Source organism: Egibacter rhizosphaerae (genome assembly GCF_004322855.1).
Classification (GTDB): Bacteria; Actinomycetota; Nitriliruptoria; order Euzebyales; family Egibacteraceae; genus Egibacter; species Egibacter rhizosphaerae.
In genome coordinates this window covers 2,899,433-3,130,118 of record NZ_CP036402.1, presented here as the reverse complement: position 1 = coordinate 3,130,118, position 230,686 = coordinate 2,899,433, and the positions used below count along the sequence as shown (strand labels likewise).

The window sequence follows — 230,686 nt, the reverse complement described above, 5'->3', positions numbered from 1 at the left end:
GCCCCACCGGGACGTTGCGCGGCACCGGTGCGGTGCCCGGGATCGTGATCGGGCCGGCCGCCCCGCTGCGTCAGGCCGAGGTCACCGTCGACGAGCAACCGGCGGACGATCCCGCGCACGAGGAAGCGCGGCTCGACGGCGCTCTCGAGGTCGTCAGCGAGGCGCTGGCCTCCGAGGGAGGCGACATCTTCGCCGCCCACCGCGCCCTGCTGGACGACCCCGCGCTGCGGGAGGAGGCGGTCCAGCGCATCCGGTCCGGGGCGAGCGCCGGTGCCGCGTGGCGCGATGCGTTCGAGGGGCAAGCGAGCACGTTGGCCGCGCTGCCGGGCGAGTTCGCCGCCGCGCGCGCAGCCGATGTCCGCGACGTGGGGCTGCGGGTCCTCGCGGCGCTCCGGGGCGGCGCGGCGCCGGGGTTGGACGTGCCCCCCGGCGCGGTGGTCGTCGCCACCGACGTCCTGCCGAGTCAGGTGCCCGCCCTCGTGGAGGCCGGCGCTGCCGGCCTGGCACTCGCCCGGGGGTCGCGCACCGCGCACGCCGCGATCCTGGCCCGCAACCTCGACCTGCCCCTGGTGCTCGGCCTCGGCCCCGACGTGCCCGCCGTCGCCGAGGGCGCCACGCTGGTCCTCGACGGTCGGGCGGGCACACTGCTCGTGGACCCGGACGAGGCCGCGCTCGAGGCCGCCCGTGCGGAGCGGGACACCGAGGCGCAACGCCGGGAGCAGGCGCGCGAGCTCGCCGGCCGTCCTGTCCACACGGCGGCCGGCGAGCGGGTCGAGCTCGCCGCGAACGCGAGCACGCCGGCCGAGGCCCGAGCAGCGGTCGACGCGGGCGCGGAGGCCATCGGCCTGCTGCGGACCGAGTTCCTGTTCAGCGAGCGCGCCGACCTGCCCAGCGAGGACGAGCAGGTCGACCGGCTCACCGCGGTGGTCGACGCGCTGGCCGGACGGCCCGTCACCGTCCGGACGCTCGACGCGGGGGGTGACAAGCCCATGCCGGCGCTGGACCTCGACCCGGTCCGCAACGGGTTCCTCGGCGTGCGGGGGCTCCGCCTCTCCCTCGCGCGGCCGGAGCTGTTCCACACGCAACTCCGAGCGATCCTGCGGGTGGCCACGGGACGGCGGCTGCGGGTGATGTTCCCGATGGTGACCACCGCCGACGAGGTGGCCCGGGCCCGGGAGGCGGTCGACGCCGCCCGCGACTCGCTCGCGCGCGAGGGCGTGCCCTACGGGGAGCCCGAGGCCGTGGGCATCATGGTGGAGGTGCCGGCCGCCGCGGTCGCGCCGGAGGACCTCCTCGACGGCCTGGACTTCGTGAGCGTCGGCTCGAACGACCTGGCCGCCTACACCATGGCCGCGGATCGGACGGTGACCGAGGTGGCCCCCCTCGCCCAACCCGATCACCCGGCCATCGCCCGACTGATCGGCTGGCTCTGCGAGGCCGCCCGCGCACGGGGCGTGTGGGTCGGGGTGTGCGGCGAGATGGCCGGCGAGCCCGAGTACGCCGCCGGGCTCGTGGACCTCGGCGTCCGCGAGCTGTCCATGGCGCCCGGCGCGATCGCCGACGTGAAGCAGCGCCTGCTCACCGTTCCGGCCGACTGACCCCGCCACGTCCGGTCGCCGAAGACGACGACCTCCCGGAGCAGCGGCGTCGGCGCGCCGACTAGGTCGCGGAACGGAACGCAGCAGGGGTCAGCCCGTCCCGCAAGGCCACCTACCCGTCGGCGGCGCGGATCCCGAGGCCCGGCAGATCGCGCGTGATCATGCGCTGCTCGGCGAACCAGCGGATCGTGCGCTCGAGGGTCTCGGCGACCGGGGTGTACTCGAGGCCGAGCTCGCGGGCCGCCTTCGACCCGTCGTAGGCGTGGCCGTGCCGCAGCGTGCGGACCATCTCGGGGCAGAACCGGGGCTCGCGGCGGCGGACCCGCGCCACGGCGGCCGCGGCCGCGGCGGCCCCGCTGGCGACCGGTCCCGGCAACGACCGCACCCTCGTGTCCACGCCGGTCACCTCGCTCAACACCCCGAGGCCCTCCCGCACGGTCATCGTGGCCCCGTTCAGGACGTACCGCTCGCCGGCCTTGCCGTGCAGCTCGGCGAGGACGTGACCCGCCGCGCAGTCGCGGATGTCCACGATCGACAGCCGGCTGTCGATGACCGCCGGGAGCGTGCCGTTCACGAAATCGAGCAGGATCTTGGCGGTACCGCCGCCCCGCCCGGGGCCCTGGACCGACGAGGGCAGCACCGCGACGACCTCCAGCTCGGTGCCCGCAGCGGCCTTCCACACGGCCTGCTCCGCTCGGTGTTTGGACTGCTCGTACCGCGAGAGGTACGTGCCGCGGTGCAGGCTCTCCTCGCTGCCGACGGTGCCCCGCGCCTCGCCGATCGCGGCCGCCGAGCTCGTGTGGACCAGGCGACGGACCCCGGCGTCCGCGGCCGCGCGCACGACGCGACGCGACCCCTCGATGTTGGTACGGAACATCGGGCGCGGGTCGGCGACGCACATCGCGTTGACCCCCGCGACGTGGTAGACGACCTCGCAACCCGCCATCCCCTCGGCGAGGGCCTCGCGGTCGAACAGATCGCCGCGGACGCTACGGGCCGCACCCAGGCCCTCGAGCTCGGCGCTCGCCGCGTCCGAACGGGCCAAGGCCACCACCTCGCGACCATCGGCGACGAGCCGGGCGATGAGGTCGCGCCCCACGACACCGCTGCCGCCGGTCACGAACACGCGCATGTCAGGACTCCCCTCCGTCGTGGTGCTGTCTGCTGCCCGACGACGTGTCGTCCTCGTCGCCGGGCCCGGCGTCCAGCCGGAACAGCCATCGGAACCGGACGAGGTACTCCGCGCCGCTCATGAACGTCACGAACCCGGCCACGAGCATGACGACCTCGTCGGCGTAGAGGCCCGCGACGAACGCCTCGCCGGGCCGCACGATCGCCAGCGCGATCGCGATGAACTGCACGTTGGTCTTCAGCTTGCCCCACACCGACGGGGGCATGACCGCCCCGGTCGAGGCGACGAGGCCGCGCAGCCCCATCACGACGAGCTCGCGCGCGACGATGATCACCACGATCCAGGACCAGGCGCGGCCGATCTCGACGAGGGCGATCAGCACGCCCGCGGTGAGCAGCTTGTCGGCCGTCGTGTCGAGGAACGACCCGAGGTCGCTCGTCACCTGCCACCGACGAGCGAGGTAGCCGTCCAGGAAGTCGGTGACCGCCGCGGCCACGAACAGACCGAAGGCCGACCAGCGCATGGTGGGGTTGTCGGGCCCGACCAGCAACAACGCCATGATGAGCGGCACGGCCACGATCCGCGCGACCGTGAGTTGTGTCAGCGCGACGACCGCCCCTCGGGCTCGCACGGTCGGCACCATCCTCCAGCTCGGCGACATCGTGGGACCCCGACGCCGTGACAGCGTCGACACGGCCCGTATCATGCCTGCTCCCAGCCTCAGGCGCGCAGCGCGAACCAGCGAGGGAACGTGGCGAGCACGGACGAAGAACTGCAGTACGACTCATCGTGGGCACGGCGCCCGCTCGCGCGGGTGGGACGCATGATCGTCGCGTTGGGGCTCATGCGCTTTCTCATCTTCCTGCACAACGCACCGCGGGCACACGGGCGCGACCGACTCAAGGGGCTCCAGGGGCCGGTGCTGGTCGCCAGCAACCACGCGAGCCACCTCGACACCCCGATCATCCTGCAGAGCCTCCCACGCCCGCTGCGGGGCCGCACGGGCGTGGTGGCCGCGGCCGACTACTTCTTCAAGAATCGATTCACCGGCTGGTTCGTGTGCCTGTGCTTCGCCACCATCCCCATCGAACGCAGCGGCATCAGCGAGCACACGCGCGAGCAGATCAACGGCATGGTCGCCGACGGGTGGAGCATCCTGCTGTTCCCGGAGGGCACGCGCACACGCGACGGCCGGATGGGACGACTCAAACACGGCACGGCAGCGATGTCGATCCAGTACGGGCTGCCGATCGTGCCGGTCTACCTGACCGGCACCCACGAGTCGCACGGCAAGGGCAGCAAGTGGCCGACGCCCCACCGTGTGCACGTGTACTTCGGCGAGCCGATCCCACCTCGCACCGACGACGACTATCGCGCGCTCACGACGGAACTCCGCGAACGGCTCGAGCTCCTCGCCGCCGAGGCCGGACGTGCCGAACCCTGAGACCGGCGCTCCACTCGCTGCGCCCAGCCGCGACCGCTTCCTGATCAGCCCGGGTGACGAGCCGCGACCGCTTCCTGGTCAGCCCGGGTGACGAGCCGCAACCGCTTCCTGATCAGCCCGGGTGACGAGCCGCGACCGCTTCCTGATCGGTGGACGCCTGCTCGGCCGCACGGTCGGCCTCCACCGCCTTGCGGTAGGCGTCGATCGCGTCCTTGCGCGTCTCGTCGTCCCAGTCGAGCACGTCGGCGAGGATCGCGGCGGCCGGCTCGGCGGCGGCGAGCCCCCGGTCGGCAACCTCGATGCGCACCCGGGTGCGGCGCTCCAGGGCATCGAAGAGGTCACGGGCTCCCTCGTGGCTCGCGGCGTAGGCGACCTCGACCCCCAGGTACGAGGGCGCGCCCTCGAGCGGCTGCATTAGGTGCGGCCGCTCCTCCCCCAGGGCGAGAACCTCCTCGTAGAGGTCCCCGTAGCGCGCGAGCAGGTGGTCGATCCAGGCGACATGAACACCGGCCTGCCGAGCGATGCGCTCACGATCGGCCACCGCGGCCTCGTATCCGATCGCACCGAGCAGGGGCAGGTGACGAGTCGGCGAGGGCGGCACCTCCCGATCGAGCCCTTCCACGGCACGATCGACCGCGTCCTCGGCCATGACCCGGTACGTGGTGTACTTCCCACCACCGATCGAGATGAGCCCGGGCGTCGACTCCAGCACCGAGTGCTCACGCGACAGCTCCGCGGTGGACCCTTCCGTCGCGGCGAGCAACGGTCGCAGCCCCGCGTAGACCCCCGTGATGTCGGCCTTGGTCAGCGGGTGACGCAGCATCGGGTTGAGGCGGTCGAGCAGGTAGTCGAGGTCGGCCTGGGTCGCGACGACGTCGTCGACGCTCTCGTCCCAGTCGGTGTCGGTCGTCCCGATGATCCACCGGTTCCCCCACGGGACGACGAAGAGCACGCTCTTCTCCGTCCGCATGATCAGCCCGACGCCGAGGTCGAGACGCTCCCGGGGGACGAGGAAGTGAACGCCCTTCGAGGGGCGCACCTTCACCTGTGCCTGCCCCGCCATGTTCTGGACCTCGTCGGTCCACGGACCGGTCGCGTTGACGATCCGGCGCGCGGTGATCCGGACCTCCCGGCCGCTCTCGGTGTCGGTGGCCACCGCGCCCGTGACGCATCCGCCCTGCTTCGTGAGGTCCGTCGCCTCCACGTGGGTGGTGACCAGGGCCCCGTGATGGGCTGCCGTCCGGGCGAGCATCGCCGTGTGGCGCGCGTCGTCGACCTGCGCGTCGTAGTAGCGGATCGCGCCGACGAGGGCGTCCTCCCGCAGGTCGGGAGCCAACCGGAGCGCGCCCGTGCGGCTCAGGTGCTTGTGCACCGGCACGCCGCGCTTGCCCGTCCCGATGGTGTCGTAGAGGAGCACGCCCGCCCCCACGTACGCGCGCTCCCAGGCCCGGCCGGTCAGGGGGTACAGGAACGGGACCGGGTGCACGAGGTGCGGGCAGAGCTCCTCCAGCATGCGTGCCCGCTCGGTGAGCGCCTCCTGCACCAGCCCGAAGTCCAGTTTCTCCAGGTAGCGCAGCCCGCCGTGGATCAGCTTCGTCGACGCCGACGAGGTGCCCGCCGCGAAGTCCTCACGCTCGATGAGCGCGGTGCGCAGTCCCCGGCTCGCCGCGTCGAGCGCGGATCCAGCGCCCGTGACACCGCCGCCGATCACGAGGACGTCGAAGTCCTCGCTGTCCAGACGATCGAGCGCGTCGGCACGTTCGCTCGGGCCGAGCTTGGCGATGGGCAGCATGCGGGCTCCTGACGGTCGACTCGGAGTGCCAGTCTGCCCGTTCGGACACCCCGGGTCACGGGACATCTGCTCGCGCGGCGCCCCGTACTCGGCGGCCGACGGCGGGGGCCACCCGCCACCTTCACGCCGCCCGCCACCTTCACGCCGCCTGCCACCTTCACGCCGCCTGCCACCTTCACGCCGCCCGCTCTCCGCCGGGCGGGCGGCGGGGAGCCCCGTCACATGCGGAAGACCCCGTAGCCGAGGTCGTCGAGCGGCGCACCCGCCACGGCCGAGAGCGACAGCCCGAGCACCCGACGGGTGTCGAGCGGGTCGATCACGCCGTCGTCCCACAGCCGCGCCGTCGCGTAGTACGGGTGGCCCTGCGTCTCGTACTGCTCGCGGATCGGCTGCTTGAAGGCCTCCTCGTCCTCGGCCGGCCAGGCCTCCCCCCGCGCCTCGAGCTGGTCACGACGAACCGTCGCGAGGACGTTCGCCGCCTGCTCGCCGCCCATCACGCTGATCCGGGCGTTCGGCCACGTGAAGAGGAACCGCGGGTCGTACGCCCGCCCGCACATCGCGTAGTTGCCCGCGCCGTAGGACCCGCCGATCAGGACCGTGAGCTTGGGCACCCGGGCGCACGCGACGGCCGTGACCATCTTCGCGCCGTCCTTGGCGATGCCCCCGGCCTCGTACTCGCGTCCGACCATGAAGCCGCTGATGTTCTGCAGGAACAGCAGCGGCACCGCGCGCCGGTCGCACAGCTGGATGAAGTGCGCCCCCTTGAGCGCGGACTCGCTGAACAGGATCCCGTTGTTCGCGACGATGCCGACCGGATGGCCCCAGATGTGCGCGAAACCGGTCACGAGCGTCGACCCGTACCGCGGCTTGAACTCGTGCAGGCGGCTGCCGTCCACCAGCCGCGCGATCACCTCGCGGACCTCGTAGGGGGTGCGCGGGTCGGTCGGCACCACCCCGTAGAGCTCGGCCGCGTCGACCGCGGGCGGCTCCGGGTCGGCGACGTCCCACGGCGGCGGTCCCGGCTCGGGCAAGGTCGCGACGATCGACCGGACGATCTCGAGCGCGTGCGCGTCGTCGGTGGCGAGGTGATCGGCGACACCGGACACGCGAGTGTGCACGTCGCCCCCACCCAGCTCCTCGGCGGAGACCTCCTCGCCGGTCGCGGCCTTCACCAGCGGCGGGCCACCCAGGAAGATGGTGCCCTGCTCGGCGACGATGACCGTCTCGTCGCTCATCGCGGGCACGTAGGCGCCGCCGGCGGTGCACGAACCGAGCACGGCCGCGATCTGCGGGACGCCCATCTCCGACAGCTGCGCCTGGTTGCGGAAGATCCGGCCGAAGTGGTCGCGGTCGGGGAAGACCTCGTCCTGGCGCGGCAGGTAGGCCCCGCCCGAGTCGACCAGGTAGATGCACGGCAGGCGGTTGGCCCGCGCGACCTCCTGCGCGCGCAGATGCTTCTTGACCGTCTCCGGATAGTAGGAGCCGCCCTTGACGGTGGCGTCGTTCGCGACGATCACGACCGAGCGTCCGCACACGCGACCGACGCCGGTCACGATGCCCGCGGCCGGTGTCTCGTCGTCGTACATCCCTAGCGCGGCCAGCGGGCTCAGCTCCAGGAACGCGCTGCCAGGATCGACCAGCCGATCGACGCGGTCGCGGGGCAACAGCTTGCCCCGGGAGGTGTGCCGCTCCCGGGCCCGCTCGCCCCCTCCCTCGGCCGTGGCCGCCAAGCGGGCACGCAGATCGGCGACCAGCTCGGTGTGGGCTGCCTCGTGGGCGCGGAACGTCTCGTCGTGCGGGTTCGCCCCGGTCCCCAGTACGGTGCTCATGCGCTGTGCTCCTCGTCGGACGGCGGCAGGCTACTCGGGTCGGTCGGAACGCAGCCGACGGCTCACGCGTCAAAGGGGGCGAGCCAACCGCATCACGAACGACCCCGATGGTGGGTCGCGACACCCCCGAACCTGAGGAGGCCAACCGTGCGCACGCTGTTGCGCGTCGCCCTTGCGGGCCTGCTGCTACTCGCGCTGGCTGCCTGTAGTGACGCTGAGGACGAGACCACGCTCGAGGGGGAGCCCGACGACTCCGGTGAGGAGGAGGAGCCCGATCCGGACGACTCGGATGACGCCGACGAGACCGACGAGACCGACGAGGAGGACGAGGCCGACGAGGAGCCGGAGGAGGTGGACGAAGAGGAGGCCGAGGACGAGGCCGACGACGAGGACGTCGACGCCGCCGAGGCGGATGAGGGGAACGACGGCGACGGCGACGGCGAGAGCCAATCGGTGACGACCTTCGCCCTCCGGGAGATCGACGGCGACTACTTCGTCGAGTCGGTGCAGACCACGACCGAGCCCACCGAGGCGGTGGCCACGGCCTCGATCGAGGCGATGCTCGACGCCGAGCCCGCCGACCCGGGCCTCACCCGCCCGCTCGAGTCCTCCCCCGAGGTGCTCGGCGCCAGCATCGATGACGGCGTGCTGACGGTGAACCTCACCGAGGAGGTCCGGGACGGCTCTCCGGGCGGCGCCGCCCACGAGGGGGCGTTCGCGCAGGCACTCGCGCACGCGGGAGCCCAGTTCGACAGCGTCGATGCCGTGAGCCTGCAGGTCGAGGGGGACCCGATCGACGAGCTGTGGGGCCACCTCGACTGGAGCGAACCGATCGCGCCCGACCCCTTCATGCGCGCGGACGTGGACGTGGAGACGCCGAACTACGGCGACACCTACGCGACCGGGAGCGTCCTCGAGGTGTCCGGTACGTCGCTCACGTTCGAGTCGAACGTGCAGTTCGAGCTGCGGGACCCCTCGGGCGAGACGGTCGAGGAGTCGTTCACCACCGCCGACCAGCCCGGGATGGACCAACGCGGACCGTTCGCGCACCAGATGGACCGGCCGCTCGACGAGCCGGGCGAGTGGACGCTGGTGGTGCGGTCGCCGGACCCGTCGGACGGGGAGGCCGACCGAGCGCAGTACACCGCCGAGATCGCCGTCCAGGTCGAGGAGTAGCGGCGGCCGCACCGTGCGCTCGCCGCACCCCGGCGCCCACCGCACCGTGCGGTTGCCCGCGTCCGCGCGGGTAACCGCACCACGCCTCAGGCGCGTGCATTCAGCGCACAAACTCGATGTACGGTGACCCGCGTGGGCGCGGGCAACTGCACCGCGAGATTGCGCGCCCATTCAGCGCACGCTCTCGGTGGCGGCCGTCGATGGATAACCCGGCGCTCAGCCGACCCGGCGCACACTGCGGTCAGGGATGACCCGGCGCTCAGCCGACCCGGCGCACCCTGCGGTCGGTGATGGCCGCCCTCGCGGCGGCGTGGCCGGCCACCCCGTGCACCGCGCCCCCCGGGAAGGCCGAGGCGCTGCCGAGGTACAGACCCCGCACGCCGGTCCGGTAGGGAGACAGCGAGGGCACGGGGCGGAAGACCACCTGGTCGAGGGCGTGGCTGCCGGCGCCGACGTCGCCGGCGACGAGGTTCGGGGTGCCGGCCTCGATGTCCCGCGGCGACTGCACGTGGCGGCCGAGCACGCGCGACGAGAAGCCGGGCGCGAAGCGCTCCATCTGTGCCTCGAGCCGCGCGACCTGCTCCTCCACCTGGCCCGCGCTGCCGTACCCGGGCGTGTGCGTGTAGGCCCACGCGGTGTGCTTGCCGGCCGGCGCCCGGGTGGGGTCGGCCACCGTCTGACTCCCCGCGAGCAGGAACGGCCGTTCGGGCCACTCGCCCAACTCGACCTCCGCGACCGCGCGAGCGATCTCGGCGGCGCTGCCACCCACATGGATCGTGCCGGCCTGGCGGGCCTCCGGGGCCGCCCACGGGATCGGACCGTCGAGCGCCCAGTCGACCTTGAGCGTCCCGGGTCCGTAGCGGAAACGGCGGTACTTCCTCAGCGTCGCCTGCGGCAGGATGTCCCCGGCGACGCGGGCGAGCCCATGGGGGTTGAGATCGCACACGACCGCGTCCGCGGCGATGCGCTCGCCGTCCGCGAGCTCCACCCCGACGGCGCGGCCGCCCTGGGCGACGACCCGCTCGACCGGCGCGTCGCAACGCGTGGTCCCGCCGAGCTCGCGCAGGTAGGAGACGAGCGCGTCGACGAGCCGGGCCGCTCCCCCCTCGGGGCTCGGCCACCCGACCGCGTGCCCCATCAGGTTCAGGTACGCCCCCGCGATCGCGCTGCCGGCGCTGTGCGGCCCCGCGTCGCCGTGCAGCGCCGAGCCGTACAGCCACGCCCGCGCGGCGTCGCTCTCGAACAGGTCGTCGGCGAGCCCGCTGGCCGGCATGAGCAGGAGCCGCGCGAACTCGAGCGTGCCCGAGAGCTTGAGCCGAGCCAGCAGCTTCGCACCTCCCGCGATCGGTGGGAACCCGCCCAGCATCACCCCCCGCAGGGCGTCGAAGCGCGCGACGAGCGGCCCCATCGCCTCCGCCCAGCGGCGCCCGTCGCCGTCGCCGAAGCCGTCGAGGCTCGCCCGCGTGTCGGCGAGCGAGCGATGCAACGCGGGCGCGCTGCCGTCGTCCAGCGGATGCGCCGCCGCCACGATCGGGTGCACGAACCGCAACCCGTGCCGCTCCAGCGGCCAGCGGCGGAACACGGGGCTCGCTGCGGCCGCGGGGTACACGGCCGAGTAGACGTCGTGGTGGAAGCCGGGGAGGGTGAGCTCGCGGGTCTTGACCGCGCCGCCGAGCTCGCCGGCGCGCTCGAGCACCGTGACGTCCCAGCCCTTGCCGGCCAGCGTGCAGGCGGCCGACAGCCCGTTCTGGCCGCCCCCGACGACGACGGCGCGCGGCGTCGCGCGGCTCACCGCGGCCCCCCGAGCTGCGCGGCGACCCGCTCACCGATCTGGTGGAGCATCGACTCCTCCGGCACGCTGCCACCCCACATCGCCGGTTGGGCCGCGTAACCGACCCGCTCGTAGAGTTGGGCGAGGTCCCAGCGCAGCGGATCCCACGTGCCCGCCGCCCGCAGGTACGAGCGCCCGTCGTGCTCGAACAACAGGAGGCGGTTGCGCGCGTTGCCCAGGAAGTGCCCCTCGTGGGTGGTCAGATCGAACGCCGCGACCGGCTCACCCCCCTCGGGTACGGCGGGGGGCTCGTCCCGACCGAAGCGCCGCAGCCCGTCGTTCAGCTCCGCGACGTACTCGTCGAGGGCACGACCGTCATCGCGGCTCACGAGGCGCGTCACGGTGACGTACGCCCGCAGGAAGACCGGGGTTCGGCTCGTCGGGTGCCCGGTGACCTCGATCTCGAAGGTCTGCCCCTCCAGCCCACCACTGCGCAGCGGGGTGAAGCGGCCGATCTCACTCGCGTAGTCCGGCCACGTCTCGGGGCGCAGCAAAGCGCCGAGTGTCGCGTCCGTGTCCGGCACCTCCACGGGGGGATAGGTGTGCCAGGTCTGCTCGGTCGCGGGTGCGACGGGAGGGCTGAGCGGCCCGACGCGGGCGTGGCGTAGCCGGTCCTCGGGGCGGTACGCCGCGCGTTCCCCGGTGGTCGCGAAGACGATCCCCCAGGCGCGGCGCTCGTCGTCGGCGTAGGCCTCGGGGAACCAGTCGCCGTGCAGCCGAGCGGCCCCCTCCAGCAGCTGGCTGCGATCGAGCGCCCCGCGCCCCGACGTCGTCGTGTCGAGGAAGCGGTCCACCCCGAACGCGTGATGGAACGCGGCCACATCCCCGGCGTGCAGCGGTCGTGCGAGACGGTGCCAACGCGTCGTCAGGATGGCGAACGCCAGCCGCAGATCGTCGACGTCGCGCAATCCGGGCGGCCGGCGGAAGTAGGCGGCGTTCAGGAAGTCGGTCGCCCAGCCCGCCGCGGTCGGACCCGCGATGGACCAGCCGCCGAGCTTCGCGAACTGCCATTGCGAGGAGCGGGTGACCCGCCGGGCGAGCGCGATGCCGCCCGCCACCGCGAGCAGCCGCACCGCCCCCCGGCCCACCCCGGACATCCTGTCGCCCATGCGAGTTCCCCTCCCGGTCGGCGTTCGCGCAACGAGGGCCCGGGCCCGGCCGACAACGCCGGCTCGGACACGCCCTCACTGACCCTGCCCCTGCCCCGTGGTTGCTACGCCTCGTGGAGGTGGATGACGTCGCCCGCGGCCACGGCCCGCTCCCCCCGGGGGGTCGCGACCAGGAGCCGCCCGTCGTCGCCGATTCCGGTGGCCTCGCCCTCGAGGTCGCCCAGGTCGCTGGCGTTCCCGGTGACGCGCACGCGCGCTCCCAGGGTGACGCACCGGTCGCGGTAGGCGGCCAGGGTGTCGCGCGGATCCTCGCGCCATGTCGCGTACCGTCGGGCGAGGACCCCGACCAGCCCGGCGAGCACCCGCCAGCGGTCGACCGGCTCGCCGATCGTCTCGGCGATCGAGGTCGCCACCACGCCTTCGGGGCGCGGCACGCCGCGCCAGTCGACGTTGCAGCCGATGCCGAGCAGGGCCGCCGGCCCCTCGCGCTCGATGAGCACGCCGGCCGCCTTCGTCCACGAGTGGTTCGGACCGGGACGCAGCAGCAGGTCGTTGGGCCACTTGAGGCCCAGCTCGGGGCCTCCCCGACGCTCCTGCCCGGTGCCTTCGTTCGCGCCCGGCGCCGTGGCGGTGCGTTCCCGCGCCAGCGCCCGCGCGGGCGCGAGGTAGGCGTCCACGACCTCCGCGAGGACCACCCCGGCCAGCAGCGGCAGCGTCTCGACCGGCGCGTCGCCCGGCCGCAGCAGGAACGTGCCCGTCAGCGAGGACCCCGGCGGCGCCCGCCACTCGCGGCCGCGTCGGCCCCGGCCGCGGACCTGATGGTCGGCGAGCACGAGGTGGATCTCCGATGCGCCGCGCCGCGCCGCCTCCGCCGCGAGGTCGTTGGTCGACCCGACCTCCTCGTGCCACTCGAACCCGGCGAGCCCACCCGACCCGGTGGTCAGGCTGCGCACGAGTCCGTCGGGAGGGCCGGGCATACCGGCACAGTAGCGGTGCGGCCGCGTCCGCCGCGGCGAGGCAGCCTCCTAGACTGCGTCCTCGCGCGCCATGACGCCGTCCGCGACAGGCACAGGGGGACGCGTGACCGATACGACCGCCGGCAAGCTCGAGGAGTTGCGGCGCCGCAAGGCCGAGGCCGAGGAGCCCGGCAGCGAGCGCGCCGTCCAGCGCCAGCGCGAGAAGGGCAAGCTCACCGCGCGTGAGCGGGTGGACGCCCTGCTCGACGAGGGGTCGTTCGTGGAGACCGACCGGCTCGCGATCCACCGGGCGACCGGTTTCGGGATGGAGGAGGAGCACCCGCCCGGGGACGGGGTGCTCACCGGCTACGGCACGATCGACGGCCGCCGCGTCTGCCTGTTCAGCCAGGACTTCACCGTCTTCGGGGGGTCGCTCGGCGAGGTGTTCGCGGAGAAGATCTGCAAGATCATGGACCTCGCCCTGCGCATGGGCGTGCCGATGATCGGACTGAACGACTCCGGCGGGGCGCGGATCCAGGAGGGCGTGGTCGCGCTCGGCGGGTACGGGGACATCTTCTACCGCAACGTCCGGGCGTCGGGGGTCGTGCCGCAGATCTCGGCGATCATGGGCCCGTGCGCGGGCGGCGCGGTCTACTCGCCGGCGATGACCGACTTCGTGTTCATGGTCCGCGAGTCGAGCCACATGTTCATCACCGGCCCAGAGGTGATCAAGACCGTGACGGGCGAGGACGTGACGTTCGAGGAGCTCGGCGGGGCGATGAGCCACGCCACCCGATCCGGCGTGGCCCACGTCGCCGCCGACGACGAGATCTCCTGCCTCGAGGACATCAAGTACCTGCTCGAGTTCCTGCCGGACAACAACCTCGAGGAACCGCCGCACAGCCAGCCGGACGACGACCCCGACCGCGCTGACGCGGCGCTCGACACGCTCGTGCCGGACGGCTCCAACCAGCCCTACGACATCCGCGACGTCATCGGCCATGTCGTGGACGAGGGCGAGTTCTACGAGCTGCAGCCCAACTACGCGCAGAACCTCGTCATCGGCTTCTCCCGCCTCGACGGACACCCCGTGGGGGTCGTCGGGAACCAGCCGATGCATCTGGCGGGCGTGCTCGACGTGGCCGCGAGCGAGAAGGGCGCGCGGTTCGTGCGCACGTGCGACGCGTTCAACCTCCCGATCCTCACCTTCGAGGACGTGCCCGGGTTCCTGCCGGGCACCGACCAGGAGTGGGGCGGGATCATCCGCCACGGCGCGAAGCTGCTCTACGCGTACTGTGAGGCGACGGTGCCCAAGCTCACCGTCATCACCCGCAAGGCCTACGGCGGCGCGTACGACGTGATGGGCTCCAAGCACGCCGGCGCGGACGCGAACTTCGCGTGGCCGACCGCCGAGATCGCCGTGATGGGCGCCGAGGGGGCCGTCAGCGTCCTGTACCGCAAGGAGCTCGCCGACCTCGAGCGCCGGGGCGAGGACGTCGAGCACCGGCGGCAGGAGCTCATCGACCACTACCACGGGGAGCTCGCGAATCCCTGGCGCGCCGCCGAGCGCGGTTACCTCGACGACGTGATCGAACCGTCGGCGACGCGGCCGACCCTGGTCCGAGCGCTGCGCTTCGCGCGCACGAAGCGCCAGGCGCCGCCGGCCCGCAAGCACGGCAACATCCCGCTCTGAGCGGACCGACTGCCGAGGAGCCGCCATCCCCGAGGGTCACCCCATGCCCGAAGATCCACCGGCGCCCGACCAGCAAGCAGTGCCCGACCAGCAAGCAGTGCCCGACGTGCGGATCCCGGCGCCGGCCACCGACGAGGAGGTCGCGGCCATCGTCGCGGCGTTGATCACGGAGGCCGAACCCGAGCCGCCCGACGGTCGGGATCTCCCCGCGTGGTTGCGGGCCGCCCGGCGTGAAGGTGTCGGCGGACCGCCCGCGACCCGCCCGTCGGACCTGGGAGGACGCTCGACACCCGCAGGATCTGGGTAGCGGCCACCCGGTGGGGCAGTGCTCGCCCGACGTCTCCCGAGCCCGACCTCCCTCGGTCGGTCGCGCGACGGACCCACGACTCGTTACTCGTCGATCAGGACCTCGACCCGCCGGTTCTGCGCTCGACCTTCGGGATTGTCGGAGCCGTCCTCGTGTTCGTTGGGCGCAACGGGCTCTTCCTCCCCGAGCCCGCGAGCCGTGAGGCGACCCTCGTCCACGCCGCGGTCGACGAGGTAGTCGACGACCGAGTGGGCCCGCCGCTCCGAGAGATCGAGGTTGTACTCGGGCTCGCCGATATGGTCGGTGTGACCCTGGATCTCGACGGGCGCGTCCTCGTAGTGCTCGATGACCTCGGCGATGTCGTCGAGCGCCTCCGCCGCCTCGGGTCGCAACTCGTCGGAGTCGAAGTCGAACAGCACGTGGTCGGGAACGGTGAGCTGCACCTCGCCCTGCTCGGTCTCCTCGGCGTCGTAGCGGGACTCGAGTTCCTCGATCCGCTCGATCTCGGAGCCGAGCTGCTCCGTGGTCTCCATCTCGGAGGCGCCGAGCTCCTCGCCGAGGAAGTCCTCACGCGCCTCCTCGACGAGCTCGACATCGCTCTCGGGGCGCTCGGGGGCGCCGCCCTCGTCGGCGTCGCCGCCCGTGCCGTCGGTCTCCCCCGAGCCGGCCTCGCCCGACTCCGCCTCCGCCTCGCCCTCCTCCACCTCAACCGAGGCCGCCGCGTCCTCTTCCGAGGCCTGCGTGGCCTCGTCCTCGTCGTCGGCGGCGTCGTCACAGGCTGCCAAGAGCACGAGCACCGCCAGGCTGATCAGCACGACGAGTCCACGCATCGTGATCCCTCTTTCACACTGCCGAGCGACCATCGGATCGACCCACGCCATCTCCATCGGTGACGGGCTCAGAAGTCGTCGCCCTCCAACCCGTCGGCGTCGTCACCAGCTTCGGCCTCGTCGGCATCCTCGGGATCGAGGGGGATGTCCTCCAACAGCAGATGCGGCCCGGAGTCGGCGCCGTCCTGCGTTCGGTCGGCGTTGTCGGGCCTGAACTCCACCGTGAGCGAGGTCGCGTCCGCGGCGAGCCGTCCGGAGAACGACAAGGCGCCTTCCAGCACCTCGCCTTCCTCGACCTCGAGCCAGTCGTCATCCTCCGGTGGGACGAGTAGGTACTCGTTTCCCACGTCATCGGTCATCCGACTCGGTATCCCGGGGGTACTCAACCGGGCGGACCTGCCTTGGCCGTTGATGATTCGGGTGTCGAGCTCGACCGACGACTCGGTGGAGCGCACGCCGTGCACCTCGACGACCACGCCGCCGGGGTGACGCGCCTCGATCGGGGGGTTGAAGGCGACGCCCTCGGCAGTGTCGCGATCGAACACCGCGTCCCCGTCGTCCCCGCCGGCGCCTTCGGCACCCCTATCGGCCTCGGAATCAGAGCCCTCGCCCTCGTCGACCGCGCCCTCACCGCGCGCCTCGTCGATCTCCGTTCGGAGCTCCTCGACCTCAGCGGCGAGGTCGTCGATCGCGTCGTGCACATCGGCGAGCTCGTCGCCCATCTCGTCGTCATCGCCGCAGGCGGTCAGCAGCAGCGCACCGGTCAGGCCAACGAGCATCAGCACGCAGGTACGGGCGCGCATGGACGAACTCCTCGATAGCCGGACCGGGATCCTGCCCCCAACCATGTCGACAACCCCCGTGCCCTACATTCCCGCACTTTCAATCGACAAGAGTGACAATACGTTATCGCACGGATGCGACCGGCGCACTTGAAACCCGCGGGACTCGACGCGGTGTCGGCACACCGATCGCGCGTGGTGGACGTGGCCGTGCTGGGCACGCTGCGACCGTCGATGCACACCGCCGCGCGCAGGGGGGAGGCGAATGGGCGAGGATCTGTCGAACGAGACTCCGGCGAACGGATCCGACGAGCCTCCGGCGTCGTCGTTCACCAAGTCGTTGTTCCGCGGGGAGCTGCACGACGAGATGCTCTCGCCCTACCCGCGCTTGAGCGGGGACGAGCGGGTACGCGCCGACGAACTGATCGCCGCGGTCCACGAGGTGGCCGAGCGCCACCACGACCCCTGGGAGATCGAGCGACGAGGGTGGATCGGCGACGAGTTCCTCGCGGCACTCGGTGAGGAGGGCCTGCTGGGGCTGTCGGTGCCGACCGAACTGGGTGGCCAAGGACTGTCGCAGACGGCCTACTGCCGGGTCTCGGAGGAGTTCGGGCGCATCGACGGCACGCTCGCGGTCGTGATGGGCGTGCACCAGTCACTCGGGACGAAGGCCATCCAGCTGTTCGGTACCCAGGAGCAACGCGAGCGCTGGTTGCCGGACCTCGCGCGCGGCTCCAAGCTCGCCGCCTTCGCCCTGACCGAGCCCGGTGCCGGCAGCGACGCGTCCAGCCTCGCGACGCGCGCGACACCGCAGGCGGACGGCTCCTGGCGCCTCGACGGCGAGAAGCGCTGGATCGGCAACGGCGACAAGGACGTGCTCGTCGCGTTCGCCTCCATCGTGGGGGAGGACGGGGGCGGGCACATCGCCCTCGTCGTCGAGCAGGGCATGGAAGGGCTCTCGTCGCCCTTCGGCTACGAGACGATGGGCCTGAAAGGCAACGCGCTGCGGCACGTGCGGTTCGACGGGGTCCGCGTCCCGCCCGAGAACGTGCTCGGCGAGCCCGGGGAGGGCTTCGGCGTCGCGATGCACGTCCTCAACCACGGCCGCATGTCGCTCGGCACCGGCGCGGTCGGCGGCGCGAAGCGCCTCCTCGAGCTCGCGATCAACCACACGCGCAGCCGCCGGCAGTTCGGCCACCCGCTCGCCGACTTCGGGCTCGTGCGGGAGAAGGTCGCCTGGACGGTCGCGCACACCTACGCGATCGAGGCGATGGCGTACCAGACCACCGGCCTGCACGACGCCGGCGTGCCCGACGTCGCGCTCGAGTCGGCGATGGTGAAGATCGCCTCCACGGAGTTCCTGTGGTACGCGGCGAACCGCGCGTTCCAGCTCGCCGGGGGCAGCGCCTACATGGCCGGCAGCCCGTACGAGAAGATCCTGCGCGACATCCGCGTGTACCCGATCTTCGAGGGCGCCAACGACGTGCTGCGCCTGTTCGTCGCGATGGCGGGACTCAAGCCCCTGGGCGACGAGCTCCGGGAGGTGGCCTCGTTCGAGCTCACCCAGCCGGTGCGGACCATCGGGCTGATCGCGGACTACGTCCTCGGCCGGGTCCAGCGCGAGCTCCGCAGCGACCGGATGACCTCGGCGCACGCGTCGCTGTCGGACCTCGCGCAGCCGGTCGCGAGTCAGGTCGGCGACCTGCGCGGGGCGAGCGAGCAGCTGCTGCGCCGTCACGGTCGGGGCGTGACCGAGCAGCAGGGGCAACTGAAACGGCTCGCGCACGTGGCCATGGACCTCTACGCGCAGGCGGCGGTCGTGTCCCGGCTGACGCGGAGGATCGACGAGGTGGGGGTCGAGATGGTCGGTGAGGAGCGCGAGCTCGCCGAGACGTTCTGCGCGCGTTCCCAGCAACGGGTCCGCCGCCACCTGCGTCAGCTCGAGGACAACGACGACGACCGGCTCGACGCGATCGCCCGGGTCGCCTACGAGGAGGGCGGGTACCGCTACGACGTGTTCCGGTAGCGCCGGTCAGCCCTCGACGGTGATGGTCGCCTCCATGCCCGCCTCGCGGTGCCCGGGAACCGAGCAGTACAGCGTGTACTCCCCCGGCTCCAGCTCCACGGTGCCCGAGGCGGTCTCGCCGCCGGGGGTCAGCTCGACGACCTCCTCGTCGCCCAGCTCCTCGATCACCATGTCGTGCTCGGCCGCGCCCTGGTTGTCCATCACGAACTCGACCGTGCCCGCCGACACCGAGTCGGGCAGATCCTCGTAGAAGTTGTCGTCGGCGACGAACTCGACGGTCTCCTCCGCCTCGCCGTCGTCGGCGGCCTCGTCGTCGTCGGCGTCCTCCGCCGGCTCCTCCGCCACCTCGTCGCGCTGGTCGGCGGGCACCTGCTCCTCCTCGGTGACCTCCGGCTCGGCGCTGAAGCAGCCGGCGAGGCCGAACACGAGCAGGACGGCGAGCAGCATGAGCCTGCGGGTCATCGAGAGACTCCTCCTGGGCTGACGGCGACGAGCGCCGACCGATGTGAGCGTGTGGGCCAATGGTGTAGCGCCGGGGGCCTCCCGGCAACCGGAGCCTCCGCGCGTGCCGGGTAGCATGCGGCGGGTCGACCGCGGTGCAAGGAGCGCTGCATGCAGGGTCCCGTGCTCGTCGCGAACCGCGGCGAGATCGCCTGGCGCGTGCTGCGCGCCTGCCGGGAGCGCGGTCTGCCGACCGTCGCGGTCTACTCCGAGGCGGACCGCGACGCGCCGTGGCTCGCGGCCGCCGACGATGCGCACCTGCTGGGCCCGGCCCCGGCAGCGGAGAGCTATCTGGACACCGAGCGTCTGCTCGCCGTCGCGCGGCGCGCCGGGGCCGAGGCGGTCCATCCCGGGTACGGGTTCCTGTCCGAGAGCGCCGAGTTCGCGAGAGCCGTCACCGAGGCCGGGATGGTGTGGATCGGCCCCCCTGCCGAGGCGATCGAGGCGATGGGCGACAAGCTGTCGGCCCGCGCGGCCGCGACCACCGCCGAGTGTCCGGTCGTGCCGGGCACGATGGAGCCCACCGACGACCCCGAGGTCGTCCGCGCCTTCGCGGAGCAGCACGGCTTCCCGATCGCGATCAAGGCCGCGCACGGGGGCGGCGGCCGTGGCCTCAAGGTGGTGCGCGACCCCGTGGGGCTCGAGGATGCCCTCGAGGGGGCCCAGCGGGAGGCGGTGGCCGCGTTCGGACGCGGCGAGGTCTACGTGGAGCGCTACCTCCGCCGCCCGCGGCACGTCGAGATCCAGGTGCTCGCCGATCACCACGGGCACCTCGTGCACCTCGGCGAGCGCGACTGCTCCACCCAGCGGCGTCACCAGAAGCTCATCGAGGAGGCGCCCGCGCCCCACCTCGACCCCGCGGTCCGCGACGCGATGGGCACCGCGGCCCTGCGCGTCGCACGAGAGGTCGGCTACACCGGCGCCGGCACCTGCGAGTTCCTCTACGAGGACGGCGAGTTCTTCTTCCTCGAGATGAACACGCGCCTGCAGGTCGAGCATCCCGTGACCGAGCTCGTGACCGGCCAGGACATCGTGCAGTGGCAGCTGCGCATCGCCGCCGGCGAGCCGCTCGAGCTCACGCAGTCCGACGTCGTCCTGCGGGGTCATGCGATCGAGGCGCGCGTGAACGCCGAGCACGTCGCGGCCTCGTTCGCGCCCTCGCCGGGACGGGTGACCCGCTGGAGCCCTCCCGGCGGACCGGGAGTTCGGGTCGACGCCGGCGTGGTGACCGGATGGGCGATCCCCCGCGACTACGACTCGCTGATGGCGAAGATCGTCGCGTACGGCGCGGACCGCGAGGAAGCTCGACGCAAGCTGCTGGCGGCCTGCGAGGAGGCCCTCGTCGAGGGCGTGCCGACCACGCTCGACTTCCATCGGTTCGCGCTGGCCCACGAGGACTTCATCGCCGGGGCGGTCGCGACCGTGTCGGTCGAGCACGAGTGGGACCTGTCACCGATCGCGCCCGCGGCGCCTCCCGAGCCCTCGGAGGGGCCGGCCCGGCCATCACGGACCCTGACGGTCGAGGTGGGTGGACGGCGCCTCGACGTGAGCGTGTTCGACGATCGCTCGACGCCATCGAGCTCCCGGCGCCGGGCGACCGCCCGCTCGGCCGTCGGCGGCGGACCCGGCGAGGTCACCGCACCCATGCAGGGCACGATCACCAAGACCTCGGTGGCGGTCGGGGACCCCGTCCACGCCGGTGACGTCCTCGTGGTGCTCGAGGCGATGAAGATGGAGAACCACGTCACCGCCCCGCGCGACGGCGTCGTCGAGCGGGTCGCCGTCGGCCCCGGGGACCACGTGGACCTGGGTGCGCCGCTCGTGACGATCGCTGCCGAGGAGGCCGCGTCCGCGTCACACGCCTGAACCGCGACGTTCGAGCCCGAGCACGCTGCGGTTCCGAACGCGGCTATCGCGGCGCGAACGCGAGCAGGCGCGCCGGGTTGTCGCACATGATCCGGGTTTCCAGTTCCGGCGCTCGCTCACGCAGCCGGGGCAGGAACCGCTCCGGCAGGTAGGCGAGGCCCGGCATCCCCCCGTACGACACGTAGGAGGAGCGTCGGGCGACATCGCCGCCGAGCAGCAAGCGATCCGCGCCCCCGCGCGCGGCGACCTCCACGAGGCAGTCCAGCACCGTCGAGTCCGGCCAGTGCTTCGGACGCGCCACACCGTCGTAGCCGAGGTAACAGCCGGCCGCGGCGAGCTCCGCGTGCAGGCCCGGGTCCGGGTTCCGGTCGCAGTGCGCCAGGACCTGCCGGTCACGGGCAACGCCCGCGCGGGCGAGGCGGTCGCTCGCCTCCCACGCCGCGCTGCCGAGCTCGAGGTGGCACGCCACCGGGACGCCGGTCGCCGCGTGGGCGGCGGCTGCCGCGTCGAGCACGCGTGCTTCGAACGCGCTGATGGACCAGTAGCCGATCCCGACCTTGAGGATCCCGGCACGCACCGGCTCGGCGAGCGGCTCGGCGTCGGCGATCGCGCTCTCCCGGACGTCCCGCACGAACCGCTGCTGCAACCGCCGCTCGTCGAGGGCGCGCACGGGATGGTCCTGGGGATAGTGCGCCTCGCGGTGCACGCCCGTCGCCATCACGATCCCGAGCCCGGTGCGCTCGCTCACGGCGCGCAGGAACGCGGGGTCGCGGCCGAGCCCGATCGGCGTCAGGTCGACGATGGCGTCGACGCCGGCCCCCGAGAGCGACGCCGCCTCCTGCTCCGAGCGGTCCGGGTCGTCGAGTTCCTCGCCGGGCAGCAGCGGGCTCACGTGCCGCAGGTGCTCGTGATAGTCGGTACGGCCGAGCAGGTCCGGTCGGCGGTCCCCCAGGACCGTTCGCACCACCCGCGGGTCGGCGCGGGGCGCGGCGCCCGCGCCAGCGTCCCTGGCCGTCGACGCCGGGGCGGGGTCGCTCACGAGCGGGCCGCCGCGGCGAGGCCACCGAGTCGCCGCACGAGGGCGTCGTCGAGCGGGATCCCGAACACCTCCGAGACGACCTCGCTCCACCCGTGCACGAAGTAGTCCCAGCCGTCCTCGACGACCAGCTCCCGTGCGCGCTCCTGCGCCCGGGCCTGCGCGAGGAACCGAAGATCACCGCGGTAGTTGAAGTCCCAGACCCGCGCCCGGTGGGGGAACAGGGCGTCGTCGGTGAGCGGCGACCCGGGCGCGTCCTTGCCGAGCCCCGTCGCGTTCACCACCAGCGACGCCTCGGGCAGGCCCGCCACCAGCCGGTCGCTCTCCTCCGGCACGGCGTTCGTCACGCACTCGATCGCGACCCCGGCATCGCCGAGGTCGCGGTGCAAGCGTTCGGCCTCCTCCAGCCGACTCGCGTCCCGGTCGACCAGGGTGATCCGGGACGGCCGGCGTGACGGCTCGACCATCGCCAGCAGATGGATGGTCAGGGCGAGTCCCGAGCCCCCGGCGCCCAGACAGAGCACCTCGGCGCCCGTGTCGGCGAAGTGGTCCGGGGCCACGAAGCCCCACAGCGCCCTGCCGGCAGTGATCGGATCCTTCGCGTGGGCCCGTACCCGCTCGTCGCGCTTCGAGAGGCACGAGACCTCCCCGAGCCGGCGCGCGTGCTCGTCGTACTCGTCGATGAGGTCGCCGGCCGCCTCGATCAACCGCAGCTTGTGGCTGGTGACGAGCGCGCCCAGGAAGCGCGGATCGCCGCGGAGGTCCTCGAGGACGCGACGGTACATCCGATCGTCCGCGTCCTGCGGGATGTCCCACGGCTCGAGCCGTGCCCCGTCGAGGCCGAGCTCCTCGGACCACAGCGGGAACACGTCGTTGATGGAGGAACGGCTGGCGGTGACCCCCACGAAGCCGAGCGTGGGATCACCTCGGACGACGGGCCGCGCAGCGGTGTGCTCCTGGGTCATCCACCGATCTCCTGTCGGGTGCGGTATCCGTGAAGGGCGCGAACGAAGCGGTCAGCCCGCGCCTCGATCGCCGAGACGTCCCCGTCGACGAGCGCTGCTCGCGGCGCGAGCGCACCCCCCGCGTGGACGGCGAGCGCGCCGGCCTCGAGGTAGTCGACCGCGTTGTCGACGGTGACACCACCCGAGGGGACGAGCGCGATGTCGGGCATCGGCTCGGTGAGTGCCCGGACGTAGCCGGGGCCCCCGACGGACGCCGGGAACAACTTGACGGGGGCCTCGGTGCGCGCCGCCGCCGCGTGCACCTCGCTGGGGGTGAGGCCCGACGACATCACGGGAACGCCGAGCGACGCGCTCGCCGCCTCGGGTACACCCACCGGGCTGACGACGAACTGCGCGCCCGCCTCGACAGCGCTGCGCGCCTGCGCGAGGGTGAACACCGACCCGGCGCCGACCAGGATGCGATCGCTCGCCGACCGCGCGGCCTCGATGCTCTCGAGGGCGTTCTCGCCCGTGAACGTGAACTCGACGATCGAGACGCCCCCGCTCTCGAGGGCCCGCGCGACCCCCGCCGGCTGGGCGTAGTGCGGCGCGCGCAGCACGGCCACCAGGCGCTCGGCCCGCAACCGGTCCACGAGGGCGTCGGCCGACGGACACACCCCCACCTCGACGCCGAGCAGACGACCGCTCTCGGCGGCGGACGCCAAGTGGAGCCCCCCTGCCAGGAAGTCGCCGAGGCCGTCCACCGAACTCGGCTGGCCAGCGGCGTCACCGGTCGGCGAATGGCGCACGGGCACCGCCTCGCCCTCCGGGGCGATGTCGATCTCGAACCGCGTGCGGTCGGCCCGGTGCCAGGCCTCGAACACCTCGAACGGCCGACCGTCGTCGGCGTACGTCTGGCTACGGAGCACGAGCACCGGCGCGCCCGGCGCCACGTCGAGGATGTCCGCGACGCGCTCGTCGACCGCCGCGGCCTCGACGCTGCGTCGTCCTCGCGCCACGCGGAGCCCGTAGGTCGCCTCGATGTGCTCGTACAGGGACCGGTCGTCGAGGTCGTCGTGTTCGAGTCCGGGGCAACGTCCCTCGGGGATGTAGCTCAGCACGTACATCATCGTCTTGCCCTCGACCAGCCGGCACCGCTCGATCCGCAGCCCGCGCGGCACCCCGAGGAACTCCTGGACCGCGAGCGGCAGCTCGACGAGCTCCTGGCCGAGGACGCGGGTCTGCATGTCGAAGCCGCGGCCGGCGAGGTCGCGGAACAGCCCGGCCGTGCGCTGGACGAAGTGCTCGGGGACCTTCCGCTCGGCGACGAAGGTGCCCCGGCCCCGCTCGGTGTGCACCAGCCCCGCGTGCGCGAGGTTCGTCAGCGTCTGACGCACGACGCTGCGCGACACGTCGTAGCGGCGACAGATCTCGCTCTCGCTGGGCAGCAGCTCACCGGGCGCGTACTCGCCCTGCTCGATGGCGTCCCGCAGGACGCGCTCCAGCTGGTGGTACAGCGGCAGCGGGGACTCGCGATCGATGGCACTCATGCGGGGGTCTCGCAGGTGGGGGCGTTCAGGATCGGTCGGCCGGCGGGGGCGACTCGTCGGCGATCCTCTGCGCGCCCATGACCAAGGACACGATCTCCTGGTGCGTGGCCTCGCGGGTCACCCGTTCCCCGGCGATCTCACCGAGGTGCATCACCACGATGCGGTCGGTGGTCTCGAACGCGTGCGGCACGTTGTGGGTGATCATGACCACCCCGAAGCCCTCCTCGCGCAGGTTGCGCACCACCTCGATGACCTCGTCGGCCGCCGCCGGGCTCAACGCCGAGGTCGGCTCGTCGAGGATCACGTAGCGCGAGCCGAAGCCGAGCGTGCGCGCCAGCGCGACGACCTGCCGTTGCCCGCCGGAGATGTTCTTCACGTAGGTGGTGGTCTCGACCTCGCGGATCGAGAAGCGGTTGATGATGCGGCTCGCGTGCTCGTGCATCTCGCGGAACTTGAGCCACCCGCCCCGCGTCGTCACCTCGCGACCCAGGAAGACGTTCATGGCGACGTTCAAGCCGTCCGACAGGGCCAGATCCTGGTACAGGGTCTCGATCCCCGCTGCGCGGGCCTCGTTCGGGGTGCGGAACTGGCGCCGCTGCCCGTCCACGACGATCTCGCCCTCGTCCGGTTGCAGCACGCCGGACAGACACTTGATCAACGTGGATTTGCCGGCGCCGTTGTCGCCCACGAGCCCGACGATCTCCCCGGGCTCGACGGTGAAATCGACTCCCTCGATCGCCTTCACCGCGCCGTAGCTCTTGCTGATGCCGGTCATCTCGATGGCCACGGTCGCTCCTTCGGATCGGGTGTGCCGGCCACGCGCCGGATGGGCCGGGTGGGGCGAGGCCGCCCGCCCCACCCGGTGGCGTCAGTCGTCGCCGCGCACCTGGTCGATGTAGCGGAACGCGTACTCGAGCTCGGCGTCGATGTCCTCGTCGCTGAACGTTTGATCCATCGTGATCATCTCGGGCGACACCGCGCCGGGGACCTCGTCCTCACGACCCTCGAGGTGCATGCGGATGATCTCGGCGCCCGCGACGCCCCAGTCGTCGATCTGGCGGAAGACCGTGACGTCGATGTCGTCCTCGCGGAGCGCGTTGAGCTCCTCCTCGGTGCCGCCCCACCCGTTGATGATCACGTCGTCGGCCACGCCCCGCTCCTCCAGCTGAGCGGACGCGCCGAGCGTGATCGCGGTCGAGGCGGCGTGCATCATGTCGACGTCCGGATACGAGGACAGGACCGTCCCTGCTCCGGCGAACGCCTTCTCCTGGTCGCCGTCGGTCTCGTAGTCGGTGACGACCTCGATGCCGGAGTTCTCCTCGACGCAGTCGGCGAAGGTGCCGCTGCGCATGTCGTCGACGAAGCCGCGAACGAAGCGCAGCAGCGCGATCTGGTCGCCGTCGTCGAGCTCCTCGATCGCCCAGTCGCACAGCTCCAGTGCGCCGACCTCGTGATCGAACGCGATGTGGCTGATCGGCGACTCCTCGGTCCCCCAGAGGTCGGGGAACGGGTTCGCGACGTTGTAGGCGATCGTCGGTAGCTCCTGCGACAAGCGCGCCACGTGCCCCTTCTGGGCCTCCCACTCGGTGGGGGCATAGAGCGCGAAGTCGTAGTCGTCGGCCGAGGCGAGCGCCTGTTCGACCTGCGACGCCTGGGTGTCGTGTTCGTCGGGCTCGACGAGGAAGTCGGTGATCTCGTGGTCGATCCCGAGCTCGTCCAGCCGCAACGTGAGGCCCGCCTCGAGATGGGCCCATGCATCACCGACCTCCAGGCTCGGGATGAACAACAGGATCTGGACCGGCTCGTCCAGGTCGACGTCCGCCTCCTCGGCGTCGTCGCTCACGACCTCCAGCAGGTCGTCCATCAGCTGCTCGTGCTCGGGGAAGGCCTCGTGGAACTCGCTCACGGTGGCCACGCCCCGCTCGTGCGAGGACTCCGGGAACGCCTCCTCGGGGTCGGCCTCCGGCTCGTCGGCCTCGTCGTCCGGCTCATCGTCGGCCTCGTCGTCCGGCTCGTCATCAGGTTCGTCGTCGTCCGGCTCGTCGTCGGGCTCATCGTCGTCGGGGTCGTCGTCGGGTGCGGCCTCGTCGTCGGGATCGTCGGCCGCCACGTCGTCGGGTTCTTCCTCGGCGCACGCTGCCGCCAGTGCGAGCATCAGCGCGAACAACACCGCCAGTCCGGCTCTCATCCGCCTGTCACCCATCGGCTCTACCCTTTCTCAACCTGGCTCGGGCCCTGCCTGCCCGCCCCGCCGAACGCCGACGGGACGAGCGTCAACGCAACGTCGGAGCGCCGCGCCACCTCCTTTCGAGGCCCTGTCGTGCCGTGAGCACTAGGTCAGGACGGACCGCTCGCGGTGCGCGTAGAGGGCGATCGTGACGATGATCACGACACCGGATGCCACGAGCTGCCAGAAGGACTCGAACCCGAGCATCACGACGGCGTTGCCGATCATCGAGAGGAGGACCGCCCCGAGCAGCGTCCCGAGAATCGTCCCGCGGCCGCCGAAGAGCCGGGTCCCGCCGACGATCACCGCGGCGATGGTGTGGAGCATCACGGCTTCCTGGCCGCTGGCCACGACCGCGTCGAGCCGACCGGCGAGGATGATGCTCCCGAGGCCGGCGAGCAGGCCCATGATCACGTACACACCGACCCGGTAGCGGGGGACGTCGATGCCCATCTGGTTCGCCGACACCGGATCGCCGCCGACCGCGTGCAGCCGCACGCCGTACCGGTGCCAGGTGAGGAACGCGTGGCCGGCCAGGATGGTGAGAACGCCGATGATGATCGGGATTGGCAGCGGCCCGGCACGCCCGGAGCCGATCCAGCCGATCGCCTCCGGGAACCCGTAGAAGATCTGACCCCCCGCGTAGATGAGCGCGAGCCCGCGGAACACGAACTCGCTCGCGAGCGTGACGATCAGGTCCGGGACCTTGGCCTTCTGGATCACCAGGCCGTTGAAGAGCCCGCAGGCCGCGCCCGCGGCCAGGCACGCGAGCATCCCCACCCAGGCGGGCATCCCGAGATCCAGGATGACGGCCGACATCACCACGCCCGAGAACACGATGATCCCGCCGATCGAGAGGTCGATGCCGCGGGCGGTGATCACGAAGGTCATCCCCACGCCGAGCACCAGATAGAGCGCGGCGTCGAGCAGCACGCTGCGCAGGTTCCCCCACGCGAAGAACGACGGCTCGAAGACCGCCATGACGATCCCGAAGATCAGCACCATCAGCGCCGGCGCGAGGAACGGCGCGGGCACGGGGCCGGTGATGGGCAGGACCCGCGGGGGCGCGCCCGGGGCGGCGGCCTCGTCGGTCAACAGGGGGGTGTCTTCACGGCTCATGGCGGTCGGCTCCTCGCCTGGCGCTCCGGTGGGGCTCAAGGCGTGGTCCCCACCCGGTTCGCATGGGTCGCGGACGGACGTGCCAACGGTTCGTGCGTGACGGACGCGACGGAGAGGTGCTCGCGGGGGACGCCGCGGTCACCGGCCCCCGCCCGGGGGCTAGCGCGCCTCGACCAACGCGGTCGAGAGCAGGGTGTCGGCCTCGATGTTGCGCCATTCGTGCAGCGTGTCCGGCAGGAAGACGTAGAGCTCGGGGGCCTCGTACCCGAGCACCTCGCCCTGGGGCAGAACGAGCTCGCCGCGGCCGCGGATCACGTTGCACACCGCCACGTCCGGACTGGCGTGCATCACGAAGTGGCCGCCGGCGGCGATGTGCACCATCTCGGTGCGGACCCCGGGCGCACTGGTGACGTCCGCCCGTTGGACCGCGCGCAGCGGCGCGCCGTCGAAGTGCGTGAACGGTTCGAACTCGGGCTTCTCGACCACCCGCGCGCCGACCTCGTCGCCGCGCTTCTCGAAGACGGTGAACCGCATGTGCCTTCCCTCCAGCCGCTGTTTCGCTACACCGCCGTCTTGCCGCCGTCGCAGACCAGCTCCGTGCCGGTCATGAACGCGGCGTCGTCGCTCATCGCGAACGCGATGACGGCCGCTACCTCTTCGGGCGTCCCGAGCCGCTGCTGGGGCCGGATGCGAGTGAGCGCCGCCTCCTGTTCACCGGGATCGGGCGCGTTCGCGATAAGAGCGTCCACCAGCGGCGTCCGCGTGGTCCCCGGGGCCACGGTCAGTGCGCGGATGCCGTCCGAGGCGTAGTCCGCCGCGATCGACTTCGTGAGCATCACCAGCGCCGCCTTCGAGATGTTGTAGGCGACCTGTCCGGGGAAGCCGACGAGCCCGGCCTCGCTCGAGACGTTCACGATGGCTCCCCCGCCCTGTCGGCGCATCGGCGGGACCACCTCCTTGCCGAGCGCGACGGCGGCCCGCACGTTGAGCCGCATGAGGCGGTCGTAGACATCCATGTCGAGCTCGTCCAGCGGTGCGGGATGGATGACCCCCGCGTTGTTGACCAGCCCGTCGATCCGTCCTGTGGCCTCGAGCGCCGCCGCCGTCACCTGCTCCGGTGCCCGTTCCTCGAGCAGATCGACGGCCACGAACCGACCCGTCCCGACGTCCTGCATCCACTTCTCGACGTCGGCACCCTCCTCGGCATCGCGCCCCGTGGCGAGCACCCACCATCCCCGCCGGGCGAGCTCGAGCGCCGTCGCGCTCCCGATGCCCCGCGTCGCTCCCGTCACGATGACCGTGCGCACCCTCGACTCCCTGACGTGGTCCGGTCGGGATCGGCTTCGGCCCGGGTCCGCGGTCGTGGCCCGCAGCGGGGCCTCGACCGAACAGCTCGACCGGACATCCTGTTATCCTGTACTGACAAGAGCGTGTCAGTACCTCCCAGGGCGGTCAAGGGGCGATTTCGAGCGTTTCACGCGCCCATGACGGCTCGGCGCGATTCCCGCGATAGCGCGGTATCAGCGCGCCTACGCGCGGTCCATCAGCTGCCGCGCGGCCTCCTGCAGCGAGCCGGAGATCGAGGGATAGACCGTGAACGCGTAGGCCAGCTGTTGTACTGACAAGCGGTTGTGCACCGCGACGCTGACCGGGGCGATCAGGTCGCTCGCCTGGGCCGAGACGACGGCTCCGCCGAGCACGAGGCCGCTGCCGGCCATCGCGTGCAGCTTGATGAAACCCTCGCTGAGCTCCCGCATCTTGGCCCGCGGGTTGCGCGCGATCGGCAACGAGACCGTGCGGACGGGGACCTGCGACTGGGCGATGTCCTCGGCGGTCATCCCGACGGTCGCCACCTCGGGTTCGGTGAAGATGCATTTGGCCACCGCGTCGTCACGGAACGGTGTCACCGCCTGCCCGAGCGCGTGCCACATCGCGTTGCGGCCCTGCATCGCGGCGGTGGAGGCCAGCATCATCGAGCCGGTCACGTCGCCCGCCGCGTAGACCGTCGGCACGTTCGTTCGGCTCACCCCGTCGACCGGGATGGCGTCGCGGTCGGTGACGTGGACACCGGCCGCGGCGAGGCCGAGCCCGCCCGAGGCCGGGATCTGCCCGATGCAGAACAAGGCGTGGGTCCCCTCCACCCACTCGCCCTCGGTGGTCTCGACCCGCACCCCGTCGGCGCCCCGCTCGATGTCCGCGGCGCGCTTCCGGCGGTGGATGACCATGCCCCAGCGCTCGAAGCTGTCCTCGATCACGGCCGCGGCGTCCGGATCCTCGGAGGGAAGGATCTGGTCGCGGCTCGAGATCAGGTGCACCTCGCTGCCGAAACGGGCGAACGCGTGCGCGTACTCCGCTCCGGTGGCCCCGGACCCGATGACGATCAACCGCTCGGGCAGCTCCCGCAGATCGTAGAGCTCACGGGAGGTGAAGACCCGGTCCCCGTCGGGCTCGCACCCCGGGAGCGTGCGCGGGTTCGACCCGGTGGCGATCAGGACGATGTCGGCCGACACGCGATAGGAACGCCCCCCGCGGTGCTCCACCTCGACCGTCTGCGGGTCGAGGAGCCGCGCCTCCGCCTCGATGATCTCGACTCCGGTGCGGCCGACCTTCTTGCTGATGTCCGCGGACTGGTTGAACGCGAGCCCCTGAACACGGTCCATCACCGCGTTCATGTCGATCTCGGTCCGGGTCGCGAGGTCGTGGCCGCCCTCGAGCCGCACCCCGAGCCGCTTGGCCGACTGCATCCAGCCCATCGCCTCGGCGGAGACGATCAACGCCTTCGACGGCACGCAGTCCCACAGGACGCTGTTGCCGCCGAGACCCTCGCGCGAGATCAGGGTGACGTCCGCGCCGTGCTCGGCGGCGACGAGCGCGGCCTCGTAACCCCCTGGCCCACCCCCGATGATCACGATTCGCATGCGCCGTCCTTGTCTCGCCCGGCGGCCTCGTCGTCCCGCCCGTACGGCGGCTGTCGGCTGTGGGCAGGTCGCCGGCAGGTCTGCCGGCCTCCCGCAGCGTAGGAGACGGGACGGTCCGCGGCTACGAGCCCATCGGCGGAGCCCTAGCCTTGCTCGCGTGACGGACGCACTGACCGCCGAGCTGCGCGCGCTCGTGGGCGAGGCCCACGTCCTCGACGACCCGCAGCTGACCGCGCCCTACGGCAGCGACTGGACCGGCCGCTGGGAGCGCACCCCCCGACTCGTGATCCGGCCGGGCACGACCGACGAGGTCGCGCACGCGGTGCGGGCCTGCTCGGACGCGGGGGTTCCGGTCGTCCCCCAGGGCGGCAACACGGGCCTGGTGGGCGGCAGCGTCCCGCACGAGCACGAAGCGGTGTTGTCACTGCGCCGGCTCGACCGCCTCGGCACCGTGCAGCCGCTCGACCGCACAGTGACGGTCGGCGCGGGGGCGACGCTCGCGGCCGTCCAGGCGCACGTCCGCCCGCACGGCCTCGCGGTCGGGGTCGATCTCGCCGCGCGTTCGCAGGCCACCCTCGGAGGGATGGTCGCCACGAACGCGGGAGGCGTCCACGTCCTCGCCCACGGCATGATGCGCGCGCAGGTCCGCGGAGTGGAGGCCGTGCTCGCCGACGGGCGGGTGCTGCGACGGCTCGGGGGCCTCGAGAAGGACAACGTCGGCTACGACCTGCCCGGGCTCTTCGCCGGCAGCGAGGGCACCCTGGCGGTCATCACCGGGGTGACGCTGCGCCTCGTCGACGAGCCCGCCCACCGGGTCGTGGCGCTCTGCGCGCTCGACGGGTGGCGCGCGGCCGTGGAGCTCACGGCCCGCGCCCGCCGGGAGGTGCGGGGGCTCGTCGCGGCGGAGGCCGTGTCGGCCGAAGCCCTGGAGCTCGTGATCGAGACCGCGGGCCTGCCACCACCGTTCGAGGCCACCCCCGGTTGCGCGCTGCTGCTCGAGGTCGCGGGGCCGGAGGAACCGACCGACGAGCTGGCCGCAGTCGTCGAGCGCGCCGCGGACGACCTGGACGTCGGCGAGGTCGCGGTGGGCACGGACGCCCGCGACCGCGCTCGCTTGTGGGCCTACCGGGAGCACATCACCGAAGGGCTCGAGGCTCGCGGCGTGCCCGTGAAGCTGGACGTGACGCTGCCGCCCCGTGAGCTCGCGGGGTTCGTCGAGGGCCTTGAGGACCACCTGCCGGAGTCGGTGCGGGCCTACACGTTCGGGCACGTGGGCGACGGCAACGTGCACGTGAACCTCCTGCGGGACGCGCTCGTGCCCGCCGAGCGGCTCGAGGACACCGTCCTGGAACTCGTGGTCGCTCGCGATGGTTCGATCAGCGCCGAGCACGGGATCGGCGTGGCGAAGGCGGGCTGGCTCGGCCGGGTCCGCGACGACACCGACCTCGCGACGATGGCGGCGCTGCGCGGGGCCCTTGATCCGACCGGGGTGCTGAACCCGGCCGTGCTGCGCGCCCACTGATCGCACCCGGGCGGACTCGTGCTCACCTCCGCACACGATCCCGCCCAGACAGGCGACGGCGCTCGCGTCAGAACGTGTCGGGCGGCACGTACTCCCCGAAGACCCCGCGCAGGGCGTCGCAGACCTCGCCGACCGTCGCGCGTTCCCGCAAGGCGTGCTTCATCACCGGCAGCAGGTTCGCCTCACCCTCGGCGGCCTTGGCCACATCCGCGAGGGCCGCGTCGACCGCCGCCTGGTCCCGCTGCCGGCGAACCCGATCGAGCCGCTCGACCTGCTGCTGGCGCACCGCCTCGTCCACGCGCTGCAACTCGGGGTCGACCTCCTCGTCGGCCCGGTAGCGGTTCACGCCCACCACGACCCGCTCGCCCTGCTCGATCTGTCGGGAGAGGTCGAACGCGGAGCGCTCGATCTCCCCCTTCTGGTACCCCTGCTCGATCGCGACGACCGCCCCACCGCGCTCGTCGATCCGGGCGAGGTAGTCGGCGACCTGCGCCTCGATCTCGTCGGTGAGCGACTCGACGAACCAGCTCCCGCCGAGGGGATCGGCGGTCAACGGCACGTCGGTCTCGTGGGCGAGAACCTGCTGGGTGCGCAACGCGAGGCGGGCAGCCTTCTCGCTGGGGAGCGAGAGCGCCTCGTCGAAGGCGTTCGCGTGCAGCGACTGGGTTCCCCCGAGGGTCGCCGCCAGGGATTGCAACGTCACTCGGACGAGGTTGACCTCGGCCTGCTGGGCGGTGAGCTGCACGCCGGCGGTCTGGGTGTGGAAGCGCAGCATCTGCGACTTCGGGTCCCGGGCACCGAACCGGTCGTGCATGAGGCGGGCCCACAACCGGCGCGCCGCGCGGAACTTGGCGACCTCCTCCAACAGCGACGAGCGCGCCACGAAGAAGAACGACAGCCGGGGCGCGAACTGATCCACGTCGAGACCCGCCTCGAGCGCGGCCTCGACGTAGGCGATCGCGTCCGACAGCGTGAACGCGACCTCCTGGACCGCCGTCGCGCCCGCCTCGGCGATGTGGTAGCCCGAGATCGAGATCGTGTTGAACGAGGGCAGCCGCTCGGCGCAGTAGCCGAACGTGTCGGTGATGATCCGCAGGCTCGGCTGCGGCGGGAAGATGTAGGTCCCGCGGGCGATGTACTCCTTCAGCACATCGTTCTGGATCGTTCCCCGCAGCTCGGCGGGGTCGACGCCCTGCTCCTCCCCGACGAGCTCGTACAGCAGGAGCAGGATCGAGGCCGGCGCGTTGATCGTCATCGACGTCGACACGCGGTCGAGCGGGATCCCGTCGAACAGGGCCCGCATGTCCTCGACCGAGTCGATCGCGACCCCGACCTTGCCCACCTCCCCCGACGCCACGGGCGCATCGGAGTCGTAACCCATCTGCGTCGGCAGGTCGAAGGCCACCGACAGGCCGGTCTGACCCTGCTCGAGGAGGTACTTGTACCGGCGGTTGGACTCCTCGGCGCTCGCGAAGCCGGCGTACTGGCGCATCGTCCAGAGCCGTCCCCGGTACATCGAGCCGTAGACCCCCCGCGCGTACGGGAAGGCACCGGGGTCACCGAGATCGCGCTGATAGTCGAGGTCCGCGACGTCCTCGGGCCGGTAGACGGGCTGGGCCGGGATCCCGGCGTCGGTCCGACCCTCGGCCCTGCGCGGCTCGCTCATCGCTGCCTCCTCGTCGCGCCGAGCTGCGGGGGCCTCCCGGCTCGGAGAGGGCGTGAGCGGAGGCTACCCACCCAAGCGATCGGCCCGTCGAGACCATGCACGCCCCCACCACCTCGTTGGGTCGCGATCATAGGGCGCTGATACGCTCACGGCGCGTGGCCCGCGACCGCAGCGGCTCGGCGGGAACCGCGACGAGCGAGGAGCACGGAAGATGGCGGCGACCCAGACCGGCGCAACATCCACGGCTTCCCGGAACCGTCGGCGCCCCTGGATCGCGGAGTTCTATGCCTCGTCGCTCGGAAAGAAGTACGCGATGGCGATCACCGGCATCGTGCTCATGGCGTACGTCTTCGCCCACATGGTCGGCAACCTCAAGCTCTTCGAGGGCGCACAGCCCCTGAACGACTACGCCGCGTGGCTGCGCGAGATCGCCTACCCGGCCCTGCCCGAGGGCGCGGCTCTCTGGGGAGTGCGCATCGTCCTGATCGCCGCGTTCGCGATCCACATCCACGCCGCCGCCGTGCTCACGCTGCGCAACCGGCGGGCGCGCGGGACGAAGTACCAGAGCAAGCGCGACTACAACGCCGCCGACTTCGCGTCGCGCACGATGCGTTGGAGCGGCGTGATCGTCGGCCTGTTCGTGCTCTTCCACCTGGCCGACCTCACCTTCGGCGCCACGAACCCGGACTTCGACCACGCCGACGTGTACGGCAACATCGTCACGAGCTTCAGCGTCTGGTGGATCGCCGCGATCTACGTCGTCGCGAACCTGGCCCTCGCGTTCCACCTCTACCATGGGGTCTGGAGCCTGTTCCAGACGATGGGCTGGAACCAACGCCGCTTCAACCACTGGCGCCGCTACTTCGCGGTCGCGTTCGCGGTCGTGGTCGCCGCCGGCAACCTCTCGTTCCCGATCGCCGTCCAGCTCGGGATCGTGGGTTAGCCGGCCGCGACGAGCCGAGCAAGGAGCCGACACATGCCGGTCGACCAGAAGCTGGATCTCGACGCGAAGATCCCCGACGGATCGCTCGAGGACAAGTGGGACAATCACCGGTTCGACATGAAGCTGGTGAACCCCAACAACAAGCGCAAGTTCGACGTCATCGTGGTGGGCACGGGCCTCGCGGGGGCGTCCGCGGCGGCCTCCCTCGGCGAGCTCGGCTACAACGTCCGGTGCTTCACGTACCACGACTCGCCGCGACGGGCCCACTCGATCGCCGCGCAGGGCGGCATCAACGCGGCCAAGAACTACCAGGGGGACGGCGACAGCATCTTCCGCCTGTTCCACGACACGATCAAGGGCGGCGACTACCGCTCCCGCGAGGGCAACGTGTACCGCCTCGCCCAGCTCTCGGTGAACATCATCGACCAGGCGGTGGCGCAGGGCGTGCCGTTCGCGCGCGACTACGGCGGCCTGCTGGACAACCGCTCGTTCGGGGGCGCGCAGGTCTCGCGCACGTTCTACGCGCAGGGCCAGACGGGCCAGCAGCTGCTCCTCGGCGCGTACCAGGCGCTGATGCGCCAGGTCGACCGCGGCAGCGTCACCCTGCACCCCAGGACCGAGATGCTCGAGCTCGTGGTCGTGGACGGTCGCGCACACGGCGTCGTCGTGCGCGACCTCGGGACCGGCGAGATCAGCTCGCACTCGGCCCACGCGGTCGTGCTCGCCACGGGTGGCTACGCCAGTGCGTACTTCCTGTCGACGATGGCCAAGAACTCCAACGCCACCGCCGCGTGGCGCGCGCACCGCAAGGGCGCGGTGTACGGCAACCCGTGCTACACGCAGATCCACCCGACCTGCATCCCCCAGTCCGGCGACTACCAGTCCAAGCTCACCCTGATGAGCGAGGGACTGCGCAACGACGGGCGGATCTGGGTCCCCAAGGATCCCGACGAGACCCGGCCGCCCGAGGACATCCCCGAGTCGGAGCGCGACTATTACCTCGAGCGCCTGTACCCCGCCTTCGGCAACCTCGCGCCACGCGACATCTCCAGCCGCGCCGCGAAGCGCATGGTCGACGCCGGCCATGGCGTCGGCCCGCAGAAGAACGGCGTGTACCTCGACTTCGCCGGCGCGATCGAGCGCATGGGCGTCGACGGCGTCGAGGCGAAGTACGACAACCTGTTCCAGATGTACGAGAAGATCACGAACGAGAACCCGTACCGGGTCCCCATGCGGATCTACCCCGCCCCGCACTACGCGATGGGCGGCCTGTGGGTCGACTACAACCTGCAGACCTCGATCCCGGGCCTGTTCGCGCTCGGCGAGTCGAACTTCAGCGACCACGGGGCGAACCGCCTCGGCGCCTCCGCGCTCATGCAGGGGCTGGCCGACGGTTACTTCGTGATCCCGTACACGATCGGCAACTACCTGGCGCCGATGCTCGGGGAGTCGCCGCCGCCGACGAGCCACGAGGCGTTCGCCGAGGCCGAGGCCGAGGTGCGCGACAAGGTGTTCGGCCTGCTGTCGGTGAACGGCACCCGCAGCGTGGACTCGTTCCACAAGGAGCTCGGCCGGATCCTCTGGGACTACTGCGGGATGTCGCGCACCGCCGAGGGCCTCGAGAAGGCTCGCAGCGAGATCCGGACACTGCGGGACGAGTTCCACAAGGACGTGCGGGTCCTCGGCGAGAACGAGACGATCAACCAGTCGCTCGAGAAGGCCGGGCGCGTCCAGGACTTCTTCGAGCTCGCCGAGCTCATGACGGTCGATGCCCACCACCGCGAGGAGTCCTGTGGCGGGCACTTCCGCGAGGAGCACCAGACCGAGGAGGGCGAGGCGCTGCGGGACGACGAGAACTACGCGTACGTCGCGCGCTGGCGGTTCCGGGGGCTCGGCGAGGACCCGGAGCTCATTCCCGAGCCCCTCGAGTTCGAGACGGTCACCCCCTCGACCCGCAGCTACAAGTAGCCGAGGACGCCGACGGCCCGTGCCCACACCCGAGGGGGCAGGCGTCGGGCAGCCGAAAGGACCGCACGCGATGGACCTGACGCTCAAGGTGTGGCGCCAGCCCGGCCCGGAGGCCGAGGGACGCTTCGAGACCTACCAGGCGAAGGGCATCGACGAGCACGCCTCGTTCCTCGAGATGCTCGACCTCGTCAACGAGCAACTGACCGAGGAGGGCATCGAGCCGATCGCCTTCGACTCGGACTGCCGGGAGGGCATCTGCGGTACCTGTGGTGTGATGGTCGACGGCGAGGCCCACGGGCCGGTCGAGAACGCGTCCGTCTGCCAGGTCCACATGTTCAACTACTCGGACGGCGACACGATCACGATCGAACCGTGGCGTGCCGCCGGCTTCCCGATCCAGAAGGATCTGATCGTCGACCGCACCGCGTTCGACGAGATCATCGCCGCGGGCGGCTACATCACCGTGCCGACGGGCTCGGCGCCGGAGGCGAACCTCACGCCGGTCGACAAGCCGATCGCCGACACCGCCTTCGAGGCCGCGCAGTGCATCGGCTGCGGCGCCTGCGTTGCCGCGTGCCCCAACGGTGCCGCGCAGCTGTTCACCGCGGCGAAGGTCTCCCACCTCAACCTGCTGCCACAGGGCCAGCCCGAGCGCTACGAGCGCGTCGTGAACATGGTCGAGGTGATGGAGGAGTACTTCGGCTCCTGCACCAACCACGGCGAGTGCCAGGACGCGTGCCCGAAGGACATCTCGATCGACTTCATCGCGTGGCTGAACAAGGACTACCGCAAGGCCTCGTTCAAGCAGATGCGCGCGAGCTGAGCCAAGGCCCCGACCAGAGCCCCGATCAAAGCCCCGAGCAAAGCCCCAGCCAAGGCCCCGACCGGGCCGCGCCGACCCGAGGCCGTTGCCCATGACGACCCCGCACGACGTGCCCTGTGGCACCCACGGCGCGGTGGTCTGGCTCACCGGGCTGTCGGGGGCCGGCAAGTCGACCGTGGCCGAGCTCCTCGCCGCCGAGCTCCGCCACCGCGCGCACCCGGTGGAGGTGCTCGACGGCGACGAGGTGCGCCGGTTCCTCACCGCCGGGCTGGGGTTCAGCCGCGAGGACCGCGACACCAACGTGCGACGCATCGGCTACGTCGCGTCGCTGCTCGCCAAGCACGGCGTCACGGTCATCACCGCCGCGATCAGCCCGTACGCGGCGACGCGCGCGGAGGTGCGGGCGATGGCGCCGGCGTTCGTCGAGGTGTTCGTCGACGCGCCCCTGGAGGTCTGCGCCGCTCGCGACGTCAAGGGCCTCTACGAGAAGGCGTTCGCGGGGGAGCTCGACGGGTTCACCGGGGTGAGCGACCCCTACGAGCCTCCCCGTGCCCCCGATGTCCATCTGCGCACCGATCGGTCGGAGGCGGCCGACTGCGTGGACCGCCTCGTCGAGGAGCTCGCCCGGCGCGGGCTCCTGCAGGCAGCGGCCCGCTAGCGTCTCCCGACCACCGCGTCTCCCGACCACGCGTCTCCCGACCACTGCGCGCTCAACGCTGCAGGGCGGCCTCGACCGCGTCGGCGATGCGTTCCTGCCCCGCGCGGTTGGGATGGATGCCGTCGAAGGCGATGAGGTCGCGGTCACGGGGATCCTCGGTCCCGTCCGCCCCATGGAAGGCCTGCTCCACGGGCGCGATCACGAACCCGCGCTGCTCCGCGGCGGCGCGCAGCCCCCGGTTGGCCTCGGCCCGCAGCTCGCGGCCGAGGCTCGTGAGCTCGTCCTCGCCCCGGCGGCCCGCGAACGGGTCGTAGAAGTCGGTGACGACGACCCTGGCGTCGGTGTGCGCATCGATCTCCGCGAGCAGGTCCTCCCACCGCTCGTGGAACCGCTCGATCGGCGGGCGAGCGCACGCGGGCTCGGCGCACGTCTCCCCGAGCTCGAAGGCCGCGCGAAAGAGGTCGTTGCTGCCGACGCTCACGGTCACCAAGTCGGCGTCCGCCAGCGCCTCGCGCAGCGGGGCCCGCTCATCGACGGCGTCGCGCAGCCTTCGGGTCGTCCAACCGATCTGCGCCGCGACCTCGACCTCGACCGGCCGACCGGTGGATTCCTCGAGGCGCTGCGCCAAATGTTCCGGGTACCCGCTGGGTGCCGCGAACCCGGCCGCCAGCGAATCGCCCAGCGCGACGTAGTCCAGCGGCTCGCCTTCGGGCTCGCCCGGGTCGTCCCCGCCGGCCTCCTCGTCGCCGAGCAGGGCCTGCGCGCTGGCGACGGCCTCGCGCACCGATTCCGGGCCCGCTATCGCGGCCGCGGTGAGGCCGCCGGCGAAGAGGAGCAGCAGGACCACGACGAATCGGCGCACGCCCCCACTCTCGCACCCCCGACGCCGGATTGCCCGGTGCCCAGCAGCCGGTGACGGATGTCCGCGCGTGCGGGCACCCCGGAGGTAGCGCCGCACGCCGTGCCGCGCATTCCGCCGGATGTCCGCGCGTGCGGGCACCCCGGAGGTAGCGCCGCACGCCGTGCCGCGCATTCCGCCGGATGTCCGCGCGTGCGGGCCTCCCGGTTCGGGCCGCAGGCACCGGCCCGTTCGGGCCGGGTGTGTCCTCACCGCGCGCGGACCGCTAGCGTGCGCCGCACGGAGCGCGCGAGGAGGGGCGAGCCATGGCCGAGGTCCAGGACGGGATGACGCCGTTCGAGGCGGTGACCCACTTCTTCCACCAGGCGGCCGACGAGACCGGCATCAGCGACACGACCCGCGACATCCTGAGCGGCACGTACCGCGAGATCCGCGTCCAGGTCCCGATCGCGCGGGCGGACGGGTCCAAGGAGGTCGTGTACGGGTACCGGGTCCAGCACAACGGCGCCCGCGGTCCCTACAAGGGAGGGGTCCGCTACCACCCGCACGCCGACATCGACGAGGTGCGCGCGCTCGCGTCGCTCATGACCTGGAAGACCGCGATCCTCGACCTGCCGTTCGGGGGGGCGAAGGGGGGCGTGCAGGTCGATCCGGGCGGGCTCAACCGCCCGGAGCTCCAGGCACTGACCCGCCGGTACATGTCGCAGGTCAGCTACATCATGGGCACGCACCGCGACATCATGGCGCCCGACATGGGCACGGGTGCTCAGACGATGGCGTGGATGATGGACGCCTGGGGACAGAAGTACGGCCACGATCCCGCGATCGTCACCGGCAAGCCGGTCGAGCTCGGCGGCTCGGTCGGCCGCGACGCCGCGACCGGTCGAGGCTGCATCGTGGTGCTCGACGAGGCCGTCAAGGACGCCGGCCGCCACCCCGAGGACCTCACCGTCGCGGTGCAGGGATACGGCAACGTGGGATCGTGGGCCGCCCGTTGCGCGGTCGAGCAGGGCTACCGCGTCGTCGCCGTCAGCGACGTCGGGGGCGGCATCCGCGATCCGCGCGGCCTCGACCTCGACGCCGTCGACGCGCACCTGGAGGAGGCCGGCACGGTCGCCGGCTGTCCCGACACGGAGGCCCTCGAGGGCGGCGAGTTGCTCACGCTCGACGTCGACGTGCTCATCCCCGCGGCGCTCGGCGGCGTCATCACCAAGGACAACGTGGACGACGTCCGGGCCGACCTGATCGTGGAGGCGGCGAACCACCCGGTGACCCCGGCGGCCGACGAGGTCCTCCACGACCGCGGCGTCACGGTCCTGCCGGACGTCCTCGCCAACGCCGGAGGCGTGACCGTGTCGTACTTCGAGTGGACGCAGAACATCCAGATGTTCCACTGGGATCTCGACCGGGTGAACGGTGAGCTGCGCAAGCGCATGCGCCGGGCCTACGAGACCCTGCGCGACTACGCCGCCGCGAGGGACGGCGAGGAGGCGAGGATCGGACTGCGCCGCGCGGCCTTCGCGGTCGGCGTCGAGCGGGTGGCACGGGCGGCCGATCTGCGCGGGTACCTGTAGCCCGGTATGGACGATGCGCTCGGCGCCGGGCCGGTCCGGCTCGGCACCGCGGCGGGCCGGTGGGTGCTCGCGACGACGATCCTCGCGAGCGGCCTCGCCTTCCTCGACGCGACCACGGTCAACGTGGCCCTGCCAGCGATCGACCGGGACCTCGACGCGGGGTTCGCGGGGCTGCAGTGGACCGTCGACGCCTACCTGCTCGCCCTGTCGGCGCTGCTCCTGCTCGGCGGCGCGCTCGGCGACCGGTTCGGCCGCAAGCGCGTGTTCGTCGTCGGGCTCTGGTGGTTCACCATCGCCTCGCGGGCCTGCGGCCTCGCGCCGACGGCGAGCGCGCTCGTCGCCGCCCGCGCGCTGCAGGGCCTGGGAGCAGCGCTGCTCGTGCCCGGCAGCCTCGCGATCGTGTCGGCCGCGTTCGGCCCCGCACAGCGCGGCCGGGCCATCGGCACCTGGACGGGCCTGTCCGGCGTCTCGACCGCCGCCGGTCCCCTGCTCGGCGGCCTGCTCGTGGACACCGCGACGTGGCGCTGGATCTTCCTGTTGAACGTCCCGGGCGCGCTCCTCGCCCTGTGGGCGGCGCGGCACGTGCCCGAGACCCGCGATCCCCAACGGGCACGGCTGGACGTCGCCGGCTCGCTCCTGGCGGTCGCGGCCCTCGGGGGGATCGTCTACGCGCTCATCGAGGGCCCCGCCCGCGGGTGGGGGCAGCCACTCGTCGCGGGGCTCGGTCTGGCAGGACTCGCGGCGCTCGGCGCGCTGGTCGTCGTCGAGCGGCGCGTGGCCCAGCCGATGCTGCCACCGACGCTGTTCCGGTCACGGTCGTTCGTGGCCGCGAACGTCGTCACCCTGCTCGTGTACGCCGCCCTGACCGGCGCGACCTTCCTCGTCGCGGTGCATCTGCAGGCGACGCTGGGCTGGTCGGCGCTGTCCGCGGGCGCGGCGCTCGTGCCGATCACCGTGATGCTCGTGCTGCTCTCGCCGCGCATGGGCGAGCTCGTCGGCCGCGTGGGCCCGCGGTGGCTGCTCACGGTCGGTTCCCTGACGGCGGGAGGAGGCCTGGCGCTGCTGACCCGGATCGAGGCCGACGTGGGCTACCTCGGCGGGGTGTTCCCCGGCGTGCTCACGTTCGGCGTCGGCCTCGCCACGGTCGTCGCGCCCCTGACCACGACGGTGCTCACCGCCGCTCCCGACACGCTCGCCGGGACGGCGTCCGGCGTGAACAACGCGGTGGCCCGAACGGCGGGGCTGCTCGCTGTCGCGTTGCTGCCGCTCGCGGGCGGGATCAGCGGCGACGGGCTGGAGGGGCTCGCCGAGGGCTTCGGGCGCGCGATGCTCGCGGCTGCCGGCCTGTGCGCGGCCGCGGCCGTCGTCGCCTGGTGCGCGATCCGGGATCCCGAACGCTCGAGCCGGTCGTGATCCCGAGCGACTACGCCTCGTGGACCGGTCCGGCGTCCTCGGCGTCAGGCGCCGCGCCCGGCGTCCCCCCGTTGTCCGACGGGGGGCCGAAGATCGCGTCGCGGTAGTGCCGCAGCTCGGCGATCGACTCGCGGATGTCGGCCAGCGCCCGGTGCCCCCCGTCCTTGGTCGGCGCGGAGGCGACGGCGTCGGGGCGCCACCGCTTCGCGAGCTCCTTGATCGTCGACACGTCCACGTTGCGGTAGTGCAGGTGCGACTCCACCTGCGGCATGTACGCCCGCAGGAACATCCGGTCCGCGTGGACCGAGTTCCCGGCCAGCGGCGCCACCAGCTGATCGGGCACGTGCTCGGCGATGAACGAGAGCACCTGACGCTCGGCGTCGGTGACGGTGACCTCGCTCCGGCGGATCGCCTCGGTGAGCCCGCTCTTCTCGTGCATGTCCCGCACGACCTCGACCATCTGATCGAGCTTCTCGTCGGGCTGGCCGATGACGAGGTCGGGCCCCTCGACGGTCGTCTCGAGCGCGCCGTCGGTCACGATCACCGCGACCTCCACGATCACGTCGCGCTCGGGGTCCAGGCCGGTCATCTCGAGGTCGACCCAGACGAGCGGTCGCTCCAATTCGGTGCTCATCGGTTCGCACTCCGTTCGTCCGCGACCATTTCCAGTTCCAGCCACCGCGTCCCGGCGGCGTCGAGCTCCGCCTCCACGTCCGCGAGCTCGCGGCCGAGCCGCGAGAGCTCGTCCGGGTCGGTCGTGTGCTCCAGGGCGTCGGTGAGCGCGGCGCGACGCTCCTCGAGCTCGCCGACCCGCTCGGCCAGCTGCGCCCGCTCACGCTGCTCGTTGTAGGTGAGCTTGCGCCCACGTCCCCCACCGTCGCCGCTCGACTGCCGTCGGCCGTTCTCGCCGCCGGCGCGATGCTCCGAGTCGGCCTGCGCCCGGCGATCGCTCTGCGCCCGCCAGTCACGGTAGGCCGGCCAGCCGCCCGGATGGTGGCGCAGCTGCCCCGGTCCCCCGGGCTCGGGCGGATCGAGCGACCAGACGTCCCCGCACACCCGGTCGAGGAAGTACCGGTCGTGGCTCGCGGCGACGAGCGCGCCCGGCCAGCCGTCGAGGAACGACTCGAGCACCGAGAGCGTGTCGAGATCCAGGTCGTTGGTCGGCTCGTCGAGCAGCAGCAGGTTGGGCGCGTCGGCGAGGACCCGCAGGAGCTCGAGGCGGCGCCGCTCACCGCCAGAGAGGTCCTCGACGTACGCTTTCTGCTGAGCGGAGGTGAACAGAAAGCGCTCGAGCAGATCCCCGGCGGTCAGCCGGATCCCCTCGGATCGCCCGCGCTCCGCGCCCACGAGCCCCGCCGTGTTGGTCTCGCGCACGATCTCCTGCACCGCCGACAGCACCCGCGTGCGCGGTGGCAGCTGCTCGGGCTCCTGCCCGAACCACCCGACGTGCACGGTGTCGCCCATGCGGACGCTGCCGGCGTCGGGCATGAGCCGACCGGCGACGAGGCCGAGCAGCGTGGTCTTGCCGCTGCCGTTCGGGCCCACGAGGCCGATGCGGTCCCGAGGCTGCAACCGCAGATCGACGTCGCTGACGACCCACTGGTCCCCGTAGCGCTTGCCGGCATTGTGCAGGTCCACGACCTTCGAGCCGATCCGCCGGGCCGGCAGGTTGACGACGAGCTCGGGCTGCTCGGTGTCGACGCGGCTCTCCAGCAGCTCGTGGGCCTTCTCGACGCGGTGCTTGGCCTTCGTGCCCCGCGCTTTCGGGCCACGGCGCAGCCACTCGAGCTCCACGCGGGCGAGGTTCTGACGTTTGCGTTCCTCGCGCTCGGCCTGGGCCTGCCGTTCCGCCCGGGCCTCGAGGTAGTCGGCATAGCTCCCGTGGTTCGTGTGGATCCGCCCGCGCTCGACCTCGATCACCCGCGTCACCAGCCGGTCGAGCAGATAGCGGTCGTGCGTGACGAGCACGAGCGCGCCGGTCCGCCCGCGCAACTCGCCCTCGAGCCACTCGATCACGTCGACGTCGAGGTGGTTGGTGGGCTCGTCGAGCACGAGCAGCTCGGCGGGGCTCACGAGCGCCCGGGCGAGCGCCACCCGCTTGCGCTGGCCACCCGACATCGTCCCGACCCGCTGTTGCACCCCGCCGAGGCCGAGGCGGTCGAGCGTCGCGCGGGCTCGCCGCTCGAGGCTCCACGCGCCGGCGGCGTCCATCTCCTGGGTCGCGGCCTCCAAGCGCTCCAGCGCGGCCGGATCCTCGGGCGCGTCACGGACCGCGGCCTGCGCCGCCTCGAACGCGCGCACCACCCCGGCCTCGGCCGGTGCGTCGGCCTCGGTCGCGCCGATCCCGATGACGACCTCGAACGGGGTGGCCTCGTCCGGCAGGGTCGGCTCCTGCGCGAGGTAGTGCGTGCGCACGCTGGACCCGTGCGTGACCCGACCGTCGTCGGGTGCCTCGACACCGGCGAGGATCCGCAACAAGGTCGACTTGCCGCTCCCGTTCAGGCCGATGACGCCCACGCGGTCGCCGTCGTCGACACCGAACGACACCCCGTCGAGGACCACCCGCTCGGCGTACTCCTTGCGGATGCGCTCGAGGCTCGCGAGGTTCACGCCGGCGACGCCTCCGCCGGATCGGCCGCCCCCCGCACGCGCTCGGCCCCGAACAGCCCCACCTTCTCGCGCACGTCGGCCATGGTGGCGGCGGCGATCTCGCGGGCGCGGTCGGCTCCCTTGCCCAGCTCGGCGTGCACCGCGGCCGGGTCCGCGCGCAACTCGGCGTAGCGGGCCCGCACCGGAGCGAGCCGCTCGATCACCGCCTCGGCCACCGCCTTCTTGAAGTCGCCGTACCCCTTCCCGGCGAACTCGTCCTCGAGCTCGGGGATCGTCCGCCCCGTCGCCGCGGACAGCAGCTCGAGGAGGTTGCCGATCCCCGGCTTGTCGGCGCTCGCCCGAATCTCGCTACCGGAGTCGGTGACCGCGCGCATCAACTTCTTGCGCGTCGTGTCGGCGTCGTCGGCGAGGTCGATCGTGCCCTGCGGGCTCTCCTCGGACTTCGACATCTTCTGGTCCGGGTGCTGCAGGTCCATCACCCGGGCGCCGCTGGTCGGCAGCGTCGCCGTCGGCAACCGGAACGTGTCGCCGAACCGGTGGTTGAAGCGGTGCGCGATGTCGCGCGACAGCTCGATGTGCTGGCGTTGGTCCTCGCCGACCGGCACCTCGTCAGCCTGGTAGAGGATGATGTCCGCGGCCTGCAGGACCGGGTAGTTGAACAGCCCGACCGAGACGCTGTCGCGCTGGCCCGCTGCCTTCTCCTTGAACTGGACCATGCGCTGCAGCTCGCCCATCGTGGCGACGCAGTCGAGGATCCAGGCCAGCTCCGAGTGCTCGCGCACCTGCGACTGGACGAACAGGGTCACGGTGTCCGGGTCGAGGCCGGACGCAAGCAGCCAGGACGCGAGGTCGACCGTCTGCTCACGCAGCTCCGCCGGGTCGTGGGGCACCGTCATCGCGTGCAGGTCCACCACGCAGTAGAAGTGGCCGGGCTGCTGGAGCTCAGCCCAGCGCGTGAACGCCCCGAAGAAGTTGCCCACGTGCGGGTTACCGGACGGCTTCACCCCGCTGAACACCCTGGCCACCGCGCTGCTCCTCCGTTGGGCTGCCTGTCGAGGCGGGTGGCGCCACCGTGCCCGCCGACCGTGCACCTCACCGCATCGTAAGCCGGCCGTGCACGAGTGTCAGTCCGCCCTCGTAAACCGGCCACGCACGGGTGTCAATCCGCCCATGTGCACAACCCCTCCCGCGGCACTGGAGCGTTCACGCTGCCACTAACCTGTGGCGTCCCCCAACAGGCGAGCGAAGGTGGTGCGACCGGTGACCCAGGACCACGATCGAGCGACGACCGGCAGGGGATGGCCCGACGGCATCACGGCCCTGGTCCTCGACCTCGACGGGACGCTGCACGAGGACGAGGGGTTCCTGGAGACCCATCTCGACTGCTTGGTCGAGGTCGCGGGCGAGGCCGGGGCCCGTGCGGCCGACGACGCCCGAACGATCCTCGCCGGCGAGCACTCCGTGCCGCTGGGCGCGCTCTACGACGACGCCCGCGACGAGGTGCGGCCTGGGGGACTGAACGCCCCGGAGGAGGTCGCGACGTGGGAGGGCGAGCCACGTCCCTCCGCGCCGCCCCCCGAGGACTTCGTCTACCTGGGCGACGGCTGGCAGATCGCGCGTGCGGCGATCCGCCGCGCCGGCATCTCGCGCGCGTCGGAGGCCGAGGCCTTCCGACGGGTCCGGGCCAACATGGTCGACCCTTCCGTGGACCTTCCCGGACAGGCGCTGGCCCGACGGGTCGCCGACTCGCTCCCGCCGGGGACGTACCGCGTCCTCCTGAGCAACACGCCGGACGAGCTGGCAGCGCCTCTGCTCGAGCGGCTCGGGATCGGCGACGCGTTCGACGAGGTCCACTTCGGCGCGGGCAAACCCGAGGGCCTCGACAAGGTGCTCGACCGGCTGCTCACCGACTATCCCCCCGAGCGGGTCGCCGTCGTCGGCGACAACCTGCGCAACGACATCGCGCCGGCGCGCGCCCGCGGGTGCGTGACCATCGCCGTGGACCCTCTCGGCGTCGCGGGCCCCGACGACGCCGATCACGTGGTCAGCTCGCTCGCCGAGTTGCTCGACAGCGGGGCCTGCTGAGCGCCGACTCGGCGCACCGCACCGGGCGCACCGGGGCCCGAGAGCCACGTCGGAGGCTCGGGACGCTGACAGCGAAACGGGGCGCCCCGTTCAGGGCGCCCCGTTCGCCTGCGCTGGTCGAGCGTGGCCGATCAGGGAGCGGCGACCGCGTCGAAGAAGCCGTCCTGACCGGGATGCCGGTCCCTGGCGAACGCATCGGCGCTCGGGCCCGTGCGGTAGGTCATCAGGGTACTGACCCCTATGCTGTCCGGCTCGTCGAAGCACTCGTCGGTGCCGAGGGTCACGACGTACCAGCCGTCCTCGTAGCTCCCGTCACTGTCGTCGGTGCACCACTCCGCGATGTTCTCGTCGTGGTTGTCGACGCGGACGTCGAGCCGCTCGGTCCCCTCGAACTCGATGAGACGGTACGTCACCGAGTAGTTGGTCGGTCCGAACTCCTCGCCGGTCACGTTCAGGTCGTGCACGACCGACGTCCACGGCGCGTCCGAGTCGTCCGGGGCCTGGGCCCAGCCGGCGTCCGACAGCGGATCCGTGGGCTCATCCACCTGCGTGCTGATCTCGACCTCGTCCGCCCCGTACTCGACGCAAACCTCGACGACGTCCGCGCGCGGCTCGTCGACCGCCTGGTTGGAGCCGTCGAACGTGGTGCCGGTGTCGGTCTCGAAGCACTCGCTCGAGGTGGCGATGTTCGGGCCACCATCGGCAAAGGCCGCCGGGTTGAGCAGCGGCAGGCCGGGCCCACCGAACCCGCTGGGCAGGTCGACGGTGGTGCGCTGCTCCGACTCGAGGTCGTACAGCCACACCGAGGGCCGATTGAAGACGCTGCCCGAGCGGTTGGGGTTGCTGTAGAACACGAAGCCGCCGTCGGGGCTGACCTCGGCGCGGTTGATGGTGTCCTCATCAAGATGGCGGGGCTCGGCGACGATCGTCTGGTCGGTGTCGTCAGCGATGCTGACCAGCCGCAGCGTCGACTCGCCGCTGCCGTCGTACCCACCGGTGGCCACCAGCACCTGGTCACCGTCGGGGTGCCAGTCACGCAGCTGGTGCTCGTCCATCGCCGCGTCGCCGTCGGCGTCGGCCAGCAGCTCGGTGACGCTCCCCGTGTCGAGGTCGATCACCAGGATCGAGGCATCGTCGCCGCGCGTGGTGCTGTCACCGCGCACGTGCGTCATGGCGATCTGCGACCCGTCGTCGGACACCTGCAGGTTCTGCAGCGTGCCCTCGTCAACGCTGTGGATCAGGTCACCCTCGGCCTCGGGGCTGGTCAGGTCGCGCTCGCGCAGCTCCTCGCCGTCACCTGCGTCCCGCACGACGAACAGCTCGCCGCCCTCACCGATGCGCACCTGCTGGAAGGCCGCGTCGTCGATCCAGGTCGTGTCCCCGTCGAGATCGCTGATGCCGATCGACTCGGCGTCGTCGTCGGCAGCGTCCTCGCAGACGAACGCGACCTGCTCACCGGTGGGGTCGAAGTGCAGGTTGCTCAGGCTGCAGTCCCGCTCGTCCCCGTCGGAGAGGATGCGGGTCGACGCCGAGCCCTCCTCGACGGACACGAGGCGGACCTGCTCCTCGACGTCCTCCTCAGCCACGCCGGGTTCGGCGGCCCTGCGGTACAGCAACCACTCGCCGTCCGGCGAGAACGCGCTCGGGGAGTGCTGCTCCTCGGGATGCGAGTTGCTGAGTTCCTCGACCGAACCGTCGAACGTGCCGACCGCGGCGCTGCGGATCGTCGGGCTCGCGCTCGAGTCGAACCGCAGGAACGCGAAGTCGGGGACCTCGCCTGGGGCAAGGGCGGTGCGCTCGACGGCGCCGGCGTCGTGCGCCACGTCCGGGGACACGACCGCGCTCCCGCCGATGACGCGCACCTGCCGCGGGTTGAGGTCCTGGATCGTCGACGACGTCACCGCAGGCAGGTCGTTCTGGGTGACCAGCAACAGCGGCGAGCCGAGGCGTGCGGCCGCGGCGGCACCGGGGATCGCGTCCGGGAAGTCCAGGCCGTTGGCCAACACGATCTCCCGGGCGCCGAGGAAGTGCTCCCTCGCGAGCGTCGCGGCGGTCTGGAACCGGTTGGCGCCCGACTGGCGGTCGACCTCGATGCCCATCTCCTCCAGCTCCGCCTCGACCCCTTGGTCGATGACCGCGGTGCCGCCGGCGAGCACGACCCGATCGGGATCGAGCTGGTCGAGGGCGTCGGAGGAGGTCGCCGGCAGGGAGGCCTGGCCGGTCAACAGCAAGGGGGCGTCGAAGCGGGCCGCGGCGGTCACCGCCGACAGCGCGTCGGCGAAGTCCTCACCGTAAGCCACGTACACGGCGTCCACGTCGTCCGCGTCGAAGAGCTGGGTGGCGAGCTCGGAGGCCGTCTCGTACCGGTTCTGGCCCCACACGCGCGACACGCTGCCCACATGCTGCTCCGCCTCGTCCAGGACCGCGTCGTCGATCGCCGCGCTCCCGCCGACCGCGACGAGCTCGTCGACGCCGAGCCGATCCAGCTCGTCCGCGGTCGCCTGCGGCAACCGGTCCTCCCGGGTCAGCAACACCGGAGAGCCGTCCACGGCCGCGGGCCCACCCGCGGTCAAGGCGTCCGCGAACTCGAAGCCAGTGGCCAGGTAGGCGCGATCGACCTCACCCGGATCGAAGACGTCACTCGACACCTGCGCGGCCGTTTCGAAGCGGTCCGCGCCCGAGCTGCGAGCCGCGTCACCGTCGTCGGCGTGGGCGGGCACGGCCACCAATCCCAACAACAGCACCAACCCCGCCAGCACGAAGAAACTTCGTGGCATGGTTACCGGATTGCCTAACCTCAACCTCGCGACCATCTGCAATCTCCCTTCCTGCTGACCACACCTGACCCGCATGCACTCGCCAGACCCGCATACGCTCACCGCGCCGAACATCGATTCCCGAGGCCTTCCGAGATCCCGAGCGACCCGCGGCTTACGGCGTGGCATCTCCGGCGAACCGCCGAGTCGGACACGTCGATCGCGTCCGCCTATCGCGAGCAGCCAACGGAACGTAACCCGCCCGTGCCGGAAAGTCGGAACAGAACATGCTCCCGGGTGGGACACGAGCGGGAGACTCCGTTCCGACCAAGCGCCCCGCGGCTCCCGGGAGGCTCGACTCGGCCGCCACGCCACCCCGCCGGCGTGTCCCGTCGGGGGAGTCGCGGTCGCGATTCCGGCGCCCGCGGCCCCACCGACGAGCGGGCGGCACCCGAGGGTGCCGCCCGCTCGTTCCTGCGAGGTTGCGCTACTCGACGCCGGCGGCGTCCCGCGCGCCGTCCAGCGCCTCGGGGCTCACCACCGCGGTGCCGCCCACTGCGCGAACGCGATCGATGCCACCCGCGTTGGCCTGCAACCACTGCTCGCTGGCTGGCGAGCGGGACAGGTCATCGCCGTTGACGAGCAACAACACGCCGCCGGACCGACCGGCGAGCTCCGCCGAGGTGGCACCGACCACCGGTGCCGCCGCCAACGAGTCGGGGAAGTTGAGCCCCGTCGCGAGCCACACCGTGGACGGGTCCATGCCGGCGTTCACCGACGCGTCGGCGATCCCTCCCGAGGTCGCCCACCGGTCCGCGCCGGCCAACCGGCCGGGATCCCCGCTGACGAGGTCGTCGATCTCGGACTCCACACTCGACGAGACCACGGCACTGCCGCCAACGATGTCCACATCCGCCCGGCCCTGCAGCGCGTCCGCGGTGTCGCCCGGCAGCGCGTCGGTCGCGGTCAGCAGGATCGGCGCCTCGGTGAACGCCGCCAGGGCGGACACCGCGACGGCGTCCTCCCACCCGCTGGTGGGGTCATCGGGGTCGATGCCCCGCGCGACGAACGCGGCGTCGTCGACGGGCAGGTCCTCGGCGATCAGCGCCGCGGTGTCCCACCGGTTCGCCCCGTCGTAGCGCTCGACCGAGAGTCCCGCGGCCCCGAGCTGAGCCTCCACCTCCGCCGACAGAGCCGCCTCACCGCCGAGCAGGCGCGCCTCATCGGCGCCTAGGCGGTCGATCTGCGCGAGCGTGCCATCGCTGAGCCCACCGGGACGGCTCAGGAGGATGGGCGCGTCGAGGTACGACGCCAGCGGTGAGCCCGCCAGCGCATCGGGGAAGTCGTCACCGCGGGCGATGACCACCGTCTCGGCGGCGTCGAACTCCTCGGCCAGCTGGTCCGCGGTGTCGTACCGGTCCGCGCCCCCGATCTGGTCCTCGTCGTCGTCCTCGGGCGGCTCCTCGGCGAGGCCCCCGGAGCCGTCGATCGCGAGGAGCCCGCCGCTCCGGCGGCTCATCGCGTAGAGCGTCCCGTCGTTGTCGATCGGGCCGAGCGACAGGTTGCCGTGGCCGTAGTCGATGTCGTCGGCATCGTCGAAACCGTCCACCTCGTCGACGACGACCTCCCGGACCCGATCGGCGTCGATCGTCCAGCGCTCGTCGCCCTGCGGCCCGGTGGAGGTCAACAACCACCCCGTCCCGCCGCTCTCACGGCGGCGGGCGAAGGCCGCACCGTCGGCGTCGGTGAGACCTGCGTCGGCGTCCAGCCGCGCGAGATCGGGGTTGAAGGCGTCCGAGCCGTCCTCGAGCGACACGGCGAAGACCGAGCCCGAGCCGCTCGTGCTCGTGAGCGCCACCCCGTCGCCCAGGACGAGATCGCGGTACATCGACTCGTCGGGCTCGGGTCGGTCCCAGGTCGGCTCGTCGGGCAGGCCGTTGCTCACGTCGTAGGCGAGCAGGTGGCCGATGATCTCGCTTCGGCCCTCGGCGAGGCTGCCACCACGGGGGGTAACGACGAGGAGATCGTCGGCGAGCAGCCACTCGAACTCGTCGTAGTCGGCCACGTCGATCGGCTCGTCGCGGTCCTCGGGCTCGGGCGCCTCGATCTCCGCACGGGCCTGTTCCTCGCCGTCGCTGAGCGCGAGCTCCACGAGCACGACGGCCTCACCCGTGCGCCCCGCGAAGATGAGCGAGTCGTCGGTCAGCACGCCCGTCGCACCGAGCACCTGGTCCACGTCGAGGTCGAGGCCGTCCGTCCCGACGGACCAGGCGACCTGTGCGTCGTCACCCGACACGTCGATGGCCGTTAGGTCGCCGGGCTCCTCGTCGTTGCCGAAGAGCACGAGCCGCTCGTCGGCACCCGCCCCACCGAGCAGCAGTGGCGCGTCGGCGCACTCCGGTACCGCCTCGACACGGGTGAGCTCGCTGCCGTCGGCGACGTCGTGAGCGGAGACGACGTGCTGCTCGGCCTCGCCGTAGTTCTCGGTCCAGACGCGCCCCTGCGAGTCGACCGCCGGCTCGCAGCCCCGGAAGTTGCTCCAGACGTCGGTGATCTCCCACAGCACGTCGCCCTCGTCGGGATCGATCCCGATGAGCTCGCGGTCGCCGCCGGTCTCGTTGTTAACGGCCCGCATCAGGAGGGTGCCGTCGCCCGCGACGATCGGCATCCGGGCGCCCGCAGGGTTGGGGCCGGCGGTGTACCCCTCCGGCGCGTCGTCGGTCGCCACGTCACCGAGGTCGACGAACCAGTCGAGCCCGGGGTCGACAGGGCCCGACTCGCCCGCCTGGCGGGTCTGACCCGAGTCGGCGTCGAACGATGGCCAGGCGCTCTCACCGCCCTGTGCGCTCACCGGGAGCGCGATCACGAGCGTGGTGGCGAAGGCCGCAGCGAGCAGCAGTGCTCGCCGCAGGGCGCGCCGTGGGTGACGGGGCATCGAGCTTCCCTTCCGTTGTGTGCATGCGGACACGTGCCACGTCGATCGGCAGGCCCCACCAGCACACACAGCGCCCACGGGTCGACGGAGGGCAGGGTAAGGACCACTCGCAGGACGATCCGACCGTGCGGGGTCGCAGGCGGGACAGAACCGGGAGACCGGTGTGGGCGTCACCCGTACTCGAGGTCTCCACCGGGTCTGCCGCGCCACCGCTGCGGGAAGGGTCAGCCCGAACGCCGCGGTCGCACATCGAGAGGGGACCCGCGATGGACGTCGCCGTGCTCGGCGCCCATGGACAGATCGCCCGACACCTCACCCAGCGGCTCGCCCGTCGCGGCGACCGGGTTCGCGGACTCGTCCGCAACACCGACCACCACGAGGACGTGCGCGCGGACGGCGCGGATCCGGTCACGCACGACGTCGAGCACGACCCGGTGGACGCACTGGTGGAGCACGTGCGCGGTGCCCACGCGGTGGTGTTCGCGGCCGGTGCGGGTCCCGGCAGCGGCGCCGCCCGCAAGGAGACCGTGGACTACGGCGGGGCCGCCGCGCTGCTCGAGGCCGCGGGTGAGGCACCCGTCGACCGGTACGTGATGATCAGCGCGATGGGGACCGACGACCCTCCGGGCGACGATGAAGTCTTCAGCGTCTACCTGCGCGCGAAGGCCCGGGCCGACGAGGAACTGATGGCCAGCGACCTGGAGTGGACCGTGGTCCGGCCCGGGCGGCTCACCGACGAGCCCGCGACAGGGTTGGTCACGCTGGACCGCCACGTCGAGCGGGGCGCGATCCCGCGGGCCGATGTCGCCGAGGTGGTCGTGGCCTGCCTCGACGAGCCGCGCACCGCGGGCCACGTGTTCGAGGTGGTCGGCGGCGAGACCCCGATCGACGACGCCCTCGACGCCCTCGTCCGCGGCGGGTAGCACCCGGGGGAAAGGTCGCGCGCTACTCGTCGCCGCCCGCCGAGCTCTTCGAGAGCTCCTCGACGATGTCGGCGTTGGCGAGCGTGGACACGTCGCCGAGCTCTCGACCCTCGGCGATGTCCTTGAGCAGTCGCCGCATGATCTTGCCCGAGCGGGTCTTCGGCAGATCCGGGGTGAACAACACGTTCGCGGGGCGGGCGAGCTTGCCGATGCGTTCGGCCACGTGCTCGCGCAGTTCCGCCGCGAGCTCGTCGTTGCCCTCCTCGGCACCCCGCAGGGTGACGAACGCGACGATCGCCTCACCGGTGAGCTCGTCCTTGCGGCCGGTGACCGCGGCCTCGGCGACCTTCGGGTGATCGACGAGCGCCGACTCGACCTCGGTGGTCGAGATGCGGTGTCCCGACACGTTCATGACGTCGTCGACGCGCCCGAGCAACCAGATGTGGCCGTCCTCGTCGAGCTTCGCGCCGTCGCCGGCGAAGTAGACGTCGGGGCCGAAGCTCGACCAGTACGTATGCCGATAGCGCTCGTCGTCGCCCCAGAGCGTGCGCATCATCCCCGGCCAGGGGCGCTGAAGGGTCAGGTACCCACCGCTGCCACGGGGAACGGGCTCGCCGGCGTCGTCCACGACGACCGGCTTGACCCCCGGGAACGGGACCATCGCGCTGCCCGGCTTGGCATGGGTGATGCCCGGCAGGGGGGTGATCATGATCCCGCCGGTCTCGGTCTGCCACCACGTGTCCACCACGGGCGCGTTACCCCCACCGATGTGCTGGTGGTACCACATCCACGCCTCGGGATTGATCGGCTCGCCGACGCTGCCGAGCAGGCGGATCGAGGAGAGGTCGTGCTCCTGCGGGTACTCCGCGCCCCACTTCATGAAGGCACGGATCGCCGTCGGGGCGGTGTAGAGGATCGTGACGCCGTACCGGTTGGCGATCTCCCACCAGCGGTCCTTGCCGGGGTAGTCGGGCGCGCCCTCGTACAACACGCTCGTCGCGCGGCACGCGAGCGGCCCGTAGACGATGTAGCTGTGCCCGGTCACCCAGCCGATGTCCGCCGCGCACCAGTACACGTCCGAGTCGGCCTTGAGGTCGAACACGAGGCGCTGCGTGGCCGCGACGTGGGTGAGGTAGCCACCGGTGGTGTGCACGATCCCCTTGGGCTTTCCGGTCGTCCCGGACGTGTAGAGGATGTAGAGCACGTCCTCGGCATCCATCGGCTCCGCCGGGCACTCGGTCGACTGGCCGCTGACGAGCTCGTGGTACCAGTGGTCGCGGCCCGCCTGCATGTCGACCTCGGCGCCGGTCCGGCGCACGACGATGCTGGTCTCGATGCGGTCCGTCGCGGCGATCGCCTTGTCGGTCGACTCCTTCAGCGGCACGACGTTGCCCTTGCGGTACGCGCCGTCGGCGGTGATCACCACGCGCGCGTCGGCGTCGTCGACCCGGTCGACGAGCGCCTGGCTCGAGAACCCGGCGAAGACGACCGAGTGGATGGCTCCGATCCGCGCGCACGCCAGCATCGCCACGGGCAGTTCGGGAATCATCGGGAGGTAGATCGCCACGCGGTCGCCCTTGCCGACGCCCAGGCCACGCAACGCGTTCGCGAAGCGGCTGACCTCGTCCTTGAGCTCCGCGTAGGACAGCGCGCGCGTGTCGCCGGGCTCACCCTCCCAGTAGAAGGCGATCTGCTCCCCGTACCCGGCGTCGACGTGCCGGTCGAGGCAGTTGTCGGCGACGTTGAGCTCCCCGCCGATGAACCACTTCGCGTGCGGGGGCGTCCACTCGAGCACGGTGTCGAAGTCGCGCATCCATCGCAGCTGACGGGCGTGTTGGGCCCACCACCCCTCGGGATCGGCCTCCGCCTCCTCGTAGATCGACGGGTCGTTGGCGTTGGCCTGCGCCGCGAACGACTCGGGCGGCGGGAAAGTGCGCTGCTCGGAATACAGGTTCGCGATCGCCGGCTCACTCATGGCTCGGGCTCCTTGGTGTCCGCGTCGGCTCTTGTACTGCGTGGATTCTTCCGCTCGCGCGCCCGACGGTGGCACAGGACCGACCGGCGGCGCGCCCGATCCCTCGTCGGGGCCCGCAGGGTAGAGAACCTGCGGGCCCACGACGAGGGGCGACGGTGGGACCCCCGGGCTAGCCGGACGACCTCGTCGGGGTGCGCCGCCGCTCGGCGGGGTAACGGATGCCGTCGACCATCCGCATGAGCTCCGCGCTCGGGGGCGCGGTGCGCTTCGAGACGATGATTGCCACGACGAAGTTCACCAGCGCACCGATCGCGCCGATCCCCTCGGGACTGACGCCGAGCACGTGCGGGTTCGCCTGGAGCCCGAACACCTCCAGCGTGTAGAGCATGTAGGCGATCGTGAACGCGAGCCCGGCGAGCATGCCGGCGGCCGCTCCCTGGGCGTTGCAGCGTTTCCAGAAGATGCCCATCACGATCGCAGGGAAGAAGCTCGCCGCGGCCAACCCGAACGCGAACGCCACGACCTGGGCCACGAACGCCGGTGGGTTGATGCCTCCCAGGATCGAGATGAGCACCGCACCAGCCATCGCGATCCGGCCGACCAGCAACTTCTCGCGCTCGCTCGCCTCACCCCGCTTGATGCGCCGGAAGTAGAAGTCGTGCGAGACCGAGGAGCTGATGACGAGCAGGAGACCGGCGGCCGTCGACATCGCCGCCGCCATTCCACCGGCCGCGACGAGCCCCACCACCGGCGCCGGCAGGCCGGCGATCTCCGGGTTGGCGAGCACGAGGATGTCGTTGTCGACGAACAGGTCGGGCTCGTCGGCGGGATCGTTGCTGATGGACTCGACGGTGTCGGCCCCCTCGTCGACCTCGATCAGGCCGGTGCCTTCCCAGGACTCCACCCAGGTGGGCAGCTCGTCGGGCGCCTGGCCGCCGACGCCGTCGAGGATGTTGTACTTCGCGAACGCGCCCACCGCCGGCGCGGCGGTGTAGAGCAGGGCGATGAAGAACAGCGCCCAGAACGCGGAGTACCGTGCCCCGCGCACCGTCCGCGTCGTGTAGAAGCGGATGATGACGTGCGGCAGTCCCGCGGTACCGACCATCAACGACAACACGACGAGGAAGACGTCGAGCTGCGGGCGGGCCGTGAAGGGCTCGGTGTAGCTCTCGAGCCCGAACTCGATCGAGAGCTGGTTCAGCTCACCGAGGACCTGCCCGAAGGTGACCTGGGGGATCGGGACGCCGGTGAAGATCTGGGCGATCGCGGCCGCCGGGATGAGGTACGCGATGATCAGCACGGTGTACTGGGCGACCTGGGTGTAGGTGATGCCCTTCATCCCGCCGAGGACCGCGTAGGTGAAGATGATCGCCGCGGCGACGAGCACCCCGCCCTCGATCGAGAGGTCCAGGAAGCGGCTGAACACGATCCCGCCACCGCGCATCTGCCCCACGACGTAGGTGAACGACACGATGATCGCCGCCCCGGCGGAGATCGTGCGCACGGTCTCGCTGAACCGGTCGCCGACGAACTCCGGGACGGTGTACTTGCCCCACTTGCGCAGGTACGGGGCCAGGAGCAGCGCGAGCAGAACGTAGCCGCCGGTCCACCCCATCAGGTAGATCGCGCCGTCGTAACCGAGGAACGCGATCAGCCCCGCCATCGAGATGAACGAGGCCGCGCTCATCCAGTCCGCGGCCACGGCGGCACCGTTGGCGACGGTCGGCACGCCCTGGCTCGCGACGTAGAAGCCGCCGGTCTCCTTGACCCGGCTGCGCCATGCGATGCCGATGTAGGTGGCGAAGCTCGCGACGACGAAGATCAGGGTCCAGAGCTGAATGGCCGTCATCGCCGATTCCCCTCCTCGTCCCGCTCGCTCACGCCGAACTCGTCATCGAGCCGGTCCATCCGGAGGCAGTAGACGAGGATCAGCACGACGAAGGTGTAGATGGAGCCCTGCTGGGCGAACCAGAAGCCCAGCGGGAAGTCCAAGATCTCGATGTTGTTGAGCGGCTCGACGAGCAGGATCCCGAACACGTACGACACCAACGCCCAGATCGCCAGCAGGACGACCATGAGGCGCAGGTTCCGTCGCCAGTACTCCTGCTGCCACCCCTCGGCCTCGTCGGGCTCGGGCTCGGGCGGATCATCGGCGACGGGGGCCCCGTGGCCGCCGTCGCCGTCAGACCGGTCGCTCTCGTCCACAGCAGCTCCTCTCGATCGCCTGACACCTCGGCGGCGACCCGCGCGGCGCCATCGAGGACCCCGGGCGCGGGCAGACCCCAGCCGATCCGGGGTCGGCGCGCGCGACAAGGAGCTGCCTGCTTAACGGGAACGAAACCGCTCCCAGCGGTCGGCTCCCGGAGGCGAGCGGTCGAGCCCCACCGGGCTCGCCGCTCGCGGCGTCGATCGAACCGCTCGGGGGCCGCTGCCGTCCGCTCGTGGACCGAGACGGTTGGCTCCCGCGTCCCCTGCCGTACGGTCCCTGCCCATGAGCGAGGGAACCGACGTCACCCCGCCGCAACAATCGTCGGCCAAGCGAGCCCGCTGGCCCTGGCTCGGAGGTGGCCAGCTCCTGCTCCTCATCGCGGCGGTCCCGATCGCGTTCGGCTCCTTCCTGCCCTGGTTGGAGACCGCGTTGGGCAGTTTCAACGCGATCGCGGGACCGGGTCTCGCCACGCTCGCCGGCGCCATGCTGGCCGTCTGCGGAGCGCTGCTGCGTCGTCGCGGCCTCGCGCTGGCGCACGCCATCGCGGCCGCGGGCATCGGCGTGGGACTGCCGCTCTGGCAGGTCGCCCACACCTACGGGCTCGTTGGCGCGCAGGGGTGGCTGCCCGGGGGTGGCATGGTGCTGGTCTTCGTCGGAGGGCTCGGCGCCGCGCTCGCCGCCCACCGCATGCGGCGCGACACCGCCGGACCACGCTGACCCGGGGAGCCCATGGTGCGTCCGCGCCGCGCCCCGACCCAGCCGCACATCTGGGGCGCGGACGTTCGCCTGCGCGAGCATGAGCCGGCGGGAGGTGGACCGCGCCACCCGCATCACCCCGGCGGATGCCCGCAGGGCGGCAACAACCCCTGTTGCCCGCCCACGCGAGCGCGTACGGTGCAGCCCGTGGCACACGACCCTCTGGAGCCGACCGCTCGCGTGCCCAGCGGCGACCCTCCGCTGCACTCGGACTCCGGCTCGGAAGAGCCCTTCTCGGCCGACCACGACACGCCGGCCGAGGTCGACGCCGCCTTCCGCACCCAGCGGCGCATCGCCATCGGCTACGGGACCGTGTTCGTGGTGCTCACGCTGGCCGTGCCCGCGCTCGGGCTCACGGTCGACTGGTGGGTCGAGAGCAGCCTCGTCGAGGGGTTCAGCCCGCACTTCCTCATGGCCGCGGTGGGGCTGTACGTCGTCTTCTTCCTGATCGCGGCCGCCGCCGCCACGCTCGCGAGTACCGTCGAGGACCGCATGCTCGGCGGTGGCATCGCCCCCGATCCCGAGGAGGACGAGGAAGCCCCGCTCGGGGGCGTCGCGCCCGAACGGTCGGACGGTGATCCCACGGCGGCCCGGGACGCCGGCGAGCCCCCGGCGCCGGAACGCGACGCGGCAACGCGGGCGGGAGTCGAACGATGATCGCCGCGGCCACCGCGCCCGTCACCGCGAGCGGGATGGCGACGCTCGCGCTGGCGCTCATGGTCGCGGTGCTCCTCGCCGTCGCCGCCCGCCCGCGTCGGGCCTCCACCCTCGACTTCTACCTCGCGGGCCAGCGCGTCGGCGTCGCCACCAACGCGAGCGCGATCTGCGGGGACTACTTCAGCGCGGCGTCGTTCCTCGGCGTCGCCGCCGCCGTCTACGCGGCGGGCCTCGACGGGATCTGGTACGCGACCGGGTTCGCGGCCGGGTTCGTGCCGGTCGTCCTCTTCGTCGCCGCGCCGCTGCGCCGCTTCGGCGAGTTCAGCCTGCCCGACTTCCTGGGCCGCCGGCTCGGGAGCGAACGGGTGCGCCTGGCCGCGGTGCTCGTCGTCCAGCTCGTCATCGTGAGCTACCTCGTGCCGCAGGCGGTGGCCAGCGGGATCACCTGGGAGCTGCTCGTCGGCGCCGGGATCGGAGGGCTCTCGCCGTACGTGACCGGCGTGCTCGTCTCGACCGCCGCCATCACCGCGCTCGTGGGTCTCGGGGGCATGCGTGGGGCCACGTGGACGCAGGCGGTGCAGTTCGCCTTCCTGCTGCTCGTGCTGCTGTGGTTGACGGGCGTGACGGTGGCGGACGGCTTCAGCTACCCGGACGCGGTCGCGGAGGTCTCGGAGACCCCGCTCGCGAACCCGGTACCGGTCGAGGACGGCAGCGGGGAGGAGGCCGGGGCCACTGCCGGCGGCGCGGTGGAGGGACGCCAGGGCTGGGAGCTGCGAGCGGTGCCCGACCGCATCGACGGTGGCGCGGCGCGCTTCGACCAGCCGGGCGCGCGCTACGGGCCGGCGAGCCAGCTGGCCCTGGTCATCACGCTCATCCTCGGCACCGCCGGCCTGCCGCACGTGATGAACCGGTTCTTCACGAGCCCGACGGGGCGTGCCGCGCGCCTCACCACCGTCTGGGTGCTCGGCGCGGCCGGCTTGTTCTACGCGCTCGCGGTCCTGCTCGGCGTCGCGGCGCGCGCGGCGATCGCCGATGCCGCCGACGGTACTCCGTGGCTGGCCGAGCTCACCGTCGACGGCGTGCTACGGGTGCCCGAACACGCGCTCCTCGCGCTCGGGCGGCTGGCCGCGGGAGGCGCGGGGCTCGGCGTCCTCGCGGCCGCCGCACTCGTCGCGGTGATGTCGACCATCGCCGGACTGCTGCTCGCCGGGGCCGCCTCGTGGGGCCACGACGTCTACGAGCGCCACCTCAACCCGCGCGCGACCCAGCGCCAGGCGATGCGCGCCGGTCGGGGCGCGGTGGTCGTCGTCGCGGCGATCGGCGCCGCGGTGGCCGTCACGCTGCGCCCCGCCGAGCTGTCGGGCCTGTTCCCCTCGCTCGTCGCGACGATGGTGACCTGGGCGTTCACGCTGGCCGGCAGCGCCCTCACCCCGGTGCTCCTCCTCGCGATCTGGTGGCGCCGCACCACCGCCGCTGGAGCCGTCGCGGGCATGGTCACCGGCAGCGTGGTCGCGATCGGCGCCTTCCTCGCCGGCGTCGTCGGCGTGGCCGGCGAGGGCGACGTCGCGGGGGTCCTGCTCGCACCGGCCGTGCTGGGGGCTCCCGCCGCGATGCTCGTGACGGTCGTGGTGTCGAAGGTCACCCCGACCCCGGTCGACCTCGACCGCACCTGGGTCCGGATGCACGGGACCGCTGCCGACCGGCAGGCCGAGCGGCTGGCCGAGCTCACGATCCGCGGGCTGGCCGATCCGGACGAACCACGAACGCCGAGGAACGGGCGCCGATGAGATGCCCTGTGTCAAGCTACCGCTGGAAGTTCTTGGCTGGGGGGCAGGAACGGTTGGTTGCCGCCGTGTCGGGTGGGGTCGTAGGCGGTGTGGTCTTGCCAGCAGCGCCAGATGATGCGCAGCCAGGCGCGGGCGAGGATGCGGGTGGCGTGTTGGTGGGTCTTGCCGGCGGCGCGGTGGCGGTCGTAGATGGCGGCGGCCCAGGGGCTGGCGTGGCGGCTGTCGGCGGCGAAGTCGGTGACGGCGTCGCGGAGCTTGTGGTCGCAGGCCCAGCGGAACGACACGACGTGGTGGCGTCCGGACTGTCGGGTGGAGGGTGCGGCGCCGGCGAGCGCGGCCAGCGACGCGTCGGTGGGGAAGCGGCCGCGGGCGTCGCCGATCTCGACCAGCAGCTTGGCGGCGCGGACCTGCCCCGAGCGGGGCAGGCTCGTGAAGATCGCCGCGTCGGGGTGGCCGGCGAGCTGCTCGCGGATCTGGGTCTCGAGCGCGCTGATCTGTGTGCGCAGCGCCTGCAGGGTTTTGACGTAGGCGAGGGTGGTGTGGGCTGCGGCAGCGGCCACCTGGCCGGTGAGCCCTTCGGGGCCGGCGTCGAGCCGGTCGAGCAGCGTCTGGGTGGGGGTGCGCCCGCTGTAGCCGTGCTTGGCCAGCCACGAGCCCAGCCGCTTGTGAGACAACCACGCGGCCTTGTCGACGTTGGGGAAGCGGGACAAAAACGCCAGGCTCACGGCCGAGTCGAGGTCAGCGAACAGGCCGACGGCGGCGGGGAACACCGTGCGCAGGTGAGCGCGCAGCTGGTTGCAGATCGCCACCCGCGCTTCGACCAGGTCGGTGCGGGCGCGCACGGCCGAGCGCAGCGCGAGGGTCTGCGCGCTGTCGGGGGTCAGGCAGACGAGCCGGTGGCTGTCGGTGCGCAGCACATCGGCGAGGACGTAGGCGTCGAAGCGGTCGTCCTTGTTGCCCGCGGCGCCGTAGCGGTCCCGCAAGTTCTTCACCTGCCGCGGCGTCACGACGACAACCTCGACTCCGGCGGCGATCAGCGCCTCGACGACCGGCCCGTCGGGCCGTTCGATCGCGACCCGGTCGACCCCGTGCTCGAGGAAGGCGCTGACCAGCCGGCGGATCCCGGCAGCGTCATGGGTGGTGTTCGCGCGCAGCAGCACCGCGCCGTCAGCGGCGATGACGCACTGCTCGTTGGTGTCGGTCGCCCAGTCGACTCCTCCGGTGGACGTGGTCGTGTCATGCTGCATGTGTGCCTCCTGGCTGTTCGCCCAGCTGGTAGGCACCCGGTGGTGCTGGGACGTGCTCGTCGGTCGCTCACTGATCGGCGCTCTGCGGCGCTCAGCCCTGTAGCCGCTTGGCACGTCCCGGGCCGCCGGACCCCGCGAAACTCATCGTGGCCCTCGAAGGGCCAGCGGCCCAGGCGGTGGTCCGGCAGGCACCCGGGGTGCATCGGCAGTCCCATGACCACCGACACGAGGATGGTGCACCAGTGAGCGGCACCTGGCTGCTGGCGGCCGCAGTGGGCGGTCTCTGGGCGCTCGTGTTCGTCGCGACGCAGCTGCTGGTCTCACCGCCGCTCGGCACGGCCCCGACCGTGCTCGGGGGCACGACCCTCACCGTGCTGGTCATCCTCGGGTATCCGTCCGTGCTGCGGGGGCCGCGGGGCCTGTCGAAGGCCGCGCTGCGCACGACCGGCTCCCGTCGGGGGGGCGTGGAGCAGCGACGCCTCGCCCACCGTGACCCGGTCGCGGTCATCGGCCAGGGGATGCCGCTGCGGCGTGGCCTGACGGCCGACGCCGCCGAGCGGACCGCGAAGCTGCTCGCCCCGCTGCTGGACGCCGACGCCGTGGCGATCACGAGCCGCGAGCAAGTGCTCGCGTTCACCGGCCCCGGGCGCGATCATCACAAGCCCGGTGAGCCCCCCACGACCGCGGCCACCGAGAAGGTGCTGTCCGGCTCACGATCGCTCGTGCTGCACGACCGCGCCGAGCTCGGCTGCCCGCACGAGCACTGCCCGCTGGAGAGCGCGACCATGGCCCCCCTGGAGGTCGGGGGACACGCGGTCGGCGCGCTCAAGGTCTACCGACTGCAGCCGGACCCGCCCACCCGCGAGCTCGTGGAGGGCATCGCCGGGATCCTGTCGCTGCACCTCGAGTTGAGCGAGCTGGACCACGAGCGGCAGCTCGCGGTGGACGCGAAGCTGGACGCGCTGCGGGCGCAGATCAACCCGCACTTCCTCTTCAACACGCTGAACACGATCACCTCCAAGGCCCGCACGGACCCCGAGGAGACGCGCCGCCTCCTCCTGCGCCTCTCGGACTTCTTCCGGTACTCGATCCGTCAGCACGGACAGTTCGCGGAGTTCGGCCAGGAGTACTTCTTCGTCCGCACCTACGTGTCCCTGGAGCAGGCCCGGTTCGGCGAACAGCTGCAGGTCCGCTACGACGTCGATCCCCAGGTGCTCGGCGCCCAGGTCCCGGTCCTCGTCCTGCAGCCCCTCGTCGAGAACGCGATCAAGCACGGTCTGGCGGGCAAGGTCGGCGGGGGCACCGTCACGCTGCGGGCACGCGTGGACCCGCTGACCCGGCGCACCCGCCTGCAGGTCACCGACGACGGGGCCGGCATGGACGCCGACTCACTCGAGGAGGTCCTGTTCGGCGCTGAGGCCACCGGTGGGATCGGCCTGCGCAACATCTCCGAACGCATCGAGACTCTGTTCGGCGACCGGTCGACCATGGAGGTGCGGTCCGCGCCCGGTCAGGGCACCACCGTCGAGCTGACCTTCCCGCTGCGATGAGCGCGATGAGCCCCTCCGACGCCCCCCGCCGCGCCCGTCGCGCGAGGTGCCTGATCGTGGACGACGAGGCGCCCGCACGTGAGGAGCTGCGCTTCCTCCTCGACGGCTTCGACGACGTGCAGGTCGTCGGCGAGGCGACCAACGGGGAGGAGGCGCTGACCCTGCTGGAGAGCCTCGACTACGACGTCGTGCTGCTCGACATCCGCATGCCCGGGGGCACCGGCCTCGACGTCGCCCGAGCGTTGCGGCAGGCACCCCAACGGCCGGCGGTGATCTTCACCACCGCCTATGGCGACCACGCGGTCGAGGCGTTCGACCTGGCCGCCGCCGACTACCTCGTGAAGCCGTTCGACGCCGAGCGTCTTCGTCGCGCGCTCGACCGGGCGCTCGGGCACAGCGACGACGAGGAACCGCGTCTCGCGCCCTCGTCATCGCCCCCACAGGAAGGCGCACCCGAGGCGGGATCGGGGACGGAGGAGACCGGAAAGGAACCGCCCACCCGGGAGCCCGGACGATCGGCCGACGCGGGATCCCCGACGGGGGAGGCCGCCAAGGAGCGAACGCGTCGGCAGGGACCTCCGCGGATCCCGGTGCAACGGGGCGACCGGACGGTCCTCGTCGATCCGCGCGAGATCGTCTACGCGGAGGCCGCACGCGGGTACAGCGCGTTGAAACTCCGCGAGGAGCGGGTCCTGGTGACGTTCACGCTGTCCGAGCTCGAGCGCCGCCTCGGGCCCCGCTTCTTCCGGACCCACCGTTCCTACCTCGTGAACCTCGACTACGTCCGCGAGCTGATGAGCGACTACCAGGGCGCGCTCGTGCTCGTGCTCGGGGACGGCAGCCGCGTCGACGTGTCCCGGCGGCAGGCGCGCGACCTGCGGCGCCTGCTCGGCATCTAGGTGTCGCCGTACTCCTCGTCGCGGACGAGGCTCTCGAGCTGGTCGCGGGGGGTGTCGCGGTCGTGGACGCTCGCCTCCGGCTGCTCGGGCACGTCGCGGGCGGCCCGACGGAGCTCCTCGGCGTCGAGCCCCTCGTCGGCGAGGGCGCGCAGCTCCTCCTCGCTGAGCACGCTGTCGGGCGCCGCACGGATCCGGCTGCGCGCACGCGCAGCGGCGTTGCCGCCCCGTACGCGCCGACGGGAACGGTCCTCGGGTGCTCCCGGTCGCTCACGCGTCATGGCGCCCTCCTCGTTGGGTTGCCCGCTGCCGCGAGCCTAGCGTCCTGCCTGGGCGCCGAAGCCTGCCCCACCGGTGTGCGGCCCACACGGTCGTCGGCACCGGGCACCGGCGACGAAGGTCCCCCGACCCCCGTCACACCAGACCGTCGATGTCGGACTGCTTGTCGCGGACCGCCTCGGCCGCCCGGCGCAGGTCGGCGAGTTCGTCGTCGGTGAGGTCGATCTCGACGATCTCGCCCACGCCACGGCGGTCGAGCCGCACCGGGACACCCAGGTAGACGTCGCTGATCCCGAACTCGCCGGTGACCCAGGCACACGCCGGCATCATCGCGCCCTCGTCGCCGGCGATGGCCTGCACCATCCGGGCAGCGGCGCTCGCGGGGGCGAAGTACGCGCTGCCCTCCTTGAGCAGCGCGACCACCTCGGCGCCACCTCCGCGGGTCTGCTCGACGATGTCGTCGATCGTGCCCTGATCGAGCACGTCGGCCAACAGCTTGCCGTCGACGCGCACGCGGGAAGGCACCGGGACCATGGTGTCCCCGTGGCTGCCCAGCGTCATCGCCTCGACGGCCGTGGGCTTCGTGCCGACCGCGGCCGCCGTCTTGTCCTGGAACCGGGCGGTGTCGAGCATGCCCGCCTGGCCGACCACCCGCTGCGTCGGCAGACCCGACACGCGCTGGAATAACGCCGTCATCTCGTCCAGCGGGTTCGAGACCACGATGACGACCGCCTCGGGGGAGCTGGCGGCGATCTCGCGCGCGACGGTGCCGACGATCTGCGCGTTGTCGTTGATGAGGTCCATCCGGCTCATGCCCGGCTTGCGAGGCTTGCCCGCCGTGACGACCACGACGTCGGACCCGGCGGTCGCGTCGTAGGTGTTCGTGCCGACGATCTCGGTCTCGAAGCCCTCGATGGGCCGGCTCTGGTTCATGTCGAGCGCGAGGCCCTGGGGCAGCCCCTCGACGATGTCGAGCATCACGACCCGGTCGGCGAAGTTCATGCGCGCGACCTTGTCGACCAGGGTGGAGCCGTACTTACCCGCGCCGATGACGCTGATCTTCACGGTCGTGCTCCTCTCGGCGGATGTCTGCCCGGTGGCGGCAGCCTATCCCGCGCACCACGGTTCCGCGCCACGGGTGGGCGCCATAGGCTGCGGGCGGTGGGCAAGGCGTCCGGACACGAGGCAAGAGGGGTGACGCATGCACGTGATCGTCGTGGGCGGAGGCATCGTCGGCGCGAGCGCGGCCTACCACCTCGCGGTCCGCAACGTGACGGTCACACTCGTCGACCGCGCGGACACGGGCCAGGCGACCGCCGCCGGGGCGGGCATCGTGAGCCCGTGGAGCCGCGACGAGCACGACCTCGAGGCCTACACCCTCGGACGCGAGAGCGCGCGACACTATCGGGAGCTCGCCGCAACCCTCGCCGATGACGGCGACGGGGACCTCGGGTTCCGGGTGGTGGGCGGCATCGCGCTCGCCCGCGACCCGGGGGAGCTCGCGCACCAGGAGGCCACACTGCGTGCGAGACGGGACGACGCGCCCGAGATCGGCGACGTCGCCCTGCTCGACCCCGCCGAGTTGGGCCGGGCGTTCCCGCCGGCGCGCCGTGACCTCGTCGGCCTCCACCACACGGGGGCGGGGCGCATCGACGGACGGCAGGCCTGCGCGACCCTGCGATCGGCGGCGCAGCGGCGCGGCGCGGAGTTGCGCCACGGCAGCGCCGAGCTCGACTCGAGTGGCGAGCGCATCGAGGGGGTGCGCGTGGAGGGCGTCGCGCTGGAGGCGGACGCGGTCGTCGTCGCCGCCGGCGCCTGGACGCCGCCGGTGTGCGCCCCCGCCGGGATCGACCTCCCCGTGACCGCCCAGCGGGGACAGATCGTGCACCTCGAGCTGCCGGGCGCCGACACCGCACCGTGGCCGGTCGTGCACGCGTTCGCGCGGCACTACCTGCTGGGCTTCGGCGGTCCCCGGGTGGTCGCCGGCGCGACCCGCGAGGACGGGACCGGCTTCGACCACCGCGTGACGGTGGCGGGGCTCTCCCAGATCCTCGAGCGGGCGGTCGAGGTCGCGCCCGACCTCGGCGAGGCGACGGTCGCCCAGACCCGGGTCGGGTTCCGACCGATGAGCTCCGACGGGCGCCCGCTGCTCGGGCCCGTGCCCGGCGCCGAGAACGTGGTCGTCGCCACCGGGCTCGGTCCGCGCGGCCTCACCGTCGGCCCGCTGGTCGGTGCGATCGCCGGCGATCTCGCGGTGGGCGAAGCGCCGCGGGTCCCGATCGAGGGGTTCGCTCTCACTCGCGCGTAGCGGGGGGAGCCCACACCGCCGGGTCGGGGCTCAGACCGCGGGCAGGCCGGCCTGGATGCGGGCTGCGCGCACCGTGTTCTCGAGCAGCATCGTGACCGTCATCGGCCCCACGCCGCCCGGCACCGGCGTCAGCGCGCCCGCGACCTCCTCCACCGTCGGGTCGGTCACGTCCCCGTGGAGCGAGCCGTCCTCCGCCCGATGGATCCCGACATCGATCACCGTGGCGCCAGGACTCACCATGTCCGCGGTGAGAGCGCCGGCCACCCCGGCGGCGACGACGATGACGTCGGCGGCTCGCGTGTGCGCCGCGAGGTCACGGGTGCGGGTGTGACACACGGTCACCGTGGCGTTGCCCACCGGGCCGCCCGGCGAGGGCTTGGCCGACAGCAGCGTCGCCAGGGGACGGCCGACGAGCTGACTGCGGCCGAGGACCACGATGTTCGCGCCCGACACCGCGATCTCGTAGGTCGCGAGCAGCACGGCGCAGCCCAGCGGTGTGGCCGGGACGAACCGGGGATCGCCCCGCATGAGCCGCCCCGCGTTCTCGGGGTGCAGCCCGTCGACGTCCTTGGTGGGGTCGGTGCGCTCCTGGGCCTCCACCTCGTCGAGGTGATCGGGCAGCGGCATCTGGACGATGATCCCGCTCACCGCCGGGTCGGCGTTCAGGCGGTCGACGACCTCCAGGAGCTCGGACTGGCTGACCTCGGCATCGAGGCGCTCGCCCAGTGAGCGCATCCCGACCCGCTCGCACATCCGCTCCTTCTGTCGGACGTAGACCTCGCTCGCGGGGTCGTCGCCCACCAGCACGGCCGCCAGCCCGGGGACAATCCCGTGCTCGCCCAGCGCCGTGACCTCGGTCGCGATCCGCTCCCGCTCGGCCGCAGCGGTGGCCTTGCCGTCGATCGTCGTCGCCCCCATCACGCACTCCTGTCCCGCAGACCTCGGTTCCGGGCCGCCGGACACGGCGGCCCGGGCATGATGCCTGACGGTCGCCGCCGCGTGCAGCGTTCGTCGACTCCCTGCCGGACGTGCACACCCGCCGATCAGAGCCGCGGGTCCGCGCGGTGCTCCAACGGGCGGCGCCCACTGCCCCACCCGCCGACGAACGCGGCCGCGCTGACCACCGCGCCGGTCGCCAGACGCTCGACGGCGACGCGGCTCACGAGCAGCCCCAGCACCGAGCCGACCAGCGCGACCAGCAGGCCGAGGACCCACGCCGGCAGCAGGAGCCAGCGCAGGAGCACTCCCGCGAGGCGGCGCGCGCGGCCGGCCGCGACCGTCAACGCGGCCACGAACAGCACCGTGCCCGCCCCGGCCGCACCGGCCGCGAGCTCGTCCACGCCGAGCGCGGCGAGCCCGTCGGCGATCACGTCGAGCGCGGACGCCAACAGGGGGGCGAACTCCTCGACGAGGTCGCGCCCGACGTTCACCGCCGCGGTCCCCACGAGCGGCGCCATGAGCGCGAGCCCCGTCGTCACCACCCCGAGCAACGTCACCCGGGTCCACGCGCGCGCTCGCCCCGGCGGCGCGGCGCGCGCCCCGAGGGGCCATGCCCACGCGGCCGGCGGCACGAGCGTCAGCAGCCAGGGGGCGCCCGCGAGCCGGCTGAACAGCACGTGGAGCAGGACCACGCCGGCATAGATCCCGGGCTCGGGCAGCTCGAACGGCTCGATCGGTGCGACGATCACGAGGCCCGCGAGCAGCGCCAGCACGAGGAACCAGCGCGCCGTCGGGGGCGGGGTGAGACGCAGCTGCTGGGGTTCCTGCCCCCTCGGGCCGGCGATGGTCGTCCCGGCCTCGAGCACCGCCGCGCACGAGCCCGGCCGCTGTGCCGGGTCCGGATGCAGCGCCTGTGCGACCGTCGGGGGGAGGTCCAGACGCCCGGGGTCGGCGAGCAGGTCGGCGAGCTGGGCGCCGCGGGCACCGCTCACCAGCGCGATGATCGTCGCGGCGAACGAGTAGACGTCCGCGGGCGGGCCGGCGTGCCCGGTCATCACCTCGGGAGCCGCGAAGAGCGGCGTGCCGACGCGTGTCGCCTCGCGCGTGTCGAGCCCACGCAGCGTGGACACGTCCACGAGCACGACCCGCCCGTCGTCCTGCTCGATCAGGTTCGCGGGCTTCACGTCACGGTGCACCAGCGGCACACCCTCGGACCACCGTCCCGCGTGCAGGAGGTCGAGGGCCTCCGCGAGCGGGCGCAGCCGGCGCAGGGCGTACGGGTCGGCGGGTGCGGCGCCGAGGGGCTCCCCGGCGACGAAGTCCATTTCGACGAACCCCCACCCCTCGAGGGTCGAGCCGGTGAGCCGCCCCGTGCGGTGCACCCGCACCAGGGCGGGGTGGTCGATCCGGGTCAGCCAGTCACCGCGGCGTCCCAGCTCCTCGGGGGCGGGGAGCACCTCCGGTCGCACGAGCTTGAGGGCGCGCCGCTGCCCGCGTTCGTCGCGCGCGTCCCAGACCTCGCCCTCACCACCGCTGCCGACCATCTCGACCAGCCGCAGGCCGGCGACCACCCGCGGGCGCGCCTGCGGCTGCTGCACGGCGGTCGGGTCAGCACTCACGCGCGTGAGGATGCCATCCAAGACGCGCCGGACGGGCGATCCCGGCCCGTCCGCACGGCCGATCGACGCTCACGGCTCGAGGTCGCCGGGATCGAGCTCCTCGGGATCGAGCTCCTCGGGAGGCACAGGCTGGTCCGGCGCTTCGCCGGGAGACTGGCCCGGCGCTTCGCCGGGAGACTGGCCCGGCGCTTCGCCGGGAGACTGGCCCGGCGCTTCGCCGGGAGGCTGGCCCGGCGCTTCGCCGGGAGGCTGGCCGGGCGCCGGTTGCGGGACGGGCCCCTCCTCGGCCTGCGGCGCGGGCAACGGCTCCGAGTACTCGGGCGGGGTGAGCGCGAGCCAACCGACCAGCGCGACGGCGGCCCCGGCCACGACACCGACCACCACGCCCCCTCCGGGGAACGTGGCGGCCTCGGGGCCGGGCTCGCCAGGCGCACCGGACCCGCCGGGCTCGCCAGGCGCACCGGACTCGCCGGACTCTCCGGACTCTCCGAACCCGCCGGACCCGCGGGACTCTCCGAACTCGCCGGACCCGCCGAACTCGCCGAACTCGCCGAACTCGCCGGACTCGCCGGACTCGCCGGACTCGCCGGGCACACCCCGTTCCCCGGTGGCGGGCTGGCGGCTCGCCGGTTCCTGGGCGGCCATGGGACCTCCTCACCCCGCGTCGTTCGACGGGTACCGGGAACTGGTCCCCACCATGATCGGACTGTGGCGCCACCGCAGCGAGCGTCCCGGCCATGCAGCCCGGCCCCCTCGTCCGACACGTGCAGGCGAGGAGGCCCCGGGCCCGCAGCCGCAGCGCTCGATATCCACGAACACGCTCGGCCCCGTCGGCACCCTCGCGTTCCACCCACGGAGGGGCGGCTGGGCGTCCCGGGGGCAGCTACCGCGGCTGGGGTGTGGACGGAACCGCAGGCCGACAGCATCGAACAGTCCGTTGAGCGCATGTCGGGCCCGATCCTTTCGCCGCGTGTGGACAGGACCGTGAGTCGTTCGTAGCGCAAACGTCCACACCGCCGCGGCATCGCAGCGGTGTGGACGAGACCGCAGGCGGCGGAGGGTGGAGATGCCCACACCCCACCGACGAGGCGCTGCCCCATCCGGTGGACATGTGGCGCGTCGGGTCTCCGCGCGCGACGAGCGGGACCGCAGGCGCGTGACCAGGGCAGACGTCCGCGCGCGACGAGCGGGACCGCAGGCGCGTGACCAGGGCAGACGTCCGCGCGCGACGAGCGGGACCGCAGGCGCGTGGCCAGCGCAGACGTCCGCGCGCGGCGAGCGGGACCGCAGGCGCGTGGCCAGCGCAGACGTCCGCGCGCTAAAGCTCATCCCGCCGCGCACCGATCCCTGTCACGACCGGCGAGGAGGGGAAGGTGACCAGCGAGCACCGCTGCGGCGCCTGCGGCGCGCGGAACGGGCCCGGCGCGACCTGGTGCTCCCTCTGTCACGCCCGGCTTCCCGAGCCGCCGGGGCCCGAACGCAGCGCGCCGGACCCCGAGGCGCTCCTCGCCGGGCTACCGGGGAGCGAGCCCGAGCCCTCCGAGCCGACGGCAACGGCATCCCGGCAGGACCCCTGGCCGGCCTCGCCTCGGGAGGCGACATCCAGCCCGGGGTCGGCGATCCCGACGAGCGAGCAGGCCTTCGAGCAGGTCCGCAACGAATGGCTCTGCTCGGCCTGCGGGCGCCGCAACCTGGTGAGCGCGCAACGGTGCGAGGGCTGTGGCGTGCACGCGACCGGGATGATGGCCATCCAGGCTGGCCTCGAACGCGATCGCTCGGGTGTCCGCAACGCCGACACCGGGCTGCCCCACCCGGGCGTCCCGGGGGCCATCGGGGTCGGCCGGGCACCGGCCGGAGGGTTCCTCGGCTGGATCGCGTCGAGCTTCGCGAGCGGCCTGCAGTTGGCGCTGCTGTCCTTCCGCCTCGCCACCCGGCACCCGCAGCTCATGCTCGTGCCGGCGGTGACCGTGGTGGTCAGCGCGCTCCTCGCGCTCTCGATCGCGGCGATCGCCGGGGTCGAGGTGCTCGCGCTGCTCGACCCCGCGAGCTGGGAGCACCTCGACCTCGCGGAGCGGGTGGCCTACCTGATCCTCTTCGTCGTGAGCTACCTGCTCGCGATCCTCGCCCAAGCCGTGCTGGTGGTTGCCTTCACCGACCGCTTCGACGGCCGTCCGGTGGACCTGTCCCGTGCCGTCCGGCAGGTCGTGCGCCACCTCGGCCCGCTGGCCCGGTGGGCACTCGTGGACGCCGCAGTCGGCTTCGTGCTCGACATGGTCAGCGAACGCGTGAACCGCACCGTCGGGTTCGCCGGCAAGCTGGCCTGGCACACGCTGACGGTGCTCGTCGTCCCGATGATCGCCGTGGAGGGCATCCCGGTGCGCGAGGCGATCCGACGCTCACGTTGGCTGATCGGGCGCGTGTGGAGCCGCTCGCTCGTCAGCGGGTTCGGGCTCGGCCTCCTCGTCACGGTACTGGCCTTCGTGACCGTGCTGACGACGGTCCTGATCGCGACGGTGCAGCCGCTGATCGGACTCGTGCTGCTGCTGGTCGGCCTCGTGGCGATCCAACTGCTGGCCGCCGTCGCGGGGAGCGCGCTCGCGGCCTCGCTGTACCGCTACGCGCTCACCGGCGAGGTGCCCTCCCCCTTCACCCCCCGTGTGCTGCGCGTTCCGGGCCACATGCAGTCGGCGTAGCGCCGGGGGCGGACGACGAACCGGCCCGCCGCCCGGCGCGGCACGGCCGACCACGGGCCACCCCGTGCTAGTGTCCTGAATCGTAAGTTCGTTGCATAATGTGGTACGATCCCTTCCTCCGATGAGAGGATGGGCGATGGCGGCTCGTGGCAGGCCAAAGGCCACGTTGGAGCTGTCCGATGAGGACCGGGCGACGCTCGAGCGGTGGGCGCGCCGTCCCAAGACGTCGCAGCGGTTGGCGCAGCGCTCGCGGATCGTGCTGGCGTGCGCGAGGGGGGCGTCGAACCGGGAGGTCGCCGCCGAGCTGGGCGTCAGCGAGGCGACGGTGGGCAAGTGGCGGCGACGGTTCGTCGCTGGCGGGGTGGAGGCGTTGGCGGATGCGCCGCGGCCGGGCGCGCCCCGCCAGATCACCGACGCCGACGTCGAGCGGGTGGTGACCAGGACCCTGGAGGAGACCCCGCCGGATGCCACGCACTGGTCGACCCGGTCGATGGCCGCCGCGGCGGGCATGTCGCAGACGGCAGTCAGCCGCATCTGGCGCGCGTTCGGCCTCAAGCCGCACCTGACCGAGACGTTCAAGGTCTCCACCGACCCCGACTTCATCGACAAGGTCAGAGACATCGTCGGGCTCTACCTGGACCCGCCCGAGCGCGCGGTCGTGCTGTGCGTGGACGAGAAGTCCCAGACCCAGGCGATCGACCGCACCCAGCCGGTGTTCCCGCTGCTGCCGGGCACCCCCCAGCGGGCCACCCACGACTACGTCCGCCACGGCACCACCAGCCTGTTCGCCGCCCTGGACCTGGCCACCGGGCAGGTCATCGGCCAGCACCGCCGCCGCCACCGCGCCGCCGAGTTCAAGAAGTTCCTCAACCAGATCGACGCCGAGGTGCCCGACCACCTCGACGTGCACCTGGTGCTGGACAACTACGCCACCCACAAGACCCCAGAGATCCAACGCTGGCTGCTGCGCCACCCGCGCTTCCACCTGCACTTCACGCCCACCGGCGCCAGCTGGCTCAACCTGGTCGAGCGCTGGTTCGCCGAGCTGACCACCAAACTGCTGCAGCGCAGCACCCACACCTCCGTGCAAGCCCTCGAATCCGACATCCGCGACTGGATCGCCACGTGGAACGAGAACCCCCGCCCGTACGCGTGGCACAAGACCGCCGACGAGATCCTCCACGCCCTCTCCGAATATTGCCAACGAATCTCCGACTCAGGACACTAGGCGTCCACGAGGGGCACCGGGCGCGCGCCGTCGAGAACCGGCTCGAGCGCGAACTCGGCGGCGCCCAGAAGGGGGGCGTCGAGCCCGAGCGACGCGGCGACGATGGCGGTCCCCTCCGCCGTCGGACCGATCGTGTGGCGGGTCATGCGCTCACGGATAGGTTGCCGCATCGCCGGCAGCGTGCGCCCGTACATGCCGCCGAGAACGATCAGCTCCGGGTTCAGGATGTTGACCAGCCCCGCGAGCCCGATGCCGAGCCACGCGCCGACGGCATCCACCGCCGCTGTCGCGGCCTCGTCGCCCGCGGCGGCCGCAGCCATCACCCGCTCCACGGCGTCGCCGTGCGGGTCCTCGGCGGGCTGCCCGGCATGGCGCAGCAGCGCGGCCTTGCCGGCTTCTGTCTCCCAGCAGCCCTGGCCGCCGCAGCCGCACGTCCGCCCGTCCGGGTTGACGGGGATGTGGCCGATCTCGCCGCCATAGCCCGCGGCGCCCACCAGCGGCTGTCCGTCGACGATGAGCCCGCCGCCGATGCCGACCTCCCCCGACAGGTACACCATGTTCGCGTGGGCGCGCGCCGCGCCGCGCCGGTGCTCGGCCAGGGCACCGAAGTCGGCCTCGTTGCCGACCCAGACCGGGCAGTCGACACCCAGCGCCGCCAGTGTCCCGCGCGTCAGGGACGCGAGCTCCACGTCCCGCCACCCGAGGTTGGGGGCGAGGCGCACGACGCCGTCGCCACGACGCACGATGCCGACCACCGCCACCCCGGCACCCATGATCGGCACTCGTGCGTCGATCACGGAGGCGGCGAGTTCGCGGACCGCCGACCTGGTCGACTCGACGTCCAGGTGCTCCCGGGAGCGGCTCACGCGGGCCTGGCGATGCACGGTGCCGCCGAGGCCGACAGTGGCGACCGCCACGAAGTCGACGGCGATCTCGACGGCGAGCACCGCGAGCCGCTCCGAGCAGACGCGCACGACCCGGGAGGGACGGCCCGGGGTCTTGCGCGGCTCCGCGGCCCCCTCCATGACGAGCCCCTCCGCGCCGAGCTCGTCGACGATGCCCTTGACCGTGCTGCGGTTGAGTCCGGTGAGGCGGGTCAGCTCGGCACGCGACAGAGGCCCGGCCAGGTGCACCTGCTCGAGCACGGTGCGGGCGCTCGCGCGACGACCCCCCCGGGGCGGGTGGGGCTGCTCACCGGACAGCACGGCCTCCGATCCTGCGGTTGCGGTCAGCGTACGTGACCGTGCCAATCGGCAGGCACGGACGCCGCACGGGCACCTGCTCGGGCTCAGTCGAGCGTCACCGTCCCCGCGAACACCTTGGCGGGCTCCGCCTCCTCCCCGGCCACGAGCGTGAGGGTCCCCGCGGGCACCCGATCCGCGGACGAGAGCCCGACGGAGACCTCCACCTCGCCGGGTTCGACCACGTAGCCGAGATCCTCGCCGTGGAACCCAAGCAGCGCACCCGGCAAGCCGAACGCGATCCGCCGGGTCTCCCCCGGCGCCGCCTCCACGCGGGCGAACGCCTTCAGCTCGCGCACCGGCCGAGTGACGCTCGCCGCCGGATCGCGTACGTAGAGCTGCACGACGTCCTCCCCGGCAAGCGCACCACGGTTGGCGACCGTGACCTCGATCGTCGCCGTGCCGTCCGTGGGCAGGGTGGCCTCGGCGATCCGCGTGGCCTCGACGACGAACGAGGTGTACGTCAACCCGTGGCCGAACGGATAACGCGGACGGCTCGGGGCATCTACGTAGTCCCCCTTCCAGTGCGACCGCCCGCCGGAGACCTTGTGGTTGTAGAAGACCGGGACCTGTCCGACGGTCTCCGGATACGAGACCGGCAGCTTGCCGCTCGGGTTGACCGCACCGGTCAGGGTCTCGGCGATGGCCCGTCCGCCGGCTTGGCCGGGCAGCCACGCCATCAGCACCGCGGCGCACTGTTCGTGCAGCCACGGGCTGCCGCAGGGCCGGCCCGCAACGAGCACCACGACCACGGGGGTGCCCGTGGCCACGACCTCGCGCGCGAGCGCCTCCTGCGCACCGGGCAGGTCCAGCGAGGCGCGGTCGCGGGCCTCGCCGCTCGTGCAGCCGTCGGTCAGACCCGACTTGTCGCCGACGACCAGGACCACGACGTCCGACTGGGCGGCGAGCGCCGCTGCTTCCGCGATCCCGCTCGTGTCGCTGGTGTTCACGTCGCAGCCACGGGCGTGCCGCACGCGCTCGCCGAGCCGGGCTCGTAGCTCGTCGAGGACGGTGGGTACGTCGCCGACCGACGCCTCGACCTGATGGTCGTCGGGCAGCGTGACCCCGAACGCACCATCCTCCCGGGTCTCGAGCAGTGTCTCGATGTGCGCCGGGTAGGTGTAGTCCCCCAGCAGGTGCCGGGCGGCGTCCGCGTTCGGCCCGATCACCGCGACCGTCCGGTGCGTGTCGGGGAGCGGCAACAGGTCGCCGTCGTTCTTGAGCAGCACGAGGCTGCGGCGTGCCGTCTCCAGCGCGAGCGACTGGTGCGGCGCGGCGTTCATCGCCGTCGGTGCCGCGTCCACGTCGACGTACGGTCGCTCGAACAGGCCCAGCTCGAACTTCTGGCGCAGGACCCGGGCGACCGCCGCGTCGACGTGGGCCGCGTCCACCCGGTGTCGATCGAGCGCTTCGGCCAGAGGGGTCGCGTAACAGTCGGTGCTGGGCAGCTCGACGTCGATGCCCGCGCGGAGCGCCATCGCCGCCGCCTCGGACTTGTCGGCGGCCAGACGATGATAGTGGGCGAGCTGGTCGACCGAGAAGTAGTCGGCCACGACGGTGCCGTCGAACCCCCACTGGCCACGCAGGACGTCGGTGAGCAGCTCGCGGCTCGCGCCGCACGGTATCCCGTCGAGCTCGTGGTAGGCGTTCATGATCGATCGGAGTCCGCCCTCGCGGACGGCCGCCTCGAACGGGTGGAGATGGATCTCGCGCAGCTCGCGCGCGGGGATGTGCGCGGGCGCCCAGTTCATGCCGCCCTCGGACGCCCCGTAGCCGACGAAGTGCTTGCCGGTGGCGACCACGCCCTCGCCGGTGTGCGCGCGCTGGTCCCCGGCGCCGGGTGACCCTTCCTGGAGACCGCGGACGAAGGCCACGCCCATGCGCGCGACGAGATGCGGGTCCTCGCCGTAGGTCTCCTCGAGACGCCCCCACCGAGCGTCCCGGCACACGTCGAGGACCGGCGACAGCCCCTGATGGGCCCCGACGGCCCGCATCTGCTCGCGGATCACGCCGGCGATGCGCTCGTTCAGCCCGGGATCCCAGGTGCTCGCGACCCCGATGGCCTGCGGGAACATCGTCGACTCCCGTGCCATGAGCCCCGAGCAGTTCTCCTCGTGCACGATCGCGGGGATCCCCAGCCGGGTCTCCTCGACGAGGTGGCGCTGGATCCGGTTGGCGAGCCCCGCCGCCTCGCGGGCACCCGCGTTCGTGGCGCCCGAGATCCTCGTCACCTGACCGAGGCCGTGCCCGAGCAGCTCACCGGCGCGGTCGGGGGCGAACTCGCCCTCCCGCAGCAGCTCGAACGCCCAGGCGCTGCCGAGCTGCGCGAGCTTCTCCTCCCGCGTCATCCGCGCGAGCAGGTCGTCCACCCGCTGCGCCACGGGTGTCGACGCGTCGGCGTAGGGCGGGAGGCCCGCCTCATGGGTGCTGGTCATCGCGTCTCCTCGGCCCACGTGTAGGGCCCACGGACGAGGGTCATCGGGCCCCGAGCAGGTGCTCGAGCGCGAGCTGGTCGAGCTCCACGAACCCGTAACCGCGGGCACCGACCCCGTCGGCGTCGAAACGCTCGAACGCCGAGGTGTCCCCCAGCAACTCCTCGGGGGTCTCGCCGGGCGCCAACGTCGGCGTGGCGAGCTCGGTGACCTTGCCGCTCGCGAGCAGCTGCTGCACCTCGGGGTCGGCCCGGAACGCCGCCGCCCGCTCCTTCAGCAGCAGGTAGGTGCGCATGTTCGACGCCGCCGAGGCCCACACCGCACGAGGATCCTCGGTGCGCAGCGGCTTGAAGTCGAAATGGCGCGGGCCGTCGTAGGTGGGCCCTCCGCCCAGCGGTCCGTGCTCGAGCAGGTCGACGAGGTAGAACGCGCTCTGCACGTCGCCGTGCCCGAACACGAGGTCCTGGTCGAACTTCGGCCCGTGCTGGCCGTTCAGGTCGATGTGGAACAGCTTGCCCTGCCACAGGGCCTGCGCGACGCCGTGCACCACGTTCAGGTTGGCCATCTGCTCGTGCCCCACCTCGGGGTTCACGCCGACCATGTCGGCGTGGTCGAGCGTGGAGATGAACGCGAGCATGTGCCCGACCGTCGGCAGCAGGAGGTCACCGCGCGGCTCGTTGGGCTTGGGCTCCAGCGCGAACCGCAGGCCGTGGCCCCGCTCGGTCACGTACTGCGCGAGCGTGTCGATCCCCTCGCGGTACCGCTCGAGCGCGGCGTAGGAATCCTTGGCCGCATCGATCTCCGAGCCCTCGCGGCCGCCCCAGAACACGTAGGTGGAGGCCCCCAGCTCCGCGGCGAGGTCGAGGTTGCGCATGACCTTGCGCAGGGCGAACCGGCGCACCGAGCGGTCGTTGCTGGTGAGCGCGCCGTCCTTGAAGACGGGGTGACCGAAGAGGTTGGTCGTCGCCATCGGCACGACGAGCCCGGTCTCCTCGAGGGCCTCCCGGAAGCGCTTCACGTGGCGTTCGCGTTCCGCCTCGTCCGAGGCGAAGGGCACCAGATCGTCGTCGTGGAAGGTCACCCCCCACGCTCCGATCTCCGCCAGCCGGTGCACGGTCTCGACGGGGTCGAGGGCAGCTCGGGTCGGCTCGCCGAAGGGGTCACGGGCCTGCCACCCGACGGTCCACAGACCGAAGCTGAACTTGTTCTCGGGGGACGGTTCAACGGGCATGGAGCACTCCTTGTCGGGGGCGCGCAGCGGCGCGGTCTCGTGGCATCGGGGCTACTTGACCGCGCCGGCCGTGAGCCCTTGCATCACGCGGTCCTGCGCGAAGAAGTAGAAGATCAGCACGGGGAGGCTGGCTGCGGTGAGGGCCATCATGACGGCGGGCACGTTGACACCGAACTGGCCGAACAGCTCTCGGAGCCCCACCGGCAGCGTCGCGTTGCTCCTCGACGACGTGAGGGTCAACGCGAAGATGAACTCGTTCCAGATGAAGATCAGGTTGTAGATCGACACGGTCGCGACGGCGGGCTTGGCCAGGGGCAGCAGCACGCTCCAGAACCGGCGGAAGTGGCCGGCCCCGTCGACGCTGGCCGCCTCGAGGATCTCCCGGGGCAGGCCGCGGAAGAACTCGGTCAGGATCAGGACCGTGATCGGCAGGCTGAACCCGATGTACGGGCCGACGAGCGCCCAGATCGAGTCGTAGAGCCCGATCTGCAGGGTGAGAACGAACACCGGGATGATGATCGCGTGGATCGGGATCATGAGGCCGGCGATGAACGCCACGTAGATCACGCGATTGGACCGGAACTTCATGAGCGCGAGGGGGTAGGCCGCCATCGCGCCGAACAGCGTCGCCGCGCCCACCGAGATCGTCGAGACCACGATGCTGTTCAGGAAGTACCGCAGGAACTGCGCCGACAGGACGAACTCGAGGTTCTCGAACGTCGGGGGCAGGGGCAGGCCCAACGGCCCCTGCAGGAACTCCCCCTGCGTGCGCAGGGCCGTCTGGATCATGAACAGGAAGGGGTAGAGCGCGAACAGCGTCGCGATCGCCGCCAGCAGGTAGAGGGGCGCGAACCGGATCAGGTGCCGCTTGACCATCGCCCTAGTCCTCCTCGACCTGGCGGGTCTGGTGCAGCACCAGCAACGTGGCCACCATCGCCAGCACGAACAGCACCACCGCGATCGCGCTGCCGTAGCCCATGTTCCCGCGGGTGAAGGCCTGACCGTACATGTAGGTGGCGAGGACCTCGGTGGCCCGGCCCGGCCCGCCACCGGTCATGATGTAGATCAGGTCGAAGTACTTGAGGGAGCCGATCACCGCCAGCAGGACCGCCGTGCGGGTCGTCCCCTTGAGCAGCGGCAGAGTCACGTAGCGGATCCGCGACCAGGGCTTGGCCCCGTCCACCGCCGCGGCCTCGTTCACCTCCTCGGGGATCGCCGTGAGTCCCGCGCGGTAGAGGATCATGTAGAACGGAATGAACTGCCAACAGATGACGACGATGAGGGCGGGCAACGCGGTGCTCGGCTGACCCAGCCACGGCTGGGTCAGCGCGCCGAGGCCGACGGCCTCGAGCGCTCGGTTCACCACCCCGAAAGTCGGGTTGTACATCGTCGACCACAGGATCCCGATGGCGACGGTCGACATGAGCAGCGGCAGGAAGAACACCGTGCGCAACACCCGCGTACCGCGGATCGGACTGATCAGCAGCAGGGCCAGCGCCAAGCCGATGGGGAGCTGGAACGCCAGCGACGCGAGCACGACGACGATGTTGTTCCGCAGCGAGAGCCACGCCACCGAGTCACCGATGATCTCCCGGAAGTTCTGGAGACCGACGAAGACCGGTTCGCTGATCCCGTCCCACTCGAGCGTGCTGAAGTAGAAGGAATTGAGGATCGGCCAGACCACGAAGACCACGTAGACCAGCGCGGCCGGAGCCAGGAACATGATGATCGCCGGCCCGTCGCGTTCGCTCAGCTTGCCGCGCCGGTGACCAGCCTCACCCGACTCGACCTCCGCCGCGCCGCGGGTCGGCTGCGCGGCCACATGCGGCTCCTGTGCCGTGGCACCGCGCTGGCCCGAAGGGGCCGCGACCACCTCCGGGCCCTGCGGTCGTGGTTCGCTCATCGCCTCGCTCCCGACCCACGTGGTGGGGACGCGCTCCGCGTCCCCACCACGTGGACTTCCGACGGGCAGTGTCGATCAGGACCCACCCGGCACGACCAGCGCCGGGCGGATGAGGGTCACTCCACTTCCTCTTCCAGGCCGCCGGCCTCGGCCTCGGCCTCCATCTCCGCGGCAGCCTCCTCGGGCGTGATGTCGAGCCCGAAGAGCTGCTGCGTGGTCTCGAGGTGCGTGGCCGCCATGTCCGGCGGCAGGAACTGGTCGTAGTAGTGCTGCAGGTGGTCGGCACCATCGATGGTGTCGACGAAGCGTTGCACGACCGGGTCCTCGATCTCGACCCCGTCGGTCCTGGCCGGCGTCCCGAGCGCCTCGTCGACCACGATCTGCGCGGACTGCGAGTCGCTCAGGTACCGCACCAACTCGAAGGCGAGGTCGGGATCGTCCACGGCTTCGGACACCGAGAAGGCGCCGTTCGCGCCACCGACGAGCACGTCCTGCTCACCGGTGCCGTCCTCGATCGCCGGGAACTCGAAGAAGTCGAAGTCGTCCTCCATGTCGGGCGCCTCGTCCCGGATAGCGTTCATGTTCCAGTCGCCCATGAGCTCCATGGCGGCATCGCCGGCGTAGAGGGGGGCACGGGAATCGCCCGTGTCGTACTCGAGCCCGTTGAAGCCCTCGACGAAGGCGTCCATCTCGACGAGCTCCTGGAGGCTCTCACCCGCCTCGACGAACGACTCGTCCTCGAACGTGCCGCCCTCCTCGCGGTTGAAGGCGTCGAGGAAGGGCTCGGGGCCGCCGTGACGGGCGGAGAAGTAGATGAACCAGAAGGCGCCGGGCCACTGCGGGCCGTTCGCCAGGGAGATGGGCGCGAGCCCCTCGTCCTGCAGGGTCTCGATGATCTCGAGGAACTCGTCGTAGGTCTCGGGCGGCTCGAGGCCGTGCTCGTCGAAGATGTCGGTGCGGTACCACATGTACGCCGCGCCGAGGATGGTCGGCGCCGCGTAGACCTCGCCGTCGATCGTGCCCGAGTCGATCGCGGGGTCGGCGAGCTCGTCCGCCCAGTCGGGGTTCTCCTCCATGTAGTCGGTCATCGGCTCGACGAGCCCTGCGTCCACATACTGCGCCAGGCCACCGCCGGTCCAGTTGTGGAACACGTCGGGCTGCGCGTCGGTACCCATCGCGGTCTGCAGCTCGGTCTTGTACGGGTCGTTCTCCACCGGGCGTGCGTCGACCTCGACGTCCGGGTACTCCTCGTTGAACCGCTCGACCGCATCGGCCACCTGCGGCTCGTGGTCGTCGAGGTACCAGAGCGACAGTTCGCCCTCCTCGTCCGAGGCCTCGTCGGGCTCGCCGTCGTCGGCGTCCTCCGCCTCATCGGGGTCTTCGGAGTCATCGGTCTCGGCGTCCGGCTCCTCGTCGCCGGCGTCATCGGCGACCTCCTCGTCCACGCCGCCGGTGCAGGCCGCCACGAGCAGCGCCAGCACCGCCAGCACGGAGAGCAGGACGCGCGGGGTCCTAGCCGGGATTGCGGGGATGTGCATCGACATGCGATTCCCTCCATGCCCGAGTCCGACTCCAGCCCGTCCTCACTGGCTCGGGGTCCTGCTCGGACTCCTGCTCGACAATATGTAGTTGCAGACAACTAATATGGAGGCTACGAGCCCATTACGAGGATGTCAAGGCGTTTGGTCCCACGATTCCGAGCGATCTCGACCAGCCGTCACCCCACCATGCGGCAGACACGGCCGCCCCATCCGGCCGTCGGCGGGCCCGAACGCCGCGGGGAAACCGTGGTCGCACCGTCCCCGCGATCGATCGTCGGAGGTCCACGGCTCATCACACCCGTCCGTGACAACCGCCCCGCCCGCGACCGATTCTTCCGTATATTGGTACGTGGACGGCGAACGTTCCCGGTCGGCGAGGAGTGGGAGGAGCGAACCATGGCGCCCCCCACCGCCCTCAGCCCCAGGAACATGCGGCGGCACAACCTCGGCCTGGTGCTGCGCACCGTCGCTGACCGGGGCACTGTCTCCCGGGCGGAGATCGTCGCCGCCACCGCCCTCAACAAGTCGACGGTCTCGAGCCTGGTCGGCGAGCTGCTGGCGCGGGGCCTCGTCCGCGAGAACGGGGAGCGGCCCACCCGCGGGGCGGGCCGCCCGGGCCGGGCGATCGGACTCGACGGGGATACGTTCGTGGCGCTCGGCCTCGAGGTCAGCGTGGATCACCTGTCGTTCGCGGCGATCGACCTGCTCGGCCGGGTGCGGGACGAGGGTTTCCTCCGCCGTGAGAACCGGGGCGAGGACCCCGGAGAGACGATCGAGGCCCTCGGCGCCCTCGTCTCGCGCCCCCTCGAGCGCCTGCGGGCCGGTGGTCTGCGGCCCGTCGGGGTCACGGTCGGGTTGCCCGGGCTCGTCGACCCCACTCGGGGGGAGCTCATCGTCGCGCCGAACCTGCGGTGGGGGCGCGTGCCCGTCGCCCGGTTGCTGCGCGATCACCTGGGGGGTGCGCTCGAGGTCCGACTGGAGAACGAGGCGAACCTGGCGGCGCTCGCGGAGCGGTGGGAGTCCGCCGGCCGTGACACGCCCGACTTCGTTTACGTCTCGGGCTACGCGGGCGTGGGGGCCGGACTCGTGACCGGGGGCGAGCTGTACCGGGGCGGGACCGGATTCGGCGGCGAGCTGGGTCACATGACGCTCGCCCCCGACGGGCCGTCCTGCGCCTGCGGGAGCCGGGGATGCGTGGAGACGTTCGCGGGGCTGCGGGCCCTGCTCCGGCAGTCGGGGTACAGCCCACGGGACGTGCGCCTCACGTCCCCCACGGCGCCCGTGCACCCCGTCCCGGAGATCGCCGCGGCCGCCACGAACGGCGACGCCCGGATCCTGGCAGCGCTCGAGGACATCGGCAGCCGTCTCGGGATCGCGCTCGCGTCCTCGATCAACCTGATCGGTGCCCCGGTGGTCGTGCTGGGCGGGTACTTCACCCCCCTGCACCCGTGGCTGCACGAACCGATCGCGCGCGAGATCCGACACCGCGTGTTGGCCGCGCATTGGGCACCCGTGGAGGTCCTGCGCTCCCGGATCATCGGCGGTGCGCCCGTCCGGGGCGGTGCCGGTGTCCTGCTGCGCGCGCTGATCGACGACCCGGACCGGTGACCGGCGTCGCTACCCGGGGACCTCCTGCCACACCCAACGCGTCGTCGTGGTGAGCTGCTCGCCGGCCGCCAGCTGCGCGTGGCCGGTGCCCGGGACACCCGCGGCCGAGAGGTTCGCGGCGTCGGGCCAGGCGGTCTGCGGCTCGACGCAGAACCCGTGGGCTGGCGTGTGGACGACGTAGACCTCCGCGCCCATGGCGAGGTCCAGGACGAGATCCGGCCAGCGCACGCGGGCGGGCTCGGCGACGTCGATGAAGCAGTCGTCGAGCCGCCGCGCGCCGAGCGGGGGCGCGTCCCGCAGATCGAGCGCTCCCTCGGCCGGCGCGGCCGTGCCGTCGGGCAGCAGCTCGCCGTCCGTGACGAGGACACGTTCGGCCGCGAGCTCCAGGGCGACGTCGCCGGTGTTCGGCCGGGCGAACCACGGGTGCCAGCCGACCGCGGCGGGCATCGGGCCCTCGTGGGCGGTGAGGGTGACCACGAGCTCGAGCTCGCCGGGCCGGATCCGGGCCTCCACGTCGACCGACGCGCTCCACGGCCACCCTCCGCCGGACAGCTCGCACGTGAGCCGGGCCGACGTCGGGGGCTCGGGCGCTGGTCCGGGGGCCGGCCCGGTGACCGACCACGGGACGTCGAGCGCGGTGCCGTGGATGGCGTGGGCGCCGCAGGTCGCGGGCACCGTCCGACCGTCCGGCAGCCGTGCCTGCGCGAGGCGCCCGACCCAGGGAGCCATGAGGAAGCACCCCCAACCACTTCGGCGCTGATCGACATCGCTCGGGTCGCCCGGTGCGGTGAGCAGACGCTCCCGCCCGCCCGCGACGAACGAGGTCAGGCGCCCGCCCGCGGCGGGATCGATCGTGACACGGTCCTCGCCCGCCACGAGCGTGACCGGCCCGTTCATAGCGCCACCCGGTGCATCGGCACTCCCCTCCCGCCCCTCGGTTCGAGCCGCACACTCTCGCACCCGACCCACGATATGTCGATCGTGTCAACAAATGGCTGCTAAGGTGCCGGCGGACGATCCGCCCGATCCGGCGGACGGATCGGCGCAGTCGGCCCCACGCGCCACACGACCGACGTGCGGCCCCGGTGACACCACGGGAGGAGCGACACGATGCCCCTCGTCGCAGGCGCGGACTGCTCGACGCAGGCGACCAAGGTCGTCGTGGTGGATGCCGACGGCGGCCACATCGTCGCACGGGGCGACGCACCACACGAGGTGACCGGTACGGACGGGGCGCGCGAGACCGACCCCGGCGTCTGGAGGGAGGCGCTGGGACACGCCCTGCGGGCGACCGGACGGGCCGGGGAGCTCGCCGCCATCGCCGTCGGGGGTCAGCAGCACGGCCTCGTCGTGCACGACGCCGACGGCGAGCCCTTGCGGCCGGCCCTCTTGTGGAACGACACGCGCTCGGCCCCGCAGGCCGAGCGGCTCACCGTCGCCCTGGGGGGCGCGCGAGCGTGGGCCGAGCGCGTCGGCGTCGTGCCGGTCGCCTCCATCACCGCGACGAAATGGGCGTGGCTTCGGGAGCACGAGCCCGCACGCGCCGCCGCGGCCAGCGGGGTCTGCCTGCCCCACGACTGGCTGAACGGCCAGCTGGTCGGATCGCCGACGACCGACCGCGGCGACGCGTCCGGGACAGGCTGGTGGTCGAGTCACTCCGAGAGCTACGACGAAGAGCTCCTCGAACGGCTCGAGCTCGACGTCGCGGCGCTGCCTCCCGTGCACGGCCCGGCCGACCCTGCCGGCGAGGTCGATCACCGGGGCGCCGAGCGGTTCGGCCTGCCCCGCGGGATCCCGGTCGGGGCCGGCACCGGCGACAACATGGCCGCCGCACTCGCGCTCGGCGTCGCCCCCGGCACTCCGGTCATGAGCCTCGGCACGAGCGGCACGGTCTACGCCGTCAGCGAGCAACCCGTCGTCGACCCCAGCGGCACCGTCGCGGGGTTCGCCGACGCGACCGGCCGCTGGCTGCCCCTCGCGTGCACGCTCAACTGCACCCTCGCGGTCGACCGGATCGCCGCTCTCCTCGGGCTCGAGCGGGACGCGATCGCCGACCGCACGGACGTCACCCTGCTGCCCTACCTCGACGGGGAGCGGACCCCGAACCACCCCGGAGCGACCGGCACGCTCGTGGGGTTGCGGCACGACACGCCGCCCGAGGCCGTGCTGCGCGCCGCGTACGAGGGCGCCGCCGGGGCGCTCCTCGCGGGCCTCGACGAGCTCGACGCGCTCGGCTCCGGCCTCGACCCCTCGGCCCCGCTGATCCTGGTCGGTGGTGGGGCGCGCGGGGAGGCCTGGAGATCGATCGTGCGGGCCCTCTCCGGCCGCGCCCTGCGCGTGCCGTCCACCGAGGAGCACGTCGCGCTGGGGGCCGCCGCCCAGGCCGCGGCCGCGCTGACCGGCCGCGAACCCGTCGACGTCGCCCGCGACTGGGACCATGCCGCGGGGGATGAGCTCCCCGCGGTGCCCCGCGACGAGGAGGCGCTCGCACGGCTGCGGTCGGTCGTGTCGAAGGCGGCGCCGCTGCTGGAGGAACCGTTCGGGTGAGCGGCCAACGGCCGCCGCAGCCCCCTACGGCACCCGCGGGCTGACCGCGGCGTGGGTCCCGTCCGCGCCGACGGGATAGTGATCGGCCCCGGCCTCGCGGAACAACGCCCACGAGCTCCCTTGTCCGGGGCCGCGCGCCGTACTCCTCACCGGAAACGAGCCCGTCGGTAGATCGGCCCGTCGGCGAAGGACCCGCGCTCAGGCCGAGGCTCGCTCGCCCTCCCGCCGGCTCAGCTCGATCGCGGGGCAGCGATCCATCACGACCTCGAGTCCGGCGTCTCGTGCCCGCTGTGCCGCGGCCTCGTCGATCACCCCCAGCTGCATCCACACGGCCCTCGCACCCACGGCGACGGCCTCGTCGACGTGCTCCCCCGCGGCGTCCGACCGGCGGAAGATGTCGACCACGTCGATGGGCTCCGGGACCGAGGCGAGGGCGGGATACGCCTGGTGACCGCGCACCTCGGACGCCGTCGGGGTCACCGGGATCACGTGGTACCCGTGGCGTTCGAGCACGCCCATCACCCCGTGGCTGGGACGGTTCGGCCTGTTCGACGCACCGACCACGGCGAAGGTCCGGTAGCGGTCGAGGATGCGATCAGCGACGGCGGTGGGTTCGTCCGGGGTCCTCACGGTCGCGCTCCAAGTCGTCGGCGGCCCCGTCCCCAACGGGGACGGCCGACACAGCATTCCCCGGCGCACCGTGCGTGAGTCCGGGGGCCCGCCAACCGCGACGATCGAGCCTGATCCGTCAGTGCCGGAAGTGGCGGACCCCGGTGAGCAGCATCGGCACGGCGTGCTCGTCGCAGACGGCGACCGTGTCGGCGTCGCGCTTGGAACCCCCCGGCTGCACGATGCCGCGGATCCCCGCCTCCAGGGCCGCCTCGGGTCCGTCGCTGAACGGGAAGAACGCGTCGCTCGCGAGCACCGCTCCCTGCGCCCGCTCCCCCGCCTTGTCGACGGCGAGCCGGACGCTGTCCACCCGGGACATCTGCCCCGCCCCGACACCGACGATCGCGCCGTCACGGGCGAGGACGATCGCGTTCGACTTGACGTGCTTGACCGCGCGCCACGCGAAGACGAGGTCCCGACGCGTGCCCTCGTCCGGGGCCGTGTCGGTCGCCTGGCTCCATGCACCGGGCTCCTCGGCGGGATCGTCGAGGTCCTGCACCAGCAGTCCCCCGCTCACGGTCCGGTGGGTCGCGGCGCGCCGCGGCGCCTCGGGCCGAGCGATCTCGAGCACCCGCAGCGCGGACTTCTGCGTGAGCACCTCGAGCGCCTCCGGCTCGTACCCCGGCGCGACGACCACCTCGGTGAACACCTCGGCGATCCGCTCGGCGGTGGCGCCGTCGACGGTGCGGTTGCAGGCGACGATCCCCCCGAAGGCGCTGACCGGGTCTCCCGCCAGGGCAGGCGGGTAGGCCTCGGCCAGGGTGTCCGCCACCGCGAGGCCCGCCGGGTTGGTGTGCTTGATGATCGCGACGCACGGCTCGTTGAACTCGCTCGCCGCGAGCCACGCGGCGTCGGTGTCGAGCAGGTTGTTGTACGACAACTCCTTGCCGTGGTGCTGCACCGCCGACCCGACACCCCAGGGTTGCGCATCCACGTAGTAGGCCGCCCGCTGATGGGGATTCTCGCCGTAGCGCAGCTCCCCGGCCCGCGTGTACGTCGCGAACGTCTCCGGGAACACCTCGGACTCCCCGGTACCGGCGAACCATGCGGCGATGGCGGCGTCGTAGCGGGCCGTGTGCGCGAACGCACGCGCGGCGAGCTCCCGGCGGCGCGCGACGGTCAGCCCTCCGTCCCGTCGCAACTCCTCCAGCAGCGGTCCGTAATCGGAGGGATCGGTCAGTACCGCGACGTGCCGGTGATTCTTCGCCGCGGCCCGCACCATCGCCGGGCCGCCGATGTCGATCATCTCGACGGCCTCGCGGTCGCCGGTCGCGGGATCGGCGATCGCCTGCTCGAACGGGTAGAGGTTCACGACGAGCAGGTCGATCGTCGCGATGCCGTGCCGCGCGAGGGCGTCACCGTGCCCCGGCTCGTCCCGGTTCGCGAGCAGGCCCCCATGGATCGCCGGGTGCAGGGTCTTGACCCGCCCGTCGAGAATCTCGGGGAAGCCGGTGACCTCGGCGACCTCGGTGACCTGCACGCCGGCCTCGCGCAGCCTTCGGGCGGTCGACCCCGTCGACACGAGCCCCGCGCCGAGCTCCGTGAGTCCCTGCGCCAACTCGTCGAGACCGGTCTTGTCGTACGTCGACAGCAGGGCGCGACGGACCGGGAGGACGTCGGTCATGCGGATGCTCCTCTCTGGACGAACGCGCGGGGACGTCCTTCAGTCCACCACGTGCACGCGTCGGCCCTCCGATCGGAGCCGACCCTCCGCGTGGAGGCGGACCGCTGCGGGGAGCAGACGGTGCTCGACCGTCTGGATGCGTGCGTGCAGGCTGGCCGCGTCGTCGTCGGGAGTGACGGGCACCGCCTCCTGGGCGACGATCGGACCGTGGTCGACCTCCTCGTCGACGAAGTGCACCGTCGCGCCGGAGACCTTCACCCCCCACTCCAGCGCGGCCTCGACCGCGCGGGCTCCCGGGAAGGCGGGCAGGAGCGACGGGTGCACGTTGAACATCGGCCAGCGGCGCACGAAGGGCGGCGGCAGCACCCGCATGAACCCGGCCAGGACGACGAGATCGGGGGCGGCCGCCGCGACGGCCTCGCCGAGCTCCTCGGCCCAGGCGTCGCGGTCCTCGCTCCCACGGAAGGGCACACAGGACGTCGCGATGCCCGCGCGAGCGGCCCGCTCCAGCGCAGTGGCCCCCGCGCGGTCGCTGGCGACGAGCGCGATCTCGGGGGCCAGATCCGGGGCATCGAGCAGGGCCTGCAGGTTCGAGCCCGAACCGGATGCCAGCACGACGAGGCGGGAGGACATGGGACGCGCTCCTCGGCGTGCGGCAGCGGTGGGCGGTGCAACCGGGTGGCGGTGCAACCGGGTCGCGGCGGCGCCCGGGTGGCGGCGGCGCCGGGTGGCGGCGCGATCATGCCTGTCGGGGTCCGGATCCCTCAACCCGACGCTGAGGCCAGCCCTGTGGGGCCAACGCGGGCCACCGACAACACGCCCGCGGATCCGCAGCCGCGCGCGCCAGTCCGCCTCCGGACCGCGGTGCGGTTACTCGCGCATCCGCGAGCACACGTACCCGCATCAGATCCCCAACGCCACCGACCCACGAACCGCCGTGCGGTTACCCGCGCATCCGCGGGCACGCGTACCCCCATCAGATCCCCAACGCCGCCGACCCAAGAACCGCGGTGCGGTTACCCGCGGATGCGCGGGCAACCCCACCGCGCGTCGGACGCACGATCGGGGCCGCCCCACCGCCGGAAGGCGCGCGACCGGCCGCAGAACGGACACGCGAGCGGCCGCATAACGGCCAGAGGCCTCCGCGGGAAGACCACCAGGCCGTCGCGCGTTGAACGGGGCAGCCAACCGGACCCTTGTGGCCCGGGGTGGGCCTCACGTCGGAGAGCCTCAAGCTCCCCGCGCGTCGGTCGACACGGTCCGCACGTGTTACGGTCCGCTTGGTCCCAACCGGGCACCAGGCCCTCGAGAGGCCCTCCATGACCACTGCTGCCACGCTCGCCACCGCTGCTCGTCCGGACGGGCGTCCCTGGCTCCGTGGCGCCTTCCACGGGCTGGCGGTTCCGCTGGCCGTGCTGGGCTTCTGGCTGCTCTGGGAGTCGGCGAACGCGCTGGCCACGCAGGCCACGGTCATCGTGTTCGGCAGCACCCTCGTGGGCCTCTACACGGTGTCGAGCCTCTACCACCTCGTCCCGTGGAGCCAGCGTGTGCGGGCGCTGCTGGCACGGTTCGACGGTGCAATGATCCAGCTGTTCATCGCCGGCTCCTTCACGCCGGTCGCCTTCCACACGCTCGACGGCAGCTGGCGGACGTGGAGCCTCGTCGTCGCGTGGGGGGTCGCCGGGATCGGGGCGCTCATCGCGGCCTCGCCCCTCACCGCGCCCCGCTGGCTCAGCACCGCCGGTTACATCGCCGTGGGCTGGCTCGCGGTGGTCCCCATGAGCCAGATCGTGCAGGCCCTCCCGTGGGAGGGCGTGGGACTCATCGTCCTAGGCGGCTTCTTCTATACGCTCGGTGCGGTCGTCTACGCCCTCAAGTGGCCCGACCCGTTCCCGTCGTGGCTCGGCTTCCACGAGATCTTCCATCTGCTCGTCATCGCCGCGAGCACGGCCCACTACTTCGCGATCTGGCAGTACGTCCTGGGCTGACCCGGCGACCCACGGACCACTCGCGACCACCCGCAGGCCACTCGCGACGACTCGCGGACCACTCACGACCACCCTCGGACCACTCGCGGAGCCCGGCTCTAGCGGCCGAGCGCCTGGATCATCTTCTGCGCCGTCTCGGTCGGGTTGCCACCCACCCAGATCCCGAGCTGCTCCAGGTCGGCCTTCTTCTCCGCGGCCGTCTCGCCGCCCTCGCCGCCTTCCTTCACGATGGCTCCGGCGTGGCCCATCTGCTTGCCCGGCGGCGCGGAGAACCCGGCCACGTAGGCCACGACGGGCGTTTGCGGGATGTGGTCGGCGATCCAGCGACCGACCTTCTGCTCCTCGGTGCCACCGATCTCGCCGACGAACACGATCGCCTCCGTGGCGTCGTCCTCGGCGAACCGCTCGATCACGTCGAGGAAGTCGCTGCCGATGATCGGGTCACCCCCGATCCCGACACAGGTCGACACCCCGATCCCCGCGAGCGCGAGCTCGTGCATGATCTGGTACGTCAGCGTCCCCGAGCGCGAGACCAGTCCGACGTTGCCGGGCATGGTGATCTCACCGGGGATGATCCCGACGTTCGCCTTGCCGGGGCTGATGATCCCCGGGCAGTTCGGCCCGATGAGGACCGGCCGTCCCTCCTTCGCGAACGTCCCGTCGTCGCGACGCGGGTACAACGTGTTGTACACGACCGCCATGTCGTGCACCGGCATGCCCTCGGTCACCGTCACGATCGTCTCGATGCCCGCCTCGTGTGCCTCGAGGATCGCGTCCTTGGTGAACGGGGCCGGCACCATGATCATCGAGGTGTTCGCCCCGGTCTCGGCCACGGCCTCCGCCACGTTGGGGAACAGCGGGAGCCCGAGCTCCTCCCACGTCTGCCCGCCCTTCTTGGGATGCACACCGCCGACGACGTTCGTGCCGTAGCGCTGGTTGCGCTGCGCGTGGAAGGTCCCCTGGGCTCCGGTGCCCTGGACGATGACCTTCGTCTGCTGGTCGATCAGGATGCTCAACGTCGTGTTCTCCTTCGCGCGCGTGTGGCGGGCGCCTAGCGGGACTCACCGGCGAGTTCGACGACCTTCTGTGCGGCGTCGTCCATCTTCTCGGCGGGTACGAGGTTCGGGTTGCCGGCCTGCTCGAGGATGTCGCGACCCGCGTCGGCGTTCGTGCCGTCGAGCCGGACGACGAGCTTCTTGTCGAGCCCGCCGATCTGCTCGATCGCCCCGAGCACGCCATGGGCCACGTCGTCGCAGCGGGTGATGCCGCCGAAGATGTTCACGAGCATCGCTGACACCTCGGGGTTCTCGAGCACGAACGCGATGCCGGTGGCCATGGATTCGGCGGAGGCGCCACCGCCGGCGTCGAGGAAGTTCGCGGGGTGCCCCCCCGCCTCGTTGACGACGTCGAGGGTCGCCATCACGAGGCCCGCACCGTTGCCCATGACCCCGATGTCGCCGTCGAGCTCGACGTACTGCAGGCCCTTCTGCTGCGCCTGCGCCTCACGGCTGTCGCCCCCGACCACGTCGCCCCAGCCCTCGAGCTCGGGGTGGCGGAACAACGCGGACCCGTCGATCGACACCTTCGAGTCGAGCGCGATCACGCGCCCCTCGGTGGTCTTGATCAGCGGGTTGATCTCGAACAGGGTCGCGTCGCTCGCGACGAAGCCTTGGTGGAGGCGGGTCAGCAGGCTCGCGGCCTCGTCGACCACCTCCGCCGGGAACTGCGCCTGCTCGAGGATCTCGCGCGCTTGGCGGTCCGAGAGCGACCGGGTGGGGTCGAGCTCGGCCTTGACGACCTTCTCGGGGGTCCGGCGGTTGACCTCCTCGATCTCGACACCGCCCTCGACCGAGGCGATCACCAGGTAGCCCTTGGTGACCCGATCGTGCAACACCGAGAGGTAGTACTCCTCGGCGATGTCGCTGGCGGGCTCCACGAGCACGAGCTCGGTGGTGTGCCCGCTGATGTCGAGCCCGAGGATCGCCTCGGCGGCCTCGCGAGCCGCGGACGGGTCGGGGCAGTACTTCACCCCTCCGGCCTTGCCCCGGCCGCCCGTGAGCACTTGCGCCTTGACCATCACCGGGCCGCCGAAGCCCGCGGCGAGGCGCTCGGCCTCCGCCGCGTCGCGGGTCACCTCACCGCGCGGCGTGGTGGGGATGCCGTGCGAGCGGAAGAGCTCCTTGCCCTGATACTCCATCAAGTCCATCGGTCGCGTTCCTCGTCGAGCCGGTCGGGGGTCTGGGCCGCGGCATGGCCGCGCACCCGGGTCTGGCGAAGCAGCGGGACGCCGCCGCCTGCGCCACGGGCACGGGGGTCAGGAGGGCGCCTGGTCGCGGGCGGGGACGTGGTCGCGCACCCACTCGATGATGTCGGACGTCGACGCGCCGGGAGTGAAGATCTCGGCGACGCCGCGCGCCTTCAGCTCGGCGATGTCCTCCTTCGGGACGATCCCGCCGCCGAAGACGACGATGTCGTCCGCCCCGCGTTCGTGCAGCAGGTCGACGACCCGGGGGAACAGCGTCATGTGCGCCCCCGAGTGGATCGACAGGCCGACGACCTGCACGTCCTCCTGCAGCGCGGCCTCGACGATCTGCTCGGGAGTCTGGTGCAGGCCGGAATAGACGACCTCGAAGCCGGCGTCCCGTAGCGCGCGGGCGACGATCTTCGCACCTCGGTCGTGCCCGTCCAGGCCGGGCTTCGCGATCAACACCCGAACCGCCACAAGAACTCCCTCCCGTGGGGACCGTCGCCACTCGAGCACGGCGGCCGAGCACGAGCGCCCATGGCACCGGTCCCGGGCTCGCGACGCCCCGAGTGGTGGCGGGCAGCATAACCCGCGATCGATTCACGCACCCATTCCGCCGCCGATCGACGCACGCACGAGCGATCATGGCCGCGATGAGCGACCCGGACTTCGGACCGCGCGGCTACTTGCCACCCCGGGCGGCGGCCCGCGCCCGCAAGATCATCCTGCGCGGACCGCTCGGCCTGCAATGGGTGGTCGCCAGCGTCCTCACCGGCCTCGCCCTCGTCGGCGTGGGCATCGCCTACCTCACGGTGCAGGCCTTGCCACCGGCGGCTCCCTACGAACCCGTGGCGGCCATCGACGAGGTCGACCCGCGCGGCGCCACGACCGTGCCCGTGGGTGAGGAGGAGGAGGAGGTGGTGCTGCTGCGGGGCGGCGGGAGCCTGCGCGCCTTCGCCGCGCCCGACACCGCCGTACACTGGTGCGAGGAGAGCGGCCGCGTCGAGGCTGCCGACGGGCGGGTGTGGACCCGCGACGGCCGGCGCGTCGGTGGACAGGGCGCGTCCCTGGGCGTCCTGCCGGTGGAGGTGTTCGACGGGGACGTCTTCGTCGACCCGACCGCGCCGGACGCGCCCGAACCCGGGGGCGACGACCAGTCCCCCGGGTGCGACGCCCCCGGGTGAGGCGCGGCGGGCGGGCACCGACCTCACGTCGCGGAGTCACCGGCCCGCGGCGGGCGGGCACCGACCTCGCGTCCCGGAGTCACCGGCCGACCGGTTATCCGGGCAGAATGTTGGGTATTCCGAACCCGCCCGAGGGGTCGGGCCCACAGGTGTTCGGAGGGGGTGCGGTGGACCACGAGGCGCAGCCGGGGGCCGGCGAGCTCCTGTGCCGCCAGGCGTCGTCGGTCGCGCGAGCCCTGCTGCGACCTCGGTCCTATGCCGGGCTGGCGCGGGAGGCCGTGCTGACCTCGTTCCACCTGTCGACCTACCCGTTGGGCCTCCTTCCCGGCGTCACGGCCGGACGGGCGGCCAACTCCGCGGACGCGGAGGAGGTCGGCGCCGGCGCGCCGGCGGGTGCCGCCGCGGACATGCCGGTCATGCTCGTGCACGGCTACGTCCACAACCGCAGCGCGTTTCTGGTGATGTCGCGGGCGCTGCGGCGCGCGGGGTTCCGCACCGTGCAGGGCCTCAACTACAACCCACTGGTGCACGACCTCGACCAGATCGCCGCGCTGCTCGACGCCGAGATCGCGCGGCTGCGGCGCCGCACCGGGGCCCCGCGGGTACACCTCGTCGGCCACTCGATGGGCGGGATCATCGCCCGCCACTACGTCCAGCTCCTCGGCGGCGAGGACACCGTGGCGACCTGCGTGACGATCGGTGCCCCCCACCGGGGCAGCTACTCGAGCTATCTGGGCCCGGGCCCGGCGGCCGCGCAGCTGCGGCCGGGATCGGGCTACCTCCGCCACCTGGAGGAGACCGCGCGACCGTCCCAGGTTCGTTGGATCGCCCTCTGGTCCGACCTCGACCTCATGGTCGTGCCCGCCGCTAACGCGAGGCTCGTACACCCGGCGCTGCAGGCCGAGAACGTCCGGATCCGCAACACCGGCCACCTCTCGCTGCTGCTCTCCCGAGAGGTCCTCCGCCGCGTCGTCGGCCTGCTCGGCGAGGATCCCGGCGGCGAGCCCGCCCAGGGGGTCGCATCGCTTCCTGCCACCGCGAGGGGCTAAACGGCGCCGCGGGCGATCAGGCGCGCACGAGCGGCGCGTAGGCGAGCAGCATCCGCTTGGTGCCGCCCTCGTCGAAGCGCACCACGGCCTCCTCGTTCCCGGGGTCCCCGCTGATCTCGAGGACCACGCCGGTCCCGAAGCTCGGGTGGCGGATGCGGTCGCCCGCGCCGACGTCGCCCGTCGCCCCGTTGTGGGGACCTTCGCCGAGGCGGCTGGCCGCCCGGCGGCTCGGCCCGCCCGCGTCACCCTCGCGCGCGGCCACCAACTCGTCGGGGACCTCCTTCAGGAACCGGGACGGCGGGTTGGCGTGGGTCCCGCCGAACAGCGTGCGTTTCCAGGCGTTCGTCAGGTACAGCCGCCGCTGCGCGCGGGTCATGGCCACGTAGCAGAGCCGGCGCTCCTCCTCGAGGTCGTCGGGCTCAGACAACGACCGGTGATGCGGGAAGATCCCGTCCTCGAGTCCCACGACGAACACGACCGGGTACTCGAGGCCCTTGGCGTTGTGCATCGTCATGAGGGTGACGCGCTCGTCGCCGTCGGCGAGCGCGTCCTGCTCGCTGACCAACGCCACCCGCTCGAGGAAGGCCTCCAGCTGGACCCGCGCCTCGTCGGGGTCCGCCGGCCCCTGCGAGCCCTGCAGGTCGAGGAAGTCGTCGGCCACGCCCGCGAGCTCCTTGACGTTCTCGACCCGCCCGAGCGCCTCGACGGTGCGCTCGGCCTCGAGCTCCGACACGTAGCCGGTCCGCTCGAGCACCAGCTCGACGATCTCCCGCGGGGCGAGCACCCGCTCGAAGGCCTCGGTGCGCATCGCCTCGACGAGGTTCACGAACTCCCGGACCGCGCGGGCGCCACGGGAGCTGACCTGGTGGTTGTCGTCGACGCGCCGGCACGCGTCGAGGAAGTGGACCTGCTCGCGGGCGGCGAACAGGTCGAGGTATTCCTCGGTCTTGCGGCCCACCCCCCGGCGGGGCACGTTCAGCACGCGCTTGGCCGAGACGTCGTCGGCCGGGTTCACGAGCAGCCGCAGGTACGCGAGCACGTCCTTGATCTCGCGCCGCTCGTAGAAGCGCGTCCCCCCGACGATGCGGTAGGGCGTGCCGACGCGCATGAGGATCTCCTCGAGCGCTCGGCTCTGCGCGTTCGTCCGGTAGAACACCGCGACGTCGGAGGCGCCTGTTGCCTCCTCGTCGGCGAGCCGGTCGATCTCCTCGGAGACGAACGCGGCCTCGTCCTGTTCGTTGTCGGCCGTGTAGCGCACGACCTCCGTGCCCTGGCCGGCGTCGGTCCACAGGTGCTTGTCGATGCGCTGGGTGTTGTGGCGGATCACCGCGTTCGCCGCATCGAGGATCGTCTGGGTCGACCGGTAGTTGCGGTCGAGCGTGATGCGCACGGCGTCGGGGAAGTCGCGCTCGAACTCGAGGATGTTGCGGACGTCGGCGCCGCGGAACTTGTAGATCGACTGGGCGTCGTCACCGACCACCATCACGTTGCGGTGCTCGGCGGCGAGCAGGCGCACGAGCTCGTACTGGGCGCGGTTGGTGTCCTGCCACTCGTCGACGAGCACGTGGCGGAACCGCTCGCGGTAGTGGGTGAGCACCTCGTCGAAGAGCTGGAACAGCTCGACGGTCTTCACCAGCAGGTCGTCGAAGTCGAACGCGCTCGCGCGGTGGAGCCGCTCCTGGTACGCCCGGTAGACCTCGGCGACCTGCTGCTCGTACCACGACTCCGCCTGCGACCGGTAGGTCTCGAAGTCGATCAGTTCGTTCTTCGCGCGGCTGATCGCGGCCTGCGCCCCGCGCGGGGTGACCTTCTTGGTGTCCATGCCGAGGTCGGACTGCACCGACTGGACGAGGCGCTGGGCGTCGGTCGCGTCGTAGATCGAGAACGCGGTCGCGTACCCGAGCCGATGGGCCTCCTCGCGCAGCAACCGGGCACAGGCGGAGTGGAACGTCGAGACCCACATGCCGCCCCAGCGCCGCGGGCGCATCCGGCCGTCGTCGTCGCGGTCGACCCCCACGATCCGGTCGCCGACGAGCCGGCCCACCCGGTCCTTCATCTCGTCAGCGGCCTTGTTCGTGAAGGTGATCGCGAGCAGCTCGAACGGGCTCACGCCGCGGTCGCGGACGAGGTGCGCGATGCGGTGGGTGAGCACGCGGGTCTTGCCGCTGCCGGCGCCGGCGATCACGAGCAATGGCCCGTCCGGGTGGGTGACCGCGGCGCGCTGCGACTCGTTGAGGCCCTCGACGAGCTCGGCGGAGGCCGCCACCGGCTCGGCCGGTGCGTCGTCGGGGGCGTGGGAGAGGACCGGGTCGCGTGACATCAGGGCGAGTGTAGGGGGTGCCGCCGACGGCGACCCGCCCGGGCGACGTCATGTGCGGCAGTGCACAGAACCCGCCCGAGTGGCCGCTGGTCGACGCGGTTCAACCGGGACGCAGGGCCTCGAGGCGGGCGCGGTGCTCGGGCAGGTGCACCTCGGCGTGGGTGTTCAGGACCCCCGACCACGGCATCGGCGCCTCCACCCGCACGGTGTCGCCGTCCACGATGCGGGTGGGCACCGGGGACGCCGCGGCGTCCTCGCCCAGCGCGCGGACGACGTAGACGAGCTCGAGACCGGCGGCGCGCGCCGCCGACAGCAGGCCGTCCCAGCCGCCCGCGGCGCGTGCGATGGCGTCCAGGTAGGCCTCGCGCGTCGTGGGTGCGTTGTCGTAAGTCGGGCCGGTGCCTGCCCCGACCTCGGCCGTGGTCACCCCGAGCAGCCGCGCGCTCGCCACCACATGGGCAAGGACCCGGTCGGCCGTCCAGGAACCGTCCCCGCCCGGCTCGCCGAAGCCCCCCGCGCGGGCCGTCTCGAGCAGCTCACGGTATCCGGTCTCCAGCGCACTGGTGTCCATCGGCGTCCTCACGGAGAAACGAAGCGGCACGGGCGGGTCGCAGGATAGGCGCAGCGGCGCGGCGGCGTTGCACGCATTCCCCAGGCTTGGTCAGTGCCGTGGCTGCCACGCGAACCCCCGGCTCAATCAACGCCACCGCTGTCACGCGGGCTACCAGGCTCAGTCAGCGCGGCGCGCGTGCCACCGGCCCTGCTCCCGGCGCACCTCCAACGGCACCCCGAACGCATCCGAGAGGACCAGCCCGGTCAGGACCTCGTCGACGGGCCCACACGCGTGCACGCCCCCATCGCGGAGGATCAACGCGTGGGTCACCGACGGCGGGAGCTCCTCGAGGTGATGGCTCACGAGGACGAGCGCTCGCGGTGCGACGAGCCGCTCGAGCCGGTCGAGCAACAACTCCCGCCCGCCCACGTCGAGCCCCGCGGCGGGCTCGTCGAGCAGCACCAGCTCGGGGGAGGCCGCGGTCTCCCCCGCCCGCAGCACCCTGGCGAGTTGGGTGCGCTGGCGCTCGCCGTCCGACAGGGTCCCCACGCGCCGTTCGGCCAGGCCCCCCAGACCGAGATCGGTGAGCAACCCGCGAGCGGCCGCCACCTCGGCCTCGTCGAACGACTGGCCCCACGCGGTCAGGGTCGCCCGCGGCCCCGTCAGCACGGCCTCGAGCACGGTCGACTCGGGCCGGAGCCGCCGCGTGAGCGTCGGCCCGGCGACACCGACGCGCCGCCGCAACTCGCGCAGGTCGACCCGCCCCACCCGGGCGCCCAACACGTCGGCGACCCCGTCGCTGGGCAGCTCGTAGGTGGAGGCAACCTCGAGCAGGCTCGTCTTGCCCGCCCCGTTGGGACCGAGCAGGGCCCACCGCTGCCCTTCCTCGACCTCCCAGTCGACCCCGCCCACGAGTACGCGGCCGTCGCGGCGCAGACCCACCCCCCGTAAACGCAGCACGCTCACGTTCGCCTCATTCCCACTCGATCGTGCCGGGGGGCTTGCTCGTCACGTCGTAGGCGACGCGACCGACACTCGGCACCTCGTTGACGATCCGTCCGGTCACCCGCTCGAGCACGTCGTAGTCGATGCGGGCGAAGTCCGCGGTCATCGCGTCCTCGCTGGTGACCGCTCGGAGGATCACGGGGTACCCGTACGTGCGCTCGTCGCCCTGCACGCCCACGGTGCGCACGTCGGGCAGCACCACGAACGCCTGCCAGATCTCGCCCTCCAACCCGGCCCGGGCGAGCTCGTGGCGAAAGATCGCGTCGGCGGCCCGGAGCACCTCCAGCTTCTCGCGGGTCACCTCGCCGATGATGCGGACCGCGAGGCCGGGACCGGGGAACGGCTGGCGCTCGACGATCTCCTCGGGCAATCCGAGCTCGGCGCCGACGCGGCGGACCTCGTCCTTGAACAGCCACCGCAGCGGCTCGACGAGGTCGAAGTTCATGCGCTCGGGCAGCCCGCCGACGTTGTGGTGGGTCTTGATCGTCGCCGACGAGCCGTGTCCGGACTCGACGACGTCGGGGTAGAGCGTCCCCTGCACGAGGAACGCGGCGCCCGAGGCGTGCTCGAGGGCCGCCTCCTCGAACGTGCGGATGAACTCCTCGCCGATGCGACGGCGCTTCTCCTCGGGCTCGCTGACCCCCTCGAGCTGGCGCAGGAACCGGTCGGCGGCCTTGATGCTCACCAGCCGTGTGTCCGAGTGCGCGCCGAAGGCCTGCTCCACCTGCTCGGCCTCGTCCTGCCGCAACAGGCCGTGGTCGACGAACAGACAGGTCAGCTGGCTGCCGACGGCCTCGTGCACGAGCGCGGCCGCGACCGCCGAGTCGACGCCACCGGAGAGACCGCACACGACCTGCGCGTCGCCGACCTGTTCCCGCACCGCGCCGACGGCCGCCGCGATCACCGAGTGGCTCGTCCACGTACGGCGCACCCCGGCGACATCGAGGAAGGCCTTCAGCACCTCGAGACCCCAGGGGGTGTGGCTCACCTCGGGGTGGTACTGGACGCCGAAGATGCCGCGTTCGGGGTCCTCGAACGCCGCGACCGGGCTCGCGGCGGTCGACGCGAGCACGCGGCAGCCCGGCGGCGGGCTCACGACGGTGTCACGGTGGCTCATCCACACGATCTGGGCAAGCGGCTGCTCCCCCAACAGACGACCGCCGGGGTCGTCGACGGTAAGGGACGTGCGGCCGAACTCCGCGGCGTCGGTCCGGGCGACCTCCCCGCCCAGGGCGTCCGCGAGCAGCTGCTGCCCGTAGCAGATCCCGAGGACGGGCAAGCCGGCCTCCAGCACGGCGGGGTCCATCCCGGGCGCGCCCTCGGCGTACACGGAGGCGGGTCCGCCCGAGAGCACGAGCGCCGAGGGCCGGCGGGCGAGGATCTCTTCTGCGGGCGCGTCCCCGGGGACGATCTCGGAGTACGCGTGCAGCTCGCGGAGTCGGCGCGCGATCACCTGCGCGTACTGGGCACCGAAGTCGAGGACGAGGACGGTGTCGAACCCCACGGATGCCTCCCGGGACGAGGCCGCAATCGAGAGCGCACCGTAGCGCACGGGTACCCTTCGTCATATCCCGGCCGTACCGAGGAGACCACCGTGAGCGACCCGCAGCGTCCCGACCAGGGGGATCCCGACGAGACCCGTCGGGTCAGTCCCGACGATGACCGGACCCAGCAGCTCGGCGCGGACGACGATCCGACGCGTCGGCTCGACCCGTCCGAGGAGGCCACGCAGGTCAGCCCTGCCGACGACCAGACGCGCGTCGACCACGCGGGCGTCCACCCCACCGACCCGTCCCAGGAGGCGTTCGCGGACCCGTGGTACCAGGACCCCGACGCGGTGGATCCCCTCCCGCCCGAGGAGGAGGTCGAGGAACCGGCTCCGGCGGGGCTGTCGAAGGGACGCGCGGCGCTGATCGGCCTGCTCACGTTCGGCCTCGGCTTCGTCGTGGCGCTCATCGTCGTCGCGGCGTTCGGCGGCGAGGACGAGGTGATCGACGCCGACGCCGACGACGCGGTCGCGGCCCTCGAGGACGAGAACGCCGAGCTCCAACAGGAGAACGAGCAGCTGCAGGACGAGAACGAGAACCTCGAGGCACAGCTCGACGAGCAGGAACAGGAGCTCGCCGCCGCGCGCGAGGCCCTGGAGGAGGCCGACGACGACGTCGCCGACGCCCAGGCGGCGCTCGACGAGCGCGCGGACACGCTCGACGAGCGCGAGTCACAGCTCGACGACCGGGCTGGGCAGCTGGACGAGCGCGCCACGGAGCTCGACGAGCGGGAGCAGGAGCTCGACGAGCGGGAGCAGGCGCTCGCGCAGGCCGAGGAGGAGGAGGAGGACGTCGACCCGGGGAACGACGTCGACCCCGGGGATGAGGACGACCCCGGGGATGAGGACATCGATCTGCCCGACGTCGAGCTCGACGAGGAGCAGGCGCAGAACTTCGTGGATCGCGTGATCGAGGGCATCCGGGACATGCTCCCGTGACCGGCCTCCTGACCGGGCGGCCATCGGCGAGCGGCGACCGGTGAGCGGACGGACCAGCGGCGTCGCGCTCGCGGTCGCCCTGCTCGCGGGCGCGCTCGCGCTCCGGCCGTCCGTGGTCGGGGTCGGGCCGCTGCTCGAGGCGATCGCCGCGGACCTGACCGCGAGCCGGGGCGCGGTCGGGCTGCTCGCAACCATCCCCGTGTTCTGCATGGGGCTGTTCGCCCCGCTCGCTGCACCGCTCTCCGCTCGCCTCGGGGCGCGTCATGCCATCGCGCTCGGGCTGCTACTGATCGCCGTGGCCGGCGTCGTCCGCGCCGTTGCCCCCTCCCTGCCGTGGATCCTCGCGCTGACCGTGCTCGTGGGCGCCGGCATCGGGCTCGCGCAGGGCAGCCTGCCGGCGGTGGTCAAGCGGTACGCCGCGGACCGGCCGGCCACCGCGACCGGCACCTACGTGGCCGGCATCCAGATCGGTGCGGCCGCCGCGACCGCGCTCGCCGCCCCCGTCGCCACGGTCGCGGGCGGCTGGCGCGGCACCCTGGCGGTGCTCGGTGTGGCGACGGCGGTGCTCGCCGTCGCATGGCTCGCCGTCGCACCACGCGAGCGGATCCGCGGGGAGGCCGCGGCCGCGTTGCCGGTCCGCGAACCCCGGGCGTGGCTGCTCGTCGCGATCTTCGGCCTGCAGTCGGCGCCCTTCTACGGGGTGAACGCGTGGATGCCCGCGTACTACGTCGAGCAGGGCTGGACGCCGGCCGCGGCCGGAGGGCTGCTCGGCGTGGTGAACCTGGCCGGGCTGGCCGGGGCCCTCACGGTCCCGCGGCTCGCCGACCGGTACCACGCCCGCCGAGGGCCGCTCATCGTGGCCGCCGCGGTCCTCGGGGCCGCGCTGCTGGCCTCCCTCGCCTGGCCCGCCGGCGGCTGGGCCTGGGCCGTGTTCATCGGGGTCGCGCTCGGCTCGCTGTTCTCGCTCACGCTCACGCTGCCGCTGGACACGTCACCGGACCCGCGGGCAGCAGCGGCCACCACCGGGCTGGTCATCGGCGTCGGCTACCTGATCGCCGCGAGCGCCCCCGCCACGCTCGGACTCGTCCGCGACCTCACCGGGACGCACGTGGCGACGCTGTGGACGCTGTTCGGGGTGTGTGTCCTCCTCGGGCTGCTGTGCCTGCCGCTCTCGCGCGAACGGCTGCGTCCGACGGCATCCATGGGGGCGTAGAAGCCGGGCCTCACGGGTATCTCGGCCCGACCGAGGGCGCCACGACACCGGCCGGTGCCCCCCGATCACCCCCACCAGGAGGAATCGCATGAGCAAGGACCCAGCCGCGCGCGACGGCAACGTCATCGGGCGCCAGGAGATCGGCTCGCGCCGAGTGGTCGCGCTGCAGGGCGACCTCACCGCCCAGCACGTCGACGCGATCGTGAACGCCGCCAACGAGCAGCTGCAGCACGGCGGTGGTGTCGCGGCCGCGATCGCGAAGGCCGGCGGCCACGACATCCAGCGAGAGAGCGACGCATGGCTCCACGAGCACGGCGAGGTGGGCCACGGTGAGGCCGCGGTGACCTCCGCCGGGAGGATGCCCGCCGACTACGTCGTCCACGTCGTGGGTCCGCGCTACAAGGACGGGCAGGACAATGCGAGGCTGCTGCGCGAGACGGTCGCGGCGGCGCTCGACGCGGCGCGCGACTACGACTGCAAGAGCATCGCGCTACCGGCGATCAGCGCGGGCATCTTCGGCTATCCGGCGGACGAGGCGACCCGCGTCATCGGCGAGGCGTGCCTCGCGTGGCTCGGCGACGACGCCGGCAGCCTGACGGAGGTCCGGTTGGTCGGCATCGACCAGCGGGGCGCCGAACTGTTCGCCGCGGGCATCGGGGGCGCGTCGACGCTCAGAGGCGGCTCGGATCCTCGCAACTGAGCCGAGCCCGGGCGAGGCCGACCGAGCGCAAGCGAGCACCGGCCGGGCCCCGGCACCGCATCGACCGGGCCCGGGGCGGGCAGCCGACCGCCGCGAGCTCAGCGCCGTCCCATCCCGACGCCCTGCTGGCGCTGGTAGAACTTGCCCTCGCTCTGCAGGGCGGGTGCGACCATCACCTCGGCGCGCTGGAACTCCTTGATGGTCGCGTGCCCGGTGGTGGCCATCGACGTCCGCAGCGCCCCGCCCAGGTTGAGCGTGCCGTCGTTCTCCAGAGCCGGCCCGAGCAGGATCTCCTCCATCGAGCCGATCTGATCGACCTGCACCCGGGCGCCCCGCGGCAGCTCCGGGTGGAACGTCGCCATGCCCCAGTGATACCCGCGGCCCGGCGCTTCGGTCGCGCGCGCGAGCGGCGAGCCCAGCATCGCGGCGTCCGCACCACAGGCGATGACCTTGGCCACGTCCCCGCCGGTGCGCATGCCGCCGTCGGCGAGCACGTGGACGTAGCGCCCGGTCTCCTCGAGGTGGCGGCTGCGGGCGCCCGCGGCATCGGCCACCGCGGTCGCCTGCGGCACGCCGATGCCGAGCACCCCGCGCGACGTGCACGCGTTACCGGGCCCGACCCCGACGAGGATCCCCGCCGCGCCGGTGCGCATCAGGTGCAGCGCCATCGAGTACGAGGCGCACCCGCCGACGATCACGGGGATATCGTAGCGGGCGATGAAGCTCTTGAGGTTCAGAGGCCCACCACGGCTGGACACGTGCTCGGCGGACACGACGGTGCCCTGGATCACGAGCACCTCGAGCCCGGCTTCGAGCGCGATCTTGTGATACCGCTCGACACGGGGGGGCGTGAGGGAGGCCGCCGTCGTGTGCCCGCCCTCGACGAGCTGCTCGACGCGGCGGCCGATCAGCTCCTCCTTGATCGGCTCCTTGTAGAGCTCCTGCATGCGCGAGGTCGCGACCGCCGGGTCGAGCGAGCTGATCTCCTCGAGCACCCCCTCGGGGTCCTCGTAGCGGGTCCACAGGCCCTCGAGGTTCAGGACGCCGAGACCGCCCAGGCGGCCGAGCTCGATCGCGGTTCGCGGGCTCATCACCCCGTCCATCGCCGCGCCGAGGATCGGCAGCTCGAACTCGTAGGCGTCGATCTGCCACGAGATGTCGATGTCCTCGTTGTCGCGAGTGCGGCGGGACGGCACGATCGCGACGTCGTCCAGCCCGTAGGCCTGACGCCCCGACTTGCCCATCCCGATCTCGATCTCGGCCATCGCGCTCGCTCCCGGGTCGGTGGGGTGGTCGCTCCCGGCGCCCACGAATGCTGTGGGTCGGGCTCCTCTGTCCGCAGGGTAACGCAGGCGTGAGGGGCGCCATCGGCCGGCCAGCCGGTTAAGGTGGCGGGGATGGACGAGTTCGACGAGCCCGACGACGAGTTCGAGGACGAGGGCGAGGAGCCCATGCGCCTCGACCGCCGCGAAGCCGAGCAGGTCCGGCGCGACCTCGAGGACCTCGACGCGATCCGCCAGACGTTCGAGCCCGACGGCTTCAAGGGCGTGAGCGTCTTCTGCCCGGACTGCGCCGAGGAGCACTACTACGAGTGGGACATGTTCGCGAGTTCCCTCTCGGCCCTGCTCGAATCGGGCGAGACGCCGGTCCACGAGCCCGCGTTCGACCCGCATCCCGACGATTACGTCGGCTGGGAGTACGCGCAGGGCTTCCTCGACGGCCTGAGCGAGGCCGGAGTCCCCGCCGCGGGCGCCGAGGCACTCGCCGACGGCGCCTGCCCGTTCTGCGGCAGCGAGCTCCCCGAGCGGGGAACGCACGCGAGCTACTGCCCCGCGTGCGGCCAGCATCTCGGCCCGGCGCGGATCGCCGCGGCGCTATTCGAGGCGGGCTGGTCGCCCGAGTCGGTGTCGGCGCTCTTGCGCGCCGCGCGGATCCCACCCATGCGCGGCACCGACGGGGGCTCTCGCTAGAGGCCGCCACCGGCCCGGGCGGGTGGCCCGGTCAGGCGCCCAGGTCCCCGCTGAAGGGCGTCCCGACACTCGCGACCCGCAGGTTCGCGGCCTCGAGCGCCGCGGGATCCCACACGTTGCGACCGTCGACGACCACGGGATAGGCGAGGAGCTCCGCGAGCTGCTCGGGTTCGATCTTGCGGTACTCGTCCCACTCGGTGCAGGTCACCACCGCGTGCGCTCCGCGCAGCGCCTCTCGGGCGTCCTCGTAGAGCTCGGCCCGGGCGAACCGCCCGCGGACCTGGTCGAGCGCCACCGGGTCGTGGAGGCGCACCGAGGCGCCGTCGGCCTCGAGCGCGTCGATGACGTCCAGTGCAGGGGCGTCGCGAATGTCGTCGGTGCCCGGCTTGAACGCGACGCCGAGAACCGCGATCTCCTTGTCCTGTAGGTTCCAGAGCAGGCGCCGGAGCTGGTGCACCGGCCAGACCTTGGCCTCCCGGTTGATCCGCTGGGTCTCGCGCAGCAGCCCGAAGTCGTAGCCGAGCTCGGCGGCGATGTGCACGAACGCCTCGACGTCCTTGGGGAAGCAGCTCCCGCCGTAACCGATCCCCGCGTTGAGGAACGCCCTCCCGATCCGCGGGTCGTGACCCATCGCGTCCGCGACCGTCTCGACGTCCGCGCCGGTGAGCTCGCAGACGCGCGCCACCGCGTTGATGAAGCTGATCTTGGTCGCGAGGAACGCGTTCGAGGCGTGCTTGATGAGCTCCGCGGTCTTCACGTCCGTCTCGACGTAGGGGCAGTCGTGACGCTCGAGTTGGGGCGTGTACACCCGCCGCATGACCTCGTGCGCGTTCGTCGAGTCGGCCCCCACCACGATGCGGTCGGGCCGCAGGGTATCCTCGACCGCCGAGCCCTCGCGCAGGAACTCCGGGTTGCTGACGACCTCGTGGTGCGCCGTGCCCTGGCGCGCCTGCGACTCCAGGGCGAGGGCCTGGCGGATGCGCTCACCCGTGCGCACCGGCACGGTCGACTTCTCGGCGACGACGACGGGACCGCGGGCGTGCGCCGCGACCGCCTGTGCCGCCGCCTGGACGTAAGCGAGGTTCGGGGAGCCGTCCTCGCGGGACGGGGTGCCGACACAGATGAAGACGACCTCGCGGTCGGAGAGCGCCTCGACCGCGTCACCGGAGAACCGCAACCGCCCCGTGCTGACGTTGTCGGCGACGAGGCGGTCGAGGTCGGGCTCGTAGAACGGCATGTCGCCGGCCCGGAGCGCGGCGATCTTGTGCCCATCATCGTCGTAACCGATGACGTCGTGGCCGAAATCGGCCATGCACGCCGCGGTCACCAACCCCACGTGCCCGACCCCGAGCACACCGACACGCATGGGAGTGTTCTCACCGGTCATGCAGCAGCCCTCCAGAGATCGGCGGATCGGTGCGGCACGTCCGCACCGCGGCAGGGCGCCCCCGTCGCGACGTCCCCCGCAAGCCCGAGTATCGCCGTTCGCGGCAGCACGTGCGACGCGCCGGAGGCGAGTCGGATGGTCCCACCGGACGGACCATCGCGGCCGGGTCGCTCAGGTCGGATCGTCGAGCCACTCGGTCTCGACGGATCGGAGCGCGTCCATCAGAGGGCCGGTGCTGTCGAGCCGGCTCCGCAGCCGTCCGACGTCCCCCTTGATCCGCAAGCGTCGCAGCATCACCGCCATCCCGACGTCGAGCTTGCCCTGCAGCAGCTGCCGCCAGCGGTCGTGGTTCGCGGCGAGCTGTAGCGCCGGCTCGGACCCGTCGTCGATCACGGACACCGAGGCCCCGCCGCCCTCGCGGGGCGCGATCGCGACGTCGTAGGCGTGGCGTTCCTCGAGGGGCCCCGCGGGCTCCACGACGAACCGGTAGGTGCCGTCGAGCGCCTCGGAGATCTCGCCGGCCCGGGGATGGGCCTCGAGCTCCTCGCAGAACGCCCGCATCCACTCCTCGCTCGGAAACCGCGCCATCATCGCCCTCTTGCCGAGCCCGCACCGCCGTTCACGCGGCGGCTTCCATCGCCGCTGACCGTTCGCGCACCGGCTGACCCTTCGCGCACCCAGTCAGGACACATCGACGCAGGCTAGCGCGTACAGTCCGGTCATGGACGAGTTCGATGGCAGCCACGCCGTCGTGCTCGGCGGCGGCGGCTTCCTCGGGTCGCACGCCTGCGACCGGCTCGTCGACGCCGGTGCCCGGGTCACCGTCGTCGACAACTTCATCACCGGCGATCCGGACAACCTCGCCCATCTTCTGGGCCGCGAGGGCTTCCGCCTGATCCACTACGACGTGACCGACTACCTGCACGTCCCCGGGCGGGTCGACCACATCCTGCACTTCGCCTCCCCGGCTTCCCCGATCGACTACCTGCGTTGGCCCATCCAGACGCTCAAGGTCGGCTCGCTCGGCACGCACAAGGCACTCGGACTCGCGCGAGCGAAGGGGGCGCGGTTCCTGCTCGCCTCGACGAGCGAGGTGTACGGTGACCCGACGGTCAACCCGCAGCCCGAGACCTACTGGGGCAACGTCAACCCGGTCGGGCCCAGGGGGGTCTACGACGAGGCGAAGCGCTTCGCGGAGGCGATCACCCTCGCCTACCACCGTGAGCACGCCCTCGACGTTCGCATCGCGAGGATCTTCAACACCTTCGGCCCTCGGATGCGGACCGCGGACGGGCGGGCCGTGCCCGAGTTCTTCTTGGCCGCGCTGCGCGGCGAGCCGCTGCCGGTCCACGGGGACGGGTCCCAGACCCGGTCGCTGTGCTACGTCGACGACCTCATCGACGGCCTGCTGGGGCTGCACGCGTCCGGCGAGACCGGCCCGATGAACCTCGGCAACCCGCACGAGGTCACGATGACCGAGCTGGCCGAGGCGGTGCAGGACGCGGCCGGGGTGCACCCGGGGATCGTCCACCGGCCACGGCCGGTCGACGACCCGACCGTGCGCCGCCCCGACACGACCTACGCAGAGACCGCGCTCGGCTGGACCGCCCGGGTCGGCCTCACCGAAGGGCTCGCGCGCACGGTCGGCTGGTTCCGCGCCACCCTCGACCGCGACTAGCCGCTCCCGTCGGTCGCGCTACTCGCAGCGGCGCAGCACCACTAGGGCGCAGTCGTCGGTGGTCCCCCCGTCGGTCCACTCCTGGATGGCCGCCCACACCCCGTCGGCGACCTGCTGCGCGGTCCAGGCGTCACCACTCGCGAGCCCGCTCAGGGTTTCGATCAGGCGGGCCGATCCGAACAGGGCACCGTCGGCGCCGCGCGCCTCGGTCACGCCGTCGGTGTAGAGGACCAGCGCCTCGCCCGGGCCCAGTTGCAACTCGGTCTGATCGAAGCTCGTGTCCGTGTCGATCCCGACCGGTGGGTCGGGCGGCGCGTCGACGAGCCGGGCGCCACCGGCCGACACGACCGCGGGGGGCGGCTGCCCCGCGAGCGCGAGCTGGAACTCCCAGGTCGCCGGATCGAACTTCGCGTACGCGAGCGTCATGAACCGTTCCGGGGGGGTCTGGTCGACCACGCTGCCGTTGAGCAGCTGCAACAGCATCGCCGCGCTGGTGCCGCGCATCCCGAAGGCCCGCAACGAGTAGACGGCCATCGCGGTCAGGCTCGCGGCCTCGACCCCCTTGCCGGACACGTCCCCGCAGGCGACGCCGATCTCGTCCCGCTCGGTCACGAACCAGTCGATGAAGTCCCCGCCCACGTCGACCCCGGCGGTCGCCGAGCGGTACACGTGGCCGACGTCGACCTGCTGGGGCAGCACGACACCCCGCGGCCGCAACTCCCGCTGGAGGGAGTCGACGACCGTGCGCGCGCGCTCGTGCAGCGTGGCCTGGTGCACGGCGGCGGCGAGCGCGTGCGCGAGCGTCGCGAGCACGCCGTCCACCAAGTCCGGGACCGGTCGGTCCACGTAGACGCCGAGGATGCCGGGTGCGGGTTCCGGAACGTGGACCAAGCGGACCTCGTGGCCCGGCCAGCTCGACGTGGCCGCCGCGGTGGCGGCCTGCCGCAGCCGACCGCTCACCGCTCCGTGCGCGAGTTTGCCGGCCATGCTCGAGTCGGGCAGGTGCGCGATGAGCTCGTGCACCTCGGAGGGCAAGCCCGCGCTCGCGGCCAGCTGCAGGCCGGGCTCGCCGTCCGATCCGGGTACCCACAGTGCCGCGCCCGCCAGCCCCATGTCGCCGACGAGCCCGTCGAGGAGGCGCCGCTGCACGTCCTGCGGTTCGGTGCACTCGACGAGCGCCGCGCTGGTCATGACCGCGGCCGTGAGCATTTCCTCGAGGCGCTGGAATTGATCGACCAGTCGGGCATTGTCGACCGCGGTCGACGACAGCGTCGCCACGAGCTCGAGCCGCTCGAGCGCCTCGGCGTCGAACGTGGCCATCCTCGGCTCGCCGACGACGATGACGCCCTGCCAACGGCCGTGCAGGCGCAGCCCCACGATGAGGAGCTGCTCCCAACCGGGCTCCCCGGCAAACGGCAGCGGCGTCGTGTCCACCGCATCGCCCGGGCCGTCCGCGGTCTCGTCGTCCACGGACCACGCGATGCGGCGACGCCCCAGACACGCCTGCCAGAGCGGCGAGGCGAGCTCCTCGACCGTGATCGGCCCGTTCAGCACGCCGTCGGGCGTCGCGGCCGCCACACGGAAGCTCGCACCCCCCTCGCTGAGAAGGATCGCGCCACGCTGCCCACCGGCCGCGAGCACGGCGCCGCGGACCGCGTCCTCGTAGACCTGCTCGACGGGCTTGGTGGCGGTGAGGCCGGCGGCGAGGTCCTGCAGGGCGGTCGACTCGGACGCGCGAGCGCCGGCGAACAGTTGCCCCGACCGGTCGACCAAGACCCCGAGGATCCCCCACGCGGTGTCGCCCGTGCCCAAAGGCTGCAGGTGCACGGTCCATCGGGTGCGCAGGGCACCGGCCGCGCCCGGGGGCACATCGTGTTGGACGCGCGTCGTCACGGTTTCGCCGGTGCGCGTGATGGTCTCGAGGACCTCCTCGAGCGGCGGCCCGTCGAGCACGGTCGTGCGCTCGGGAGGCAGCATCTCCCGCAGAGTCGCGTCGGCGGGCCACCCGTCCAACCCGAAGACGCGGGAGAACTCGGGGTTCGCGTGCAGCACCCCGTGCTGCCCGGACGAGGCCTCGACCACTATCGCAGGCACCGGGAGCCCATCGAGGACCGGCCGCAGAACGGCCAGCTCGCTGGTCTGCTCCGCGCTGTCCGACAAGTCCGTCACCCGCTCACTCCCCTGGACCGTACCGATGCGTCCCATGCTAGCCCCAGCGTCCAGGGTGCCGACCCGGCCCGGAACGGCCGGTCGCGCAGCCCGCGCGAGGGGGCGAGCGTCCCCGGAGCGCACACGAACGGGGCGGCCCCTCGTGGGACCGCCCCGCTCGAATCACCCTGCCGGTGGGCCGGCGGTGGGCTACATCATGCCGCCCATGCCGCCCATGCCCATGTCGTCGTGGCCGTGGCCGCCGCCGCCCTCGTTCTCCTCGGGCTTGTCGGCGATCAGCGTCTCGGTGGTGAGCATCAGCCCGGCGATCGACGCGGCGTTCTGCAGCGCCGAGCGGGCGACCTTGGCCGGGTCGATGACCCCGAACCCGATCATGTCGCCGTACTCCTCGGTCATGGCGTTCAGGCCCTCGCCGGCCTTCAGACCGCGGACCTTCTCCACCACGACCGAGCCCTCGAGCCCGGAGTTGTGCGCGATCCAGAACAGCGGCGAGGACAGCGACTGGCGGACGATGTTCGCCCCGGTCAGGTAATCGCCCTCGAGCTCGAGCTTGTCAAGCGTGTCCGCGGCCTGGATCAGGGAGACGCCACCGCCGCCGACGATGCCCTCCTCGACCGCGGCGCGCGTTGCGGACAGGGCGTCCTCGATGCGGTGCTTCTTCTCCTTGAGCTCGACCTCGGTCGCCGCGCCCACCTTGATGACGGCGACGCCGCCGGAGAGCTTCGCGAGCCGCTCCTGCAGCTTCTCGCGGTCCCAGTCGGAGTCGGTGTTCTCGATCTCGCCCTTGATCTGGTTGACGCGGCCCTCGATGTCCTCGGCGTTGCCGGCGCCCTCGACGATCGTGGTCTCGTCCTTGGTGATCGTCACCTTGCGGGCGCGCCCGAGCAGGTCGATGGTCGCGCTGTCGAGCTTGAGGCCGACCTCCTCCGAGATGACCTGCCCGCCGGTGAGGATCGCGATGTCCTGGAGCATCGCCTTGCGGCGGTCACCGAAGCCCGGCGCCTTCACCGCGACGGACTGGAAGGTCCCGCGGATCTTGTTGACGACGAGCGTCGCGAGGGCCTCGCCCTCGAGATCCTCGGCGATGATCACGAGCGGCCGGCCGGCCTGCATGACCTTCTCGAGCACCGGCAGCACGTCCTGCACCGCCGAGATCTTCTGGTTGGCGATGAGGATGTAGGCGTCCTCGTAGACGGCCTCCATCCGCTCGGAGTCGGTCACCATGTAGGGGCTGATGTAGCCCTTGTCGAACTGCATCCCCTCGACGAAGTCGAGCTCGATGCCGAAGGTCTGGCCCTCCTCGACGGTGATGACGCCGTCCTTGCCGACCTTGTCCATCGCCTCGGCGATGGTCCGGCCGACCTCCTCGTCGGAGTTAGCGCTGATCGCGGCGACGTGCGCGACCTCCTCCTGGGTCTCGAGCTCGCGCGCGTTCTCGGCGATGCGCTCGACGACCCGCTCGACGGCCGAGTCGATGCCGCGCTTCAGCATCATCGGGTTCGCGCCGGCGGCGACGTTGCGCAGGCCCTCCTTGACCATCGCCTGGGCCAGCACCGTCGCGGTGGTGGTGCCGTCACCGGCGGAGTCGTTGGTCTTGGTGGCGACCTCCTTGGCGAGCTGGGCGCCCATGTTCTCGTAGGCGTCCTCGAGCTCGATCTCGCGCGCGACCGTCACGCCGTCCTTGGTGATCGTGGGACTGCCCCACTTCTTCTCCAGCACGACGTTGCGGCCCTTCGGGCCGAGGGTCACCTTCACGGCGTCGGCGAGCTGGTTGACTCCCCGCTCGAGCCGACGGCGGGCGTCCTCGTGGAATACGAGCTGCTTCGACATGTCTTACTCCTCCTCGTACTGCGTGAGACCTACTTGCGATGCGTGGTGTGGTTCGGGGTGGCGCGTTCTAGCGCTCGACCACGGCGAGGATGTCCCGGGCGGAGAGGATCAGGAACTCCTCGCCGTCGAGCTTCACCTCGGTCCCGCCGTACTTGGAGTAGACGATCCGGTCGCCCTCCTTCACGTCGAGCGTGACCCGGTCGCCGGAGTCGGTGACCCGACCCGGACCGACGGCGACGACCTCGCCCTCCTGGGGCTTCTCCTTGGCCGTGTCGGGGATCACGAGCCCGCTGGCCGTTGTCTGCTCGGCCTCGATCGCGCGTACGACGACGCGGTCATCGAGGGGCTTGAGGGTGACCTTCGTCGCGGTCGCCATGTGTTGCCTCCTCCGTGTTCGATTGCTCGGGCGCCGTTCACTGTCGCTGACGGCGCATCGGCGCCTCTCGGGTCGGTGGTGCGGTGTCCGGCCGGTGGCGCCGCGGGCGCCCCCATTGGCGGACGCGCCCCTGCTGCGGGCAGGGCGGAGCAACCGCTCCAGCCCGCACGCGACTGCGCCACAGGGACGCCAGGAGCGGGACTGGCACTCGCACCACTAGAGTGCTACTCCGAAAGTTAGCAATCACGCATGACGGGTGCAAGCCAACCCGCTGCCGCATCACCTATACTTGATCGTAAGAGGCTCAGATGTGCTTCGTTTCTGTCCGGTGCACACGGATAGTCGACGTGACGACCTGGATGCTTTACGCTGAGTGAGTACAGGTCGATCATCCACCCCCGGCGGATGTGGCGGCGGAGACATCGATTCGGCGCGACCGGGCTCCGTGCCCCGTGCGCGGTGGGTCAGGAGGTCCACGGTGGTGAGCGAGAACGACTACCAACGGCGGCTCGGCAACCGCCTGCGCGCGATCAGGCAGCAACAGGGCCTGACGCTGCAGCAGGTCGAGGAGCTGTCCGAAGGCAAGTGGAAGGCGGTCGTCGTCGGTTCCTACGAGCGCGGCGATCGAGCGGTATCGGTGGCGAAGCTCGCCGAGCTCGGCGAGTTCTACAACGTCCCGGTCTCGGAGCTCCTGCCCAAGGACGATGGGAGCGCCGGCCGCGGGGGGCCCGCAGGGCCACCGCGAGTGATGCTCGACCTGCGCCGGCTGGCGAGTTCCGAGCTGGACCCCGAGCTCCAGCCGGTCAGCCGGTTCGCACACACGATCCAGTTGCAGCGGGGCGACTTCAACGGCAACGTGCTGACGATTCGCGGTGAGGACCTCCGAGCGCTCAGCGTGATCTACGGCACCGAGCCCGAGGACCTCATCGTCCGCCTCGAGGACGAGGGCGTGCTCTCCACCGCCTGACCCCGGGGCACCCGGAGGCGCGCCCGCGCGCACCGAGCCGCCGAGGGGTCAGGCCCTCGCGCGCCGAGCCGCCGCGGGATCAGGCCGTCGGGGGGGTCAGGCCGCCGCGGCCAGGCCCCACCGGTCGGCGATGACGTGCAGCTGCTCGAGGTCGTGGTCGAGGAGCCCCGCCGCCTCGCACGAGCGAAGTTGCAGGCTGGCCTGCCGCCGCAACGGCGTCGCACGCTGCGGCCGACCGAGTTCGTGGGCGTCGTACACGAGCGCGCCGATGCTCGAGAGCACCGCTCCGGCCACCTGAGGGTGCGGTGCCGCGGTGAGCCGCAGGCGGTCGAACGCCTCGGTGACGTAGTCGTCGAACGTGAAATCACGGACCCGGACGACCACGCGGTTCTGCTCGTCGACGGTGACCGTCGGCGGCAGATCGCGTTCGAGCAGTTCCCGCAGCACGATCTCGAGGTGGATGATGACCTCGTAGGCGCTCCCGGCGTCCGCGCTGCCCTGGGACAGCGACGCGATCGCGACGTCGACGAGCTGCTGGATGCCGTAGTCCACGTCGCTCGCGAGGATGCGGGTGCGCCCGAGCTGCACGGCCTTCTGTACCTGGGCATCGACCGCCCGCTCGGACAGCGTGTGCGGCCGGTCGCCCTGCCACACGGTGCACAGCGGCCGGCCACGCACCACGAACAGTCCGACGCGGACCTTGAGGCGCACCACCGTGCCCTCGGGCATGGCCCCGAGCAGCTCGTTCACCCGGATGCGTTGCACCCATCCGGTGTTCGAGGCCCGGACCACATAGCCGGCGCCGGTGGGCAGCACGTCGGCGCCCGCATGAGCGATCCCGGAGTCCTCGACCCGCGCACGGTGCGCCTCGCGGATCCGCTCGACGGTGAGGTCGGTGATGCGGCGGGCCAGCGCCCCCGGCTGCATGGACGCGACCGCGTTGCGGATCGCGACGAGGATGACGAGCACCGAGCCCCCGGCGAGGATGACCCCCAGCATGACCGCCAGGTCCGGCGTCGCCGCGGCGCGGGCCGCGATCCCGTTGCTCGAGGGGATCGCGCGGAAGACGATCACGATGTACGTGAAGATGCCGACCAGCAGGCCCATCATCGACTGCTGGAACCAGTCCGACAGGAACCCGTGCACCACGCGGGGCGAGTACTGGGCGGCCGCGAGCTGCACGCTCGCGGCGCGCACCCAGAACGTGATACCGGCGACGGTCAGCACCGCGCCGGCCAACGTCCCGTAGAGCAGCCGCGCGCTCTCGGGCTCGAAGGCCACCCCGGTCGGCAGGCCGACGTTCGGGTCGGCGTCGACGGCGAGCATGAACAAGGCCAGCACCGCCCCCGCGATCACGAAGGCGAGCGGACGGATGAGGATGCTGGAGCGCAGCCGCGCCAGGATCGCTTCGTGATCGGGCATGGTCGCCTCGAGGGAGTCAGTGCTGGCGCCGGACCCGGGAGGCGCGGGAAGGCGGAGCACCCGTGCCGGCGCGAGTGGTGGATGTCACAGGGTCGTGGGCCCGCCACCAACCGTGCCATCACGGTACAGATCGTCCCCGCCGCCGGCACTCGGGAACCTGTCCGACCGGTCTTGGTCTCCCGGGGCGCCGGCGAGCGGATCAGCGCAGTGCGAGCAGCCACTCAGCGATGTCGGCGTAGCCCGCACGGGCATAAGCCCGGCGACCTGGCCCATTGTCCGCGCGCACGTGCAGCGTCACCCCCGGCATGCCCTCCGCCATGAGCTCACGCGTCACGGCAGCGATGGCCGAGGCCGCGATCCCCTGGCCACGCCACGCCTCGGCCACGTAGACCCCCGCGAGCTGCGCACCCCGAAGTGGGCTCGCCAGCGCCACGTCGACCTTCGCCACGATCTCGCCGTCCCGGGGCACCACCCAGGTGGCACCCCGCGCGATGCTGTCACGCAGGCGATCGCCGACGCTCGCCCGCGCGGGGCGCGACAGCGGCGGCCCCATCCGATCCTCGACGTGCAGTCGGGCGGCGAGCTCGGTCACCGCCTCCTCGTCGGCCGGCCGCGCCCGCCGCAACCCGACCGGCGGGGGAAGGTCGACGGGCTCGCGCGTTCCCATGAGGCGCTGCTCGCGGGCCCGCCCGCGGCGGCGCAGGACGCCGCGGCTGCCCGCCTCGAGGAGCGCACGGCCGAGCGCAGCGTCGCCGAGCAGCACCCGCCAGCCGCTCCCGTGCAGGTGCGCGGCCAGGGGTGGCCCGCCCGCGGCGTCGCCCGACACGATCAAGGTGCCGGTCGAGGCGAGGAAGGCGACCGCGCGGGGTTCGTCCGCCGGCCACACGAGCACGCGCTCCTCCTCCCCGCTGTCGAGCGCGTCGAGCAGATGCTGGTGCGCGAGCACCCCGTCGCGGGTCGGGTCGCCCTCGAGCCAGCCGGCCACACGTGGCGCCAGGTGCCGGTCGACCACGCGCACCTCGGTGTGGGTCGGCGTCTGGGTCACGGCCGCTCACCCCCGGCGACGGCCACCGGGCCGGTGAGCGCGAGGTTCGGGTCGACGCCGAGGTCGAGGGCGCTGCGCTCACCGAGGGCGAGACGGTTCGTGCCCGCCGCGGCGATCATCGCGCCGTTGTCGGTGCACAGCGCCGGTGAGGGGGCGAGCAGGCGCAGGCCCCGGGTGGCGCACTCGGCCTCCATGCGCTCGCGCAGTCGCGAGTTCGCGGCCACACCACCGGCGATCACCACCTGCTCGATCCCACGGTCGGTCGCCGCGTGCAGCGTCTTGTCGACCGCGACGTCGACGACCGCTTCCTGGAAGCTCGCGGCCACATCCGCGATCGGAGCGGGCTGGCCGGCGGCCTCACGACGCCGGAGCTCCCGCACGACCGCCGTCTTGAGGCCCGACAGGGAGAAGTCGTAGGACCCGTCCTGCTTCGCTCGGGGAAAGGCGATGGCCGCCGGATCGCCGGTGCGGGCGGCGCGGTCTATCTCGGGCCCACCGGGGTACGGGAGCCCGAGGAACCGCGCGACCTTGTCGAAGGCCTCCCCGGCGGCGTCGTCGATCGTCGTGCCGAGCGTCGCGAACGTACCGTCCTCGGCGAGGAGCGCCACGTTCGTGTGCCCACCGGAGACGACGAGCGCGACCGCGGGTGGCTCGAGCGTCCCGAACTCGAGCTGCGCGGCATAGACGTGCCCCTCGAGGTGGTTCACACCGATCAGCGGCGCGTCGTGCGCGAGCGCGACGGCCTTCCCGGCCGCGAGACCCACGAGCAGGGCGCCCACCAGCCCCGGGCCGTGCGTGACCGCGACGGCGTCGAGGTCGCGGTAGGTCGCGCCGCCCTCGGCGAGCGTGCGGTCGAGCACCGGCAGCAGCAGCTCGTGGTGCGCGCGCGCCGCGACCTCCGGGACGACCCCGCCGTAGGGACGATGGCGCTCCCACTGACTCCCGATCACGTTCGCGCGCACGACCCGGCCGTCCGCGACCAGCGCCGCAGCCGTCTCGTCGCACGACGTCTCGATCCCGAGCACCAGCATCAGTCGCGCCCTCGTTCCTCGGTTCCGCGCGTCCCGGGCGCCTGCCGCCCGGGAGCACGGGCCCTGTCCCTTTCGGAGAGGATGCCCGTTGCCGCGTTGGTCGATCCACCCTCCGAGTCACCCCCGCCCGCCTCACCCCCGCCCGCTTCATGCCCGGCCGCGTCGCCACCAGCCGTGTCGCCACCAGCCGCGTCGCCACCGGACGTTCCGGCGTGGAGCCCGACCCGCCCGGTCACCCACGGGACGTCGTGATCGGGGGCGCCGCTGGCCCCGCCCGGCGCCTCCAAGCGCGCGCGTTGCGCCTCGAGGCGGCGTCCAACGGCCGGATCGCGCAGGTCGTCGATCCACATCACGACCGCGTCCTCGTCGGTCTCACGGTAGTAACGCGGGCGCACGCCCTTCGGCACGAACCCGAACGCGCTGTACAGGCGTTGGGCACCATGGTTCGCGGCTCGCACCTCCAGTGTCGCGGCGTGGGATCCGCGCTCCCGGGCCTCCTCGAGCAGCGCGATCACCAGCCGGGTCGCGACCTTGCGGCGATGCTCGACGGGATCGACCGCCACCGTGGTGACGTGCGCCTCCCCGGCCTGGAACAACACGCCGCCGTAGCCGACGACCCGCCGGCGCCCGAGGCGGCCCGGGACCCGCGCCACCAGGTAGGAACGACCGTCGCGAGCCAGCTCCCCCACGAACACCTCCGGGGTCCACGGCCGTGGGTAGAGCCGCGTCTCGATCGCCAGCACCCGGCGGAGGTGCCGCCGACGCATCGGCTCGATCCGCACGCCGTGCAGCGCCGTCCGCGCCGCGGGCCGCCGCGTCGGCCATCCCGTCAGGCGCCCGCCCTCTCTCACGAGGCTGCCCCCTCTCCCGTGGACGGCGAGGCCGCCTGGCCCGGTCCGCCCTGGCCCGGTCCGCCCTCGCCCGGCCCGCCGTGGAGTGCTGCCCGCTGCCCCCAGCCGATCCGCGCATCCACCTCCCGCAGGTAGACCGGCCGCAGCTCCGCCGGAGCGGTGGTCTCGCCGCGGGTGAACGCCCCCAGGGAGAGCTCCACCAGCGCTTCGGCGCTCGGCTGTGCCAGCCAAGGCGAGGCGACGTGCACACCGCGGGCCAGCAGATCCTCGCGGTGGCGCGTTGCCCCGTCCCCGACGCAGACGGCCGGTTCCCCGGTCCCGGCGACCGCCTCGGCGAGCTCGTCGATCGTGCCGACGCGTGGGGTGTCGAGCGGCTCCGGGCCGCCCGGCCCCGCGCGGTAGCTCGCCCAGAACAGCTCGCCGCGCCGCGCGTCGAGGACCGCCCAGATGCGGTGCCCGTGGGGTGCCTCGGCGAGCGGTTGGGCGAGCACTTCCAGCGAGGAGCGACCCACGAGCGGCCAGCCTCGCACGTGGGCGAGGACCTGCGCCGTCGCGAGGCCGACGCGCAACCCGGTGTAGAGACCCGGGCCGACGGTCACCGCGACGCCGTCGACGTCGTCGAGCCTCAGGCCGGCCCGATCGAGGCACCAGGAGACCGCCGGCGTCACGAACTCGCCGTGCTGCTGGTGCCGGCCGAGCGACGCCGTCACCAGCGGCCCGTCGGCGCCTCCGATACAGACGCTCGAGCGGGTGCTCGCCGTGTCGATCCCCAGGACCCGCATCAGTCCGACCCCTCGGGAGCCGCCCGGTTCCGCGACCCGCCGTCGTCGGCACGGCCACCGCGACCCGCGGCCACCCGACGCTCGTTCCGCCACGGCGCCAGTACTGCGTGGAGCTCGTCGCGGCGGGCCGCCCAGCGCGGACCGTGGGCGCGAACGCGCACCCGCCGTGGCTCGGGGGCTCCGAGCTCGCTCGGCACGCTGGCGGGGTCGGCGAGGGCCAGCTCGACCTCCACGTGGTCGGCCGGCAGCAACGGCTGCACGGCGTCGCCCCATTCGACGAGCACGACCGCCTCGTCGGCCGCGTCGAGCCAGCCGGTGTCGAGCACCTCCTCCAGCGTCTCCAGCCGATAGACATCGAGATGCACCAGCGGGACCCGGCCCGCGTAGTCGCGCCGCAGCAGGAACGACGGGCTGGTCACGGGCTCGGTCACGCCCAGGGCGGCGGCGACCCCCTGCGCCACGCAGGTCTTGCCGGCCCCGAGCTCGCCGGTCAGCGAGACGAGATCCCCCGGCTCCAGCAGCCCGGCCAGTGCCGCCGCGAACCGGCGGGTGTCGTGCGGATCGCTGGTGGCCAGATCCACCGCTCCTCCGTCCCCTCGTACCCGGCGCTCTTCGCCAACGACGCTAGCCGAGCCGGGGGCTGTGCGCCGTCGTGGGCGCCGTTCCGGACCGGGGGCCCCGGACCAGCGATCCGTACAGGCCGTCCCGTACAGGGCGTTCCGGTTCGGCGGCCCCGGACGGGCGGCCCCCGACGGGCAGCTCCCGGACGGGCGGGGCAGCCGGGCACGGCCGGGCGCGCCACCTCCCGACCGTCAGCCCGAGAGGTCGACGGCCTGGCCGTCGTCGAGGACCACCACCTCGGCGACGTCACACTCGCGAGCGAACCGTTCGGGGTCGGAGGGGAAGACGTCGTAGTGGATCGCGATCGCCTGACGCGCGCCGACCTGCTCGGTGAGGCGGTAGGCGTCGCGCATGCTCGCGCTGGGGCCGGCGAGCGGGACGGCGAGCAGCGGCGCACGCAGGCCGGAGGCGTCCAGCCCGTCGCCGGGATGGAGCAGGGTCCCGTCGATGAGGAACGCGGTGTTCTGGGGCCCCGGAGCGCCGTTGACCATCGGCATGTGCTCGAGGTCGATCGCCCGCACGGTGTACCCGGCGACGTCGGCCTCGTCACCGTCATCGAGGGGTTGCACGGGCTCGTCACCGGCGGCCACGCGCAGGTCGGCGTTGCCGTAGACCTCGGCGTGGCGGTCGATCAGCTCGCGCATCGAGTCGGGATCCCAGTGATCAGGGTGCCGGTGTGTGTAGAGGACCGCGTCCACGGAGCCGAAAGCGTCGACGTCGTAGGCTCGGACCGCGGGCAGACCCGGATCGAGCAGGAGGCGCCCCCCGTCGTCCTTCTCGATGACCAGACAGGACTGTGGATACTTCGTGATCCTCAATGGCGCTCCCATGGTCGGGTGCGGACGGGCCCTCCGCGGACCACCGATCGAGCGGCCACCCACACCGTCGGGCGGTGACCGCTGCCCGTGAAGGGATCCGCAGCGTAGGCAGGCCCGCCCCGCGGTAGCAAGGCTGGGGCGCGGGCCGGAACGCACCGGATCAACGATCAGCGAGGACCCGATGAGCGAACGCCCGGGGGTGCGCCCCCTGGAACACGAGGCGCAGACCGGCGAGGAGGCGCGGGCGGGCGAGGAGTCGGGCCCGCCGGCCCGTCGGTCGCGCCGATCGGGTTGGCGCCGCCCGCTGCGCTGGACGGCGATCGCCCTCGCGCTGGCTCTGGTCGTGCTCGTCGGCTGGGCGGCCCTGCCGCGCGGGCCGGACGAGGACCGCTTCACGACGGTGTTCGAGAACCCGCGCGTCGCGGTCGGTCAGGGCGACGGCTACCTGCGGCTCACTCCCGAGGGCGAGGAGCCCGTACGGGGGGTCGTCTTCTACCCGGGCGCCCGCGTGGCGCCGGCCTCCTACGCCGCCACGTGGGCGCCGGTGGTGGCCGAGGCCGGGGTCGCGGTGTTCATCCCGGCCATGCCGCTGAACTTCGCGGTGCTGGACATCGACCGCGCCGACGAGGTGATCGCGGCCGAGGACACCATCGAATCGTGGATCGTCGGCGGGCACTCCCTGGGAGGTGCGATGGCCTCGAGCCACCTCGGCCGGCGCGCGGAGGCGACCGCCGAGGGCCACGCCGCAACCGACGGTCCCGCGGCGGTCGATCGCATCGAGGGGCTGGTGCTGTGGGGGGGCTACCCGACCGAGGGCGCCGAGCTCGCGGCACGCGACGATCTCGCGGTGCTGTCGGTCGCGGGTGGGCGCGACGGCCTCACGACGACCGCGGACGTGCGACAGCGGCGCCACCTGTTGCCGGACGACGCCGACGTGGTCGTGATCGACGGGATGAACCACGCGCAGTTCGGTGCCTACGGGGACCACTGGCGCGACGGCGAGGCGTTGATCAGCGACGGCGAGGCCGCCGACGAGCTCGCCGAGGTCACCGCGAGCTGGCTCGCCGAGCGCTCGTCCCGTCGCCGCCCCCCGCGTCGGCGGTCACGCGCGCCGCGAACCGGTCGATCGCGGCGGTGACCGCGTCGGGCTGTTCGAGCATCGCCGTGTGCCCGGCGCCCTCGATCGTGACGAGCTCGCTGTCGGGGAGCATCTCCGCGAGGCGCTGCGCCTGACGCGGGGGCGTGAGACGGTCGCGGCTCCCCGCGAGCACGAGCGTCGGGACGGTGAGCTCGCGAGCGACGTCCTGGAGGTCGACGGTGGTGAGGGCGGGGGCGCACGCGCCGAGCACCACCGGCGGCGTGCCACGCAGCTCCCGCTCCAGGAACGCGACGAGCTCGGGGGGTGCCTCCGGGTTCAGCCCGAACTGGCGCGTGGCCAGCAGCGACAGGTCCGTCGAGGGCCGGTCCTCGGGATCGTCGCTCTCCAGGCGACGCCGAGCACGCGACGAGCGAGCCACCACCGCCTCGTACACCCGGGCCTGCACGGTGCTGACGGCGGCCGCGAGGGTGCTCCTGGCGGCGCCGGAGAACAGCCGGCTCGCGGCGGTGTTGGTGAGCACGAGCCCGCGCACCCGCTCACCCAGGAGCCCGGGGTGCCGGGCGGCGCAGGCGAGCACCGCCATGCCGCCGAGCGAGTGCCCGACCAGCACCGCGGGCCCCGCAGGCGCGGTCTCGGCGAGGACTGCGGCCACGTCGTCGGCGAGCGCGTCGAGCGTGTAGTCGCCGCGGGCCGCGCGGGCGCTCTGGCCGTGACCCCGGTGGTCGAACGCGACGCTGTGGAAGCGTTCGCCGAGCACCGTCATCTGGTCGTGCCAGACCCGCGAGGACAGCCCGAGCCCGTGGCTGAACAGCACCGCGGGCCGCCCGGGTGCGGCGCGCAACTCGGCATGCAACAGCGTGCGGTCGTGGCTCTCGACGTCCCGCGACGCCCACCCCGGAGCGGCCGCGAGCGACGGATCCGCCTCGGCGACCCGCTGGGCCTGGCCGGCCATCACCCGCCGCTCTCCGAGGTACCCCAGGGCGGCTCCCCCGAGCGTCGCCGCGCCGAAGGCCACGAGACCGATCGCGCGTGCCCGGACCACGCCTAGCTCTCCCCGGCGGCCCCGAGATGCACGCGCGGGACACGCGGACCGATGCGGGTGATGATCTCGTAGTTGATCGTGCCGAGCAGCCCCGCCCACTCGTCGACGCTCACCCGTTCGTCCCCCTGCCCGCCGATGAGGGTCACCTCGTCACCGTCGGCCTCGGTCGCGTCCGGGCCGAGGTCCACACAGAACTGATCCATGCACACCCGCCCGGCGTACGGCACGCGGCGCCCCCCGACCAGCGCCCGGGCCCGGTTGCCGAGTGCCCGCACGACGCCGTCGGCGTAGCCGGCGGGCACCGTGCCGAGGCAGGTGTCGCGGTCCGGGGCCCACGTCAGGCCGTAGCTCACGGCCTCCCCCTCAGTGAGGCGCTTCACCAGGGACAAGCGCGCGCGCAACGCGAGCGCCGGTCGCAACGGCACCTCGCCGGCGAGCCCGGGCGCGGGCTCGAGCCCGTAGACCGCGAGGCCGGGCCGGACGAGGTCGTGGTGCGTGTCGGGCAGATCGAGCGTCGCGGCGGAGTTCGCGAGGTGAGCGACGTCGGGCGCGGCATCGAGCGCCCGAGCGAGCTCGAGGCCGCGGGCGAACGCGTCGGCCTGCTCGGCGATGAAGGGGTGGTCCGGCTCGTCCGCCACCGCGAAGTGGCTCCAGAGCCCGGCGAGGTGCAGGGCGCCGGCGTCGCGCACGCGTCGGAGGGCGTCCTCCCAGTCCGCGGGGGGCACGCCGACCCGCCGCATCCCCGTGTCGAGCTTCAGGTGGACCGCGGCGGGAGGACCCTCGCGCGCCGCGGCGGCTTCCTGCAGGGCCGTCACGAACCCCGGCGAGTAGACCGTGGGTGTGAGCCTCGCCGTCAGCAGGGCGCCGATCGCGGCGGCGGGCGGCTCGGTGAGCAACAGGATGGGGACGTCGACCCCGGCGGCGCGCAGCGCCTCGCCCTCCTCGACCAGGGCGACCGCCAGCTCGTCGGCGCCGCCGGCCACCGCCGACCGCGCGGCCTCGACGAGCCCGTGGCCGTACCCGTCGGCCTTGACCACGGCCATCAGGCGGGGGGCCCGCGCATGGGACCTCAGCGCCGCCACGTTGGCGGCGATCGCGTCGTGGTCGATCTCCAGCCAGACCGGCCGGTGGGCGGGAGGAGCTCCCTGCGCCCCGGCAGCGGCCTCGCGCGGCGCCTGCGCGTCCACGGACGACGGGGAACGGAGGTGTGTCACCGGCGGTCCTCGGGACGCGGGATGGGGGCCCCCGGGCGCGGGCCGGGGTCCCCGGCCATGCGGGCGCGGGCCGTCGGGACGGCATCGGCGACCGCGCCGGCGCGCACCGCCGCCGGGTGGCGCAACGCGGCGGCGGCCTCCCCCGCCCGGCCGTGCCAGTGCACGGTGGCCGCCACGCGCGCGAGGTCGACGTCCCCGGCGAGGACCGCGCCGATCATCCCGGAGAGCACGTCCCCGGTCCCTCCCGTGGCCAGCGCGACGCTCCCGCTCGCGCACACCCACGTCCGCCCGTCCGGGGACGCGGTCACCGTGCCCGGACCCTTGGCGACCACCGTCGCGCCCCAGTCGGCGGCGTACTCCGAGGCTCGGTTGCGCTGCACGGGACCGTCGACGAGCCGCGCCAGCTCCCCCTCGTGAGGGGTGAGCACGAGCGCGTTGGCGCGGGGAGCCGTCAAGGCCTCGGGCACCTCCGCGAGGGCGTTGACGGCGTCCGCATCGAGCACGAGGGGCCGCTCGAGGCGCTCCACCAACGCGCGCACCAACGCCGTCGGCCCACCGCCCCGCCCCAACCCGGGGCCGGCGACGACCACGTCGGCGTCCTGCGCGCGCGCGAGCACGTCGGCGACCGCGGCGTCGTGGTCGTCGCGGTCGTCGAGGTCGCCGAAGGTCGCGGTCAGCGCCTCGGGGACCGCGCCGGCGACCGCGTCGCGGGAGCCGGGGGCGGCGAGACACGTCACCAGCCCGACGCCGGCCTCGACCGCGCCGCGAGTGGCGAGCACCGCGGCACCCGACATGCCCTGCGCCCCGGCGACGATCAGCACGCGGCCGCGCTGGCGCTTGTGCGCCCCGGGCGGGGGGAACGGCAGCAGGTGGTCGGCGTCCCGATCGTCGAGGCTCCAGGCGACCGGCTCGTCTCGGCGCTCGAGGATCCCGAGGTCGCCGGTGACGAGGTCCCCGCATCGTCCCCGAGCCGGCCACATCCGCAGGCCCACCTTCTCGGCGCCGAGCGTGACGGTGACGTCGGCGGTCACGGCCCGCTCCGCCACCGTGCCGGTCTCGGCGTCGACGCCGGACGGCACGTCGCAGGCGACCACCGGGGTGCCCTGCGCCCGTTCGGCCGCCAGCGCGGCGATCGCCGTGCGGTAGGGGTCGCGGGGCTCGCCGGCCGCCCCCGTCCCCAGCAGGCAGTCGACGGTCACGTCGGCGCCGACGAGCGCCTCCTGGGGGCTCGACACGAGGGTGCCGCCACGGGCGAGCCAACGGTCCCGTTGGACGGCCGGCAGCCCCTCCAACGTCTCCTCGCCGGTCACGACGCAGACGGTCGCCCGCGCCCCGACGTCGGTGAGACGGCGGGCCAGCGCGAGCCCGTCGCCTCCGTTGTTGCCCTTGCCGCACAGGATCGTGACGCGGAGCCCGTACCCATACCCGGCGAGGTCGCGCACCGCGCGCTCGAGATGCCCCGCGGCGCGCTCCATCAGCGCGTCGGCGGAGGTCCCGCGATCGAACGCCCGCGCGTCCATCTCGCGGACCTGCGCGGGAGTGAACAGGGGGGTCGGCATGGTTCCATCCTAGGCCCGCGGGCTCGCTGGCCGATGCAACCCGGTGCGCTCCGGCGGCCCGGGCGGGGTCCCGTGCACCAGCGACCAGAAGGCCGCCCGGACGGGGTTCGTGCTCGCTCAGCACGGCGCTCCCACCGCGCCCTGGGGTTCGTGCTCGCTCAGCGCGGCGCTCCCACCGCGACCGCCTGCGCGAGCGCGAGGTCGCGGGTCCGTGACAGCGACAGGTGCACCCGCGCGATGCCCTCCTCCTCGGCCCGCGCGGCGGCCCCCGCGTGCAGCACCACCTCGGGTTTGCCGTCCGCGTTGGCCACCACCTCGACGTCGGTGAACCCGAACCCGTGGAAGCCGGAGCCGAGCGCCTTGGCGACCGCCTCCTTCGCCGCGAAGCGCGTCGCGAGGCTCCCGACCCGCAGATCGCCGTCGGGTGCGGTGCAGTGCACCCCCTCGGCCGCGGTCCACAGGCGCTCGACCAGCGAGGGGGTGCGCGCGAGTGCGAGCCGCACCCGCACGATCTCGATCGCGTCGACGCCGACGCCCACCACGCCGGGAAGGTCCTCTCCCTCCACGACGCCGACCCCTACTCCACGGTCACGGTCTTCGCGAGGTTGCGGGGTTGGTCGACGTCGCGGCCGAGGAGCACCGCGGCGTGGTACGCGATCGCCTGCAACGGCAGGACCGTGAGGATCGGATACAGCAACTCGTGCACCTCGGGCACGTAGACGACGTGGTCCGCGTGCTCCTTGACGGCGGTGTCCCCCTCGGTCGCGATCGCGGTGACCTCGGCTCCGCGGGCCTTGACCTCCTGGATGTTCGACACGACCTTGCTGTGGACGTGCCCGCGGGTCGCGATCGCGATCACCGGGCCGCCGCTGTCGATCAGCGCGATCGGGCCGTGCTTCATCTCGCCGGCCGGGAAGCCCTCCGCGTGCAGGTAGCTGATCTCCTTGAGCTTGAGCGCGCCCTCGAGGGCGATCGGCACCCCGTTGTGGCGGCCGATGAACATCACGTAGTCCGCACGGGCGATCCGCTCCGCGAGCTCGGCCAGGTGCCCGTCGGCCTCGAGCACCTGTTCCATGAGCTCGGGCAGCTGTTCGAGTCGTGCCAGCTGGTCCCGGCACTCCTCGGGGAACAGCTTGCGCCGCTCCTGAGCGAGGAAGAGCGCGAGCACCCCGAGCGCCGCGATCTGGGTCGTGAACGCCTTCGTGGACGCGACCGCGATCTCCGGTCCCGCCCGCGTGTAGAGCACCGCGTCCGCCTCACGCGTCAGCGTGGAACCCACGACGTTGGAGATCGCCACGACACGGGCTCGCTGGTCCCGTGCGTGCGCGGCCGCCGCGATCGTGTCGGTCGTCTCCCCCGACTGGCTGATGGCCACCACGATGGTGTGCGGCGTGAGGATGGGATCGCGGTAGCGGAACTCGCTGGCGATCTCGACCTCCACGCCGATACCGGCCCAGTGCTCGATCGCGTGCTTGGCGACCAGGCCCGCGTGATAGCTGGTCCCGCACGCCACGACGTAGACCTTGTCGGCACTGCGCAGATCCGCCCCGTCGAAGCGCAGCTCGTCGAGGACGATCCGCCCGTCGGGATCGGTCCGAGCGAGCAGCGTGTCGGCGATGGCCTGCGGCTGCTCGTGGATCTCCTTGAGCATGAAGTGCGGGTAGCCCTGCTTCTCGGCCGCCGTGATGTCCCAGTCGACGGTGAAGCGCTGACCACTCGACGGCGCGCCGTGGACGTCGGTGACCTCGATCCCGTCGGGCGTGAGCACCGCGACCTGGTCGTCGAGCAGGGACTCCACGTCGCGGGTGTGGGCGATGAGGCCCGCGACGTCGCTGGCCAGCAGGTTCGCCCCGTCGGCACGGCCGAGCACCAGCGGTGCGCCACGGCGGGCCGCGACGAGCCGGTCGGGCTCCCGTCGGTCGACCACGGCGAACGCGAATTGGCCCTCGAGGCGGCGCATCAGCGCGCGCACGGCTTCGGCCAGGTCGGCCTCGTCCCGGCGGAGGCGCGCGAGCAACTGCGTGGCGACCTCCGTGTCGGTCTCGGAGAGGAACGAGACGCCGTCAGCTTCGAGCTCGGCGCGCAGTTCCGCGTAGTTCTCGATGATCCCGTTGTGCACGAAGGCGAGGTCCCCGACCTGGTCGAGGTGGGGGTGGGCATTGCGGTCGGTCGGCTGCCCGTGGGTCGCCCACCGCGTGTGCCCGAGCCCGACGGTGCCGTGGAGGTCGTCCTCGCGCACGACCCCCTGCAGCTGATCGAGCTTGCCCGCGCGTTTGACCATGCGGAGCTCGGGGGAGGCCGAACCGGTGATGACGACCACCCCGGCCGAGTCGTAGCCGCGGTACTCGAGGGTCGCGAGCCCGTCCAGCAGGACGGGCAGGACGTCACGGTCGCCGGTGTAACCGATGATGCCGCACACGATCGCGCACCTTCCGACGGGAACGGCCGCATGCTACCCCGGCACCGGGCCGTGCCTACCTGTCCGCCACGAGCCGATCCGCTCCTCCGGACCCGCCTCCCCGGGTCCGCCTCCCCGGGTCCGCCTCCCCCGGGTCCGCCTCCCCCGGGTCCGCCTCCCCCGGGTCCGACGGACTCGAGGGTGTCGACGAATTCGACCGGCCCGGCGGGGCGCATGACGATGGTCAGCCCTCGTCCTCGTCGGTCGCTCCGGCGTCGGCGGGCGCCCCGGGGGGCGCGCCGCTGGCCTCGGGGTGCGGCGGGAAGACCACCTCGTCCTCGCCCGGGACGAGCTCGCTGTCCAGGCTGCCGTCGTGGGCGTCGGTCGCCCCGTGGTCGCTGTAGAGGTTGTCGGCGTGCTCGCCGACGAACGCGTCGGCGACCTCCGGCGAGAACTCGTCGCACAGCTGGCGATGGTCCCAGGTGACGAGCGCCACGTTCCCGCCGTCCGGCAGGGCCTCGTTGTACGGCGAGACGATGAGGTGGTCGTTGGCGGCGCCCATCGCACCGTCCGCCCAGTCCTCGATCTCCGCGACGACGCCCTCGTCGAGGTCCGGGTCGTACCACAGGACCACGTAGCCGTGCTCCAGGTTGTGCAGCAGGAGCCGCTCGTCGACATAGGAATCGTAGATGCCCGTCGCCGCCACCAGGCCGATGTGGGTGCCCGAGGTGGCCGGACGGTGGTCGTAGATCTCCTCGGGCGGTGCCTGCTCCAGCGCGGCGAGCGCCTCGTCGGGCTGGCCGGGGAAGTGGTCCGCGCCCATGTCCTCGGGTTCCTCGACCGGCTGACATCCCGCCGCCTCCGCGGGCTCGGCCGACGCGGCCAACAGCTCCCCGCGGTCGGCCCGCTGCGCCTGCCAGAACAGGACGCCCCCGGCGACAGCGGCCACCACGACCACGGCGAGCGCCCCGATCGTGAGCCGGCGCTTGCGCTGGTCCTGCTGCTTGCGGCGCTCCTGCTCGGCACGCTTCTCGGCGAGGCGTTGCTTCTGGCGCTCGCGCTTGGATTGGCCCGGGTCCTCGTCGGTCACCTACCGTCCTCTCGTCGTGACCGGCGGCCACCGCGCCGCGGCCACCACGCACAAGGCTGCCACGCGGGTCGCCGCCACGGCCACGTCGGTCACCCCGGTGATCGGACCGGCTGCTCCTCCCCGGCCTCGACCACGAGCACGCCGTCGACGTCGCGCCAACGCGCGGCGTAGCCGAGGTCGAGCAGCGCGGCGACGACGAGTCCTGCCGCGACGCGGTCCCCACGTACCTGCCGAACGGTCGGCGCGGCCGCGGCGTTCCCCGTCCGGACCGGCACGAGCTCCGCGCCGGCGCGCGCGGCCACCTCGCCGACGATCGCGAGATGCTCCCCGGCGACCGGCTGCGGGGTAGGCTGCTCCGGCCCGATTACCGCCCCCGGCTCGGCGACCGACCCGTGCCCCCCGACCGTCCCCGGCTCGGCGACCGGCCCGTGCCCCTCGACCGTCCCCGGCGCAATCGGGCCCTCTTCCGCGGCCAGCGCAGCCGCCAGCATGCCGCGTCCCCGTGGGAACAGGTCCTCGGTGGCGCGTCGGCGCAACGCCTCCGCCCCCTCGCCCTCGTCCGAGAGCGCGCAGTCGAGGCCGCGGACGATCACCACCGGCACGCCCGAGCTCTTGGTCCGCACGAGGTCGGCCGCGCCCGCGAGCTCGTCGGCCAGCGCGGTCTCGGTGACCTCGAGCGGCCGACCCTCGCGGTCGACCTCCCCCCGTTCGTCGCGCAGGGGCGGAACGCCGGCGACCCCGATCGCGACGTCGGTCTGGCCGAGGCGCCAGGGCCGCCCGAACGTGTCGGTCACGACCACGCCGACATCGACCCCCTGATCGCGGAAGGCGGCCCGCAACGCCCGCGCGCTGGCGTCCGGGTCCTTGGGCAGCACGGCGAGCCAGCCGTCGGGCACGTTCGAGCTGTCGATCCCCGCGTTCGCGCAAACGAGGCCGTGGGCGGTCTCGACGACCAGCACACCCGGAGTGTCCACCACCACACGCGCGGCCTGCTCCCGCGCGAGCCGTCGGCGGGCCGCGGCGACGGGCTCCTCGGCGCCGAGCGGCACCAGGGCGCCCTCGGCCTTGCTGACGACCTTCTGGGCGATCACGACGACGTCGCCATCGGCGATCTCGGCGCGGCCGCTGACGAGCGCCGCGAGGTCATCGCCGGGCTGGATCTCACCCAGGCCGGTCACCGGCTCGATCGTGATGCTCACGCTCGCTCCTCAGCCAGTTGGTCCAACGCCACGCGGGCGAGCGCGGCCGTGGTGTCGCGGTCCCGCATGATCGTGTCGGTCACGGCCACGCGGACCCCGAGCGCCTCGACCCGCTCGGCCAGCAAGGCATCCGCATGGTCGAGGACCCACGCGTCGAGCAGATCGGCGTACATCTCGGCGACCGCCGAGGCCGAGGTCTCCCGTCCCACGGCCGGCAGGAGCCGATCGGCCATGCCCCGCACCACTTGCCCGCCGACGATGGGGCTCACCCCGACCACAGGAGCGTCGCGCAGGGCCTCGGAGATCCCCGGCACCGAGAGGATCGTCCCGAGCGAGACGACGGGGTTCGAGGGGCACAGCACGACCGCGTCGGCGCTGCCGATCGCCTCGAGGACCCCGGGGGCCGGCCGTGCGCGCGACGCCCCCTCGAGACGCACGTCGGCGACCTCGCCGGCGGCGCGCTCGCCGACCCACCACTCCTGGAAGTGCAGGTCGCGCCCGTCGGTGGTCGTGATCCGGGTCTCGACCGGGTCGTCGGTCATGGGCAGCAGCCGGAACTCGAGGCCCCAGGCGCGCGCGATCTCCGCCGTGGCCTGCGCGAGGGTCCCGCCCGCGCGCAGGACGTCGTTGCGCACGAGGTGGGTCGCGAGATCGCGATCGCCCAGCGTGAACCAGTCGGAGCGTCCGTAGCGCTCGGCGAGCTCCGTGGCGACCGTGAACCGCTCGTCCGCCCGGCCCCAGCCCTGTTCGGGATGAATCCCTCCCCCGAGCGTGTAGACGACGGTGTCGAGGTCCGGGCTGACGTGCAGCCCGTGGCGCACCAAGTCGTCGCCGGTGTTGCCGACGACGACCAGACGGCTGGGCTCGACGACGTGGACCAAGCCGCGCAGGAAGCGCGCAGCCCCGACGCCACCCGCCAACGCCACGATGTCCCGTTCGGTCATGAGCACGGATCGTAGCGCGCAGCCACAGCGGTCCGCGCTGTGGACAGGACCGGCTCAGCTAACCGCCGGTCTTGTCCACACCGCCCGGCGCCACCAGTCGCCAACGACCAGCTCTGGACGCAACCATCAGCCCGCACCGGCGCTCGTGTCCACACCTCGCCGGTTCTGTGCCGCAGCCGGCGGCGGTGTGGACACGATGGCAGCCTCCGCCAGCGCTCGTGTCCACACCTCGCCGACAGCTCGCGCCGAACCCGACGCCGAACCCGAACGCCGAACCTGGGCGGCGAGCCCGAGCGCCGAGTCAGATCGCCGAGCCGGACAGCGGGCCCGAGCGGCGGGCCGAGCGCCGAGCCGGACGGCGCTGCCCCGCGCCTGCCGCACTCGTGGCACGATCACCGCCGACGGTCCGACCGCTCGACCCCCAGCGGCCTGAACACGGCCGACCCGAGGAGGATCTGTGATGACCGATCTGCCCCATGGTCTGCGACGCGCGCTCGCCAGGGCCGATGCCGGCAAGACCCTGTCCGCGGACGAGGCGGCCTGGCTGCTCACCGCCCGCGGGGAGGCGCTCGAACGGCTCTGCGCCACGGCCGCTCGGGTGCGCGACCAGGCGTTCGGGGAGGTGGTGACCTACTCGCGCAACGTGTTCGTCCCGCTCACCCACCTCTGCCGTGACGCCTGCGGCTACTGCACGTTCGCGCACCCGCCCCGTGAGGGGGAGGCGGCGTTCCTCACCCCCGAGCAGGTCACCGAGATCGCCGCCCGCGGCCGCGAGGCCGGCTGCAAGGAGGCGCTGTTCACCCTCGGCGACGCGCCGGAGGAGCGCTACGACGCCGCCCGCGACTGGCTCGCCGCGCGGGGTTACGAGACCACGCTGGAGTACCTGCGCGCGGTCTCGATCGCGGTGATCGAGGAGACCGGGCTGATCCCGCACCTCAACCCCGGCGTGCTGTCGTGGACCGAACTGCAGACGCTGAAGCAGGTCTCGGGCTCGATGGGGATGATGCTCGAGTCGACCAGCCCGAGGTTGCTGGAGCAGGGCGGCGCGCACTACGGCGCACGGACGACCAAGACCCCCGAGGTCCGCCTGAAGGTGCTCGAGGACGCGGGGCGGGCGAGCGTGCCGTTCACCAGCGGGATCCTCGTCGGCATCGGCGAGGACGAGCACGAGCGCGCCGACGCGCTGCTCGCGCTCGCGGCGACCGCCAAGCGCTACGGCCACCTGCAGGAGGTGATCGTCCAGAACTTCCGGGCGAAGCCGCGGACCCACATGGCCGATCACCCCGAGCCCGACCACGACGAGCTGCGGGCCGCGCTCGCCGTCGCGCGCCTGCTGCTGCCGGTCAAGGTGAGCGTGCAGGCGCCCCCGAACCTCTCGCCGGGCGAGGTCGCCGGCCTCGTGGCGGCCGGGGCGGACGACCTCGGCGGCGTCTCCCCGGTCACGATCGACCACGTCAACCCGCAGCACGCATGGCCCGAGCTCGACGCGCTGGAGGCGGAGATCACCGGCACCGGCAAACGGCTGGTCGAGCGGCTGGCCGTCCGCCCCGAGTACGTCCGCCGACCCGACCCCTGGCTGGCGGGCCGGATGCGCCCGGTCGTGCAGGCGCTCGCCGACGAGCACGGCCTCGCCCGCCCCGGCGCGCGCCCGGAGCCGATGCCGTGGCAGGACCCCGACCCGATGGACGACCCGCTGGGCCGCGGCTCGGGCGACGACGCCCGTTGGCGCGACGCCTCCGCCGGCGAGGGGGTGACCGCGCACGCCCGGGGCGAGGCGACCCTGCGACAGGACGCCGAGGACGTGTACGGCGACAGTGCGGCGATCGCCGCGAGCACCACCACCGCCCGGCTACGCGAGGACGATGGCCAAGTCGTCGGCCCGCGCACCGGCGCCGCCCCACGGAACGGGGGCACCGCCAGCGCCGAGGTGGGCGCGATCCTGCGACGCGCCGAGGACGGCACCCCGCCCACCGAGGCCGAGGCGCAGGTGCTGCTCGAGACCAGCGGCGACGACCTCGCCGCCCTCACCCGCACCGCCGACGCGGTCCGCGCGGCGCTGGTCGGCGACACGGTCACCTACGTCGTCAACCGCAACATCAACTTCACCAACATCTGCTACACGGGCTGCCGCTTCTGCGCGTTCGCCCAGCGTCGTGACGACCCCGACGCCTACGAGCTGTCGCTGGAGCAGGTCGCCGACCGAGCGGAGGAGGCGCAGGCCCGCGGCGCGACCGAGGTGTGCCTGCAGGGCGGGATCCACCCCGACCTCGGCGGTGACGCGTACTTCACGATCCTCGACGCGATCCGTGCGCGCACGCCCGAGCTGCACATCCACGCGTTCAGCCCGATGGAGGTCGTCAACGGGGCCACCCGCCTGGGGATCTCGATCCGCGAGTGGCTCACCGAGGCGCGGGCGCACGGCCTCGACTCGATCCCCGGCACCGCGGCGGAGATCCTCGACGACGACGTCCGCTGGGTGCTCACCAAGGGCAAGCTGCCCGCCGACGCGTGGATCGAGGTGGTCACCACCGCCCACGAGCTGGGCATCCCGTCGACGTCGACGATGATGTTCGGCCACGTCGACGCGCCCGAGCACTGGGCCGCCCACCTGCACCTGCTCCGGCGGCTGCAGCTCGAGGGCGCCGACCGTCCCGCGGGGTTCACCGAGTTCGTCCCGCTGCCGTTCGTCCACCAGCAGGCGCCGATCTACCTCGCCGGGCTCGCCCGTCCCGGTCCCACCTGGCTGGAGAGCCTGCGGGTGCACGCGGTCGCGCGGCTGGTGCTGCAAGGCGCCATCGACAACGTGCAGCTCTCGTGGGTGAAGCTCGGCACCGACGCCGCGGCCGAGCTCCTGCGAGCCGGCTGCAACGACCTCGGGGGCACGCTCATGGAGGAGACCATCAGCCGCATGGCCGGCGCCGACCACGGGACGGAGCAGACGCCCGAGCAGCTACGGGCGATCGGGGCCGCCGCCGGGCGCCCAGTGGCCGAGCGGCTGACCGACTACCGGCTCGCCGACACGGCCCACGCCAGCGCGCTGTGACCGCGTTCTACGAACCCGACGGCCCGTGGGGGCGACCGAGCGACCCGGAGCCGGCGCGAGCCGCCACGGCGGAGGCCGACCGGACGGCCGCCGGTGCGGCGCGGCGGGTGCGAGCCACCGAGCTGACGCGGGGCCCGTGGGGCGAGGCCCAGCACGGCGGGCCGGTCGCCGCGCTGCTCGGCGGCGCGATCGAGCGAGCGACCACCGAGGTGGACGGGCTCGTGGCGCGGATCGCCGTCGAGCTCCTGCGGCCGGTGCCCATCGGGGCGCTGACCGTCTCGGCCGAGGTGCCTCGCCCGGGACGGCGGGCGGCGTGGGCGCTCGCCCGCGTCGAGGCGTCCGAGGGGGACGGCCCGGCCGAGGTCGCCCGCGCCCACGCGTGGGTGCTGCGCACCGAGGACGGGGACGCGCCGACCGTCGAGGACCCGCCTCCGCCACCGCCCGAGGAGGGCGCGGAGCAGCCCTTCTACCCCATGGCGGGCACGGGGTTCGTCGACGCCGTCGACGTGCGATTCACCCGCGGCGAGTGGGTCGCGAGCGGACCCGCCACCGCGTGGTTCCGGTTGCGCGTGCCGGTGATCGCCGACGAGGAGCCCTCGCCGCTGCAACGCGCGCTCGTCGCCGGCGACTGCGGCAACGGGATCAGCGGGGCGGTCGACTTCGCCACCCACACGTACGTCAACCCCGACCTCACCGTCGCGCTGCACCGCGCGCCCCGTGGCGAGTGGGTCGCGATCGACGCCCGCACGACGGTCGGCCCCGGAGGGATCGGGCTGGCCCGCACGACGATCGCCGACCGGCAGGGGGTCGTGGGCGCCGGCAGTCAGAGCCTGCTCGTCCGCTCCCGTCACGGGCCGGCGCACGCCACCGCGTAGCTAGGCCGTCGTGGCCTCGCGCAGGGCCCGCCAGACCCGCTGCGGGGTGAGGGGGAGGTCGACGTGGCGCACGCCGAGGTGGGCGAGCGCGTCGACGGCGGCGTTCTGCACCGCCGGGGGCGAGCCGATCGTCGTGGCCTCCCCCACCCCCCGGGCGCCGAGCGGGTTGAGGTCGGTGGGGGTCTCGGGGGTCAGCAGGTCGAAGTCCGGCAGGTCGGGGGCGCCGGGCACCAGGTAGTTGATGAGGTTCGCGGCCAAGGGGTTTCCGTCCTCGTCGTACGGCAGCTCCTCGAACAGCGCCTGGGCGATGCCCTGGGCGAGGCCACCGTGGCGTTGCCCTTCCGCGAGCAGCGGGTTGAGCACCCGTCCGGCGTCGTCGGCGGCCAGGAACTGCCGCAACGACACGAATCCGGTGTCGGCGTCCACCTCGACGACCGCGACGTGGGTCCCCGACGGGTACGTGGGGCGCTCCTGGGTGAACGTCTCCGCAGCGCGCAGCCCCGGCTCGGTCCCCGCCGGCAACCGGTCGGGGTCCGCCGCCAGTTCCGCGAGCTCGAACCACCCGATGCGCGTCTCCGGCGAGCCGCGCACCCACAATCCGCCGGTGCCGTCGAGCTCGACGTCGTCCACCGAGGCCTCGCGCAGGTGGGCGACGAGGCGCCGGGCCCGCGCGACGACCGAACGCGCCGACTGCACCGCCGCCGAGCCGCCGATCTGCAGCGACCGCGACCCCATCGTCCCCTTGCCGGAGCCCACCTCACGGGTGTCGGAGTGCACGACCCGCACGTCGCCGGGGGAGACACCGAACAGCCCGCTGACGACCTGCGCGAACGCCGTCTCGTGCCCCTGTCCGTGGGGGGAGACGCCGATCCGCACGACGATCTCGTCGGGGGTGACCTCGACGTCGGCGAACTCGTCCCCCACCGAGCCGGTCACCTCGACGTAGGTGGACAGCCCGATGCCGAGCAGCGCACGGTCGCCCGCAGCGCGGCGCTCGGCCTGCTCGCGCCGCAGCGCCTCGTAGTCGACCCGGTGAAGCGCCTGCTCGAGCACCCCGGGATAGTCGCCGCCGTCGTACGTGGCACCGGTGGCCGTCTCGTGGGGGAAGGCCTCGGGGGGGAGGAGGTTGCGGCGGCGCACCTCGGCGGGGTCGAGGCCGAGCTCGGCCGCGACGAGGTCGACGGCGCGCTCGACGAGCGCCGTGGCCTCCGGCCGGCCCGCCCCGCGGTAGGCCGCGATCGGCGTGGTCGTCGTCGCGACGGTTCGCGCTCGGAAGCCGACGCGCGGCACGCGGTACGGGCCGCAGGCCATGAGGTAGCTCCGACCGGGCATGCGCAGGCCCGACAGCGTGGGGTACGCCCCCGCGTCGGTGACCACGTCGATCGCGAACCCGGTCAGGGTCCCGTCGCGGCGCGCGCCGACGCGGACGTGCTGGATGTGCCCTCGTCCGTGGGCCATCGCCGACATCGACTCGGACCGACCCTCCACCCAGCGCACCGGACGCCCCAGCCGGCGAGCGACGGCCGCGACCGCGACGTACTCCGGGTAGCAGAGCAGCTTCGCCCCGAAACCGCCGCCGACGTCCGGTGCGACCACCGCGACTTTCTCGCGGTCGAGACCGACCGCGTCGGCGAGTTGGTCGCGGATACGGAACGGCACCTGCGTCGACACCCAGGCGGTCAGCCCGTCGCCCTCGGGCACCACGAGCGCGGCATTCGGCTCCAGCGGCACGGCGGCGACACGCTGGTTCTCGAAGCGCCCCTCGACGACGAGCTCGGCGTCGGCGAGCGGGTCCTCATCGCCGTCGTCGCGTTCAACGACGAGGTTGGTGCCGTGCCCCGGGAACAACACCGGCGCGTCCTCGGCCAGCGCGTCCTCGGGATCGGTCACCGACTCCAGCGGTTCGTAGTCGACCATCACGAGCTCGGCGGCGTCCTCGGCGGCAGCGCGGCTCTCCGCGACCACGATGGCCACCGCCTCGCCGACGAACCGGACCACGTCGCGGGCCAGTACCGGGCGATCGAGCGTGGTCAGGCCGTCGGGCGCCGGTAGGTCGGGCAGGTCGAGGTCACCTGCGTGGTGGACCGCGAGCACGCCCGGCATGGCAGCGGCCTCCGCCGTGTCGATCTCCCCGAGCCGCGCATGGGCGACGGGCGACCGCACGAACTGCGCCCACCCGGCGCCGGGGACGTCGAGGTTCTCGACGTAACGAGCCCGACCGGTGATGAAGCGCGCGTCCTCGCGACGCGGCGCCGCACCCGCTCCCGGAACCCGACCGTCACCGGGAACGTTGCCGCTGCCTGCGAGACTCGATGAGGATTCCATGACGACGGATCGTAAAGGGGCCCTCGCTATTCGTTCCATCGGACGCGGGGTTCGGGGGTGCCACCCGCGGGACGGATATAGGGTAGGGGGGTAGCGTTACACTGGCGAGCCGAACCCGCCCGTTGGCCCGTTCCTCGAGCCCGAACACCACTTGGAGGACACGATGATCACCGAGCAGATCACCGTCCCGGAGATCCACTGCGGCCACTGCAAGAGTTCCATCGAGGGCGCCCTGCAGCCCCTCGACGGGGTCCTGCGCGCCGAGGTCGACGTCGACGCCCGCAGCGTGACCGTGGACTTCGACCCCGAGACCATCGACCGGGCCGGCCTCATCGGCACCATCGAGGATCAGGGCTACGACGTGCGGCAGTAGGCCGTCACCGCCACGAGACGCACCTGCCGCCCCGCCTCAGGCCATCGGGCAGCGCGCGGTCCACCGGACGGTGCGCGGTCCACCGGGCGACGCGCGGTCCACCGGTTGATCGGACGCGCCTGCGGCCGACGTGGACGGCGTCCGGACTCTGCTGTTCGAAAGGCGCCGTCCCCATGCGCACCGCCCGGTGGGCACACGGCCACGCCCTGGCCGCCGGCCTCGTCGTCGGCGCCTTCGTGGCAGCGTCCGAGCCTGCCGTGCACAGCGCCCTCTACAACGTCGTCGCCCTCAGCGCGCTCGGGGCCGCGGTCCTCGGCGTCCGTCGCCACCGACCGGCTCACGCCGGGCCGTGGTGGCTGCTCTGCGCCGCCCTGGGCCTGGTCGTCGCGGCCAACCTCCTCTGGCTCGCGTTCGAGCACGCCAGCCTCGACCCCGCCCCGCTCAACGCCGTCTACCTCGCGTCGTACGGGGCCGCGGTGGCTGCGACCGTCTCCCTGATCCGACACCGCTCGCCGGCGGTCGACCGGGGCAGCCTGCTCGACGCCGCGATCGTCACCACCGGCGTGGCGATCATCGTCTGGGTGTTCGTCGCCCAGCACGCCTGGGCCGACACCACCCTCGGCCCCGTAGAGCGGGTGGTCGCCACCTCCTACCCGCTGCTCGCGCTCGCGCTCCTGGCGGTCGTGGTGCGGCTCATGTTCGGCGTCGGCACCCGCGGACCCTCGTACTGGTACTTGACCGCCGGACTGGGCGCGCTCTTCATCGCGGAGCTGTCGAACGCGGTGCTGCTGCTCGAGGGCACCGCGGGCGCCGGAAGCTTCCCCGAAGCCGTGCGCCTCGTGGCGTTCGGTCTGTTCGGCGCCGCGGTGTTGCACCCGTCGGTCCGGCGGGTCGCGGAACGCGGACAGCCCGCGCGGATGCAGTTGACCCGCCCGCGCCTGGTGGCCCTGTGGGTCGCCTCCTCGGCTGCCCCGGCGACGCTCGTCGTGCGCCTCGAAGGCGGGGTCTCGACGGAGCTGTTGGTCATCGCGTTCGGCGCGATCGCCCTGTTCACGCTGGTCGTCCTGCGCATGTGGGGCCTGCTCACCACGCTCGCGACCTACCTGCGCCGGGAGAACGAGGACCGCTTCCGCGCGCTCGTCGAGAACGCCGACGACACGATCATGGTCGTCGACGAGTCGTTCCGGCCGACCTACGTGAGCCCGTCGGTGCAGCGCGTCTGGGGCTACGACCCCGACGAGCCGGAGGCGCTGGGCATTCAGGCGATCCATCCCGACGACCGGACCCACGCCAAGCACGCGCTCGATCGGGTGCGCTCGGCCTCCCCGGAGACGTCGGTCACCATCGAGGGCCGGATGCGCCACGCCGACGGACGCTGGCGGTACTTCGAGGCCGACCTGAGCGATCAGCGCGACCACCCCGCGATCGGCGGGGTGGTCGTCACCATCCGCGACGCCACCCAGCGCCGGGACCTCGAGGAGCAGCTCACCCATCAGGCCTTCCACGACGAACTCACCGGCCTGCCGAACCGCTCCCTGCTCCTGGAGCGGACCACGACCGCGCTGAATCGGCTGCGCTCGGGGGACGACGGGTTCGTGGCGGTGCTCCTCTGCGACCTCGACGACTTCAAGACGGTCAACGACAGCCTCGGCCACACGCGCGGCGACGAGCTGTTGCAGACGCTCGCCCGGCGACTCCGGGAGGAGATCCGCGTCGGCGACACGGCCGCGCGTCTCGGCGGCGACGAGTTCGCCCTGCTCATCCCCCACGCCGAATCCGTCGAGGAGCTCCTCCAGGCCGCCACCCGCATCCTCGACTCGGTCAGCCGACCCGTGACGATCGCCACCCAACGCCTCGAACCGAAGGTCAGCATGGGCATGGCGGTCTCGAGCCCTCGGCACTCTGCGGTGGAGCTGCTGCGCGACGCGGATGCCGCGATGTACCAGGCCAAGCACAGCGGCAAGGGCGGCCTGCAGATCTTCGAACCCGCGATGCACGCGCAGGCGTTGCGCCGGCTCCAACTCAAGGCGGACCTGCGCACCAGCCTCGATCTCGGTGAGGTCACGGTGGCGCTGCAACCCCTCCATGCCATCGACACGAACGCGGTCTGGGGGGTCGAGGCACTGGCACGGTGGTCGCATCCCCGGCTCGGGACCATCCCGCCCTCAGAGTTCATCCCCTTGGCCGAGGAGTCGGGCCTCATCACCGAACTCGGCAACTTCGTCCTCGCGCGAGCGTGCCGGGATGTCGCGGGGTTGCGGGCCGAGACCGAGGCCGACCTGTTCGCGACCGTCAACGTGTCCGCGGTCCAGCTGGCCGACCCCACCCTGATCTCCGCCGTCACGGCGGCCCTGGAGCACAGCGGGTTGCCCGCCGCACGGCTCACCCTGGAGCTCACCGAGAGCGTCTTCCTCGACTACGATCCCGCCGTGCACGAGACGCTCGAGGGCTTGCGCCGGGTCGGCGTGAAACTCGCGATCGACGACTTCGGGACCGGCTACTGCTCCCTCGCCTACCTGGGACGCTTCCGCTTCGACCTGGTCAAGATCGACAAGCACTTCATCGACGAGCTCGCCCGGCCCGACGCCGACGCGCGGCTCACGTTCGGCATCCTCGAACTGATCGAGTCGCTCGAGGTCCCCGCGGTCGCCGAGGGCATCGAGACGGTTGGGCAGTTGGAGCAGCTGGAACGCGCCGGCTGCCAACTCGGGCAGGGCTTCCTGTGGAGCGCCCCTTGCTCCCGGCAGGAGATCCGCCAACTCGTGCGCCACTGCAGCACGCCCGCGCTCAAGGCCTAGCGCCACCGCGCTACGGTTGCCCCGTCGCCGACCGCCCCTCGGTCGGCGTGACCGCGATCCTCCGCCCACCGGAGCGAACGGCCTCCGATGCCCACCTCCCCAACGGCGCCCGACCGGCTCGACCGGCCCGGGCGGGTCGAGCCGGCTGTCCGCACGGGGCGCCAGCGCGTGCTGCGCGTGGTCGCCCTGCTGTGCGCCGTCGCCGGCGTTGTCGTCCTGGCCAGCGCCCTTCTCGAGGCCGTACCGGGTGCTTCGCGGGACGCGACCCCACGAACGGACGGGGAGCTGTCGGAGCTGTCCGGCCAGGGTCACGGTGGCGGCGAGCGGCTTCGTTCCGTCCACGAGGGCGCCGCGGAGGACGGGGTCGGCGAGAACGAGGCGCTGGACGAGGGCGAGGAAGCGGTCGCCCGGCTCGAAGGAGGGGTGGCCGGCGCCTTCGATCCCTTGCCGTTCGAGGCCGACGCCGGTGGGCGGATCGAGCCGGACCCCGAGTGGGTCGACGAGCACGTCGTGACCGCGGAGGTGCCGCTGCTCGACGCGCCGGTGCGCTGCCACCGCAAGCTCGTGCCCCCGCTCGAGGGCGCGCTGGGCGAACTCGAGGAGCGCGGGCTCGGCCACCTCATCGATCCCGACCAGTACGGGGGGTGCTGGGTGCCGCGGCACATCCTCCACGAGCCCGACCGGGCGCTCTCGCTGCACGCGTGGGGGCTTGCCATCGACCTCAACGTCGAGGACAACCCCTACGGGCGTGAGCCGGAGATGGACCAGCGGGTCGTGGACACGTTCACGCGCTGGGGCTTCGCGTGGGGTGGGCACTGGCGCACGCCGGACGGGATGCACTTCGAGCTGCGCGAACTGCGCGAGGAGCCCGCCGAACGCGACGCCCAACTCCCCGACGGGCGCGTGCGGGCACGGCTCGAGCGCCCCGCCCCGGCCTGACAGCACGAGCGGCGCCGGCGTCCTCGGGTCACGCGCCCACGACCTCGGGGGCGTGTCGCGCCTGCAGGGCCCGCAGGACGCTGTAGGCGGTCACGGCACTCGTGCGCGGGTTCTCGGGCGAGGGCCGGTTGCGGATCCGGAACTCGTAGGCGCCCGCCGCGGCCTCGACCGTCACGAGATGCTCGACCAGATCCGCGTCCGGGTCGGCCACCACCTCGACCTCCAGGGCGTCGAGACCCACGGTGGCAAGAGCGAGGGTCGCCGCCACGTTGACCGACTCGGGGAAGGCCCGAGCGGCCTCCCGGGCGGGCCCACCGAAGACGACCACCCGCTCGTCGCCACGCTCGAGCCGTGCCCGCACGCGTTCGTCCATCCACGGCCGTGCGAGCACGGCGGGCGGCTTCGTCGTTCGCAGCGCGACGCGCTCGAACGGCCCCGCGAGCCGCGCCGCGCCCAGCAGGTCGAGGCCGCCCAGCGCGCCCGCCGAGAGCAGGAGCCGCCCCTGACCGGCCCCGCGCAGCCGATCGTGCAGCGCGTCGTCGGTGAGCGCCCCGACGCTGACCACGAGGAGGTCGACCCCGCTCGCGACGACGGCGGGACCGTGTGCACGCAGCGCGTCGTGACCGGCCGCCTCCACGACCAGGTCGCTGGCCTCGGCCAGCGCCTCGACGGAGTCGAGCGCCTGCGGGCTGTCCCCGGAACGTGTCAGGATCCCCGCCGCTTCCGTGCCGGGCACCTCGCCGGCGCGCAGCACCGCGTGCACGATCGCGCCGATCGCGCCGTACCCGATCAGCCCGACTCGTGTCATCGCCACCCGTTCACCCCCTCGCCGCTGGTCGTCCGGCAGCGTAGGCGTTCGTACCGGGCCGGCTCGACGCGACCACCGCACGATGATCGAGGAGCCCATGTCCCCGAGCCCGCAGCCACCCTCCGATCCGGCCGACGGCGACCACGCCGACCCGTGGTCCGCAGCCATCGCGGCCTACGCCACCCGGCCACCGGAGCCCATGCCGGCGGCGCTCACGCGGGCGACCGTCGACCGCGTGGCCGACGCGGTCGGCTGCGCGCTGGGGGCGGGCGCCGAGGACCCCGCGCCGCGGTCGGTGCACCGGTTCGCCGACCACGGGGGCGATCATCCGGTCTGGGGCACGCCGTACGCGGCAGCCGATCCCGCCACCGCCGCGCTGGCGAACGCCGCCCTGGTGCGGTACCTGGACGCCAACGACGCCTACCACGGCATCGAGCCGATCCATCCGAGCGACGTGATCCCCGCCGTGCTCGCCGCGGCGCGGCTGGGGGACGCACCGGCCACGACGGCGCTCGACGGGATCGCGACCGCCTACGAGGTGGCCATGACTGCCGCGGACGCCATCGCGCCGACACCGCGGGGCTTCGACCACGTGAACGTCACCATGCTCGGCGCCGTCGCCGGCTGCGCCCGCGCGATCGGACCGTCGACCGCGCAGGCGACGCACGCGGTCGCGATCGCGGTCACGAGCCACGTGGCACTGCGCCAGACGCGCACGGGCCGCATCTCGATGTGGAAGGCCTTCGCGGCCGCCGACGCCTGCCGCCACGCCCTCGAGTCGGCTCGGCTGGCCGCCGCCGGGGTCGAGGGTCCGGGTCAGCCGTTCGTCGGCACGGCGGGCCTCTTCCCGCTGGCGCTGGGGATCCCCGCCGGCGTGGGGGAGGCACCGGTGCTCCGCCTGCCACCGACCACGCCCGAACGCCTGCCGAACTCGCAGGTCAAGCCCTATCCCTGCGGATCGACGATCCAAGCACCGGCGCACGCCGCACTCCGGCTCGTCGAGCGCGGCGTCGCCGCTCGCGACATCGCGCGGGTCGACATCCACGTCGGCCCCGAAACCCGGTCGCTCCACGCTGGCCCCGACAAGCTGCATCCCCGAACCCGTGAGACCGCGGACCACTCCGTACCGTTCGTCGTCGCGTGCATCCTCACGCACGGCGAGCTGTCGATCGCCAGCTTCGCGGACGAGATCGTCCACGACGCGGAACTGCACGCCTTCCTCGAGCACCGCGTCCGAGTGCTCGACGATCCGGCACTCGACGGCGGCCACGACCGCGGATTCCCGACGCGGGTGGAGGTGATCCGCCACGACGGGTCGAGCGTACGGGAGGAGGTCGCCGATCCGCCCGGTGCCCCGCGGTCGCCGCTGTCACCGGAGACACTGCGGCGCAAGTTCGAGGATCTCGGGCGGCGGTCGGCGCTCGCCGACGGCGGCGCGGCCGCGTGGGAGGCCGTTCGGGCACTCGGCGAACCCGGAGGACGGATCGAGGCCCTCGAGCGGGCCCTTCGTGCGCCGCGGTGAGCGGCGCGTCAGGTCGTCAGGCCGAGGCGGTGCGCGAGCGCGGCGGCCTCGCCGCGGTTGGCGACCCCTAGCTTTCGGAGCATGTTGGAGACGTGGACGCTCGCGGTCTTCTCGCTGATGTAGAGACGGGACGCGATCTGGGCGTTGGTGCGGCCGTCGGCGACCAGGCGCAGCACCTCGGTCTCCCGCCCGGTGAGACCGAGTTCCGCGTCGGGGCCCGGCGCCGCGGCGTCGAGCTCGACGCGCGCCCGCCGGGCGAGGTCAGCGATGTCCTCCCGGAGCGGCTCGGCGCCCAGGTCGCGTGCGGTCGCCACTGCCGACGCGAGCAGGTCGCGGACCCCGGCACGTCGTTCGGCGTCGAGCACGGCCTGTGCCTGGCGGTAGCGCGCGTACGCCCCGTGGTAGACGAGTCCGAGCTCGTCGCAGCGCGCGACGGCAGCGCCCCATCGGTCGACCTCGTCGGGGGCTCCGACCACGCGCGCGTACTCGGCCTCGGCGAGCGCCAGCCACACCGGCACCGCACGGCGGACGCTCGGAAGGCGCGCCGCGAGCTCCCGGCAGGCGGCCAAGATCGAGTCCGGCAGGTCGGGCTCGAGCCGCCGGCGCACCCGTGGGTCCCCCGATGCACGCAGCAGGAAGGCGAGCAACTCGAGCGTGTGCTCGTCGGGGTCGTCCTCGATCGGTGGGCAATGCCGCACCATGTCGACCACCTCGTCGATGTCACCGGCCGACAGGGCGACCCACGCGTGCGCCCGTTGGTACACGGCGTTCGACAGCTCGTTGCGGTCCGCGCCGGCCTCCCGCGCGGCCGCCAGCTCGTCGCGGGCCGCGCCGAGGTCGCCACGCGCGGCCCGCAGCTGCGCGCGGGTCCCGTGGGCCCAACCGGCGCCCACCCCACCGGTGTCGCGCGGGGCGGCGGTCAGCACCTCGTCGGCCAGCTGCCAGCGCCCGATGAGCATCGCCGGCCGTGCGACGTTGCAGGCGAGCGCGGCCCCGAAGCCCCGGTGCTGACCCGACTCGTGCGCGCGCTCCAAGCCCTGCGTGGCGGCGGCGATCGCCTCCTCGAACCGCGCGAGGTGCGCCAGCGCGTTCGCCTCGTTGAGGTACGAACGCGCGTGTTCGTCCAGCGAGCCGAGCTCCAGCGCGATCGCCCGGCCCTCCCCCAGGAGCTTCAGGCCGTGCTCGCCGCCCTGCTGCGCCAGGCTGGTCCCCAGGGTAATGAGGACGTTGGCCTCGATGTCGCGCGCGCCGACCCGCTCGGCGAGGGCCAGGGCCTGCTCCGCGTAGGCCACGGACTCCTGTGTCTGCCGGCGCAGCATGAGGATCTGGCTGTTGCCGGCCAGGATGCGGGCGCGGTCGCGTGCCGACGCCTCCGCCGGCAGCTGCTCCAGGGCCGCACCGTAGTCCGCGACCGCAGCGTCGCTGTCACCCGCGAGCCACCGGTAGCGGCCGAGTCGTTCGAGCATCAACGCCCGCTGGGTGGGCTCCGGGTCCGCCTCCTCGAGGGCCTGCTCCTGGAGGGCGACCGCGCGACGGGCCTCGCCGGCGAGGTACGAGAGCTCCGCGGCCCAGCGCGAGAGCGCCGCATGGTCGATGCCCGCGCGCTGCTCGACGGCGGGGACCTGCGGCCAGAGCTCGAGGGCCCGCTCGACGTGCTGCCGTGCCTCGGCCACCCCCGCGACCGCCTCGGCTTCACGGGCGGCCTCCAGCGACGCGGTCAGCGAGCGTGACTGGTCGTTCGCGGCGTGCCAGTGATGCGCGAGCTCGGCGGCCGCCGACTGCGTCGCCAGCCCGGGCTCGGCCTCGATGTGGGTCGCCAGCTGGGTGTGCAGCCGCTCCCGCTCGCCGGGCAGCAGCGTCGAGTACACCGCTTCGGCCAGCAGGCGGTGACGGAAGGCGTACGCCCCGGACCGCGGGTCGGTGACGAGCACGGCTCGGTCGACGGCAGCGCGCACCGCGGCGTCCAGGTCCTCCCCCTCGAGCCCCGTCACGCGCCCCAGTAGCTCGTGATGGACCCGCCCCTTCGTGGCGGCCACGGCGCGAACGACCGGTGCCGCCGCGTCCGGCAGCGCCTCCACCGACACGAGGAGGAGCTCGCGCAGGGAGTCCGGGAGCTCCGCATCGGCGTCGATGCCCGCCGCCCCCAGCTCCTCGGCGAGGAAGGGGTTGCCACCCGACCGCTCGTGCACGCGTTGCAGCAGCTCGGGACCCGGGGCCTTGCCGGTGACCGCCTCGAGCAGGCGGCCGAGCGCGACTCGGTCGAGGGTCCCGAGATCCACGCGCTCCGCGCCGTCGGTGCGCTGGATGCGCGCCAGCACCGGACGGAGCGGATGGTCCCGGTGCAGCTCGTCGGTGCGGTAGGTCACCACGAGCATGGCGCCGACGTCCCGGAGGCTGTGCGCCAGGAACCCCAGCAGGTCTCGCGTCGAGGTGTCGGCCCAGTGCAGGTCCTCCATGACGAGCACCAGCGGCCGCTCGGCTGCCAGCCGCTGCACCAGACGCAGGAGGGACTCGAACAGGCGGACCTGCGATGACGGGTCCAGCGGCAGCTCCGGCGTGCGGGGTTCCTCGGTCGGGCGCAGCGCGGGCGACACGCGGGCGAGTTCACCGGCCTCGTCACCCGCGAGCTGGTGCAGCCTCGGGATCCCGGCCTCGCCCTCCAACTGGCGGAGCATCTCGACCACGGCCGCGTAGGGCATGCCGCCCTCGCTCAACTCCAGGCACCTGCCCGAGAGGACGCGCGCGCCCCGCCCCTGCGCGCGCTCGGCGAACGTCTCGACCAGCCGGGTCTTGCCCACTCCCGCCTCGCCACCGAGCAACACCGTGGTCGGCGCGTGTCGTGTGGCGCGATCGAAGGCCGCGTCGAGCCGCGCGAACTCCTCGTCACGGCCGACGAGTGCCGTCGTGCGGGTGGCCATGGCAACAGTGTGCCGCGCGTGCCGGGGTCCTCGCGCGCGCGGCGCCCGCCAGGACCGGTCACCGCCCTCGCGGTCGGTCTAAGCGGAACCGAGGTCGATCTAGGGATGTTGCCTCAGGCGGCGGCCGCCTCCTCATTCCTAGCTTCGCGAGCAGCGGCCCGAAAGGCCGTCAGCCACGAGCGAGGAGACCGTCATGGAAACGACCACATCCGCGCGCCGAGTACCCCGGGGCCACGCCGGCATCGCGTTCGCGGCCGCCCTCACGCTGTTGCTCGCGGCGTGCGCTCCCGGCGAGACGGGAGCGGACTCCCCGACCGAGGGCGGCGCCGACGCCGTCCAGACGGAGGCGGCCCCGTCCGATTCCTCCGAGGATCCCGAGGACTCCGGGACGGACGGAGAGGGCTCCGGGAGGGACGGCGAGGACTCCGGGACGGACGGAGAGCCCCCTGCGGGATCCGACACCGCGCCGGGCGGAACCACGAACGGTGTCTCCATCGAGCGGGAGACCCGACCCAACAGCTGCCCCACCGACTCGGGACGCCACGAGCCGGTGCCCTGCTGAGGCGGGCTCGTGCGGCCTACTGGGCGGCGTGTTCGCCGGCTATCTTCCCGAACACCGACCCGCTGGTCAGCCCCGTGCCGCCGGGATAGTTGAAGTAGAACAGGCCGCCGACGAGCTCCCCGCACGCGTACAGCCCGGAGATGGGGTGCCCGTCGTCGTCGATCACCGCGGCGCGGTCGCTGTCCACCCGCAGCCCCCCGAACGTGAAGGTGATCCCGCAGGTCGTGCCGAACGCTTCGAACGGCGGCTCGGTCAGGGTGTTGGCCCAGTTGGTCTTGTCGACCTCGAGGCCCTCGGTGCGGCGCCCGTCCCGGCGCGTCGGATCGAAGCCGATGTCGGTGCGCACGGCTTCGTTGTAGCGGGCCACCTCGTCGAGGAACCCTTGGGGGTCCACGCCGTCCATCTGCTCGACCAGGCCCTCCAGGGTGTCGGCCTTCGCGCGCGTGACCTCGCGGATGCGGTACTCATCACGCAGCAGGTGCGCGACCTGCTGATCGAACACCTGCCACGCCATCTGGTGGGGCTGGCGCAGGATCTCCTGCCCGTACTTGGCGTAGGTGTAGTTGCGGAAGTCCGCGCCCTCGTCGACGAACCGCCGCCCGTTCGCGTTCACCATCACGCCCCACGGGTAGCTGTGCTTCTGGAAGTGGTCCCCGACCTTGAGGTCGCCGAACTCCGGCGCGTTCAGGTCCCACCCCACCGCGTGGGCACCCGACCAGTTCCCGTACGGGCTGGCACCGATGTCCAGCGCCATGCGGATGCCGTCGCCGGTGTCGAACCGCGTCCCCCGGACCTTCGCGAGGTCCCACCCGGGGCCCAGGCACCGCGTCCGCCACTCGCTGTTGGCCTGGAACCCCCCGGAGGCGAGCACCACGCGTCCCTCGAGCGCCTCGGTCGTCTCCCCGTGCCGCACCCGCACACCGTGCACGCCGCGCTCATCCGCGAGCAGTTCGGTCGCGCGGGTCTCGTAGCGGACCTCGACGCCCTCGCGGGCCGCCTGCTGCTCGAGCGCCTCGATCAGCCCGGGACCGCCTCCGCTGGCCTCGATGGTGAGCCCGCCCCAGAAGCGGAACTTCCCGTCGATCTCGAAAGCCTGACGGCCATAGATCGGCACGAAGCGGACACCCTTGCCGGTCATCCACGCAAGCGTCGGGTGGCTCTTGGTGACCAGTGCCTCCGCGAGCTCGGGGTCGCAACGGAACTCGGTGACCCGCGCCATGTCGTCGAAGAAGTCGCTCGTGGTGTAGGTCCCGAAGTCCGTCTTGGCGCGCTGCTCCTCCGACAGGTCGGGCAACAGCTCCAGCAGGTGCTCCTCGTTCTCGTAGACGACGCGCATCGCGCCGGCGGTGAACGCGGTGTTGCCCCCACGCTCGGCGTACGGGGCACGCTCGAGCACCGTCACCCGGGCACCCTGCTCGCGCGCGGCGAGCGCCGCGCAATACCCGGCATTGCCCGCTCCCACCACGATCACGTGCGGTCCCTCGCTCATGCTCGCTCACTCCTCGATGTCGACTGGGTCCCGGCCCTGTCGGACCTCGTGTGGCGGGCCGCCGAGGCGCCCCGTCGGTCAGAACTGCGAGAGGTACTGGGCGGGATCGATGTGGGCCTCGATCACCAGCGGCCGGTCGCGACCGGCCGACCCCTCGAGCGCCTTCTCGAGGGTCGCGAGGTCGTCGGTGCGCTCCCCGTCGCAGCCCATCGCCTCGGCGAGCCGCACGAGGTCGGACTCCTCGATCCGGGTCGCGGTGCTCGGATAGCCGAGCGCCTGCTGCTTCAGCTCGATGCGGTTGAGGCTGCCGTCCACGAGGACGACCACCACGATCCCGAGACCGAGGCTCGAGGCGAGCTGCAACTCGCCCTGCACCATCGCGAAGCCGCCGTCCCCGATGATCGCGGCGACAGGCGCGCCGGGCACCGCGAGCTGCGCGCCGATCGCCGCGGGTAGCCCGAACCCCATCGACGAGAGCCCGTTGCTCATGAGCGAGGTCCGCGGCTCGTACGTCGTCCACCCCTGGCCCACGAGCAGCTTGTGGCTGCCGACGTCGGTCGTGACGATCGCCTCGCGCGGCAGGGCCGCGCGCACGGCGTCCACCACGTCGGTGGGGTTGAGCCGCCCGTCGACGCGGCCGCGGTAGTACTCGTCGGTGAGCCGCGCCCGGTGCGGCGCGAGATCGGCCTCGGACCACGCGGGCCCGCTGGCGGCCTCCTCGCGCAGCCAGTCCAGCAACGCGGGAATCGCACCCACGACCTCGACGTCGGCCCGGTAGATCTGATCGGTGTTAGCGACCGCATCGACGTGCACGACGGGGGTGTCGATCTCCCACGGCTTGATCAGCTCGACCGGATCGAAGCCGACCGCGAGCACGAGGTCGGCGTCGGCGAGGAAGTCCCAGATCACCTGGTTGCACGCCATGTCGATGACGCCGGCGAACATCGGGTGGTTCTCGGGGAACACCCCCTTGGCCATCGGCGCCACCACCACGGGGATCCCCTCCTCCTCGGCGAGGCGCACGAGCTCGGGCGTCGCGCCGGCCCGCACCGCGGCGATCCCGGCGACGATCACGGGGCGGCGAGCCTCGCGCAGGCTGGCCGTCGGGTCGGCCGTCCCCGGCCGGCGGTGAACCTGTCCGGCGACGGCCGCCGCCTCCATCGGGGGGAGCACGACCTCGTCGTCGGTGGTGGTGGTGGCCTTGGCCACGTCCGCGTTCGTCGTCAGGTGCACGGCCCCCGGCCGCTCGGCGGTCGCGAGCCGCAGCGCCTTGCGCATGATGGTGGCGGTGCTGCCCGCGTCGACGCGGCCGGCCCACTTCGAGATGGGCGCGAACAGCCGCTCGTGCTCGACGACCTGGTGGGTGAAGAAGGGCTCCTTGGCGGTCCCGATCTGCCCACTGATCGCGAGCATGGGGACACGGTCGAGCTGCGCGGCCGCGACACCGTTGACGAGCGCCGTCGAGCCCGGTCCCAGCGTCGAGAGGCACACGCCGAGCCCGCCGGTGGCCATGGACAACCCTTCGGCCATGAAGGCCGCGGTCGGCTCGCGGCGTGCCAGGACCGTCTCGACGCCCCGCTGGCGCGCTCCCTCCATGAACTCGATGTTCGACGTCCCGGGATACCCGAAGACGTAGGGCACGCCGGCTTCGTTGATGAAGTCGGCCATGACGCTCGCCACGCTCGGTCCGTCGGTCACCGGGGCCTCCTGGGAGTGCTACCATGCACAATGCAAAGGGGTCCGAACCATATCAGGCGAAGCCGGCGGAGGGAAGTGCTGCGCGGACCGCGCGCAGGTCACCGCGAGGCGGCCTGCCCCGAGCGTGCTGACGGTCCCCCCGGCCGTTACGCTGCCAACACTTGCGACGAGCCACGGAGGACGCAATGGCCGGCAACAGCTTCGGTGCCCGCAGTTCCCTGGAGGTCGGTGGGGAGCGGTACGAGATCCATCGCCTGGACGCGGTCGACGCCGACCTCGATCGCTTTCCCTACTCGCTCAAGATCCTGCTCGAGAACCTCCTCCGCAACGAGGACGGTGACACGGTCACCCGCGAGCAGATCGAGGACTTCCTCGCCTGGGACCCGAACGCACGGACGCAGAGCGAGACCCTGTTCACGCCGGCCCGCGTCCTGCTGCAGGACTTCACCGGCGTTCCGGCCATCGTGGACTTCGCGGCGATGCGCGACGCGATCGGCGACCTCGGCGGGGACCCCGACGTCGTCGACCCGGCGCTGCCCGCCGACCTGGTGATCGACCACTCGGTCATCGCCGAGGTCGCCGGTGTGCCGGAGGCCTTCGTGCGCAACGCCGAGATCGAGTTCCATCGCAACATCGAGCGGTACCGCTTCCTGCGGTGGGGCCAGGAGGCCTTCAACGCGCTGCGCGTCGTCCCGCCGAGCACCGGGATCGTGCACCAGGTCAACCTCGAGTACCTCGCGCAGGTCGTCTTCACCGACGGCAAGGGCCGCGCCTACCCCGACACCCTCGTCGGCCTGGACAGCCACACCCCGATGATCAACGGCCTCGGCGTGCTCGGCTGGGGCGTGGGGGGCATCGAGGCCGAGGCCGCGATGCTCGGCCAGCCCATCTCGATGCTCGTGCCCAAGGTCGTGGGGCTGAAGCTCTCCGGCGAGTTGCCCGAGGGCACCACGGCGACCGACCTGGTGCTCACGATCACCGAGCTCCTGCGCAGCCACGGCGTGGTCGGCAAGTTCGTGGAGTTCTACGGCCCCGGCGTGGCCGAGGTGCCGCTCGCGAACCGCGCGACGATCGGGAACATGAGCCCCGAGTACGGCTCGACCGCGGCGATCTTCCCGATCGACGACGAGACCCTGCGCTACCTGGAGTTCACCGGCCGGCCGCAGGGGCAGATCGAGCTCGTCGAGCGGTACGCCAAGGAGCAGGGCCTCTTCCACGACCCGAGCCGCGAGGCGCAGTACTCCGAGCACCTCGAGCTCGACCTCTCGACCGTCGTGTCGAGCCTCGCCGGACCCTCGCGCCCCCAGGACCGGGTCGCGCTCACCGAGTCCAAGCATGTGTTCCGCGAGTCGCTCGCTCGCTACACGCAGTGGTCAACCGACGAGGCGCTTGAGGAGACCTTCCCCGCCAGCGACACGCCGACGCCGGAGGAGGACCAACCCAACGGCGTGCTCGTCGAGACCAGCGACGGCGAGCAGTTCCGCCTCAGTCACGGGGACGTCGTGATCGCGGCGATCACCTCGTGCACGAACACCTCGAACCCGCAGGTCATGCTCGGCGCCGGCCTCCTCGCCAAGAACGCCGTGGACGCCGGACTCGAGAGCCAGCCCTGGGTGAAGACCTCCCTCGCGCCGGGGTCGAAGGTCGTGATGGACTACTACCGTGACGCGGGGCTGCTGCCCTACCTGGAGAAGCTGGGGTTCAACCTCGTCGGCTTCGGCTGCACCACCTGCGTGGGCAACTCCGGCCCGCTGTCACCCGAGATCTCGCAGGCCGTGCGGGACAACGACCTCACTGTCGTGTCGGTCCTGTCCGGCAACCGCAACTTCGAGGGGCGGATCAACCCCGACGTGAAGATGAACTATCTCGCGTCGCCACCGCTCGTCGTCGCCTACGCGATCGCGGGGTCGATGGACGTCGACCTCTACCGGGAGCCACTCGGCCGGGCCTCCGACGGCTCGCCGATCTACCTGGCCGACATCTGGCCGAGCTCCGCCGACGTCGAGCAACTGGTCCGTGAGAACATCGACTCGGAGATGTTCCGCAAGAGCTACGCGAACATCCTCGACGGCGACGAGCGGTGGCAGGGCATGGACGCGCCGTCGGGCGACGAGTCCCCCTGGGACCCCAACTCGACCTACGTGCAGAAGCCGCCGTTCTTCGACGAGATGGGCGCCGAGCCCGAGCCGGTGCGCGACATCAGCGGCGCGCGGGTGCTCGCGAAGCTGGGCGACAGCGTGACCACCGACCACATCTCCCCGGCCGGCGCGATCGTCGAGAACACGCCCGCGGGGCAGTACCTGCTCGAGCGGGGCGTCGAGAAGCACGACTTCAACTCCTACGGCGCCCGCCGCGGCAACCACGAGGTCATGATGCGCGGCACGTTCGCGAACGTGCGGCTGCGCAACCAGATCGCGCCCGGCACCGAGGGCGGCGTCACCCTCAAGTTCCCCGAGCGGGAGCAGACGACGATCTACGACGCCGCCATGCGCTACCAGAGGGAGGGCACGCCGCTGGTCGTCCTCGGCGGCAAGGAGTACGGCTCCGGCTCCTCGCGCGACTGGGCGGCCAAGGGCCCGATGCTCCTGGGTGTGCGTGCCGTCCTCGTCGAGACCTTTGAGCGGATCCACCGGTCGAACCTGATCGGCATGGGGGTCCTGCCGCTCGAGTTCCCCGAGGGCGAGTCCGCCGTGACCCTGGGGCTCACCGGCGAGGAGACGTTCGAGATCACGGGCCTCGAGGGCCACCACGAGATCCCGCGCACCGTGACCGTCCGCGCGGACGGCAAGGAGTTCGAGGCCACCGTGCGGATCGACACCGCACTCGAGGCCGCCTACTACCGCCACGGCGGCATCCTGCACTACGTGCTGCGACGGCTGCGGGCCAAGCAGTAGCGGCGACGAGCCAGGCGCGTCGGCCGGCGTCCTGTCCCTGGCTCGCGCCAGGGGACCCTGGCGGGGCGTCGGCACCATGGTCTAGCGTGTAGCCATGGCCAGCGTCCGACCATTCCAGGCACTGCGCTTCGACCCTGCGGCGGCGGGCCCCTTGGAGACGCTCGTCGCGCCGCCCTACGACGTGATCTCGTCGGCCCAGCGCGACGAGTTGCAGGCCTCGAGCCCGCACAACATCACGCACCTCACGCTGCCCGACTCCGCGGACGGGGCCGCGCGCACCCTCGCCGACTGGCGTCAGCGGGGCGTGCTCGTCCGGGACGAGCGGCCGGCCGCGTACGTCATCGAGCAGGACTTCGTCGGCCCCGACGGCATCGCCCGTACCCGGACCGGCCTCGCCGCGTCGCTGGAGGTCGAACCGTACGAGGCGGGCACGATCCTGCCCCACGAGCGCACCCACCGGGGCCCGAAGGAGGATCGCCTGCGGTTGCTGCGGGAGGTCCACACCCAGCTCGAGCCGATCTTCTGCCTCTACCACGGACCCCCGCCGCTGGACCGGCCGGACCGCCCACCGGACCTCGAGATCGAGGGCACGCGGGTGTGGCGCGTCGAGGACGACGGTGCCGTCTCCGACGGCTTCGCCGACCGTGAGCTGCTGATCGCGGACGGGCATCACCGCTACGAGACCGCGCTCGCCTTCCACGAGGAGATGGGCACGCCGGAGAGCGGTCGCACACTGGCAGTGTTGGTCTCCAGCCGGGACGACGGGCTGGCGATCTTCCCGACCCACCGGGTCTTCGAGCGCGCACCGGAGGCGGCGGGATCGCTGCCGGTCGATGTGGTGTCGTCGCACGACGACGCGCACGAGGCGCTCGCGAGCCTCGCGGACCTCGACTACGAGCGGCCCGCAGCGATTCGCTACGCCGCGGACAAGGCGGAGCTGCTCGTCGGACCCCCGGGAGAGCTCGATGTCCAGCTCGTCGACCGGCTCGGCCACGACGGGATCTCCTACACCCCGAGGGCCGAGGAGGCCACCGCCAGCGTCGACCGGGGCGAGGCCGACGTCGCGTTCCTGATCCGGGCGCTGCGCATCGAGGACGTGTTCGCCGTCGCGCGGCGGGGCGAGGTCATGCCGCAGAAGAGCACGTACTTCTATCCCAAGCTCACGTCGGGCCTCCTACTCCATCCCGTGTAGACGTCCCGGGCGGAGCGTGCCCGGTCCGGCACGTCAGTCCGTGGGTGTGGCCGAGTCCGCGCGCGTGGCCGGGTCCGAGGGCGTGGCCAAGCCGAGCCGGTGGGCGACGGCCGCGGCCTCCGTGCGGTTGCGGCATCCGAGCTTGCGCAGGATGTTGGTCACGTGGACGCTCGCGGTCTTGTCCGTGATGTACAGGGCCCGCCCGATCCTCGGGTTCGTCCACCCCTCGGCGAGGAGCTCGAGCACGTCAACCTCACGGTGGGTGAGGCCCAGTTCCGCGGCGGGGTCGGGCGTCTCGGGGTCCTGCCCCCCGTCCTCGCGGTCCACGTCCACCGCGATCCGCGCGCGGAGAGCGAGGGCCTCGACGGCCTCGCGCAATGGCTCGGCCCCGAGCTCACCGGCGGAGGCCAGCGCCTGCCGCAGGGGCTGGCCGATCGCGCCCTCGGGGGCCTGGCCGGCCGCGAGCGCCTCGGCCTGCCGCCACCTCGCGTACGCCGCGTGATGGAGGTGGGGCAAGGCCTCCCAGCGGCGCGCGGCGATCTCCCACTGCTCGGGGGCCGGCTCCTGGCGCGCGCGGCTGGTCTCGGCAACGCTCAGGGCGGCGTAGGCCCGCTGTGGAGGGAGGCCGCCTTCGTCGCGTGCCGCGTCCTCGGCCAGCGCGGCGACGCTCCGGCGCCCCTCCGCGACCACACGCTCCCGACGCAACGGCGCGGCGATCGCGATCCGGTCGGTGTGGGCCCGGATCGCGAGCCACCGCAGGCGTGCCGCCCCGCTCCCGAGGCCGGTGGTGGGCTCGTCCGCCCGCTCCAGGGCGGGACCCACCGTGCCGATGGCGTCGTCGGGGCACCCACGCCACAGCGCGAGTTCAGCGGCCGCCGCGGCGACGTCCTCCTCGTCCAGATCGCCCTGCCGGCAGGCGCCCAGTGCGCGCTCGGCACGGTCGAAGCGGCCCCGAGCGGTCTCCAGGTCGGCGCACAGCGCGCCGGCGATACGAGCGGCCCGCCCCGTGGGCACGTTGCGCAGGACCCGAGCGAGCACCTCCTCGGCCTCATCCCAGCGGCCGAGCGCGAAGCACGCCGACGCGCGCCCCGTCTCCAGCAAGACGCCCTGCCATCGGCCCGCACCGAACTCGCGCGCTCGGGCGGCTCCGTCGCCCGTGACCCTGGCGGCGTCGGCGATCCGCCCAGCGCTGGCGAGCACGAACGCGAGATTCAGTTCCGTGCGCAGCAGCTCCTCGACGTTGCCCGCCGCATCGGCAAGTGCTCGCGCCGCGTGCAAGTGCTCGATGGCGCCGTGGACGTCGCTCCCCCCCAGCAGGGCGAGACCGTTGCGTGCCCGCGCCTCGACGTCGGGGAGGCCGAGCCCCGAAGCCAGCTCCCGCGCCTCCTGGCAGCACGCATCGGCTCGGTCGGGGGAACGGCCCGTCACGGCCAGCATCAGCCCGTAGGTCGCCAGCAGCTCGGCGCGCAGTCGTGACGGCGCGGTGTCGGGGAGCTGCTCGACGGCCGTGCCAGCCTCCTCGACCCCGGTCGAGCTGTCACCGGCGAGCAAGCGGCTGCGGCCGACGATCTGGCGCAACCTCCCGGTCCGCTGGGGATCCGCGTGCTCGAGGGCGTCCGTGGCGAGCCGGGTCGCCGAGGCGTGCTCGCCGCTGAAGTCAGCGGCGGTCGCCGCGCGTTCCAGCACGTCGACGCGGTCGACCCCGGCACACGACGGCGGGTCGCCGGCCTCCTCCCACAGCTCGGCGGCACGCGCGAAGTGCCGGTGCGCCTCACCGAAGCCGTACGTCCGCTCGGCCGTGAATCCGGCGGCCAGCCGCGCCGGCAGCGCACGCTCGGCGATGCCCGCGGCATCCCAGTGGTGCGCCACGACCCCGTCCGTGTCGCTCCCGATCGGGCCCGGCCGGGCGCTCACCGCCTCGGCGATGGCCCCGTGGAGCCGCTGGCGCTCGGCCACCGTCAGCTCGGCTTGCACGACCTCGGCGATCAGGGCATGCCGGAACCGGTAGGTGCGGCCGTCGGGCATGGACTCCAGGATCTGGTGGGTGGCTGCCTCGCGGACACCGACGGCCAGCGCCTCCTCGTCCAGGCCGGCGACGGCGGCAAGCAACCGGTGGTCGACGTCGTGACCGACGACGGCAGCCGCCTCGACCACGGCCCGACCGGCCGGGTCGAGCCGCTCGACCCGGTCGGACAGCAGGTCCCGCAACGTGGGCGGGAGCGCGCGCTCGTCACCTCGGCGCATGCACTCGAGCAGCTCCTCGGCGAACAGCGGATTGCCGTCCGACCGGCGCAGCACCTCCCCGGTCACCTCGTCGGCCACCGGCACGCCGACGAGTCTCTCGACGAGTTCGGCCACCCGTTCCCGATCGAACCGCGCGAGCTCGAGACGCTCGCCGACGCGGCCGTGGTCGAGTTCCAGCAGGAGGGCGCGCAGGGGATCCCCGGGCTGCAGGTGCTCGGTGCGGTACGTGCCGACCAGCAGCACCGGCACGTCGCGGAGGTTGCGTGCGAGGAAGGCCAGTAGCTCGCGCGTGGAATGGTCCGCCCAGTGCAGGTCCTCGATCACCAGCACCACCGGACGGTCGGTGGACAGCCGCTCGAGGAGCTGGAGCAGGCGGAGGAACAACCGATGCTGGGCGGCGGCCTCGACGGGGGGCGCCTCGACCCGCTCGCTTTCGCTCCGTCCGGTCAGCTCGGGCAGCAGCGGCTCGAGTTCGTGTCCCCCCTCGCCGACGAGCCAATCGAGAGCCGGACCGCTGAACGCGACGGCGAGCGGCCGCAGCGCCTCGACCACCGGCGCGTAGCTGAGACCACCGGTTCCGAGCGAGACGCACGCACTCGTGAGCACCCGCGCCCGCACCGGGTCGAGGCCTTGCACGAACTCGCCGACGAGGCGGCTCTTCCCGATCCCCGCCTCCCCGCCGATGAGCACGGTGCAGGGCCGCTCCTCGCCCGCACGCCGCCAGGCGTCGCGCAGGCGCACGAGCTCCTCGTCGCGACCCACGAACCGTCCGGCCGCCACGCGATTCACTCCCCTCGGCCAGGTTGCGACACAGCGGAGTCTACGAAGCTGTCGCGGTCGACACGATGGCGGACCGGTGCCCGCCCCTCGGACGCGACCATCCCCTCGCGCTCCCCCAGATCGCCCACGTCCGCCTCCTCGGCATAGCGCCGCAGGGCTCGGGCGAGGCGCTCCCGTCCGCGATGCAGTTGCGACAGCACGGTCCCCAGCGGCAGGTCGAGGTGGCCGGCGATCTCGTGCGTCGACCACCCGTGGAGGTAGCGCAACACGAGCGGCAGCCGGTACCGGTCCGGCAGCTGGTCCAAGAGGACCCGCACGTCGTGAGCGCTGAACGCGTCGACGCTGTCCACGTGCAGGGTCTCTGCGAAGGGAGGCGGCGTCGACAGGTCCGCGACGTCTCGCGGCGCCGATGCGTCGTCCCCGTCGGTGGGGATCTCGCGCGGCCGGGCGTGGATCGTGCGCACCCGGTCGCGCCAGACGTTGATGAGGATGCTGCGCAACCATGCCGGCGCCGCCACGGGGTCGCGCAGCGAGTGGAACGAGCGGCACGCACGCAACAGGCTCTCCTGCACGAGGTCCTCGGCCTCGGCGCGGGTGAGCCGACGCGCGAGCGCACGCAGGCCGGCCAACTCGTCCCGGGCCAAGCGCTCGAGCTCGGATCGGTGGATGGTTCCCGTGGTCGCTGCCACCTCGTCCCCCCATCGTCGGATCCGCGCCTCTGGCGCTCGTGCGGCCGGAGCCACCGGCTCGCATCGCCATCGCGACGAACCTACGGGGACATCGGAAACACCCGCATCGGCAGGTCCCTTAGATCGGATGACCTCCCTTCTTAGATGGGCCTCGGGCACCCCCGTGGGCCTCTCCCCGCCTCGGATCAGCCTCGAGCGTCCACGCCGGCATCGTTCCGCCGGACCTCGGGGTGCGTCAGCACGGGGTGATCGGCTGTTCGGCCGACAGGGGGCGGCAGTCAGCCGGCGAACGCGGCTCGCTGACGTACTGGGGAGGGACCCCTGCCCGCGGATGCGTCCCTGCCGCCTCCTCGGTCCCTGCCTCGATCTCGATCGTGTCGGGCGGCGGGTCGGACGGGCTGTACCCCTGGGCCACCGGCTCGCAGGCCGCGGCCAGCAGCGCCAGCCCACCCGCCATCACCAGGGCGAGCCCCCGGCGTCGTCCCCGGCCAGGGTCGTGTGACATGGCCATCGCGTCCTCCGTCGTGTCGTCGGCCGTCGGTCAACGGTCGTGACGGTAGGAACGCGAGGGCGGCGGGCTCGTCCGGGAACCGCCCAAGATCGCGCGATACGCCCCCTTATCCCGCGGGCGGTGCCCCCTTACGGGCAGCTGGACCGCTCCTCGTGGGCGGGACACCCCTCGAGGTCCTCGCAGCCGCACGCGAGCGCGGCGTCGATCAGCTCCTGGGCCGTGACGAGCTCCTGAATGCGCGCGGACAGTTGTTCGCGCTTCTCGCGGGCGAGGTGCTGCCACCGGCCGGCGCCGTCGAGCAACTCCTTGATCTCGTCGAGGCTGAACCCCGCGTGCTGAAAGCTCCTGATCACCGTGAGGCGCCGGAGGGCGGAGTCGTCGTAGCGGCGGCCGGTGCCGTCCCGGTCCACGACGGGGACGAGCCCGAGCCGGTCGTAGTAGCGCACGGTCGAGGTCGCCACGCCCGCCCGCCGGGCGACCTCCCCGATGGACAGCGTGTCGGTCATCACCGACCTCCTTGACTTGAAGTCAACTTCAAATCCTAGCGTATCGATCGCCATCGCACCCGACGAGCAAAGGAGCCCGCGATGAGCGACAACGGACGGTTCACGTGCGCCCTCACCCCCGAGGAGGTCGCCTCCCGCCGGGAGACCGATCGCGAGGCGCGCGAGCAGTTCCGGCAGCTACAGGAGCACCAGCCGCGTCGAGCGGTCCTGGAATTCACGCGTGAGGCCGAACCGGCGGTGCGGACGTTCGTGCGCGACGAGTCCCAGTGCTGCTCGTTCTTCGGCTTCGACGTCGGGCTCAACGACGAGTCGACCGTGCTCGAGATCTCCGTTCCCGAGGGAGGCGAGCACATGCTGCAGGGGCTCGTCGAGGAGTTCACGCACTAGCCTCGATTATTCGTGCCGCTTCCGCGAGGGAGTGAGTCGGGTCGGTGAGCGCTGCGGTGGTGCTCTCTCGTCTCTGGAGCGGTGTCGGCAGGTGTGGAGCGGCCGGGCCGTTGCGTTCGGGGGCAGCACGAGGTCGCGGTCGGTGACCGCGTCGTCGTGTCGGGGTGGGTTGTCAAAGGTCGCGGGGCCGGGGGGTCAGACGGGTGCGGGAGGTAGGGCGTAGTCGCTGGAACGCGGCGACGAGCTGGGGGGTCCAGGGCCAGTCGGCGGCCAGGCGCAGGGTGGTGCGCCGACCGCTGCGGACGAGGCGAGCGGCGACGTGCAGCAGCTGGTAGCGCAGGCGTTTGGGTTCGGCGCGGGCGAGCTCGCCGTCGAGCGTGAGTGCTTGGGTCCAGGTGGTGAGGTTGAGCGCGAGCAGCGCCAGCTGTAGCCACACGGCGTTGCGCTGGTAGTCGTCGCAGGGCAGGTTGCCCATGCCGAGATCTTTCAGCGTGCGGATGCGGTCCTCGGCGCGAGCGCGGGCGCGGTGGCGCTGCTCGAGCACGGCGATGTCGCTGTCGGGTTGGTCGGTGAGCAGGGCGGTGAACCGGCACCCGTCGAGGTCTGAGATGGTCTGCTGCGCGCCGGGGTGCAAGGGTTCGCGGCGGATGATCAGCCGCGAGGCGGTGGGCCACCCTTCGGGCAGGTCGACGGTGTCGGTGAGCTCGGTGACCGCGGCGCCTTCGCGCAGTGTGTGGTCTTGGCGGATGGCGGGCTCCCACGCGTGCTCGTCGAGGCCGCGGATGGCGTGCTTGACCGCTTCGGTGACCTCGAAGGTCACCGAGAACCCGCAGCCCTGCTCGCGCGCGTGGGCGAGCAAGGCCTTGGTCGCGTAGCCCGCGTCGCCGCGCACCACGACCTCGCGGTCGTCGCACTGCTCGGGCAGGCCGGCCAGCGCGGCGTCGAGCAGGCAGATGTGAGCGGCGGCGGTGTTGCTGCCGGCGTTGCCGGGGCGCAACAGGCCGGCCAGCGCCTCGCCGGTGCCGTCGCCGGCCTCTAACGACGCCGCAGGCTTCGCTTCATGCTACGGACCGCCCAGTCGCTCCCACCCACGTGGCTTTCGACACTGCGCTTCGACGCCGAGCGTCTCCCCCCGACGCCGGCAGCCTGCTACCGGGCCTCCTGGCAGCTACCCGGACCGGACTCCCACCGGCAGGCGACGACGAGCCTGTCGCGATGGTCAACTACACATCACCTCCGCTGTGCTGGGCGCACGAATAATCGAGGCTTGAGGGCGATCTATGCCGGGGTTGGGAGCAGGTGGCGGGCAGCTCCCCACTCGGAGTTACCCGCCGGGTCCGGACCCGGGTCAGCCGTCCCAAGAAGTGGAGAACGGCCGCCCCCGATCTCGTTCAAACCGTTGGTGTCCCCCAAACGGTGGAGCCATTAGCTTGTGGCTACTACGGTCCACGAGGACCATCTTTATGAGCCTGCAAGGGCGGACGGAGACGCGGACAAGGAGTCCTCTTAATGGGAGTCCTCTTAATGACTCTCCCCCGCGGTACAGACGGTACGCAATTTCGGCAGTCGTGCTCGCCACGCTGGCAATGCTCCTCACGGCCTGCGGCGGGGGCGATGATCCGTCCGACGAAATGGACCTCGTCGAGGACGGGGTGCTCACGATCGCGGTCTGGGGGCAAGCCCCCCGCGGTGGTCATCGAGCCGGACGGGAGCCTCGGCGGCATCGAAGGAGAGCAGTTTGACTCCTTCGCCGAGGTGTACGACCTTGATATCGAGTTCCGTGCCGCCGCTCATGAACTCCTTCGCAACCCTCACCAAAGTGGCGACGCTCGCCGCTGCGGTCAGAGCGACCGAGATGCTCTACGTCGGGCGGAACGAGATGACACGCACCGGCAACCTGCTCGAGATCTCCGCGCTGCTCGTGGTCCTGTACCTCATGCTCACCCTGCCGTTGACCAAGCTCGTCGCCGTTGCCGAGCGCCGACTCCGTGGCACCGCCAGGCGAAGCAATATTTAAGGGGGAACGACCGTGGCACCCAGCACAGGCTCCGGGGAGATAATCGCCCGCCAGTCGACAGAGAGGAACCGGCCGATGACAGATCTCGGGCTCGCGCCCGAATGGAAGGACCTGTCGAAACGGTACGGTCAGTTCGTAGCCCTCGACGAGGTCGACCTCGCAGTCCGCAGCGGCGAGACGGTCTGCATCATGGGCCCCAGCGGCTCCGGCAAGTCGACGCTGCTGCGCTGCTCCAACCTCCTAGAAGAACCCGACGCCGGCCAGCTCCACATCGGTGGAAGGCAGTTCTTCCCCCAGATCGCAAAGCAAAACCACAACCTCACGATCGAGCTGCGGACCCGAACCGCGATAGTCTTCCAGAGCTTCGAGACCTTCCCGCACCTCACCGCGCTCGACAACGTCGCGCTCGCGCCCCAGAAGGTGAGAGGCGTCGCGCAGCACGCCGCCAAGGAGCGCGCCTACAGCCTCCTGGAGCGCGTCGGGCTCGCCAGCTTCGCTGACAAGAAGCCCCCACGCTATCCGGAGGGCAGCAGCAGCGCGTCGCCATCGCCCGCGCGCTCGCGATGGACCCCGACGTCCTGCTGTTCGACGAGCCGACCTCCGCGCATGACCCCGAGATGGTCGGCGAAGTGCTCGCTATCATGAAGGAACTCGCGGGCACCGGCATGACGATGCTCGCCGTGACCCACGAGATGCGCTTCGCCCGCGAGGCCGCCAGCACCGCCGTGAAGATGGATAGCGGCCGCATCGTCGAAGTCGCGCCACCCAGCAAGTTCTTCAGCGAGCCGGCGCACGCCACCACCCGGCGGTTCCTACAAGCAGTCCAGCAAGGCGAGACCTTCTAGTGCCCCGGATGGCTCAGCCCGAGACGCGCAGCGAGCTCAACGCCCTGCGCAACATCGCGTCGGCGGTGAGCTCGAACCTGGACCTCGACTCGTTGTTGAACTCCATCGTATCCTCCGTGGCCGCCAACACCGAATGGGACCTGTGCTGGATCACCGCACTCGACGCTGCCAACGGGACAGCCGAGGTCATCGCCCGCGAAGATAAGCTAACGTGGTCGGACGCCAGCCGGCTGCGGGTCTGGCCGATCGCCGAGATCCCGATCCGGGACGCACTGCACAGCCTCGAGCCCATAATCATCGACGATGCGCAGAATAGCGAATATCGGCTCTACGCTGAGGACGCCCGCGAGCGGGGCTACCGCAGCGGCGCCCTGCTACCGCTGCGGGAGATGCACCCCCACGGCGCGCCGTTGCAACTGTCGGTGCAGTCTCGCGCCCCCGGGCCCATCTCAGGGGAGGCGGTTGAGTTTCTTGAGACCGTCGCTGACCTCGCCTCGATCGCGCTCGTCAACGCGCGCAAAGTCGCTGAGGACCGCCGCAACATCGCCCGGCTCACCAACTCGGTGTCGGCGACCAGCAAGCTCGTCGATGCGGTTCAACGGGGGGACAGCCTCGAAGAGTTGCTCGAGAGCGTCGCCGACAGCTACGACGCGTCGATCATCCTCAGCGACGACAGCGGCGCGGTGGTCCATGTTTGCGCGCCTGCCAGCGCCGCCATCGCCCGCGCCGAGAGTGTGGCCGTGCACCCCACCCGTCACGACCACGACGCCGGCCATCCTGCCCCGAGCGCGGAGATCGGATTGCAGGACCACGCCGGCGAGACGTACGGGACTGTGACCGCACGCTCGTTCACGCTCGGGCAGTGGCCGCGGCACGCGATCCGCGTCCACGTCGTCCGCGATAGCAACGAGCACGGCGTCGAACGCGCCCTCGACCTGCTCGCCAGCGTCGGCGCCCAGCTCGCCGTATCGCGCAGCCTCATGCTCGCACACGACCTCGAAGAGCTCAGCGACGAGATCATCGCCGAACTCGTCGCCTGCGAGGACGAGCCCGTTGTACTCCGCGTCCGCCTCACCAAGCTCGGCGTCAGCACCGCCGGCGGCGAGCGTCTAGTCAAGATCCTGCCCGCCGCCGGTCAGGACGCCTCCCGACTCATCGACTCGTTGCCGCTGCTGGAGCCCCGTTGGCGCAGCGAGCACAGCGGGCTCGTCTCCGGCGGCTGGGTCGGCGACGGGCTCGCTCTCATTGCCCGACCCGCCGCCACCACCGACGACGTCAAGGCGCGCGTCACCGCCCTGCTCGACAGCGCCCGCATCGACCGGGACGCGGTTGCCGTGCTCATCAGCTCCCCGGGAGTGCTGCCCCGGGACGGCAAGCGCATGTGGGACGAGTGCGGACAGCTCGCCTCGCTGTTCGGCGCTGGCGGGGCGACGGCCTACGAGGAGTACGGCACCCTCGGGTTCCTTCTCGGCGCCGGCGCTGACGGGCGCGCCGCCACGTTCATCGACGACACCATCGGGCCGCTGCTCGAGTACGACGAGGCGTCAGGTTCGGACCTCGTGCACACCGTCGAGGTGCTCCTGTCGTCGACGGGAAAGCTCCAAGCTGTCGCCCGCGAGTTGCACATCCATGTGAGCACGCTTCGATACCGCCTCGACCGGGCCGCGGGCCTGCTTGGGATGGATCTCGAGGACCCCGACGCGCGGTTCGCGCTCCTTCTGGCCTGCAGGCTGCGGCGACTGTTCGGTGAGCGATGAGGCTCCTAGTGTCCTGTAGCTAAAGTTTACTGTGGGTTAGGTACTAGGTTTTGCTGGTTGGTGTGGCAGCCTGCCGGTATGAGCGTGCATGCTGAGCAGATGGGACGTCCGGGCCGCAAGGCTGTGCCGGTGGTGCTGACCGGCCGGCAATGCGAGGAGCTCGAGGGGCTGGTCCTGCAGGGGGGTGAGCGTGAGCGGGTGCGGGCCCGGATTGTGCTGGGCGCGGCCGAGGGCCGCTCCAACCGGGAGCTGACGGACGAGCTCGGCTGCAGTGAGCCGACCGTGTCGACGTGGCGGCGGCGGTTCGCTGAGCAGGGGATGGCTGGTCTGGCCGATGCGCGAAGCCAGTCGCAGGCGATGGCGCGGCGGGGGCCCAAGGTGGCGCCGGTGGTGTTGCCCGAGGCGGACCGGGCGGTGCTGCAGCGCTGGACGCGGCGGTCCACGGTGTCCCAAGGGCTGGTGGGACGCCCCGGGGATGGTGGAGAGCGTGGAGTTTGGGAAGGAGAGTGGCTCCATGGCTGCACCACGTAAGTACCCCGAGGAACTGAAGGCGCGGGCTGTGCGTATGGTCCGCGACATCGACGAGCGCGGCGCGATCAAGCGCGTCGCCGATCAGTTGGACATCAACCCTGAGACGTTGCGTAACTGGACCCGGCAGGCCGAGATCGACGACGGCGAGCGCGCGGGCACCAGCAGCGCTGAGCATGAGGAGAACAAGCGGCTGCGCGCGGAGAACGCCGAGCTGCGACGCGCGAACGAGATCCTTCGCAAAGCGTCGGCGTATTTTGCGTCGGCGGAGCTCGACCGCCCACGCCGGTGATGGTTGCCTTCATCGACGATCACAAGGTCGAGCTCGGGGTCGAGCCGATCTGCGCGCAGTTGCCGATCGCCCCGTCGACCTACTACGCCTACAAGCGCCGCCCGCCGTCGGATCGGGCGCTGCGCGACGAGTACCTACGCGAGCAGATCCAGCGGGTCTACGACGCCAACTTCCAGGTGTACGGCGCCCGCAAGGTGTGGATCGAGCTGGGCCGCGAGGGCATCGCCGTGGCGCGCTGCACCGTCGAGCGGCTCATGCGCGCCATGGGCCTGCAAGGAGTGCGTCGCGGCAACACGGCGCCCACGACCACCAGCCCCGACCGTGCCGCCGCGCAGACGCTGCCTGACCTGGTCGACCGCGAGTTCACCGCCGCGCGCCCCGATCAGGTGTGGTGCGCGGATCTGACCTACGTGCCGCTCGAGCGCGGCGGATTCTGCTACGCCGCGCTGATCACCGACGTGTACACCCGCGGGATCGTGGGCTGGGCAGTGGGCACCAGCCTGGCCGCCGACCTGCCGCTGGCCGCGCTCGAGCAGGCGCTGCACCGCCGCGGCGGCGCCCTCGACGGGCTCATCCACCACTCCGATAGGGGCTGTCAATACACCAGCGTGCGCTACGCCGACCGTCTCGACCTCGAACGCATCACCGCCTCAATGGGCTCGGTCGGCGACAGCTACGACTGCGATGATCCTCTTGCTGCCGCTCCGGCGGTCTGACCCTTGCTTACGACTGACCGAGTGTCCTGGCGTTGACTTGTCGATCGCGCGGGGCGGCAGCACCGAGATGGCTCACCGGCCGAGCGGGCAGTGACCTCATAGGAGCCTGACCACACCAGGTCCCCTCGCAGTCCTGTCCGCCCGCCCGACCGGCGAGTGTGACCGTCGACCGTGCGAGCGAGAGGATCAACGGCCATGACCAGCATCGCGCTTGAGCGCTCCGATGTCATCGTCGGAGTCGACACCCACAAGGACCAGCACGTGGCCGTGACCCTCGACGGGCTCGGCGGACGACTCGAGCAACGCTGCGTCCCAGCCACCAACGACGGCTACGCCGAGCTGCTGGCCTGGGCCGATGCTCAGGGACGCGTGGTCGCCTTCGGCGTCGAGGGCACCGGCAGCTACGGCATCGGGCTCGCGCGGTTCTTGCGCCGCCACGCTCGCCGCGTGATCGAGGTCAGCCGTCCCCCGCGCAAGGACCAGCGGCGCGCCGCGGGCAAGAGCGACCCCGTCGACGCCGAGCACGCCGCCCGCCAAGTGCTGGCCGGCACGGCCACGGTCGCGCCCAAGGCCAGCGACGGCGACATCGAGACACTGCGACTGCTCAAGGTCGCCCGCGATACCGCCGTCAAGGCGCAGAGCCAGACCATGGTCACGCTCAAGGCGACCCTGGTGACCGCCAGCGACGACCTGCGCGCCGAACTCGAGGCGCTGTCGAACTTCAAGCTGGTCACCGCCTGCGCCGCGTTCGACTCCGACGACGAGCTCGCCTGCCCCGACACCGCGATGCGCCACGTGCTCGGCGTGCTCGCGCGCCGCTGGCTCGCCCTTCACGCCGAGGCCAAGACGCTGGCGCGCCAGCTCACCCAGCGCACCCAGGCCGCAGCACCCCAGCTGCTCGACGCCTTCGGCGTCGGCCCCGACATCGCTGCCGAACTGCTCATCGCCGTCGGCGACAACGGCGACCGCATCCGCTCCGAAGCCGCGTTCGCCAAGCTCTGCGGCGTCTGCCCCATCCCCGCCTCATCGGGCAAGACCACCCGCCACCGGCTCAACCGTGGCGGCAACCGACAAGCGAACTCCGCGCTGTTCCGCGCCGTCGTCGTGCGCATGCGCTGGCACGAACCCACGCGCACCTACGTCGCGCGCCGCACCGCCGAAGGCAAGTCCAAGCGCGAGATCATCCGCTGCCTCAAGCGCTACCTCGCCCGCGAGCTCTACCACCTGCTCCCACCCACCCAGACCACCGACGAACGGCTTCACTTGGCCGCATAGACGCCCTTGACATCTATAGGAGCTTCAACGCGCTCATCGAGTCCGCGATCGGGCTGTACAAGACCGAGCTCATCGGCCGTCACGGCCCCTGGCCCGCCGCCCTCGACGTCGAACTCGCCACGCTGGAGTACATCAACTGGTTCAACCACAAACGCATCCACACCGCCATCGGCGACCGACCCCCCGCCGAACACGAAGCCGCCCACTGCAACGCGCACAACGACCTGAATCACACCCCCGCAATCCAATAACCACGCCCTCTACAAAATCCGGGGGGTTTCAGTCTCGGGATCGCGCCTCTTGTGCGGCGGCGCTGCGCAGTTGTGCGGTCAGCGGTGCGGTCGGGCCCCACCGACCACCCCCTATTGGCGCGGCCTCTAAGCACATCAAGCGCGTCGGCAGAGGCTTCCGCCGCTTCGAGAACTACCGGCTACGGCCCCTGCCGCACTGCGGCGGCGTCGCATGGCAAGATCAACCCGCAGCGAGACTCAGGAGACGGACTCAACGATTGGTGGCGTAGAGCCAGATTCCTTCCGTCCCGGGCACCGGAGGAACCGGCCCCCCACAGATTCCTAGGAACCGTAGGAAGCTTACCGGCCAGACGCGGCCTAGGCTGCTCGATGCGTTCCTCACGGGGCCGCGGATAGGGAAGGGCATGCAACTCGAAGGTGTGGGTGCCGCGCTTGAGGCAGGACGGGGCGTCCTCCGCCCAGAGTCGCGAACGACGGGTCACCTGAAACCTTCGATCAGGTGGACCCCTCGATTCAGGTGGACCCATTGACTCGACGGCACGCGAGATACGTCTCATCCGCGACTGCCATTGATCGCCTCAGTGGCGATCCGCAGAAAGCGCCAGCTGCGGAGCGTAGGTTTGCTGTCGTCCAGCCTACTGACGACAATAGTCACCCCGGTCTGCAGCGCCGCTGTGCCGGCGCTCCTGGTATGGCCCACCGGCCAATACCGCCACCTCCGGTCCGGCAGCCGACGCGGGCGACCTCTACTGGCCCAGCGTCAGCTCGCTCGCTCACCTCCGCGGCGGCGGCCACCCACAGGTGCGACCCGCCCGCCGCGAACACGCGACGATGCGCGACTACAAGACCAATCGGCTGGGCGCTGGGCGGCTGCCGGGCCTGCAAGGGGCGGGGCAAACTTCAATCCGCAACGCTGCCAGCCTGTCGTCAGCTCCGACGAGCCACTCCTCGTAAACACTCTATCCAAATGACCAACATCAACAGCGGGAGGGTCTCAAAGTATGCGCTTTGGCATCGGACTGCCGACTTGCCGGGAAGGGGTAACTTATCCGCCCGGCTTCGCAGGGCCTCAAGCATTCATCGATATAGCGCAGGCCGCGGAAGGTTTGGGATTCTCCGCCTTGTGGACTAACGACCACTCTACCATACCAAATCGCCTCCGCACGGATGATGAACCGGCGCCCACCTTCTACGAGCCCGCGACCACACTGCCCTACCTTGCTGCATACACAAGTACCATAAGGCTCAAACACGGGGCATTGGTCGCTCCGGTGCGTGGCACACCAGTGCTAGCCGCTCGACAGGCCGCGACTCTAGATGTGCTCTGTCAAGGAAGACATACCCTCGGGCTGTGCATCGGGGGGTACCCAGAAGAATACAGTCAAAACTTCGGAAGCACGCAACCAAGAGGAAGGGGTCGCGCACTCGACGAATTTATCACCTTAACCCACAAACTGTTGCAGGAAAAAACCACTACATTTGCCGGAGACCACTATAGTATAGAAAACCTGCAGCTAACGCCCAAACCAGTGCAGCCTCACCTGCCCATACACTACATGGCGAATTCGGACGCAGGAGTCGACCGAGCCGGTAGACTGGCGGACGGATGGACATTTGTGGGCCTTTCCTATGATGAGATCCAGCGGAAGCGAGAGATCCTTTATAGCGCAGCCGATCGATCATCTCGCCAGCCCAGGGATGTCGAGATATGTCCGCAGATATGGGTGGCGATCGGCGAGACCCAAGGCCAAGCCGAAACGATTGCCCACGCATCTGGCGAATTCAGGCGCTTTGGCACACTCGATGTAGCGACCCTTGCGGTGGGTACGCCTGACAAGGTCGCGTCCAAACTCCGGCCGTTCAAACAAGCCGGCGCGATCGAAGTCGGGACGATAGTGCAAGCGCGGACCGTTTCTGAACTAATACGCTCGATGGAGCTATTATCCAAGGAGGTCGTCCCCGCCTTTGTTGGTTAACTAACCCCAAGTTGACAAGGTTGGAGACGTCAGGATTCAAACCACCGCAGGACTCTCCGACCCCGTGCAGGGAAAGGGTGAAAGTGATGATTGCCTTCGTAGTTACCGCCCGGGTGGCGGCGGACAAGACAGAGGAATGGGAGAGCAACTGGAAGCGCAATGCACCGATAATGAAAGCTAATACCGGACACCATTTCCGTCATCTGTTGCGGTCCACAGAGGACGAGACGCAATACATGATCTATGGACTCTGGGACAGCGAGGAACAGTTGCGCGCGGCCTTGGCCAATTCGAAGGCCCAGGCAACCATCACCGCCTTTCAGGAGATCACAACAGAGGGGCCAGATCGAGTAGTGTACGAACTCGTGGAAACGGACGAAAACCTCTAGTGGCGTGGGGGCCGGCGGAGACAGGATGACTTATACCCGAAAGGGAGTGCATAATGTTTTCGACGAGTTTGGGCGTTGTGTCTACCGGCTGGCGTTGTCTGATTCCGCTGGCGCTCCTTGGATCGGCTGTTTTGGTAGGGTGCGGCAACGGGAGTGATGTTGACGGAGCGGATGGAACAGACGACTCTTCGGAAGAAGCGTCGGATGACTTCGAGGGCGAGACTATCCGGCTCGCGTCCTTCGGTGGCACATGGCATGACGCCTTCAACGAACATGTAGGTGACGAGTTCGAAAGCGAAACTGGCGCAACGATTGAATATGTGGAAGGCAACCCCGGCGACAACTTCGCTCGGCTGCTGGCGGCGGGCGGGGGCGATCCCGGCTTCGATGTCGCGATCTTCGATGAGACCCAAATAGCCGAATTGATCGATCGGGAGTTGATCGACGAAATAGATGCCAGCTCTGCTCCAAATGTGGAAGGAGTGTTTGACGAAGCGGTCATTGAGCCTGGATATACTCCAGCCCTGACGTGGTACAGGTTGGCCTTTGGTTACAATGAGGCGGCACTTGAGGATGCTGGCGTGGACACGCCGCCGGATAGCTGGGAGGCGCTTTGGCACGAGGACCTAGCCGGCCGCGTCGCCGTACCCGATAGTAGTGTCGAGATGGCGCTGCCCACGCTTGTTATGGCTAACCTGTTGGCAGGACGAGAGGATATGAGCAATCTTGAGCCCGGTTACGACAGGTTGTCCGAGCTTGAGGTCAATCAAGTGTACAGCTCATCGGCCGCAGTGGACACGCAGATCGTGAGTGGCGATGTGTGGGCGTGGACCACAACGCCTGGACGGGTGTACCAGTTGCAAGAGCAAGGGGAACCCGTGGAGCTTGTGTTCCCTACGGTTGAAGGATACGAGGGTATTCTGGTTCGCAGCACTGCGATGCAGGTAATGGCGGACCTTGACGGCGAGACAAGAGCTTTGGCCCATCGATTGATTGACATGCATTTCGATCCGGATGCCTTAGTCCCGATGATGGAGGAAACCGAGACGGAACCGACCGTAGTAGAGGCGTCGGAATCGTTGGATGCGGACGCTGTTGAGGAAGACCGTTTCTTAACCGAAGAAGATGTTGATGACCTCTACACCATGCCGGTAGATGACCTGGTCCCCCAAACTGACGAAATTGCAGACCGGTGGCCCGGGCTGTTCGGTAACTAAGTGACAGGCCCTACGGCGGCGGGTGGGGGGCAAGAGTTGGAGACAAGGAGCCGTCGGCGCAGCTGGTGGTTGATCGCGCCGGTCTTGGTTTTCAATCTCGCCGCCTTCGCGCTACCATTGACTGTGTTTGGGTTAGGAAGTGTCAGGCCTTATGGCGGGCCCGCTGAGTTTGACAGCGGGCTCACCACACAGAACTGGGAAGCGTTAATAACGGATCCGCAACTTAGAACGCTGTTCGTCGAATCGCTAGCGTTGGTCGTGGCGATCGTCATATTCACTGCGGCGGTGGGTTTTCCTATTTCCTACGTGATTGCACGGTCAGCACGGTGGGGTACCGTCTTGCTATTTGGTGTGATTGCGTCGTCGTTCTTAAGTGCGGTGGTTCAGACACTGGGATGGCTGATGTTGTTAGGGGGCGAAGGTCCGATCAATGTAGCCTTAAGAGGCGCTGGGCTGAGCGCAGACGGATTGGACTTGCTGCAGACGAGGGCCGCAGTGATCGCTGCCATGATTCACGTTGAGCTTCACTACATGGTACTGGTTTGCACCCCAGCGATTATGTCCATACCTCGTGAACTCGAGGACGCTGCAGCTGGGCTCGGTGCGTCTTGGTCCAAGGTCATGCGCCGTGTAGTTGTTCCCTTGAGCTGGCCGGGAATAGTCGCAGGGTCTCTGTTGGTCATGGCGACCGCAGCCGGGTCGTTCACCACACCGGCCATCCTCGGCGGTGGCCTAGTGCCATGGATTCCAGTCTATATATATAACCAAATGCAGACGGCGCTTAACTATCCTGCTGCAGCGACGGCCTCGGTTGCCCTCGTGCTGATTATTGGCTTGGCGTCGGTTGCTGCCACTCTGGCCACCCGTCGACTTGTTGCACGGAGCCGGTAGGAATGATGATTGCACGCAGGAAAGCGATGAGCCATCGACCCGCACCGGGCGTAGGTGGCAAAGCGCGAGATTTCCGACTGCTGATTCCCCCTCCCGGGAAGTGCGTATTGTACATGTTTAGCGTCATCGTCCTCGTTTTCGTCGTTGCCCCAGTGGTAATGGTAGTTTTGACCTCCTTGAATGCTGCGGGAAGGGTGTCGTTCCCTCCCGACGGATTCACTTTTCAGTGGTATAGGACGATCCCTGGGAGTCTCTGGGCAGCGGGCCTGCGAAGCATGTTACTTGCGGGAATGACTGCCTCCGCAGCCGTCCTCCTGGGTGTACCAGCGGCCCTGGGGATGTACCGCGCTAACTTTCGCGGGAAGTCGTTGCTTGAGACCGGTTTGCGGACCCCCCTGACGATGCCGCAGGTAGTTACGGGGGTAGCGATATTCCAAGCGTACATACTAGTCCAGGGCGCAGGCTTTAACCTTGTGGGTACTTTGCCGGGACTACTGGTGGGGCATGTGGTGATTGCAACGCCCTTTGTGATCACTACCGTTGTCGCAGGCCTTTTGAAGACAGATCCACGAATAGTGGAGGCCGCCGAGGGCCTTGGTGCCACGCCGGTACAGGCCTTCTGGCGCATTACATTGCCGATGTTGCGACCTTCCATCCTCGCTGCAGCGTTCTTCGCCTTCCTCATATCATTTCAAAATGTGCCAGTGTCTCTGTTCCTTGGGGGTGCGGGCGCCAGTACCCTGCCAGTAGAGCTATTCTTCGCTGCCCAGTTTTCGCTCTCACCGCAACTCTTCGCGGCAGCCAGTGTTTTGATCGTCGTGGCGGGGTTTGCTACCTTGATATGGTATCGCACTGGCGGCCTCCGGAGCTCGTCCTTATAGCTTGCGAGCTAGCTAGGAGTGTAGCATTATGAGCACAAGTATGGCGGAACGAGGGATCGCTGGCCGCGCGTCTAGCAAGCCGGAAGCCTATGAGTTGCGGTTAGATGGAGTGTCGTTCTCTTACTCCAACGGCAGGTCGGGCCCTCACCATCAGCCAAGGGCTCTGTCAGACTTTAGTCTAACGGTTGAGCCGGGAGAGTTCCTGACCCTCTTGGGCCCGTCTGGGTCAGGCAAGACTACGGCTTTGCGCCTTGTGGCCGGACACTTGTTTCCCGGAGCCGGCCGGATCGTGCTAGGCGATGACATCACAATCGTTCCACCCCGTAAACGAGATATCGGTATGGTGTTTCAGAACTTTGCCTTGTTTCCCCATAAGACCGTTGAGGGCAACGTTGCGTTTGGCCTTCAGATGCGCAAATGGTCGAAACCCGCCATCCGGGCTAGCGTGAGGAGGATGTTGGATGTGGTGCAGTTGACGGGATTCGAGTCACGCCGTGCGGGTGAGTTGAGTGGTGGACAACAGCAGCGAGTTGCGCTCGCTAGGGCGCTGGCAATTGAGCCGCGTCTCTTGTTATTTGATGAACCGTTGTCGTCTTTGGATGCCCAACTTCGACAGTCCATGCAGTTGGAGATCCGGCGAATTCAGCAAGAGGCTGGGATTACGACGCTTTATGTTACGCATGATCAGGAAGAGGCTTTGACGATGTCGGATCGCGTCGCGGTGATGAATGAGGGTCGGGTAGAGCAGGTTGAGGGCCCGAAGGAGGTCTATCATGAGCCGCGTACTTGGTTTGTCGCGAACTTCGTTGGAGAGTTAAACACGTTCTCCGGTACGGTTGTCGATTGCTTTGAGGACGGTTACGCCGTTGATGTAGGTTCGGGTATGCAAGTCCTGGTTGAGTCGCCTGTTCGTCCCCTTGGGCTAGCCCAGGGAGATGGAATGGCGGTTGGAGTTCGTCCCGAGAATATGGTTATGCATGAAGGGCTCAGTCCGGAGCCTCCGGGTGGCTGGCCTGGTGTTGTTCGTGGCGTTGTTTTCCGCGGTTTGAAGCAAATAGCGATTGTGGAGCTTTATAGGGGTGTGACTGTTGACTGTGAGGATGTGCGGAGACGTGCAGAGGTTGGGCAACAGGTAACGGTGAGGGTTGACGGTAGCCAGTGCCTTGGGTTTGTGCCGGATGCCGGACTCTGATTGGGGCGCCTCCCGGAGAAGTGACGCGAGAGCTGGGACTGTCGTTATAACAGTGTGAGAGGCTGACATCGTGCCATCCGCATTACGGCCAGAGGTCGGGCCTCGGAGGTGACCTGTGTCTGAGTTTGTGACACAGTTCGGCGTTTGATTAGCCAGCTGAAACTCCCCGGGTTTTGTAGAGAGTGTAGTTATTGGATTGCCGGGGTGTGATGCAGGTCGTTGTGGGCGTTCCAGTAGGCGGCTGCGTGTTCGGCGGGGGGTCTGCCGATGGCGGTGTGGATGCGTTTGTGGTTGAACCAGTTGATGTACTCGAGGGTGGCGAGTTCGACGTCGTCGGCCGGGCGAACGCCGCCACGTCGCGGACGGGCACTTCCCGACGGTCGTGCGACCGGGCCCTGACCCCGCAGTCCCGGCACCAGTCCCGATCGGCGGTCGTCTCGACGAGCAGCTCGAGCTCCCCGTCGACCTCAACCGAGGCCAACACCCGGAACTCGGGCAATCCGAGCATGACAGCATCGGCTGCACTACCTCGACACCCACCTGACGCCTCCTGGTTCGCGAGCTTGGACACCCGCGATTTCTCAGGAGGCGTTAGGCGTTCACGAAGGAGCCTCCAGCGGGCCAACCATCAGCCCCAGCTCCACGCTTCGAGACGAAGAGCCGCCATACCGCACCATCGCCGACGTCGAGTACGCGACCTCCGGCTGGGTGGACTGGTACAACGAAAGACGCCTCCACGGATCCCTGGGCATGCGCAGCTGAAGCGTCCCGGGTTTCATGCACCCTCGGGTGTCTGTGAACCGGCCTGCTGGTCGGTCACGTGCTCGGCATCGTAGCGGGCCTCGGCTTCAGCCGGCGGGATGCGGCCGAGGCGGTGCATGAGGCGCTGGTGGTTGAACCAGTGGACGTACTCGGCGGTGATCAGCTCGACGTCGGCCAGGGTGCGCAGTGGCCCGCGGCGGAACGGCGAGTCGGCGCGGACGCACTCGGTCTTGTACAGCCCGATCGCGGATTCCATCAGCGCGTTGTCGAGGGCGTCGCCGACGCTGCCGATGGATCCGGCGATGCCAGCGTCGACGAGCGCGTCGGTGAACGCCAGCGAGGTGTGCTGGGCGGATTCAAGGGCTCGTCGCAACACGGCCTTGTGGAGGTGAGTGTAGGTGGTCGTTGAGGGCTTCGGCGGGGGTTTGCCAGCCGAGGGTCTTGCGCGGTCGGGCGTTGAGTGTGTACGCGACGGCGGTGAACTCGTCGGGGCCGTGCTTGGAGAGGTCGGTGCCTTTGGGAAGTACTGGCGCAGCAGCCCGTTGGTGTTCTCGTTGGTGCCGCGCTGCCAGGGGCTGTGGGGTCGCAGAAGTAGATCGCCAGGCCGGTGTCGAGGCGCAGCTGGGCGTGTTGGGCCATCTCGGCGCCTTGGTCCCACGTCAGCGAGCGGCGCAGCTTCTCGGGCAGCCCGGCGAGCGCGGTGGCGGTGGCGTCGCGGACGGCCTCGGCGCCGTGGCCGGCTAACGGCGGCCCGTTGTTGACGCGAGGCTGGCCGTGGCCGTCGAGGCGGGGCAGATGCAGCAGCATGGTGAACCGGGTGGTGCGCTCGACCAGCGTGCCGATCGCCGAGCTCTCGAGCCCGAGGATGAGGTCGCCCTCCCAGTGGCCGGCCACGGCCCGGTCGGTGGCCTCAGCGGGGCGTTGGCTGATCATGATCTCTGGGGTGACGAAGGTCTTTCGCCGGCGGTGGGCGCGGGCGCGGGGCACGCGCAGTGCCCGGCCGGTGCGCAGGCACGCGGTCAGTTCGCGGCGCAACGCGCCGCGGCCTTGCACGTAGAGGGACTGGTAGATGGCCTCGTGGCTGATCCGCATCATCGCGTCTGCGGGGAAGTCAACGGCCAGTCGGTTGCTGATCTGCTCGGGACTCCACGCGCTGGCCCACCGGCGTGGCTGTCGTGGCCCGCGACCACGGCCCTTCCACGGCACCTGCGGGCCGGGCACCGCGGCCCCGTCGGGCCTGGTGAGCGTGCCCGCCAGGCGCTGCTGCACGTAGTCGCGCAGCCCCTCGTGCGCGGCGAGCTTGGCGACCTTCGGGCGGGCGGCGCGCCGGTCGGCGTGCCACTGCGCGGTGCTCGCCCGATACTCGAGCGCGCCGCCGCGGGTCGCGGCGTTGCGGCGCAGCTCCCGCGAGACCGTCGAAGCGGCGCGCCCGACGCGACCGGCGATCTCGCGAATCCCTACCTTCTGGGCGCGCAGGATCGCGATCTCTCGCGCTCGGCGAACGACAGGTAGCGCCCCGACCGCGGCGCAAGACTAACTGTTGGCATACCACCACCCTCTCGGAACCAACGGGTCCCGACGGCTGGCGACACGCCGGCCGTCGTAGCGGCATCATCGCTCGACGCGCCCGCGGCCACCGCCACCCAGAACCGCTGACGATGCTCACGCCCGCCAACCGACGGACGTCCCGGCGACCGCATCGCCGGACGCCCCGCACGGTCAGCCTGTCGACGCTTGCGCTCTCCCATCGCAACCCCTCCCTGCCGAAGTGTTGCGACCACCCCTTGAACCCAAGCAGCGAGTCAGGACGAGCTCGTCGGCGGCGATCGCCTCGATGGTGCGCCACGCCGTGGGCTGCGACGCGGTGTGCTGCCCGGCGTGCTCACCGAACAAGTCGGGATCGCGGCGCGCGAGATCAGCGGTGGCCTCGCCGCCGTCGATGAGCATCACCGCCAGATCGCGGGCCACCACCCCAGGGTCATGCTCGCGCCACGACCGCACCTCGACAGCGCGCCCGACAGCGCCCGAGTCAGCCCCGTGCGGTTGGCGACCTGTGCCGGCAGCGACAAGCCCGCACGACCCTCCACGCCGACGCCGTCATCGGTAACGTCGAAACGCCCTGCGGTGCTGTTAGCCTTCACCCGCACGATGAACCCCTTGGTCTCGGGTGCGTGTTCTCGACAAACCGCATCCTCGCAGGCCAAGGGGTCATCTCATTCCAGGCACCCACCCCACGCCTAACCGACGCGAATAGCCAGGGCTAGCGTCAGCGCCAAGACACTGGAGCGGCGGAGCGGTGCCGCTGGGCCACGGGTTGAACGATGGGAAGCAGCGGCGGGAGACAGATTCCCCGAAAGTGTAGGAAGCCAATCGCGGTTGCCGTCCCTAACCTTCGCTGTAGGCAATCAAGCGCGGTGCGCCGAAGCGGAAGGGAAGGGGTTACCGCATGCAGCTGGGTTTGTTCCTGTCGTACCAGGTGAACCGTCCCGCAGATATTGACGGCATCTATGAGCGGATGATCGATGCGGCGATCGCCGCGGACGAGAGCGGCTTCACTCGCGTCTGGGCGCCCGAGCACCACCTAGTCCAGTTCCTGCCCGCCCCCTCCGCGTTGCTGCTCGCCTCCAACCTCGCTCAGCACGTCAGCTGCCGCGTCGGCACCGCCGCGGTTGTGCTGCCCTTTCACGAGCCGTTGCGCCTCGCCGGGGAGATCGCAGCGACCGACCAGCTGATGGACGGGCGGCTGGACCTCGGCGTGGCGCGCGGCGCCTACAAGTACGAGTTCGAGGGCTTCGGCATCCCCTTCGGGGAGAGCCGGGACCGTTTTATCGAGACGCTCACCGGGCTCGAGGCGATCTGGCATAACCCCGACGAGCCCGCCGAGCAGCACGGCGAGCACATCAGCTTCAACCGCGCCTACGTCTGGCCGCGACCGCGCCAGCAGCCCGGCCCCCCGGTGTGGGTCGCGGCGCAGTCCCCGCCTGCGGTTGAGGACGCCGCGGCGCGCGGGTACCACGTCCTGAACTCGCTGTTCCTCTGGGACGTCGAGCACATGCGCAATGTCGTCGCCTCGTTCCGCGAAGGGCAGCGACGAGGCGGAGCGACCGCCAACCACATCGGCATCACCCGGTACGCGTTCATTTGCCCCGACGACGCGGCGGTGTGGCGCAACCTCGAGGAGCTGCGCGAAGGTTGGCGGATTCATCAGCAACTCCACGACTTCTCGCAGAATGCCGACGAGTGCGGCATCGTCAGGCCACAGGTCCAAGCAGAAGAGCCGACCCTTGAGGCGATGAGGGAGCGCCTACTTGTTGGGACCTACGAGGAGGTCCTCGACAAGACGCGCCTCTATCGTGACGCCGGCGTTGACATCCTCAACCTCAACGTGACGTTCGGAGCAGACCAAGAGCAGACGATCCGCGCGATCCAGCAGTTCGGCAAACTCCGCGACGACCTCCTCGCGTGAGTTGGCGATGCCTCGGAGTTCGCAAGGCCCGGTGGCAGACGACAGTGAGGCCGCGATGACGATGAAGTCCGTCAGTACCCAGCACGAAGCGATGGCGCGCCGAGCCCGCCCGCAGGGCGTCCACGCCGACGCGTTCAAGGGCCTCGCCGGCTCGTTCCTCACCGGTGTCGCCGTCGTCAGCGCGCGACAGGGACGGCACGACTACGGCTGCACGGTGAGCTCCTTCGCGAGCCTCAGCCTCGATCCCCCGCTGCTGCTCACCTGCCTCACCCCTCACTCCGCGACGCTGGAGGCGATCCACCACCACGCCGCCTTCGCCGTGGCTATCCTCGACGACAGCGACCACAGCCGCCTCACCGCCCAGAAGTTCGCCCAGCCGGGTGCCCATCCGTTCGCCGACGTCGAGGTGCAACGCACCGAGGGGGGGCTGGCGATCCCGGCCTCGTGGCTCGCGTGGGCCCGGCTGGAACTCTGGGAAACCTACCCTGGTGGCGACCACGAAATCGTGGTGGGCCGGGTCGTCGATAGCGACACCGCCGACCGCCCCCCCTCGGGTACTGGCGCTCCAGCTTCCTGACCCAAGGAGCCCACGATGGCTGACCGACAAGAGATCGACGTCGAGGCATGGCGCGAGCAGTGGCGCGACCTCACCCAGTCGATGGTCTTCGACGGGGTCTGGGCCCGAGAGGGCCTCTCCTCACGGGAGAGGCGACTACTCACGATCGGTCTGGTCGTCAGCGGCCAGTCCGAAGGAGCGGCGAAGCACCACCTGCGCGCCGCTCTTGACGAGGGCATCGACACCGACGATCTGTTCGAGACCATCTTGCACACCGCCATCTACGCGGGCTGGCCGAAAGGCGGGTTCGCCATGCAAGTCTGCGCCGAGCTCGCGGCAGAGCGCCGTGCTCTGAGCAACAGGGAGGGAGGATGGTGACAGTGCCCGATCATGCGGACGAGACGGTAGGGGAGCTCGTCGGCGTCGCTGAGGCGGGGGCGCTCATCGACGGACGGCTCGAGCGGCCCATGTACGCGGGCACCTTCCCGGTCGATGCGCCGGGGCTGAGCAAGACCGTCGCCGAAGTGCCTGACTGCGAGCCGGACCAGGCAGGTCGAGCGCTATCGGCGGCAGTAGGGGCCCAACCCGGGTGGGAGGCCGAGTCAGTCCAAGCCCGAGCCGCGCTCGTGGCTGGCCTGCGCGACCGCATCGCTGCGCGACGCGGACTCTACGCAGCCGCGATCGCGCTTGAGAGCGGGAAGGTGCGTGGCAACGCGGACAAGGAAGTCGATGTCGCGCTCGCGACGCTCGCCGAGCTGCTTGAAGTGCACGAGCAGGCTGTACGGCCAGAGGAGGGCAGGTACCGCTCCGACCCAGACCTTGAGGTCGGCCTTGCGCCCGTCGGGCCGTCGCTGCTCATCACCCCTTGGAACTTCCCTCTCTCCCTGCCGATTCGCAAGGTCGCCTCGAGCCTGCTCGCTGGATGCCCGTTCATCCTGAAGCCAGCAGAGGAGACGCCGATGACTGCGGCGCTGATCGGTCAGGACCTTGACGCCGCCGGGATGCCCGCGGGCGTCGGCGCGGTGCTCCCGACCGCGCAGCCAGCCGCCGTCGTCGAGTCCCTCATGGCGCGGCCGTCTCTGCGGAAGGTGAGCTTCACCGGGTCGGTTGAGGTCGGCCGCGTAATGGTGCGCAACTCCGCCGAGCACTTCCAGCGCGTCTCGCTGGAGCTGGGCGGCAACGCCGCAGTCGTCATCGGCAGAATCGACGACTTGGAGCAGTGCCTCACCGACGTGCTCGCCGGCAAGCTCGCCAACTCAGGACAGGCGTGCATCTCCCCGAACCGGCTCTACATCGTCCGTGATCAGATGTCCGACGCGATCGACATCCTGCGCGGGAAGCTCGACGAGGTCGCGGTCGGCTGGGACCTGCGCGACGACCGCTTCCAGGTCGGCCCCCTGATCAACCTCGCCGCCGCGAAGAAGATCCAGGACCTGCTCGGTCACGCGAGAGCCGCTGGCGCGTCGGTGCTGCAGCCTGCTGGCTCCAGCGAGCTCGGTGAGAACTATGTGCTCCCGGCGATCGTCACCAACGCCGACGAGAGCTGGCCGGTGGTCGAGGAGGAGATCTTTGGCCCGGTACTGCCGCTCCTACCCTACGACCGGGTCGACGAGGCGGTCGCTGCGGCGAACCGGACCGACTACGGGCTGGCCCACTACATCTACAGCGACGACCCCAGGGAAGCCGACAACCTCTCAAGCCTCCTTGAGGCCGGCATGGTCGGGGTGAACCGCCCGAGCGTCTCGGACCCGCGGATCCCGTTCGGCGGCATCAAGCATTCAGGATATGGACGCGAGAACGGCATCGACGGAATCCGCGAGTTCATGACCCCGCGCAGTCGTATCGGGAGGGGCTTCCGTGTCAGCTAGGGCGGGATTCGACGCGCTCCAAGGCGACGCCGAGTTCCTCGTCGGCTCGTCTCGGGTTCTCACGATGGACACCGACGGGCGCACCCTCGACGGCTACGTCCACGTCGATCGCGGACGCATCGCGCGCATCGTCGAACGGGACGCCACCGCCGACGATCCCAGCCTCGCTGACCTCACCCGGGTCGAGCTGGACGAGCGACCCCTCATGCCCGGCTTCGTCGATCCCCACGTGCACCTAGAGATGACCAGCTCCGCGATGTGGGGCACCGTCGACTGTCGCACGCCGCCGTGCGCGAGCATCGCCGACATGCTCGACGCGTTGAGCCAGTCCAGACATTTGCGCGACGCGCGCGGCGGCTGGCTCGTCGGGCAGGGCGGCTTGTTTGCCGACCGGCGGTTCAGCGACCAGCGGTTGCCGACCCGCGACGACCTAGACACCGTTTCGACCGCGCACCCGATCGCTGTCCGGTTCGGCGCGCACATCACCGTGCTGAACGGCGTGGGTCTCGAACGCCTTGTCGAACAGCTCGAGCGCCTGCCCTCGCCGACCGGCGACGCCCACCTGCGCGTCGACGACAACGACCGGTACAGCGGCGTCATCCAAGAGCTCTTCTACGCGCTCCCCATCCCGGAGCTGTCCACCGACGAGCTGACCGAGGCCATGCTCACCACCGCTCGGGGCTACCTGCTCGAACAAGGCGTGACGAGCATCGGCGAGATCACCGACACGATGCAGGGCGTGAGCATCCTCAGCGGCGAGACAGGCGCAGGCCGGCTGCCGCTCGGCGTCCGCGCCTACGTGTGGGCGCCAGGGACCGCGTCGATGCGCAGCAGCTGGGATCACGCCCATGACGGGGAACACGCCGCGCTAGCCAACGACCGTTTCGACGTCGCAGGCGTAAAGATCTTCGTCGACGGCGGATTCTCCGCGGCCGGCGCGGCCGTGCTGCGCCCATACCGTGGGACCTCCGGGTGGTTCGGGCGGCTCGCTTACGACAAGGACGAACTCACCGAGATCATCCGTGGCTGCCGCGAGCGCGACCTGCAAGTCGCGGCGCACGTCAACGGCGAGTGGGCACAGCGGCTCATGTGCGAGGCGGCCATCGCGGCCGAGGCCGCTGACGCCGGCAACGCGCTGCCCGTCCGACTCGAGCATGCCGGCAACCTCGTGACCTCGGAGGAGACCATCGACTGGTGGCAGCGGGCAGGAGTCTCGCTCGTGCCCCAAGCCGGCTTTGTGTGGACGCTCGGCAGCTTCATCCCCGACTACCTCGGCGACTACGCGCGCGCCGGCCTCTTCCCGTTCGAATCGCTGCGTCAGCGCGGGGTCGAGTTCGGCCCGAGCTCGGATGTCGCCGGGGCGGAGCTCCGACAGTTCAACCCGCTCTTCGGAGTGCAGTGCGCCACGACACGCGAGTCCTGCATCGGGGAGATCCTCGACCCCGGCGAGGCGCTGTCGGTCATGGACGGGCTCCGCGCCCACACCCGCCACGCGGCTAACGCGCTCGGAGTCGGTGACGATCGGGGCAGCATCGAAGTCGGCAAGCGCGCCGACCTTGTCGCGCTCGACATCGACCCGCGGGGCGTCGACGCCACAAAGATCGCCGATGTCTCCGTCGCCGGCGTCCTCAAAGAAGGCCTGCCCGTCACGACCTGAGCGCAGGCATCCCAAGCGTGGGGCAAGCCAGCAGTAGACAGCCACCGTGGAGGGCGGACAGTCAGAATGCAAGGGCAGTCGATACGGGTCCTGCTGCTGGAGGGGACCACGTTCTCTCCCCGGCCTCCCCAAATCCGACGAGCGGAGCGATGGAGAGCCGGTGAGGGCGCACGAACAGGACGCACTGAACACCTAGCAGTTGGATAGCAGCTATAAACAGGGGGAGTCGTAGGTGTGCCATTCAGATGACCAAGTTCCGCATCAACAGCCACACTCAGGATCAGGCATTGGCATGGTCCTGTTGCCGGACACTAAGGTGACGGGAGAGGGGTCAATTATCGATCCATCCGAATACCGGCAAACTTTAGGACTTGAGCGCCTCAGTGGAGTATCTTTGGTCGATATCGCTCACGGTGATGCCAAAGATGCATTCTTACACGCCGCCAATAGGTTGGTCGCTGGAGGTAGCCGAATTATCGCCTCAAATTGTGGTCTGGCTGACCCTTACCAGGATGACGTAAGAGATTCGACTGATCGACCGACAATCTTATCATCTCTTATATTGTCGTCGGTTGCACTGGAGATTTTCGGCCCTCCATTGGGAATCTTGGCGTTTGATGAGCCCATCGTCCGACGTCACCTTCAAAGGCTAAACCCGTCGGATGATTTCGAAACTGCCTTCCTGATCGAGGAAATCCGTACCCTGCCAGGGTGGGATTGGCTGGGTGGATCACAGGAAGTGGACCCCGATTGGTACCAGGCTACCATTTCTCTGGCAGAGAGTTGCAAACGACTACGAGCCTCTGGCGCGAGCGCAATTCTCGTCGAGTGTGCAGCGGTACTACCGCTTAGCGCCGAGGTGCGACGCGCGTCCGCCCTTCCAGTGATCGATCTCCCCGGCTTTCTGAGGTACCTTGAGTCGGAGGTACTATCAGTAAATTGAATGGTGCCCCGTTCGCCCGGCAATTATGGGTCCTTTAGGGCGCATGATTTAGTTTAGGGGGTAGTCCCCTTGGCGCAAGGTGATTGTGGGGATGGAACCACTACATGTTGGTGATGTGGCGGATCAGGTTGCGTCGTTTGGCATAGGACGCGGTGGTGTAGCGGGTCGCCCCGGCGGTGGTGGCGCTGTGGCGCGTTACCAAACCGCGGTGGTCGTGGAGGACGACCCGGTCGGTGCGGGCGGCGCCTCCGAGGGCCCCCAGCAGCTTGGGGCGGCGGGTCTGCTGGGTGCTGTCGATACCACGACGTCGGGTGGTAGCACACCAGCGGGTCTGAACCTTGCCCGCTCCCGTGGACACGTTCAGGGTTGGGTGAACAGTGCCAGGGTGGGTTCGGCGTGCACCTCCTCGTGTTCGTAGCGGGCGGGGCTGCGCATGTCCAGTGCGGTGTGTCGGCGCCGGTGGTTGTGAGCGCCGGGATAAACCGGCATGGAGAAGGAGATGAGAGAGCTCTACATCGAAGGAGTAGCGATCCACGGTGGCCCCGAGTCATGCGTTGGCGTTCGTGAGGGCGTCGGCGAAGCGTTGGCAGGGGTACGCGTAGGCGGGGCTATTGAGCCGCGAAATCAGTCAGTTCGGGGTGCCGACGCCGTACAACTGGGCGGAAGGCGAAATCGTCGGTCGCTGTCGTCCGCCACGAGCATGGGACCACCTGTGAGGGGGTTTCGCCACGAGGATGGGACCACCCCGTCGCCAGTTATGGGACCGGGGGTGGTTGCGGGGGTTTCGGTCGCCTGAGCGGTTCAGTTCGCGTCCTACGTCGCTGTCGAGCGGTGGGAGGGCGCATGGCGTGCCGGGAGGTATCGGTGACCGAGATCCGAGAAGTGTTGCGACTGTGGGTGAAACCCCCCGGATTTTGTAGAGGGCGTGGTTATTGGATTGCGGGGGTGTGATTCAGGTCGTTGTGCGCGTTGCAGTGGGCGGCTTCGTGTTCGGCGGGGGGTCGGTCGCCGATGGCGGTGTGGATGCGTTTGTGGTTGAACCAGTTGATGTACTCCAGCGTGGCGAGTTCGACGTCGGGGGCGGCGGGCCAGGGGCCGTGACGGCCGATGAGCTCGGTCTTGTGCAGCCCGATCGCGGACTCGATGAGCGCGTTGAAGCTCCTATAGATGTCAAGGGCGTCTATGCGGCCAAGTGAAGCCGTTCGTCGGTGGTCTGGGTGGGTGGGAGCAGGTGGTAGAGTTCGCGGGCGAGGTAGCGCTTGAGGCAGCGGATGATCTCGCGCTTGGACTTGCCTTCGGCGGTGCGGCGCGCGACGTAGGTGCGCGTGGGTTCGTGCCAGCGCATGCGCACGACGACGGCGCGGAACAGCGCGGAGTTCGCTTGTCGGTTGCCGCCACGGTTGAGCCGGTGGCGGGTGGTCTTGCCCGATGAGGCGGGGATGGGGCAGACGCCGCAGAGCTTGGCGAACGCGGCTTCGGAGCGGATGCGGTCGCCGTTGTCGCCGACGGCGATGAGCAGTTCGGCAGCGATGTCGGGGCCGACGCCGAAGGCGTCGAGCAGCTGGGGTGCTGCGGCCTGGGTGCGCTGGGTGAGCTGGCGCGCCAGCGTCTTGGCCTCGGCGTGAAGGGCGAGCCAGCGGCGCGCGAGCACGCCGAGCACGTGGCGCATCGCGGTGTCGGGGCAGGCGAGCTCGTCGTCGGAGTCGAACGCGGCGCAGGCGGTGACCAGCTTGAAGTTCGACAGCGCCTCGAGTTCGGCGCGCAGGTCGTCGCTGGCGGTCACCAGGGTCGCCTTGAGCGTGACCATGGTCTGGCTCTGCGCCTTGACGGCGGTATCGCGGGCGACCTTGAGCAGTCGCAGTGTCTCGATGTCGCCGTCGCTGGCCTTGGGCGCGACCGTGGCCGTGCCGGCCAGCACTTGGCGGGCGGCGTGCTCGGCGTCGACGGGGTCGCTCTTGCCCGCGGCGCGCCGCTGGTCCTTGCGCGGGGGACGGCTGACCTCGATCACACAGCGAGCGTGGCGGCGCAAGAACCGCGCGAGCCCGATGCCGTAGCTGCCGGTGCCCTCGACGCCGAAGGCGACCACGCGTCCCTGAGCATCGGCCCAGGCCAGCAGCTCGGCGTAGCCGTCGTTGGTGGCTGGGACGCAGCGTTGCTCGAGTCGTCCGCCGAGCCCGTCGAGGGTCACGGCCACGTGCTGGTCCTTGTGGGTGTCGACTCCGACGATGACATCGGAGCGCTCAAGCGCGATGCTGGTCATGGCCGTTGATCCTCTCGCTCGCACGGTCGACGGTCACACTCGCCGGTCGGGCGGGCGGACAGGACTGCGAGGGGACCTGGTGTGGTCAGGCTCCTATGAGGTCACTGCCCGCTCGGCCGGTGAGCCATCTCGGTGCTGCCGCCCCGCGCGATCGACAAGTCAACGCCAGGACACTCGGTCAGTCGTAAGCAAGGGTCAGACCGCCGGAGCGGCAGCAAGAGGATCATCGCAGTCGTAGCTGTCGCCGACCGAGCCCATTGAGGCGGTGATGCGTTCGAGGTCGAGACGGTCGGCGTAGCGCACGCTGGTGTATTGACAGCCCCTATCGGAGTGGTGGATGAGCCCGTCGAGGGCGCCGCCGCGGCGGTGCAGCGCCTGCTCGAGCGCGGCCAGCGGCAGGTCGGCGGCCAGGCTGGTGCCCACTGCCCAGCCCACGATCCCGCGGGTGTACACGTCGGTGATCAGCGCGGCGTAGCAGAATCCGCCGCGCTCGAGCGGCACGTAGGTCAGATCCGCGCACCACACCTGATCGGGGCGCGCGGCGGTGAACTCGCGGTCGACCAGGTCAGGCAGCGTCTGCGCGGCGGCACGGTCGGGGCTGGTGGTCGTGGGCGCCGTGTTGCCGCGACGCACTCCTTGCAGGCCCATGGCGCGCATGAGCCGCACGGGCGGTGCAGCGCGCCACGGCGATGCCCTCGCGGCCCAGCTCGATCCACACCTTGCGGGCGCCGTACACCTGGAAGTTGGCGTCGTAGACCCGCTGGATCTGCTCGCGTAGGTACTCGTCGCGCAGCGCCCGATCCGACGGCGGGCGGCGCTTGTAGGCGTAGTAGGTCGACGGGGCGATCGGCAACTGCGCGCAGATCGGCTCGACCCCGAGCTCGACCTTGTGATCGTCGATGAAGGCAACCATCACCGGCGTGGGCGGTCGAGCTCCGCCGACGCAAAATACGCCGACGCTTTGCGAAGGATCTCGTTCGCGCGTCGCAGCTCGGCGTTCTCCGCGCGCAGCCGCTTGTTCTCCTCATGCTCAGCGCTGCTGGTGCCCGCGCGCTCGCCGTCGTCGATCTCGGCCTGCCGGGTCCAGTTACGCAACGTCTCAGGGTTGATGTCCAACTGGACTTCCCCCGTGCAGCTGGACACCTCGATAGAGAGGATGGTCCACATGTCAGACGAGCAACAGCACGGGGCGCAACGCACCCGACGAAAGTTCTCTGCCGAGTTCAAGCGTGAGGCCGTGGAGCTGGTGCGTACCAGCGGGAAGTCGATCGCCGACGTGGCCGCCGAGCTCGGCATTTCCGACACTTCGCTGGGCAACTGGGTTCGTCAGGCCCGGGTCGATGATGGTGAGCGTGACGGTGTCTCCAGCGACGAGCGCGAGCGGCTGCGGACGCTCGAGCAGGAGAACGCGCACCTGCGCATGGAGCGTGATCTGCTCAAACGAACAGTCGCCTTCTGGGTCAAGGAATCGACGTAGTGACGCGCTACCGCTGCGTGGACGCCCAGAAGGCAGCCGGGTTCGCCGCCACCGCGGCCTGTGAGGCCGTCGAGGTCTCCACCACGGCCTACTACCAGTGGGTCGCCGGCGAGACCCACGAGCCCGGCGACAAGGAGCGCGCCGACGCTGCCCTGCTGGCCGAGATCCGCGACATTCACGCCCACATGGATGAGACCTACGGGTCGCCGCGCATGAAGTTCGAGCTGACCCGGCGCGGCTGGCAGGCAAACGAGAAACGCGTGGCCCGGTTGATGCGCGAGCACGGCCTGGTCGGCTACCGGCCGGTCAAGCGCGCCTCGACGACCCAGCGCGACACCGGCGAGCCGCCGATGCCCGACCTGGTCGGCCGCCACTTCGACCCGGCCTGGCCCGGTCACGTGTGGTGCGGCGACCTGACGTACGTGCCCACCGGCGAGGGCTGGCTGTACGTGGCCACCGTCATCGATCTGGCCAGTCGCCGACTGATCGGCTGGTCGATGAGCGACACGCCCGACGCGCAGCTGATGATCGCCGCGCTCGACCATGCGGTCGCCGAGCGCGGGGTGGCCCGCATGAACGGTGTGATCTTCCATCACGACCGCGGCACCCAATACATGAGCGCGGCGTTCGCGCAAGCCTGCTGGCGGCTGGGCGTGACCCAGTCGGCGAGCCGCACCGGCTCGTGCCTGGACAACGCCGTGGCCGAGAGCTTCTTCGCGACGTTGAAGGTCGAGCTCGTCAACCGCTGCCGCTACCAGACCCGACGCGAAGCGCGCACATCGATCTTCCGGTGGATCGCCCGGTACAACGACAGGAGGCTGCACTCGACGCTGAACTACTTGCCGCCGACCGAGTGGGAACAAGCACACAGCTGCCGCGCCCCCGTGAGAATGTCAACTTGATTTGGCCCCACCGTGACGGGGCGGATTCCAGTGAACGTCGCAACAGCGACTCACTGACAGGTGGACTGTAGCTGGTCGAATGTGGCGGCGGGCGATTGCCAGCCGAGTGTCTTGCGGGGTCGGTCGTTGAGTTCGGCTTGGACGGCGGCGAGGTCCTCGGGGCAGTGGCGGGCGAGGTTGGTGCCTTTGGGGAAGTACTGGCGCAGCAGCCCGTTGGCGTTCTCGTTGGTCGGGCGCTGCCACGGGGCGTGGGGATCGCAGACGTAGACGGTCATTCCCGTGGCTGCGGCGATCTGAGCGTGGCAGGCCATCTCGCGGCCCTGGTCCCACGTGAGCGACCGCCGCAGGTGTGCGGGCACGACGGCCAGCGCGGCGGTGACGGCGTCGCGGACGGCTGCGGCGGTGTGGGCGGCGGGCAGGTGCGCCAGGACGGTGTAGCGGGTGGTGCGCTCGACCAGCGTGGCGATCGCCGAGCGGTTGGCCGCCCCGGTGATCAGGTCGCCTTCCCAGTGGCCGGCCTCGGCGCGGTCGGCGACCTCGGCGGGGCGCTGGGCGATCGGGGTCATGTCGCGCACGCGGTGGGGTCGGCGGGCATCACCGCGCGGCCGGGGACGGCGCCGTCGTCGTTGGGTGCGCAACGCCCGACAGCGGTCACCGAGGGGACGGTCGCGGTCATACAGGGCCTGGTAGAGGCTCTCGTGGGTCAGCTGCCGGGACGGGTCCCAGGCGAAGCGCTGGCGCAGCGTGTGGCTGATCTGCTCGGGGCTGCACTTGCGATCCAGCATGCCGGTCACCGCTTCGCGCAACACCGCGTCGGCGGTGACGCGCCGCGGACGTGGCCGGGCGCGTCGGGCCGTGGCCAGCCGGTGGGCGTGGGCGGGGCGATAGCTGCCGGTGTCATGGCGGTTGCGGCGCACCTCGCGGCTGACCGTCGAGGGCGCACGGCCGAGCTCGCCGGCGATCGCCCGCAGGCTCGCCCCGCCGCGCAGCCGCTCGGCGATGACATCGCGCTCGTCGTCGGACAGATACCGGGCAGAGCAGGGTCTGGGCGCAGGCTCGGGGATCATCGGCGCATACTGCCGGTCGATCCCGTCGGACCCGCGCAGGTGCCGCCCGTAGCGCCACCGACTCCCGGTCCGCCGGTTCACACCCACGATGCGGCACGCCTCACTGTTGCTGACCCCCCTGGCGATCAGCTCGGCGTACCGGCGCCGCTGCTCCAGCAGCGGCGCCCGGCCCGGCCGCTTGCTCCCACGTCCTGCTCGTCCCATGACGACCTCCAACACCTCCGGGTGTTGCGTCGTCCACTGGAACCCGCGCCGTCACGCCGGGGCCACTTCAGGCTGTCACACCCACCCCCGATAGCGTGGCGACCCCCATCGCCGCATAGGCACGGTGTCCAGCCCTACGGGGGAGGCCCACTACCGGGCGATGGACTTCCTGCTCGAGGTCGAGGACGAGCTCGCCGAGCGGGTGTATGCCAGCGTGGCCAACCTTTTGAACCTGGAGACCGATCTGCTCCTGTTCGACACGACCTCGACGTACTTCGAGCTCGAAGAGGCCGACGTCGCCGTCGACGGCGAGGGAGCCGAGCAGGCGGGGTTTCGCAGTCACGGCAACAGCAAGGACCACCGCGGCGATCTGCCGCAGGTCGTGGTCGGTCTGGCGGTCACCCGGGAGGGGATCCCGATCCGCTGCTGGGTGTGGCCGGGCAACACCGCCGATCAAGCGCTGATCCGCCAGGCCAAGGACGACCTGCGCGCCTGGCAGCTCTCGCGGGTGGTGTGGGTCGGCGACCGCGGGTTCGCAAGCGCCGAGAACCGCCGGTATCTGCAGCGCGCCGGGGGGCACTACATCCTCGGCGAGAAGCTCCGCTCACACTCGCCCGAAGCGCAGGCGGCACTGTCCCGGCAGGGCCGCTACCGCCAGGTCGCGGGCAACCTGCGCGTCAAGGAAGTCACCCTCGAGGACACCTCGGACCGGTTCGTGATCTGCCACAACCCCGAGCAAGCCGACCGCGACCAAGCCATCCGCGACCGCCTCGTCGCACAGCTGTCCGAGCGGATCTCAGGCTCCGATGCGCTCACTGCGACGCGGCGCACCGAGCTGCGCGGCGAGCTGCGCACCAAGCCGGGGCTGCACCGCTTCCTGCGGGTCACCAAGGGCGGGCGGCTGCGCGTCGACCAGACCGCCATCAACGCTGAGGCCAAGCTCGACGGCAAGTTCCTGCTGCGCACCTCAGATCCCAGCCTCACGCCTGAGGACGTCGCGCTGGGCTACAAGCAGCTCGCCGAAGTCGAAGCCGGCTGGCGCGACATGACCCACACCCTCGACCTGCGCCCGATCTACCACCGCCTCGAGGACCGCATCCGCGCCCGAGCCTGACAGGCTCCCGTGGAGTCCAGCGCCCGCCGCGCCTTGCCGGCCAACACCCCGGTCTGCGCGGCGACGTCCTTGACCGCCTCGTCGATGCGGTGCGGGCGCTCGGAGTCGTTCAGCCGACGCCGCCAGTACACAAACACCGACGCGTCGAAGCTGTCCTCGTCCAGCCCCATGCCGCAGGCGGCCTTCCACGCAATGTCGCGCGACAGCGCCGCCGCAGCCTGGCGGTCCGACAATCCCTCGAGCTCCTTGAGCACAAACGCCGCCGCGATCACGTCCGCCGGCACCGACGGGCGGCCCCGCCCCGACGGGAACAAGTCAGCGAACATCTCATCGGGAAACACCCGCCGCCGATGCTCAGCGAGGAACGCATACACCGACCCCGCCGGCACCAGATGCCCGCACAACGCCGCCGTGTCCAACAACTCCCGGTCCGCCACGCTTGATCCCAGCATGACCCGCATTCTCGCGCACCCCACCACCGCAACCACGGAACCTCGACGGATTCTTCAGCAGCGCCCTAGTGTCCTGAGTCGGAGATTCGTTGGCAATATTCGGAGAGGGCGTGGAGGATCTCGTCGGCGGTCTTGTGCCACGCGTACGGGCGGGGGTTCTCGTTCCACGTGGCGATCCAGTCGCGGATGTCGGATTCGAGGGCTTGCACCGAGGTGTGGGTGCTGCGCTGCAGCAGTTTGGTGGTCAGCTCGGCGAACCAGCGCTCGACGAGGTTGAGCCAGCTGGCGCCGGTGGGCGTGAAGTGCAGGTGGAAGCGCGGGTGGCGCAGCAGCCAGCGTTGGATCTCTGGGGTCTTGTGGGTGGCGTAGTTGTCCAGCACCAGGTGCACGTCGAGGTGGTCGGGCACCTCGGCGTCGATCTGGTTGAGGAACGTCTTGAACTCGGCGGCGCGGTGGCGGCGGCGGTGCTGGCCGATGACCTTGCCGGTGGCCAGGTCCAAGGCGGCGAACAGGCTGGTGGTGCCGTGGCGGACGTAGTCGTGGGTGGCCCGCTGGGGGGTGCCCGGCAGCAGCGGGAACACCGGCTGGGTGCGGTCGAGCGCCTGGGTCTGGGACTTCTCGTCCACGCACAGCACGACCGCGCGCTCGGGCGGGTCGAGGTAGAGCCCGACGATGTCTCTGACCTTGTCGATGAAGTCGGGGTCGGTGGAGACCTTGAACGTCTCGGTCAGGTGCGGCTTGAGGCCGAACGCGCGCCAGATGCGGCTGACTGCCGTCTGCGACATGCCCGCCGCGGCGGCCATCGACCGCGTCGACCAGTGCGTGGCATCCGGCGGGGCCTCCTCCAAGGTCTTGGTGATCACCCGCTCGACGTCGGCGTCGGTGATCTGGCGGGGCGCGCCCGGCCGCGGCGCATCCGCCAACGCGTCCACACCGCCAGCGACGAACCGTCGCCGCCACTTGCCCACCGTCGCCTCGCTGACGCCCAGCTCGGCGGCGACCTCCCGGTTCGACGCGCCCCTCGCGCACGCCAGCACGATCCGCGAGCGCTGCGCCAACCGCTGCGACGTCTTGGGACGGCGCGCCCACCGCTCGAGCGTCGCCCGGTCCTCATCGGACAGCTCCAACGTGGCCTTTGGCCTGCCACGAGCCGCCATCGCCCATCCTCTCATCGGAGGAAGGGATCGTACCACATTATGCAACGAACTTACGATTCAGGACACTAGGGCGCTGCTGAAGTAGTCGCTTTGAACATCGTTGGTCAGTGGTCGTGGTTGGGTCCGCGACCGCTCTGGTGTGGTTTCGGTGGCGGTCGTTGCGGCCGTCGGTGCGCTTGACGGCCGATGGGAGGCGCCGTCGGCCCGGCGGCGTCGGCTTGTAGGCGTTCTCGAGGGGTATTGGGGTCCTCATCAGGTGGTGGCGGGCATCTGCCAGCCGTGGTCGTAGTGCATGCCGAGGTTGAGCAGGCGTGTGAGGTTGACCGCCGCGACGCGGAGGCTCAAGCCGAGCTGGTTGCGTTTGACGCCGCGGTAGCGGCAGCGTCGGTGTCCGTCTTTCATGAGCCAGGAGATTGACCGCTCGGCCAACGACCGTCGCGGGTAGGTGGCGGCGAACTCGGGGGTGGCCGCTTGAGCGCGGGCGGCGACCAGCTCGCGGTCGTGGCGGCCGATGCGCAGGCTGCGTCCGGATCGGCTGGTGGTGCAGCGGTCCCGCAGCGGACAGCCGTCGCAGCGGCGCCCGAAAGTCGCGTGGCCCTTGGCGCTGATCGCCACGGTGTGGCCGGCCGGGCAGGTGACCGTGCCCGCGTCGTGGCAGACGGCGAAGTCGTCGCGGTCGAAGCCGCCGGGCACTGCGGGACGCAGCGGCAGCGGCTTGATGACCGCGGTGTGCCCGGCCTCGTCGAGGTCGGAGCGGGTGGCCCCGCCGCCGTAGGCGGAGTCGGCCAGCACCTCGACGGGCTCGTCCTCACCCTCGAGCAGTTCGACCGCGACGTCGCCGTCGCCGGTGTTGCCGGGCGTGACGGTGTTGGCGGTCACCAGCCCGGTCTCGGGCTCGCAGGCGATGTGGCCCTTGTAGCCGTCGCGATACGAGGCCCGCGACTTGTGCGCGTGCCGCGACTCGTCATCGACCACCGACACCACGCGGTCCTTGGCCACCGCTCGGGCGATGCGCCACGTGCCGGGCTGCTCGCCAGGTTCGACGTCCTGGCCGGCGATCAGCGCCAGCAACGCCACCGCCCGCTCGGCCTCCTCGTCCAAACCGGTCACGGGCAGACAGTCGATGATCGCGATCGCATCCGCCACCAGCGCCGACACCAGCGCGTCACAAGCGACCTCGTCGTCCCACGCGATGTCAGGCTTGCCGCCATGATCGTAGTCATGCGCGCCGACCACGACCTGGCGGGCCTCGGGCACCAGCCTTCTGACCTTGCGGATCGCGGCCACCAGCTGGGTGACAGTGTCCTGAGTGGCCACCGCATCGTCGAGCACCGTGGAATCCAACGCCCGCCGCGCCTTGCCGGCCAACACCCCAGTCTGCGCAGCGACAGTCTTGACCGCCTCGTCGATGCGGTGCGGGCGCTCGGAGTCGTTCAGCCGACGCCGCCAGTACACAAACACCGACGCGTCGAAGCTGTCCTCGTCCAGCCCCATGCCGCAGGCGGCCTTCCAGGCGATGTCGCGCGACAGCGCCGCCGCGGCCTGGCGGTCCGACAATCCCTCGAGCTCCTTGAGCACAAACGCCGCCGCGATCACGTCCGCCGGCACCGACGGGCGGCCCCGCCCCGACGGGAACAAGTCAGCGAACATCTCATCGGGAAACACCCGCCGCCGATGCTCAGCGAGGAACGCATACACCGACCCCGCCGGCACCAAATGCCCGCACAACGCCGCCGTGTCCAACAACTCCCGGTCCGCCACGCTTGATCCCAGCATGAAGCGCATTCTCGCGCACCCCACCACCAGAACCGCGGAACCTCAACAAATTCTTCAGCAGCGCCCTAGAGCTCGACCGGCTGGACCCAGTCGAAGGTTCGTTCCACGGCGCGACGCCAATCGCGGTACTCACGCGCTCGCCGCTCGGGGTCCATGTCGGGAGTCCAGCGGGCAGCCCGATGCCAATTGTCGCGGAGCCGCCCGAGCTCGGGCCAGTACCCGACCGCGAGTCCGGCCGCGTAGGCGGCACCCAGCGACACGGTCTCCGACATCATCGGCCGCTCGACGGGCACGTCGAGGACGTCGGCGAGGAACTGCATGAGCAGGTTGTTGGCGGTCATGCCGCCGTCGACCTTCAGGGCCTTGAGCGCGATACCCGAGTCGGCGTCCATCGCGTCCACGACGTCGCGCGTCTGCCAACCGGTCGCCTCGAGGATGGCGCGGGCGAGGTGCCCCTTCGTGATGTACGACGTGAGCCCGATGATGAGGCCCCGCGCCTCGCTGCGCCAGTGCGGCGCGAACAGCCCTGAGAACGCGGGGACGATGTAGCACCCGCCGTTGTCCTCGACACTCCGGGCCAGCGTCTCGATCTCGGGGGCGCTGCGGATGATGTCGAGGCGGTCGCGGAACCACTGCACCAGCGACCCGGTGATCGCGATCGAGCCCTCGAGCGCGTAGACGGGCGGGAGGTCCCCGATGCGGTAGCCCACCGTCGTCAGGAGGCCGTGCGTCGAGCCGACCGGCGCACCACCAGTGTTGAGCATGAGGAAGCTGCCCGTGCCGTACGTGCACTTGGCCTCCCCCGGTGTGAAGCAGCACTGCCCGAAGAGCGCGGCCTGCTGGTCACCGAACGCGCCGGCGATCGGCACACCGGGCAGCGCCTCACGGGTGGTGCCGTAGACCTCCGCGTTGGAGCGGATCTCGGGCAGCATCGCTCGCGGGACCCCGAACGCCTCGAGCAGGACGTCGTCCCACTCGAGCGTCTCGAGGTTCATCAGCATCGTGCGGCTGGCGTTCGTCACGTCGGTGATGTGGATCCCGCCGTCGGGTCCCCCCGTCAGGTTCCAGATCAGCCAGCTCTCCATCGTGCCGAAGAGGACCTCCCCGGCCTCGGCCTGTTCGCGCAGCACCGGATCGTGATCGAGGAGCCAGCGCACCTTCGGTGCCGAGAAGTAGGTGGCCAGGGGAAGCCCGCAGCGGTCCCGGAACCGCCCCGGTCCCTCGTCGCCTCCGAGCTCCTCGACGAGCTCATCGGTCCGCGTGTCCTGCCAGTTGATCGCCGGCCCGACCGGTACGCCGTCCCGCCGCCCCCACAGCACCGTGGTCTCGCGCTGGGTGGCGATGCCGATCGCGGCGATCTCGCTGGCGCTCGCACCCACGTCCGCCACGGCCTGGGGAAGGATCCGCTGCACGATCCGCCAGATCTCACTGGCGTCGTGCTCCACCCATCCGGGCCGGGGGAAGTGCTGCTCGTGCTCGCGTTGCGCCACGGACACCAACCGTCCGTCGTGATCGAAGAGGATGCACCGGGTCGAGGACGTTCCCTGGTCGATCGCGACGACGTAGTGCTCTGCCACTGGGGCCCACCTCCGGTCATCGCGCACTGGCCAGTTCCTGGGAGATCGCCCGTGCCGCGTCGTGCACCTGCACCGCCAGCGCCGGGTCCGGTCGTTGTGCACCGTTGCAGAGCAGGGAGAGGGGTCCCGAGATCCCGACCGCGCCCACCACGAGGCCTCCGTTGCCGCGAATGGGGGCGGCGATCCCTGCGTGGCCGGTGGCCAGCTCCTCGACCTCGCCCGCCCAACCCCGCTCCCGGACCAGCTCGAGCGTCCTCGCGACACGGGTCGGGCTGATGATCGTTCGCCACGTGCGGGCTTCAAGATCGTCGTCCGACAGCTTCGCTCGCGCGCCGGGATCGTAAGCCAGCAGCACTTTCCCCAGCGCACAAGCGTGGAGGGGCAGGCGGGAGCCCACCTCGAGCACCTGGACGCTGTCGTCGGGGCGGAAGACGTGGTGGACGACGAGGACCTGCCCGCGCTCGTGGGTGCCGATGCGCACCGACGCCTTGCTCCGCGCCGCCAGCGAGTCGCACCAGTTGATCGCCCTCGACCGCAGTTCGTTGACGTCGAGCGGCGCCGAGTCGAGCTCGAAGAGGCCCCGACCGAGCTCGTACTTACCGCTCGTCGACTCCTGTTCGACGAAGCCGACGTCGCACAGCGTGCGCAGGAGGCCGTGGGCCGTGGGCTTCGGCAGGTCGAGGGCACCCGCGACCTCGCCCAGGCCCAGGCGCGTCGGGCTGGCGGCGAGGACCCGTAGGACCGCCACGGCGCGTTCGATCGACTGGATCCGGCCCGGCATGCGTCACAAGCTCGCACATTCCCGGCGAGCTCGCGTGGGCACGTTCGCGGGATGCGCTGACCGCCCGATCGTGCGTTGGCCGTACACCAGACGGACCCCTCCGTAGATCGTGATTCGACAGTGTCGAACGACCGGATCGGCTGGACGTCACCACCCGGTGTCACGCACCCGACACGTCCGGGCAAGCCGATGGAAACGTGCGCCCCGCAAGCGCGAGGGGGAGCGATCCACGGGGAGCAGCTCCGCGTCGTTGGACCAGCCATCGTGATCCCGAGGACCGTTCGACGATGTCGACCCCAGCCATTGCCTGTCGGTGGCGGTCCTCCGTAGCTTCTCGGCGCCCCATACCGCCGATGCCGGGCCGTCGGGGCAGCGCGGGCCAACGACCCTTCGCGTGAAGGTCCCGAAGCCCCCCTGCGCGTCCGCGGCGGCTGCGCCGAGCACGCCCGGCCGGCACGACCGCGGGACGCGACCGCGTCCCGAGCCCAACGAAGTGTTCGTCGGAATGCGAGGCGTCGACGCACGACGCTCGCTCGAGTCGAGGAGGCGGGTCGTTCATGGAGGTATACGTCGCAGAGATCATCGGCACGGCGATCCTCATCCTGTTGGGTGACGGCGTCGTGGCCAACGTCGTGCTCCGCAAGAACAAAGGCGAAGGCGGCGGCTGGATCGTCATCACCGCCGGCTGGGGATTCGCCGTGGCCATGGCCGTGTACTCGGTGGGCTGGATCTCCGGCGCCCACATCAACCCCGCGGTCACCGTCGGCCAAGCCGTGGCCGGCGTGTTCCCCTGGGTCGACGTCGCCCCCTACCTCATCGCCCAACTCATCGGCGCCATGATCGGCGCGCTGCTGGTGTGGCTGGCCTACCAGAAACACTTCGACGCCACCGAGGACCCCGGCCTCAAGCTCGCGGTGTTCTGCACCGGCCCCGAGATCCGCAACTACGCCTGGAACACCGTCACCGAGGTCATCGGCACGTTCATGCTGGTGTTCGGCATCCTCATGATCGTGGTCTCCGGCGGCGAGTTCCTCACCGGCCAAGCCGGCGACCAACTCGCCCAACAATGGACCCTGGGCACCTGGCCGCTGATCGTGGGCTTCCTGGTGTTCTCCATCGGCCTGTCACTGGGCGGGCCCACCGGCTACGCCATCAACCCCGCCCGCGACCTCGGCCCCCGCATCATGCACGCCCTGCTGCCCATCCCCGGCAAAGGCACCAGCGACTGGGCCTACAGCTGGGTGCCCGTGGTCGGCCCCCTGCTCGGCGCGGTCATCGCCGGCCTGGCCTTCCTGGCCGTCGAACCCCTCTTCATCTAGACCCAGCGTCCCACTGGCCGCCGGGGGATGACCGGGCAGCGACGTCCCCCGGCACCAGAGGCCGTGTGATCGCTGCCACCCGAAACGGTGGACGAGACGACGAGGAGGCGAACGTGGCTGAGTTCGTAGGAGCGATCGACCAGGGCACGACCAGCACGCGGTTCATGTTGTTCAACCACTCGGGCGAGGAGGTCGCCAAGGCCCAGCTCGAGCACGAGCAGATCCTGCCGCAGGCGGGATGGGTCGAGCACGACCCGATCGAGGTCTGGGAGCGCACCCGCACCGTGATCGAGCAGGCGCTGCAGCGCGCGGGATTGACCGGGCGCGACGTCGCGGCGCTCGGGATCACCAACCAGCGCGAGACCACGGTCGTGTGGGATCCCCGAACCGGCCGTCCGTTCGGCAACGCGATCGTGTGGCAGGACACCCGCACCGACCGGATCGCCAGCGCGCTGGAGCGCGAGGGCAAGGGCGAGGTCATCCGCCGCAAGGCGGGCCTTCCGCCCGCGACGTACTTCTCCGGCGGCAAGATCCAGTGGATCCTCGACAACGTCGACGGCGCACGGGAGGCGGCCGAGAGTGGCGAGGCCGTCTTCGGGACCATGGACACCTGGGTGCTGTGGAATCTCTCGGGCGGGACCAACGGCGGGGTCCACGCCACCGACGTCACCAACGCCAGCCGCACCATGCTGATGAACCTCGAGACCCTCGACTGGGACGACGAGCTGCTCGGCTTCTTCGGCATCCCGCGCCGGATGCTCCCGCAGATCCGCCCCAGCGGCTACCACTACGCCGACACCGTCGCCGGCGGGCCGATGGGCGCCGAGGTGCCGATCGCCGGGATGCTCGGCGACCAGCAGGGCGCGACGGTGGGCCAGGTCTGCTTCAGCCCCGGCGAGGGCAAGAACACCTACGGGACCGGCAACTTCTTCCTGCTCAACACCGGCACGGAGGCGGTGCCGTCGGAGTCCGGCCTGCTCACGACAATGGGGTATCAGTTCGCCGGCGGGGAGGCGATCTACTGCCTCGAGGGCGCGATCGCCGTCACCGGGTCGGCGGTGCAGTGGCTGCGCGACCAACTCGGGCTGATCCGCAGCGCCGAGGAGTCCGAGACCCTGGCCAAGCAGGTCGACGACACCGGCAACATGTACTTCGTGCCGGCGTTCAGCGGCCTGTTCGCCCCCTACTGGCGCTCCGATGCCCGGGGGGTCATGGTCGGGCTGTCGCGCTTCCACACCAAGGAGCACGTCGCCCGCGCAGTTCTGGAGTCGATCTGCTACCAGACCAAGGACGTCGCCGAGGCGATGGCCAAGGACTCGGGAGTCGAGCTCGAGTTCCTCAAGGTCGACGGCGGCGCCGTGGTCAACGACACGCTGATGCAGATGCAGGCCGACATCCTCGGCACGCCGGTCGCCCGGCCGCAGGTCGCCGAGACCACGGCCCTCGGCTCCGCCTACGCCGCGGGGCTCGCGACCGGCTTCTGGAACAACCTCGACGAGCTCCGCGAGAACTGGCAGGAGGACAAGCGCTGGCAGCCCCAATGGAGCGCGGACCAGCGCGAGGCCGGTTACGCCGGCTGGAAGAAGGCCGTCGAGCGCACCTTCGACTGGGTCGACGTCGGCTGAGCCGTGTCGAGCGGGACGGTTCGGCCCGCGCCCACACGACCAGGGGCCGCCTCATCGGGGCGGCCCCTGCGTGCGCCGTGCTCGGCCGTGCGCCGCTCGGTGCGTCGCTGGCGACCTCGACGCCGGGTCACCGCCCGCTTTGTCCGGCCTCGTCCCGCTCCTGGCGTTCGAGCCGCAGCCCGATGCTCGCGAGCTGCTCGGCCGGACGGTGGTAGCCGCGCTCCAGGTGGTGGATGCCACGCAGCACGCTCGCTCCGTCAGCAGCGGCCGCGGCGATGACCGACGAGAACCCCGCGCGGACGTCGGGCACCTCCACCTCCGCGCCCCGGAGCTTCGAGGGCCCCCGCACGACCGCGGAGTGCACCGATCCCGTGTCATGGAACCGGCATCCCGGACCGCCGAGGCAGGTGTCGAACAGCTCGATCTCGCAACCCATCTCCTGGAGCGCGGGCACGTAGACGAACCGGTTCTCGTAGACGGTCTCGTGGAGCACCGAGAGACCCTCGGCCTGGGTGAATAGCACCATCAGCGGGGTCTGCCAATCGGTCATGAACCCGGGATGCGTGTCCGTCTCCACCGCCGCAGGACCGAGCCCGTGCGGCGCGGACGCCATGATCCAGTCATCGGTGATCTCGAGGTCCGCCCCCATCCTCGAGAGGGTCGTGATGGCCGTCACGAGGCGATCCTGGGCACAACCCGCGACCTTGACCGAGCCACCGGTCAGTAGACCGGCCACGAGGTAGCTGAACGCCTCGTTGCGGTCCCCGGCCAGAGTGGCGTGTGCCCCACTCAGCCGGTCCACACCCTCGATGATCACGCGCCGATCGGGCATGAACGAGATCCGTGCGCCCATGCGCTGCAACAACAGCGCGAGCTCGACCACCTCGGGCTCGGTCGCCGCGCCCCTGACCACCGTCCGACCCCGAGCGAGCGCACCCGCCAACAGCACGGTCTCCGTCGCCCCGACGCTCGGGTAGGGCAACGCGATCGAGGCCCCTCGCAAGCCCGTGGTACGGGCGCGGATGCCGTCCTCGAGCACGTCGACCTCGGCACCCATCGACCGCAGCGCCGAGATGTGGAAATCGACGGGCCGGGCACCGATCCGGTCGCCGCCGACGAAGGGGACGAACGCCTCCCCCGCGCGGTGCAGCAGCGGGCCGATCAGCAGGATCGGGATGCGGTTGAGCCCCGAGAACGACATCCCGACCGACGGCTCGGGAATCGGCCCGGGAGCCACGGTGATCCGGTCCTCGTCGGTCTCGACCTCGGCACCCAGCGAGCGCAGGATGTCCCGGGTGATCCCGACGTCCCCCACGTCGGGAGCGTTCTCGACGGTGCTCGGTCCGTCGGCCATGAGGGCCGCGACCATGTGCTTGGTCACCGCGTTCTTCGAGCCCCGCACCCGCACCTCTCCGCGTAGCGGATCGCCCGGCTCGATGCGCCATGCGGGTGTCGTCATGGCCCCGGACCCTAACCGACGCGCGGCGCGCGCGTGATCCACGCCGCATCGAGTTGGTATGCAGAGGCATTGCAAGAAGATTCCAAGCCAACATCCACATGAACCTGTGTGGATGGTTGACATGATGCGATGTGGTACGTATCATGTCGAACATGAGTTCAGCAGTCCTGGCGAGCGAGGCGGCGCCTCCCTTCGATGCCCACGCGCGGGGCGTGGGCCACGATGCGCCTGCCGGTGATGCTCGTGCGCGCGCGACGGGGGACGCTCGGGACGACACCGAGGATCGGGACGCGGCGCCCTCTCCGCTCGGGCGCATCCGCGCTGCGATCGCCGAGCTGGCCCGGGACCCGTTGTCGGGCGCGATCAGCGATGCCGAGCTCCTCGCCAGCGTGGAGGAGCTCGTGCAGCTGGAGCGCCAGCTCGCTGCCGAGCGCCTCCGCCGCGTCGCCGAGATCGACCACCGCAGCGCCTACCTCGCCGGCGGCGCCGGATCGACGGTGCGGTGGCTCGCCGACCGACTGGGCCGCACGCGCCCGGAAGCCCTGAAGGAGGTCCGTACGGCGCTCGGGCTGCAGGAGCTTCCCGAGACGCGCGCGCTCCTGGCCGCCGGGGACTGCTCCGAGGGGCACGCGACGGTCGCGGTCGAGGCCTGGCGCGAGCTGCGAAACCAGCCGACGCCCGCCGATGGTGACCAGGGCAGCGGCGCGGGCACCGCCGGACAAGGTGGGGACGGCGGGACCCGCCCGCACACCGCCGGCGATGACGACGACCACGATGGCGCCGGTGAACGCGGCGGTGGTGACCAGGGTGGGGGCGGTGACGGGCGTGGCGACGGCGGCACGGCGGGCGATGACGGGCGTAGCGACGACCGCACGGCGGGCGATGACGGCGCTTCCACGCAGGAGCACGGCGCGAGCGACTCGGGTGAACACGACGCTGGCGCGGCGGACCCTGCGGGCCACAACGGCCAGTCGGAGCAGCCCGACGACGAGCAGGACCGGGAGCACGAACGCGAGCGGGCCCGCGCCGAGCTCGACCGTCTCGCCGGCGAGAACGCGGCCAACGGCGATCGCGCCGAGCTACGTCGGCGGCTCGAACAGTGGCGACAGCAGCTCGACCCGGATCGGCTCGGCGACCGTGACCGCCGCGCCTTCGCCAACCGCGAGCTGTGGATCTCGCAACGTCCCGACGCGGACGGCACCTACCGCTTCGGCGGTCGGGCCGACCCGCACGGTGTCGCCCAGCTCCGGACCGTGCTGGACGCGCTCGCGCGGCCGGCGACAGCCGGGAGCACCGATCCGGCGGTGCAGAACGCGCAGCACGAGGAACAGGGGGCGGGAGGCTCACCAGGCGACGAGCAGGGGCAACCGGATCAGCACGGCGAGGCCACTCGCGACGGTCGCGCATCCCAGGGCTCGCGTGGCAGCACCCGTGACGGTCGCGAGTCCCGGGACTCGCGTGGCAGCACCCGCGACGGCCGCGGCCCCCAGCATCGCGGTGGCGGTCCCCGGCGAGGGGATCCCGACGACCGGGGACACGCGACCGGCGGTGGACGCTCACGCAACCAGCGGCAGTACGACGCGCTCATCGCCCTCGCCCGCCGCACGATCGAAGCGGGTGGCCTACCCGACCTCCTCCACGCCAGCACCCGGGTCCTGCTGCTGACCAGCCCCGAGGCGCTGCACGGGCACCCCGATGCGCAACCCAGCCGGCTGGACGGCGCCGGAGAGATCTCCTCCGAGACCGCTCAGCTCATCTGCTGCGACGCCGAGTTCGCCGCCGTCACCACGCGCAACGGCGAGGTCCTCGACGCCGGCCGAACCCGTCGACAGCCCACCGGCCGCCAACGTGACGCGGTCATCGCCCGCGATCAGGCCTGCATCGGGTGCGGTGCCCGACTCGCGCTGTGCCAGCTGCACCACGTAGCGTGGTGGTACCGCGACCGCGGACCGACCAACGTGGACAACCTCGTGGTGGTGTGCTTCGAGTGCCATTGGCACATCCACCACCACGGCTGGGAGGTCAGCCGCCGACCCGGCGGTACCTACACCCTGGCGCGTCCCGCCCGGCCGCCGACCGGTGATCGCTCGGCCGGCGGTGCCGGCCCGGGCGTCAGCCGGAGGTGAGCGTGCCGTGTCGGTCACGCGAGACTTCCAGGGCAGCGGGGTTGGCCACGCCGGACGCGGGCAAACGCCCGTCCAGGTAGGCCTCCACGTGGGCCACGGTGTCCTCGGCGAACTCGGCGAGGTTGCGGTCGGTCGTCCATCCCACGTGCGGGGTGAGCACGACGTTGTCGAGCGCGCGCAGCGGGCTGTCCGTCGCGAGCGGCTCGTGCGCGTAGACGTCCAGCGCGGCACCGCCGAGGTCGCCGGCGCGCAACAGGGACGCCAGCGCACGCTCGTCGACGATCGCACCGCGCGCGGTGTTGATGAGTACCCCGCGCGGACCGATCCGCCGGAGCCGGTCCTCGCCCAGCAGGCCTCGCGACTCGTCCGACAACTTCAGGTGCATCGACACGATGTCGGCCCGGTCCAGCAGGGCGTCGAGGTCGGGGACGAGCTCGACCCCCGCGGCCTCGGCGCGCTCCGTCGTGAGCGTCGGTCCCCACGCCGCCACGTGCAGGCCGAACCCGGCGGCGGCGCGGGCGACCGCGGAGCCGTGGCGGCCGAGGCCGAGGATCCCGAGCGTGCGCCCGTGGACGCTGCGGCCCAGCGAACGAGGCCACTCGCCGCGTCGCATGGCCGCGTCGAGGGTCGGGATCTCCCGCTCGAGCGCGAACAACAGCCCGAACACCAGCTCGGGCATCAGCGAGGGCTGGGGCGCGGTCTCCCCACCGAGCTTCGGACGACCCGTGGCCATCACGATCCCGTGGCGGGACAAGGCCTCCATGTCCGCGTGATATGCGTGACCGCCGGACTGCGCGACGAACTCCAGCCTCGGCAGCGAGGTGATGAGCTCGGCCGGGAACGGCGTGCGCTCGCGGAGCGCGACGACGATCTCGTACGGAGTGAGCGCCTCGGCCTCGCGACCAGCGGGCAACGGCGCGTCGAACACGTCGAGGTCGACGCGTCCGGCGAGCCGCCGCACGGGTTCCGAGGCAGCGAACACCCCCTCGTAGTCGTCGAGGACAGCGACACGGGGTCGGGCCATGCGGAACTCCTAACCGTCGTAGGGGGTGCCGAAGCGCGCGAGCGCCTCCTCGTCGATCTCGTAGCCGAGCCCCGGGCGGTCCGACAGCACGAGGTCGCCGTCGTACAGCTCGGGACGCCCCGGGTAGAGCGCGTCCCACAGGGGATCGCGGTCCGGGTCCGGGTGCAGCTCGACCGTCATGCCGTTCGGCACCCCGGCGGTGAGGTGCGCGTGGGCCTGCGCCGCGTGGTGCGGGGCGAACGCCACGTTGTGGGCCTCGCACATGCCGGCGATCTTGCGGCCCTCGGTGAAGCCGCCCGCCTTCGTGCAGTCGAAGTTCGCGATCGCGATCCCCGCGCGAATGATGAGGTCGCGCACGCCCTGCTTGGTGTACTCGCTCTCGCCGGAGCAGACGGGGATCGGCACGTACCGCGCCATGTCGGCGATCCCGGCGATGTCGTCGTACCAGCTGACCGGCTCCTCGTACCAATCGACGCCGAGCCCGGCGAAGCCCTTGCCGGCCCGCACGGCCTCCTGCACGTCCCAGCCCTGGCTCGCATCGACCGCGAGGGCGACGTCGGGGCCGATCGCGTCGCGCACGACCTGCGCGCGCTTCACGTCCTCCTCGGGTTCGACCCCGCCGACCTTCAGCTTCACGCGACGGAAGCCGTCGGCGGCGAGGCCCTCGAACTCCTTGGCCAGCTCAGCGTAGGACTCGCCCTCCTCCCGGTAGTACCCCGCGGTCGCGTAGGCTGGCACCCGCGACCTGCAGCCTCCCAGCAACCGCCACGTCGGCAGCCCGGTGAGCTTGCCCAGCAGGTCCCACAGCGCGATGTCGATGCCACCGATCGCCGACATCACCTGGGGACGCCCGGCGCCCTTCGGGTAGCTCGATCCCGAGTTCGCCGCCAGGACGGCGCTGCGGCTCGTCGTGGTCGCGAACATGCGCTGCCAGTGGCGCTCGATGTCGCGGGGGTCCTCACCGACGAGCAACGGACCCAGCTGGGTCTGGATGATCTCGGCGACACGCTCCAGCGGGGTGCCGTGCGCGTGCCCGACGCCGGTCACGCCCTCGTCGGTGTGGACCTTCACGACGACCTCGGTCGCGCGGGCGATCGGGCGCTGCGCGACGAGGAACACGCGCTTCAGCGGGACGTCCACGATGTGGGTCTCCAGGCGGGTGATCGCAACCATGGCGGCTCCTGTCTCGTGGTCGGGTGGGCTGGTCGAGGGTCGACGACCGATGGGTCTCCGGGGAAGGAACGAGCGGTCGGGCAGCGCGGTCCAACTGGACTGACACGACCCTCACTGGCGAGCCCCCGGCAGCGACTCCGCCCTGAGCGGTGGCAGAACCTCCTCGCTCAACAGCGCGAGGGACCGTTGGGCCAGCTCGGCCGGCATCCCGCTCCACTCCGTGCGCAGGACGAAGGCGGCCACGCCGGCCTCGTCGCGCCAGCGCCGCAGCTCGGCGCGGCAGTCCTCGGGCGAACCGACGACGAAGCGCTGGTCGACGAGCTCCTCCACGGGAAGGTCGAGCGTGTCGCCGTCGGGCATGGCCCGGTCCTGCCCCCACGACAGGTACGCGCGGTACTTCTGCCCGAGGTAGGGCGCGCAGGCTCGCCAGGCCTCCTCGCGGGTCTCCGCGCAGTAGACCTCCTTGAGCGCGGGCAACCGCAACGGCTCGTCGGGCTTGCCCGCCTCCGCCCGAGCCGAGCGGAACACCTGCACCTGCCCGGCCACCGTGTCCCGACGTGCGTGCGGGTTGACGATCCAGGCGTCCGCCGCGCGGCCGGCTCGGGCGACCGCACGGTCCGCGTTCGCGCCGAGCCAGATCGGCGGGCGTGGCCGCTGGACGGGCCGGTTCGCCAGGCGGGCGCGGTCGAGCCGGCACCAGGGCAGGTCGGCCGTGACCTCCTCGCCCTCCAGGAGGCGGCGCACGAGATCGAGGTTCGCCTCGAAGCGCCACGCCCGCTCACCGGGCGGGATGCCGAACGCGTCGTACTCGGCCTCGCGGTAGCCGAGAGCGGCGCCGAAGATGAACCGGCCACCCGTGAGCACGTCGAGGGAGGCGACGGTCTCCGCGACCTCGACCGGGTTCTCCAGGGCGAGCAGCAGCACGGCGGTCCCGACGCACAGATCGCCGGTCTCGGCGCTCAGGCGCGCGAGGAACGGGGCGGGCTGGAGCTTGCGGACCCCCTCGAGCAGGTAGTGGTGACCGGTGAACACGCCGTCCCACCCGCGGTCGCGTACGTGCGCGACCATCTCCAGCTGCTCGGCCAGGGCCGCCTGCGGGTCCCGGTCCGGCGGCTGCTGGTGCGACAGGAACAGCGAGAACGTGGCGCGGTCCGCATTGCCGGCGCCATCGGCGTGCCCGGCGGCATCAGGCCACATGGCCGCCCCTTTCCGGCTGAGTGCGCCGCCGCAGCCAGTAGTGCCCGACGAGCATCAGCAGACCGCCGATCACCGCGGAACAGGCGGTCAGCCACCAGGCGAACCCGAGGGACACCCAGTCGACCACGAGCCCGAACCCGAGCGGCCCGACCGCGGCGCCGAAGTAGATGCCGGTCTGCACGATGCCGGTCGCGGCGGCCGGTGCCTGCGCCCGCGCGGACGAGACGGAGAAGTTCAGCAGACCGGGCCACCCCCAACCGAGGGCGTAGCCGAGGAAGGCGCCGAGGACGACCGGCAGCGTCTGCCCGGTCGCGAGCAGCCCGAACGAACCCGCACCGCCGAGCAGGAGCGCTCCCACCGCACCCAGGCGCAGGCGCGTGAACCGGTCCGCGAGCCAGCCCACCGTCACGCGAGCGGACACCCCGATCGCGCTGCTGAGCGCCAGCAGCCAGCCTGCCGCCGCTTCCGAGACGTCGGCGTCGACGTACGTGATGGTGAGGAACCCCGCGAGCGGGTTGGCGGCGAGCGCCGCGAACGCGGCCGCGACCGTGACCACGAGCAAAGGCGCCCTCGCAGGCCCCAAGCGGTCGACCAGCTGCGAGCCGTCGGGCACACGGCGCGGTGCGATCCGCGCGATGTCGTGCGGCACGGTCGCCGCGAGGAGCAGCGCCACCACACCCGCGCCGGCGAACGCCCAACGCCACCCGACCGTGAGCCCGATGGCCGGGACCGCGAGGCCGCCGAGCAGGGACGCGACGGGGATCGCGGACTGCTTGATCCCGAACACCAGCCCGCGGCGACGCTCCCGCACCCCGCGCATCAGGACGAGGTTGGTCGCCGGATGGGCCGCCGCGTTCGCGAGCCCCCCGAAGGCGAGGAACGCCAGCAGGGGGACGATGCCCTGCCCGAACGCCGCGACGCCCAACAGGCTCGTGGCGGCCAGCGTGGCAGCGAGCTGCAGCCCACGGCGGCCACCGACCCGCTCGACGACGCGGCCGAGCGCCACCGATCCCAGGGACCCGGCGACGAAGAACGCCGCGACCCCCGCACCGATGCCGGTGGCGCCGAAGCCGAGATCGGCGCGGATCTGCACGGCCAGGGCGCCGGTGAGCAGCATCGGCAGGGAGGCGCACACCGCGATCGCCAACCCGAGCGCGACGAGCTGCCCGGGGGCGAGCCGCATCTGTTCCGATGTGCCCGGGCCGGCGGGCTGGTCGCCGTCGGGATCGCTCATCGCAGCGCGCGCTCAAGCCGTGCCGCGGCAGCGTCGGGCCCCGTGTGCACCGGCCGGCCCTCGGCCGCGCCGGTGACCGGCCCCGCCGCGCGCGCGAGCGAGTACTGCGCGAGCGCCAAGCCGTCCGCGCCCTCCGCGATCGCCTCGCGGGCCGCGTCGGTCATCGCCTGCTCGAGGCGCTCGTCGTCGCCGGCCTGCGCGGCCGCCATGCCCTCCGGTCGGCACACGGTGGTGACCGTGACCTCCCGACCGGCCTCGCGCCCGAACGCCGCCACCTGTCCGGCCGCGAGCTCGAGCGCCGCGGGCACGGTGCCAAGGATCCCGACGTGTCCGTAGCCGGCGGCCACCACCTCCCGGTACATCGCGTCGTCGGGCTTGTGGATCGGGACCGCGTGCCGGTCCCGGGCCGCGTCGACGACGGGCGCGAAGCCCGAGCAGGCGAGCTGGACCGCGTCGACGCCGTCGTGCAGCAGGTGCTCGATCAAGCGCTCGATGCGCGCGCGCAACGCATCGGTGAGCTCCCCGGCCGCCTGCAGGTCGGTGAGAAGGGAGTCGTCGAGCACATTGCGGACCCCCGCGTCCGGCAGGGCGCGCTCGAGCGCGGCCGACATCGGTTCGAGCGAGAGCGTGGTGGCGTGGATCACGCCGATGGTGCGGCCCATGGCTCCCTCCCAGTCATGTCGCGGCGGCCGGGGTCGGCTGCCGGCGGCGCGCGACGTGCCAGCGCCACGCGATCAGCGCCGCGAGCGCGAACGACACGGCGCCCGAGGACCAGCCGACCGCGTACAGGTCGGTCGTGTCCACCAGGAACCCGAACGTGAGCGGGCTGAAGGAGAAGCCGCCGTAGAACATCGCGAGCACGAGGCCCGAGGCGCGCCCGGTCTTGGACACGTGGGTCTCGCGGATGATCGCGAGCATCCCGACCGTGATCCAGGAGCCCGCGGTCGCCCCGAACAGCAGCGTCCCGGCCCACACGAGCGTCTGGCTGCCCAGCTCGGCGGTCGCGAGGAGGCCGTGCGATACCACGCCGAAGGAAGCGATCAGCACCAACGGCAACTGCGGGGAGGGGAACCGGTCGCCCTGCTGGCCCCACAGGATCCGGCCCGCGATCCCGGTGATGGCCATGCCGCTGATGACGGCCCCCGCCGCGGCGACGGACATGCCGGTGCGCTCGGTGGCGAAGAGCGGTACGTAGGCGCTGACCGATCCGGTGCCGAACCCGATCAGGAACGCGTGCGGGGCCAGCCAGCCGACCAGCGAGCGGACCCCGCCCGCCACCTCGTCCGCGCCCTCACGCAGCTGGGCGCGGGTGCGGTCCGGCGGGATGACGAGGAACGTGGCGGCGAGCCCGAGCACCGCGAGCGCCACGCTGGCACCGAGCACGCTGCGCCACCCGAACGTCACGGCCGCGAACGGGACGACGACCCCGACGAGGAACGCGCCGATCTGGGCACCGGACTTGCTGATGCCCATGATGATCCCTTGGCGCTGCGCGGGGCCGTGCAGCTGGATGAGCTGGTTGCCGACCGGGTTCGACGATCCGCGCACGAAGCCGGCCAGGGCGGCAGCGACGAGCAACCAGACGTACCCCGGGGCCGCCGCCATGCCCGCCCACGACAGCCCCCCGACGAGGAACAACAGGACGAGCACGCGCCTGCCCCCGAGCCAGTCCACCAAGGGCCCCGCGAGCGGCGCGCCCAGTCCCCCGACCACGAAGATGGCCGTGGTCAGCGAGCCGAACTGCGTCCGCGTGAGCCCGAGGTCATCGGTGATGAGCGGCCCCAGCACCCCCAGGGCGAACTGCGTGTACGCGCTGATCGCCATCACGTAGACGAGCGTCACCCCGAAGGCGACCCTCCAGGCGCGCGAGCGCCCCTCGGACGTGCGATCGGACATGTGGCCCTGCGTCCCTTTCGACCCTGCCGTCGCCATGCAGCCACGGAAGGGACATCATATACACAAGGGTCCGAAGCTTCTTCGCCGGCTCAGTCCCGAACCGGGACCCGTGGGCGGGGTGGGGACCCGGCTCGTCCGAGGAGCGACGGCCCGAGCCAGGGAGCAGGCCACCGAGCCGACCCTAGCCAGCCCGGGCCCCCGAGCCGACCCTAGCCAGCCCGGGCCCCCGAGCCGACCCTAGCCAGCCCGGGCCCCCGAGCCGACCCTAGCCAGGCAGGAAGTCCCCGAGCAGATCCTCCAGCAGGTAAGGGGGCCACAACACGTTCACGAGGTTCTCGAGCAACAGCAAGCCGGCCATGACGACCACTACGCCAACGATCGGCACGAACCAGCTCGTCTTCGCGAGCACCCGTAGGAAGAACACGAGGAACACCGCGCTGGCGACGAAGACCCCCGTGATCCAGATCAAGGCCACGTAGCCCACGATCACCGACAGGTAGCCCAGCGCGCGCTTCAGCGCGGCCCGCTCCATCCGGCGACGGGTCTCGTCGTCGATCACCGGGAATGGCGGCTCCTCCGGGGACTCCTCGGCCGGATCGCGCTCGCTCATGGGATCGGCGTCGGCGGTGCTCGTCGCCCCCGGGTTGCGCTCGACCTCGCCCGCCGGCGCCCCGTCGGCGCCTGCCTGGCTCGCTTCCCGAGCGTCCGCCTCATCCTCGTTCCACTGTTGCTCCACCGCCCCCAGCGCGGCGGTCTCCTGCGCGTCCTCCCCCACGGCCGTACCCGTCCGGCGATAGGTCTGGATGTCCGTGACCAGTGCGGCAAGGCCCAGGGCCATACCCATCCCCGCGATGAACAGAGGCATGTACCGGGCCAGCGTCGCGAACTCCCAGGCCTCCCAAGCCACCCACGCGAAGAAGACGATGAGAAAGACGTCGAACGCGAAGCGGAGCTTGGTCGGCATCGGCATGGGGGGCTCCTTGGGCTGGCTCGCGGTCCCGGGATCGGCGGACCGATGCTCAGGTGTCGGTGGCCTCCGCCTCCTCGACCTGTTGCTTCACCTTCCGCTGGCGGAAGATCTGTGACCCGAAGATGACGAACAGTGTGAGCGCCGCGACGATGATGACGATCGGGCGGGTCATCCACTCGTAGTCGTAGCGGCTCATCGAGAGGTGCAGATACCGCTCGGCCGGTTGGGCGAGCACGTAGCCGATGAGCATCGGGGCCCGGGGCCAGCCGACCTGCTTCATGATCCAGCCGACCACCCCGATCACCAGGAAGGCCAGGATGTCGCCCCAGTTCTGGGTCGCCTGATACGCGGCCACCGTCATGATGACCAGCAGGAACGGAGTCAGCTTCTTCGCGGGGATGAGGCTGAGCTTGGCGACCTGCCCGGACAGCGACAGGCTCGCCGCGGTGCCGAGGATGTTCGCCAGTGCAAGGCTCCAGATGATCGAGAGGGTCACGGGCAGGCCGGCGCCGTCCACCATCCCGGGTCCCGGATCCGCCGTGCCGAGCAGGATCAGCCCCCCGAGGAGCATGGCCGTGGTCCCGCTGCCCGGGATACCGAAGAGCAACGTGGGGACGAGCGCGCCGCCCTCCTTCGCGTTGTTCGCGCTCTCGGGGCCGATGACCCCCCGGATGTCGCCATGGCCGAACTGCGAGTTCTCCCGTGACGTCTGGCGGGTCAGCCCGTAGATGAACCAGTCGACGACGCTGCCCCCGATCCCGGGCACGATCCCCATCGCGGTCCCGATGACGGAACTGCGCAGGACGAGCCACTTGTGGCGCACGGCGTCCCGGACCCCGCTGAGGCGACTCCCGCCGAGCTGTTGGGTCTTGGAGATGCTGCGGTTGGACGACACGAGGTCGACCATCTCGGGCAGCGCGAACAGCCCCAACGCCATCACGGCGATCGGGATGCCGTCGTTCAGGTAGAGCATGTCGAAGGTGAAGCGGTACTGCCCCACCTGCGGCGCGAGACCGATGATGCCGATCCACAGCCCCAGGAAGCCCGCAGCCAGTCCCGCTGCGGGCGCACCCTTGGCGAGCACCCCGACCATGCTGAGACCGAGCACCGCGAACATGAAGAGCTCGGGCGAGCCGAGCGCGAGCACGATGGGCCGCGCCACGCCGATGATCGCGAACAGCATGACGGCGCCGATGATCCCGCCGACCATGGAGCAGAAGAAGGCGGCACCGAGGGCTCGGGCCGCCTCACCTTGTCGGGCTAACGGATAGCCGTCCATGATCGTCGCCTGCGATCCGGACGACCCGGGCACACCGAGCAGCACGGACGGGAACGTGTCGCCGGTGTGCACCACCGCGGCCATCCCCATGAGCATCGCGACACCGCTGAACGGGTCCATGCCGAAGACGAACGGCAGGAGGATGGCCATGCCGACGGTGCCACCCAGGCCGGGCAGGACGCCCACGCAGAGGCCGACGGCCGCGCCGACGCTCAGCCAGAGGAGCCGTTCGGGATGGAGCGCGACGAGCAGCGCGTCGTAGCCTGCTTCGAACATCGTCGGCGCCTTTCGGGCAGTGGCTGGTAAGGATCAGCGCCCCGATGACCAGCAGCGTAACCCCGGGGGGCGATGTCGCGGGCTGGCGATTCGAATTTCCGTTGCCGAGGCATCGGCCCCGCCCGGACCGCGGACCCCCGAGGCGACCACGGCCCGAACGGAGTGGGGCCGGGCGCGCAAGTCGCCCGGCCCCGTGGCCCCGCTCGCTACTCGCGCGGGTCCGGGTGGTCGTAGTTCTCGACCAGGAAGTCGAGGACCGTGTTGACGACCTCGTCCTCCCAGGTGATCAGGTCCTCGACCGCCGGCGCCACGTCGTCGCCGGTGGTGAGGTCGTACTGGTCGGTGTCGAGAACCTCCTCGGCCTCCTCCTGGAACTCGGGGTCCTCGGTCATGGCATGGAAGCCCTCGGTGAGGTCCTCGACGGCCTCGTCGGGCGCGTCCTGGTGCAGCCACATCACCTTCTGGAGGCTGAACCCCGCGTTGACGAGCTGCGCGTAAGCATCCGCCATCGGGCCCTCCTCCTCGAGGGGCTGCCCGTGGATCTCCTCGTACACCTCGTGGAACGGCGGCACGCCGTACTCCTCGGAGAACACGGGGTCGTCCACGAGCTCGCCGTCCTCGAACTGCCCGACGCTGAAGAGCGGCACCGCATCACCGGCCTCGATGAGCGGATCCACGTTGTCGGGCACGCTCGCGGTCGTGTCCCAGTTGAGGTCGATCTCGCCGCCTTCGAACGCCGAGCGGGCCGGGCCGCGGCCCTCGTAGCCCATCACGACGTTGACGTCCATGTCGAGCATGTCGTAGGCCAGCAGGAACGGTGCGGCGAGGCTGTCCGGCGTCTGCTCGCCGGCCTCGAAGGTGATCTCGTCGTAACGCTCGATGAAGTCGTCGGTGTCGTCCACCAGCTCGGCGTCGGCATACACCAGGCCGCCGGTCTGGACACCGAACACGCCAACGAGCTCCTCGTAGTCGAGCTCGAGCGCCTCCTCCATGAACACCCAGGGGAAGAAGGACGACCCGGAGCTGAACAGCACCGAGGTGGCCTCCTCGTGATCGCGCTCGAGCGCGAACTGGTTGTTCCCGATGGTCCCGCCGGCTCCGGCGATGTTCACCGGCTGAACCGTGGGGTTGCCCGGGACGTTCTCGGCGAGGAAGGGCGCCATGAAGCGGCCCTGCGTGTCGGTGCCGCCGCCGGCGCCGAACGGCATGATGATCTCGACTTCCTGGTCGTGATAGAAGGCGCCCTCGTCGACGTCCTCCTCGTCGACGTCGGCCTCGGCCTCCTCGGGCTCTTCGTCGTCCTCGTCGTCCGGCTCGTCGTCGTCCGGCTCGTCGTCGTCCGGCTCATCGTCGTCCGGTTCCTCGTCCGGCTCCTCGTCGGGATCGGCGATGTCCTCCGCGTCGTCGGTCTCGCATGCCGCGAGCAGCAGCGCGAGAGCGAAGATCGCCGCGAGGATGACCCGAAGCGAGGGCTTGCGGGACGTTGTGTGGTCGACTCGCATGCGACGTGCACCTTTCATCGTGTTCCCAAGGGCTCCGCGAGGTCCGCGGGCCCCGCCTGGTTCAAGGATCGTGCCGCCGCGGCCGACCCGCGCGGACCGCGAACCGCGTCGGGCCGGCAACGGGCCCCGGCTGACGACCTACCGCGATCGTACGATCGCGTGTATCGACGATATTGCATAGGCGCGACCAGCCGTGTCAACCGCTGGGGTCGGAAGCGAAGCCCCGCATATGCCTGGTTCGCAAGGCCCTGCTTCACGATCAGGAGGCCGGCGGCAGCCAACTCGAGGCGGTGCGCGCCGGTGAACCCGCGCGCCATGCGGGCACCCTGCCACCGACCCGCGAGGGCGAGGCCTTCGTCGACGCGCACCCGTCCTCCCTCGGTCTGGCTCACGGTCGACGGCCGCAGCGTCGGATGAGGCGTTGCCGTCCGCGCAACAGCCGGGGCCGGCGCGTCGGGCCTAGCGCGGCGGAACCCGCTCCAACACCGCCGGTTCGGGGCGGCCCGACCGCCCAGTCGGCAAAGCCGAGCCTGCAACCCTGCAAGGCCGACCCTGCAACACCAACCCTGCAACGACCCTGTAACCTATAGGAGATTGTGAATGGCATGCTGCCGGGCAGTTGCGCCCGCTGTCAACCGCAGCCGCGAGAAAGGCAGGACCGCAGATGCCGCAGGCCTCGATCCCCGCGGTCTTCATGCGCGGGGGGACCAGCAAGGGCGTGTTCGTCCGCGCGCCGGACCTGCCGCCCGCCGGGCCCGAGCGAGACGCGCTCGTCCTCGAGCTGCTCGGCAGCCCGGACCCCATGCAGATCGACGGGCTGGGTGGCGGCATCTCCTCCACCAGTAAGCTCATGGCGGTCGCGCCCAGCACGGAGCCCGGTTGCGACGTGGACTACCTCTTCGCCCAGGCCTCCATCGAGCACGCCGCCGTGGACTACCGGGGCAATTGCGGGAACCTGACGTCGGCGGTGGGCGCCTACGCGATCGACGAAGGGCTCGTCCACGCGCAGGAGCCCGTCACACCGGTCGTGCTGCACAACACGAACACCGGGGTCCGGGTCCGCGCGCGCGTGCCCGTGCGCGACGGCCGTGCCGCCGTCCAGGGCGAGCACCGGATCGCCGGGGTCCCGCGCCCGGGGGCGTGCATCACGAACGAGTACCTCGAGCCGGCCGGCTCGGTGTTCGGGACTCTCCTGCCGACCGGAGCGGCCCTCGACCGGCTCGATACCGACGCAGGACCGGTCGATGCCTCGATCGTCGACGTCGGCAACCCGGTCGTGTTCGTGCGCGCTGCGGACGTCGGCCTGCGCGGCGACGAGCTGCCGGCGGACGTCAACGCCCGGCCCGAGCTCGTCGCGCGCCTCGAGCGCGTTCGCGGCAGCGCCGCGGTCCGCCTCGGGCTGGCGGAGCACCCCGACGAGGCCGCGCGCACGTCGGCGCAGCTGCCGTTGTTGGCACTCGTCGCGCCCCCGGCCTCCTACCGCACCGTGAGCGATGAGCCGATCGCCCGCGACGACATCGACGTCCTCGTGCGCGCCCTGTCGGTACAGAAGCTGCACCACGCGTACCCGATGACCGCCCTGCTGTGCACCGCCGCCGCCGCGCACGTCCCGGACACGATCGTCCACGAGGTCTGCCGGCCGGCCGAGGCGCGCACCGTGCGCGTCGGCCACCCCAAGGGCGTCGCCGACGCCCACCCCGACGTGGATCCCGCCGGCCCGCACGTGACCTCCGTCGCCGTGACCCGCACCGCCCGGCGGCTGATGGCCGGCGAGGTCTACTACCGCCTGCCCGTCCCCGACGCCACGAACGCCACCCCCGCAGCGCAGGAGGTCCGCGAATGAGCCCCCCGCCGAGCCCCGGCCGCGTGCTGCGCGAACGCATCGCCTCCGACGGCATCCTCGTCGCGCCCGGCGCCTACGACGCGATCACCGCACGAGCGATCGAGGCGCACGGCTTCGACGCGGTCTACGTGACGGGAGCCGGCACGGTGAACGCGCAGCTCGGCCTGCCCGACATCAGCCTCGGGACCATGACGGAGATCGTCGACAACGCGCGGCGGATCGCGCAGGGGGTCTCGGTGCCGGTCTTCTGCGATGCCGACACCGGCTACGGCAACGCCGTCAATGTGATGCGCACCGTCCGCGAGTTCGAGCAGGCCGGCGTCGCCGGGATCCACCTCGAGGACCAGGTGACCCCCAAGCGTTGCGGGCACCTCGAGGGCAAGGAGATCGTCGACACCGGCGAGATGGTCGGCAAGATTCGCGCGGCCTGCGAGGCCCGCCGGGACGACGACTTCGTCGTGATCGCCCGCAGCGACGCCGCCGCGGTCGAGGGTGTCGAGGCCTCGGTCGAGCGCTGCCGTGCATACGCGGCCGCGGGTGCGGACGTGATCTTCTCGGAGGCCCTCACGACCGAGGCCGACTTCCGCACGTTCGCGGAGGCCGGGATCGGGGCCCCGTTGCTCGCCAACATGACCGAGTTCGGTAGGACCCCCTACCTCTCGGCCAGCGAGTTCGAGGCCATCGGCTACGACGTCGTGATCTTCCCGATGCTGGCGTTCCGCTCGATGCTGAAGGCCGTCGACGACGCGCTCAGTCACCTGCGCGCGCACGGCACGCAAGCGGACATCCTCGACCGCATGAAGACCCGCGAGGAGCTGTACGAGCTCGTCGACTACCCCTCCTACGACGAGCACGAGCGCCGCTTCGTGCGAGAGGTGGACCTCGGCGGCTAGGCGCGACCGGCCGCCTGCTCTCGCCCTACCCGAGCCACGAGAGGACCGCATGCCCTACCTGTCCGCCGACGCGCTCGCCGGCGTGCTGCGCGAGGTGTACGTGGCGGTCGGCGTGCCGCCCGATGCCGCCGAGGTCGTCGCGAACGCCCAGGTCGAGGCCGACCTTGCCGGCCACGCGTCGCACGGGGTGATGAAGACCGCCGACTACGTCGCGCTCATCGAGCGCGGCCACCTCGTCCCCGACGCGGAGATCGAGCTCGTCGACGACCGGCCGAACAGCGCGGTGATCGACGCGCACTGGGCCCTCGGCTTCGTCGCCACTCAGCAGGCCGTCGACCTGGCGGGCGACAAGGCCGAGCGCCACGGCGTCGCGGCGGTGACGGTGCGCCAGCAGGGCCACATCGGGCGCCTCGGTGCCTACAGCTCGCGCGCCGCCCAGCGAGGACTTATCGGGCTGGTGACGGCCGACTCGGGCCGGGCGCCGAAGTCGGTCGCGCCGTACGGCGGTCGCGGCCGACGGCTGGGCACCAACCCGCTGTCGATCGCCGTGCCGTCGGGCAGCCACGGCCCCATCGTGCTGGACATGGCGACCGCCACCGCGGCCAAGGGGAAACTCACGGTGGCCCGCGACCGGGGGGACACCGTGCCCGAGGGGTGGCTCGTCGACGCCGACGGGCGACCCACCACCGATCCCGGCGCCTACGACGAGGGCGGGGCGCTCCTGCCGCTCGGCGCCGACCAGGCGTACAAGGGCTTCGGGCTCTCCTTCATGATCGAGGTGCTGTCGGGGCTGCTCACCGGCATCGGGTTCGGGACCGATCCCGACGGCATCCACAACGACGGCGTGTTCATCGCCGCCTTCGCGGTCGACGCCTTCCGCGATCAGGGAGCCTTCGAACGCGACGTCGACGACTTCGTCGCGTACCTCAAGCAGACCCCGCTGGCACAGGGCCACGACGAGATCCTCTACCCCGGCGAGTTGGAACACCGGCGGGCCGAGCACTACCACCGGGACGGCATCCCGGTGGGAAGCCACACGCTGGCGCACCTCACGCGTGTGGCCGAGCGCCTCGGGGTGGAAACCCGAGGGCTGACCGTAGCAACGTAGCCCGCCGTCGACGAGGCGGGCTCGCGGACCCGATCGCCGTCCGGCGCCCACCGCGCGAGCGAACCGCAAGGAGCCAGACCATGAGCGAGCCGGCCCCGCACACCCCGCCCCCGAACCCCAGCGACCTGCTCGACCTGTCCGGCCGGGTCGCGCTCGTCACCGGGGGTACCCGCAACATCGGACGACAGATGGCCGAGCTGTTCGCGAGTTGCGGCGCGGCGGTCGGCGTGGTCGGGCAGTCCGACGCCGAGGCCCGTGACGCGACCGTGGCGGGCATCGAGACGCGCGGCGGCCGCGCGGCCGGGGTCCTGGCCGACATCGCGGACCCGCAGGAGGTCACGCGCGCCTGCGACGAGGTCGAGACAGCCCTCGGACCGGTCGACATCCTCGTCAACAGCGCGGCGATCCGGCCCCACGGCGCCATCGAGGAGCTCACCGTCGACGAGTGGGACCACGTCATGGCCCTCAACCTGCGGGCGCCGTTCCTGTTCGGTCAGCTACTGCTCCCGGGCATGAAGGAGCGCGGGTGGGGCCGGATCATCAACGTGGGGGGCCTCACCGCTATCTGGGGGAAGCCGCACCGGGCGCACGTCGCCGCCTCGAAGGGGGGCGTGATGGGGCTCACGATCGCCCTCGCGGCCGAGTCCGCCGAGCAGGGCGTGACCGTGAACTGCATCGTGCCCGGGGTCATCGACACCGAACGGCACACGCCGGAGTGGTATCCCGACCTCGACGACTTCTACCAGCGCCGGATCTCGCGGATCCCGATGGCGCGCCTCGGGGGACCCGACGAGGTCGCCTCGGTCGCGTTGTTCCTGGTGTCGGAGATGTCGAGCTACATGACGGGCCAGACGCTCTACGTGGCCGGCGGCAGCTATCCGATGGTGCGCGGCGCGTAGCCGCGATGGCCTCAGATCCGGGGGAGGCCGTCGCTGGTGCGCGGCGCGTAGCCGCGATGGCCTCAGATCCGCGGGAGGCCGTCGCCGCGGCGCGCCATCAGTTCGCCGAACCGATCGATGCCGACGTTGCCCCCCGACAGCGTCACCCCCACCCGCAGGCCGCGCAGGTCGAGCCTGCCGGCGAGCGCGGCGGCGAGCGCGGACGCGCCGCTCGGCTCGGTCACGACCTTCAGCCGTTCGAACAAGAGCGCCATCGTGTCGATGATCTCCTCGTCGGTGACGAGCAGGACGTCGTCGACGCGCCGGCGGTTGACCTCGAACGTCATCGCGCCCGGGATGTCGCCCTGCTGCCCGTCCGCGATCGTGCGGGGCACCGGTACACGGATCCGCTCCCCGGCCGCGAGCGACCGCTTGGTGATGTCGCGCACCGACGGTTCGACGCCGTGGACAGCCACCTCGGGCAACAGCCCCTTCGCCGCGGTGGAGCACCCCGCGATGAGGCCTCCCCCGCCGACGCAGACGAGCAGCACGTCGAGGTCGCCCACCTCCTCGATGAGCTCCAGCGCGACGGTGCCCTGCCCGGCCATGATCTCGTGATCCTCGTAGGGCGGGACCAAGGTGAGGCCGTGGTCGGCGGCGAGTCGGCGGCCCACCTCCTCGCGGTCCTCGGTGTAGCGGTCGTAGAAGACCACCTCCGCGCCGTACCCGCGGGTCGCGTCGAGCTTGGCCTGGGGGGTGTCCTCGGGCATCACGATCGTCGCCCGCGTGTCGTGCAGCGCGGCGGCCAGCGCCACCGCCTGGGCGTGGTTGCCGGACGAGAACGCGGCGACCCCCCGGGCACGCGCGGCTTCGTCGAGGCTCGCGACCTTGTTGTAGGCGCCGCGGAACTTGAAGGCACCGCCCCGCTGGTCGCACTCGGCCTTCAGGAACAGCGAGGCGCCGGTGAGCTCGTCGAGGGTGCGGGACGTGACCACACGCGTGCGGTGGGCGATCCCCTCCAGCCGCGCGGCGGCGCCGCGCACGTCGGCGAGCTCGATGATCCGGTCGGCAGCGGGGGCGGTCATGGCACTCCTTGCGTCGCGGGATTCTATTTGGTCCCCTTAGTATTCTGGAACGAGTCTACGAGCCACGGGCCAGCGTGGCGGCGACATCGGGGATGCGATGATGACAGCGGCGCACGACGAGCGCGTCATCGGGGTGCTCGGCGGGATGGGGCCGATGGCGACCCTGGAGCTCTACCGGCGGCTCATCGACGCGGTGCCCGCGGCCCGCGACCAGGGCCACCCGCGCGTGATCATCGACTCGAACGCGAAGGTCCCCGACCGCACCGAGGCGCTGCTCCACGACGGCGCGGACCCGCTGCCGTTCCTGCTCGACAGCGCTCGGACCCTGGAGCGGGCCGGGGCCGATCTGCTGATCATGCCCTGCAACACAGCGCACGTCTATGCCGAGGAGATCGCGTCCGCGGCGGGGTTACCGCTGGTGCACATGTTGCAGGAGACCGCAGCGATCGTGCCGGCCGAGCACGCTCCGGTCGGCGTGCTGGCCACGTCGGCGACCACGGCGCTGGGGTTGTACCAGCAGGCGTTCGCGCGCCACGGTCTCGGCGCCCTGACCCCTGAACCGCACGCGCAGGAGCTCGCGATGACCGCCATCGAGCGGGTCAAGGCCGGCGACCTCGCCTCGGCCCTGCCGCCCGCGCGGGAGGCCGCCGAACACCTCGTCGCGCGTGGCGCGGCGAGCCTCGTGCTCGGCTGTACGGAGTTTTCGGTCCTGCTGGCCGGCTCCGACACGGACGACACGCACGACCTGGGGGTGCCGACGATCGACCCGCTCGACGCGCTCGCGGTCGCCGCCCTCGACCGCGCCGGCGTGGTGCACCGAGCCTCGCCGGACCGCGCCCCACCGGCGCGCGATCCGGCGCGTCCGCCCGCCGCGGGCAAGGGACGACCGTGAGCCGCGGGCAAGGAGGGCCAGCCGTGAGTCGCGGGGCCGCGCGCGGGTCGCCGGCCACAGCCCGCGCCGAGTTCCCCGCCACGCGGCAATGGACCTACCTCGACGTCGCCTCGCGCGCACCGATGCCCGACCGCGTCGCGGCCGAGCTCGGCGACTACATCGCGACCTACCAGGCCGAGGGGGTCCCCAAGGGCGAGTGGCTCGACCGGGTCGAGCGGGTCCGGGCCCGCACGGCCCGGCTGCTGCACGCCGACCCGCAGGAGGTCGCCTTCACCAAGAGCACGTCCGACGGGATCAACCAACTCGCGCACGCGCTCGGACTCGGCCCCGGCGACAACGTCGTCGTGTGCCCCGAGATCGAGCACGCGAACAACCTCTACCCGTGGCTGCACCTGCGCGACCGGGGCCTCGAGGTCCGCATGGTCGAAGCGGTCGGCGGGGAGCTCTCGCTCGACCGGGTCGCCGCGGCGGTCGACGCCCGCACACGCGTGCTCGCACTCTCGTCGGTCTCGTTCGTGACCGGTGCGCGGGCGGACCTGGATGCCTGCGGCACGCTGTGCCGCGACCGGGACGTGTTCCTGCTCGTCGACGGCGTGCAGGAGCTCGGCGCCCTGCCGATGGACCCCCGGGCCGCGGGCGTCGACGGCCTCGTCGCCGCGACCCAGAAGATGCTCCTCGGAGCCTACGGCCTCGGCCTCATGTGGTGCCGTTCCGAGCGCATCGAGCAACTCCGCCCGCCGTTCCTGACACGGATGGGCGTGGATTGGGGTGAGGGCCACGAGGCCGATCTAGGCCTCGACTACCGGCTGGCCGACGGCGCGGCGCGCTTCGAGGTCGGCAACCCGAACTTCGCCGGGGTCTTCACCCTCGACGCCGCGCTGAGCCTGCTCGAGGAGGTGGGCCAGCCCGCCATCGCCGACCACGTCCTCGCGCTCGCGCGGCGGCTCATGGACGGGTTGACCGATCGCGGCATCGAGGTCGTGACCCCGACCCGGCCCACAGCGCACGCGGGCATCGTCGTGTTCGACCACCCCCGCGCCGAGCAGCTGCACGCGGCCCTCGAGGAGCGGGGCGTCAAGCTCGCTCTGCGCCGGGGCGCCCTGCGGGCCAGCGTCCACCTGTTCAACGCCGAGGAGGACGTCGACACGCTGCTCGCCCACCTCGACGACCTCGCCCACCTCAGCGACCCGAACGCCCCGACCTCACCCGACGCCCCGCTGTGACCCGACGACCGATCCGACCCGACACCCCGCTGGTACCGACGACCAACCCGACCCGACACCCCGCTGTGACCCGACCAACGGACGAGAGGATCCCGCGATGACGGTCAAGTTCGGCCTCATGCTGTGCAACCAACACCCCGCCGGCGACCCCATGGACGAGCGTTTCGCCGAGCTCACCGAGCAGGTGCAGGTGGCCCGCGACCTCGGCTTCGATCTCATCGCCAGCGGTCACCACTACCTCTCCGAGCCGCTGCAGCTGTTCCAGCCGGTGCCGCTGCTCGCGCGGATCGCGGCGGATGCCGGGGACATGCGGATCGCGAGTTGCGTCTTCCTGGCGGGGCTCACCAACCCGGTCCAGCTCGCCGAGGACGTCGCCACCCTGGACGCGATCACCCGCGGGCGGTTCGTCATGAGCGTCGCGCTCGGCTACCGCGACGTCGAGTTCGACGCGTTCAACGTGCCCAAGGGGGAGCGAACGAAGCGGTTCGTGTCGAACGTCGACACGGCGGTCTCCCTGCTAGAGGGTGAGACGGTCTCGCTCGACGCGCCCCACACCAAGCTCGACGAGGTGCGCATGGGGCTCGACACGATCCAGCAGCCGCGCCCCCCGCTCTGGATGGGCGCCAACAGCGACAAGGCCCTCCGCCGGGCTGCGGAGCGGGCCGAGGCCTGGCTCATCAACCCTCACGGGCGCCTCGACGCGCTGGCGCGCCAGATCAACGAGGTGTACCGCCCGGCTCTGGAGGAACTCGGGAAGCCCTTCCCCTCCGAGATGCCGATCCGCCGGGAGATCTTCGTCTCGGACGACCGCCCCACGGCGATGCGCGAGGCCGCGCCGTGGCTGCTCCCGAAATACCAGACCTACTACCGGCAGTGGGGCCAGCACAAGGCGCTGCCGGCCGACGACGAGTGGGCCGACGAGGCCGAGGAGCTCGTCCGGGACCGGTTCGTGCTCGGCAGTCCGGAGGAGTGCATCGCCGAGATCGACCGCTACCGCGAGGAGCTCGGCGCGACGACGTTCCTGGTGCGCGCGCAGTGGCCGGGCATGCCCCAGGAGGAGGCCCTGGGCAACATCCGCCGCATCGGCGAGACGCTCGTCCCGCACTATCAGCGCGAGGCCGCGGCCGGGCGGTGAACCGACGCGCTGGGACGAGCCGCAGGGCTCGTCTACCGTCCGACGCGGTCGCGCATCGCGGCGGCCGCGCGAGCCGAACGGCGGGCCGCGTCGAACGAGTCGCCCCGCTGGTCGTGCTCCATGGTGAGCCAGCCGCGGTAACCGACGCCATCGAGCGCGTCCGCCACCAGGCCGGTGTCGAGCGCACCGAGTCCCAGGGGCGAACGGTCGGTGTCCCCCAGCTGGACGTGCCACAGGCGCGTCCCCGCGGCCAGAAGCCCGGCGACCATCGACCGCTCCTCCAGGCCCATGTGGAACGTGTCGGGCATCACCCCGATCCGCTGCCAGCCCGCGTCGTCGATCACCTCGACCACCTCGGCGACCGTGCGCAGGTACGGCCCGACCAACCGGCTCTGCGGCTCCAGCACGACCCGCACCCCGGCGCGGGCCGCGGCGGCGTCGATCCGGTCCAGCGCCTCCACGACGGCCCGGCGCCGCTCGGGTTCCTCGACTCCCGGGCTCCCGCGCACCCGCCCGATCGTGACCAGCGCGTCGTGCTCGGCCGCGAGCTCGATCGCGGCCTCGATGCGCGCGATCGCCTCCTCCCGACGCTCCGGCACGGCGACGTCGGCGAGCGTCAGCCCGTCCTCCGCGGCGATCGGTCCGGTACCCACCGCCGCCAGTCTCAGCCGGGATCGGTCGAGCGTGCGCTGCAGCGCCTCCCGGTCCACCTCGCGAGCGTCGCGCACCCACGCCTCCACCCCGTCGTACCCGAGCTCGGCGAGCCGGGGCGCGGCCTCGTCCAGCGGCGCCCGATAGCCCATCGAGCTCGACGCCGCACAGTCGGGTGTCGTCACCGTGTAGGCCAGGAGCCAGGCACCGCCTCCTCCGGGCGCGGAGGGCTCAGCCACCGCGCGGATCCCGGCGATCGGTACGTTCGTGGACAGCGATCAACGCGTGCCTCCTCCACCGCGGCAACCTTCCGACCAGGTCGCCGTGCCCGCCCGGGTATCACGCACGATGGGGCGGGCGTCGGGCGAGTCAGATCAGATAGTTTGCGCCCCGAACCATTTGGGCCCACTATCACTCGGCACCCTACCCAAGTCAGGCCTCGGAGGCGATCGTGAACCGTTGCCGCATCCACCCCGCCACCCCACGCCCCGACGAGAGCGTCGTCTCCCGATTGCGAGAGCTCCCGACGACGATCGTCTCGGACCAGCTCGAGCGCGCCGGCGCGATGCACGGGCTACACCCGATCACGGGCCCGGAGCTCGGGATCCTCGCCGGCCCCGCCTTCACGGTGCGGACCCGCCCGGGCGACAACCTCGCCATCTACAAGGCGATCGACCTGATCGAGCCCGGCGACGTCCTGGTGATCGACGGCGGCGGCGCCACCGATCGCGCCATCGCCGGCGAGATCGTCTGCCTGCACGCGGCGTCGCAGGGCGCGGCCGGCATCGTCGCCGATGGGGTCGTCCGCGACGTCGCGGACATCGCCCGCGGCAGCCTCCCCGTCTACGCCCGCGGCGCGAGCCCACTCGGTCCGTACAAGAGCGGGCCCGGAGAGCTGCGCGGCCCGATCTCGGTCGGTGGGACGGCCGTGCGCCAAGGCGACTTCATCGTCGGGGACCCCGACGGTGTGGTCGTGGCCCGCCCGGACCGTATCGACGACATCTTCGCCGGCGCGCAGGCCCAGCTGGCCAAGGAGGAGCGCTCCATCGCCCAGGCGCGGGCAGGGGAGCTGGACACGAGCTGGCTCGACGCGGCCGTCGACCTCGAGATGGTCGACCACATGCCGTGAGGGGACGTCGTGACCCCCGCGCGTCCCGGGGCGGGCAATGCTGATCGTCCTGTGCGTCGCCGCCGCCCTCGCCGGCGGTGTCGTCGCGCGGCTGCTACGGCTGCCCGGCGGGATGATCGTCGGCGCGATGGTCGGTGCCGCCGCGGCGAGCCTCTGGGTCGGCGGGATCGAGCTGCCCGAGGCCTTCCGCACCGTCGTGCTCACCGCGGTCGGCGTGATGATCGGCTCCCAGGTCACGCGCGAGATGCTGCGGGCGCTGCGACCGGCCCTGCTCCCGGCGGTGGCCTCGGGTGCGCTGCTGATCCTCGCCGGCCTGCTCATCGCCCTCCTGCTGCGAGCACTCGGGATGGCACCCGAGGGCGACGTGCTCGCCACCTCCCCCGGGGCCCTGTCGGTGCTCGCGGGCGCCGCCGCGGAGCAGAACGCCGGGGCGCCGACCGTGGCCCTGTTCCACGTCACCCGCATCGTGCTCATCCTGCTCACCCTGCCGCTGGTGCTGCGGCTGCTGCCGCCCGCGCCGGCGCGCACCGGCGGACCGACCGACGATCCGGACGCCTTCGCCCCTCAACTCGGGGGCCGGACGGGCGATCGCCGGTCGGAGGCGGTCCGGCTCGGGGCCATCGCGGTGGGCGCGATCGCGGGTGGGCAACTGGCACTACTCGCCGACCTCGACGGGGCGTTGATCTTCGGGACGACGGTGGGCGCGGCGATCGTGACCGCGACGTTCCGCTCCACCGCGCAGACCCCGAAGCTCGTGCGGACTGCGGCCCAGGTCGGTCTCGGCTGCATGATCGGGACGCTCATCACGCCCGACACGCTCGTGGCGCTCGGCCAGGCCACGGGTCCCGCCGTGCTCGCCGCGGTGCTGATGCTCCTCGCGGGGGTCGGGGTGGCGTTCCTGCTGCGGGCGATCGGCCACGCCCCGCCGGGGGACGTGCTCGCGACCTCCCCCGGGGCCCTCGAGGCCGTGAGCGCGGCCGCGATCGACCGTGGCGACGGGGTCGTGCAGGTCGCCCTGTTCCACACCGTGCGGCTGCTGCTCGTGATCGGGTCGCTGCCGCTGTTGTTGCAGCTGCTGCCATGAGCCGCCCGGGCAGCTTCCTGTGCATGAGTGAGCACGATCCCGCCCAGGTCCCAGCGCGGGACGCCACTCGGGCGGCTGCGTGTGCCTCACCGAGCACCACCCCGCCCGGACACGAGCCACGTCGATCCAAGGAGGCCGTCATGCGCCTGTCCGTGATCCGCGAGGAGGCCGGCGAACTGGCCGTCCTGCACCACGCCGGGACGATCGTGCCGCTGCGCGCCCTCCCCGCCGACCTCGTCGCCGGGGAGGCGGGCGTTCTCGGCGCGCTCGCCGACCCAGTGAGCCGGGAGGCGCTCACGGTCGCGATCGAGGAGTCCGCCGAGCGGCTCGAGCCACCGGCCGACGAGGAGGCGTGGGGCCGACCGTTCGTGCCCGGGGCGATCGCCGGCGTGGGGCTCAACTACCAGAGCCACGCGGCCGAGATCGGCGCTGCGACGCCACCGGCGCCGGGCTTCTTCACCAAGCTCGCCCGCACGGCGGTGTCGACGGGCTCGACGATCCACCTCCCGCCCGAGAGCGCGAACACCACTGCCGAGGGGGAGCTCGCGCTCGTCGTGGGGCGGCCCTGCTTTCGGGCCTCCCCCGAGGAAGCGCTCGGCCACCTCGCCGGGGTCTGCGCCGTGCTGGACCAGACCGCCGAGGACCAGCTGCAGGTCAACGTGCGCTTCCTCACTCGTTCGAAGAACTACGCGGGGTTCCTCGTCCTGGGTCGGGACCTCGTCACGCTCGACGAGGCGATCGCCGACGGGTCACTGGCCGACCTCGCCGTGACGACCCACCACAACGGCGCGCCGCACCGTTCGGCCCCGATCTCCGACATGGCGTTCTCCCCGGCCGACATCCTCAGCTTCGTGAGCCACGTCTTCCCGTTGGAGCCGGGCGACGTGGTCGCCACCGGCACGCCGGGCGCCGTGGCACTGGCTGACGGCGACACCGTCGCGGGCGAGGTCGCCGGTGTCGGACAGGCCCGCGCGCGGGTGCACCGACCCGAGCCCGCGTCGTACGCCGAGCTGGTGCGCGAACAGATCGCACGCGAGCACGGCGCGGCGACAACCGCACACCGGTGACGGCTGGAGGAGGGCAGAGATGACCGACCGCGAGCACGACTGGGGCGCGGGCCTGCACGACGTCCCCCAAGCCCTGCACACGACCCCCGAGATGCGGCGGATCTTCGAGGGACCCGAGCGTGTGCGACGCATGTTCGCGTTCGAGGCCGCGCTCGCGCGCGCCGAGTCGCGGGCCGGACTGGTCCCTCCCGAGGTCGCCGAGCGCATCGCCTCCGCCGCCGAGGACCCCCGGGATCTCGACCTCACCGGCCTGTCCGAGCAAGCGCGCGTCTCGGGTGTCATCACCGTCCCCGTGATCGCCGCGCTGCGCGAGCGGGTGGACGACGAGGCCCGCCGCTACGTGCACCTCGGCGCGACGAGCCAGGACCTCGTCGACACGGTGATGGTGCTGCAGGCCCGCGAGGCGCTCGGCGTGCTCATCGACGACCTCCTCGCGATCGGCGACGCGTGCGCCGAACTCGCGAGCCGGCACGCCGCCACGCCGATGATCGGCCGCACGCTCATGCAGCAGGCGATCCCGATCACGTTCGGACTCAAGGCCGCGCAGTGGCTGGCCGCGGCGGACGGGCAGGCCCGCCGCCTCGCGGACCTGGTCGACCGCGAGCTCGCGCTGCAGTTCGGCGGCGCGGCCGGGACGCTCGCGTCGCTCGGCGAGGACGGACCGCGCGTCGCCGAACTGCTCGGCGAGGAGCTCGACCTGCCGGTCCCCGACCTGCCGTGGCACAGCGATCGGTCGCGGGTCGCCACCGTGGGCAGCGCGCTCGCCGTGACCGCGGGGGCGATGGCCAAGATCGGCTACGACGTCGTGCTGCTCATGCAGAACGAGGTCGCCGAGGCCGTCGAGGACGCGGCGGGCGGCAAGGGCCGGTCGTCGGCGATGCCGCACAAGCGCAACCCGACCGAGACGCTCGCCACCCTCGCGTCCCAGCGGCTCGCCCACGGGCACGTCACGACGCTGCTCGGCGGGATGACGATCGAGCACGAGCGGTCGGTGGGCAGCTGGCAGACGGAGTGGACGACCGTACCGGCGCTCTTCGAGGTCACCGGCAGCGCCGTCGCCGGCATCCGGGCGACCCTCGCCGGGCTCGACGTCCGCGCCGACCGCATGCGGGCGACGATCGACGCCGCGGGCGGCCTGCCGATGGCCGAGTCTCTCGCCCGCGCCCTCACCCCCGCGCTCGGCGCCGAGGAGGCCCACCACATCGTCTCGGAGTTGAGCGAGCGGGCCGTCGCCGCCGGTGCGCACCTGGCGGATGCCGCCGCCGAGGACACCCGGGTCACCGCCCACCTCCCCGACGAGGCGCTCGCAACGGCCCTGGATCCGCTCTCCTACCGCGGCAGCGCGGACGTGTTCGTCGAGCGGGCCCTCTCGGGGCACCGCCGCACCCGCGAGGCGTTGCGCCGCTCCTAGAACGCCTCGCGCACCACGATTTTATTCGGTACCCTTAGTGTCCACGGGCGGCGCACGGAACGCCCGCCGCGGGGCGCGTCGGCGCCCGCGAGACTCCGGGAGAGGGATGGGGATCACGTGGCCAACGACGACTACGACGTCATCGTGGTGGGAGCGGGCAACGCCGCGCTCGTCGCCGCGCTCTCCGCGCACGAGGCGGGGGCGCGCGTGCTCGTGCTGGAGGCGGCGCCGAAGGAGGAACGCGGCGGCAACAGCCGCTTCGCGGGCGCGATCTTCCGCATCGCCCACGATGGACCGGAGTCGCTGCGGCCCCTGCTCGACCCGGAGTTCGCCCACTGGGTGGACCAGGTCGAGGTCGGCCCCTATCCGGCGGAGGAGTACTACGCCGACGCGCAGGCCACCTCGGGCGGGCGCGCCGACCCGCAGCTCCTCGACCTGCTCATCAGCCGCTCCTACGAGACGGTCGAGTGGATGCGCGACCGCGGCGTCCGCTGGGAGCTCACGGTCGGCAAGCTCGTCGACCCCGACAAGATCGACCCGGACGAGACCTACGTGCTGCCCGCCGGCGGCGCGCTCCGCGTCGTGGACGAGGGCGTGGGGCTCATGACCAACCTCTTCGAGGCAGTCGAGCGCGCCGGCATCGAGGTCTGGTACGAGTCGCCGGCCGACGACCTGCTCACCCAGGGAAACACGGTCACCGGCGTCCGCGTGCGCGGGATCGACCGCGACATCGATCTCCACGGCACGGTCGTGCTGGCCGCCGGAGGGTTCGAGGCCAACCCGGAGATGCGCGAGCGCTACCTCGGCTCGGGCTGGGACCTCGTGAAGGTGCGCGGCACCCGGTTCAACACCGGCACGATGCTGCAGAAGGCACTGGACGCCGGGGCGCAACCGGAGGGCCACTGGGGCGGCTGCCACGCGAGCCCGCTGGACGCCGACGCGCCGAAGGTCGGCGACCTGTCGCTGACCGACAAGATGAGCCGCTACTCGTACCCCTACAGCCTCCTGGTGAACATCGAGGGGCAGCGGTTCGTCGACGAGGGCGAGGACGAGGTCTGGCTCACGTACGCCAAGACCGGCGGCGCGATCCGCCGGCAACCGCAGGCGCTCGCCGCCCAGATCTTCGACCAGAAGACCGTGCACCTGCTCGAGCCGCGTTACGAGACCGGCACACCGGTGGAAGCGGACACGCTGGCCGAGCTCGCCGGCAAGCTCGGGATCCCCGTCCATGCGCTCGAGCAGACCGTGGAGGAGTTCAACGCGGCGACCAAGGACGGCGGATTCGACCCGTTCTCGAAGGACGGGCTGCGTGCCGAGCCGCAGGGCCAGCCGGTGAAGTCGAACTGGGCGGTGCCCCTCGACCAGCCCCCGTACGTCGCCTACCGGGTGACGTGCGGCATCACGTTCACCTACGGCGGCGTTCGCATCGACGAGCAGGCCCGGGTGATCGACACCGCGGGGCGGCCCATGCACGGGCTCTACGCGACCGGCGAGCTGACCGGTGGGTTCTTCTACCACAACTACCCGGCCGGAGCGGGGCTGACCCGGGGCGCGGTGGTGGGCCGCATCGCCGGCGACCAGGCTGCGGCCCACGCCAAGAAATGACGCGGCCCACGCCAAGAAATGACAGGGCGCGCGCTGGCGCAACCCCCGGGCCGGACCGGGTGAACCAACCCCCGGGCCGGACCGGGTGAACCGGCGACGACGGACGGAGTGGCGATGGCCGAGGACCGCACCGTCGAGGGGCGCCTCGGCGATTACGTCGCCACCACGAGCCGGCCGCGTCCCGACGTCGCCCACCACGCGACCCGAGCAGTGGTGGATTGGTTCGCCGCCGCAGCCGTGGGCGGTGACCGGCCCCCCGCCCGCGCGCTGCGAGCCGCCCTCGCCGACGAGCGCACCGGATCGGCCCGGCTCGTCCCGGACGGCGCTCCCGCGGGCACGCGGGCCGCGGCGCTCGTCAACGCGACCGCCGCGCACACCGCCGAGGTCGACGACATCTTCCGCGACGGCGTCTACCACCCCGGCGCGCCGACGATCGCGGCGGCCCTCGCCGTCGCCCAGCGCGACCACGCCGACGGCGCGGCGCTGCTCGACGCCGTCACCACCGGCGTCGAGGTGTCGACACGCGTGGCGGCGGCCGTGCAACCGGCGCACTACCGCTTCTGGCACACCACCGGCACCGTGGGCACCCTCGGGGCCGCGGCCGCAGTCGCGCGCCTCGCCGGTGCCGATGCGACGCAGGCCGAGCACGCGCTCGCGCACGCCACGACCCTGGCTGCGGGTCTGCAGCAGGCCTTCCGCTCCGACGCCATGAGCAAGCCCTTGCACGCCGGCCACGCGGCCGACGCCGGCACGCTCGCGGCGCTCGGCGCACGCGAGGGCCTCACGGGCGCGCCGGGCCTGCTCGCCGGACCGCGCGGGTTCGGTGCGGCGATGAGCGCCGACGTCGACTGGGACGCTGCGCTCGCCGATCTCGGCGAACGCGCGAACATCGAGGCGATCACGTTCAAGAACCACACCGCCTGCGGGCATGCGTTCGCGCCGATCGACGGCGCGCTGGAGTTGCGCGAGCGGGTCGGTGTGCGCGCCGACGACGTGGCCGAGGTCGAGGTCGCGACCTACGGGGCGGCCATCGAGGTCGCCGGCAACCCGCACCCGACGACGCCCTTCGAGGCGCAGTTCTCGATCCCGTTCTGCGTGGCGTCCGCGCTCGAGGGCGGCTCGGTCCGCCTGCGGGCGTTCGAGCCCGACCGCCTCACCGACGAGCGGATCGCCCGGCTGACGGACCGCATCCGACTGCGCACCGATGCCGATCTCGACGCCGCGTTCCCCGGGCGTCGCGGCGCGCGAGTGACGATCACCACCACCGACGGGAGGCAGGAGATGGTCGAACGCACCAGCCGGCGGGGCGACCCGGAGTCCCCGCTCACCGACGTCGAGCTCGGCGACAAGTTCCTCGAGCTGACCGAGCCCGTGATCGGTGCCGACGCGGCCCGAACGGCCCTCGCGACGCTCTGGGAGGTGGCCGGCGTCGCGGACGTCACGGCGCTGCCGCTGGCGGGAGGGCGGCCGTGACCACGCCACGCGTCGGCTTCCTCGGCCTCGGCGAGGCGGGCGCGGCGATCGCGGCCGGGTTCGCGGCCGCGGGCGCATCCGTGCGCGCCTACGACCTCGCGCTCCAGGATCCGGACCGCGCCGACGCCGTCACCGCCCGCGCGGACGCGGCCGGCGTGGAGCTGGCCGACGGCACCGCCGAGCTCCTGTCCGATCGCGACCTCGTGTGCTCGCTGGTCACCTCGGACGTCGCCGTCCGGGTTGCGCAGGACGCGGCGCCGCACCTCGGGGCCGGCCAGGTCTACGCCGATCTCAACTCCACCGAGCCCGCCCAGATGGAGCGCGTCGCCGAACTGCTCGGTCCCAGCGGCGCCGAGTTCGTCGACGGCGCGCTCATGGCTGGGGTGCCGGGCCCCGGGCACCGCGTGCCGGTTCTGATGAGCGGTCCGGGGGCCGAGCGGGCGGCGAGCTGGTGGGCCCAGCTCGGGGGCGAGGTCGACGTGCTGTCGGACGTGGTGGGCGCGGCGTCCGTCGTGAAGCTCGCCCGCAGCCTCGTCGTCAAGGGTCTCGAGTCCCTGTTCTGGGAGTCGGCGATCGTCGCCGAGCGGTACGGCGAGGCGGAGCGGGTCCTCGCCTCGCTCGGGACGACGCTGCCCGGCGAGCAGTGGAACGAGTTCGCGGGCTACCTGATGGGACGCACGGTCCGCCACGGCGAGCGTCGCGCCCACGAGCTCGACGGCGTCGCGCGCATGCTCGAGGCCGCGGGTCTCGATCCGC

Annotated in this window: 191 protein-coding genes, 7 pseudogenes and 2 other annotated features (2 of these 200 cut by a window edge); of the genes and pseudogenes, 87 read left to right on the top strand and 111 right to left on the bottom strand. The window is 71.7% G+C overall.

Going from position 1 to position 230,686, the window contains the following annotated elements:
• Window positions 1-1,598 carry the 3' portion of a phosphoenolpyruvate--protein phosphotransferase gene (gene ptsP / locus ER308_RS14600; RefSeq protein ID WP_131155662.1) on the top strand. It extends 865 nt beyond the left edge of the window, so the window shows 1,598 of its 2,463 coding nt (coding positions 866-2,463); the start codon falls outside the window, past its left edge; the stop codon is at window positions 1,596-1,598.
• Between the two features lie 112 nt (window positions 1,599-1,710).
• Here ptsP and ER308_RS14595 read toward each other — a convergent pair whose 3' ends face one another.
• Together ER308_RS14595 and pgsA are read right to left on the bottom strand one after the other, a co-directional pair.
• Window positions 1,711-2,730 (bottom strand): NAD-dependent epimerase/dehydratase family protein, encoded by a 1,020-nt coding sequence (locus tag ER308_RS14595; protein WP_131155661.1) that lies wholly within the window; start codon window positions 2,728-2,730, stop codon window positions 1,711-1,713.
• A gap of 1 nt (window position 2,731) precedes the next feature.
• Entirely contained in the window at window positions 2,732-3,361 is a 630-nt protein-coding gene (pgsA, locus tag ER308_RS14590) for a CDP-diacylglycerol--glycerol-3-phosphate 3-phosphatidyltransferase (RefSeq protein ID WP_165492114.1), read from the bottom strand.
• A 120-nt stretch (window positions 3,362-3,481) separates the two neighbouring features.
• On the opposite strand from pgsA, the gene ER308_RS14585 reads away from it, so the two are divergent.
• Entirely contained in the window at window positions 3,482-4,174 is a 693-nt protein-coding gene (locus ER308_RS14585) for a lysophospholipid acyltransferase family protein (protein ID WP_131155659.1), read from the top strand.
• Window positions 4,175-4,286: 112 nt separating this feature from the next.
• On the opposite strand, the gene ER308_RS14580 is transcribed toward ER308_RS14585, so the two are convergent.
• Together ER308_RS14580 and ER308_RS14575 are read right to left on the bottom strand one after the other, a co-directional pair.
• Window positions 4,287-5,966 carry a glycerol-3-phosphate dehydrogenase/oxidase gene (locus tag ER308_RS14580; protein ID WP_131155658.1) on the bottom strand — a complete coding sequence of 560 codons (1,680 nt, stop codon included), beginning with the start codon at window positions 5,964-5,966 and terminating at the stop codon, window positions 4,287-4,289.
• Window positions 5,967-6,184: 218 nt separating this feature from the next.
• Entirely contained in the window at window positions 6,185-7,795 is a 1,611-nt protein-coding gene (locus ER308_RS14575; RefSeq protein WP_131155657.1) for a carboxyl transferase domain-containing protein, read from the bottom strand.
• Window positions 7,796-7,942: 147 nt separating this feature from the next.
• Here ER308_RS14575 and ER308_RS14570 point away from each other — a divergent pair, with 147 nt between their 5' ends.
• Complete coding sequence (locus ER308_RS14570) at window positions 7,943-8,971, top strand: Gmad2 immunoglobulin-like domain-containing protein (protein ID WP_131155656.1); 1,029 nt, start codon at window positions 7,943-7,945, stop codon at window positions 8,969-8,971.
• Between the two features lie 259 nt (window positions 8,972-9,230).
• On the opposite strand, the gene ER308_RS14565 is transcribed toward ER308_RS14570, so the two are convergent.
• The 3 genes from ER308_RS14565 to ER308_RS14555 all read right to left on the bottom strand — a co-directional run bounded on the left by ER308_RS14565 (window position 9,231) and on the right by ER308_RS14555 (window position 12,888).
• The gene (locus tag ER308_RS14565; RefSeq protein ID WP_131155655.1) at window positions 9,231-10,763 is read right to left on the bottom strand and encodes a phytoene desaturase family protein; all 1,533 of its coding nucleotides are present in this window, start codon (window positions 10,761-10,763) and stop codon (window positions 9,231-9,233) included.
• Complete coding sequence (locus tag ER308_RS14560; RefSeq protein WP_131155654.1) at window positions 10,760-11,911, bottom strand: hypothetical protein; 1,152 nt, start codon at window positions 11,909-11,911, stop codon at window positions 10,760-10,762. Before ER308_RS14560 ends, ER308_RS14565 begins: the two co-directional genes overlap by 4 nt.
• Before the next feature lie 104 nt (window positions 11,912-12,015).
• Window positions 12,016-12,888, bottom strand: coding sequence for a biotin--[acetyl-CoA-carboxylase] ligase (locus ER308_RS14555; protein WP_131155653.1), 873 nt, complete (start codon window positions 12,886-12,888; stop codon window positions 12,016-12,018).
• A gap of 70 nt (window positions 12,889-12,958) precedes the next feature.
• On the opposite strand from ER308_RS14555, the gene ER308_RS14550 reads away from it, so the two are divergent.
• Together ER308_RS14550 and ER308_RS14545 are read left to right on the top strand one after the other, a co-directional pair.
• Window positions 12,959-14,560 carry an acyl-CoA carboxylase subunit beta gene (locus ER308_RS14550; protein WP_131155652.1) on the top strand — a complete coding sequence of 534 codons (1,602 nt, stop codon included), beginning with the start codon at window positions 12,959-12,961 and terminating at the stop codon, window positions 14,558-14,560.
• 43 nt (window positions 14,561-14,603) lie between these two features.
• On the top strand, window positions 14,604-14,867 hold the full coding sequence (locus tag ER308_RS14545) for a hypothetical protein (protein WP_131155651.1): 264 nt from the start codon (window positions 14,604-14,606) through the stop codon (window positions 14,865-14,867).
• A gap of 83 nt (window positions 14,868-14,950) precedes the next feature.
• Here ER308_RS14545 and ER308_RS14540 read toward each other — a convergent pair whose 3' ends face one another.
• Together ER308_RS14540 and ER308_RS14535 are read right to left on the bottom strand one after the other, a co-directional pair.
• Window positions 14,951-15,697, bottom strand: a complete 747-nt coding sequence (locus ER308_RS14540) for an OmpA family protein (protein WP_131155650.1) — start codon at window positions 15,695-15,697, stop codon at window positions 14,951-14,953.
• A 68-nt stretch (window positions 15,698-15,765) separates the two neighbouring features.
• Entirely contained in the window at window positions 15,766-16,500 is a 735-nt protein-coding gene (locus ER308_RS14535) for a hypothetical protein (RefSeq protein ID WP_131155649.1), read from the bottom strand.
• Window positions 16,501-16,744: 244 nt separating this feature from the next.
• Between ER308_RS14535 and ER308_RS14530 the strand changes: the two genes are divergently transcribed.
• Complete coding sequence (locus ER308_RS14530) at window positions 16,745-18,505, top strand: acyl-CoA dehydrogenase family protein (RefSeq protein ID WP_131155648.1); 1,761 nt, start codon at window positions 16,745-16,747, stop codon at window positions 18,503-18,505.
• A 6-nt stretch (window positions 18,506-18,511) separates the two neighbouring features.
• On the opposite strand, the gene ER308_RS14525 is transcribed toward ER308_RS14530, so the two are convergent.
• Entirely contained in the window at window positions 18,512-18,967 is a 456-nt protein-coding gene (locus ER308_RS14525) for a plastocyanin/azurin family copper-binding protein (protein ID WP_165492113.1), read from the bottom strand.
• Between the two features lie 150 nt (window positions 18,968-19,117).
• On the opposite strand from ER308_RS14525, the gene ER308_RS14520 reads away from it, so the two are divergent.
• Window positions 19,118-20,872 (top strand): acetyl/propionyl/methylcrotonyl-CoA carboxylase subunit alpha, encoded by a 1,755-nt coding sequence (locus ER308_RS14520; protein ID WP_131155646.1) that lies wholly within the window; start codon window positions 19,118-19,120, stop codon window positions 20,870-20,872.
• A gap of 43 nt (window positions 20,873-20,915) precedes the next feature.
• Here the strand turns inward: ER308_RS14520 and ER308_RS14515 are convergent, their stop codons facing one another.
• The 9 genes from ER308_RS14515 to ER308_RS14475 all read right to left on the bottom strand — a co-directional run bounded on the left by ER308_RS14515 (window position 20,916) and on the right by ER308_RS14475 (window position 30,666).
• On the bottom strand, window positions 20,916-21,911 hold the full coding sequence (locus ER308_RS14515; RefSeq protein WP_205745634.1) for a phosphotriesterase family protein: 996 nt from the start codon (window positions 21,909-21,911) through the stop codon (window positions 20,916-20,918).
• On the bottom strand, window positions 21,908-22,873 hold the full coding sequence (locus ER308_RS14510) for a shikimate dehydrogenase family protein (RefSeq protein ID WP_131155645.1): 966 nt from the start codon (window positions 22,871-22,873) through the stop codon (window positions 21,908-21,910). Before ER308_RS14510 ends, ER308_RS14515 begins: the two co-directional genes overlap by 4 nt.
• Window positions 22,870-24,402, bottom strand: a complete 1,533-nt coding sequence (locus tag ER308_RS14505; protein WP_131155644.1) for a UTRA domain-containing protein — start codon at window positions 24,400-24,402, stop codon at window positions 22,870-22,872. The genes ER308_RS14510 and ER308_RS14505 overlap by 4 nt, the downstream gene beginning before the upstream one ends.
• Before the next feature lie 25 nt (window positions 24,403-24,427).
• The gene (locus ER308_RS14500) at window positions 24,428-25,189 is read right to left on the bottom strand and encodes an ATP-binding cassette domain-containing protein (RefSeq protein WP_131155643.1); all 762 of its coding nucleotides are present in this window, start codon (window positions 25,187-25,189) and stop codon (window positions 24,428-24,430) included.
• 81 nt (window positions 25,190-25,270) lie between these two features.
• The gene (locus ER308_RS14495) at window positions 25,271-26,590 is read right to left on the bottom strand and encodes a substrate-binding domain-containing protein (RefSeq protein ID WP_131155642.1); all 1,320 of its coding nucleotides are present in this window, start codon (window positions 26,588-26,590) and stop codon (window positions 25,271-25,273) included.
• 144 nt (window positions 26,591-26,734) lie between these two features.
• The gene (locus tag ER308_RS14490; protein WP_131155641.1) at window positions 26,735-27,748 is read right to left on the bottom strand and encodes an ABC transporter permease; all 1,014 of its coding nucleotides are present in this window, start codon (window positions 27,746-27,748) and stop codon (window positions 26,735-26,737) included.
• 159 nt (window positions 27,749-27,907) lie between these two features.
• Complete coding sequence (locus tag ER308_RS14485; protein WP_131155640.1) at window positions 27,908-28,282, bottom strand: hypothetical protein; 375 nt, start codon at window positions 28,280-28,282, stop codon at window positions 27,908-27,910.
• Window positions 28,283-28,308: 26 nt separating this feature from the next.
• Window positions 28,309-29,055: an SDR family NAD(P)-dependent oxidoreductase gene (locus ER308_RS14480; protein WP_165492112.1), complete on the bottom strand. Its 747-nt coding sequence runs from the start codon at window positions 29,053-29,055 to the stop codon at window positions 28,309-28,311.
• 222 nt (window positions 29,056-29,277) lie between these two features.
• Window positions 29,278-30,666: an NAD(P)H-quinone dehydrogenase gene (locus ER308_RS14475; protein WP_131155638.1), complete on the bottom strand. Its 1,389-nt coding sequence runs from the start codon at window positions 30,664-30,666 to the stop codon at window positions 29,278-29,280.
• Window positions 30,667-30,823: 157 nt separating this feature from the next.
• Between ER308_RS14475 and ER308_RS14470 the strand changes: the two genes are divergently transcribed.
• A complete protein-coding gene (locus ER308_RS14470) occupies window positions 30,824-32,188 on the top strand; it encodes an FAD-binding oxidoreductase (RefSeq protein WP_205745633.1) in 1,365 nt (454 codons plus the stop codon).
• A gap of 67 nt (window positions 32,189-32,255) precedes the next feature.
• Here ER308_RS14470 and ER308_RS14465 read toward each other — a convergent pair whose 3' ends face one another.
• A complete protein-coding gene (locus ER308_RS14465; protein WP_131155637.1) occupies window positions 32,256-33,854 on the bottom strand; it encodes an acyl-CoA mutase large subunit family protein in 1,599 nt (532 codons plus the stop codon).
• 211 nt (window positions 33,855-34,065) lie between these two features.
• On the opposite strand from ER308_RS14465, the gene ER308_RS14460 reads away from it, so the two are divergent.
• From ER308_RS14460 to cysC, 4 genes are all read left to right on the top strand, one after another.
• Window positions 34,066-34,797 (top strand): succinate dehydrogenase cytochrome b subunit, encoded by a 732-nt coding sequence (locus ER308_RS14460; protein WP_131155636.1) that lies wholly within the window; start codon window positions 34,066-34,068, stop codon window positions 34,795-34,797.
• A 33-nt stretch (window positions 34,798-34,830) separates the two neighbouring features.
• The gene (locus ER308_RS14455) at window positions 34,831-36,765 is read left to right on the top strand and encodes a fumarate reductase/succinate dehydrogenase flavoprotein subunit (protein ID WP_131155635.1); all 1,935 of its coding nucleotides are present in this window, start codon (window positions 34,831-34,833) and stop codon (window positions 36,763-36,765) included.
• 70 nt (window positions 36,766-36,835) lie between these two features.
• Window positions 36,836-37,588, top strand: coding sequence for a succinate dehydrogenase/fumarate reductase iron-sulfur subunit (locus ER308_RS14450; RefSeq protein ID WP_131155634.1), 753 nt, complete (start codon window positions 36,836-36,838; stop codon window positions 37,586-37,588).
• 91 nt (window positions 37,589-37,679) lie between these two features.
• Window positions 37,680-38,246 carry an adenylyl-sulfate kinase gene (cysC, locus tag ER308_RS14445; protein ID WP_131155633.1) on the top strand — a complete coding sequence of 189 codons (567 nt, stop codon included), beginning with the start codon at window positions 37,680-37,682 and terminating at the stop codon, window positions 38,244-38,246.
• Window positions 38,247-38,298: 52 nt separating this feature from the next.
• Here the strand turns inward: cysC and ER308_RS14440 are convergent, their stop codons facing one another.
• Window positions 38,299-39,108, bottom strand: coding sequence for an SGNH/GDSL hydrolase family protein (locus ER308_RS14440; protein WP_165492111.1), 810 nt, complete (start codon window positions 39,106-39,108; stop codon window positions 38,299-38,301).
• Between the two features lie 302 nt (window positions 39,109-39,410).
• On the opposite strand from ER308_RS14440, the gene ER308_RS14435 reads away from it, so the two are divergent.
• Both ER308_RS14435 and ER308_RS14430 read left to right on the top strand, forming a co-directional pair.
• A complete protein-coding gene (locus ER308_RS14435; RefSeq protein ID WP_131155631.1) occupies window positions 39,411-40,679 on the top strand; it encodes a Glu/Leu/Phe/Val family dehydrogenase in 1,269 nt (422 codons plus the stop codon).
• Between the two features lie 6 nt (window positions 40,680-40,685).
• The gene (locus ER308_RS14430) at window positions 40,686-42,092 is read left to right on the top strand and encodes an MFS transporter (RefSeq protein ID WP_131155630.1); all 1,407 of its coding nucleotides are present in this window, start codon (window positions 40,686-40,688) and stop codon (window positions 42,090-42,092) included.
• Window positions 42,093-42,102: 10 nt separating this feature from the next.
• On the opposite strand, the gene orn is transcribed toward ER308_RS14430, so the two are convergent.
• The 3 genes from orn to trpS are packed head-to-tail and all read right to left on the bottom strand — an operon-like array spanning window position 42,103 to window position 45,727.
• On the bottom strand, window positions 42,103-42,726 hold the full coding sequence (orn, locus tag ER308_RS14425) for an oligoribonuclease (RefSeq protein ID WP_165492110.1): 624 nt from the start codon (window positions 42,724-42,726) through the stop codon (window positions 42,103-42,105).
• On the bottom strand, window positions 42,723-44,702 hold the full coding sequence (locus ER308_RS14420) for an ABC-F family ATP-binding cassette domain-containing protein (RefSeq protein ID WP_131155629.1): 1,980 nt from the start codon (window positions 44,700-44,702) through the stop codon (window positions 42,723-42,725). The genes orn and ER308_RS14420 overlap by 4 nt, the downstream gene beginning before the upstream one ends.
• A complete protein-coding gene (gene trpS / locus ER308_RS14415) occupies window positions 44,699-45,727 on the bottom strand; it encodes a tryptophan--tRNA ligase (RefSeq protein WP_205745632.1) in 1,029 nt (342 codons plus the stop codon). Before trpS ends, ER308_RS14420 begins: the two co-directional genes overlap by 4 nt.
• A gap of 235 nt (window positions 45,728-45,962) precedes the next feature.
• On the opposite strand from trpS, the gene ER308_RS14410 reads away from it, so the two are divergent.
• Window positions 45,963-46,787: an HAD family hydrolase gene (locus tag ER308_RS14410; RefSeq protein ID WP_165492109.1), complete on the top strand. Its 825-nt coding sequence runs from the start codon at window positions 45,963-45,965 to the stop codon at window positions 46,785-46,787.
• 131 nt (window positions 46,788-46,918) lie between these two features.
• Here ER308_RS14410 and ER308_RS14405 read toward each other — a convergent pair whose 3' ends face one another.
• Both ER308_RS14405 and ER308_RS14400 read right to left on the bottom strand, forming a co-directional pair.
• Complete coding sequence (locus ER308_RS14405) at window positions 46,919-49,564, bottom strand: cell wall-binding repeat-containing protein (RefSeq protein WP_165492108.1); 2,646 nt, start codon at window positions 49,562-49,564, stop codon at window positions 46,919-46,921.
• Between the two features lie 466 nt (window positions 49,565-50,030).
• Entirely contained in the window at window positions 50,031-52,478 is a 2,448-nt protein-coding gene (locus ER308_RS14400; protein ID WP_131155626.1) for a cell wall-binding repeat-containing protein, read from the bottom strand.
• A gap of 266 nt (window positions 52,479-52,744) precedes the next feature.
• Between ER308_RS14400 and ER308_RS14395 the strand changes: the two genes are divergently transcribed.
• Window positions 52,745-53,401, top strand: a complete 657-nt coding sequence (locus ER308_RS14395; RefSeq protein WP_131155625.1) for an SDR family oxidoreductase — start codon at window positions 52,745-52,747, stop codon at window positions 53,399-53,401.
• Window positions 53,402-53,423: 22 nt separating this feature from the next.
• On the opposite strand, the gene acs is transcribed toward ER308_RS14395, so the two are convergent.
• The 3 genes from acs to ER308_RS22535 form a co-directional block, all read right to left on the bottom strand.
• Window positions 53,424-55,376 (bottom strand): acetate--CoA ligase, encoded by a 1,953-nt coding sequence (acs, locus tag ER308_RS14390; protein ID WP_131155624.1) that lies wholly within the window; start codon window positions 55,374-55,376, stop codon window positions 53,424-53,426.
• 169 nt (window positions 55,377-55,545) lie between these two features.
• Window positions 55,546-57,225, bottom strand: coding sequence for a sodium:solute symporter family protein (locus ER308_RS14385; protein WP_131155623.1), 1,680 nt, complete (start codon window positions 57,223-57,225; stop codon window positions 55,546-55,548).
• On the bottom strand, window positions 57,222-57,581 hold the full coding sequence (locus tag ER308_RS22535; RefSeq protein WP_240731818.1) for a DUF4212 domain-containing protein: 360 nt from the start codon (window positions 57,579-57,581) through the stop codon (window positions 57,222-57,224). Before ER308_RS22535 ends, ER308_RS14385 begins: the two co-directional genes overlap by 4 nt.
• Before the next feature lie 286 nt (window positions 57,582-57,867).
• Between ER308_RS22535 and ER308_RS14375 the strand changes: the two genes are divergently transcribed.
• The 3 genes from ER308_RS14375 to ER308_RS14365 all read left to right on the top strand — a co-directional run bounded on the left by ER308_RS14375 (window position 57,868) and on the right by ER308_RS14365 (window position 60,785).
• A complete protein-coding gene (locus tag ER308_RS14375; protein WP_131155622.1) occupies window positions 57,868-58,302 on the top strand; it encodes a hypothetical protein in 435 nt (144 codons plus the stop codon).
• Window positions 58,303-58,488: 186 nt separating this feature from the next.
• Complete coding sequence (locus ER308_RS22080; RefSeq protein ID WP_205745631.1) at window positions 58,489-58,998, top strand: hypothetical protein; 510 nt, start codon at window positions 58,489-58,491, stop codon at window positions 58,996-58,998.
• Window positions 58,995-60,785 carry a sodium/solute symporter gene (locus tag ER308_RS14365; protein WP_205745630.1) on the top strand — a complete coding sequence of 597 codons (1,791 nt, stop codon included), beginning with the start codon at window positions 58,995-58,997 and terminating at the stop codon, window positions 60,783-60,785. Before ER308_RS22080 ends, ER308_RS14365 begins: the two co-directional genes overlap by 4 nt.
• Before the next feature lie 11 nt (window positions 60,786-60,796).
• Here ER308_RS14365 and ER308_RS14360 read toward each other — a convergent pair whose 3' ends face one another.
• On the bottom strand, window positions 60,797-62,032 hold the full coding sequence (locus ER308_RS14360; RefSeq protein ID WP_131155621.1) for an IS110 family RNA-guided transposase: 1,236 nt from the start codon (window positions 62,030-62,032) through the stop codon (window positions 60,797-60,799).
• Between the two features lie 242 nt (window positions 62,033-62,274).
• On the opposite strand from ER308_RS14360, the gene ER308_RS14355 reads away from it, so the two are divergent.
• Window positions 62,275-63,582 carry a sensor histidine kinase gene (locus ER308_RS14355; protein ID WP_131155620.1) on the top strand — a complete coding sequence of 436 codons (1,308 nt, stop codon included), beginning with the start codon at window positions 62,275-62,277 and terminating at the stop codon, window positions 63,580-63,582.
• Window positions 63,583-63,638: 56 nt separating this feature from the next.
• Window positions 63,639-64,481, top strand: coding sequence for a LytR/AlgR family response regulator transcription factor (locus ER308_RS14350; RefSeq protein WP_205745629.1), 843 nt, complete (start codon window positions 63,639-63,641; stop codon window positions 64,479-64,481).
• Here the strand turns inward: ER308_RS14350 and ER308_RS14345 are convergent.
• Both ER308_RS14345 and ER308_RS14340 read right to left on the bottom strand, forming a co-directional pair.
• On the bottom strand, window positions 64,478-64,759 hold the full coding sequence (locus ER308_RS14345) for a hypothetical protein (protein ID WP_131155619.1): 282 nt from the start codon (window positions 64,757-64,759) through the stop codon (window positions 64,478-64,480). The two genes, ER308_RS14350 and ER308_RS14345, sit on opposite strands and share 4 nt — an antisense overlap.
• Window positions 64,760-64,892: 133 nt before the next feature.
• Entirely contained in the window at window positions 64,893-65,822 is a 930-nt protein-coding gene (locus tag ER308_RS14340) for a malate dehydrogenase (protein ID WP_131155618.1), read from the bottom strand.
• Window positions 65,823-65,958: 136 nt separating this feature from the next.
• Here ER308_RS14340 and ER308_RS14335 point away from each other — a divergent pair, with 136 nt between their 5' ends.
• A complete protein-coding gene (locus tag ER308_RS14335) occupies window positions 65,959-67,065 on the top strand; it encodes an NAD(P)/FAD-dependent oxidoreductase (protein WP_131155617.1) in 1,107 nt (368 codons plus the stop codon).
• A gap of 30 nt (window positions 67,066-67,095) precedes the next feature.
• On the opposite strand, the gene ER308_RS14330 is transcribed toward ER308_RS14335, so the two are convergent.
• The 3 genes from ER308_RS14330 to ER308_RS14320 all read right to left on the bottom strand — a co-directional run bounded on the left by ER308_RS14330 (window position 67,096) and on the right by ER308_RS14320 (window position 70,268).
• Entirely contained in the window at window positions 67,096-67,983 is an 888-nt protein-coding gene (locus ER308_RS14330; RefSeq protein WP_131155616.1) for a bifunctional 5,10-methylenetetrahydrofolate dehydrogenase/5,10-methenyltetrahydrofolate cyclohydrolase, read from the bottom strand.
• 125 nt (window positions 67,984-68,108) lie between these two features.
• Window positions 68,109-69,623, bottom strand: coding sequence for a protein kinase domain-containing protein (locus ER308_RS14325; RefSeq protein WP_131155615.1), 1,515 nt, complete (start codon window positions 69,621-69,623; stop codon window positions 68,109-68,111).
• A gap of 69 nt (window positions 69,624-69,692) precedes the next feature.
• Window positions 69,693-70,268, bottom strand: coding sequence for a hypothetical protein (locus ER308_RS14320; RefSeq protein WP_131155614.1), 576 nt, complete (start codon window positions 70,266-70,268; stop codon window positions 69,693-69,695).
• Between the two features lie 728 nt (window positions 70,269-70,996).
• On the opposite strand from ER308_RS14320, the gene ER308_RS14315 reads away from it, so the two are divergent.
• Together ER308_RS14315 and ER308_RS14310 are read left to right on the top strand one after the other, a co-directional pair.
• Window positions 70,997-72,316, top strand: coding sequence for a DUF6159 family protein (locus tag ER308_RS14315; RefSeq protein ID WP_131155613.1), 1,320 nt, complete (start codon window positions 70,997-70,999; stop codon window positions 72,314-72,316).
• A 136-nt stretch (window positions 72,317-72,452) separates the two neighbouring features.
• Window positions 72,453-73,544, top strand: a complete 1,092-nt coding sequence (locus tag ER308_RS14310) for an IS630 family transposase (RefSeq protein WP_131155612.1) — start codon at window positions 72,453-72,455, stop codon at window positions 73,542-73,544.
• On the opposite strand, the gene ER308_RS14305 is transcribed toward ER308_RS14310, so the two are convergent.
• The 6 genes from ER308_RS14305 to ER308_RS14280 form a co-directional block, all read right to left on the bottom strand.
• On the bottom strand, window positions 73,541-74,749 hold the full coding sequence (locus ER308_RS14305; RefSeq protein ID WP_131155611.1) for an ROK family transcriptional regulator: 1,209 nt from the start codon (window positions 74,747-74,749) through the stop codon (window positions 73,541-73,543). The two genes, ER308_RS14310 and ER308_RS14305, sit on opposite strands and share 4 nt — an antisense overlap.
• Before the next feature lie 83 nt (window positions 74,750-74,832).
• Window positions 74,833-77,220 (bottom strand): glycoside hydrolase family 3 N-terminal domain-containing protein, encoded by a 2,388-nt coding sequence (locus ER308_RS14300; RefSeq protein WP_131155610.1) that lies wholly within the window; start codon window positions 77,218-77,220, stop codon window positions 74,833-74,835.
• Window positions 77,221-77,260: 40 nt separating this feature from the next.
• Window positions 77,261-78,448: a xylose isomerase gene (xylA, locus tag ER308_RS14295; RefSeq protein ID WP_131155609.1), complete on the bottom strand. Its 1,188-nt coding sequence runs from the start codon at window positions 78,446-78,448 to the stop codon at window positions 77,261-77,263.
• A gap of 51 nt (window positions 78,449-78,499) precedes the next feature.
• Complete coding sequence (locus ER308_RS14290) at window positions 78,500-79,324, bottom strand: carbohydrate ABC transporter permease (RefSeq protein WP_131155608.1); 825 nt, start codon at window positions 79,322-79,324, stop codon at window positions 78,500-78,502.
• Between the two features lie 4 nt (window positions 79,325-79,328).
• Complete coding sequence (locus ER308_RS14285; RefSeq protein WP_131155607.1) at window positions 79,329-80,351, bottom strand: carbohydrate ABC transporter permease; 1,023 nt, start codon at window positions 80,349-80,351, stop codon at window positions 79,329-79,331.
• 116 nt (window positions 80,352-80,467) lie between these two features.
• Entirely contained in the window at window positions 80,468-81,895 is a 1,428-nt protein-coding gene (locus ER308_RS14280) for an ABC transporter substrate-binding protein (protein ID WP_131155606.1), read from the bottom strand.
• A 393-nt stretch (window positions 81,896-82,288) separates the two neighbouring features.
• Here ER308_RS14280 and ER308_RS14275 point away from each other — a divergent pair, with 393 nt between their 5' ends.
• The gene (locus tag ER308_RS14275) at window positions 82,289-83,500 is read left to right on the top strand and encodes an ROK family transcriptional regulator (protein ID WP_165492107.1); all 1,212 of its coding nucleotides are present in this window, start codon (window positions 82,289-82,291) and stop codon (window positions 83,498-83,500) included.
• A gap of 9 nt (window positions 83,501-83,509) precedes the next feature.
• Here the strand turns inward: ER308_RS14275 and ER308_RS14270 are convergent, their stop codons facing one another.
• Window positions 83,510-84,397, bottom strand: a complete 888-nt coding sequence (locus tag ER308_RS14270; protein ID WP_131155604.1) for an aldose 1-epimerase — start codon at window positions 84,395-84,397, stop codon at window positions 83,510-83,512.
• A 213-nt stretch (window positions 84,398-84,610) separates the two neighbouring features.
• Between ER308_RS14270 and xylB the strand changes: the two genes are divergently transcribed.
• On the top strand, window positions 84,611-86,047 hold the full coding sequence (gene xylB / locus ER308_RS14265) for a xylulokinase (protein WP_131155603.1): 1,437 nt from the start codon (window positions 84,611-84,613) through the stop codon (window positions 86,045-86,047).
• Window positions 86,048-86,245: 198 nt separating this feature from the next.
• Here the strand turns inward: xylB and ER308_RS14260 are convergent, their stop codons facing one another.
• The 3 genes from ER308_RS14260 to purN all read right to left on the bottom strand — a co-directional run bounded on the left by ER308_RS14260 (window position 86,246) and on the right by purN (window position 88,973).
• Entirely contained in the window at window positions 86,246-86,677 is a 432-nt protein-coding gene (locus tag ER308_RS14260) for a CoA-binding protein (protein WP_240731817.1), read from the bottom strand.
• Between the two features lie 118 nt (window positions 86,678-86,795).
• Window positions 86,796-88,340, bottom strand: coding sequence for a bifunctional phosphoribosylaminoimidazolecarboxamide formyltransferase/IMP cyclohydrolase (gene purH / locus ER308_RS14255; RefSeq protein WP_131155601.1), 1,545 nt, complete (start codon window positions 88,338-88,340; stop codon window positions 86,796-86,798).
• 39 nt (window positions 88,341-88,379) lie between these two features.
• The gene (gene purN / locus ER308_RS14250) at window positions 88,380-88,973 is read right to left on the bottom strand and encodes a phosphoribosylglycinamide formyltransferase (protein ID WP_131155600.1); all 594 of its coding nucleotides are present in this window, start codon (window positions 88,971-88,973) and stop codon (window positions 88,380-88,382) included.
• A 686-nt stretch (window positions 88,974-89,659) separates the two neighbouring features.
• Here purN and trhA point away from each other — a divergent pair.
• Window positions 89,660-90,328, top strand: coding sequence for a PAQR family membrane homeostasis protein TrhA (trhA, locus tag ER308_RS14245; RefSeq protein ID WP_131155599.1), 669 nt, complete (start codon window positions 89,660-89,662; stop codon window positions 90,326-90,328).
• A gap of 98 nt (window positions 90,329-90,426) precedes the next feature.
• On the opposite strand, the gene sucD is transcribed toward trhA, so the two are convergent.
• The 3 genes from sucD to ER308_RS14230 form a co-directional block, all read right to left on the bottom strand.
• The gene (gene sucD / locus ER308_RS14240) at window positions 90,427-91,344 is read right to left on the bottom strand and encodes a succinate--CoA ligase subunit alpha (protein ID WP_131155598.1); all 918 of its coding nucleotides are present in this window, start codon (window positions 91,342-91,344) and stop codon (window positions 90,427-90,429) included.
• Between the two features lie 35 nt (window positions 91,345-91,379).
• Entirely contained in the window at window positions 91,380-92,534 is a 1,155-nt protein-coding gene (sucC, locus tag ER308_RS14235) for an ADP-forming succinate--CoA ligase subunit beta (protein WP_131155597.1), read from the bottom strand.
• Window positions 92,535-92,642: 108 nt separating this feature from the next.
• Window positions 92,643-93,038, bottom strand: a complete 396-nt coding sequence (locus tag ER308_RS14230; RefSeq protein ID WP_240731816.1) for a cobalamin B12-binding domain-containing protein — start codon at window positions 93,036-93,038, stop codon at window positions 92,643-92,645.
• Between the two features lie 188 nt (window positions 93,039-93,226).
• On the opposite strand from ER308_RS14230, the gene ER308_RS14225 reads away from it, so the two are divergent.
• Complete coding sequence (locus ER308_RS14225) at window positions 93,227-93,757, top strand: hypothetical protein (RefSeq protein ID WP_131155595.1); 531 nt, start codon at window positions 93,227-93,229, stop codon at window positions 93,755-93,757.
• A 167-nt stretch (window positions 93,758-93,924) separates the two neighbouring features.
• Complete coding sequence (locus ER308_RS14220) at window positions 93,925-94,806, top strand: esterase/lipase family protein (RefSeq protein WP_165492106.1); 882 nt, start codon at window positions 93,925-93,927, stop codon at window positions 94,804-94,806.
• A gap of 16 nt (window positions 94,807-94,822) precedes the next feature.
• On the opposite strand, the gene pcrA is transcribed toward ER308_RS14220, so the two are convergent.
• The 4 genes from pcrA to guaA form a co-directional block, all read right to left on the bottom strand.
• The gene (gene pcrA, locus ER308_RS14215; protein ID WP_205745627.1) at window positions 94,823-97,126 is read right to left on the bottom strand and encodes a DNA helicase PcrA; all 2,304 of its coding nucleotides are present in this window, start codon (window positions 97,124-97,126) and stop codon (window positions 94,823-94,825) included.
• Window positions 97,127-97,226: 100 nt separating this feature from the next.
• Window positions 97,227-97,697 carry a hypothetical protein gene (locus ER308_RS14210; RefSeq protein ID WP_131155593.1) on the bottom strand — a complete coding sequence of 157 codons (471 nt, stop codon included), beginning with the start codon at window positions 97,695-97,697 and terminating at the stop codon, window positions 97,227-97,229.
• 159 nt (window positions 97,698-97,856) lie between these two features.
• Window positions 97,857-98,645, bottom strand: a complete 789-nt coding sequence (locus ER308_RS14205) for an ABC transporter ATP-binding protein (protein ID WP_131155592.1) — start codon at window positions 98,643-98,645, stop codon at window positions 97,857-97,859.
• 7 nt (window positions 98,646-98,652) lie between these two features.
• Entirely contained in the window at window positions 98,653-100,215 is a 1,563-nt protein-coding gene (guaA, locus tag ER308_RS14200) for a glutamine-hydrolyzing GMP synthase (protein WP_131157038.1), read from the bottom strand.
• A gap of 63 nt (window positions 100,216-100,278) precedes the next feature.
• On the opposite strand from guaA, the gene ER308_RS14195 reads away from it, so the two are divergent.
• The 3 genes from ER308_RS14195 to ER308_RS14185 all read left to right on the top strand — a co-directional run bounded on the left by ER308_RS14195 (window position 100,279) and on the right by ER308_RS14185 (window position 103,082).
• Window positions 100,279-101,169 (top strand): hypothetical protein, encoded by an 891-nt coding sequence (locus tag ER308_RS14195; protein ID WP_131155591.1) that lies wholly within the window; start codon window positions 100,279-100,281, stop codon window positions 101,167-101,169.
• Window positions 101,170-101,209: 40 nt separating this feature from the next.
• Window positions 101,210-102,382, top strand: a complete 1,173-nt coding sequence (locus tag ER308_RS14190) for an MFS transporter (RefSeq protein WP_165492105.1) — start codon at window positions 101,210-101,212, stop codon at window positions 102,380-102,382.
• An 88-nt stretch (window positions 102,383-102,470) separates the two neighbouring features.
• Complete coding sequence (locus tag ER308_RS14185) at window positions 102,471-103,082, top strand: macro domain-containing protein (protein WP_131155589.1); 612 nt, start codon at window positions 102,471-102,473, stop codon at window positions 103,080-103,082.
• A gap of 98 nt (window positions 103,083-103,180) precedes the next feature.
• On the opposite strand, the gene ER308_RS14180 is transcribed toward ER308_RS14185, so the two are convergent.
• Window positions 103,181-104,347: a GuaB3 family IMP dehydrogenase-related protein gene (locus tag ER308_RS14180; RefSeq protein WP_131155588.1), complete on the bottom strand. Its 1,167-nt coding sequence runs from the start codon at window positions 104,345-104,347 to the stop codon at window positions 103,181-103,183.
• 132 nt (window positions 104,348-104,479) lie between these two features.
• On the opposite strand from ER308_RS14180, the gene ER308_RS21715 reads away from it, so the two are divergent.
• Window positions 104,480-105,052 (top strand): DUF5319 family protein, encoded by a 573-nt coding sequence (locus ER308_RS21715; protein ID WP_165492104.1) that lies wholly within the window; start codon window positions 104,480-104,482, stop codon window positions 105,050-105,052.
• A 31-nt stretch (window positions 105,053-105,083) separates the two neighbouring features.
• Here ER308_RS21715 and ER308_RS14170 read toward each other — a convergent pair whose 3' ends face one another.
• On the bottom strand, window positions 105,084-106,439 hold the full coding sequence (locus ER308_RS14170) for a UDP-glucose dehydrogenase family protein (protein WP_205745625.1): 1,356 nt from the start codon (window positions 106,437-106,439) through the stop codon (window positions 105,084-105,086).
• Window positions 106,440-106,610: 171 nt separating this feature from the next.
• Window positions 106,611-107,000: an SCP2 sterol-binding domain-containing protein gene (locus tag ER308_RS14165; RefSeq protein ID WP_165492103.1), complete on the bottom strand. Its 390-nt coding sequence runs from the start codon at window positions 106,998-107,000 to the stop codon at window positions 106,611-106,613.
• A 160-nt stretch (window positions 107,001-107,160) separates the two neighbouring features.
• On the opposite strand from ER308_RS14165, the gene ER308_RS14160 reads away from it, so the two are divergent.
• On the top strand, window positions 107,161-108,117 hold the full coding sequence (locus ER308_RS14160) for an NAD-dependent epimerase/dehydratase family protein (RefSeq protein ID WP_131155586.1): 957 nt from the start codon (window positions 107,161-107,163) through the stop codon (window positions 108,115-108,117).
• Between the two features lie 18 nt (window positions 108,118-108,135).
• On the opposite strand, the gene ER308_RS14155 is transcribed toward ER308_RS14160, so the two are convergent.
• From ER308_RS14155 to groES, 3 genes are all read right to left on the bottom strand, one after another.
• Entirely contained in the window at window positions 108,136-110,286 is a 2,151-nt protein-coding gene (locus ER308_RS14155) for a SpoIIE family protein phosphatase (protein WP_165492102.1), read from the bottom strand.
• A 189-nt stretch (window positions 110,287-110,475) separates the two neighbouring features.
• The gene (groL, locus tag ER308_RS14150) at window positions 110,476-112,116 is read right to left on the bottom strand and encodes a chaperonin GroEL (RefSeq protein ID WP_131155584.1); all 1,641 of its coding nucleotides are present in this window, start codon (window positions 112,114-112,116) and stop codon (window positions 110,476-110,478) included.
• Window positions 112,117-112,183: 67 nt separating this feature from the next.
• Window positions 112,184-112,492: a co-chaperone GroES gene (groES, locus tag ER308_RS14145; RefSeq protein WP_131155583.1), complete on the bottom strand. Its 309-nt coding sequence runs from the start codon at window positions 112,490-112,492 to the stop codon at window positions 112,184-112,186.
• Window positions 112,493-112,973: 481 nt separating this feature from the next.
• Between groES and ER308_RS14140 the strand changes: the two genes are divergently transcribed.
• Window positions 112,974-113,459 (top strand): transcriptional regulator, encoded by a 486-nt coding sequence (locus tag ER308_RS14140; RefSeq protein ID WP_131155582.1) that lies wholly within the window; start codon window positions 112,974-112,976, stop codon window positions 113,457-113,459.
• Window positions 113,460-113,555: 96 nt separating this feature from the next.
• Here ER308_RS14140 and ER308_RS14135 read toward each other — a convergent pair whose 3' ends face one another.
• The 7 genes from ER308_RS14135 to ER308_RS14105 all read right to left on the bottom strand — a co-directional run bounded on the left by ER308_RS14135 (window position 113,556) and on the right by ER308_RS14105 (window position 120,029).
• Window positions 113,556-114,881, bottom strand: a complete 1,326-nt coding sequence (locus tag ER308_RS14135; RefSeq protein WP_131155581.1) for a DUF2254 domain-containing protein — start codon at window positions 114,879-114,881, stop codon at window positions 113,556-113,558.
• A 199-nt stretch (window positions 114,882-115,080) separates the two neighbouring features.
• Entirely contained in the window at window positions 115,081-115,926 is an 846-nt protein-coding gene (locus ER308_RS14130; RefSeq protein WP_131155580.1) for a GNAT family N-acetyltransferase, read from the bottom strand.
• A complete protein-coding gene (gene tsaD, locus ER308_RS14125) occupies window positions 115,923-116,957 on the bottom strand; it encodes a tRNA (adenosine(37)-N6)-threonylcarbamoyltransferase complex transferase subunit TsaD (RefSeq protein WP_131155579.1) in 1,035 nt (344 codons plus the stop codon). Before tsaD ends, ER308_RS14130 begins: the two co-directional genes overlap by 4 nt.
• On the bottom strand, window positions 116,957-117,808 hold the full coding sequence (rimI, locus tag ER308_RS14120) for a ribosomal protein S18-alanine N-acetyltransferase (RefSeq protein ID WP_131155578.1): 852 nt from the start codon (window positions 117,806-117,808) through the stop codon (window positions 116,957-116,959). Before rimI ends, tsaD begins: the two co-directional genes overlap by 1 nt.
• Window positions 117,805-118,590, bottom strand: coding sequence for a tRNA (adenosine(37)-N6)-threonylcarbamoyltransferase complex dimerization subunit type 1 TsaB (tsaB, locus tag ER308_RS14115; protein ID WP_131155577.1), 786 nt, complete (start codon window positions 118,588-118,590; stop codon window positions 117,805-117,807). Before tsaB ends, rimI begins: the two co-directional genes overlap by 4 nt.
• Window positions 118,590-119,171 carry a tRNA (adenosine(37)-N6)-threonylcarbamoyltransferase complex ATPase subunit type 1 TsaE gene (tsaE, locus tag ER308_RS14110; protein ID WP_131155576.1) on the bottom strand — a complete coding sequence of 194 codons (582 nt, stop codon included), beginning with the start codon at window positions 119,169-119,171 and terminating at the stop codon, window positions 118,590-118,592. Before tsaE ends, tsaB begins: the two co-directional genes overlap by 1 nt.
• 231 nt (window positions 119,172-119,402) lie before the next feature.
• Complete coding sequence (locus ER308_RS14105; protein ID WP_165492101.1) at window positions 119,403-120,029, bottom strand: MBL fold metallo-hydrolase; 627 nt, start codon at window positions 120,027-120,029, stop codon at window positions 119,403-119,405.
• Between the two features lie 181 nt (window positions 120,030-120,210).
• Here ER308_RS14105 and ER308_RS14100 point away from each other — a divergent pair, with 181 nt between their 5' ends.
• A complete protein-coding gene (locus tag ER308_RS14100; RefSeq protein ID WP_131155574.1) occupies window positions 120,211-121,167 on the top strand; it encodes an alpha/beta hydrolase in 957 nt (318 codons plus the stop codon).
• Here ER308_RS14100 and ER308_RS14095 read toward each other — a convergent pair.
• From ER308_RS14095 to cofD, 8 genes are all read right to left on the bottom strand, one after another.
• A complete protein-coding gene (locus ER308_RS14095; protein WP_131155573.1) occupies window positions 121,076-122,170 on the bottom strand; it encodes an alpha/beta fold hydrolase in 1,095 nt (364 codons plus the stop codon). The two genes, ER308_RS14100 and ER308_RS14095, sit on opposite strands and share 92 nt — an antisense overlap.
• 2 nt (window positions 122,171-122,172) lie before the next feature.
• Complete coding sequence (gene alr / locus ER308_RS14090; RefSeq protein WP_205745624.1) at window positions 122,173-123,384, bottom strand: alanine racemase; 1,212 nt, start codon at window positions 123,382-123,384, stop codon at window positions 122,173-122,175.
• On the bottom strand, window positions 123,381-124,943 hold the full coding sequence (locus ER308_RS14085) for an NAD(P)H-hydrate dehydratase (RefSeq protein WP_131155572.1): 1,563 nt from the start codon (window positions 124,941-124,943) through the stop codon (window positions 123,381-123,383). Before ER308_RS14085 ends, alr begins: the two co-directional genes overlap by 4 nt.
• Before the next feature lie 158 nt (window positions 124,944-125,101).
• A complete protein-coding gene (gene acpS / locus ER308_RS14080; protein WP_205745623.1) occupies window positions 125,102-125,509 on the bottom strand; it encodes a holo-ACP synthase in 408 nt (135 codons plus the stop codon).
• Window positions 125,510-125,520: 11 nt separating this feature from the next.
• Entirely contained in the window at window positions 125,521-127,362 is a 1,842-nt protein-coding gene (glmS, locus tag ER308_RS14075; protein WP_131155571.1) for a glutamine--fructose-6-phosphate transaminase (isomerizing), read from the bottom strand.
• A 223-nt stretch (window positions 127,363-127,585) separates the two neighbouring features.
• Window positions 127,586-128,431: a DUF3105 domain-containing protein gene (locus ER308_RS14070; protein ID WP_131155570.1), complete on the bottom strand. Its 846-nt coding sequence runs from the start codon at window positions 128,429-128,431 to the stop codon at window positions 127,586-127,588.
• Window positions 128,432-128,520: 89 nt separating this feature from the next.
• Complete coding sequence (gene cofE / locus ER308_RS14065; RefSeq protein ID WP_131155569.1) at window positions 128,521-129,630, bottom strand: coenzyme F420-0:L-glutamate ligase; 1,110 nt, start codon at window positions 129,628-129,630, stop codon at window positions 128,521-128,523.
• A complete protein-coding gene (gene cofD, locus ER308_RS14060) occupies window positions 129,627-130,574 on the bottom strand; it encodes a 2-phospho-L-lactate transferase (protein ID WP_131155568.1) in 948 nt (315 codons plus the stop codon). The genes cofE and cofD overlap by 4 nt, the downstream gene beginning before the upstream one ends.
• Window positions 130,575-131,034: 460 nt before the next feature.
• Here cofD and ER308_RS14055 point away from each other — a divergent pair, with 460 nt between their 5' ends.
• Window positions 131,035-133,617: a bifunctional FO biosynthesis protein CofGH gene (locus ER308_RS14055; RefSeq protein WP_205745622.1), complete on the top strand. Its 2,583-nt coding sequence runs from the start codon at window positions 131,035-131,037 to the stop codon at window positions 133,615-133,617.
• Window positions 133,614-134,492: a thioesterase family protein gene (locus tag ER308_RS14050; protein ID WP_131155567.1), complete on the top strand. Its 879-nt coding sequence runs from the start codon at window positions 133,614-133,616 to the stop codon at window positions 134,490-134,492. The genes ER308_RS14055 and ER308_RS14050 overlap by 4 nt, the downstream gene beginning before the upstream one ends.
• On the opposite strand, the gene ER308_RS14045 is transcribed toward ER308_RS14050, so the two are convergent.
• Window positions 134,493-136,817 carry a xanthine dehydrogenase family protein molybdopterin-binding subunit gene (locus ER308_RS14045; protein ID WP_131155566.1) on the bottom strand — a complete coding sequence of 775 codons (2,325 nt, stop codon included), beginning with the start codon at window positions 136,815-136,817 and terminating at the stop codon, window positions 134,493-134,495.
• 163 nt (window positions 136,818-136,980) lie between these two features.
• Here ER308_RS14045 and ER308_RS14040 point away from each other — a divergent pair, with 163 nt between their 5' ends.
• The 3 genes from ER308_RS14040 (at window position 136,981) to ER308_RS14030 (ending at window position 140,927) form a co-directional block, all read left to right on the top strand.
• Complete coding sequence (locus ER308_RS14040) at window positions 136,981-137,190, top strand: heavy-metal-associated domain-containing protein (protein WP_131155565.1); 210 nt, start codon at window positions 136,981-136,983, stop codon at window positions 137,188-137,190.
• A 173-nt stretch (window positions 137,191-137,363) separates the two neighbouring features.
• Window positions 137,364-139,988: a putative bifunctional diguanylate cyclase/phosphodiesterase gene (locus ER308_RS14035; protein WP_131155564.1), complete on the top strand. Its 2,625-nt coding sequence runs from the start codon at window positions 137,364-137,366 to the stop codon at window positions 139,986-139,988.
• An 87-nt stretch (window positions 139,989-140,075) separates the two neighbouring features.
• The gene (locus ER308_RS14030) at window positions 140,076-140,927 is read left to right on the top strand and encodes a M15 family metallopeptidase (RefSeq protein WP_131155563.1); all 852 of its coding nucleotides are present in this window, start codon (window positions 140,076-140,078) and stop codon (window positions 140,925-140,927) included.
• 28 nt (window positions 140,928-140,955) lie between these two features.
• On the opposite strand, the gene ER308_RS14025 is transcribed toward ER308_RS14030, so the two are convergent.
• On the bottom strand, window positions 140,956-141,735 hold the full coding sequence (locus ER308_RS14025; RefSeq protein ID WP_205745621.1) for an aspartate dehydrogenase: 780 nt from the start codon (window positions 141,733-141,735) through the stop codon (window positions 140,956-140,958).
• Window positions 141,736-141,832: 97 nt separating this feature from the next.
• Here ER308_RS14025 and ER308_RS14020 point away from each other — a divergent pair, with 97 nt between their 5' ends.
• The gene (locus ER308_RS14020) at window positions 141,833-143,257 is read left to right on the top strand and encodes an MmgE/PrpD family protein (RefSeq protein ID WP_205745620.1); all 1,425 of its coding nucleotides are present in this window, start codon (window positions 141,833-141,835) and stop codon (window positions 143,255-143,257) included.
• An 8-nt stretch (window positions 143,258-143,265) separates the two neighbouring features.
• Here the strand turns inward: ER308_RS14020 and ER308_RS22845 are convergent, their stop codons facing one another.
• Window positions 143,266-146,175: a helix-turn-helix transcriptional regulator gene (locus tag ER308_RS22845; protein ID WP_131155561.1), complete on the bottom strand. Its 2,910-nt coding sequence runs from the start codon at window positions 146,173-146,175 to the stop codon at window positions 143,266-143,268.
• A gap of 193 nt (window positions 146,176-146,368) precedes the next feature.
• Here ER308_RS22845 and ER308_RS14010 point away from each other — a divergent pair, with 193 nt between their 5' ends.
• Window positions 146,369-146,737: a hypothetical protein gene (locus ER308_RS14010; protein ID WP_131155560.1), complete on the top strand. Its 369-nt coding sequence runs from the start codon at window positions 146,369-146,371 to the stop codon at window positions 146,735-146,737.
• Between the two features lie 16 nt (window positions 146,738-146,753).
• Here the strand turns inward: ER308_RS14010 and tcuA (ER308_RS14005) are convergent, their stop codons facing one another.
• Window positions 146,754-148,226 carry an FAD-dependent tricarballylate dehydrogenase TcuA gene (gene tcuA, locus ER308_RS14005; RefSeq protein ID WP_131155559.1) on the bottom strand — a complete coding sequence of 491 codons (1,473 nt, stop codon included), beginning with the start codon at window positions 148,224-148,226 and terminating at the stop codon, window positions 146,754-146,756.
• Window positions 148,227-148,304: 78 nt separating this feature from the next.
• The gene (locus tag ER308_RS14000; RefSeq protein ID WP_131155558.1) at window positions 148,305-149,924 is read right to left on the bottom strand and encodes a thiamine pyrophosphate-binding protein; all 1,620 of its coding nucleotides are present in this window, start codon (window positions 149,922-149,924) and stop codon (window positions 148,305-148,307) included.
• Window positions 149,925-150,109: 185 nt separating this feature from the next.
• On the opposite strand from ER308_RS14000, the gene acnA reads away from it, so the two are divergent.
• Together acnA and ER308_RS13990 are read left to right on the top strand one after the other, a co-directional pair.
• Window positions 150,110-152,818, top strand: coding sequence for an aconitate hydratase AcnA (gene acnA, locus ER308_RS13995; protein WP_131157032.1), 2,709 nt, complete (start codon window positions 150,110-150,112; stop codon window positions 152,816-152,818).
• Between the two features lie 94 nt (window positions 152,819-152,912).
• A complete protein-coding gene (locus tag ER308_RS13990) occupies window positions 152,913-154,010 on the top strand; it encodes a DUF1015 family protein (RefSeq protein WP_131155557.1) in 1,098 nt (365 codons plus the stop codon).
• 33 nt (window positions 154,011-154,043) lie between these two features.
• Here the strand turns inward: ER308_RS13990 and ER308_RS13985 are convergent, their stop codons facing one another.
• The 4 genes from ER308_RS13985 to ER308_RS13975 all read right to left on the bottom strand — a co-directional run bounded on the left by ER308_RS13985 (window position 154,044) and on the right by ER308_RS13975 (window position 158,740).
• Window positions 154,044-157,034 carry a helix-turn-helix transcriptional regulator gene (locus ER308_RS13985; protein WP_165492100.1) on the bottom strand — a complete coding sequence of 997 codons (2,991 nt, stop codon included), beginning with the start codon at window positions 157,032-157,034 and terminating at the stop codon, window positions 154,044-154,046.
• A 5-nt stretch (window positions 157,035-157,039) separates the two neighbouring features.
• Window positions 157,040-157,723 (bottom strand): RNA polymerase sigma factor, encoded by a 684-nt coding sequence (locus ER308_RS21710; RefSeq protein WP_165492099.1) that lies wholly within the window; start codon window positions 157,721-157,723, stop codon window positions 157,040-157,042.
• Between the two features lie 235 nt (window positions 157,724-157,958).
• Complete coding sequence (locus ER308_RS21705) at window positions 157,959-158,234, bottom strand: hypothetical protein (RefSeq protein ID WP_165492098.1); 276 nt, start codon at window positions 158,232-158,234, stop codon at window positions 157,959-157,961.
• A 128-nt stretch (window positions 158,235-158,362) separates the two neighbouring features.
• A complete protein-coding gene (locus ER308_RS13975; RefSeq protein ID WP_131155554.1) occupies window positions 158,363-158,740 on the bottom strand; it encodes a MerR family transcriptional regulator in 378 nt (125 codons plus the stop codon).
• Between the two features lie 81 nt (window positions 158,741-158,821).
• On the opposite strand from ER308_RS13975, the gene ER308_RS13970 reads away from it, so the two are divergent.
• Complete coding sequence (locus ER308_RS13970) at window positions 158,822-159,127, top strand: hypothetical protein (RefSeq protein WP_131155553.1); 306 nt, start codon at window positions 158,822-158,824, stop codon at window positions 159,125-159,127.
• A gap of 172 nt (window positions 159,128-159,299) precedes the next feature.
• Here ER308_RS13970 and ER308_RS13965 read toward each other — a convergent pair.
• Window positions 159,300-160,142, bottom strand: a pseudogene (locus ER308_RS13965) (IS1380 family transposase); the annotation flags it as partial.
• 641 nt (window positions 160,143-160,783) lie between these two features.
• A complete protein-coding gene (locus ER308_RS21700) occupies window positions 160,784-160,921 on the bottom strand; it encodes a hypothetical protein (RefSeq protein ID WP_165492096.1) in 138 nt (45 codons plus the stop codon).
• Between ER308_RS21700 and ER308_RS13960 the strand changes: the two genes are divergently transcribed.
• The 15 genes and pseudogenes from ER308_RS13960 (at window position 160,920) to ER308_RS13895 (ending at window position 173,354) form a co-directional block, all read left to right on the top strand.
• The gene (locus tag ER308_RS13960; protein ID WP_131155551.1) at window positions 160,920-161,144 is read left to right on the top strand and encodes a hypothetical protein; all 225 of its coding nucleotides are present in this window, start codon (window positions 160,920-160,922) and stop codon (window positions 161,142-161,144) included. The two genes, ER308_RS21700 and ER308_RS13960, sit on opposite strands and share 2 nt — an antisense overlap.
• 75 nt (window positions 161,145-161,219) lie before the next feature.
• Window positions 161,220-161,686 (top strand): annotated as a pseudogene (locus ER308_RS22515) (ATP-binding cassette domain-containing protein); the annotation flags it as partial.
• A 75-nt stretch (window positions 161,687-161,761) separates the two neighbouring features.
• Complete coding sequence (locus ER308_RS22510) at window positions 161,762-161,989, top strand: ATP-binding cassette domain-containing protein (protein ID WP_240732153.1); 228 nt, start codon at window positions 161,762-161,764, stop codon at window positions 161,987-161,989.
• 8 nt (window positions 161,990-161,997) lie between these two features.
• Complete coding sequence (locus ER308_RS13950; protein WP_131155550.1) at window positions 161,998-163,746, top strand: helix-turn-helix domain-containing protein; 1,749 nt, start codon at window positions 161,998-162,000, stop codon at window positions 163,744-163,746.
• Between the two features lie 78 nt (window positions 163,747-163,824).
• Window positions 163,825-164,277, top strand: a complete 453-nt coding sequence (locus ER308_RS13945) for a helix-turn-helix domain-containing protein (RefSeq protein ID WP_131155549.1) — start codon at window positions 163,825-163,827, stop codon at window positions 164,275-164,277.
• Entirely contained in the window at window positions 164,261-164,566 is a 306-nt protein-coding gene (locus ER308_RS21695) for a transposase (RefSeq protein ID WP_165492095.1), read from the top strand. The genes ER308_RS13945 and ER308_RS21695 overlap by 17 nt, the downstream gene beginning before the upstream one ends.
• Window positions 164,524-164,640 (top strand) — a sequence feature (AL1L pseudoknot). Its footprint overlaps the gene before it by 43 nt.
• Window positions 164,566-165,282 (top strand): IS3 family transposase, encoded by a 717-nt coding sequence (locus ER308_RS13935; RefSeq protein ID WP_131155547.1) that lies wholly within the window; start codon window positions 164,566-164,568, stop codon window positions 165,280-165,282. (Overlaps the previous feature by 75 nt.) The genes ER308_RS21695 and ER308_RS13935 overlap by 1 nt, the downstream gene beginning before the upstream one ends.
• 195 nt (window positions 165,283-165,477) lie before the next feature.
• The gene (locus tag ER308_RS13930) at window positions 165,478-166,557 is read left to right on the top strand and encodes an IS110 family RNA-guided transposase (RefSeq protein WP_131155546.1); all 1,080 of its coding nucleotides are present in this window, start codon (window positions 165,478-165,480) and stop codon (window positions 166,555-166,557) included.
• Window positions 166,470-166,808, top strand: a complete 339-nt coding sequence (locus ER308_RS22505; RefSeq protein WP_131157031.1) for an integrase core domain-containing protein — start codon at window positions 166,470-166,472, stop codon at window positions 166,806-166,808. The genes ER308_RS13930 and ER308_RS22505 overlap by 88 nt, the downstream gene beginning before the upstream one ends.
• Window positions 166,809-167,809: 1,001 nt before the next feature.
• The gene (locus ER308_RS23250) at window positions 167,810-168,784 is read left to right on the top strand and encodes an LLM class flavin-dependent oxidoreductase (protein ID WP_131155545.1); all 975 of its coding nucleotides are present in this window, start codon (window positions 167,810-167,812) and stop codon (window positions 168,782-168,784) included.
• An 86-nt stretch (window positions 168,785-168,870) separates the two neighbouring features.
• The gene (locus tag ER308_RS13915; protein ID WP_131155544.1) at window positions 168,871-169,173 is read left to right on the top strand and encodes an antibiotic biosynthesis monooxygenase family protein; all 303 of its coding nucleotides are present in this window, start codon (window positions 168,871-168,873) and stop codon (window positions 169,171-169,173) included.
• Between the two features lie 53 nt (window positions 169,174-169,226).
• Window positions 169,227-170,390, top strand: coding sequence for an extracellular solute-binding protein (locus ER308_RS13910; RefSeq protein WP_131155543.1), 1,164 nt, complete (start codon window positions 169,227-169,229; stop codon window positions 170,388-170,390).
• Between the two features lie 69 nt (window positions 170,391-170,459).
• The gene (locus ER308_RS13905) at window positions 170,460-171,281 is read left to right on the top strand and encodes an ABC transporter permease (RefSeq protein WP_165492094.1); all 822 of its coding nucleotides are present in this window, start codon (window positions 170,460-170,462) and stop codon (window positions 171,279-171,281) included.
• A gap of 2 nt (window positions 171,282-171,283) precedes the next feature.
• The gene (locus ER308_RS23245; protein ID WP_131155541.1) at window positions 171,284-172,162 is read left to right on the top strand and encodes an ABC transporter permease; all 879 of its coding nucleotides are present in this window, start codon (window positions 171,284-171,286) and stop codon (window positions 172,160-172,162) included.
• A gap of 28 nt (window positions 172,163-172,190) precedes the next feature.
• On the top strand, window positions 172,191-173,354 hold the full coding sequence (locus ER308_RS13895) for an ABC transporter ATP-binding protein (RefSeq protein WP_131155540.1): 1,164 nt from the start codon (window positions 172,191-172,193) through the stop codon (window positions 173,352-173,354).
• A 188-nt stretch (window positions 173,355-173,542) separates the two neighbouring features.
• On the opposite strand, the gene ER308_RS23240 is transcribed toward ER308_RS13895, so the two are convergent.
• Window positions 173,543-173,770 carry an IS3 family transposase gene (locus tag ER308_RS23240; protein ID WP_165492092.1) on the bottom strand — a complete coding sequence of 76 codons (228 nt, stop codon included), beginning with the start codon at window positions 173,768-173,770 and terminating at the stop codon, window positions 173,543-173,545.
• Between the two features lie 247 nt (window positions 173,771-174,017).
• Between ER308_RS23240 and ER308_RS13880 the strand changes: the two are divergent.
• Window positions 174,018-174,116 (top strand): annotated as a pseudogene (locus ER308_RS13880) (integrase core domain-containing protein); the annotation flags it as partial.
• A 13-nt stretch (window positions 174,117-174,129) separates the two neighbouring features.
• Here the strand turns inward: ER308_RS13880 and ER308_RS21690 are convergent.
• From ER308_RS21690 to ER308_RS13865, 3 genes and pseudogenes are all read right to left on the bottom strand, one after another.
• Window positions 174,130-174,423 (bottom strand): annotated as a pseudogene (locus tag ER308_RS21690) (integrase core domain-containing protein); the annotation flags it as partial.
• 49 nt (window positions 174,424-174,472) lie between these two features.
• Window positions 174,473-175,864: pseudogene (locus tag ER308_RS21685) on the bottom strand (IS30 family transposase).
• Window positions 175,836-176,084: a hypothetical protein gene (locus ER308_RS13865; RefSeq protein ID WP_131155538.1), complete on the bottom strand. Its 249-nt coding sequence runs from the start codon at window positions 176,082-176,084 to the stop codon at window positions 175,836-175,838. The pseudogene ER308_RS21685 and the gene ER308_RS13865 overlap by 29 nt, the downstream one beginning before the upstream one ends.
• Window positions 176,085-176,562: 478 nt before the next feature.
• Between ER308_RS13865 and ER308_RS13860 the strand changes: the two genes are divergently transcribed.
• From ER308_RS13860 to ER308_RS13840, 5 genes are all read left to right on the top strand, one after another.
• Window positions 176,563-177,582 carry an LLM class flavin-dependent oxidoreductase gene (locus ER308_RS13860; protein ID WP_131155537.1) on the top strand — a complete coding sequence of 340 codons (1,020 nt, stop codon included), beginning with the start codon at window positions 176,563-176,565 and terminating at the stop codon, window positions 177,580-177,582.
• Between the two features lie 55 nt (window positions 177,583-177,637).
• Window positions 177,638-178,159 carry a flavin reductase family protein gene (locus tag ER308_RS13855; RefSeq protein WP_165492090.1) on the top strand — a complete coding sequence of 174 codons (522 nt, stop codon included), beginning with the start codon at window positions 177,638-177,640 and terminating at the stop codon, window positions 178,157-178,159.
• 15 nt (window positions 178,160-178,174) lie between these two features.
• Window positions 178,175-178,516 carry a carboxymuconolactone decarboxylase family protein gene (locus tag ER308_RS13850; RefSeq protein ID WP_131155535.1) on the top strand — a complete coding sequence of 114 codons (342 nt, stop codon included), beginning with the start codon at window positions 178,175-178,177 and terminating at the stop codon, window positions 178,514-178,516.
• An 89-nt stretch (window positions 178,517-178,605) separates the two neighbouring features.
• Window positions 178,606-180,006: an aldehyde dehydrogenase family protein gene (locus ER308_RS13845; RefSeq protein ID WP_165492089.1), complete on the top strand. Its 1,401-nt coding sequence runs from the start codon at window positions 178,606-178,608 to the stop codon at window positions 180,004-180,006.
• Window positions 179,996-181,663, top strand: a complete 1,668-nt coding sequence (locus ER308_RS13840; protein WP_131155533.1) for an amidohydrolase — start codon at window positions 179,996-179,998, stop codon at window positions 181,661-181,663. The genes ER308_RS13845 and ER308_RS13840 overlap by 11 nt, the downstream gene beginning before the upstream one ends.
• Window positions 181,664-182,706: 1,043 nt before the next feature.
• Here the strand turns inward: ER308_RS13840 and ER308_RS13835 are convergent.
• The 5 genes and pseudogenes from ER308_RS13835 to ER308_RS22490 form a co-directional block, all read right to left on the bottom strand.
• A complete protein-coding gene (locus tag ER308_RS13835) occupies window positions 182,707-182,964 on the bottom strand; it encodes a hypothetical protein (RefSeq protein ID WP_131155532.1) in 258 nt (85 codons plus the stop codon).
• Window positions 182,965-182,966: 2 nt separating this feature from the next.
• Complete coding sequence (locus tag ER308_RS22840) at window positions 182,967-183,095, bottom strand: hypothetical protein (RefSeq protein WP_276319847.1); 129 nt, start codon at window positions 183,093-183,095, stop codon at window positions 182,967-182,969.
• A 440-nt stretch (window positions 183,096-183,535) separates the two neighbouring features.
• Entirely contained in the window at window positions 183,536-183,715 is a 180-nt protein-coding gene (locus ER308_RS22495) for an IS3 family transposase (RefSeq protein ID WP_420826258.1), read from the bottom strand.
• A 71-nt stretch (window positions 183,716-183,786) separates the two neighbouring features.
• Window positions 183,787-184,866 (bottom strand): IS110 family RNA-guided transposase, encoded by a 1,080-nt coding sequence (locus ER308_RS13820; RefSeq protein ID WP_131155530.1) that lies wholly within the window; start codon window positions 184,864-184,866, stop codon window positions 183,787-183,789.
• A 231-nt stretch (window positions 184,867-185,097) separates the two neighbouring features.
• Window positions 185,098-186,033: pseudogene (locus ER308_RS22490) on the bottom strand (IS3 family transposase); the annotation flags it as partial.
• Window positions 185,705-185,821, bottom strand: a sequence feature (AL1L pseudoknot). It overlaps the preceding pseudogene by 117 nt.
• On the opposite strand from ER308_RS22490, the gene ER308_RS13800 reads away from it, so the two are divergent.
• Both ER308_RS13800 and ER308_RS13795 read left to right on the top strand, forming a co-directional pair.
• Window positions 186,032-186,343, top strand: coding sequence for a transposase (locus ER308_RS13800; RefSeq protein ID WP_165492086.1), 312 nt, complete (start codon window positions 186,032-186,034; stop codon window positions 186,341-186,343). The pseudogene ER308_RS22490 and the gene ER308_RS13800 sit on opposite strands and share 2 nt — an antisense overlap.
• Window positions 186,343-187,245, top strand: a complete 903-nt coding sequence (locus tag ER308_RS13795) for an IS3 family transposase (RefSeq protein WP_165492085.1) — start codon at window positions 186,343-186,345, stop codon at window positions 187,243-187,245. Before ER308_RS13800 ends, ER308_RS13795 begins: the two co-directional genes overlap by 1 nt.
• Before the next feature lie 50 nt (window positions 187,246-187,295).
• On the opposite strand, the gene ER308_RS13790 is transcribed toward ER308_RS13795, so the two are convergent.
• On the bottom strand, window positions 187,296-188,516 hold the full coding sequence (locus ER308_RS13790; protein WP_205745617.1) for an IS30 family transposase: 1,221 nt from the start codon (window positions 188,514-188,516) through the stop codon (window positions 187,296-187,298).
• 142 nt (window positions 188,517-188,658) lie between these two features.
• On the opposite strand from ER308_RS13790, the pseudogene ER308_RS13785 reads away from it, so the two are divergent.
• Window positions 188,659-189,621, top strand: a pseudogene (locus tag ER308_RS13785) (IS1634 family transposase); the annotation flags it as partial.
• On the opposite strand, the gene ER308_RS13780 reads toward ER308_RS13785, so the two are convergent.
• The 5 genes from ER308_RS13780 to ER308_RS13760 all read right to left on the bottom strand — a co-directional run bounded on the left by ER308_RS13780 (window position 189,591) and on the right by ER308_RS13760 (window position 195,373).
• Entirely contained in the window at window positions 189,591-189,956 is a 366-nt protein-coding gene (locus ER308_RS13780) for a transposase (RefSeq protein WP_420826257.1), read from the bottom strand. The pseudogene ER308_RS13785 and the gene ER308_RS13780 overlap by 31 nt on opposite strands.
• A gap of 191 nt (window positions 189,957-190,147) precedes the next feature.
• Window positions 190,148-191,239 (bottom strand): IS630 family transposase, encoded by a 1,092-nt coding sequence (locus tag ER308_RS13775; RefSeq protein ID WP_131153200.1) that lies wholly within the window; start codon window positions 191,237-191,239, stop codon window positions 190,148-190,150.
• 252 nt (window positions 191,240-191,491) lie between these two features.
• Window positions 191,492-193,015 (bottom strand): IS1182 family transposase, encoded by a 1,524-nt coding sequence (locus ER308_RS13770; RefSeq protein ID WP_131157025.1) that lies wholly within the window; start codon window positions 193,013-193,015, stop codon window positions 191,492-191,494.
• Between the two features lie 65 nt (window positions 193,016-193,080).
• On the bottom strand, window positions 193,081-194,592 hold the full coding sequence (gene glpK / locus ER308_RS13765; protein WP_131155523.1) for a glycerol kinase GlpK: 1,512 nt from the start codon (window positions 194,590-194,592) through the stop codon (window positions 193,081-193,083).
• A 16-nt stretch (window positions 194,593-194,608) separates the two neighbouring features.
• Window positions 194,609-195,373, bottom strand: coding sequence for an IclR family transcriptional regulator (locus ER308_RS13760; RefSeq protein WP_131155522.1), 765 nt, complete (start codon window positions 195,371-195,373; stop codon window positions 194,609-194,611).
• Between the two features lie 557 nt (window positions 195,374-195,930).
• Between ER308_RS13760 and ER308_RS13755 the strand changes: the two genes are divergently transcribed.
• Together ER308_RS13755 and glpK (ER308_RS13750) are read left to right on the top strand one after the other, a co-directional pair.
• Window positions 195,931-196,692, top strand: a complete 762-nt coding sequence (locus ER308_RS13755) for an MIP/aquaporin family protein (protein WP_131155521.1) — start codon at window positions 195,931-195,933, stop codon at window positions 196,690-196,692.
• A 113-nt stretch (window positions 196,693-196,805) separates the two neighbouring features.
• Window positions 196,806-198,317 carry a glycerol kinase GlpK gene (gene glpK / locus ER308_RS13750; protein WP_131155520.1) on the top strand — a complete coding sequence of 504 codons (1,512 nt, stop codon included), beginning with the start codon at window positions 196,806-196,808 and terminating at the stop codon, window positions 198,315-198,317.
• Between the two features lie 127 nt (window positions 198,318-198,444).
• On the opposite strand, the gene murA is transcribed toward glpK (ER308_RS13750), so the two are convergent.
• The gene (murA, locus tag ER308_RS13745; RefSeq protein ID WP_131155519.1) at window positions 198,445-199,776 is read right to left on the bottom strand and encodes a UDP-N-acetylglucosamine 1-carboxyvinyltransferase; all 1,332 of its coding nucleotides are present in this window, start codon (window positions 199,774-199,776) and stop codon (window positions 198,445-198,447) included.
• Between the two features lie 152 nt (window positions 199,777-199,928).
• Here murA and ER308_RS13740 point away from each other — a divergent pair, with 152 nt between their 5' ends.
• On the top strand, window positions 199,929-201,902 hold the full coding sequence (locus ER308_RS13740) for a DUF222 domain-containing protein (RefSeq protein ID WP_165492083.1): 1,974 nt from the start codon (window positions 199,929-199,931) through the stop codon (window positions 201,900-201,902).
• Here ER308_RS13740 and ER308_RS13735 read toward each other — a convergent pair.
• The 9 genes from ER308_RS13735 to ER308_RS13695 form a co-directional block, all read right to left on the bottom strand.
• The gene (locus ER308_RS13735; protein WP_131155517.1) at window positions 201,889-202,926 is read right to left on the bottom strand and encodes a D-2-hydroxyacid dehydrogenase family protein; all 1,038 of its coding nucleotides are present in this window, start codon (window positions 202,924-202,926) and stop codon (window positions 201,889-201,891) included. The genes ER308_RS13740 and ER308_RS13735 overlap by 14 nt on opposite strands.
• Window positions 202,927-202,935: 9 nt before the next feature.
• Window positions 202,936-204,099, bottom strand: coding sequence for a mandelate racemase/muconate lactonizing enzyme family protein (locus tag ER308_RS13730; protein WP_131155516.1), 1,164 nt, complete (start codon window positions 204,097-204,099; stop codon window positions 202,936-202,938).
• A 111-nt stretch (window positions 204,100-204,210) separates the two neighbouring features.
• Window positions 204,211-205,296 carry an LLM class flavin-dependent oxidoreductase gene (locus tag ER308_RS13725; protein ID WP_131155515.1) on the bottom strand — a complete coding sequence of 362 codons (1,086 nt, stop codon included), beginning with the start codon at window positions 205,294-205,296 and terminating at the stop codon, window positions 204,211-204,213.
• A complete protein-coding gene (locus ER308_RS13720; protein WP_131155514.1) occupies window positions 205,286-206,530 on the bottom strand; it encodes an MFS transporter in 1,245 nt (414 codons plus the stop codon). The genes ER308_RS13725 and ER308_RS13720 overlap by 11 nt, the downstream gene beginning before the upstream one ends.
• Complete coding sequence (locus ER308_RS13715; RefSeq protein ID WP_131155513.1) at window positions 206,527-207,192, bottom strand: aspartate/glutamate racemase family protein; 666 nt, start codon at window positions 207,190-207,192, stop codon at window positions 206,527-206,529. The genes ER308_RS13720 and ER308_RS13715 overlap by 4 nt, the downstream gene beginning before the upstream one ends.
• 13 nt (window positions 207,193-207,205) lie before the next feature.
• Window positions 207,206-208,426 carry an MFS transporter gene (locus ER308_RS13710; protein ID WP_165492082.1) on the bottom strand — a complete coding sequence of 407 codons (1,221 nt, stop codon included), beginning with the start codon at window positions 208,424-208,426 and terminating at the stop codon, window positions 207,206-207,208.
• A gap of 265 nt (window positions 208,427-208,691) precedes the next feature.
• Window positions 208,692-209,396, bottom strand: a complete 705-nt coding sequence (locus tag ER308_RS13705; protein WP_131155511.1) for a hypothetical protein — start codon at window positions 209,394-209,396, stop codon at window positions 208,692-208,694.
• A gap of 49 nt (window positions 209,397-209,445) precedes the next feature.
• The gene (locus ER308_RS13700; RefSeq protein ID WP_131155510.1) at window positions 209,446-210,951 is read right to left on the bottom strand and encodes a tripartite tricarboxylate transporter permease; all 1,506 of its coding nucleotides are present in this window, start codon (window positions 210,949-210,951) and stop codon (window positions 209,446-209,448) included.
• 206 nt (window positions 210,952-211,157) lie between these two features.
• The gene (locus tag ER308_RS13695; RefSeq protein WP_131155509.1) at window positions 211,158-212,453 is read right to left on the bottom strand and encodes a type 2 periplasmic-binding domain-containing protein; all 1,296 of its coding nucleotides are present in this window, start codon (window positions 212,451-212,453) and stop codon (window positions 211,158-211,160) included.
• 664 nt (window positions 212,454-213,117) lie between these two features.
• Here ER308_RS13695 and ER308_RS13690 point away from each other — a divergent pair.
• The 4 genes from ER308_RS13690 (at window position 213,118) to ER308_RS13675 (ending at window position 217,196) form a co-directional block, all read left to right on the top strand.
• Complete coding sequence (locus tag ER308_RS13690) at window positions 213,118-214,296, top strand: 2-methylaconitate cis-trans isomerase PrpF family protein (protein WP_131155508.1); 1,179 nt, start codon at window positions 213,118-213,120, stop codon at window positions 214,294-214,296.
• The gene (gene prpB / locus ER308_RS13685) at window positions 214,293-215,189 is read left to right on the top strand and encodes a methylisocitrate lyase (protein ID WP_131155507.1); all 897 of its coding nucleotides are present in this window, start codon (window positions 214,293-214,295) and stop codon (window positions 215,187-215,189) included. Before ER308_RS13690 ends, prpB begins: the two co-directional genes overlap by 4 nt.
• Before the next feature lie 49 nt (window positions 215,190-215,238).
• Complete coding sequence (locus ER308_RS13680; protein WP_131155506.1) at window positions 215,239-216,297, top strand: Ldh family oxidoreductase; 1,059 nt, start codon at window positions 215,239-215,241, stop codon at window positions 216,295-216,297.
• An 80-nt stretch (window positions 216,298-216,377) separates the two neighbouring features.
• Window positions 216,378-217,196 (top strand): SDR family NAD(P)-dependent oxidoreductase, encoded by an 819-nt coding sequence (locus ER308_RS13675; RefSeq protein ID WP_131155505.1) that lies wholly within the window; start codon window positions 216,378-216,380, stop codon window positions 217,194-217,196.
• A gap of 62 nt (window positions 217,197-217,258) precedes the next feature.
• Here the strand turns inward: ER308_RS13675 and ER308_RS13670 are convergent, their stop codons facing one another.
• On the bottom strand, window positions 217,259-218,260 hold the full coding sequence (locus ER308_RS13670; RefSeq protein ID WP_205745616.1) for a pyridoxal-phosphate dependent enzyme: 1,002 nt from the start codon (window positions 218,258-218,260) through the stop codon (window positions 217,259-217,261).
• Between the two features lie 100 nt (window positions 218,261-218,360).
• Between ER308_RS13670 and cuyB the strand changes: the two genes are divergently transcribed.
• The 3 genes from cuyB to ER308_RS13655 all read left to right on the top strand — a co-directional run bounded on the left by cuyB (window position 218,361) and on the right by ER308_RS13655 (window position 221,510).
• Window positions 218,361-219,152 (top strand): cysteate racemase, encoded by a 792-nt coding sequence (gene cuyB, locus ER308_RS13665; RefSeq protein WP_131155504.1) that lies wholly within the window; start codon window positions 218,361-218,363, stop codon window positions 219,150-219,152.
• A 23-nt stretch (window positions 219,153-219,175) separates the two neighbouring features.
• Window positions 219,176-220,375, top strand: a complete 1,200-nt coding sequence (locus ER308_RS13660; protein ID WP_131155503.1) for an aminotransferase class V-fold PLP-dependent enzyme — start codon at window positions 219,176-219,178, stop codon at window positions 220,373-220,375.
• A gap of 97 nt (window positions 220,376-220,472) precedes the next feature.
• A complete protein-coding gene (locus tag ER308_RS13655) occupies window positions 220,473-221,510 on the top strand; it encodes an LLM class flavin-dependent oxidoreductase (RefSeq protein ID WP_131155502.1) in 1,038 nt (345 codons plus the stop codon).
• A gap of 32 nt (window positions 221,511-221,542) precedes the next feature.
• Here ER308_RS13655 and ER308_RS13650 read toward each other — a convergent pair whose 3' ends face one another.
• Window positions 221,543-222,400 (bottom strand): sugar phosphate isomerase/epimerase family protein, encoded by an 858-nt coding sequence (locus ER308_RS13650; RefSeq protein WP_131155501.1) that lies wholly within the window; start codon window positions 222,398-222,400, stop codon window positions 221,543-221,545.
• A gap of 212 nt (window positions 222,401-222,612) precedes the next feature.
• Between ER308_RS13650 and ER308_RS13645 the strand changes: the two genes are divergently transcribed.
• The 7 genes from ER308_RS13645 to ER308_RS13615 form a co-directional block, all read left to right on the top strand.
• A complete protein-coding gene (locus ER308_RS13645) occupies window positions 222,613-223,290 on the top strand; it encodes an RraA family protein (RefSeq protein ID WP_165492081.1) in 678 nt (225 codons plus the stop codon).
• A 37-nt stretch (window positions 223,291-223,327) separates the two neighbouring features.
• Window positions 223,328-224,374 carry an AbrB family transcriptional regulator gene (locus tag ER308_RS13640; protein WP_131155499.1) on the top strand — a complete coding sequence of 349 codons (1,047 nt, stop codon included), beginning with the start codon at window positions 223,328-223,330 and terminating at the stop codon, window positions 224,372-224,374.
• Window positions 224,375-224,514: 140 nt separating this feature from the next.
• On the top strand, window positions 224,515-225,441 hold the full coding sequence (locus ER308_RS13635) for a fumarylacetoacetate hydrolase family protein (protein ID WP_165492080.1): 927 nt from the start codon (window positions 224,515-224,517) through the stop codon (window positions 225,439-225,441).
• A 19-nt stretch (window positions 225,442-225,460) separates the two neighbouring features.
• Window positions 225,461-226,852, top strand: coding sequence for a 3-carboxy-cis,cis-muconate cycloisomerase (pcaB, locus tag ER308_RS13630; protein ID WP_131155497.1), 1,392 nt, complete (start codon window positions 225,461-225,463; stop codon window positions 226,850-226,852).
• 117 nt (window positions 226,853-226,969) lie between these two features.
• Window positions 226,970-228,457, top strand: coding sequence for an FAD-dependent tricarballylate dehydrogenase TcuA (gene tcuA / locus ER308_RS13625; protein ID WP_165492079.1), 1,488 nt, complete (start codon window positions 226,970-226,972; stop codon window positions 228,455-228,457).
• A gap of 114 nt (window positions 228,458-228,571) precedes the next feature.
• Window positions 228,572-229,930 (top strand): MmgE/PrpD family protein, encoded by a 1,359-nt coding sequence (locus ER308_RS13620; protein WP_131155495.1) that lies wholly within the window; start codon window positions 228,572-228,574, stop codon window positions 229,928-229,930.
• Window positions 229,927-230,686: the 5' portion of an NAD(P)-dependent oxidoreductase gene (locus ER308_RS13615; protein WP_131155494.1), read on the top strand. 134 nt of this gene lie beyond the right edge of the window; the window shows 760 of its 894 coding nt (coding positions 1-760); the start codon lies at window positions 229,927-229,929; its stop codon lies off the right edge, out of view. Before ER308_RS13620 ends, ER308_RS13615 begins: the two co-directional genes overlap by 4 nt.

What these genes read in the sequence shown, in the direction of transcription:
- ER308_RS14530 (WP_131155648.1), top strand. Translation starts at nt 16,745, where the DNA reads ATGGGCGAGGATCTGTCGAACGAGACTCCGGCGAACGGATCCGACGAG.
- ER308_RS23245 (WP_131155541.1), top strand. Translation starts at nt 171,284, where the DNA reads ATGATGATTGCACGCAGGAAAGCGATGAGCCATCGACCCGCACCGGGC.
- ER308_RS14330 (WP_131155616.1), bottom strand. Translation starts at nt 67,983, where the DNA reads ATGGGGGCGACGACGATCGACGGCAAGGCCACCGCTGCGGCCGAGCGG.
- ER308_RS14510 (WP_131155645.1), bottom strand. Translation starts at nt 22,873, where the DNA reads ATGACCCAGGAGCACACCGCTGCGCGGCCCGTCGTCCGAGGTGATCCC.
- ER308_RS13945 (WP_131155549.1), top strand. Translation starts at nt 163,825, where the DNA reads ATGAGCGTGCATGCTGAGCAGATGGGACGTCCGGGCCGCAAGGCTGTG.
- orn (WP_165492110.1), bottom strand. Translation starts at nt 42,726, where the DNA reads ATGAGCACCGAATTGGAGCGACCGCTCGTCTGGGTCGACCTCGAGATG.
- xylB (WP_131155603.1), top strand. Translation starts at nt 84,611, where the DNA reads ATGCCCCTCGTCGCAGGCGCGGACTGCTCGACGCAGGCGACCAAGGTC.
- ER308_RS14045 (WP_131155566.1), bottom strand. Translation starts at nt 136,817, where the DNA reads ATGGAATCCTCATCGAGTCTCGCAGGCAGCGGCAACGTTCCCGGTGAC.
- ER308_RS13725 (WP_131155515.1), bottom strand. Translation starts at nt 205,296, where the DNA reads ATGTGGCCTGATGCCGCCGGGCACGCCGATGGCGCCGGCAATGCGGAC.
- ER308_RS14545 (WP_131155651.1), top strand. Translation starts at nt 14,604, where the DNA reads ATGCCCGAAGATCCACCGGCGCCCGACCAGCAAGCAGTGCCCGACCAG.
- ER308_RS14035 (WP_131155564.1), top strand. Translation starts at nt 137,364, where the DNA reads ATGCGCACCGCCCGGTGGGCACACGGCCACGCCCTGGCCGCCGGCCTC.
- xylA (WP_131155609.1), bottom strand. Translation starts at nt 78,448, where the DNA reads ATGCCCGTTGAACCGTCCCCCGAGAACAAGTTCAGCTTCGGTCTGTGG.
- ER308_RS14225 (WP_131155595.1), top strand. Translation starts at nt 93,227, where the DNA reads ATGAGCGACCCGGACTTCGGACCGCGCGGCTACTTGCCACCCCGGGCG.
- ER308_RS13735 (WP_131155517.1), bottom strand. Translation starts at nt 202,926, where the DNA reads ATGGCCCGACCCCGTGTCGCTGTCCTCGACGACTACGAGGGGGTGTTC.
- ER308_RS13775 (WP_131153200.1), bottom strand. Translation starts at nt 191,239, where the DNA reads ATGGCGGCTCGTGGCAGGCCAAAGGCCACGTTGGAGCTGTCCGATGAG.
- ER308_RS14465 (WP_131155637.1), bottom strand. Translation starts at nt 33,854, where the DNA reads ATGAGCGAGCCGCGCAGGGCCGAGGGTCGGACCGACGCCGGGATCCCG.
- ER308_RS13755 (WP_131155521.1), top strand. Translation starts at nt 195,931, where the DNA reads ATGGAGGTATACGTCGCAGAGATCATCGGCACGGCGATCCTCATCCTG.
- ER308_RS13705 (WP_131155511.1), bottom strand. Translation starts at nt 209,396, where the DNA reads ATGCCGATGCCGACCAAGCTCCGCTTCGCGTTCGACGTCTTTCTCATC.
- ER308_RS22845 (WP_131155561.1), bottom strand. Translation starts at nt 146,175, where the DNA reads ATGGCCACCCGCACGACGGCACTCGTCGGCCGTGACGAGGAGTTCGCG.
- ER308_RS14010 (WP_131155560.1), top strand. Translation starts at nt 146,369, where the DNA reads ATGGAAACGACCACATCCGCGCGCCGAGTACCCCGGGGCCACGCCGGC.
- ER308_RS14185 (WP_131155589.1), top strand. Translation starts at nt 102,471, where the DNA reads ATGAGCAAGGACCCAGCCGCGCGCGACGGCAACGTCATCGGGCGCCAG.
- ER308_RS14025 (WP_205745621.1), bottom strand. Translation starts at nt 141,735, where the DNA reads ATGACACGAGTCGGGCTGATCGGGTACGGCGCGATCGGCGCGATCGTG.
- ER308_RS13680 (WP_131155506.1), top strand. Translation starts at nt 215,239, where the DNA reads ATGCCCTACCTGTCCGCCGACGCGCTCGCCGGCGTGCTGCGCGAGGTG.
- ER308_RS13620 (WP_131155495.1), top strand. Translation starts at nt 228,572, where the DNA reads ATGGCCGAGGACCGCACCGTCGAGGGGCGCCTCGGCGATTACGTCGCC.
- ER308_RS14055 (WP_205745622.1), top strand. Translation starts at nt 131,035, where the DNA reads ATGACCGATCTGCCCCATGGTCTGCGACGCGCGCTCGCCAGGGCCGAT.
- ER308_RS14595 (WP_131155661.1), bottom strand. Translation starts at nt 2,730, where the DNA reads ATGCGCGTGTTCGTGACCGGCGGCAGCGGTGTCGTGGGGCGCGACCTC.
- acs (WP_131155624.1), bottom strand. Translation starts at nt 55,376, where the DNA reads ATGAGTGAGCCGGCGATCGCGAACCTGTATTCCGAGCAGCGCACTTTC.
- ER308_RS13640 (WP_131155499.1), top strand. Translation starts at nt 223,328, where the DNA reads ATGCTGATCGTCCTGTGCGTCGCCGCCGCCCTCGCCGGCGGTGTCGTC.
- ER308_RS13760 (WP_131155522.1), bottom strand. Translation starts at nt 195,373, where the DNA reads ATGCCGGGCCGGATCCAGTCGATCGAACGCGCCGTGGCGGTCCTACGG.
- ER308_RS14100 (WP_131155574.1), top strand. Translation starts at nt 120,211, where the DNA reads ATGAGCGAACGCCCGGGGGTGCGCCCCCTGGAACACGAGGCGCAGACC.
- ER308_RS13895 (WP_131155540.1), top strand. Translation starts at nt 172,191, where the DNA reads ATGAGCACAAGTATGGCGGAACGAGGGATCGCTGGCCGCGCGTCTAGC.
- trhA (WP_131155599.1), top strand. Translation starts at nt 89,660, where the DNA reads ATGACCACTGCTGCCACGCTCGCCACCGCTGCTCGTCCGGACGGGCGT.
- ER308_RS13845 (WP_165492089.1), top strand. Translation starts at nt 178,606, where the DNA reads ATGTACGCGGGCACCTTCCCGGTCGATGCGCCGGGGCTGAGCAAGACC.
- ER308_RS13935 (WP_131155547.1), top strand. Translation starts at nt 164,566, where the DNA reads ATGGTTGCCTTCATCGACGATCACAAGGTCGAGCTCGGGGTCGAGCCG.
- pcaB (WP_131155497.1), top strand. Translation starts at nt 225,461, where the DNA reads ATGACCGACCGCGAGCACGACTGGGGCGCGGGCCTGCACGACGTCCCC.
- pcrA (WP_205745627.1), bottom strand. Translation starts at nt 97,126, where the DNA reads ATGTCACGCGACCCGGTCCTCTCCCACGCCCCCGACGACGCACCGGCC.
- tsaB (WP_131155577.1), bottom strand. Translation starts at nt 118,590, where the DNA reads ATGCGGGTCCTGGGGATCGACACGGCGAGCACCCGCTCGAGCGTCTGT.
- ER308_RS13915 (WP_131155544.1), top strand. Translation starts at nt 168,871, where the DNA reads ATGATTGCCTTCGTAGTTACCGCCCGGGTGGCGGCGGACAAGACAGAG.
- ER308_RS13970 (WP_131155553.1), top strand. Translation starts at nt 158,822, where the DNA reads ATGAGCGACAACGGACGGTTCACGTGCGCCCTCACCCCCGAGGAGGTC.
- ER308_RS13740 (WP_165492083.1), top strand. Translation starts at nt 199,929, where the DNA reads ATGAGTTCAGCAGTCCTGGCGAGCGAGGCGGCGCCTCCCTTCGATGCC.
- ER308_RS14365 (WP_205745630.1), top strand. Translation starts at nt 58,995, where the DNA reads ATGATCGCCGCGGCCACCGCGCCCGTCACCGCGAGCGGGATGGCGACG.
- ER308_RS14210 (WP_131155593.1), bottom strand. Translation starts at nt 97,697, where the DNA reads ATGGACACCAGTGCGCTGGAGACCGGATACCGTGAGCTGCTCGAGACG.
- ER308_RS14475 (WP_131155638.1), bottom strand. Translation starts at nt 30,666, where the DNA reads ATGCGAATCGTGATCATCGGGGGTGGGCCAGGGGGTTACGAGGCCGCG.
- ER308_RS14085 (WP_131155572.1), bottom strand. Translation starts at nt 124,943, where the DNA reads ATGCCGACCCCCCTGTTCACTCCCGCGCAGGTCCGCGAGATGGACGCG.
- ER308_RS14300 (WP_131155610.1), bottom strand. Translation starts at nt 77,220, where the DNA reads ATGACCAGCACCCATGAGGCGGGCCTCCCGCCCTACGCCGACGCGTCG.
- ER308_RS14405 (WP_165492108.1), bottom strand. Translation starts at nt 49,564, where the DNA reads ATGCCACGAAGTTTCTTCGTGCTGGCGGGGTTGGTGCTGTTGTTGGGA.
- ER308_RS13990 (WP_131155557.1), top strand. Translation starts at nt 152,913, where the DNA reads ATGGCCAGCGTCCGACCATTCCAGGCACTGCGCTTCGACCCTGCGGCG.
- ER308_RS14310 (WP_131155612.1), top strand. Translation starts at nt 72,453, where the DNA reads ATGGCGGCTCGTGGCAGGCCAAAGGCCACGTTGGAGCTGTCCGATGAG.
- ER308_RS13800 (WP_165492086.1), top strand. Translation starts at nt 186,032, where the DNA reads ATGTCAGACGAGCAACAGCACGGGGCGCAACGCACCCGACGAAAGTTC.
- ER308_RS14170 (WP_205745625.1), bottom strand. Translation starts at nt 106,439, where the DNA reads ATGACCGGTGAGAACACTCCCATGCGTGTCGGTGTGCTCGGGGTCGGG.
- prpB (WP_131155507.1), top strand. Translation starts at nt 214,293, where the DNA reads ATGAGCCCCCCGCCGAGCCCCGGCCGCGTGCTGCGCGAACGCATCGCC.
- ER308_RS22840 (WP_276319847.1), bottom strand. Translation starts at nt 183,095, where the DNA reads ATGCCGGTTTATCCCGGCGCTCACAACCACCGGCGCCGACACACCGCA.
- ER308_RS13690 (WP_131155508.1), top strand. Translation starts at nt 213,118, where the DNA reads ATGCCGCAGGCCTCGATCCCCGCGGTCTTCATGCGCGGGGGGACCAGC.
- ER308_RS14435 (WP_131155631.1), top strand. Translation starts at nt 39,411, where the DNA reads ATGGCCGAGGTCCAGGACGGGATGACGCCGTTCGAGGCGGTGACCCAC.
- ER308_RS14520 (WP_131155646.1), top strand. Translation starts at nt 19,118, where the DNA reads ATGCAGGGTCCCGTGCTCGTCGCGAACCGCGGCGAGATCGCCTGGCGC.
- ER308_RS13975 (WP_131155554.1), bottom strand. Translation starts at nt 158,740, where the DNA reads ATGACCGACACGCTGTCCATCGGGGAGGTCGCCCGGCGGGCGGGCGTG.
- ER308_RS14495 (WP_131155642.1), bottom strand. Translation starts at nt 26,590, where the DNA reads ATGAGAGCCGGACTGGCGGTGTTGTTCGCGCTGATGCTCGCACTGGCG.
- ER308_RS14280 (WP_131155606.1), bottom strand. Translation starts at nt 81,895, where the DNA reads ATGTCGATGCACATCCCCGCAATCCCGGCTAGGACCCCGCGCGTCCTG.
- ER308_RS14490 (WP_131155641.1), bottom strand. Translation starts at nt 27,748, where the DNA reads ATGAGCCGTGAAGACACCCCCCTGTTGACCGACGAGGCCGCCGCCCCG.
- ER308_RS14345 (WP_131155619.1), bottom strand. Translation starts at nt 64,759, where the DNA reads ATGACGCGTGAGCGACCGGGAGCACCCGAGGACCGTTCCCGTCGGCGC.
- ER308_RS14320 (WP_131155614.1), bottom strand. Translation starts at nt 70,268, where the DNA reads ATGGCCGCCCAGGAACCGGCGAGCCGCCAGCCCGCCACCGGGGAACGG.
- ER308_RS14360 (WP_131155621.1), bottom strand. Translation starts at nt 62,032, where the DNA reads ATGCAGCATGACACGACCACGTCCACCGGAGGAGTCGACTGGGCGACC.
- cofD (WP_131155568.1), bottom strand. Translation starts at nt 130,574, where the DNA reads ATGACCGAACGGGACATCGTGGCGTTGGCGGGTGGCGTCGGGGCTGCG.
- ER308_RS13715 (WP_131155513.1), bottom strand. Translation starts at nt 207,192, where the DNA reads ATGGGCCGCACCATCGGCGTGATCCACGCCACCACGCTCTCGCTCGAA.
- sucC (WP_131155597.1), bottom strand. Translation starts at nt 92,534, where the DNA reads ATGGACTTGATGGAGTATCAGGGCAAGGAGCTCTTCCGCTCGCACGGC.
- ER308_RS14525 (WP_165492113.1), bottom strand. Translation starts at nt 18,967, where the DNA reads ATGACCCGCAGGCTCATGCTGCTCGCCGTCCTGCTCGTGTTCGGCCTC.
- ER308_RS14335 (WP_131155617.1), top strand. Translation starts at nt 65,959, where the DNA reads ATGCACGTGATCGTCGTGGGCGGAGGCATCGTCGGCGCGAGCGCGGCC.
- groES (WP_131155583.1), bottom strand. Translation starts at nt 112,492, where the DNA reads ATGGCGACCGCGACGAAGGTCACCCTCAAGCCCCTCGATGACCGCGTC.
- ER308_RS13655 (WP_131155502.1), top strand. Translation starts at nt 220,473, where the DNA reads ATGACGGTCAAGTTCGGCCTCATGCTGTGCAACCAACACCCCGCCGGC.
- ER308_RS14270 (WP_131155604.1), bottom strand. Translation starts at nt 84,397, where the DNA reads ATGAACGGGCCGGTCACGCTCGTGGCGGGCGAGGACCGTGTCACGATC.
- ER308_RS14165 (WP_165492103.1), bottom strand. Translation starts at nt 107,000, where the DNA reads ATGCGGGCGTTCTGCGAGGAGCTCGAGGCCCATCCCCGGGCCGGCGAG.
- ER308_RS22510 (WP_240732153.1), top strand. Translation starts at nt 161,762, where the DNA reads ATGGTCGGCGAAGTGCTCGCTATCATGAAGGAACTCGCGGGCACCGGC.
- ER308_RS14020 (WP_205745620.1), top strand. Translation starts at nt 141,833, where the DNA reads ATGTCCCCGAGCCCGCAGCCACCCTCCGATCCGGCCGACGGCGACCAC.
- ER308_RS21695 (WP_165492095.1), top strand. Translation starts at nt 164,261, where the DNA reads ATGGCTGCACCACGTAAGTACCCCGAGGAACTGAAGGCGCGGGCTGTG.
- ER308_RS13710 (WP_165492082.1), bottom strand. Translation starts at nt 208,426, where the DNA reads ATGTCCGATCGCACGTCCGAGGGGCGCTCGCGCGCCTGGAGGGTCGCC.
- ER308_RS14580 (WP_131155658.1), bottom strand. Translation starts at nt 5,966, where the DNA reads ATGCTGCCCATCGCCAAGCTCGGCCCGAGCGAACGTGCCGACGCGCTC.
- ER308_RS14560 (WP_131155654.1), bottom strand. Translation starts at nt 11,911, where the DNA reads ATGGGCGACAGGATGTCCGGGGTGGGCCGGGGGGCGGTGCGGCTGCTC.
- ER308_RS14180 (WP_131155588.1), bottom strand. Translation starts at nt 104,347, where the DNA reads ATGGCCGAGATCGAGATCGGGATGGGCAAGTCGGGGCGTCAGGCCTAC.
- ER308_RS14160 (WP_131155586.1), top strand. Translation starts at nt 107,161, where the DNA reads ATGGACGAGTTCGATGGCAGCCACGCCGTCGTGCTCGGCGGCGGCGGC.
- ER308_RS13930 (WP_131155546.1), top strand. Translation starts at nt 165,478, where the DNA reads ATGACCAGCATCGCGCTTGAGCGCTCCGATGTCATCGTCGGAGTCGAC.
- ER308_RS21705 (WP_165492098.1), bottom strand. Translation starts at nt 158,234, where the DNA reads ATGGCCATGTCACACGACCCTGGCCGGGGACGACGCCGGGGGCTCGCC.
- ER308_RS14135 (WP_131155581.1), bottom strand. Translation starts at nt 114,881, where the DNA reads ATGCCCGATCACGAAGCGATCCTGGCGCGGCTGCGCTCCAGCATCCTC.
- groL (WP_131155584.1), bottom strand. Translation starts at nt 112,116, where the DNA reads ATGTCGAAGCAGCTCGTATTCCACGAGGACGCCCGCCGTCGGCTCGAG.
- ER308_RS13860 (WP_131155537.1), top strand. Translation starts at nt 176,563, where the DNA reads ATGCAGCTGGGTTTGTTCCTGTCGTACCAGGTGAACCGTCCCGCAGAT.
- ER308_RS14375 (WP_131155622.1), top strand. Translation starts at nt 57,868, where the DNA reads ATGAGCGAGGGAACCGACGTCACCCCGCCGCAACAATCGTCGGCCAAG.
- ER308_RS13670 (WP_205745616.1), bottom strand. Translation starts at nt 218,260, where the DNA reads ATGACCGCCCCCGCTGCCGACCGGATCATCGAGCTCGCCGACGTGCGC.
- ER308_RS14540 (WP_131155650.1), bottom strand. Translation starts at nt 15,697, where the DNA reads ATGCGTGGACTCGTCGTGCTGATCAGCCTGGCGGTGCTCGTGCTCTTG.
- cuyB (WP_131155504.1), top strand. Translation starts at nt 218,361, where the DNA reads ATGACAGCGGCGCACGACGAGCGCGTCATCGGGGTGCTCGGCGGGATG.
- ER308_RS14550 (WP_131155652.1), top strand. Translation starts at nt 12,959, where the DNA reads ATGACGCCGTCCGCGACAGGCACAGGGGGACGCGTGACCGATACGACC.
- ER308_RS14430 (WP_131155630.1), top strand. Translation starts at nt 40,686, where the DNA reads ATGGACGATGCGCTCGGCGCCGGGCCGGTCCGGCTCGGCACCGCGGCG.
- ER308_RS14460 (WP_131155636.1), top strand. Translation starts at nt 34,066, where the DNA reads ATGGCGGCGACCCAGACCGGCGCAACATCCACGGCTTCCCGGAACCGT.
- ER308_RS13700 (WP_131155510.1), bottom strand. Translation starts at nt 210,951, where the DNA reads ATGTTCGAAGCAGGCTACGACGCGCTGCTCGTCGCGCTCCATCCCGAA.
- ER308_RS21715 (WP_165492104.1), top strand. Translation starts at nt 104,480, where the DNA reads ATGGACGAGTTCGACGAGCCCGACGACGAGTTCGAGGACGAGGGCGAG.
- ER308_RS13730 (WP_131155516.1), bottom strand. Translation starts at nt 204,099, where the DNA reads ATGGTTGCGATCACCCGCCTGGAGACCCACATCGTGGACGTCCCGCTG.
- ER308_RS14275 (WP_165492107.1), top strand. Translation starts at nt 82,289, where the DNA reads ATGGCGCCCCCCACCGCCCTCAGCCCCAGGAACATGCGGCGGCACAAC.
- ER308_RS14535 (WP_131155649.1), bottom strand. Translation starts at nt 16,500, where the DNA reads ATGCGCGCCCGTACCTGCGTGCTGATGCTCGTTGGCCTGACCGGTGCG.
- ER308_RS14485 (WP_131155640.1), bottom strand. Translation starts at nt 28,282, where the DNA reads ATGCGGTTCACCGTCTTCGAGAAGCGCGGCGACGAGGTCGGCGCGCGG.
- ER308_RS13675 (WP_131155505.1), top strand. Translation starts at nt 216,378, where the DNA reads ATGAGCGAGCCGGCCCCGCACACCCCGCCCCCGAACCCCAGCGACCTG.
- ER308_RS21700 (WP_165492096.1), bottom strand. Translation starts at nt 160,921, where the DNA reads ATGAGCGGCGGCACGGAACTCGATATCAAGGTCGTACACCTCGGCGAA.
- purH (WP_131155601.1), bottom strand. Translation starts at nt 88,340, where the DNA reads ATGACCGACGTCCTCCCGGTCCGTCGCGCCCTGCTGTCGACGTACGAC.
- ER308_RS14385 (WP_131155623.1), bottom strand. Translation starts at nt 57,225, where the DNA reads ATGACGGCCATTCAGCTCTGGACCCTGATCTTCGTCGTCGCGAGCTTC.
- ER308_RS14505 (WP_131155644.1), bottom strand. Translation starts at nt 24,402, where the DNA reads ATGAGTGCCATCGATCGCGAGTCCCCGCTGCCGCTGTACCACCAGCTG.
- ER308_RS13780 (WP_420826257.1), bottom strand. Translation starts at nt 189,956, where the DNA reads ATGTTCGCTGACTTGTTCCCGTCGGGGCGGGGCCGCCCGTCGGTGCCG.
- tsaD (WP_131155579.1), bottom strand. Translation starts at nt 116,957, where the DNA reads ATGCTGGTGCTCGGGATCGAGACGTCGTGCGACGAGACGGCTGCGGCG.
- purN (WP_131155600.1), bottom strand. Translation starts at nt 88,973, where the DNA reads ATGTCCTCCCGCCTCGTCGTGCTGGCATCCGGTTCGGGCTCGAACCTG.
- ER308_RS13960 (WP_131155551.1), top strand. Translation starts at nt 160,920, where the DNA reads ATGAACTCCTTCGCAACCCTCACCAAAGTGGCGACGCTCGCCGCTGCG.
- ER308_RS13910 (WP_131155543.1), top strand. Translation starts at nt 169,227, where the DNA reads ATGTTTTCGACGAGTTTGGGCGTTGTGTCTACCGGCTGGCGTTGTCTG.
- ER308_RS13695 (WP_131155509.1), bottom strand. Translation starts at nt 212,453, where the DNA reads ATGCGAGTCGACCACACAACGTCCCGCAAGCCCTCGCTTCGGGTCATC.
- ER308_RS23250 (WP_131155545.1), top strand. Translation starts at nt 167,810, where the DNA reads ATGCGCTTTGGCATCGGACTGCCGACTTGCCGGGAAGGGGTAACTTAT.
- ER308_RS14450 (WP_131155634.1), top strand. Translation starts at nt 36,836, where the DNA reads ATGGACCTGACGCTCAAGGTGTGGCGCCAGCCCGGCCCGGAGGCCGAG.
- ER308_RS13720 (WP_131155514.1), bottom strand. Translation starts at nt 206,530, where the DNA reads ATGAGCGATCCCGACGGCGACCAGCCCGCCGGCCCGGGCACATCGGAA.
- acnA (WP_131157032.1), top strand. Translation starts at nt 150,110, where the DNA reads ATGGCCGGCAACAGCTTCGGTGCCCGCAGTTCCCTGGAGGTCGGTGGG.
- ER308_RS14400 (WP_131155626.1), bottom strand. Translation starts at nt 52,478, where the DNA reads ATGCCCCGTCACCCACGGCGCGCCCTGCGGCGAGCACTGCTGCTCGCT.
- ER308_RS14030 (WP_131155563.1), top strand. Translation starts at nt 140,076, where the DNA reads ATGCCCACCTCCCCAACGGCGCCCGACCGGCTCGACCGGCCCGGGCGG.
- murA (WP_131155519.1), bottom strand. Translation starts at nt 199,776, where the DNA reads ATGACGACACCCGCATGGCGCATCGAGCCGGGCGATCCGCTACGCGGA.
- ER308_RS14290 (WP_131155608.1), bottom strand. Translation starts at nt 79,324, where the DNA reads ATGGTCAAGCGGCACCTGATCCGGTTCGCGCCCCTCTACCTGCTGGCG.
- ER308_RS14455 (WP_131155635.1), top strand. Translation starts at nt 34,831, where the DNA reads ATGCCGGTCGACCAGAAGCTGGATCTCGACGCGAAGATCCCCGACGGA.
- ER308_RS13790 (WP_205745617.1), bottom strand. Translation starts at nt 188,516, where the DNA reads ATGGGACGAGCAGGACGTGGGAGCAAGCGGCCGGGCCGGGCGCCGCTG.
- ER308_RS14575 (WP_131155657.1), bottom strand. Translation starts at nt 7,795, where the DNA reads ATGAGCACCGTACTGGGGACCGGGGCGAACCCGCACGACGAGACGTTC.
- ER308_RS13770 (WP_131157025.1), bottom strand. Translation starts at nt 193,015, where the DNA reads ATGCTGGGATCAAGCGTGGCGGACCGGGAGTTGTTGGACACGGCGGCG.
- ER308_RS13950 (WP_131155550.1), top strand. Translation starts at nt 161,998, where the DNA reads ATGGCTCAGCCCGAGACGCGCAGCGAGCTCAACGCCCTGCGCAACATC.
- ER308_RS13635 (WP_165492080.1), top strand. Translation starts at nt 224,515, where the DNA reads ATGCGCCTGTCCGTGATCCGCGAGGAGGCCGGCGAACTGGCCGTCCTG.
- ER308_RS13855 (WP_165492090.1), top strand. Translation starts at nt 177,638, where the DNA reads ATGACGATGAAGTCCGTCAGTACCCAGCACGAAGCGATGGCGCGCCGA.
- ER308_RS14555 (WP_131155653.1), bottom strand. Translation starts at nt 12,888, where the DNA reads ATGCCCGGCCCTCCCGACGGACTCGTGCGCAGCCTGACCACCGGGTCG.
- ER308_RS14040 (WP_131155565.1), top strand. Translation starts at nt 136,981, where the DNA reads ATGATCACCGAGCAGATCACCGTCCCGGAGATCCACTGCGGCCACTGC.
- ER308_RS13850 (WP_131155535.1), top strand. Translation starts at nt 178,175, where the DNA reads ATGGCTGACCGACAAGAGATCGACGTCGAGGCATGGCGCGAGCAGTGG.
- ER308_RS13820 (WP_131155530.1), bottom strand. Translation starts at nt 184,866, where the DNA reads ATGACCAGCATCGCGCTTGAGCGCTCCGATGTCATCGTCGGAGTCGAC.
- ER308_RS14285 (WP_131155607.1), bottom strand. Translation starts at nt 80,351, where the DNA reads ATGAGCGAACCACGACCGCAGGGCCCGGAGGTGGTCGCGGCCCCTTCG.
- cysC (WP_131155633.1), top strand. Translation starts at nt 37,680, where the DNA reads ATGACGACCCCGCACGACGTGCCCTGTGGCACCCACGGCGCGGTGGTC.
- tcuA (WP_131155559.1), bottom strand. Translation starts at nt 148,226, where the DNA reads ATGAGCGAGGGACCGCACGTGATCGTGGTGGGAGCGGGCAATGCCGGG.
- ER308_RS14395 (WP_131155625.1), top strand. Translation starts at nt 52,745, where the DNA reads ATGGACGTCGCCGTGCTCGGCGCCCATGGACAGATCGCCCGACACCTC.